This is a genomic window from Actinosynnema sp. NPDC004786 (assembly GCF_053601135.1).
Genome location: NZ_JBSGBG010000005.1, coordinates 57,672 through 241,664, shown reverse-complemented (window position 1 = coordinate 241,664; position 183,993 = coordinate 57,672). Strand labels below are relative to the sequence as shown.

The window sequence follows — 183,993 nt, the reverse complement described above, 5'->3', positions numbered from 1 at the left end:
GGCGGGTGTCGCCGGTGTGATCAAGACGGTGATGGCGCTGCGGCACGGCCGCCTGCCCCGCACCCTGCACATCACCGAACCCACCCCGCACGTGGCCTGGGACGACGGCGCGGTGCGGCTGCTGACCGAGGCCGTGCCGTGGCCGGACACCGGACGGCCCCGGCGGGCCGCGGTGTCGTCGTTCGGCATCAGCGGCACCAACGCGCACGTGGTGCTGGAACAGGCCCCGGACGCGCCGGATCCGGCCGGGGGAGCGGACCTGCCCTGGCTGGTGTCCGCCCGGAGCGAGCCGGCGTTGCGGGACCAGGTCCGGCGGCTGCGCGCGTTCGCGGCCGACCACCCGCGGCCCGCCGCCATCGGCCGGGCGCTGGCCGGGCGGACCAGGTTCGCCCACCGCGCGGCCGTCCTCGGCGACGACGTGGTCACCGGGGTGGCGGGCACGCCGGACCGGACCGTGTTCGTGTTCCCCGGCCAGGGCGCGCAGTGGGTCGGCATGGGCCGCGACCTGTACGCGCAGGAGCCGGTCTTCCGCGACGCGATCGACGAGTGCGCCCGCGCCCTCGCGCCGCACACCGACTGGTCGCTGGTCGACGTGCTGGCCGGCGGGTCGCTCGACCGGGTGGACGTGGTGCAGCCCGCGCTGTTCGCGGTGATGGTGGCGCTGGCGCGGCTGTGGCGCTCGGTCGGCGTCGAACCGGACGTCGTGGTCGGCCACTCGCAGGGCGAGATCGCCGCCGCCCACGTCGCCGGGGCGTTGTCGCTGGAGGACGCCGCGAAGGTCGTCGCGTTGCGGAGCAAGGCCCTCCTCGCGATCTCGGGCCTGGGCGGGATGGTGTCGCTCGGCCTGTCCGCCGCCGACGCCGCCGCCTACCTGGCCCGGTGGGGCGACCGGTTGACCGTGGCGGTGGTCAACGCGCCCGGCTCGGTCGTCGTCTCCGGTGACACCGGGGCGCTGGACGAGCTGCTGGCGTCGGCCGAGGCCGACGACCTGCGGGCCCGCCGGCTGCCGGTGGACTACGCGGCCCACTCCGCGCAGGTGGAGGCCGTCCGCGACCGGTTGACCACCGACCTCGCCGACCTCGCGCCCGCCACCGCCCGGATCCCGTTCCACTCCACGGTGACCGGCACGGTGATCGACACCGCCGGGCTGGACGCCGCCTACTGGTACCGGAACCTGCGTGCCCCGGTGCTGTTCGAACAGGTCGTCGGCGCGGTGGCGGCAGCGGGCTCGCCGGTGTTCGTGGAGGTCGGTCCGCACCCCGTGCTGCTGCCCGCGCTGGAGGAGCAGGACGCCGCCGCGACCGGCACCCTGCGCCGCGACCACGGCGGGCGGGCCGACTTCCACGCCGCCGCCGCACGCCTGTTCGTGCTCGGCGCGGACATCGACTGGGGCGTCCCGGCGACGCCGGCGGCCGGGCTGCCGACCTACCCGTTCCAGCGGCAGCGCTTCTGGCTCGCGCCCGGCGGCACGGGCGACGTGACCGGCGCGGGCCTGGACCCGGTCGACCACCCGCTGCTCGGCGCGTCCGTGGAGCTGCCCGGCGACCGGGCCGTGGTGCTGACCGGCACCGTGTCCACGGCGACGCACCCCTGGCTGGCCGACCACGCCGTGCTCGGCGTCGTGCTGCTGCCCGCGACGGCGTTCGTGGAGCTGGTCGCGCACGCGGCCGGCGTGGTCGGGTGCCCGGCGGTCGAGGAGGTCGTCCTCGAATCGCCCCTGGTGCTCGACGGCCCGGTGCGGGTGCAGGTCGTGGTGGGCGCGCCCGACGACACCGGCCGTCACCCGGTCGAGGTCCGGTCGCGGGCGCAGGACGAATGGGTCCGGCACGCCACCGGCACGCTCGCCGCCGACCCCGTCGTCCCGCCCGGGTTCCCCACCGCCTGGCCACCGGCCGGCGCGCTGCCGGTCGCCGTGCGCGACCTGTACGACGCGCTGGCCGGCGCGGGCTACGAGCACGGCCCCGCGTTCCAGGGCGTGCGCGCGGTGTGGCGGTCGGGCGGCGAGGTGTTCGCCGAGGTCGCGGTGGACGACACCGCCGACCACCGCTACGGCGCGCACCCCGCGCTGCTCGACGCGGCGCTGCAACCGCTGGCGCTGCTCGCGGGCGGTGGGGACGAGGTGCGGCTGCCGTTCACCCTGACCGGGATCGCGGTCCACCGCCCCCGCGCGACCACCGCCAGGGTCAGGCTGTCCGGCACGGCCGCCGACGGCTACGCCGTGGCCCTCGCCGACGAGTCCGGCACGCCCGTCGCCACCATCGGCTCGCTCACCACCCGCCCGATGACCCGGCCGGCCGACGACGCGTTGTTCAGGCTCGACTGGATCCGACGCGACGGCGAGGCGGTCACCCCCGACCGGGTCGTGACGCCGGCGTCGGCCGAGGAGGCCCTGGCGGTGCTCCAGCGGTTCCTCGCCGAGGACGGCGACACGCGCCTGGTCGTGCACACCCGCAACGCCGTGGCCGCGACGCCCGGCGACCGGGTGGACGACCTCGACGCCGCCGCCGTGTGGGGCCTGGTCCGCGCGGCGCAGGCCGAGCACCCCGACCGCCTGGTCCTGGTGGACACCGACGACTCGCCGCCCGTCGTGCCGGACGGCGAGGACCAGGTCGCGATCCGCGGCGGCGTGGTGCACGTGCCGCGGCTCGTCCGCACCGCCGCGCACCCGGCCGTCACCGGCACGGTGACCGACCCCGGCACCGGGAACCTGGACGACCTGACGTTCACCGAGGCCCCGGCGACGCCGTTGCGGCCGCACGAGGTGCGGGTCGCGGTGCGCGCGGCGGGCCTGAACTTCCGCGACGTCCTGATCGCCCTCGGCGTCTACCCGGCGCCGGCCGCGCTGGGCAGCGAGGGCGCGGGCGTGGTCACCGAGGTCGGCTCGGAGGTCACCGGGTTCCGGCCCGGGGACCGGGTCCTCGGCCTGCTGTCCGGCGCGTTCGGCCCCACGGCGGTGGCCGACCACCGGGTGCTCGTCCCGATGCCCGACGGGTGGGCGTTCAGCCGGGCCGCCGCCGTGCCGGTCGCGTTCCTCACCGCCTGGTACGGCCTGTTCGACCTGGGCCGGCTCCGGGCGGGCGACCGGGTGCTGGTCCACTCCGGCGCGGGCGGCGTCGGCACGGCCGCGATCCAGCTCGCCCGCCGGGCCGGCGCGGAGGTCTTCGCCACCGCGAGCCCCGGCAAGTGGCCCGTGCTGCGGGACCTGGGCCTGCCCGACGACCACATCGCCTCGTCCCGGACGCTGGAGTTCGAGCACCGCTTCCCCGAGGTCGACGTGGTGCTGCACTCGTTGACCGGCGAGTTCACCGACGCGTCGCTGCGGCTGCTGGCCGACGGCGGCCGGTTCGTCGACATGGGCAAGGCCGACGTGCGCGACGTGCCCGGCTACCGGGCGTTCGACCTCGCCGAGGCCGGACCCGCGCGGCTCGGCGAGGTGCTGGCGGAGGTCGTGCGGCTGCTCGCGGCGGGCGAACTGCGGGTGCCGCCGGTCACCGCGTGGGACGTCCGGCGCGCCCGTGCCGCGTTCCGGCACGTGAGCCAGGCCGGGCACGTCGGCAAGGTCGTGCTGACCGTGCCCGTCCCGCTCGACCCGGACGGCACGGTCCTCGTCACCGGCGGCACCGGCGCGCTCGGCACGCTGGTCGCCCGGCACCTCGCCACCGCGCACGGCGTGCGCAAGCTCGTGCTGGCGAGCCGGTCCGGCGACGCGCCCGACCTGCGCGCGGAACTCGCGGGCCGGGCGGACGTCACGGTGGTCGCGTGCGACGTCGGCGACCGCGAGGCGCTGGCCCGGCTCCTGGCCGGCATCCCCGACCTCACCGCCGTGGTCCACGCGGCCGGCGCGCTGGACGACGGCGTGATCGCGTCGCTGACCCCGGAACGGCTCGCCGCCGTGCGCGCGCCGAAGGCGGACGCGGCCCGGCACCTGCACGAGCTGACCCGGCACCTCGACCTGAGCGCGTTCGTGCTGTTCTCCTCGGCCGCCGGGGTCCTCGGCAGCGCCGGGCAGGGCAACTACGCGGCCGCCAACGCCACGCTCGACGCCCTGGCCGAACACCGCCACCGGCAGGGCCTGCCCGCCGTGTCCGTGGCGTGGGGTCAGTGGGCGCAGGCCAGTGGCCTGACCGGGCACCTCGACGCCACCGACCGGCGCCGGCTGGCGCGGTCGGGCGTCGTGCCGCTGGGCACGGAGCACGGCCTGGCCCTCTTCGACGCCGCCCTCACCTCGCCCGAGCCGACGCTCGTGGCCGCCGGCCTGCGCGTGTCGGCCCTGGGCGACCGGCCGGTGCTGCGTGCCCTGACCCGCCGTCGACCGGCCCGCACGCCGGGCGTGGTGGGAGGGTTGGCCTCCCTGCCCGAAGCCGAGCAGCGCGTGGCGTTGCTGGAGCTGGTCACCACGCACAGCGCGGCCGTGCTGGGCCGCACGGACACCGTCGACCCGGACCGGGCGTTCAAGGACCTCGGGTTCGACTCGCTGACGGCGGTGGAGCTGCGCAACCGGCTCGCCGCGGCGGTCGGCGCGCGGCTGTCGCCGACCATGACGTTCGACCACCCCACGCCCGCCAGGCTCGCCGACCACCTGCGGGAAGTCCTGCTCGGCGCGGTGCGCCGGGCCGAAGCGCCGGTCGCCGCGGCGGTCACCGACGACCCGGTCGTGATCGTCGGCACCGGCTGCCGGTTCCCGGGCGGGGTGGGTTCGGCCGCCGACCTGTGGCGGTTGGTCGCGGAGGGTGTGGACGCGATCGGCGACTTCCCGACCGACCGGGGCTGGGACGTGGCCGGGCTCTACGACCCGGACGGCGGCCCCGGCACCACCTACACCCGGTCCGGCGGGTTCCTGGCCGACGTGGGCGGGTTCGACGCGGCGTTCTTCGGCATCTCGCCCCGCGAGGCCGTGGCGATGGACCCGCAGCAACGCCTGGTGCTGGAGACCGCGTGGGAGGTGTTCGAGCACGCGGGTATCGACCCGACGTCGTTGCAGGGCAGTCGGACGGGGGTGTTCACCGGCATCTGGGCGTCCGGGTACGCGGGTGGCGTGGACCAGGTGTCCCGGGACGTCGAGGGGTACCTGGCGACGGGGACGGCGACGAGTGTGACGTCGGGTCGGGTGTCGTACCTGTTGGGGTTGGAGGGTCCGGCGGTGTCGGTGGACACGGCGTGTTCGTCGTCGTTGGTGGCGATTCACCTGGCGGCGCAGGCGTTGCGGTCGGGTGAGTGCGACCTGGCGTTGGCCGGCGGCGTCACGGTGATGGCCACCCCGGCGAGCTTCGTGGAGTTCTCCCGGCAGCACGGCCTGGCCGCCGACGGCCGCTCCAAGTCCTTCGCCGCGGCGGCCGACGGCACCAGCTGGGGCGAGGGCGCGGGGTTGGTCTTGTTGGAGCGGTTGTCGGATGCGCGGCGGCGGGGTCATCGGGTGTTGGCGGTGGTGGCCGGGTCGGCGGTGAACCAGGACGGCGCGTCGAACGGGTTGACCGCGCCTAATGGTCCGTCGCAGGAGCGGGTGATCCGGCAGGCGTTGGCGAACGCGGGTTTGTCACCGTCCGATGTGGACGCGGTCGAAGCCCACGGCACGGGTACGACGTTGGGCGATCCCATTGAGGCGCAGGCGTTGTTGGCGACGTACGGGCAGGATCGTTCGGAGCCGTTGTGGTTGGGGTCGGTGAAGTCGAACCTCGGCCACACCCAGGCCGCCGCCGGTGTCGCGGGCGTCATCAAGATGGTCGAGGCCCTGCGGCACGGCGTGCTGCCCAAGACCCTGCACGTGGACGAGCCGACCCCGCACGTCGAGTGGGAGCGGGGCCGGATCGACCTGCTCACCGAGGCCCGGCCGTGGCCGGGGCGGGACCGGCCGCGCCGGGCCGGCGTGTCCGCGTTCGGGATCAGCGGCACCAACGCGCACCTGATCCTCGAAGAGTCCCCCGACGCGGACCCGGTCGAGGTCGTGGACCACATGCCCTGGCTGCTGTCGGCGCGGTCGCCGGAGGCGTTGCGGGCGCAGGCGGTCCGGTTGCGCGAGTTCGCCGGCGACCCGGCGGTCGGCGCGGTGTTGGCGGGACGTGCCCGGTTCCCCTACCGCGTGGCCCTGACCGACCCGGCGACGCTGCTCGCCGACCTCGACGCGCTGGCGGCCGCTCCGATCGTGAAGGCGGAGCAGGGCAAGACCGCGTTCGTGTTCTCGGGGCAGGGTTCGCAGTGGCGTGGCATGGGGGAGCGGCTGGCTGAGGCGTTCCCGGTGTTCGCTCGTGTGTTGGACGAGGTGTGCGGGCTGCTCGGTGTGTCGTTGTGGGACGTGGATCTGGACGAGACCCGGTTCACGCAGCCTGCGTTGTTCGCGGTCGAGGTCGCCTTGTACCGGCTGGTGGAGTCGATGGGCTTGACCCCTGACTACGTGGTGGGGCATTCGGTGGGGGAGGTCGCTGCCGCGCACGTGGCGGGTGTGTTGTCGCTGGAGGACGCGTGTGCGTTGGTGGTGGCACGTGGTCGGTTGATGCAGGAGTTGCCGGCCGGTGGGGCGATGGTGTCGATCCGGGCGGCCGAGGCGGAGATCGTGCTCACCGACGGGGTGGAGATCGCGGCCGTCAACGGTCCGGAGTCGGTCGTGGTGTCCGGTGACGAGGACGCGGTGCTGCGGTTGGCCGAGCAGTGGCGGGAACGGGGTCGGGAGACGCGGCGGTTGGCGGTGAGCCACGCGTTCCACTCGGCTCACATGGAGCCGATGCTGGGCGAGTTCGCGCGGGTGGTGGAGGGCTTGTCGTTCAACCGTCCACAGATCCCGTTCGTGTCGTCGGTTTTGTCGGTGGGGTCGGGTAGTGTGAAGAACAGGGATCCCCTGGTGGGGGACCCTTCCGCGGGTGTGGTGTTGGACGCGGCGTACTGGGTGCGTCAGGCGCGGGACGCGGTGCGGTTCGGCGACGCGGTGGAGTGGTTGCGGGCCAACGGGGTGACGCGGTTCCTGGAGATCGGGCCGCACCCCACGCTCGTGCCGAACGGTGTGATGCGCCGCGACCACGACGAGCCCGAACGACTCCTCGCCGCACTCGGCAAGCTGTGGGTCGAGGGCGGGGAGTGGCGGCCGCCGGCGCCGCGGGCCCACCTCGACCTGCCCACCTACCCGTTCCAGCGGGAACGGTACTGGCTCGTGCCCGCCGCCCGGGCCGACGTGACGGGCGCGGGCCTGGACGTGGTGGACCACCCGCTGCTGCGGGCGTCCGTGACGCTGCCCGACGGGCAGGGCGCGGTGCTCACCGGTGTGCTGTCGCCGACCGCCCACCCGTGGCTGGCCGAGCACACCGTCCTGACCGCGCCGCTGCTGCCCGCCACCGGGTTCGTGGAACTCGCCCTGCGGGCAGGAGGTCACGTCGGCTGCGCCGTGCTGGCCGAACTCGTGCTGGAAGCACCGCTGCCGCTGCACGACACCGTGCACGTCCAGGTCGCGGTCGGCGCGCCCGACGACACCGGCCGACGCACCGTCACCCTCCACTCCCGCACCACCGCCGACCCGGACGACTGGACCCGCCACGCCACCGGGGCACTGCTCCCCGGACCGGCCACCCCGCCGACCCGCCCGGCCACGACCTGGCCGCCCGCCGGCGCGACGCCGATGGACACCACCACCCTGTACGAGACGCTCGCCGACGCGGGCTACGACTACGGCCCCACCTTCCAGGGCCTGCGCGCGATCTGGCGGCACGGCGACGAGCTGCACGCCGAGGTCGCGTTCCCCGCCGACGCCTCCGGCCTCACCGGCTACGGCGTCCACCCGGCCCTGCTGGACGCGGCGATCCAGCCGCTCACCCTGCTCACCGGCATCACCGCCGAGGTCGACGGGCCGGGCCAGGGCCTGGCCAGGCTGCCGTTCTCGTTCGCCGGCGTGTCGATCACCGGCGCCGCCGCCACCCTGCGGGTCGTGCTGACGCCCACCGCGCCGGACACGTACGCGGTCCGCGTCACCGACACCGCCGGCGGCCCGGTGGCCGACATCGACTCGCTCGTGCTGCGCCCCGTCGAACTCGGCGGCCTCACCGCCACCCGGCACCCCGACTCCCTGTTCACCCTCGACTGGACGCCGCTGCCGACCCCCGACGCCCCGGACGTGACCGCGGAGGTCCGCGAACTCGCCCCCGGCGGCGGGAACCCGGTCGAGCAGGCACACGCGCTCACCCGCCAGGTGCTCCACGACGTGCGGCGGGCGCTGGCCGACGACACCCGGCTGGTGTTCGTCACCCGGGGCGCGACGGGGACGGACCTCGCGTCGGCGGCGGCCTGGGGCCTGGTGCGCAGCGCGCAGGCCGAGCACCCCGACCGGTTCCTGCTGGTCGACCACGACGGCACGGACGCGTCCCGGCAGGCGCTCCCGACCGCCGTGCGCGCCGCGTTCGCCCAAGCGGAACCCCAAGTGCTGCTGCGCGACGGCGCGCTCCTGGCCGCCAGGCTCACCAAGGCCGCGCAGGACGCCACGCCGCAACCGCTGCGCGGCACCGCCCTGATCACCGGCGGGTTCGGCGTCCTGGGCGGCCTCACCGCACGCCACCTCGTCGCCGAACACGGCGTGCGGCACGTCGTGCTGGTCGGCCGGCGCGGACCCGCCACGCCCGGCGCGGACGAGCTGGTGGCCGAGCTGGCCGGGCTCGGCGCGACCGTCACCGCGGCCGCGTGCGACGTCGCCGACCGGGACGCCCTGGCCGGGCTTCTCGCCACGATCGACGACCTGCGGGTCGTCGTGCACACGGCGGGGACCGTGGCCGACGCCGTGGTCGAGTCCCTGACCCCGGAGCAGGTGGACGCCGTGCTGCGGCCCAAGGCGGACGCGGCGTGGCACCTGCACGAGCTGACCCGCGACCTGGACGCGTTCGTGCTGTTCTCCTCCGCCGCGGGCGTGCTGGGCAGCCCCGGCCAGGCCAACTACGCGGCGGCCAACGCATTCCTCGACGCCCTGGCCCGCCACCGGCACGCCCTCGGCCTGCCCGCCGTGTCGCTGGCCTGGGGCCAGTGGGCGCGGGAGAGCGGCATCACCGGTCACCTCACCGAGGCCGACCGGCTGCGGCTGGCCCGCGCCGGGCTGATCGCGCTGCCCACCGACCGGGCGCTGGCCCTGCTCGACGTCGGCCTGGCCACCGGCTCGCCCGTCCTGGTGCCCGCGCACCTCGACCCGGCCGCGGCACGGACGCCGCTGCTGCGCGGCCACGGCCAGCAGCGGCGCGCGCAGGCCCCGGCGGTCACGCCGGCCGACCTGCTCGGCCGGCTGGCAGGGCTGGCCGAACCGGAGCAGCGCGCCCTGCTGCTGGAGGTGGTCAACGCGCACAGCGCGGCCGTCCTCGGCCACACCACGCCGCTCACCGCCGACCCGCAGCAGGCGTTCCGCGACCACGGCGTCGACTCGCTGACCGGGATCGAGCTGCGCAACCGGCTCAACGCGGCCACCGGCCTGCGGCTGTCCGCGACCGCCGTGTTCGACTTCCCGACCCCCGCCCAGCTCGTCAACCACCTCTACGGCCGGTTGCGCGGCGCCGCCAACCGCGACGTCGGACCGGTGGAAACCCTGCTGCGCAAGGCGATCGACGCCGACCGCACCGCCGACGGGCTCGACCTGCTCGCCACCGCGGCCCGCCTGGGCGCGCTCACCGACCGGCCCGAGGCCGCGCCGGTCGCGCTCACCACCGGGTTCGTGCCGCCGTCGCTGGTCTGCCTGCCGTCGGCGCTCGCGTTCACCGGCGTGGACGAGTACGCGAGGTTCGCCGCCGCCCTGGAGGCGATGCGCGACGTGACCGCCGTGCCGCTGCCCGGGTTCGCGGGCGGCCCCCTGCCCGCCGGCGCCGAAGCGCTCGTCGACGCGCTGGCCGACGCGGTCGCCGGGGCGGGCGGCGGCGAGTTCGCGCTGGTCGGCCGGTCGGTCGGCGCGTGGCTGGCCCGCGCCGTCGCCGCCCGCCTCGAAGCGGGCGGCGTGACCCCGGCCGCGGTCGTGCTCATCACCCCGCTGGACGACCCGGGACCGGTGCTGCCGGGGGTGCTCGACGCCGGGCACCAGGTCCACCCCGTCGACGACGACCGGCTGCTCGCCATGGGCCGCTACCTCGACCTGGCCCGCGGGTGGACGCCCGCGCCGACCTCCGCGCCGGTGCTGCACGTCGGCACCGCGACCGAGCGCCCGCCGTCCGGGCGGGAGTCCGTCGTGGTCGCGGGCGACCACTTCACCGTGCTGGAACAGCACTCCGCCGCCACCGCGCTCGCGATCAGCAGCTGGCTCACGGACTTCCGCGGGTACGGGGCCGGGCTGTCCGAACTCAGGGAAAGGGACGTCCATGATCTGGGATGACGTGTTCATCGGCGGCACCGGCCGGTACCTGCCGCCGCGCACGCAGGCGACGGACGCCGTGCCCGACACCGACACCATGCGGCGGCTGCTCGCGCTGTCCGACTTCACCTCGTTCACCCGGTCCGACGACGTCACCGAGCACGCCATGGCGGTGCGGGCGGCGATCGGCGCGCTGCGGCAGGCCGGGCTGACCGGCGCCGACATCGCGATGGCCGCCTACGCCCAGATGGACCACCAGGACCACATGGCGTCCTCGTGCCACCTCCAGCGCGTCCTGGGCCTCGGCCACGCGCTGGTCTACGAGGTCGAGGCGACCAGCAACGGCGGCTCCGCCGCGCTCCAGGCCGCCGCCGCCCACCTGGTGGCCGACCGGAACGCCACCGCCACCCTCGTCACCGCGACCGCCCGGTTCCTGCCGCCGCGCTGGGAGCGGTGGCAGCCCACGGTCGGCATCTTCCTCGCCGACGGCGCGGCGTCGGCCGTGCTCACCCGCGACGGCGGCCGGGCCCGCCTGGTCGCCACCGCGAACAGCTCCGCCACCCAGATGGAGGTGCTCGCCACCCCCTCCATCCCGGACCCGCTCGGGCACCGCAACCGCACGCCGATCGAGGTCACCGGTCTCGCGCCCTACCTGACCCTGATGAGCGAGGCGCTGGTCGGCGCGGTCGAGCAGGCCGCCAAGGAGGCCAACGTCGCGGTCGCCGACGTGACCCGGTTCGTGGTCACCGGCCTGGGCCTGGCGCAGCTGCAGGTGGTCGTGCTGGAACCGCTCGGCATCGACCTGGACCGCACCACCTGGCCGTTCCTGCGCGAGCTGGGGCACGTCGGCCCGTGCGACCAGCTCCTCGGCGTGGACCACCTGCTCAACGACCCGGCGACGGCGCCGGGCGACACGATCATGGTGATCGGCCTGGGCATGGGCTCGCGGTTCACCGCCGCCCTGCTGGAGGTCACCGAACCGCCCACCCGCGGTACCACGTTCGTCACGGAGTCGGTCGCGGTCCCGGCCGTCGAGCGGTACGCCATCGACCCGTCCGGGAGCGACCTCTTCGGCGAGGCGGCCCGGCTGCGCGAACGCGGCCCGGCCACCCCCGTCCAGCTGCCCGGCGGCGTGGGCGCGTGGGCGGTCACCGGCCACGACGCGGTCAAGAAGCTGCTGCTCGACCCGGCCGTGTCCAAGGACGCCAACCGCCACTGGCCCGCGTGGCGCAACGGCGAGATCCCGCCGGACTGGCCGCTGATCATGTGGGTGGCGATGAAGAACATGTTCACCGCCTACGGCGAGGACCACGCCCGGCTGCGCAGGCTCGTGGCCAAGGCGTTCACCGCGCGCCGCATCGACGCCATGCGCCCGCGCGTCGAGGAGATCACCGCCGACCTGCTCTCCCGGCTGGCCGCCGTGCCGCGCGGCCGGGTGGTGGACCTGCGCGCCGAGTTCGCGTTCCCGCTCCCCATCCGGGTGATCAGCGGCCTGTTCGGGTTGTCCGAGCGCACCGGGGCCGACCTGCGCCGCCTGGTGGAGGCCGTGTTCAGCCTCGACGCCGACCCGGACGGCGTGCAGGGCGCGTCCGCGGAGCTGTACCTGATGCTGAAGAACCTGGTGGCCGCCAAGCGCGCCGAACCGGGCGACGACCTGACCACCGACCTCATCGCGGCCCGGCAGGAGGACGGCTCGCGGCTGGGCGAGCAGGAGCTGCTGGACACGCTGCTGCTCACCATCACCGCGGGCTTCGAGACCACGGTCAACCTGCTCGACAGCGCGGTCCACGCGCTGGCCACGCACCCGTCCCAGCTCGGCCTCGTCACGTCCGGGTCGAGCACGTGGGACGACGTGGTGGACGAGACGCTGCGCTGGCAGGCGCCGGTGCCGAACCTGCCCCTGCGGTACGCGGTCGAGGACGTCGAGGTGGACGGCGTCACGATCGCCAAGGGCGACGCGATCCTGGTGTCGTTCGGCGCGGCCGGCCGCGACCCCGCCCGGCACGGCGCGACCGCCGAGGAGTTCGACATCACCCGCCCGTCCCGCCGCGACCACCTCGCCTTCGGCCACGGCGTGCACCACTGCCTCGGCTCGCCGCTGGCCCGGCTGGAGGCGACGGTCGCGCTGCGTGCGCTGTTCGGGCGGTTCCCGAACCTTCGGCTCGCCGTGCCGTCGGCGGAGCTGGAACCGTTGGGGTCGTTCTTCACCAACGGTCACCGGACCCTGCCCGTCGTGCTGGAGGAAGACTGAGATGGCGCACTTCGCGTTCGTCAGCGCACCCGCCGCGGGGCACGTCAACCCCACCCTGCCGATGGTGGAGGAGCTGGTCCGGCGCGGGCACCGGGTCAGCTACGCCACCGGGCCCGCCACCGCGGACGGCGCGGCGCGGGCGGGCGCGACGCCGGTCGTGCTGCCGTCGGAGCTGCCGCCCGACCTGGACGCGCGGGGCGAGTTCACCGCCGACCAGCTCGCCGTGACCCTGGAGCACTTCCTGGACGACGCCGAGGTGTCGTTCCCCGTGCTGGCCGCGCACTTCGAGGCCGACGTGCCCGACGTGGTGTGCTACGACTCGGTGACGTTCACCGGCCGGATGCTGGCCAACCTGCTGGCCGTGCCCGAGGTGGCGCTGGTGCCGACGTTCGCCGAGAACGAGCGGTTCTCCGCCACGCAGGTCTACCTGCCGCCGACGTTCGACCACGGGCACCCGAAGCTCGTGTCCGCGATCGCGCGGATGGCGCGCTTCGCCTCCGGGTTCACCTTCCTGGAGGACCCGAACCTGATGTTCGGCCACGTCGCGCCGACGAGCGTCGTGTTCATCCCCCGGTCGTTCCAGCTGTCCGCCGAGACGTTCGACGACCGGTTCCACTTCGTGGGGCCGTCCCTGGGCAGCTGGCAGGAGGCCGAGCGGTGGTCGCCCCGGACCGGCGCGCCGGTGCTGCTCATCTCGCTGGGCACGGTCTTCAACACCCGGCCCGACTTCTACCGGGCGTGCGTCGAGGCGTTCGCCGACGGGCCGTGGGAGGTCGTCATGCCGATCGGCGACCTCGACCCGGCACTGCTCGGCCCGCTGCCGGGCAACTTCGCGGTCGCGCCCCGCGTGCCGCAGGTGGCCGTGCTGCGGCACGCGGCGGTGTTCCTGAGCCACGCGGGCATGAACTCGATCATGGAGTCGCTGTACCACGGCGTGCCGTTCGTGACCGTGCCGCAGATCCCGGAGCAGCGCGCGATCGCCGCGCGGGCGGCCGAGCTGGGCCTCGGCGTGACGCTGGAGGACCAGACCCCCGAGGGCCTGCGGTCGGCCGTCGCGGCGGCGGCCGGGCACCGGGCGGCGGTCGAGCGGATGCGGGAGGTGGTCCGGTCGAGCGGCGGCGCGCCGATGGCGGCGGACGCGGTGGAGAAACTGCTGAACCGGTGACGGTCCGGGTGGGGCGCACCGGAACGGGCAGCGCTCCGTGATCGGGCGGGCGTGGTGTCGCCACCTCCGCCGCGGTGCTCGGGTGCGCGATGTGGTGAGTCGGGTCTCCGACCTGGCGAGTTCTTCCCGATTCGCGTGTCCCGGACGGCGCGCAGCGCGCTCCTGGGATGGGTGGCCTCACGTCGGGGCCACCCACCCGGGGGACCGTCAGCGGACGGGGACGTGGCGTGTCGCGGGGAAGCGGTTGAGCGTGTCCAGGACGGCGGTGTAGGCCGGTTTCCTCGCGCCGGTCGAGTCGAACAGCAGCGGCGTGCCCGAGGAGCGCCACGAGTCGCTGTCGCGGACGCCCCACACCGTGATCCCGGTGCAGCGGCTCACCTCCAGGCACGCCCGCACGGCCCGCCGGTACGCGTCGGCCTGGGCCGCGCCGGAGCCCTCGACGTCCAGCTCGGTCAGCTCCACGTCCACGCCCAGGTCGGCGAACGCCCGCAGCGTGGCGGCGAAGTCGGCCGGCACGGGGTGGTAGGCGGTGAAGTGCGACTGGAGCCCGACGCAGTCGATCGGCACGCCGCGCGAGCGGAAGTCGCGCACCATCCGGTGCACCGCCTGCGTCTTGGCGTGCGACCAGTTCTCGACGTTGTAGTCGTTGTAGCAGAGCTTCGCGTCCGGGTCGGCCGCCCGCGCCGCGCGGAACGCCGCCTCGATCCAGTCGTCACCGGTGCGCTGGAAGTTCGAGTCGCGCCGCGCGCCGGACGTCCCGTCGGCGAACGCCTCGCCGACCACGTCCCACGCGGCCACCCGGCCCCGGTAGTGCGCCACCACCTGGGTGACGTGGTCGAGCATGGCCTGCCGCAACGCCGCGCCGCGCAGGTTCACCAGCCACGACGGCTGCGCCGCGTGCCAGAGCAGCGTCTGGCCCCGCACCCGCTGCCCGCGCGCCTCCGCGTGGTCCACGACCCGGTCGCCCGCGGCGAACGAGAAGCGGCCCTGGAGCGGTTCCGTGGCGTCCAGCTTCAGCTCGTTCTCCGGCGTCAGGCCGTCGAACTCGCGGTCGACGATCCCGACGTAGACCGGGTCGGCCAGCTTGTGCCCGCTGACGCCCACGCCGAAGTGCCGCCCGGTGCGGTGCGCGGCCTCGGCGAGCGTCGCGGCCGGCGGGTCGGCGGCGGCCGGGCGGGCCGGGACCAGCATCACCGCCGCGGTGAGGGACGCGGCGGTCACGGTCACCAACGCGGACCAGAGCTGTCGCACGGTCGAAACCCCCTTCCGGCACGTACCCCGGAACCATCGGGCCGCCCCGCCGTGCCCCGCAATGCTTATCGAGACTTTTCGAAACCCGCTGCCGCCGCCGGCAGGCCGGCCCGCCACCGTTCGGCCGGGCGCCGGTGTCCGCCCGGCCCAACGCCCGATGGGGCGGTGCTGGTCGATCGGCCCGACCGGGCACCGCGTAGGTTGCCGCCATGCGCGTGCTCTTCGCCGCCCTCGCCTCCGCGGGGCACACCTACCCGATGGTCCCCCTGGCGATCGCCGCCCGCGACGCCGGCCACGAGGTGCACTTCGCCGTCGGCGAGGAGGTCCACGCGCCGCTCGCCGCGCACGGGCTGCGACCGTTCCGGCCCGCGGACGCCTTCTACGAGCTGTACGCCGAAGACCTCGAACCGGAACTGGCCCGGCTGCGGCCCGACCTCGTGGTGCACGGCTGGGGCGTGCCCGGCGCCGCGACCGCCGCACGGCGCGCCGGCGTCCCCGGCCTCTGGCACGGGTTCGGCCGCCTCTTCCCGGCCGGCATCGGCCTCGAACGGCCCGCCGTCCCCGGCCCGCCGCACGTCGACATCTGCCCGCCCTCGTTGCAGGACCCGGACTTTCTGGCCGCGGCCGACCGCCTCGAACTGCGCCCCGTCCCGTTCACCGGCCCGCCCGCACCGCCCGGGTGGCACGTCCGCCGCACCTCCCGGCCGCTGGTCTACCTGACCCTCGGCACCGCGTTCGGCACCGCCGAACTGCTGACCACGGCCGTCAAGGGCCTCGCCGCGCTGGACGCGCACGTCGTCGTCGCCACCGGCCGGGTGCGGCCCGGGGACCTGGGCGACGTGCCCGACAACGTCACCGTGCACGCCTGGGTGCCGCAGGCGGACCTGCTGCCGCACGTCGACGTGGTGGTGCACCACGGCGGCAGCGGCACCACGCTCGGCGCGCTCGCCGTCGGCGCGCCGCAGCTGCTGCTGCCCCGGGGCGCGGACCAGTTCGCCAACGCCGACGCCGTCCGCGCCGCCGGGGCCGGGCTGCGGCTGCTCCCCGACGAGGTGACCCCGGAAGGCGTCGCCGAGCACGTGCGCACCCTCCTGCGCGACGGCGGGCACGCCGACGCCGCCCGCGCCGTCGCCGAGGAGATCGCCCGGATGCCGTCCCCGGACGAGGTGGCCCGCCGCCTCCCGGAGCACGCCGAACGCGGATGAGGCCGGTCCGCGTCGACGGCACCGCGCACTTTGCCGTCCTGTTCCGCGTTCGCAACGAACGGTCACCGCGCGGAAACCACCGCCGGCGCCACGCCGCCCTACAGTCGTCCCATCCTCGACGAGATTGATCCCTTCATCGGAACGGCCGCGACCTCCCTGCCCGCCGCGCAGGGTCTCGCGGCCACTTGGTGGTGGCCGAAAGCGCAGATCGGCAACACCCACCCGGGCGCGACCTCACCGCTCGGGATGGTGTCCGCCTGCGCCTACTCCGGCGCCTACCCGACCGGCTACGGCCTCTACACGAAGAACACCGAGGGCCTGCCGGACCGGATGTTCGACCGGCCCCTGGCGTCGGGCTTCACCCACTTCCAGCAGTCCGGCACCGGCGCGATCCGCAAGTACTACAACTACGTCCGGGTGACCCCGATGGTGCAGCAGCTCGACGCGCTCGGCGAGGCATGGCCGCTGCACGACGAGGAGGCCGAGGCCGGGTACTACGCGGCCACGCTCGACACCGGCGTCCGGTGCGAGATCACGGTCGGCCGGAAGGTCGCCGTCCACCGGTACACGTTCCCGGAGCACCGGGCCGCCCGCGTCGTGGTCGACCTCTCGTGCGGCGGGCTGGCCATCGACCACGGCCGCACGGTGCCGCTGCGCGCGCACGTGGAGAGCCTCGGCCACGGCCGCGCCCAGGGCACGGTCGTGGTGGAGGGCGTGCCGCTGTCGGTGCACATCGAGGTCGACACGCCGGGGTGGCGGCAGATGCTCTGGCACGACCGCCGGCTCATCGAGGGCGGCACCCGCCTCGACTTCGACCGCATCCGCCAGACCACGCTGCGCCCGTTCGGGCTGCTGTTCCTCGGCCCGACCGGCGCCGGGCAGACCGTCGAGGTCCGGATCGGGTTCTCCCTGCGCGGCGTCGAGCAGGCCCGCGAGAACCTGCGCCGCGAGTGCGGCGAGGGCGCGCCCGCGTTCGACCTCACCCGGACCGCGACCGCGGAGCGGTGGCGCGACCACGTCGACCGGATCCAGGTCGAGGGCGGGTCGCCCGCCCGGCGGCAGGTGTTCGCCACCGCCCTGTACCACTCGCTGATCAAACCCTGCTTCGCCGACGACGAGAGCCCGTTCTGGCCGACGTCCGGGCCGTTCGCGTTCGACATCTGCACGATGTGGGACATCTACAAGACCCAGGTGCCCCTGCTCGCCGCGATCTGCCCGGACCGGGCGGGCGACCTGCTGGAGTCGCTGGTGCGGGTGTGCGAGGAGGAGGGCAACTTCCCGATCGGCTACCGGATGGCGCGCGGCGCGGACCGGTTCTTCCGGCAGGCCAGTGCGCTGGTCCACACCGCCCTCGCGGACGCGCACGCCCTCGGCCTCGGCGACCTGGACTGGCCCTGGGCGCTCGCCCACATGGACGCCGACCTGCGCCGGCTGTACGGCGAGGACTTCTACGAGCACGGCGTCGTGCACCCGATCTCGCACACCCTCGACCTCGCCTACGCCTACCACTGCACGGCGGGCGTCGCCCGGTCCCTCAACGACCACGGGCTCGCCGACGACCTCGCCGCCCGCGCCCGGCTGTGGACCAACGCGTTCGACCCGGCCACCGGCCTGCTGCACGACTCGTCGTTCTACGAGGGCGGCAAGTGGAACTACTCGTTCCGGCTCATGCACGACATGGCCGGGAGGATCGCGCTGGCCGGCGGCGACGACGCGTTCGTCGCCATGCTCGACGCGTTCTTCGGCTACGGCGCGCCGCCGGTGACCCAGCCGGGCAGGCGGCCCGACCCGGCCGAGATGGCGGCGGGCTACGCGCTGAACCGGTTCGAGGGGCTCAACAACGAGCCCGACATGGAAGCGCCCTGGTCCTACCACTACGCGGGCCGGCCCGACCGCACCGCCGAGATCGTCCACGCCGCGCTGACCTGGCAGTTCGGCACCGGTCCCGGCGGGCTGCCGGGCAACGACGACTCCGGCGGCCTCAGCTCGTGGTACGTGTGGGCGTCCCTGGGGCTGTTCCCCGTCGCCGGGCAGAACCTCTTCCTGGTCAACGCGCCCGCGTTCGCCCACGCCACCCTCCGGGTCGGCGACCGCACGTTCGAGGTCGAGACCAGGGGTCACCGGGAGACCCCGGTCGGCTCCGACGGCCTGGAACGCGTGCCGCCGCCGCAGTACGTGCAGTCCGCCCGGCTCAACGGCCGACCGCTGGACGTCACCCACCTGCGTGCCGCCGACGTGCACGCGGGCGGCCGGCTCCAGCTCGAACTCGGCCCCGAGCCGTCGTCGTGGGGCAGCGACGCCCGCCCGCCGTCACCCTCCGCTCCGCCCGCGCCGGGAGTACGCCCATGAGCACGCCCAACCGCCGCCTCGTCATCGTGGTCCGCGCCGACCCGGTCATCTGCGGCCACTCCGGCGAGGCCCGCAACCTCGCCGAAGTCGCCCTGACCCGCGGCTTCGACGACGTGCGGCTGCTGACGTGGCCGCTGCCCGCCCTCGAAGCGGCGGGCCTGCCGCTCAAGCCGCTCGACCGCATCACGCCCTACAGCCCCGGCATCACCGTCGAACGGCCCGAGCCGGTCGGCGACTACCGCGTGCCCGACGGCCGCTACGTCGCCGGCCTCACCGGCCGCCTGGTCGAACTGCTCAGCGAGCCGGTGCCCACCACGTGCCTGTCGATGTACCTCGCGCCGCACACCGGGGTCGTGGGCGACGCCGTGGCGGCGGCGCGGGCGGCCGGGTTCGCGCCCGACGTGCGCACGATCGCCAAGGCCGTCGGCTCGGACGTCACCAACGTGATCCGGTCCTGCCTGCGCGAGGGCCGGTTCGGTGCGGCGGTGGCCCTGTTCACCACGTTCCTGGCCAACGACCGGGTGATCGCGGTGTCGGACTACACCCGGCAGGAGATCGTCACCGCCGCCGAGACCGTCGACGCGCACTGCGGCACCCGCCTCGCCGAGGAGTGCCGTCGCCGGGTCACGGTCAGCTACCCGCCCATCGACACGTCCGCCTACCTCGACCTCGACCCGGCGCTGGTGGACGCCGCCCTCGCCCGCCGCGGCCTCGAACGCGACGGTTACGTGCTGTTCCTGTCCCGCGTGGCGCGGGCCAAGGGCGTCCACGACCTGGTGACGGCGTTCACCCGGACGCGCGCCCGGTCGCGGGTCAAGCTCGTCGTCGCCGGGAACGGTCCGGCGCTGGAGGAGATCCGGGCGCTCACGCGGGACGACGACCGGGTGCTGCTGCTGTCCGACGTGGACGACGAGGAGAAGCCGTTGCTGATGCGCGGCTGCGCCGCCTACGCGTTGCCGACCAAGCCCGAGCCGGACTTCGTGGAGACGTTCGGGATCGCGTTGGCGGAGAAGATGCTCGCGGGCGGCGGTCCGGTGATCACCACGATCACCGGCGGCACCGGCGAGGCGGTCGGCGGCACGGCGATCATCGTGACCGCGGGCGACGTGCCCGGCCTCGCCGCCGCGATCGACCGCGCGGTGCTGGAGCTGTCGCCGGGGGAGCGGCGGTCCATGGCGGACCGGGCCCGGGCGCACGCGTTGTCGTTCGACCGGGCACGGGTGTTCGACGACCTGTTCGCGACCTCCCCGGCGGGCGCCGTGCCCGCGCCGCGGTGAGTTTGAACCGGACGGTCCCGGTTACACCTCAGCCATGCCGATCACCGACGTCTTCCGCCGGATCAGCGCCGCCTACTCCGCCGGCGAGGAACGCCCCCTGCGGGGCTACCTCACGACCCTCGGCTCGTACGGCGCGCTCGTCGCCGGCACCACCCTGATCGGCCGGCGCGCGGGCGTGCGGCTGCCCGAACGGGTGTCCGCCGCCGACACCGTGCTGCTGTCGCTGGCCACCCACAAGGCCAGCCGCCTGCTCACCAAGGGCGCGGTCACGAGCGTGCTGCGGGCCCCGGTCACCCGGTTCGACGGGCCGGCCGGCGCGGCGGAGGTCAACGAGACCGTGCGCGGCGACGGCGTCCGGCACGCCGCCGGCGAGCTGGTGACCTGCCCGTTCTGCTCGGGCGTGTGGATCGCGAGCGCCCTCACCGCGGGCCTGGTGTTCGCGCCGAGGGCCACCCGGCTGGTCGCCACCGCGCTGTCGGTCGTCGCCGCGTCGGACTGGCTGCACCTGCTGGACGGGCGGCTCAAGCAGGCCGGCGAGGGCTGAGCGCGCCGGTCGAGCGCCTTCCCCGGATCACGGGTGTTCGCGGCCGGGCGGGCGGCTCACGCGGGCCGACCAGGGCTGAGCGCGCCGGTCGAGCGCCCGCCCGGGTCGCGGCGGTGCGCGGCCGGGCGGCTCGGGCAAGCCGACGAGCGCCGAGCGCGCCGGTCAAGCGCGTGCCCTCGCCCGGACCGCGTCACGCTCGCCGCCGGACGGCCCGAACCCCGCCTCGGCCAGCACGTCCGCCACCACCGGACCGGTGAACGCCCCGGCCACCGAGACCAACCGGGCGCGCTCACCGGCGAACGCGTGCCTGGCCTGCGGCGGCCCGTCGTGGCCGGCCGGCCCGTCGTCGGCCACCGGCACGCCACGCGCCCGCGCCACCAGCGCGGCCCCGACCTGCGCGGCCTCGGCCACCGCCCGGACCTCCTCCTCGCCCAGCCCCAGCGCCGCCGCCCGCCGCTCGACCGCACCCGCCACCACCGGGTCGCGGCCCACCCGCAACCGGTGCAGCCAGTCGTTGATCTCGATCACCCGCCAGAACAGCCGGTGCTCCGGGTCGAACCGCTCCCGGGGCGTCGCGGGCACGTGCCGCATCGCGGGGTCGACCACGCGCAGCGCCCGCCACAGCGGCCGCAGCCGCCGGTAGTCGCGGAACGCCTCCCGGGCCCGCTCCAGCCGCTCCCGCGCGGCCGTCAGCCGCGGACCCCAGGCGGCGATGCTCGCGCCGACCACGACGACCGGCACGGCGAGCGTGAGGGACCAGGGCGCGGCGACACCCCACGCGTCCATCTCCGCGCCGAACCAGCTCCCCACGACGGCGACGAGCACGAGCACCGCGTACACCGAGCCGATCAGCACGCCGAGGGCGTTGAGGCGCAGCCCGCGCCGCAGCCACGGCCGGTCCGCGGGCGTCCCGTCGGCGGACCGCCGGCACAGCCGCACCACGTTCAGCAGCCCGACCAGGTACGCCACGTGGTAGAGCACCAGCAGCTCGGCCAGGTACGGGGCGTCGGCGAACGCGGTCGGGAAGTCGTCGTGGTGCTCCTCGCGGGGCGCGCCCAGCGCGAACAACGCCACCATCACGGCGAGCACCAGGGCGCAGGCCGCCGCCACCCGCCGGGTCGCCCGCCGCGCCCGCGCGACCGGGTGCCGCCAGTGCAGCAGCATCGCCTGGTTCGCGCCGACGAACGCGACCCCGCAGCCGTACACCAGCAGCACCGACAGGTTCGGCACGCCGGTCAGCCGGTCGACGCCCACCCCGACCGCCGGCGCCAGGAGCAGGAACGCGGGCGCGGCCGTGACGCAGGCCAGGCAGATCGGCAGCAGCGCGGGCCGGTGCTCCGGCGGGGCCTGCCGGTACGCCCGGTACTTGTGCGCCAGCAGGACCAGCACGCCGCAGGCGCTGAGCAGGTACTGGGCGTCAGCCACGGCCGCCCCGGTCGGGTGAGTACCCGAACGTGTACCAGGTGCGGGTCACCGGGTCGTCGCCCTGCGGCGCGGCGGGTTCGGACCGGGACCGGCCCGCCCGGTCGAGCAACGCCCGCGCCAGCACCCCGGCCACCCGGTCGGCCTCGCGCTCCTCCCGGCGCGACAGGTCGGTCCGGCCCGCCAGGATCCGCAGCATCGACGGCGACAGGTCCGGGTACAGCAGCCGGCGGCCCTCCTCCGCGTCCAGCCGGGGCGGCCGGTGCCCGCACAGCATGTGCGCGATCTCGTGCAGCAGGATGAGCAACCGGTGCACCCAGCTCCGGGCCGTGGTCACGACGATGACGTGCACCTCGTCCTCGGTGACCGCCCACAGCCCGCTCGTGCCGCCGTCGCCGAGGTCGTCGAACCGCAGCAGGACCTCCCGCCGCAGCCGCCGCGCCACCACCTCGCACAGCCGGACGCACACCGCCTCGGTCGTCGCCGACCCGTCCAGGTCCAGCTCGCGGAGCAGGTCGTCGCGCAGCGCGCGCAGCTCCTTCGCCCTCATCCGATCACCACCGCGCCGAGCCCTCACCGCGCGTCGTCATCGGCCACCGCGGCGGACCCGTCCGGTTCGAGGGCCCGCCTGATCGCGTCCTCCGCCGCGACGCCCGGTTTCAGCGCGCGCACCAGCGCGAGCAGGATCTTGTTCCGGACGCCCGGCGGGGGCGGCCGTTCCGCCGTGCGCAGGATGACGGTGTTGACGCCGAGCGCGTCCATCGCGAGCCGGGTCTCCAACTGCTCGTCCACCCGGGCCGCCAGCTCGTCGTCGAAGAAGTAGGCGGGCGCGGCCCCGAACGCCTCCGCGAGACCGAGGATGTGCTTGAGCCGCGGGTTGTCGCTGGTGCCGGCCACCAGCTCGCGGATGTAGTTGGCCGAGATGGAGCCGTGCGGCCCGCCGCTGATCCGGGCCGCGACCTCCTCCGGCGAGAACGGCCCGCGACCGGCCGGGTGCACCACGGCGAACAGGTGCTTGAGCGCGCCGCGCCGCCACGCCGGGCGTTCACCGTCGTGCAGCCGCGCGCGGCCGCCGACGAAACACGCCGGGTGCACGCCCAGCGCGGCGGCCAGGCCCTCGATCGTCCGGCACGTCGGGTTGTCCTTGTCGCCGCGGCGCAGCTGCGAGATGTAGGTGTGCGTGATCTCGCCGCCGTCGAGGCGGATGCGCTCGGCCAGCTCCACGTTCGTGTAGCGCGGTCGCCCGCCGGGACGCGTGCACAGCTCGTCGAGGACGTCGGCGAAGCGTCGCCCGCCCGCGGTCATGGTCACCCCTCGCACGCAGCGCTTCCGGTGTGGGTGGCAGGCCCAAGCTACTCCAGGCGGCGCGGTTGATTCCACGGTGGGCCACCGATAGCCTGGCCGCGGCGGTTCCACTGGTGTTGGGGGCGAGAAGCGCAGGCGTCTCAGGAGTGGAACGGAGGGCCGGCCGCGCAGCGCGATCCCGGGTGACCACGCCGGCCGTCACCAGGCCCTGCGGTTGTGCCACCGCCCCCGCCACGGCGGCACACGTTGAGGGGTGCGCAGGGCCGCGGGATCGTCCGGTCCGGTGCCGGGGAGGGTCCCCTCCGGGAAGGGCTCGGGTTCCGTCGGGTTGGCGGGGCCTCCGTTGCCGGGCGCAGTGCCCGGTCTGCGCGTCCGTCGGGTTGGCGGGTTCCCCGTTGCCCGGCGCAGCGTCCGGTCCGCGCACGTCCGTCGGGTCGGCGGATCCTCCGCTGTCGGACGGCAGCGCCCCGTTCCGCGTGCCCCGTTCCGTGTGCCCCGTTCGGGTGCGACCGCGTGTCGGGCCCGGTCTTGCGGAAACCCCGCCCGCAAGCCGGTCCGCGCGGTTCGGCGGGCGAGGTGGACGACCTCCGGCCCGACCCGCCCGCGACCGGCGCACGTGGTGCGGCGGGGAGGTGGGCGATGTCCGGTCCGGCCACCGGGGCGAACCCGGACCGGGCGGTGGGGCGCGGTGCGGTGGTCGTCGGGTTCGACGGGTCGTCGCGGTCGCGCCAGGCCGCCCGCTGGGCCGCGCGCGAGGCGGCCGGCCGGGGCGTGCGCCTGGTCGTGGTGAACGTGATCCGGGGGCCGTTCCCCGAGGTCCTCGTGACCCCCGTGTCGATGCCGCTGCCCCAGCTCGTCGGCGAGGACGCGGTGCGCGCGTACACCCGCGACCACCTCGCCGAGCTGGCCGCGGAGTGCGCGCAGGTCGTGCCGGGCGTCGAGGTGGACACCCGGGTGGCCGACGGGCACCCGGCCGCGGTGCTGGCCGAGGTCGGGCGGGACGCCGCGGCGCTCGTCGTGGGCGCCACCGGCGCCACCGGCCTGGCCAGGGTCTTCGCCGGCTCGGTGGCCGCGGACCTGGCGCACCACGTCACCGGGCCGCTCGTCGTCGTGCGCGGCGAGGCCGAGTCGGACGACGGCCGGGTGGTGGTCGGGGTGGACGGCTCCGAGCCGGGCGACCGCGCGGTCGAGTTCGCCGTGGACCACGCGGCCAGGCACGGGGGAGTCGTGGTCGGCGTGCACGCCACCACCGGCCTGCCGGTCGACGCGCTGGCCCCCGGTGGCTCGTGGGGGCAGGGCCTCGGGCTCGGCCTGGACGTCGAGCAGCTCCGGACCTCCGCGGACGCGCTGGTCGCCGCGTCGCTCGCGGGCCCGCTCGCCGGCCACCCCGACGTGCGGGCCGAACGCGTGGTGTCCCTGGACCGTCCCGCCCAGGCCCTCGCCGAACTGGCCGAAGGCGCCGCGCTGCTCGTCGTCGGCACCCACGGCCACGGTGCGCTGCGCCGCGCGCTGCTCGGCTCGGTGAGCCACGCCATGCTGCACCACGCGCCCTGCCCGTTGGCGCTGGTGCGCGGGCCCGGTGGCGTGACGCCGGGCTCGACCGCCACCACGCCGCCGCACTAATGATAGGAAGGCCGGGTGAGTAACTCAGGAGACGGGGCCGGGCTGCGGCTCGCGCAGGACGAGGTCGTGTCGCTGGCCAGCGAGTTGATCAGGATCGACACGACCAACACGGGCGACCCGGCCACGGTCGTCGGCGAGCGCGCGGCGGCCGAGTGGGTCGCGGAGAAGCTGTCCGAGGTCGGCTACGAGACCACCTACGTCGAGTCCGGGGCCAAGGGCCGCGGCAACGTGATCGCCCGCCTGGCCGGCGCCGACCCGTCGCGGGGCGCGCTGCTCGTGCACGGGCACCTGGACGTCGTGCCCGCCGACGCCTCCGAGTGGTCCGTGCACCCGTTCTCCGGCGCGGTGCAGGACGGGTACGTGTGGGGCCGCGGCGCGGTCGACATGAAGGACATGGTCGCGATGACCCTCGCCGTCGCGCGCCGGTTCAAGCGGGACGGCGTGGTGCCGCCGCGCGACATCGTGTTCGCGTTCCTCGCCGACGAGGAGGCGGGCGGCCTGTACGGGGCCAAGTGGCTGGTGGACAACCGGCCCGAGCTGTTCGAGGGCGTCACGGAGGCGATCAGCGAGGTCGGCGGCTTCTCCATCACGCTCAAGGACGACGTCCGCGCGTACCTGGTGGAGACGGCCGAGAAGGGCATCCGGTGGCTCAAGCTGCGGGTGCGCGGCACCGCGGGCCACGGCTCGATGATCCACCACGACAACGCGGTGGCCAAGCTCGCCGCCGCCGTCACCAAGCTGGGGCAGCACCGGTTCCCGGTCGTGCTCTCGCCGTCCGTGCGCGAGTTCCTGGCCGGGGTCTCCGAGATCACCGGGCTGGACTTCCCCGAGGACGACCTGGAGGGCTCGATCGGCAAGCTCGGCGCGCTGTCGCGGATGATCGGGGCGACGCTGCGCGACACCGCCAACCCGACCATGCTGTCCGCGGGGTACAAGGCCAACGTCATCCCGTCGGTCGCCGAGGCCACCGTGGACTGCCGGATCCTGCCCGGCCGCGAGGAGGCGTTCGACCGCGAGCTGGCCGAGCTGCTCGGACCGGACGTCGAGCGCGAGTGGCTGGGCCTGCCGCCGGTGGAGACCACGTTCGACGGCGCGCTGGTCGACGCGATGACGGCGTCCATCACCGCCGAGGACCCCGGCGCGAAGGTCCTGCCCTACATGCTGTCCGGCGGCACGGACGCCAAGTCGTTCCAGCAGCTGGGCATCCGCAACTTCGGCTTCGCCCCGCTGAAGCTGCCCGCCGACCTGGACTTCTCCGGCCTGTTCCACGGCGTGGACGAGCGCGTCCCGGTCGACGCGCTCCAGTTCGGCGTCCGCGTGCTGGACCGCTTCCTGCGCAACTCGTGACGCGGCGGGGGCGCCGCCCGGCGTGCGGGCGGCGCCCCCGTGGTCACGCGGAATTTCAGCAGAACCAGCCGTTTTGGACCCAGCCGTCCCGGTGGACGTTGCCGTAGGCGTGGCCGTAGACCCACTGGCGGCTGGGGGAGTAGCGCTGGACGTCGAAGTTCTCGCCGTAGTACAGGGTGCCGATGACGACGCCGGCGGCCGTCGCCCGGACGTACAGGTCCTGGGCGCAGACCTGGCGGACCTCCTGGGCGGAGACCGGGTCGGCGACGGCGGCCGGGGCCGCGATCGCGGTGAGCGCGAGCGCGAAGGCCGCGGCGGTGGTGGTTCGCTTGGTGGGCACGATCGGCTCCTCGGTCGCTCAGTCGAAGGCGAAGCAGCTGCGCAGCAGGAAGCCCCACTGGCTGTGGTTGTGCCACAGGGACATCGCGGACCGGCCGTCACCGGTGATGTACCGGACGCCGATCCACGTGCCGCGCGGCAGGACCACGATCGGGTCGCGGTGGACGCCGCCGCTGTAGTTGCCGAACAGGGTGGTGGACTCGCAGGTGGTGTGCGCTTCGCGCATCGGCACCCACGGGTCGTTGACGGTGCCGCTGCCCGCCAGGGCGGTCACCGGGTCGGGCGCGGCGACGGCGGGCGCGGTGGCGGCGGTCGTGGAGAGCACGAGGGCGACCAGGGCGACCAGGACGCCGGAGATCGTGCGCATCGGTCGGTTCACGGACAGGTCCTCTCGGGGCAGGGTGGAGAGCACGCTGACGGTCTGAAAAATCGTTACCGGATCTGACGTGTGCGCGGTGGCTTTTTCACTCGCCCGGTCCAGCGGTTGGGGGGACGTCCCTGCGGGACGCCGAACGCCGACCGGGGCTTGACGGCGGTCCACCGGAGGCGCAATGGTCTGTACCAGCAACTGTGAGAGCGCTCTCAAGACCTGTCTCGGGCGCGTGACCGGCCCTGCACCGGCCACGCGCCCGCCCTGCGGACGAGGAGGAAGGCGTGCGACTGACAACGTTGACGAAACTGGGGGTGGCGGCCGCGCTGGCCGGCGGTCTGGCCGTGGCGCCGACCGCCCAGGCCGCGCCGGCCGCGGAACCACTCTCGCCCGGGCTGGTGCCCGCCATGCAGGCCGCGTTCGGGCTCACCGAACAGCAGGTCCTCACCAGGCTCGCCCAGGAGGACCGGGCCACCCGCACCGCCCCCGCCGCCCGCACGGCGGCCGGGTCGTCCTTCGGCGGCACGTGGTTCGACCAGGACAAGGGCGTGCTCGTGGTCGGCGTGACCGACGCCGCCGCGGCCGACCGGGTCCGGGCGGCCGGCGCGGAGCCCCGGCTGGTCGGCCGGACGGCCGCCGAGCTGGACCGGGTCAAGGACCGCGTGGACGCGCTGTCCGCCGCCGGCCAGGTGCCCTCGGCGGTGACGAGTTGGCACCCCGACCCGCGCAGCGGCGCGGTCGTGGTCGACGTCCAGCCCGGCGTGCAGACCGCCGAGGTCGAGCGGTTCCTGGCGCAGGCCCGGCGGCTGGGGCCGATCCGGGTCAACACCGAGGGCGTCACCGCGCCCGTGCCGTTCGCGGCCGGCACCGTCGGCGGCGACCCGTACTACACCGGCAACGTCCGCTGCTCCATCGGCTTCTCGGTGCACGGCGGGTACGTCACCGCGGGCCACTGCGGCGGCGTCGGCGCGCAGGTCTACGGCTGGGACCGGACCTGGCAGGGCCAGTTCGCCGGCTCCTCGTTCCCCGGCAACGACTACGCCTGGGTCCGCACCGGCGGCGGCTGGTGGAACGTGCCCGTCGTGCTCGGCTGGGGCACCGTGCCCGACGCGCTGGTGCGCGGCTCGTGGGAGGCCCCGGTCGGCACGTCGGTCTGCCGCTCCGGCTCGACCACCCGCTGGCACTGCGGTGTGATCCAGTCCCGCAACGAGACCATCCACTACGCGCAGGGCGACGTGCACCAGATGGCCGGCACCAGCGTGTGCGCCGAGGGTGGCGACTCGGGCGGCTCGTTCATCACCGGCGACCAGGCCCAGGGCGTCACGTCGGGCGGGTACGGCAACTGCTCTTCGGGCGGCCGCACCTGGTTCCAGCCGATCAACGAGATCCTGTCGGTCTACGGCCTGCGCCTGCTCACCGCCTGACCCCGGTCCGGGGGCCCGCCCACCGAGCCGGGTGGGCGGGCCCCGCAGGCCACCAGCGGTTGTTAGCGCTAACGCCGCCCGGCCGGTCGGGGATCGGTCAAGAGCGGCTTGTCAAGGCGCGTCGGTCGAGTGAATGAACGTTGACAACCTCGACGTGACGAGGTTGTTGCGCACGTCACGGCCGGACCTCTACGGTGCAATCGAAGCGCTTCGATGACCGGGAGCCGCGGGCTCCCCGAACCGGAGGGGGACGTCCGTGTCGAGGGTTCGTCGTGCGGCGGCGGTGGCGGCGATCGCGTCCCTGCTGCTGTCGCCCCTGCCCGCGCACGCGCGGGAACTCCCGTTCCGCGACCCGGACCTGCCCCGCGCCGCCCGCCTCGACGACCTGCTCGGCCGGCTCACCCTCGACGAGAAGGTGTCCCTGCTGCACCAGTACCAGCCGGCGATCCCCCGGCTCGGGATCGGCGCGTTCAAGACCGGCACCGAGGCGCTGCACGGCGTCGCGTGGCTGGGCGAGGCGACGGTCTTCCCCCAGGCGCTCGGCCTTGCGACCACGTGGGACCCCGAGCTGGTCCGCCGGGTCGGCGCGGTGACCGGGCGCGAGGCGCGCGGCTTCCACGCGCGCGACCCCGCGTTCAACGGGCTGAACCTGTGGGCCCCGGTGGTGAACCCGCTGCGCGACCCGCGGTGGGGCCGCAACGAGGAGGGCTACTCCGAGGACCCGTACCTCACCGGCCGGATCTCGACCGCGTTCGGCCGCGGCGTCCAGGGCGACCACCCCGACTACCTCCAGGCCGCGCCGACGCTGAAGCACTACCTCGCCTACAACGTCGAGGAGTCCCGGACCACGGTCGACTCGATCGTCCCGCCGCGCGTGCTGAAGGACTACGACGAGGCCGCGTTCCGGCCCGCGATCTCGGCGGACGCCGCGACCGGCGTGATGGCCTCGTACAACCTGGTCAACGGCCGTCCCACGCACGTCGGCCCGGAGCTGGACGAGGTCGTGCGGTCCTGGACCGACGAGGACCTGATGATCGTCGGCGACGCGGGCGGCGCGTCGAACCTCACCGGCTCGCAGCGCTACTTCGCCACCGCGGCGGAGGCGAACGCGGCGGCCGTGCGGGCGGGGCTGGACAGCTTCACCGAGAACGACCGGAACTCCGCCCCCACCACGACGGCGCTGAAGACCGCGCTCGACCGGGGCCTGCTGACGGAGGCCGACGTCGAGGACGCCGCCCGGCACGTGCTGTCGATCCGGTTCCGGCTGGGCGAGTTCGACCCGGCCGGCCGCAACCCGTACGCGGGCACGACGCCCGACGTCATCGACGCGCCGGAGCACCGGCAACTCGCCCGCGAGGTCGCCGCCCGGCAGGTCGTGCTGCTGCGCAACGACAACCGCACCCTGCCGCTGTCCACCTCGGACACCAGGGACGTCGCGGTGGTGGGCCAGCTCGCCGACACCCTGTACGAGGACTGGTACTCCGGCACCATGCCCTACCGCGTCACGCCGGCGCAGGGCATCGGGGAACGCGCCGACGTCACGGTGAGCGAGGGCGTGGACCGGATCAGGTTGAAGGACCTGGCCACGGGCCGCTACGTGACCGCGTCCACCGCGCCCGCCGGCGCGCCGCTCACCGCGACCGAGCCGACCCCAGGCGACGCGAGCGCGCTGGACGTGTTCGACTGGGGCGAGGGCACGGTCACGCTGAGGACGGTCGCGAACGGCAAGACGGTGTCCCTGGGCGACGGGCGCGCCCTGGTGAACAACGCCGCGCAGCCCACCGGCTGGTTCGTCCAGCAGCAGCTCAGGCTCGTGGCCCGGCCGGACGGCGCGTACGTGCTGGAGTACGCGGGCAACGACGCGCGAGCACCCTACTTCCGGGACCGGTACGTGGTCGTGGGCGCGGACGGCAGGCTCGCGCTGGGGGCCGCGACGCCGGAGGCGGCGGCGAAGTTCGGCCGCGAGGTCGTGCGCAGCGGGGTGGACAGCGCGGTCGCCGCGGCGAAGGACGCCGATGCGGCGGTCGTGGTGGTCGGCAGCATGCCGTTCATCAACGGCCGCGAGGACGACGACCGCACGACCACCGAGCTGCCCGCCGCGCAGCGCGCCGTGATCGACGCGGTGCGCGCGGCGAACCCGCGCACGATCGTCGTGCTGGAGAGCGGCTACCCGTACGCCGGCGACTGGGACACCGCCGACCTGCCCGCGATCCTGTGGACCACGCACGCCGGCCAGGAGACCGGGCACGCGCTCGCCGACGTGCTGTTCGGCGACCGCGACCCGAGCGGCCGGCTGACCCAGACGTGGTACCGCTCCGACGCCGACCTGCCGGACAAGTTCCGGTACGACATCGCCAAGTCCGGGCACACCTACCAGTACTTCCGCAGCACGCCCCTGTACCCGTTCGGGCACGGGTTGAGCTACACCTCGTTCCGCTACTCGGGGCTGCGGGTGGACCGGCCGGTGGTGGACGCCACCGGCGAGGTGAAGGTCCGAGTGGACGTGACCAACACCGGCGACCGGGCGGGTGTCGAGGTGGTCCAGCTGTACTCGCGCCAGCAGGTGTCGCGGGTCCAGCAGCCGCTCCGGCAGTTGCGCGCGTTCGAGCGGGTGGAACTGCGGCCCGGCGAGACCAAGCGGGTGGAGTTGACGCTCCGCGCGGCCGACCTGGGGTTCTGGGACGTGACGCGGGAGCGGCGGGTGGTCGAGAACGCGCCGCACGAGCTGCTGGTCGGGCCGCTGAGCCGCACGCTCGTCGTGCGCGGGGAGAAGATCCCGCCGCGCGACCTGGGCCGGCCGACCGCGGCGAAGAACTTCGACGACTACTCGGGCGTGACGCTGGTGGACACCACCAGGGAGCGCGGCACCGCCGTCGCGGCGACGGCCCCCGGCCAGTGGGTCGCCTTCCGGGACGTGGACCTCGGCCGGACGTCCCGGTCGCTGACGGCGCGGGTGGCGAACCCGGACGCGCCGACGACGGTGGAGGTCCGCCTCGGCGGCCCCGCCGGCCGGCTCGTGGGCACGCTCGCCGTGCCCACCACGGCCGACAAGCACACCTGGACGCAGGTCTCGACGCCGTTGCGCGGCGCGGCCGGTCGGCAGGACGTGTACCTGGTCTTCACGGGGAAGGCCCGGCTCGACAACCTCACCGCGGAGGGATGATCCGATGTCCAAGCGACTCCTGGCGGCCGCGGTGGCGGCCGTGCTGGCCGTGGCCGGGTGCGGGGGTTCGGAGGGTTCCTCCGACCCGAACACCCTGAAGCTGTGGCACTACGAGGGTCCGGACAGCGCCATGGGCGTGGCGTGGGCCGCGGCGATCGAGAAGTTCGAGGAGACGCACCCCGGCGTGAAGGTGCAGTTCGAGGAGAAGGGCTTCGAGCAGATCCAGAAGACCGCCTCGATGGTGCTCAACTCCAAGGACGCGCCGGACATCCTGGAGTACAACAAGGGCAACGCGACCGCCGGCCTGCTGTCCAAGCAGGGTTTGCTGACCGACCTCAGCGACGAGGTCGCCAAGCGCGGGTGGGACAAGAAGCTCGGGCCCGGCATCGACACCACGGCCAAGTACGACGAGCGCGGCGTGATGGGGTCCGGCAAGTGGTACGGCATCCCCAACTACGCCGAGTACGTGATGGTCTACTACAACAAGACGATGTTCGACCAGCAGGGCCTCGCCGCGCCCAGGACGCTGGACGAGTTGACCGCCGCGATGGACAGGTTCGTCGACGCGGGCATCACGCCGCTCGCGCTGGGCGGCGCGGAGTACCCGGCCCACCAGTTGTTCTACCAGTTGGCGCTGACCAAGGCCGACCGCGACTGGGTGGACCGCTTCCAGCGCTACACCGGTGACGTCGACTTCCACGACAACACGTGGGTGTTCGGCGCGGAGACGTTCGCCAAGTGGCTGCGCGAGGGCTACATCGCCAAGGACTCGGCCGGCCTGAAGGCCGAGGACATGGGGCTCGCGTTCATGCAGGGCAAGAACCCGATCATGATCAGCGGGAGTTGGTGGTTCGGCCGGGTGCAGGCCCAGGTGAAGGACTTCGAGTGGGCCACGGTGCCGTGGCCGGGCATGACGTCCGGCTCCAGCGGCAACCTGTGGGTGGTGCCGAAGGGGTCGGGCAACAAGCAGCTCGCCTACGACTTCATCGAGATCACCATGTCCCCGGAGATCCAGGACAAGCTGCGCGACGCGGGCGGCATCGCGGTCGCGCCGGGCGGCGCCCCCGCGACCGACCCGAAGACCAAGCAGCTCAACGACGACTTCAAGGCGCTCGTCGACGACGACCGGCTCGCGTTCTACCCGGACTGGCCCGCGCCCGGCTTCTACGACGCGCAGGTGTCGTCGGTGCAGAAGGTGATCACCGGTCAGATCGGCGCGCACGAGGCGTTGACCGAGATGGCCGACTACTACAAGGAGAACACGGCGAGCGTAGGCAAATGAGCCTGGTCCCCACCTCGATCCGCGACCGCGGGTCGTACCTGCTCTTCCTGATCCCCGGCGGGATGCTGCTGCTCGCGGTGATCCTGGTGCCGTTCGGGATGAACGTCGGCATCAGCTTCACCGAGTGGTCCGGCGCGGGCGAGCCGGAGTGGATCGGGCTGGACAACTACACCCGGCTGATGTCGGACGGCACCTTCTGGGCGTCGTTCCGGCACAACGTCGGGCTGGTCGTGGCGATGGCGGTCCTGCCGACCCTGGCGGGGCTCGTCATCGCCGCGGCCCTGTTCGACTTCATCGGCAAGCACTTCGGCGCGCGGCACGCGGCCGTGCTGCGGGCGTGCGTCTACCTGCCGCAGGTGCTGCCCATCGCGGTGGCCGGGATCGTGTGGAGCTGGATCCTCGCGCCCCGGGACGGCGCGCTGAACGAGGTGCTGCGCGCGGTGGGGCTGGACGCGCTGGCGCAGAACTGGCTGGGCGACCCGGACCTGGCGCTGTGGACCGTCATGGGCGTGATGCTGTGGATCCAGGTCGGCTACCCGGTGGTGATCTTCATGGCCGGGATGCAGCGGGTCGACCCGTCGCTGCACGAGGCCGCCGAGCTGGACGGCGCGTCCTGGTGGGGCCGGTTCTTCCACGTGACCGTGCCGCAGATCCGGCCCGAGGTCTTCGTCGTGCTGCTGACCTGCACCATCGCCGCGCTCAAGGTGTTCGCGCCGATCTACGTGCTGACCCGGGGCGGGCCGGGCGGCGCGACGAACGTGCCGTCGTACTACTCGTTCCAGAACTTCTTCGAGAAGACCCAGGTCGGCTACGGCGCGGCCATCGCCACCGTCCTCACGGTGCTGATCCTGCTGCTCACCACCGTGTTCCTGCGCGTGCAGAACCGGGGTGAGCGATGAAGCGGCACGCGGTGCTGTGGTCGATGATCGTGCTGGCGGCGGTGATGCTGGCGCCGTTCGCCATCGTCGCGCTCAACGCGGTGAAGACGCCCGAGGAATACTCCACCGGCGGGCCGCTGAGCCTGCCCGACGGGGTGTCGCTGGACGGGATCGTGGCGTTCTGGGAGCGCGTCGACTTCGGCGAGAAGCTGCTCAACAGCGTGGTGATCAGCGGCTCGGTGGCCGTGCTGGCGGTGGTCGTGTCGGTGTTCAACGCCTACGCGCTGGGCATCGGCCGGGTGAAGGGCAGGCTGTGGATCCTGGTGGTGTTCCTCATCGCGAACACCCTGCCGCAGGAGGCGTTGGTCTACCCGCTGTACTTCCTGGCCAACGAGGTCGGGCTGTACGACACCAAGCTCGCCGTGATCGTCATCTTCACGGTGATCCAGGCCGCGTTCGGCACCTACCTGCTCACCTCGACGCTCGGCGGCTTCCCCCGCGAACTGCTGGAGGCCGCCCGCATCGACGGCGCGAGCAAGTGGCAGACCCTGGTGCGGATCGTGGTGCCGATCAGCAGGCCCACCCTGGGCGTGCTGTTCGTGTTCTTCTTCATCTGGACCTGGAACGAGTTCTTCCTCCCGCTGGTGCTGCTGATCTCCAACGAGAACCAGACGGTGCCGGTGGCGTTGGGCGTGCTCCAGGGCCAGCGGATGATGGACGCCACCCTGACCAGCGCGTCGGCGCTGCTCGGGGTCATCCCGGCCATCGTCTTCTTCCTGATCTTTCAGCGCGCGTTGACCCGCGGCATCACGGCAGGAGCGGTCAAGTGAAGTTCAGCGACGGGTACTGGCTGCTGCGGCCTGGGGTCGAGGCCGCCTATCCGGTTGAGGTGCGTGACGTCACCACCGGCAACGGGGAGGTCGTCGTGCACGCGTCGACCCACCCGATCCGGCACCGCGGCGACACGCTCAAGGGCCCCGTGGTCACGCTCGGGCTCACCTCGCCGATGGCCGACGTGATCGGCGTGAAGATCACGCACTTCGCCGGTGAGACGCCGAAGGAACCGGCGTTCGCGCTGGCCTCCGACGCCGCGCACGAGGCGAAGGTGGTGGAGGACGACGCCGGCGTGGTGATGACCTCGGGCGCGCTGTCGGTGCGGGTGCACCGCGGCGACCGGTGGCGGGTCGAGTTCACCGCCGACGGCCGCGCCCTCACCAGCAGCGGCACGAAGGGCATCGGGTTCATGACCGCGGACGGCGTGCACCACGTCCGCGAGCAGCTGACCATGGGCGTCGGCGACACCGTCTACGGGCTGGGCGAGCGGTTCGGGCCGCTGGTCAAGAACGGTCAGACGGTGGACATCTGGAACGCCGACGGCGGCACCAGCAGCGAGCAGGCGTACAAGAACGTCCCGTTCTACCTGACCAACGCCGGGTACGGGATCTTCGTCAACCACCCCGGGCACGTGTCGTTCGAGGTGGGCTCGGAGGCGGTGTCGAAGGTCCAGTTCAGCGTCGAGGGCCAGCGGCTGGAGTACTTCCTGATCTACGGGCCCACGCCGCGCGAGATCCTGCGCAAGTACACCGCGCTCACCGGCCGGCCCGCGCTGCCGCCGGCGTGGTCGTTCGGGCTGTGGCTGTCGACGTCGTTCACCACCTCCTACGACGAGCAGACCGTCTCGGGGTTCATCGACGGCATGCTGGAGCGCGACCTGCCGCTGAGCGTGTTCCACTTCGACTGCTTCTGGATGCGCGAGTTCCACTGGTGCGACTTCGAGTGGGACCCGCGCACGTTCCCCGACCCGGTCGGCATGCTGGAGCGGCTGCGCGCCCGCGGCCTGCGCATCTCGGTCTGGATCAACCCCTACATCGCGCAGCGCTCCCCGCTGTTCGCCGAGGGCCGGGCGAACGGCTACCTGCTGCGCAAGCCGAACGGCGACGTGTGGCAGTGGGACCTGTGGCAGCCCGGCATGGCGCTGGTCGACTTCACCAACCCCGCCGCCCGCGCCTGGTACGCGGCCAAGCTCGACGCCCTGCTGGCCCAGGGCGTGGACTGCTTCAAGACCGACTTCGGCGAGCGCGTCCCGACCGACGTCGTCTACCACGACGGCTCCGACCCCGAGCGGATGCACAACTACTACACCCACCTCTACAACCGGACCGTGTTCGACGTGCTGCGCAAGCGGCGCGGCGACGGCGACGCGGTGGTGTTCGCCCGCTCGGCCACGGCCGGCTCGCAGCAGTTCCCGGTGCACTGGGGCGGCGACTGCGAGGCCACCTACGAGTCGATGGCCGAGAGCCTGCGCGGCGGGCTGTCGCTCGGCCTGTCCGGCTTCGGCTTCTGGAGCCACGACATCGGCGGCTTCGAGGGCACGCCGTCCGCGGCCCTGTTCAAGCGGTGGATCGCCTTCGGCCTGCTGTCCTCGCACAGCCGGCTGCACGGCAGCTCGTCCTACCGGGTGCCGTGGCTGTTCGACGAGGAGTCCGTCGACGTGCTGCGCCGGTTCACCAAGCTCAAGCTCGGCCTCATGCCCTACCTCGACCGCGCCGCACGCCAAGCGGCCGGTGAAGGCGTGCCGATGATGCGGGCGATGGTGGTCGAGTTCCCGGACGACCCGGGCTGCGCGCACCTGGAACGCCAGTACATGCTCGGCGACGACCTGCTCGTCGCCCCGGTGTTCTCCGACGACGGCGACGTGTCGTACTACGTCCCGGAGGGCACCTGGACGCACCTGCTGACCGGCGAGACCGTCCAGGGACCGCGCTGGGTCCGCGACCGGTGCGACTTCCTCACCGCCCCGGTGCTGGTCCGCCCGAACACCGTCCTGCCCGTCGGCGCGGTGGACGACCGGCCGGACTACGACTACGCCGAGGACGTCACCCTGCGGGTGTACCAGCTCGCCGACGGCGACCACGTCACGGTCGTCGGCGACACCACGTTCCGCACCCACCGCGCCGGTGACCGCATCCGGGTGGAGGTCGAGGGCGCGCCGTCGCGGTGGCGGCTCCTGCTGGTCGGGGCCGAGGCGGTCGACGCCGCGGACGGCGGCGACGTCACCTCCCACCCCGACGGGGTGCTCGTCGGCGTCGAGGGCGACGCCCTGACCGTGCGGGGCATCAGGTGAGAGTCCTGGCGGTCGCGCTCCTGCTGCTGGGCTCGATGGCCGCGATCACCCCGGTGGTCGCGGCGCCCGACGCCGCAGGCCGGCGGCACGAGGTCACCTACGACCGGTACTCGCTCAAGGTGGACGGCGAGCGCGTGGTCCTGTGGTCGGGGGAGTTCCACTACTTCCGGCTGCCCAGCCCGGAGCTGTGGCGCGACGTGCTGGAGAAGATCCGGGCGGCGGGGTTCAGCGGCGTGTCGCTGTACTTCCACTGGGGCTACCACTCGCCGTCGCCGGGGGTGTACGACTTCACGGGCGTGCGCGACGTGGACCGGCTGCTGCGGATGGCCGACGAGCTGGGCCTGTACGTGGTGGCGCGGCCGGGGCCGTACATCAACGCGGAGACCAGCGGCGGCGGTTTCCCGGCGTGGCTGAAGGCGGTGCCGGGCCGGGCGCGGTCCAGCGATCCCGCCTACACCGCCGCGTACACCGAGTGGTTGGGGCGGCTCAACCCGATCATCGCGCGGCACCAGGTGTCGCGCGGCGGTTCGGTCATCGCCTACAACGTGGAGAACGAGTACGGCGTCAACGTCGACCCGGCCTACATGCAGGACCTGCAGGACCAGGCCAGGGCCGCGGGCATCGACGTGCCGATCGTGCACAACAACTGCTGCGGCGGCGACCTGGCCAACTGGTCCTCCGGCCCCGGCGCGGTGCAGATCCCCGGCGTGGACGACTACCCGCAGACGTTCAACTGCCAGGACCCCGAGACCTGGGGCGGCTGGGGCAACGGCGTGACGCGGCGGCTCAACGAGACCGCCCCGGTGTACGCGGCCGAGTACCAGGCGGGCGCGATCGACCTGAACAACGCCGGGTACGACAAGTGCCGGGAGCTGACCGGTCCGGACTACATGAAGGTGTTCTACAAGTCGAACGTGGTCGAGAGCGGGGCGACGATGTTCGGCTACTACATGACCTTCGGCGGCACGTCGTGGGGCTGGCTGCCGCAGCCGAACGACGTCTACACCTCCTACGACTACGGCGCGGCGATCACCGAGTCGCGCCGGCTCACGCCGAAGTACGACGAGTTCAAGCGCCAGGGCTACTTCATGACCACGGTGGCCCCGCTGGCCAAGACCGACCCGGCCGCCGTGGTCACCTCCGCCGACCCGGCGGTGCACGCGTCGGCGCGGTCCAACCCGGACACCGGCACGCAGTTCGTCCTGGTGCGGCACGCCGACCGGCGCACCGACGCCGACGTGGCCACCACCCTGGACTGGTCCACCCCGGACGGCCGGCGCCAGGTGCCGGTCCGGCTGCGGGGCCGGGACGCGAAGATCCTGGTCGCCGGGTACGACCTGGGCGGTCAACGCCTGGTGTGGTCCAACTCGGAGATCCTGACCCACGTCGGGGTGGCCGGCCGCGACGTGGCCGTGCTCTACGGCCGCGACGGCGAGCAGGGCTCCACCGTGCTGCGCTACGCGTCCGAGCCGACCGTCCGGGTGCTCGACGGCGACGTCCGCACCACCTACGACGACGGCGACCTGCGGCTGGACTACACGCACACCGGCCTGGCCCGCGTGCTGGTCTCCGGCGGCGGACGCCCGCCGGCGCTGCTCCTGCTCGCCACCGACGAGACCGCCGCGCGGTTCTGGCGGCACGACACCGCCACCGGGCCCGTCCTCGTCCGCGGTCCGGCGCTGGTCCGTTCCGCCGAGGTGGCGGGCGACCGGCTCGCGCTGCGCGCCGACACCGACCGCGCGACCGACGTCGAGGTGTTCGCCCCGGTGCGCCACCTGTCGGTCGGCGGTCGGCCGGTGCCCGTGCGGCGCACGGACAGCGGCTCCCTGCTCGGTTCGCTGCCCGGTCCCCACGACGTGCGCCTGCCCGACCTGGACCGGTGGGAGTACCGGGCCGAGGCGCCCGGCATGGGCGAGTCCGGCTGGACGACCGCGGACAAGACCACGACCGCGAGCCCGATCAAACCCAAGACCCTGCCGGTGCTCTACGCCGACGAGTACGGCCACCACAACGGCAACGTCTGGTACCGGGGCCGGTTCACCGCCACCGGGGCGGAGAAGACGGTCACGGTCAACGCGATCACCGGCAAGCGGGGCCTCTACCTGGTCTGGCTCAACGGCCGCTACCTCGGCTCGGCCGCCGGCGGCACCCAGGCCGACTCCGAACCCGTCAACCCCGACCCCGGCCGCGGCGACTTCACCGTCCCGGCCGGCCTGCTCGCCGCCGGGCGGCAGGCCACGCTCACGGTGCTGGTCGAGAACATGGGCCACAACGACGACTGGACCGCCGACGACGTCCGGCACAAGCAGCCACGCGGCCTGTACGGCGTGGTGGTCGACGGCTCCACCGCCCCGATCGCCTGGCAGATCCGGGGCTCCAAGCCCATGGACGGCGAACGCGGCCCGATGAACACCGGCGGCCTGTACGGCGAGCGCGCGGGCTGGCACCTGCCCGGGGCCGGCGGGTGGCAGCGCACGCCGGGCACGCTCACCCCGGGCGTGTCCTGGTACCGCACGAACTTCCGACTCGACCTGCCGCGCGGGCACGACGTCTCGCTGGGCCTGCGGTTCGAGGACACCACCGCGCGCGGCTACCGCGTGCTGATCTTCGTCAACGGCTGGAACCTCGGCCAGTACCTCAACGGCGTCGGCCCCCAGCGGGAGTTCGTGCTCCCCGCCGGCGTGCTGCGCGACCACAACACGCTCACCTTCGCCGTGATCGCGACCGAGGCGGCGCAGGGTGACCCCGGGAAGGTGAGCCTGGTGACCCTAGGCAACCACCGGACCGGTGCTGCCGCGGTCCGTTAGCCGGGGCGGCAGCAGCCGCACCTCGGGTTCGGCCGGGCCGTCGAGCCGGCGCATCGCCAGCTCGACGGCCAGCCGGCCCAGCTCGACGGCCGGGAGGTCGATCGAGGACAGCGGCACGGACTGCGCCTGCGCCACGTCCGGCGGGCACACCGCCAGGACGGAGACGTCCTGCGGCACCCGCAGCTCGCGGCGGGCCAGCTCCGACAGCAGCGGGCCGAGGATGGCCTCGTTGTGCACCACCAACCCGGTCACGGGACCGGGCCGGGCCTCGAGCCGGTCCAGGCACTCGCGCAGCCCGTCGTAGGTCGGCACGCACGCCAGCGTGGTCGCCTCGACGCCGCGGGTCGCGGCCGCGGCGCGGAACCCGCCCAGGAACCGGCCCGCGTAGCTGGTGCCGCGCTGGTAGACGGCGGGGGAGGGGCCGATGAGCGCGACGTCGCGGTGACCGAGGTCGGCGAGGTGGTGCACGCAGTCCGAGCCGGCCGCGGTGAAGTCCAGGTCGACGCAGGTCAGGTCCCGGGCGTCGTCCGGCACGCCGATGAGCACCGCGGGCCGGGCCAGCTCGCGCAGCACCGGCACCCGCGGCTCGGCCGCCTCCACGTCCATCACGATGATCGCGTCGGCGAGGGAGGAGGCCGCGACCCGGTGCAGCCCTTCCGGACCCTCGTCCGCCGTCAGCAACAGCACGTCGTGGTCGTGGGTGCGGGCCTCGGCGACCGTGGCCGTGACGAACTGCATGACCACGGGGACGTTCAGGTCGGTGCGCAGCGGCACGACGAGCGCGAGCACGTTGGTGCGGTTGCTCGCGAGCGCCCGCGCGCCCGCGTTGGGGCGGTAGCCCAGCACGCGGATGCTCTGGTGCACCCGGCGCCGGGTGGTCTCCGAGATCGAGCGCTTGCCGGACAGCACGTACGACACGGTGCTGGGCGAGACTCCCGCCGCGCGGGCGACGTCGGCGATGGTGACCATTCGACGATCATAATACGCCGCAGTCGGGTCGAACGGTCCTCTGTGGACGCGGCTCGCGGCGGCGCACGGCACGGCGGAACCCCACGGCGCTCGGCGCTTGGTTGATAACGTTAACACATCACTCGGCGGGCAGTACAGCGAGCGGTTTCATTCCTTCGCTGAACAAACCACTTCGGTGGAGCCCGGTCACCCCGACTGTTCAGCCGGCTGAACCGGTGAGCGCTAACAGAGTCCACAGGGGACGGGCTCCACCCGGTCACGCCCTCCCGGCCGTTGCCCGGGACGGGCGCTCAGGAGACGTCGCCGTAGGCGGTGCCGATCCGCATCCGGTGAGCGCGGTGCACGGCTTCGAGGTCGGGGTGGGCCCGGTCGTAGACGCCCCACTTGGGCTCGTTGAAGGTGTCCCAGGTGCGCCCCGGGAAGCGCTCGACGCCGTTCGGGCCGAGCGGCTGCTTCTCGCCGTTGAACCAGAGCTCCACCCAGCCGCCGGCGGCCGTGTCGGAGGTCCGGATCCCGACCACGAACCGGTACCAGTTCCAGGGGGCGACCTCCCCGGTCCAGATCAGGCGCCACTCCTCGCCGGGGGCGACGTGGAACAGCCGCGCCTCGTTGTTCCGGATCTTGAGGATCACCGGGTAGTTCTGGGTGCCGTTGCCCGAGCCGCCGTTCGGGCCGTAGGACTTCCACTGGAAGATCGAGTAGTCGCCGGCGGTCGTCGTGGAGAACTTGCTCGACCACCCGAGGTAGTACGTCCGGCCGTTGCGGAACCGGTGCCGCTTGCCGTCGGTCCTGACCCCGCGCGACTCGCAGCGGATCACCGGCCTGTCGTCCGACCTCGCCTTGGTGTAGCGCCACACCACCGTGCCGTCGGACTGGCGGGCGGGCACGATGCTGCCGGGCTTCACGCACTCCAGGTTGCCGAACACCCCGGTCCCCTTCGCCGGGTCGCCGTCCCAGACGACCGCCGCGTTCGCGGGCGGCGGGGCCGGGACCACCAGCACGACCGCCGCCGCAACGGCCGCGATCACGGCACGACACCTCATGGTCGGCACCTCCCGCGTCCAGGCTGGCAGCACCGGGGCACGGCCGACAGCGGTGGGACCGGGCTTCGCCGACACGGGTGGCGAAACGACCCGACCGGGTCTTCCCGCGCCCGGTCCCGTGACCGCCTTCGAGCGGGGCCCGGCGACGTAGGGTGGCGGCGTGGACCTGCCCGCCACCGCGTTGCTCCGGGTCGCCGACCGCCTCGGTCGGCCGGTCGGGGTCGCGTTCGCGGTGGCCACCGCCGACGGGCCTCGGATCGTCACCGCCGCCCACGTCCTGGCCGACGGCGCGACGGTCACCACCGTGGACGGGCGGCGGGAGGTGCCGGTCGAGGCCGCCGAGCGGTTCGAGGACGACGACCTCGCCGCCTTACGCCCGACGGGGCCGCTCCCGGACGGCGTGCGGGTGCTGCCGCTGTCCCCGGTGGCCGCGCCGTGGCACACCCGGTTGTGGTGCTTCGGGTTCCCCGACCGGTACGACGGCGGCATGTGGGCCGCGGGCGACCTGCTGGGGGCCGACGGCCGGGGGCTGCTGGTGGTGCAGGACCGGCGGTCGGCCGGGTTCGCCATCGCGCGCGGGTTCAGCGGCGGTCCGGCGTGGGACCCGGTGTCGGGGTCGGTGGTGGGCCTGGTGGTCCAGGTCGCGGCCAAGGCCGAGCAGCGCACGGCGTTCCTGGTGCCCGGCCACGTGATCGTGGCCCGGCTGCCGCCGCGGGAGCCGGGTCCGAGCCCGTACCTCGGGCTGCGGTCGTTCGGCACGGGGGACGCCGACCGGTTCTTCGGGCGGGAGGACCTGGCCGCGCAGGTGGCCGCCGAGGTGCGGGGCAACCGGTTGGTCGCGCTCGTCGGGCCGTCCGGGCGGGGCAAGTCGTCGCTGATCCTCGCGGGCGTGCTGCCGCGCCTGCCGGAGCTGGACGTGGTCGTGGTGCGGCCGGGCCAGGCGCCGCCGCCGCAGCGGGACGGCCTGTTGGTCGTGGTGGACCAGCTGGAGGAGGCGCTGCCGGGACCGGACGCGGACCTGGTGGCGCTGCTGGCGGACGGCCCGGCGAAGGTGCTGCTGGCGATCCGGTCGGACTTCCTCGACCGCGCCCTGGAACACCCGGCACTGGCGCGGGCGCTGCGGTCCTGCCAGACGGTCGGCGCGATGGAACGCACGCAGCTCCTCGCCGCGATCACCGGACCGCTGCCCCCGGACGTGCGGCTGGAGGACCGGCTGGCCGACCGGATCGCCGCCGAGGTCGAGCACGCGCCGGGCCAGTTGCCGCTGTTGCAGTTCACCCTGGACCGGCTGTGGCACGTGCAGCGTGCCGGCCTGCTCACCCATGCCGCCTACGAGGAGCTGGGCGGGGTCGGCGGCGCGCTGGTCCGGTACGCCGAGCAGGAGGTGTGGTCGCGGCTGGCGGAGTCGGAGCGGGCCGCCGCGCCGCGGCTGTTCGCCAAGCTGGTCAACCACACCACGGACCTGCCGCCGACCCGGGCGGTCGCCCGCGACCTCACCGGCGCCGAGCGCAGCCTCGCCGACCGGCTCGTGACGGCGGGGCTGCTCGTGGGCGGCGCACGGGGTTCGGTCGAGCTGGCGCACGAAGCGCTGATCACGCTGTGGGACCGGCTGCGGGAGATGGTCGAGCGGGAGCGCGAGTTCGAGACGTGGCGGGCGGACCTCCGCGCCGACCGCGAGCGCTGGAGCCGGCAGGGCGACCCGTTCGCCCTGACCGCGCGCTCCTCCCCGGACACCGCCCGCTGGCTGGCCGAACGCGGGGCCGACCTGCCCGCCGACGAACGGCTCCACGCCCAGCGCGTGGTGGCCGTCCTGCGCCGGCACCGCCGCCGCTGGTACCGGCGCGCGGTGTGGCTGGTCGTGGTCCTGCTGCTGCTCGCCCTGCCGGCCTGGTACGCGTGGGACCTGGCCCACGAGCAACCGCCGCCGGACGACGTCGCCTCGCCCGGCGACGCGGGCCGGACCGAGCGCTCCATCCTCGACCTGCTCGCCGCCCACCACGCCGACCCCGGAGCGGTGGACGACCAGCTGCTGGCCGCCTACCACCGCACCCGCCAGGTGGAGGCGGTGCTGCCCGACGCGGTCGCGGGGAACCACGCCTACCGGGAGGTCCTGTCCTCCGCGGCCGGGCCGGTGGTCGTGCTGTCCGGGCCGGACGGGCCGGTGGTGTGGCGGGTCGGCGAGCCCGATCCGGTCCGGCTGCCCGACGCCGACCCCGGCGAGGTCGCGGTCAGCCCCGACGGCGGCACGGTCGCCGTGACGGACCAGACCGGCGCGCTCCTGTACGGGCCGCGCGGCGAACCCCGCGGGCGCGTCGACGCGCCCGCGGGGGAGTGGTGGGAGCACGTGCACGTGGCACTGGGCGTCGACCGGCTGGTCATCTGGCGCGACAACCAGGACCGGCTGCTGGTGTCGCGGCTCGACGGCACGCGGGTGGCGGACATCGCCATGAGACCTCCCACGACCCCGGTCGGCGACGTCCCGCCGTCGTGGACCTTCCACCTGACCGCCGACCCGGGCACGCTGGTCGCCCGCAACACCGACACCGACGAGGTGCACCTGCTCGACCTCGCCACCGGCCGCACCACCCCGCTCGCCACCGGGGCGTCCGCGGTGCTCGTCAGCGCGGACGGGCGGGTACTGGTGACGTGCCACCGCGTCGAGCACGGCGTGGACGGCCTCGTGGTGTTCGACCTGCCGTCCGGGCGGCGGCGCGCGGAGCACCTCGACACCTCCGGCTGCTCGATGGTGCTCGACCCGACCGGTCGCTACCTCGCCCGCGGGGTCGAGCCGTCGATGGGCGTGCTCGACCTGGAGACGGGCGAGGTGGTGGCGTGGATGCGCGGCCGCGGCCGGCCGGTCGGCGTGCGGCTCGGCGCGGACGGCCTGCTGCGGGTCGTCACGGGGGACGAGGACGGCGTGCTGGTGCACCGGCTCGACCCCGCAGTGCTGGAGAGCGCCCCCGGCGACCCGGAGAGCGGCGACATCGCGCCGGACGGCCGGCTGGCGCTGACCGTGGACGACGTGTCCTCCCTGCTGTCCCGGAGTTCGCAGCTGTCGTTGTGGCGCACCGACGACCACCGGCGCGTCGCGGAGGTCCGGCTCGGGGAAGAGGCGGGCACGGCGCGCTTCGACCCGACGGGCCGGTACGTGGCCGTGGCCCTGCCGACCGCGGTCGCGGTCCTGCGCGTGCCCGACCTGACCGAGGTCACCCGGCTGCCGCTGGTCGAGTCGCCCGACCTGGCCGAGCCGGTGGTGCGGTTCGACCGGTCGGGCGGGCTGCACGTGGGCCACGCGGCCACCATCAGGACCTGGGACCTCGCCACCGGCACGCTCCGGCACGCGGTCGCCGTGCCGTCACCGCCCTCCGGGGAGGTCCACTTCGACCTCCTCGCCCCGGACCGGGCGCTCGTGGTCTCCGCGGACCGCCTGGCGGTGGACGAGTGGGACCTGATCACCGGCCGTCCCACGAACCACCGCGCGCTGACCGGGCCGGACGAGCCGGTGGCCGAGGTCGCGGTGCTCGGCGACGGCCTGCTGGTCGCCTACGAGCACCGCATCGACGTCCTGGTGGGAGAGGAGTCCGTCACGGTCGAAACCCGATCGTTCGCCGGCCTGGGCCACGTGCCGACCGACGTCGTGGACGGCCACCCCCGCCTGGTCCGCGACCTGAGGATCACCGACTACCCGGACCAGACCGCGAAGTCCCCCACCCTGCCCCGCTACCCACTGGCGATGCGCGGCGACCTGGTCCTGACGGACGAGGGCCTGATCGAACTGGACCGCGACACGTGGCTGCGGCACTTGTGCGCCCTGGTCGCACCGCGCGCACCGGGCACCACCCCACCGGGCTGCCCGTGACCGTCGTCGCGCGGTCCGCTGGAACCCGCCAATCGGGCGTGCGCACCCTGACCCCGCCAAGGCCGCACCTGACGAGCGGGTCTCGGCACCGGGGTGCGTCGGGCTGGAACTGGCTGCCGGTCACGTGCCCGGTGACCCCGTGTCGGTCGTCGAGCCGTCGGTGAGACTACGGGAAGCTGAACCCGCGCGAGGCGTCCGGCGGGGGAAGTGCGGGTGGGCACTGTCGGCGCGGTCCGGGGTCGCCTAGCGTCGCATCGCTCCGGCGGGACCCCTCCGGCCGGGCTCCAGGAGGACACCAGTGAAGACCCTGCTCCGCGTCTTGTTACCCGTGGTCGCCGTCGTCGCGGCGGCGACCGTCGCCTTTGCCGCCCCCGTCCCGCCGACCACGCCCTACCCGGCGGTGCCGGCCGATGCCCGAGCCTGCCTGGTGGAGAAGCTCGAAATCGACAAGCAGCAGCTCCTGCACGACCAGGCCCTGCGCCACTACGAGCGCATCAAGGCCCTCCACGAGAACAACGCCGCGTCCGCGGGCGAGCTGCGTGCCGCCGAACAGGCGTTGCACCAGGCCGCGATCGCGCTCAACAACGCCAGGTACGCCGAGGCGGCGTGCCGCAACAACCTGGGCAACGACCCGAAGAAGGAGTGCGTGGCGCTGTCGCTGGAGCTGAACCGGCTCCTGGACGAGCTGGCGTTGCGCCAGGAGCTGGAGCGGTTGGCGAAGGCGCACTACGACGCCGTGCTCGCCCTCGCCAACAGCGGTGCGGCGTCGCGCGAGGAGCTGGACCGCGCCAAGACGGCGTGGGAGGTGGCGAAGGTCGAGCGGCAGCAGGTCGAGCAGCGCATCACCGACGCGAAGAAGAAGCTCGCGGACAACCCGGCGTGCAAGGACTACCCCTCGGTCCGCCCGACCCCCACGTCGACCTCGACGCCGACGAGCGCTCCGACCACGACCAGTGGCGCGCCCACCCCGACCACGACCAGCGGCGCTCCCACGTCGTCGAGCACGGTCGCGCCGACGCCCACCACGGCGACCCCGGCGCCGGTGCACTGACCCCGCGCCGAACGCCGCGGTGCCCCGGACGGCTTCCGGGGCACCACGGCGCGGAGTGGCTAGAGGGTCAGGGTCCACGAGTCGATGTAGCCGACGTCGTTGGCGACGACGTCGCGCACCCGCAGCTTCCAGGTGCCGCCGCGGGACTCGGCGGACAGGTTGACCGTCGCCGTGCCGGTGACGTTGTCGGCGCTGTCCGTGCTGCTGGAGTTCTTCAGCCGGTACGCGCTGCCGTCCGGCGCGATCAGGTCGATCACCAGGTCGCCGCGGAACGTGTGCTTGATGTCGAGCGCGACGGTGCTGGAGGCCGACGCCGTGCCGGTGCAGGACAGGCTGATCGGGCTCTCGACCGTGGTGAGGTCGTTGATGGTGACGTTGTCGGGGTTCGTCCCGGTGCAGTCCGTCGGGTCCGGGCCGGGACCGGGGTCGCCGGTCATGAACCCGGTGTAGAGCAGGCGGTTGGGCGAGCCCGAGCCGATGCCGGTCAGCTTGTTGGCGGTGGCGTTGGCGACCAGCGCGTCACGGGCCTGCGCCGGGGTGGCGTTCGGGTTCTGCGACAGGTAGACCGCCACCGCGCCGGCCACGTGCGGCGACGCCATCGAGGTGCCGGTCATCGTCGCGCTGCCGGTGGTGCTGGTGTGCGAGGCCGAGACGATGTTCGTGCCGGGTGCCCAGATGTCCAGGCAGGAGCCGTAGTTGCTGGTGCTGGAGCGGGCGTCGGAGCTGGTGCTGTTGCCGACCGTCACGCCCGCGGTCACGTACTGCGGGCTGTAGCCGCACGCGTCGTCGGTCGAGTTGCCCGCGGCCATGACGAACTGCACGCCGGCGGCGATCAGCGCCTTCACCGCGTTGTCCAGCGACGGGTCCGAGCAGCGCTGCCGGCAGCCGATGCTGTAGTTGGCCACGGCGGGCTTGACCGCGTTGTTGCGCACCCAGTTGATGCCGGCGATGATGTCGTCGTTGGCGCCCGAGCCCTGGCAGTCGAGCACGCGCACCGCGTGCACCGTCGCCTTCTTGGCCACGCCGAACCGGGTGCCCGCGGCGGTGCCGGCGACGTGGGTGCCGTGGCCGTGGCAGTCGGCGGGGTTCGAGTCGCCGTCGACGAAGTCGTAACCGGTCGAGACGCGGCCCGTGAAGTCGGTGTGCCCCGCGTTGATGCCGGTGTCGAGCACGTACACGTGCGCGCCCTGGCCCGCGTTGGCCGGGTAGGTGTAGGCGCCGTTCAACGGCAGGTCGCGCTGGTCGATGCGGTCGTCGCCCCAGTTGGGCGGGTTGGTCTGGGTGTCGGCGACCGTCATCCGCTGCGCCTGCTGGACGTACACGACCTCGGGGTCGGCCGCCAGCCTGCGCGCCTGCTGCTCGGTCATGGTGACCGAGAACCCGTTGATGAGGTCGAGGCGGTGGCGCAGCGTGCCGCCGTAGCGCTGCGCCTTGTCGGACGAGGTCGCCTGCAGGGCGACGGGGCTGTCCTTGAGCTTGACGATGTAGCGGTCCTTGACCGCGCCCGGCTCGTTCGCGCCGAGGATCGCGCTCTGGGCGACCGCCGGGGCGGACATCGTGGCGATGCCGGTGGCGGCGGCCGCGAGCAGCACAGCCGCTCGGGTCGCCGCCACGTGCAGGGGGACGGACTTCCTTCGCATACGGGGTTCTCCATCGTGCGTCTCCGGTGGGAGCACCAGCCGGAGGAGCGCCCGTCGGGCAGGGGGTGGAGAGGTGACGGCCGCTCGACGCACACGATCAAATGTCGCCACCCGGTAAACAATCCGGGTGCCGCAAACTAGGTATACGCAAGATCAACTCGCCGCGTGCGGTCCCGGCGGCGCGGGTTCGTCGGGCACCTCGCCGACGAACCCGGCCGTCGCGGTGCGCGGTCAGGCCGCGTCGTCCAGCCGTCGGCGCTGGTCGGGGGTCAGCTCCAGGGACACCCCGGCGAGCGCGTCGTCCAGCTGCTCGACGGTGCTGACGCCGACGATCGGCGTCACGGGCACCGGGCCGCCCGTCAGCCAGGCGAGCACGACCTGGTTGCGGTTCGCGCCGGTCTCGGCCACGACCTCGTCCAGCGCGGCCAGGCGGCGGACCGTGCCGGGGTGGTCGTACTCGGCGGGCATCGGCTTGTCCGTCCGGGTGTAGCGGCCGCCCAGCAGCGGCGTGTAGGCCCACAGCGCCATGTCCTCGTGGTGCTCCAGGTAGTGGATCACCTCGTCGCCGACCGCGCCGAACCGGTGCACCACGGAGGGCCGCGTGCCGGGTCGCGGTTGCAGGTACGTGTGGTGCTGCTGCACGGCGGTGAAGCCGACGCGGCCGTTCGCCCGCGCGATCGCCCGGGCCCGCTCCACCTGCCACACCGGGTAGTTCGAGCAGCCCAGGCGACCCACCGCGCCCGCCGACACCAGCTCGTCGAACGCGGCGACCGTCTCCTCCAGCGGCGTCACCGGGTCGGGCTTGTGCGCCCAGTACAGCTCGACGTGGTCGGTGCCCAACCGCCGGAGGCTGCCCTCGATCCCGTTCTTGACCACGCCGGCCGACAGCCCCTCGGCCGTCTCCGGGAACCGACCGGCCTCGATCGGCTCGCAGCCCACCTTGGTGCTGATCCGCACCCGGTCGCGCACGCCGGGCCGGGCGGCCAGCCAGCGCCCCAGCAACGCCTCGCTCTGCCCGCCGAACCCGCTCGGGTGCTCCCAGAACGAGTAGCAGTTCGCGGTGTCGATCCAGACACCGCCCGCGTCCACGAAGCGGTCCAGCAGTTCGAACGAACGGCGCTCGTCGGTGACCGTGCCGAACAACATCGCGCCCAGGGCCAGGTTCTTCGTCATGCGGCCCACGGTAGGGAGATTCGGCTCGGCAGTACGCTCCAATCCCGTGGTGGTTTCCCAGACCAATTTCGCGTGGGCGACGCTGCTGGACGTCGGCGGTCGCGGTCGGCTGCACGACCGCGTGGCGCACGCGCTGCGTGCCGCGATCCGGGACGGCCGGCTGCCGGAGGGCGCCGCGGTGCCGCCGAGCCGGGCGCTCGCCGAGGAGCTCGGCTGCTCCCGCTGGGTCGTGACCGAGGCGTACGGGCAGCTCGTCGCCGAGGGCTACCTCGCCGCCCGGGTGGGCTCGGCGACCCGCGTCTCCTGGTCGCCGGGGTCCGCGCCGACGACGGCCCGCGAGCCGCGACCGCCGGCCCGGCCCAAGGTCCGGTACGACCTCGCGCCGGGCCTGCCCGACCTGCGGGCGTTCCCGCGCCGCCGGTGGGCCGACGCGGTCCGCGCGGTGATCGGCTCCGCCGTCCACTACGACCTCGACATCCCCGACCCGGCCGGGCACGCGGTGCTGCGCACGACGATCGCGCAGTACCTGCGGCGCTCGCGCGGCGCGGACGCGGGAGCGGCGTCGGTGTCCGTGTGCGCCGGCGTCTCCGACGGCCTGGTGCGCACGTGCCGCGCGTTGCGCGCGGAGGGGATCGCCGACGTGGCCGTGGAGAACCCGGGGTGGGGACGGCTGCGGGACGCGGCGACGAGCGCCGGCCTGCGGGTGCACCCGGTGCCGGTTGACGACGACGGCCTCCGCGTGGACGACCTGGCGCGCACGCCCGCGCGGGCCGTCGTGGTCGGCGCGGCGCACCAGTTCCCGACCGGCGCGGTGCTGTCGCCGGACCGCCGGGCGGGGCTGCTGCGCTGGGCCCGCGAGGTGGACGGCTACGTGGTCGAGGACGACTACGACGCCGAGTTCCGCTACGACCGCCACCCGGTCGCCGTGGTGCAGGGGCTCGACCCCGGCCGGGTGTTCCTCCTCGGCTCGGTCAGCAAGACGCTCTCGCCCGCCCTCGGCCTGGGCTGGCTGGTCGCGCCCGCCGCGCTCACCCCGGCGCTGCGGTCGGCGAACCTCGTCACGGTCGCGCCGCCGGTGCTCGACCAGCTCGCGCTGGCGACCTTCATCGACCGCGGCTGGTACGACGCGCACCTGCGGGCCGCGCGCCGCCGCTTCCGCGCCCGCCGCGACCTGCTGCTCCGCACGCTCGGCGACCTCGTGCCGGAGGGCCGGGTCGCGGGCACGGCCGCCGGGCTGCACGTCCTGCTGCACCTGCCCGACCACGTCGACACCCCACGCGCGGTCCGCGCCGCTGCCGCCGCCGGGCTGCGACTGTCCGATCTGGACGACTACCGCGCGGAGGAGTCGGGCGGACCGAGTCGGACGTCGAGCGGCGACGGCGGCGTGGCGCGGTCGGCGGGCCGGGCGCTCGTCCTCGGCTACGGCAACATCGGCGACACCGAGATCCGCCCCGCCGTCGCCCTCCTGCGCGACGCGCTGGGCCTGCCCGGTCGGCGGTGAGCCGCCGATCGTCACCCGGTGTGCCCGAATCGGTGACGTTACGCTGATCCCCGGAGGTGGTGCCGGGTGCGGTTGCCGTTCGACGCGCACGCCTCGGTGCGGGCCGAGTTCGAGCGGCGCTGGGCGCGGGTGCGGCCGTCGGTGTGGTTCGGGTTCCTCGCGCCGCCGGTGGTCGGCCTGGTCGTCGCGCTCGCGGCCCCGTGGCGCGGCGCGGCCGTGCCGGGGTGGCTCCTGCTGGCGGTCGGGATCGCGGTCCCCGTGTGGTTCCTCTTGGGGCGGGTCTACCCGAAGCGGCCCGGCTGGTGGGCCGGGCTCGTCGCGTACGCGGGCGTGGCGCAGGCGCTCGGCGTCGGGCTCCTCACCGCCGACCTGCCGGCCGTGCTGCCGACCGTGGTCGTCACGGCGGTCGCGGCCGTGCTGCTCGGCCGGGCCAGGGCCGTGCTGCTGGACGAGGTCGGCGGCGCGATCGCGGGCACGACGCTGGGCGTGCGCAGCGCGTCGCGGCAGGTGCGCAACGCGACCGGGCACCCGGTGCTCGCGCACGCCGCCTTCGACGGCGAGCTGCTGCGCTGGCACGTGACCACCGGTCCGTCCACCCCGGACGTCTCCGGCGGCGAGGTGCCGTTGCGCGAGGTCACCGACGTGTGGGTGGCGGACGCGCGGGGCGAGCCCGGCGGCGAGGTGGTCGTGGTGCGCGCGTTCGGCCGGGACGTCGAGCTGGTCGTCGGCCGCCCGCACGACTTCGCCGCCCTGCTGGACCGCCGGCTGCGCCTGCTCCGCCAACCCGACTGGGATTGATCTCCCCGGAGCGTGACGTCGGCGCTTGCTACTCGTTGGTCAAGCACACGTCCGACGACGGAAGGGGCAGCGGCATGGCGACCGAACGGGTGCGGCTGGAGGACGGCGCGGAGCTGAACGTGACCCGCAGCGGCCCACCCGACGCCGAGCTGACCGTGGTGCTCGCCCACGGCTACGCGCTGGACCACCGGAGCTGGCACCGGGTGGTGGCCGCGTTGCCGGAGTCCGTGCGGGTGATCGCCTACGACCACCGCGGCCACGGCGGCTCCTCGCCCGCGGACAAGGAGACCGCGACCGTCGAGCAGCTCGGCGACGACCTGGGCGAGCTGGTCGAGCGGCTCGTGCCCGAGGGCCGGGTGGTGATCGCGGGGCACTCGATGGGCGGCATGGCCGCGATGGCGATGGCCGAGCGACGCCCTCGCCTCTACCGGCAGCGGGTGGCCGGCGTGGTGTTCGTCTCGACCGCCGCCACGGGGCTCGCGGAGACGTCGTTGGCGTGGCCCAAGGCGTTGGGCAAGCTGGTGCGCGAGCTGGAACGCGCGTTCGGGCCGCTGGTGCGGGCGGTGCGGGAGAAGATCGAGCCCGCGAAGACCGCCGGGTTGCGCTGGTGGCTGTTCGGCGACGAGCCGCGCGACGAGGACGTGGACCTCACCGCGGACATGGTGTGGGGGCACTGGCCGGAGACCGTCGCGCTGTTCCGGCCCGCGGTGGACCGCTACGACCGCGAGGCCGCGCTGACCGTCGCGGGGGAGCGCCCGGTGATCGCGCTCGTCGGCGACGAGGACCGCCTGGTGCCCGAGTCGAACGCCAAGGCGCTGGCCGCGGCGGTGGGCGGCGAGTCGGTGGTGGTGGAGGACGCGGGCCACATGCTGCCGCTGGAAGCGCCCGCCGAGGTGGCCGCGCGGATCATGGAGTTGGCCGGCTGACCCGGTGCTCCTCGGTCGGGCGGTCGACCGAGGAGCACCCGGTGGTGTCCTTCGCCCCGCTGGTCCAATAGCCTCGATAACTTCAGTGTTGACCAAAATCAATCATGGGACCGGGTCCGGGAGAACTAGCCCTGAGCCGGAGCGGTGCTGCGGTAGCTCTCGGTGTAGTAGTCCGCGAGGCGCTGCCGGTAGTCGTCGGCGTCGAACGTGTCCGGGTCGTACGGCGGCGCGTCCTTGATCTGGTTCCGGGTCCGGTCGACGTGGATGCGGTGCGCGTCGTGGTCCACCCGCTCCACGGCCCCGATCGGCACGACGACGCGGTGGCTGGTGAGCCACGTGCCGGTGTCGATCAGCAGGCAGTCGGCGGGCAGTTCGGCGTTGGCCTGGTCGATCTCGCCGATGCGCCCGTCCACGGCCTCCACCTCGTACCCGAGCAGGCCGGTGTCGGGCCGGTCGCGCCGCGCGTCGAGGTCGGCGTCGGGCGTGCCGGTCGGGTTGCCCATGCCCGCGGTCTCGCGCCAGAGCCACGGGATGAACGGGTAGGGGTAGGGCTGCATGGCGACCTCCTCGATCGGTGGGAACGATCGAGCAATACCCGTTCGAGTGAATCTTGAGACCTGGCTACGACGTCCAGCGCCAGACCGACGGCGGCCGGCCGCCCTTCGGCTGCGCGGCGGCGTGCTGCGCGGTGCGTTCGAGGCCGGGCACCCGTTCCATGGTGCGGCCGAGGTTGGCGGGGTAGGGGCGGTCGCCGGTCAGGGACTCGGTGACGTCGAGGGCCTGGGCGGTGGTGAACTCGCGGCCGAGCAGGCCGGCGGTGAAGGCGGGGTCGCGCCACAGGTGCGCGGCGAGCAGGGGGCGGCAGTCGCGGACGATGCGGTTGTGGTCGAAGGCCAGCGGCGGCACGTCGGTCAACGGGGTCCAGACGGGGCCGTCGCCGGACAGCCCGGCCGGGTCGACGGTGGCCCACAGGGCGATCGACAGCGTCGGTCCGCGCGGGTCGCGGGACGGTTCGTCGAAGGTGGTGAGCTGGCCGGAGGCGGAGATCGCCCGTTCGGGCACGCCGAGCTTGCCGGTGACCGCGCGCCGGGCCGCGTCGCGCAGGCGTTCGCCCTTGCCCAGCAGCACGCCGGGCAGGGCGAGGACGCCCGCGAACGGGTCGAGCGCGCGGGGCGCGATGCCGAGCAGGACGGCGCGTGCGGTCGGGTCGAAGCGCAGCGCCAGCACGTCCACCGACACCAGGGTCGACTCGATCATGGTCGGGATTGTCCCGCACTCATCGCGGGGCCGGTGCGCGCACCGCGTAGTCGGCCCGGTCGGGTCCGGCGCCGGTGACGAGGACGGGCACGCCGAGGTGGTTCTCGAGCCAGGTCAGGGGGTCGGGCAGGGCGGTGAGGAGGGGTGTGCGGTGGGTCAGGAACGCGGTGAGGTCGGCGGCGGGGTCGGTGGGCAGGGGCGTGTCGTAGGCGGTGGCGACCTTGAGGTCGGGCGCGTCGAGGTGGGTGACGGCGAGGGCGTCGATGCCGCCGCAGGCGTCCACGGCGTAGCGCAGGAGCACGGCGTCGAGGTGCCCGGCGCGCCAGGAGCCCTGGTAGTGGCCGGTGTCGTTGTGGCGTTCGGGGAACCGGGCGAGGACGTCGTGGTCCTCGGTGGGGAAGGGACCGGCGCCGTGGCGGGTCTGGTAGGTGCGGGTCACGCCGATCACGGTGGCGTGGCGGCGCCCGAGGAGGGCGCGGGCGTTGTCGGGGGTGACGGTGGACCAGGTGGTGTGGGGGTGGAACCCGCGCCACTGGTCGAGCAGGACGCCCTGGGCCCCTTCGAAGACGAGGGGGCCGCGGTCAGCGAGCCGGCCGACCTCGTCGCCGGTGGTGACGCGGACCGCGCCGGCGAAGTCGCGGTAGAGGGCCACGAGGTCGTCCACGGCGAAGCCGTCGCCGGTCAGGGGCGCGTAGAAGCGGGCGAGGGCGTCGAGCTTGGCGCGCAGCGCGGTGGGGTGGGCGCAGTCGCCGACGGTGGGCGGCGGGCCGGGCACGCCGAGGACCTCCTGGCCCTCGACCACCTGGCCGGGCGCCGCGCCGCGGTCGGCGAGGAGCCCGTACCAGGTGGTCTCGCCGATGCCCTTGCCGCAGGAGCCGTGGCGGGCGTGGCCGCGGGCGTCTTCGCGGGCGCGGTTGGCGGCGACGTGGATGGGGGTGGTGAGCAGGGCGTCGGCGTCGATGGACAGCAGTCGCAGGGGGTCGGCGACGCCGAGGTCGGCCAGTGCGCGGGACTCGGCGGCGAGGGCGATCGGTTCGACCAGGACGTGCCGGGAGAGGTGGGTCGGCACGCCCGAGAGCGTGCCGGACCCGAACTGGCTGAAGGTGTGGTGCCGGTGGCCGACGACCACGTTGTGGGCGGCTTGCGCGCCGCCGTTGAACCGGATCACCGAGGTGACGGGGCGGTCGTGGCAGAGCGCGTCGACCACGGCCCCTTTCCCTTCGTCGCCGAAGCCGAGGCCGACGACGATGACGTGCCCGTCCATCACGTGAGGACCACGTCGTCGGGGCCGTCGAGCAGCGGGGGAGTGGCGGTGGTGGCGACGGTCTTGCCGCCGACGTGGACGAGCGCCTTGCCGACCGCCTCGCTTTCGGCGGCCGAGCCGATCTCGGCGAGGTCGACCATGGCCTGGTCGAGGTCGACGACGCGTTCCTCCAGGCCGATGGTGGCGGCGATGAGTTCGCAGACGGCGGCCGGGTCGTCGAGCTTGAGGAAGTTCTGGCCGAGCAGGTCGCGCCAGTGGTCGGCGATGGCGGGGTCGCGGTAGTAGGACGACTGGTTGGGCAGGATGAAGTAGACGTGCCACTTGCGGGCGAGTTCGCGGTACACCGAGGCGGGGTCGATGTCCTGGTTGACGTCGTCGCCGATGACGCGGCGGATGTGCCGGGCTTCGAGGCGGGGCTTGTTCAGCTCGTCGCCGATGAGGAAGAGGTAGCCCTTGCGGCCGCGCTTCTGCCAGGCGTCGGTGACGACGTGGCGGGCCATGAAGTAGGCGGCCAGCTCGTAGGACTCGCTCTTCTGGCCGCCGCCGTTGCCCTCGAGGAAGATGGTGCGCAGTTGCTCGTCCATGCGGTTGTCGGATTCGAACTGGCCGACCTGGAGGGGCACGCGGTCGCTGTCGGCGTCGCCGATGCCGCCGAACAGGACCTGGGGGTCGGCGAGGTAGCCCTTGCGCTGGAGCAGGCCGTGCAGCTTGCCGAGCTTGCGCTGCATGATCTGGGGCACGCGGCCCATCGAGCCGGTGACGTCGAAGAGGACGGCGATGGGGGTCGAGTCGGCGTGGTCGGGTGAGTCGCGGCACTCGCGTGCCACGACGCCCTTGGGGTCGAGGGTGGGGTCGGCCTTCCACTCCTTGGCGGGGCGCGATCGCAGGGCGGCGGTGTAGCCGAAGTCGTCGATGCCCTTGGCGGCGCGGAAGGTGCGGGCGGCCGCGTAGGCGTTGTCGTCCCACTTGCCGTGTCCCATGTCAGGCTCCTGTTCCGGGGAGGGCGAACGGGCGGAAGGTCCGTGCGCCGTAGAGGTTTTCCAGCAGGTCGTCGTATTCGGTGAGCAGGTCGACGGCGTCGGGCCGGCGGTCCGGGTCGTCCTGCGTGCAGCCGCGGGCGAACGTGCGTTGCGCGGTTTCGCGGTCCGCCAGGAGGTCCAGCATCAGCGTGTGTGCCATGTGGACGTCGGTGGCGGGGGTGACGGGTCGTCCGTCGTGGACTTCCGGTGGGTAGGGGATGGTCTTGTCGGTGGCGAGGAGGCGTTCGCCGGCGTTGACCGCGAACGTCCAGCCGATCAGGACGATGCCGTGTTGTTCGGGGTGCACCAGGACGTTGTCGGCGACGATCGCGCCGTGCACCAGGCCGGTGCGGTGTGCGCCGGCGATGGCGCGCAGGAGCCTGCGGTGCATCCAGGCGTAGTCGCGGCCGTCGAGGCCGTCCGGGTAGGCGCGGCGCACGTCGGCGAGGGTGACGAACCCGTCGATCAGGGGTTCCAGGACGGTGAAGGCGCGGGAGCCGCGGGCCACGTCGCCGGAGGTGTCGACGGGGTGCGGGTAGTAGGGGCGCAGCCAGCGGTGCTCGTCGGTGAAGCGGGCGAGTCGGCGCAGGGCGTCCCACTCGGCGTGCAGGAGGGGGTTGAGGGCGGGGTTGCGGACGACCTTGACCACGTGGGGGCCGTCGGTGCGGTAGAGGGTGGCGACGCTGCCGACGGCGTGGCGGTCGGTGAGCCGGTAGGCGGCGCGGTCGGTGCGGAGCACGACCGGCGGTGTGCCGCGCCGCCACTCGTGGTGGAGCCGGGTCAGCTCGGCCGACGCGGCGTGCGCCCTGGTGTCGGCGGGGCCGACCCGGTCGGGGTGCAGGACGGCGGCGAGGGCGCGGTAGAGGCGGTGCGCCTCCTGGCTGCGGGCCGGGTCGAACGGGCCGAACAGGTCGGCGGCCGAGTCGGCCCGTTCGACGCGGTCGAGCGCTTCGTCCCTGGTGAACATAGTTTGAGTCTATACGACTCAAACCGATGGCGCAGTGTGGTGCCGATCACCTGGACGGAGCAGTCCCGGCCGGGTTAACCTTGCCGGCGATGTTGTACTTCCTGTGATCATCGGTAGCGCGACCGCGTCGAGCACGGCTCCGCGGCGCGACCTCTCCCCACCCTCCGCACCGATGACTCGGCGTCGCCCGCCGGGAACAGGAGTCTGCCTTGCGCACCGCGCAACTGGCCTTGCACGAAGTCACCAAGAGCTACCACGGCCGGGTCGTGCTCGACTCGGTCTCCCTGACCGTCAAACCCGGCGAGAAGGTCGGCGTGATCGGCGACAACGGGTCCGGCAAGTCCACCCTGCTCGCGATCGTCGCGGGCCGGGTGGCCGCGGACAACGGCGACGTCACCGTGGTCGCGCCCGGCGGGATCGGGTACCTGGCCCAGACGCTCGACCTGCCGCCGCACGCCACCGTGGCCGACGCCGTGGACCTGGCGCTGGCCGACCTGCGCGACCTGGAGGCCCGGATGCGCCGGGCGGAGGCCGCGCTGGCCGGTCCCGACGCCGACCCTGGGCACTACGCGGCGCTGGTCGAGCGGTTCGAGGCGCGGGGCGGCTACGACGCCGACACCCGGGTCGACGTGGCCCTGCACGCGCTGGGCCTGCCCGGCCTGGACCGGGGCCGGCCGCTGGGCGCGCTGTCCGGCGGCGAGCGGTCCCGCCTCGCCCTCGCGGCGACGCTGGCCTCCGCGCCGGAACTGCTGCTGCTGGACGAGCCGACCAACGACCTGGACGACCAGGCCGTGGCGTGGCTGGAACAGCACCTGGTCCGCCACACCGGGACCGTCGTCGCGATCACCCACGACCGGGCGTTCCTGGACCGGGTGACCTCGACCATCGTCGAGGTCGAGGAGGGCCGCGCGAGCCGGTTCGGCGACGGCTACGACGGCTACCTGGCCGCCAAGGCCGCGCAACGGGCGCGGCGGCAGCGCGAGCACGAGGAGTGGCGGGCCGAGCTGGCCCGCCAGGAGCGGCTGCTGTCCTCGGCCGCCCGGCGGTTGGGCGAGATCCCCCGGAAGATGGAGAAGGCCGTGTTCGGCGCCGGTCAGTTCCGCGCCAGGGGGCGCGTCCACGGCGCGATGAGCCGCATCCGCAACGCCAAGGAACGCCGCGCGCGGCTGGTCGGGAACCCGGTGGGCCCGCCGCCGGAGCCGCTGCGGTTCTCCGCGCGGCTCGACGGCGGGGCGACGGACGGGGAGTGGGCGGCCGAGCTGTCGGACGTGCGGGTCGGCGACCGGCTCCGGGTGCCGCGCCTGACCGTGCGGCCGGGAGAGCGGCTGCTCGTCACCGGCCCCAACGGGGCGGGCAAGACCACGCTGCTGCGCGTGCTCGGCGGTGAGCTGCGCCCGGACGCCGGCACGGTCGACGTGCCCGGTCGGGTCGGCCACCTGCGGCAGGAGGAGCCGCCGTGGCGGCCGGGGCTGACGGTCCTGGAGGCGTTCGCCGAGGGCCTGCCCGGTCACCCCGACGAGCACGCCGACGCGCTGCTGGCCCTGGGACTCTTCGACCGCCGCGACCTGCGCACCCGGGTCGGCGAGCTGTCCTACGGCCAGCGGCGGCGCGCCGAGCTGGCCCGGCTGGTCACCCGGCCGGTGGACCTGCTGCTGCTGGACGAGCCGACCAACCACCTGTCGCCGGGACTGGTGGAGGACCTGGACCGGGCGCTGGCCGACTACCGGGGCGCGCTCGTCGTGGTGACGCACGACCGACGCGCCCGCGCCGGGTTCACCGGCACGCGCCTGCGCCTGGAGCGCGGCCGGGTGGCGTGATCGACCCGCGGTGGCGCGGCCGGTCGACGCAGGGGTCGGCGGACGGCGATCCGCTTGGCGCGGTCGGCGCAGGGTTGTCGGGCAGGGGTGTTGAGCGGGTTGTCCGGCGGGGGTGTCGGCGCGGGGCGATCGGTCCGACCCGTGGGAGGCGCGACGGCCGGGTGGACACGCGGTCGTCCCGGCCCCCATGATTCGCTGCGGAACGAACCACCTGGGGGTACACGCGCATGGCTTCGCCGTTGGACAACCCGGTCTGGGCGTCGCTGACCGGACCGCACGCCCACTTCGCCCAGCGGCACGGGCAGGTGCTGCGCTACCCGCCGGACGTGAGCGCGTTCACGGCCCTGCCCGACCGGCCGGACGAGCGGGTCTGGTCCGACCTCGCCGCGCTGGCCGGCCCCGGCTCGACGGTGCCGATCACCTCGCCGCACACCCCGCCCGCCGGGTGGGAGGTGGAGCGCTTCCACGCCGTGCAGCTGGTGGACGAGGGGCTGCGCGTGGCCGAGGACGCCGAGGCGGTCCGGCTCGGCCCGGCGGACGTGCCGGAGATGCTGGCGCTGGTCGAACGCACCCGGCCGGGTCCGTTCCTGCCGCGCACCGTGGAGATGGGCGTCTACCTCGGCATCCGCCGCGACGGCGCGCTGGTCGCCATGGCGGGCGAACGCCTGCACCCGCCCGGGTGGACCGAGATCAGCGCCGTGTGCACCGACGAGGCGCACCGGGGCCAGGGCCTGGCCACCCGCCTGGTCCGGGCCGTCGCCGCCGGGATCAGGGCACGCGGCGAGCAACCGATGATGCACGCCACCGCGTCGAACACCACCGCGATCCGGCTCTACGAGTCTCTCGGCTTCCGGATCCGCAAGCACGTCGACATCGTCGTGCTGCGCATCCCCGCCGACGTGGCCGCGGCCGACCCGACCGACACCGACCCCGCCGCAGCCGTCGTGCGCTCCTGACCCCGCCGCCGCGCGCCTCCCCCGACGCGACCGTCCACATCGGACTCCACCGCCGGTCGCCCGTCGTCCGTGTGCGACGCGGCACGTCGGATGGTGAACTAGGCGTGACGTCCGACGACCCGGGTGAGGATGGCTGATGACTCTCGACCAGACCCGCACGACCCCGACGACGACCCCGACGACGGCCCCGTGGTGGACCTCCGCCGTGGTGTACCAGGTCTACCCGCGCAGCTTCGCCGACTCCAACGGCGACGGCGTGGGCGACCTGGCGGGGCTCGCGTCGCGGCTGGACCACCTGGAGCGGCTGGGGGTGGACGTGATCTGGTTGTCGCCGGTGTACGCCTCGCCGCACGCGGACAACGGCTACGACATCTCCGACTACCAGGCGATCGACCCGGTGTTCGGCACGTTGGAGGACTTCGACGCGCTCTTGGCGCAGGTGCACGCCCGCGGCATGAAGCTGGTGATGGACCTGGTGGTCAACCACACCTCCGACGAGCACCCGTGGTTCGTCGAGTCGCGCTCGTCCAAGGACAACCCGAAGCGGGACTGGTACTGGTGGCGTCCGCCGCGCGAGGGGTTCGAGGCCGGGCAGCCGGGCGCGGAACCCACCAACTGGGAGTCCTTCTTCTCCGGCCCGGCATGGGAGCTGGACGAGGCGACGGGGGAGTACTACCTGCACCTGTTCGACCGCAAGCAGCCGGACCTGAACTGGGAGAACCCCGAGGTCCGCCAGGCGGTGTACGCGATGATGCGGTGGTGGCTGGACCGGGGCGTGGACGGGTTCCGGATGGACGTCATCAACCTGATCTCCAAGGACCCCGACCTGCCCGACGGCGCGACCACCGGCGTCGGCGGGCTCGGCGACGGCTTCCCCCACGTGGCCACCCGGCCCGGTGTGCACGACTTCCTGCGCGAGATGAACCGCGAGGTGTTCGAGGGCCGGTCGGGCGAGTACCTGACCGTGGGCGAGATGCCGGGCGTGACCTGGGAGCAGGCCCGGCTGTTCACCGACCCGGCCCGCCGCGAGCTGGACATGGTGTTCCAGTTCGAGCACGTCTGGCTCGACCACGGCCCCGGCGGCAAGTTCGACCCGAAGCCGCTGGACCTGCGCGACCTCAAGGCGTCGCTGGGCCGGTGGCAGACGGCGCTCGGTGACGTCGGCTGGAACAGCCTGTACTGGAACAACCACGACCAGCCCCGCGTCGTCTCCCGCTACGGCGACGACGGCAAGTACTGGCGCGAGTCGGCCACCGCGCTGGCCACCGTGCTGCACCTGCACCGCGGCACCCCGTACGTCTACCAGGGCGAAGAGCTGGGCATGACCAACGCCCCGTTCGCCGGCGTGCACGAGATGCGCGACGTCGAGTCGCTCAACCACTACCGCCAGGCCGTGGCCGCCGGCGCGGACCCGGAGACCGTGCTGCGCGGCCTGCGCGCGATGGGCCGCGACAACGCCCGCACCCCCGTGCAGTGGGACGCGAGCCCCAACGCCGGGTTCACCGCGGGCGAGCCGTGGCTGGCGGTCAACCCCAACCACGCCTGGCTCAACGCCGAAGCGCAGTACGACGACCCGAAGTCCGTCTTCAACCACTACCGGCGGCTGATCGAGCTGCGCCACGCGCTGCCGGTGGTGGCCCTGGGCGACTTCCGGATGCTCCTGGCCGACCACCCCCACGTCTACGCCTACGAACGCACCCTGGACGACGACCGCCTGCTCGTCGTGGCCAACCTGAGCGGAACGCCGCAGAGCGTCGGGCTGGAACCCGGCTGGACCGCCGCCGACGTCGTGCTGGCCAACACCGAGGACGTCCTGGTCTCACCCGGCCGGGTGGACCTGCGGCCCTGGGAGGCGCTGGTGTTCAAAGGGGCGGTCAAGGACTCGCCGAAGCACTCCTGACCGCCGTCGGCGACGCGCGGGGCCGTACCCCTCGCCGAACGGGCTGTCGGCCCGGCCATCGGCCGGCAGCCCGTCGTCGGCACGAGCGAAGCGGCACACCCGGCCGGCCACGGGGCGACCCCCGACGCGGGGGCACACCAATCCGGGCGCGGTGTCCGCATTGTCGCCGGCGGCGCGTCGCTGAACGGCACGACAACGCGTTCCCGTGGTCGCCGCGAATAATCCTCGCGCGATCCCCCGGAAGTACATCCGCGGTGGAATAGTACCCCTCAAATGGGGTGCTCACCGGACGGCGGCATCGCCGCCCCCGGGTTCACCGAAGTGGGTGGCGACGCCGGGGGAACGGCAACTTCGTTGCTTTAACGTGCGACTTGTTCCACGTAGGGAACCGCGCCGCCGGCGAGTCCCCCGGCGGCTGCCGCTTTCACGAGCGACGCGCGGTGGCGGGCCGGGTCGGGGTCGTCCAGTTCCAGTCCGGCCCCGACGAACAGCAGCACCGCATGGCGCGAGCGGGCCGCCCAACCCCACACGCCGGGACGTTCCACGGCGGCGTGGTCGAGCAGCGGGGCGCGGTGCGGCCAGCGCAGGGTGAGCCCGTCGCCGCCCGCCTCGACCGTCCAACCTCGGGTAACGGGCAGCACGACGTCGTCGATGTCGTTGACGAGGCTCAGTCCCCTGGCGGCCAAGGCGGCGGGCAGGGGGACCGGGAGGCTGGTCCGGCAGTCCAGCAGCAGCACGGCGATGCGATTGTCGCCGTGGCCGCGCACGGCGGCGCGGACGTGGAGGCGTGCTTCGGCGCTCATGGTCGACCTTTCTGTCGGATTCGCGCCGCGTCTTCCAGCGTAGTGACCCCGGAGGTCTCGTTTCCTCCCCGGTTCGAGTGAATTCATGGTAAACGCGCAAAGGCTTCGTCCGGTTCCGGCAAATGCCCGTAAATGAGACGGTAAAGCGACCGTTACGTGTGTGACGCGCATCACATTAAGTTGTAATGGGTTCGACACGCGCAGTTACATGAATTTATTCGCGCCGATCCGAACGGCACCTCCCGAGAAAGGAACGACCGTATGCGCGCGGTATTCCACCGCGCCGGGGACGAGAGCCCCGCGCGTGGTCCCGCCGGCGGCGTGCTGCTGGCCACCAGCCGGTTCCTGACGCGGGCCCCCGTCTCCGACGACCTCCGGGCCGCCTTCCACCGCGGCGGCCGCGAGGGGGACGCGTTCTACCGGGACCGGTGGAGCCACGACAAGGTCGTGCCGTCCACGCACGGCGTCAACTGCACCGGGTCGTGCCGGTGGCAGGTCTTCGTCAAGGACGGCATCATCACCTGGGAGACCCAGGACACCGACTACCCGTCCACCGGTCCCGACCGCCCCGAGTACGAGCCCCGCGGCTGCCCGCGCGGGGCCTCCTTCTCCTGGTACACCTACTCGCCGCTGCGGGTGCGCTACCCGTACGCGCGCGGCGTGCTCGTGGAGATGTACCGCGAGGCCCGCAGGCGGCACGACGACCCGGTGGCCGCCTGGGCGTCCGTCGTGGACGACCCGGTCAAGCGCCGCGCCTACCAGCGCGCCCGCGGCAAGGGCGGCCTGGTCCGCGTCTCGTGGGACGAGGCGGTGGAGATGGTCGCGGCCGCGCACGTGCACACGATCAAGGCCCACGGCCCCGACCGGATCGCGGGGTTCTCGCCCATCCCCGCCATGTCGATGGTCTCCCACGCGGTCGGTTCGCGGTTCATGGCGCTCATCGGCGCGCCGATGCTGTCGTTCTACGACTGGTACGCCGACCTGCCGCCCGCCTCGCCGCAGGTGTTCGGCGACCAGACCGACGTGCCGGAGTCCGCCGACTGGTGGGACGCGGCCTACCTGGTGCTGTGGGGCTCCAACGTGCCGGTGACCCGCACCCCGGACGCGCACTTCATGACCGAGGCCCGCTACCGCGGGCAGAAGGTCGTGGTGTGCTCCCCGGACTACTCCGACGCCACCAAGTTCGCCGACGAGTGGCTCGCCCCGCACCCCGGCACGGACGCGGCGCTGGCCGTCGCCATGGGGCACGTGGTGCTGCGCGACTGCTTCGTCGAACGGGAGGTGCCGTTCTTCGCCGACTACGTCCGGCGCTTCACCGACCTGCCGTTCCTGGTCACCGTGGAGGAGCGCGACGGAGGCCTGGTGCCGGGCAAGTTCCTCACCGCCGCCGACCTGGGCGACACCTCGCCGGGCGCGCGGTGGAAGACCGTGGTGCTGGACGCCGACCGCGACGAGCCGGTCGTGCCCAACGGGTCGCTGGGCTTCCGGTGGGCCGACGAACCCGGCCGGTGGAACCTCGACCTGCACGGCGTCACGCCCGCGCTGACCGTGCGAGGCGGACCGGACGGCGCGGTCGAGGTGCTGCTGCCCCGCTTCGACGCGCCCGACGGGCAGGCCGGCGCGATCACCCGGGGCGTCCCCGTGCGGCGGGTCGCGGGCCGCCTCGTCACCACCGTGTTCGACCTGCTGCTCGCGCAGTACGGCGTGGGCCGCCCCGGCCTGCCCGGCGACTGGCCCACCGGGTACGACGACGCCGACGCCCCCGGCACCCCCGCGTGGGCGGAGCGGCTGACCGGCGTGCCCGCGGCCCGGACCACGCGCATCGCCCGCGAGTTCGCCGACACCGCGGTGCGCTCGAAGGGCCGCTGCATGATCGTCATGGGGGCGGGCACGAACCACTGGTTCCACTCCGACCTCGTCTACCGGTCGTTCCTCACCCTGCTGCTGCTCACCGGCTGCCAGGGCCGCAACGGCGGCGGCTGGGCGCACTACGTCGGCCAGGAGAAGGTGCGCCCGCTCACCGGCTGGGCCACCCTCGCGGGCGCGCTGGACTGGCACCGGCCGCCGCGCCAGATGATCGGCACCGGCTACTGGTACACCCACACCGACCAGTGGCGCTACGACCGGCTCACCGCCGACGGCCTGACCTGGCCGGGCGCGAAGGGCTCCCTCGCGGGCCGCACGGTCGCCGACTGCCTCTCGACCTCCGCCCGGCTGGGCTGGATGCCGTCCTACCCGACCTTCGACCGCAACCCGCTCGACCTGTGCGACGAGGCCGAGGCCGCCGGCCAGGACCCGGTCGCGCACGTGGTGGCACGCGTGCGCGCTGGCGAGGTCGGGTTCGCCTGCGAGGACCCCGACGCGCCGGCCAACTGGCCGCGCGTGCTGACCGTGTGGCGGGCGAACCTGCTCGGCTCGTCGGCCAAGGGCAACGAGTACTTCCTCAAGCACCTGCTCGGCGCGGACGGCAACCCCCGCGCCGAGCAGACCCCGCCCGACCAGCGGCCGCGCTCGGTGCGGTGGCGCGACGAGTCCCCCGAGGGCAAGCTCGACCTGCTGCTGGCGCTGGACTTCCGGATGACCAGCACCACCCTGTTCGCGGACGTGACGCTGCCCGCGGCCACCTGGTACGAGAAGCACGACCTGTCCAGCACGGACATGCACCCGTTCGTGCACTCGTTCAACGCCGCCGTGGACCCGCCCTGGCAGGCGCGCACGGACTTCGACGCGTTCCACGCCATCGCCCGCCGGTTCAGCGAACTCGCCGCCACGCACCTGGGCACCCGCCGCGACCTGGTCGCCACCGCGATGCAGCACGACACGCCGGGCGAGACCGCGCAGCCCGGGGGAGTGGTGCACGACTGGCGCGACGGCGACGGCGACCCCGTGCCCGGCCGCACGTTCCCCGTGCTCACCGTGGTGGAACGCGACTACACCGCGGTCGCGGCCAAGCTCGCCGCCCTGGGGCCGCTGGTGGACAAGCTCGGCGTCACCACCAAGGGGTGGACGGCCGAGGTCGGCCCGGAGGTGGCGTGGCTCGCCGAGTCCAACGGCGTCGTGGCCGGCGGACCGGCGGCGGGCAGGCCCGCGTTGGACACCGACCGCAAGGCCGCCGACGCCGTGCTCGCCCTGTCCGGCACCACCAACGGCCGCGTCGCCGACGAGGGCTTCTCGGCCCTGGAGGATCGCGTCGGCGTGCCGCTGCGCCCCCTGGTGGAGCACCACCGGGCGCACCGCGTCACCTTCGCCGACACCCGCTCCCGCCCCGCGTCGGTGGTCACCAGCCCCGAGTGGTCCGGCGACGAGTCCGGCGGCCGCCGCTACGCGCCGTTCACCATCAACGTCGAGCGGCTCAAGCCCTGGCACACGCTCACCGGCCGCCAGCACTTCTTCCTCGACCACGACTGGGTCGCCGAGCTGGGCGAGCAACTGCCGGTGTACCGGCCGCCGCTGGACATGCACCGCCTGTTCGGCGAACCACGCATCGGCCCCCACGGCCCCGAGGTCACCGTCCGGTACCTCACCCCGCACTCGAAGTGGTCCATCCACTCCGAGTACCAGGACAACCCGATCATGCAGACGCTCTCCCGCGGCGGCCCGGCGTTCTGGGTCAGCCCCGCCGACGCCGCGGCCATCGGCGTGCGGGACAACGACTGGGTCGAGGCCGTCAACCGCAACGGCGTCGTCGTCGGTCGGGCGATCGTGTCGCACCGGATGCCCACCGGCACCGTGTTCCTCTACCACGCGCAGGAGCGCACGGTGAACGTGCCCAAGAGCGAGACGACCGGCAGGCGCGGCGGCATCCACAACTCCCTGACCCGGCTCCAGATCAAGCCGACCCACCTGGTCGGCGGGTACGGGCAGCTCTCCTTCGCGCTCAACTACTACGGGCCGACCGGCAACCAGCGCGACGAGGTCACCGTGCTGCGCCGGCGCGCCCAGGAGGTGACGTACTGATGCGCGTCATGGCGCAGCTGGCCATGGTCATGAACCTGGACAAGTGCATCGGGTGCCACACCTGCTCGGTCACCTGCAAGCAGACGTGGACCAACCGCGAGGGCGTGGAGTACGCCTGGTTCAACAACGTCGAGACCAAGCCCGGCCAGGGCTACCCGCGCCGCCACGAGGACCAGGGCCGCTGGCGCGGCGGGTGGAAGCTGCGGCGCGGCAAGCTGGTGCCCGCCGCGGGCGGCCGGGTGCGCCGGCTGCTGTCGCTGTTCGCCAACCCCGACCTGCCGCACCTGGACGACTACTACCAGCCCTGGACCTACGACTACCGCACCCTCACCGACGCGCCGCTGGGCGACGACACCCCGGTCGCCCGGCCGGTGTCCGCGATCACCGGCGCGCCGGCCGCCGTCACCTGGGGCCCCAACTGGGACGACAGCCTGGGCGGCGCGCCCGAGCTGGCCCCCGCCGACCCGGTGGTGCAGCGGCTGGGCCGCGAGATCCGCTTCGACTACGAGCAGTCGTTCATGTTCTACCTGCCGCGGATCTGCGAGCACTGCCTCAACCCCACCTGCGTGGCGTCCTGCCCGTCCGGCGCGATGTACAAGCGCTCCGAGGACGGCATCGTGCTCGTGGACCAGGACCGGTGCCGGGGCTGGCGGATGTGCGTGTCCGGCTGCCCGTACAAGAAGGTGTACTTCAACCACAAGACCGGCAAGGCCGAGAAGTGCACGTTCTGCTACCCGCGGCTGGAGGTCGGCCTGCCGACCGTGTGCGCGGAGACCTGCGTCGGCCGGCTGCGCTACATCGGCGTGCTGCTCTACGACGCCGACCGGGTCGGCGCCGCCGCGAGCACCCCCGACGAGAAACGGCTCTACCAGGCGCAGCTCGACGTGTTCCTCGACCCGCACGACCCCGCCGTCGTGCGCGCCGCCGAGCAGTCGGGCATCGCCCACGAGTGGATCGCCGCGGCGCAGCGCTCCCCGGTGCACGAGCTGATCTGCCGCTACCGCGTCGCGTTGCCGCTGCACCCGGAGTACCGGACCATGCCGATGGTCTGGTACGTGCCGCCGCTGTCGCCGGTGGTCGACGCGCTCGCCGGCACCGGCTTCGACGGCGAGTCCGCGGACAACCTGTTCGGCGCGATCGACACCCTGCGCATCCCGCTCGACTACCTCGCCGAGCTGTTCACCGCGGGCGACCCCGAACCGGTGCGGATGGCGTTGCGCAGGCTCGCCGCCATGCGGGCGCACATGCGCTCGGTCAACCTCGGCGAGCCGACCGACCCGGCCGGGCCGCGCCGCGTCGGCATGGACGGCGACTCCGTCGAGTCGATGTACCGGCTGCTGGCCGTGGCCAAGTACGAGGACCGGTACGTGATCCCGACCGCCGCGGTCGGCCAGGCGCACGACCTGGAGGGCATCGCCACCACGTGCAGCCTGGACACCGACGGCGGCCCGGGCATGAGCGACCGGCGGACCGACCTGTTCGTCTGGCGCGACGGCGAACGCCCCGCCGGCCTGTTCCCGACCCTGGACCGGGAGCGGCCGTGAACGACGCGACCAGGGTGCGGCACCAGGTGGCGTCGTACTGCCTGCACTACCCGGACGACGTGCTGCGCGAGCGGATGCCGCTGCTGCGGGCGTGCCTGGCCGAGACGCCCGACCCCGGCCTGGCCGTGCTGCTCGACCACCTCGACCGCACCCCGCCCGTCGAGGCCGCCCGCCACTACGTCGAGGTGTTCGACACCAACGCCGACCGCAGCCTGCACCTGACCTGGTACACCGACGGCGACACCCGCCGGCGCGGCGGCTCGCTGGCCGCGCTCAAGCAGGAGTACCGCCGCCACGGCTACCTGCCCGCCGACGGCGAGCTGCCCGACTACCTGCCCGTGCTGCTGGAGTTCGCCGCCCTCACCGGCGAGCTGCGGCCGCTGGCCGGGTACCGGCCGGCGCTGGAACTGCTGCACCGCAACCTGCGCGACCTCGGCACGCCCTACGCCGCCGCCGTGGCGGCCGTGCTGGCCACCGTGCCGGTCCGCGAGGACGCCCGTCCCGTCGCCGCCGATCCGCCGGTCGAACGGGTCGGGCTCGAACCCGTCCTGCTCGGCTACCCGACCCGACCACCGGAGTCGACCCGATGACCCTCGACCTGCTGCTGTGGGCGGTGCTGCCCTACGTCACGATCACCGTGTTCGCGGGCGGCCTCGCGTGGCGCTACCGGCACGACCGGTTCGGCTGGACCACCCGCAGCTCCCAGCTCCACGAGTCCCGGCTGCTGCGGATCGCGAGCCCGCTGTTCCACTTCGGACTCCTGTTCGTGCTCGCGGGCCACGTCGGCGGCCTGCTCGTGCCCGCGTCGGTGACCCGGTGGCTCGGCGTGCACGACGAGCAGTACCACCTGGTGTCGCTCGTCGCGGGCGGCCTGGCCGGCGCGGCCGCCGTGCTCGGGCTCGGCGCCCTGCTGTACCGCCGGTGGCGCACACCGGCCGTGCGCGCGGCGACCGGCCGCGACGACCGGATCACCTTCCCGGTGCTGGCGGCGGTGCTGCTGCTGGGCATGGCCGCCACCGTGGTCACCAACGGCATGGGCGGCGGCTACGACTACCGCGAGACCGTCTCGCCGTGGGTCCGCGGGGTCCTGCTGCTGCACCCCGACCCCGGCCTGATGCACGACGTGCCGCTGCCGTACCGACTGCACGCGCTCGCCGCGATGGCGTTGTTCGCGCTGTGGCCGTTCAGCCGGCTCGTGCACGCGCTCAGCGTGCCGCTGCACTACCTGGTCCGCCCCTACATCGTCTACCGCAGCCGCGACGACCGCCTGGCCTCCCGCCCCGCGCCGCGCGGCTGGGGCGACCGGTGAACCGGGTCCTGCGGCCCGCCGCCGGGGCCCTGGTGTCCACCCTGGTGATGGCGGCCCTGGCCGTGCTCACCGGCCAACCCCTGCTGTTCCCGTCGCTCGGGCCCACCGCGTACCTGCTGTTCGCCACCCCGACCGCCCCGGCGGCCAGCCCGCGCAACACCGTGGTCGGCCACCTGATCGGCGTGCTGTCGGGCGCGGCGGGGCTGGCCGCGTTCGACCTGTGGCACGCGCCGCCGATCCTCGACCACCTGACCTGGCCGCGCGCCGGAGCCGCCGCGCTCGCCCTGACCTGCACGTGCGGCGGCATGGCCTGGACCCGCCTGCCGCACCCGCCGGCCGGGGCGACCACCCTGATCGTCGCCCTGGGCATGCTGCGCACACCGCTGCACCTGGCGGAGATCCTGCTCGGCGTCGTGCTCCTGCTCGCGGTGGCGGCCCTGGTCAACCGGCTGACCGGCGTGCCCTACCCGCTGTGGCGGCCACGCCCGCCGACCCCGGTCGGCCTCGACGCACCGGTCTCCCGCTGACCCCGGCGCCCGCCTCGCGCGGGCGCCGGTCGCCCTACATCCGCTCCGGCGCCGCGATCCCCAGCAGGCCCAGGCCGTGGCCGAGGGTGCGCGCGGTCAGCCGGCACAGCGCCACCCGGTTGCCGCGCACGGGCTCGTCGGCCTTGAGCACCGGGCACGACTCGTAGAACGCGGTGAACGCCCGCGCCAGGTCGTACAGGTAGCCGCAGAGCCGGTGCGGCTCCAGGGTGGCCGCGACCTCCGCGACGACCGCGCCGTACCCGTCCAGCGCCAGCGCCAGCTCCCGTTCGGCCGGCTCCGGCGGCACGGTGCGGTCGACCGCCGCCCCGCCGTCGCCCGCGTTGCGCAGGATCGAGCTGATCCGGGCGTGCGCGTACTGCAGGTACACGCCGGTGTTGCCGGTGAACGACACCATCCGGTCGACGTCGAAGGAGTAGTCCTTCACCCGCGACGTCGACAGGTCGGCGTACTTGACCGCGGCGATGCCCGCCGACTCGGCGATCCGGTCCAGCTCGGCCGGGTCGAGGTCGGGGTTCTTCTCGGCCACGACCGCCCGCGCCCGCGCCACCGCGTCGTCGAGCAGGTCCATCAGCCGCACCGTGCCGCCCGACCGCGTCTTGAACGGCGTCCCGTCCGGACCCAGGATCGTGCCGTAGGCGGCGTGCTCGGCCGTCACGCCGTCGGTCAGCCACCCGGCCCGCCGCGCCGCCTCGAAGACCAGCCGGAAGTGCAGCGCCTGGCGCGAGTCCGTGACGTAGATCAGCCGGTTCGCCTTCAGCTCCCGCAGCCGGTAGCGGATCGTGGCCAGGTCCGTGGTGTCGTAGCCGTAGCCGCCGTCCCTCTTGCGCACCATCAGGGTGACCGGCCGGCCCTCCGGACCGGTCACCTCCGCCGAGTAGAAGACGAGCGCCCCGTCGCTCTCCACCGCGAGCCCGGCCTCGACCAGCTCCTCGACCGTGTCGGCCAGCATCGGGTTGTAGAAGGACTCGCCCACCGAGTCCTCCGGCGTGAGCAGCACGCCCAACCGGTCGTAGATCGCGCCGAACGCCCGCTCCGACTCCGCCACGATGTCCCGCCACACCGCGACCGTGGCCGGGTCGCCCGCCTGGAGCGCCACGACGCGCGCCCGGGACCGGTCGGCGAAGTCCGGGTCGGCGTCGAACTCGGCGCGCGCCGCCCGGTACAGGCCGTCCAACGCCGACACCGCCGAGTCGCCCGCGCCCAGCTCGTCGTGGTGCCACGCCGCGTCCGGGTGCTCGTCCAGGTACTGGATCAGCATCCCGAACTGCGTGCCGAAGTCGCCCAGGTGGTTCTGTCGCAGCACGTCCCCGCCGAGGAACCCGGCCACCCGGGCGAGGCTGTCGCCGATGATCGTCGTGCGCAGGTGCCCGACGTGCATCTCCTTGGCGATGTTGGGCGCGGAGTAGTCCACCACCACCCGCCGCCCCAGCTCGGGCGCGCCCACCCCGAGCCGCTCGTCCGCCAGCCGGGCGGCGACCTGGCCCCAGACCGCGTCACCGGTCACCGTGACGTTGAGGAACCCCGGCCCGGACGGCTCCACCGCCGCGAGCACCCCGTCACCCTCGACGTCGAGGGCCGCCACCACCCGGGCGGCCAGGTCGCCCGGCCGGGCGCCGACGCGCTTGGCCAGCGCCAGCGGCGCGTTGCACTGGAAGTCGGCGCGCTCGGATCGTCGCACCACCGGGTCCGCGCCCGCCAGGTCCTCGCGGACCCGGCCGATCGCCTCCGACATCGTCGCGGCGATCCTCTCCAGCAGCGACGGCACCTCCCGGTGGTGGGCACTCACCTGAACACATCCTCCTTCGTCGGAGGGCGATTGTCCCAGGCGCCGGCGGCCCCGGTCGTGCCGGGGCGACCGTCAAGATCGTCCCGGTGGCCCCACCCGTCGGCGGACCGGCCGACCCGGTCAGCCCAGCTCGGCCAGTCGCCGCGCGGTCGGGCCGAGCGCGCCCAGCCACCCGGCCAGGTCGCCGTCCGGCGCGCCGAGGATGACCGTGTCGATGCCCAGGTCCGCGTAGGGGGACAGGGCTTCGACGAGCGCGTCGCCGCCGTCGGGGATGTCGCCCAGGTGCACGACGGTCTTGCGGATGTCGGCGAAGTCGCGGCCCTCGTCCTCGCAGTGGCGGCGCAGCACGTCCAGCTTGTGCGGCACCTCGTCCGGGCCCCGCAGGAGCAGGTTGCAGGCATCGGCGTAGCGGGCGACCAGCCGCAGCGTCTTCCGCTCGCCGTTGCCGCCGATCATGATCTCCGGGTGCGGCGTGCTCACCGGCGCGGGCACGCACAGGGTCTCGGCCAGGCGGTAGTGCCTGCCCTCGAACGGCCCGTCGTCCCGCGGGTCCCACATCTGTCGGCAGATCCGCAGCGCCTCCTCCAACCGCTCGAAGCGCTCGCCCAACGGCGGGAACGGCACGCCCAGCCCGACGTGCTCCCGCTCGTACCAGGCCGCGCCGATGCCCAGGGTCGCCCGGCCGCCCGACAGCACGTCGAGCGTGGTCACGACCTTGGCCAGCAGGCCGGGGTGGCGGTAGGTGACACCCGTGACGAGCGCGCCGAGCCGGACGGTCGAGGTGTGCGCGGCGAGGAACCCCAGCGTGGCGTAGCACTCCAGCATGGCGTCCGCGGCGCCGCCGTTGTGCTCCATCTGGAAGTAGTGGTCCATCACCGAGATCCAGCCGAGCCCGGACTCCTCGGCCGCCGCGCAGGCGTCGGCCAGGTCGGGTCCGAGCCGGGCCGGGGCCTGGTTGAACCGGGTGATGTGCACACCGAGTCGCACGTGGCGCTCCGTTCTGCCGCTCCGCCGTTGCCGGTCGGGACGCTAGCGGCTGGAGTGCGCTCCAGGTCAACGGAGCGGCGGGCCGGCGGAACGGCGGTCAGCGGGAACCGGAGGTCGGGGGGAGCGGCGGGTCAGGGGAGGAGCACGACCTTGCCCGTGACCGTGCCCGACTCGGCCAGCCGCACCGCGTCCGCGACCCGTTCCAGCGGCACGCGCGCGGCCACCTGCGGGCGCAGGGAACCGTCGGCCAGCAGCGCGAGGACCGCGCCGAGGTCGTGGGCGAGGCGGGCGCGGAACCGCGCGGCGTTGCGCCGGCCCGCCCAGATGTTGAAGAACGTCGCGCCGCGCCCGTTGGGCAGGGCGTTCCACCACGCCAGGCGGACGAACAGCTTCAGCACCGGCCACCGCGCCGAGCCCCGGTGGTCGCGGGTGGACGCGGTGCCGTAGGCGACGAGCGTGCCGCGTGGGGCGAGCACCCGGTAGGAGTCGACGATGCCCGGCCCGCCGACGTGGTCGAACACCGCGTCCACCCCGCCCGCCGCGAGGGCGCGGACCGTCGCGGGCAGGTCGGCGTCGCGGTAGTCGACCGGGATCGCGCCGAGCGCGCGCACCGCGTCGTGGTGGCGGGGCGACGCGGTGCCGATGACCCGGACGCCGGCCAGCCGGGCGAGCTGCACCAGGGTCGAGCCGACACCGCCGTTCGCGCCGTGCACCAGCACGGTCGCGCCCGCGGCGACCTTCGCCACGTCGTGCAGCATCCGCCACGCGGTCAGCCCGTTGACCACGACCGCCTCCGCCTCCGCCGGGTCCACGCCGGCCGGCACCGGCACGAGGTCCGCCGCGTCCACCAGCGCGTGGCTCGTCCACCCGCCGACCTTGGTCAGCGCGGCGAACCGCCCGCCGACCAGCGCCGCGTCCACCCCGGGACCCACTTCGGCGACCGTGCCGACGAGGTCGTAGCCGGGCACGAACGGGAACGGCGGCTGGTCGTAGTACTTCGCGCGGCGCATCTGCTGCTCCGCGAACGACACCCCGGTCGCCTCGACCCGGACCAGGGCCTTCCCCGGTCCCGGCACGGGCCGCGGCCGGCGGCGCAGCTCGAAGCCGTCCGGCTCGACCGCGCCCGGCAGCACGACGTCGAGGACCTGGTCGGTGGACTGCTGGCTCATCACGTCTCCTCGTTCTATGAGTGGTTGTTCACTCACATGTGAGTCAAGCGCGTGAAACGGCGAGAAGTCAAGGCCGATCGGCGAAAGAGTGGTTGGTCACTCACATCCGGGCGGGGCGTGCGCGGGGCTCGGTCGCGCGACCGCCGCCCGGACTTGTGATCTTGGTTTCACCGGGCCCGCTCCGGGTACGCCAGCGGCACCAGCCGATCGGAGGACTGCCATGACGACCTCGACCGAACGCGTCGGCGCCCGCCGTCGCCCCGTCCAGGGCCTCTCGCTGTTCGTGGGCGTGGTGTTCCTGCTGGTGGGCATCCTGGGTTTCGTGCCGGGCGTGACGGGCGACCTCGGCGGGATCGGCTTCGCCGGCCCGCACTCCGAGGCGATGCTGTTCGGCGTCTTCCAGGTCTCCGTGCTGCACAACATCGTGCACCTGCTGTTCGGCGTGGCGGGGATCGCGGCCGCCGCGACCAGGGGAGCCGCCCGGGCGTTCCTGGTCGTCGGCGGGTTCGCCTACCTGCTGCTGTGGATCTACGGGTCGGTCGTGCACTCGATGGACCACGACGGCGGCGCGGCGAACTTCGTCCCGGTCAACCCGGCCGACAACCTGCTGCACCTGGGCCTCGGCGCCGGCATGGTCGTCCTGGCCGTGGTCGCCACCGTCGCGGAACGCGCGCAGGGCCGCTACCCGGGCCGCGAACAACGCGGTGCGTGACCGCCCGGCTGTCACCCGCCCGGACCGGGTCGCGTAAGTTCACCCGGCGAGGCGCTTGACTGGGAGGGCGTAGATGGCGAGTTCCGGAGGACGGCGGCAGTTCGGGCGGGTGGACCCGTTCTGCCTGTTCATGGTCCTGCCGCTGACGCTGATCGGGGGGATCCTGATCTGGGGTGGCCTGGCGTGGGTCGGCGTCGTCGTCATCATCGGCGCGGGGATCGTCGTGGTCGTCGACTCGTGGACCAACCGCCCGTTGCCGTTCGACGTGCCGGACGACGACTACGACTACGAGCCGCCTGCCTCCGGCCGGCGCGCGTACTGAAGGTCCCGCGAGGGACCGGTCCGCTGTGGGCTGATCCGCCCACAGCAGCACGGGCGGCCGACGATGTCGGCCGGTCGGCATCGTCGGGGGCATGACGAACAACGAGAGGCAGCCGCTGTTCGACCACCGGCTGCGAGAGCGGTTCCTCGGTCAACGGGTGCTGGTGCTCGACGGTGGCCTCGACGACGACAACGGCACGGTGCTCGCCACCCAGATGCTGTCCCTCGCCGCCGAGGACCCCGGCAAGGACATCGCGCTGTGGATCCACTCGCCGGGCGGCTCGGTGCCCGCGATGCTGGCGATCCGGGACGTGATGCGGCTCGTGCCGTGCGACGTGAGCACGCTGGCGCTGGGGCTGGCGTGCAGCGCGGGCCAGTTCCTGCTGTCGGCGGGCACGCCGGGCAAGCGCTTCGCCCTGCCGCACGCCCGGGTCCTGATGCACCAGGGCTCGGCGGGCATCGCCGGGTCGGCGGTCGAGGTGCAGGTGCAGGCGGACGACCTGCGGCACACCCGGGACACCGTGCTGCGGCTCATCGCGGAGGACACCGGGCAGCCGCTCGAGCGGATCTTCGCCGACTCCCTGCACGACCGCTGGTTCACCGCCCGACAGGCGCTCGACTACGGCTTCATCGACCACATCGTCGGCGAGCTGGGCCAGGTGCTGCCGTTGCGCACGCGCGAACTGGGCCTCGGCCCGAGGACGGGGGCGCGCGCGTGAGCACCTACACCATCCCCAACGTCATCACCCGCAGCACGAACGGCGAGCGGGTCATGGACGTCTACTCGCACCTGCTGTCGGAGCGGATCGTCTACCTCGGCACCGCGATCGACTCCGGCGTGGCCAACGCGCTCATCGCCCAGCTGCTGCACCTGGAGGCGGACAACCCGGACCGGGAGATCAGCCTCTACATCAACAGCGAGGGCGGCGACCCGTCCGCGATGCTCGCGCTGTACGACACCATGCGCTACATCAAGGCGCCGGTGACGACGACGTGCGTCGGCCAGGCGGTCGCGGCCGGCGCGGTGCTGCTGGCCGCGGGGGAGGCCGGGCACCGCTTCGTGCTGCCCCACACCAGGGTGGTGCTGCACCAGCCGGCGGCCCAGGGCCGCGGCGCCATCCCGGACCTGATCCTCCAGGCCGACGAGGTGGTGCGGGTGCGCAGCCAGCTGGAGGAGATCCTCTCCGCGCACACCGGCCGCGACATCGCGCAGCTGCGGCACGACACCGACCGGGACCGCGTGTTCGACGCGGCGGGCGCGGTCGCGTACGGCCTGGCGGACCACGTCCTCGACCACCGGGCCTGAGGAGGGGGACCTCAGGCGGCCAGGAGCACGGGTCCCGCGGGGCGGCGGCCGACCGCGGAACCCGTGCCGCGGCCGCGGCGGACGTGGCCGGCGATGCCGACGAGCAGGTCGGCCAGGTCGACGCCGAGCGCGCCGGTGACGGCGGCGATCATCTCGCTGGAGGGCTCCTTGCGCCCGCGTTCGATCTCGGAGAGGTACTGGGGCGAGATCCCGGCCCGCTCCGCGACGTCCACGAGGCGGCTCCCGCGCTCCTCCCTGGCCGCCCGCAGGCTCCGGCCCAGCGCCTCGCGCCACAGCGGGTCCGGCTCGCGCTCCGGCGCGGGGGCGTGCTTGTGGTGGAAGGGGAGGATGTCGGCCATACCGGTCATCCTGACGCCTGCCCGTCGCTGCGGGTCGGTGTTTCCGCTGCGGGCGAAAGACGGCGTTCCGCCGGTGGTTCCCGCCGCGGCGTGGGCGTTTTGGCGAGTCGTGGGGGACGCCGGCGCCCCCGGCCGCTGCCCACGACGCGGCCGCTCCGCTAGTCCCGGGGGAACGTCTCGGCGATCGCGTCGTCCAGCGACCCCGGCCCCGACGGCGGCACGAACAGCTCCCGCAGCAGCAGGACGTCGGCGTGCGCCGGGTCGATCCCGGCCTGCCTGCCCCGTGCCGCGTGCGCCAGGCCGGTGAGCCGCAACGCCGCCCGCGCCACCGCGCCCGGCACCCCGCGCACCGCGCGCGGGTGACCCGCGGCGGACGCGATCCGGCCGATCATGTCCCGCCACGTCAGGTTCTCGGTGGCCACCGCGAGGTCTTCCCCGGACGCCCGCTCCAGCACGTCGACCACGTGCCCGGCCACCTGCGCGGCCGACGTGGCGGCGCTGCCGCCGGGCGGCGCGAGCAGGGGCGACCGGGACCTGACCCACCGGTCCAGCGGTCCGGCCCAGTTCGGCAGCCGGTCGCCCGCCCGGCCGAACACGAACGGCAGCTCCAGCACCGCCACCGGCAGGTCCGGCCCGGCGGCCTCCCGGCCCGCCCGTGCCTGCTCGACCCGGCTGCGGATGTAGGGGTGGCGTTCGGCGAGCCGCCACTCGGGGTGCAGGCGGTGGAAGTGGGTGTAGTACGACCCCAGCACCGCGGCCCGGGTCAGCCCTTCCTCGCGCGCGGCGGTGAGCAGCCGCACGACCGGCGCGACGTTGCCGCGGTGGAACACCGGGTACGCCGGCTTGCCCGGCACCTCCCGGTCGTCCGCGCCCGCCGCGAACACCACGCCGTTGTGGCCCGCGAGCACCGCCCGGAAGTCCGCCTCCGCAGCCGTCGTCGCGTCGAGGACGTGGTCGACGCCGTCCCGCGCGGTCCGGGCGACGGAGGTCGCCCCGTGCCCTCCCGCCCGCAGCCGTGCGACGACGTGCCGCCCGATCAACCCGCTCGCACCCACCACCAGAACGTCCACGGGCCGATCATGCCCGGTCGGCCGCCCGCAGCGTGAGCAGGGAAATTTCACTCGGCGCGAAGACCCGCAGCGGCGGACCCCAGAACCCGGCCCCGCGGCTGGTGTAGAGCCGGGTGCGCTCGCCGTGCCGGCTCAACCCCGCCAGCACCGGCTGCTGCAACCGCACCAGCAGGTGGAACGGCCAGATCTGGCCGCCGTGCGTGTGCCCGGACAGCTGGAGGTCGACCCCGGCCGCCACCGCCTTGCCGATCTCGCTCGGCTGGTGCGCCAGCAGCACCACCGGGTCGTCGGGGCGCGTGCCGGCCAACGCCGCGTCGAGGTCCGCGCCGTGCCCGGCCTCGCCCGAGTGCGCGCCGGTGACGTCGTCCACGCCCGCGAACACCAGCCGCGCGCCACCGCGCTCCAGCACCCGGTGCTGGTTGTGCAGGCTCGTCCAGCCCAGCTCGGCCATGTGGTCCAGCCACGCCTGCGCGTTGGAGATGTACTCATGGTTGCCCGACACGTAGAACCGGTGCCGCGCCCGCACGTCGCCCAGCGCGGCGGCCTGGCCGCGGCGTTGCGCCACCGTGCCGTCCGCGATGTCGCCGACGTGCACGACGACGTCCGGGTCGAGCGCGTTGACCGCCGCGACCGTGCCCTCGGACCACTTCGTGCGGTCGATCGCGCCGTAGTGGGTGTCCGCGAGCACCGCGACGGCGAGGCCGTCGAACGCCGGGTCCAGGCGGGGGAGCACCACGTCGGTCCGCTTCACCCGCGGCACCCGGCGGGCCTCCCGGGTGCCGTGCGCGACCAGCCCGACGCCGACCACGAGCAGCGCCACCGCGAGCAGCCGGGCGCGGAACGGGTTCTCCACGCCCGCGACCGCCAGCACCAGCCGCAGCACGTGGCCGATCAGGGTCCAGGCGAAGAACACCCAGGCGACGCCCAGCACGAGGTGCGCGACGCGGGACGCCCGGTCGGAGCGGCGGCGACCGTGGGCGCGGACCAGCAGCAACGGGAACGCCACCGACGTGGCGACGAAGAACGCCGTGCCGACGAGCTGCACCGGCCACGGCCACCGCGCGCCCGGCGTGAGCAGGCCCGTCCACGGCACCCAGAAGAGCAGCGCGGTCACGGTCAGCAACACCGTCGTGAAGATCACACGTCGCCGCGCGGACGGACGTGGCGGCGCGGTCGTGGTCGACATCGGATCTCCTCGGCGGCTTTACGAACCAGCGGGCTCTTATCGACGGTACCCGCGGCGCGGCCGGGCTCCAAGTTTGCCGCCGCGGCGAGCGGAAACCCCGGTCGCATGGCTGACGAGCACGAACGCGAGATCCACTCGCCCGAGGACTTCCCGGTCGAGACGCCCGAGGAGGACGAGCGCCTGGCGCGGACGCAGCGCACGATCGACGAGGCCAAGGCCGAGGCGGCCGACCTCGCCGAGGCCACCCCGGACCCGCTGCCCGACAGCGACCCGCCGGAGGGGTCCACCCCCGGGTCCTGACCGCCGCCGCGCGGTCCATAGTGGACTCACCCGAATGGCGGTTGAGAAGCCGAACGGCGGTATGGATAGTTCGATCTCCTGTTCAGCCGAACGCCGTTCGACTTGGGGGTAACGGGGCGTGGCACGTCCGACCCGCACCGTGGTGGACGACCCGCTCTCGTCACCGGGCCAGCCCGCGCTGCGCTGGATCACGTGGTTGACGGAGGGCTACTCCTGGATCACGTGCGTCGCCTTCGGGCTCCAGCTGTACTTCGTCGGCGTCGGACCCGGCCGCCTGGTGCTCGCCGCCCTGGTGCCCCTGATCGTGGCGTCGTGGTGGCTGCGGCCGAAGCGGGACAGCTGGCTCGTCGCGCTGGCGGAGTGCGCGATCGCCCACGGCGCGGTGTTCGTGCTGCCCAACCCGCAGCCCGTCATCGGCTTCCTGTTCGCGGTGACGGTGCGGCGGGCGCTGCGCGGCGACAGCGAGGCGTTCCCGCTGCGCGCGGTGCCGGCGCTGCTGGGGTACCTCACCGGCTTCGCGGTGTGGATCACGGTCACGCCGGTGGCCGTGACGGGTCCGCTCATCACGTCCGTCGTGATGCCGTTGGTGGGCCTGGCGGTCGCCGCGATGGCGTTGCACGAGACGACCCGCTCGGCGCGGTTGGTGGAGGACGCCCACCGCACCGTCGAGGCCGTGGTGCGGGCCAGCCCGGTGGGCCTGGTGCTGGTCGACGCCGAGGGCGCGCCCCGGCTGCACAACGACCGGGCGCGCGAGCTGCTGGCGTGGCCCGCGGCGGAGCCGGGACGCGTGCCGTGCCCGCACGGGCCGGACATCACCGACTGCGCGCGCGGCTGCCGCTCGGCCGACGAGGCGGTGGAGGTGCCCGTGACGCGCGCGGACGGGTCGACCGGGGTGCTGGCGGTGCACGCCGTGCCGGTCGAGCACGTCTCCGAGCGGCACACCCTGGTCACCGCGCTGGACGTGAGCAAGCGCCGTGAGCTGGAGGACGCGCTGCGCACCCGGGCCGAGCGGGACGAGCTGACCGGGCTCGCCGGGCGCGCCCACTTCCTGCACCTGGTGGACGAGGCGTTGCGGGCCGGCGAGGCGGTCGGCCTGCTGGTGATCGACCTCGACGGGTTCAAGGAGGTCAACGACGCCGAGGGCCACGAGGCGGGCGACTGGTACCTGGTGTCGGCGGCGGAGCGGATCAGCCGGGCCGTGGGACCGGTCGCCACCGGCGCGCGGCTGGGCGGCGACGAGTTCGCCGTGCTCGCCCCCGGCCACGACGTGCGCGAGTCGGCGCGGCTGGCCACCCGCATCCTGTCGGAGCTGGCCCGGCCGCTGGCCGGGCTGGGCCACGAGACCGTGATCCGGGCCAGCGTCGGCATCGCCGTGTCGTCACCCGGGGTCGGCACGGCGGAGCTGCTGCGCGACGCGGACACCGCGATGTACGTGGCCAAGCGGGAGGGCGGCGGCCGGATCCGGCTGTTCCGGCCGGAGATGGGCGAGCGGGTGCTGGCCCGGCAGCGCGACAAGGCCGACCTGCGCACGGCCGTGACCGACGGGCAGCTGGTCCTGCACTACCAGCCCATCGTGGACCTGGCGACGTCCACGACGGCGGGCGCGGAGGCGCTGGTGCGGTGGCAGCGGCCGGGGCACGGGCTGCTCGGGCCCGGCGAGTTCATCGAGCTGGCCGAGGAGACCGGGCTGATCGTGCCGCTGGGCAACAAGGTGCTGGCCGGCGCGTGCGAGCAGGCGATGCGGTGGCACCAGCAGGGCCGGGCGATCGGCGTGACGGTGAACGTGTCCACCCGGCAGCTGTCCGCGCCCGCGTTCCTGCCGTCGCTGGACCGGGTGCTGAAGACGACCGGCCTGCCGCCGCAGCGGCTGACCATCGAGGTGACCGAGTCGGTGTGGGCCGACGGCGCGGCGATGCGCGGGCTGATGGACGTGCGGGAGACCGGGGTGCGGGTCGCGCTGGACGACTTCGGCACGGGCTACTCGTCCCTGAGCTACCTCCAGCGCTACCCGTTCGACGTGGTCAAGATCGACCGCTCGTTCACCGCCGCCCTCTCCGACACCGGCCGCACCGCGGGCGTCGTGCGGTGCATCATCGACTTGGCCGACGTCCTGGGCGCGCACACCGTCGCCGAGGGCATCGAGACCCAGGCCCAGGCCGACTGGCTGCGCAACGCCGGCTGCGCCTACGCCCAGGGCTACCTCTTCGGCCGCCCCGCCCTGCCCGAGCACTGGCCCCCGACCTCGTGAGTCCTACGTTCACAACGCGAGAGTCCACCGTTCACGCACCCCGAGTTCAACGCTCGCGGACGCCTGTCGTGCCTACCGCTCGGGTACCGCGTTGGCGGATCCACGACGGTCGGTGCCCCGGTCAGGCGGCCTGGCGCTCGTGGACGGTCGCCCAGCGGGCCAACACCGCGCGCGACTCCTCGACGCCGAGCGCGAGCCTGTCGAGCCGGCGCAGCTTCTCCCGGTACGCCTCCACGATCGGGCGGTCGTCGTGGAACACGGTCGCGGCGTCGGTCTCCACGTACACCACCGGCGTGACCGGGTCCTCGAACGTCAACAGGGTCGCGGGCAGGCGCAGCGCCGGGTGCAGGGTACGGGTTCGGGGGACGACGCGGACGCGGGTGTCGTGCCAACCGGACACCAGGATCAGGTGCAACATCTGCTCGTGCATGACCTGCGGCGTGCCGACGGACAGTTGCAGCGCGACCTCGTGCAGGAAGAACACCGACTCCCGCACGGGCCGCCGCACCGGCTGCCGGCGGCGCATCCGGGCCTGGGCGGTCTCCGGGCTACCGGTCAGGGCCAAGGCGTAGCCCTCGGTCTGCAACAGGGCAGGGACGACCACCGGCTCGTACGCGGTGACGGTGCGGGCGATCGACTCGTGCACCGACAACGCCACCAACTCGTCCGGCGCTCCGTCGTGCCGACGCAGGAAACTGCCGGTGTCCGACTCGGCCGCGACCGCGACGATCCGCTCACGGGTCGCCCTGTCCGTCCCGTACCGCCCCAACAACGTGGCGATGTCCACCACGCTCGTCCCACGACTGCCCGTCTCCAGCTTGGAGAGCTTGCCCAACGACCACTCCATCGCCTCCGCCGTCTGGCCCGACGACATCCCCGTCCGCCGACGGGCAAGGCGCAACTCCGCCCCCAACTCCCGGCTGTGCGCACTGCTCGACCGGACGGGCGGCCGCTTCTCCTCGACGTTCACGATCTCCTCAATCACAGTGGTACGGCGCGATCGACAGGAGACACCAGCCTTCCCATGGGCAGGGAATCGGCAGGTGCAACACGACAGATTCTCCCGTCGTCAGACGGGTAGATCTTCGTGAAAGGGCAGCTCTAGGTAGTACCACAAGGCGTGGTACTACCCGATCGAACGAACACCACTACGTAGCGGTGACGCCGAGCCGCCGTGCGAGGCTCCTCAAGGTCGAGTCGTGATCGCGCCGTACCAACTCGGCGGCCACCTGCCGCGGCAGCGTCTGGTACTTGATCCACGCCGGAGCCATCTGCTCGACGGTGAGCAAGGCGTCGCGCGCCCGCTGAACCTGCCCCGTGTGCGCCAGTGCGAACGCCACGTCCGTCAGGTGCCGTGCTCGTGCCGCCAGCGGCAACGCGGCGTCCCGCGGCATTTCCTCCGCCAACTCGACGGCCTGCCCGTATTCCTCGGTCACCACTGCCACGTCGACCCGCTGCATGGTCACCTGCGCAGGCCCGAAAGGGCTCTCGTAATCGGTCCGGTCCACGCCGTTTCGGTCGGCCATCACCGCTGCCTCGTCCAGCAGTTCGCGCGCCCGAATGCCGTTGCCGTCCCGACCCGCCGAGGTCGCCCCCGAGAGCAGTAGCGACCCGTACACCGACAGATGCCCGGGTGACACGCCCTGTCCGGGCTCGATCGCTTCCGCAGCCTTCACCGCCACCCGCTCAGCTTCGCCATAGCGCCCCTGCACCAACAGCTGCCAAGCCACAGAACCACGCAGCACCGCGTCCAGCAACGCGTCGGCCCCACCCCTCGCCGCGTCCAGGGCGTGTCGGATCGCCAACCATGCTGCCTCTTGCTGCCCAAGGTGAACCAACGAGCACGCCGCCAGCCAGTAGCCGCGGGCCAGTGATTCCGACGCACCGGCCTGGTCCAGCCTCGGTGCCGCGTGGGCGGTCGCCCGGAGCTGCAGCAGTGCGGACGGCAGAAGCGCGGTCAACATGTCGTAGCGGCCCGACCAGTACAGGCCCCACCCGTACTCCACCAGTCGGCGCGCCTCCCGGGTCTCGAGCGCATCGCCGTCGAGCACGGGTTCGCCGAGCAGGTCATCGACCGGGGTCAACGCCCGCCGGATGGCCATGACGCCGGTCTCCGGCGTGCCGGGGATGTTCGTGGTCTTGCCCAGCAACGTCCCCGGGTCGGTGTCGAGGGCGCGGGCAAGCCTGTGCAGGGTCGAGATCGACGCGGTGAGCCGTTGTTCCTGTTCGAGCGCCCGAACCAGGGAGAGGGACACACCGGACCGCTCCGCCAACTCCCGCTGGGTCATCGTGTCGCCGCGCAACCGCCTGATGCGGGCACCGATGGACGACTGGTCCACGAGGGCACCACCCATCTTCACTATGGATCCTTGCCGTCATCCAGCGATCCATCGTCGTCGATGAAGCTTTGACCAGCGTACTCCGAGCCCCCGGTGCCGATTCGATCATGGGCGTGCCGGAAGCGGCCCCGCCGACGGCACGGGACCCGGGCTCCACCTCCGGCTGCCGGGTGTCGAACGCTCGGGGTCCCGCGTTGAACGGATCGGGGTGCCTGAACGTAGAACTCGGTGGTCCTGGAGGTTCGACGCGCGGGACGCGGAGGTTCGACACGCGGGTCAGGGGGTGGTGGGCAGGGTGTTCCAGAACATCAGCTCGTACGCGTGCAGCAGGTGGGCGGAGGGCAGGGCGGCGGTCGGGGTCCAGCCCGTGGCCAGGACTTCGTCCAGCGCGCGCAGGCCCAGGGCGTCCAACTCGGGCGCGGGTTCGGCGAAGAAGTCGAAGAACGTGCACCCGGCGTCGTCGAAACCGTAGTGCTCGCGCAGCGCGGTGGCGATCGTCGCGCAATAGCCGCCCCATTCCGCGAAGTTCGCCAGAATCACGAGGAGCGCGTCGTGCGGATTGCCGTCCAACGCCAGCCTGGCCACGTACGACGGATATGCCTGGCACCCCGGCAACGGCCGGTAGGCGGCCACGTCCTGCGGGGTCAGGCCGCACGCCGCGGCGAAATCGGACAGTTTGGCCAACGCCAGGCCCTCGCCGCCGGCGACCGCCGCGAAGAACTCCCGCTGCGCCGGCCCGGTCGACTGCGCGGCGAAGGTGAGGAACGCTCGCCAGTCGCTCCGCACGATCCGGTCCTCCTCGGCCGCCAGCGCCCGCAACGCGCCCATCGGAGCCCCGCCGGACGCGATCAGCGGCACCAGCCGGTTCGTCCCGCCCCCGGCCTGCACCTCCGCCCGCACGCGCGCCAGCAGGGCCTTCGCGTCCTCCGCCATCGTTCCCCCGTTCCACCGGCCCGGTCCGCCCGCCACGGGCGAATAGCCACTGTAGAGAACTTGCCGACTCCGCACACTTGCGGTTGGGTGATGAAGACTCGGCAACGGGGGATTGACGTGGCCCCTGTTTGCGGGTCTCATGACCCCGCCTTGTCGCACGTCAGCATCGCCTCAGTAGGGAGAGCCCGGTTTGCGTGTCGCCGGAGTCACCTCGGTCGAAAACCGCGGAATCCCGATCGGAAAACAACATCAGCCGTGGATGGGTTACCTGGCTATCGGCCTGGTGCTGGTCGTCGCCTACTACACCGTGCCGATCTTCGTGGGCACGATCCCGCTGCGGGTGGTCATTTACTGCGCGGTGAGCACGTCCGCCGCCCTCGCCCTGTGGTGGGGCGTGCGGCGCAACCGGCCCGACCCGGCCCGGCCGTGGATCGTGCTCGCGGTGTCGCAGCTCGTCGCCGCCCTGGCCGACACCACGTTCTACGCCTCCCACTACGTGCTGCGCGAGACGTCCTACCCGTCCGTCGCCGACATCTTCTACCTCGGCCACTACCCGCTCGTGGTCGTCGGCCTGCTCATGCTGATCCGGCAGCGCCGCGCCGAGCGCGACCTGCCCAGCCTGCTCGACGCGGCGTCGCTCACCGTGGTCGCGGGCCTGCTGTCGTGGGTGTTCGTGATCGGCCCGCAGACCCGCCTCGGCACGCCGCTGCTGGTCGAGGCGGTGTCGCTGGCTTACCCGGTGATGGACCTGGTGCTGCTGCTGGTGGCGCTGCGGCTGATGTTCGGTGACGGGCGGCGCGACCTGTCGTTCCACCTGCTCGTCTTCTGGCTGGCCGCGACCCTCACCGCGGACACGCTCTACGTGCTGCAACGCCTCGACGTGACCTACCAGGCGGGCAACTTCCTGGACGCGATCTGGCTGGTCGGCAACGTGGCGCTGGGCGCGTGCGCGCTGCACCCGTCGATGGCCCGGCTGGCGCAGGCGGTCGAGCCGCCCGCGCTGCGGCTGAGCTGGCCCCGGCTCGCGCTGCTCGCCGCGGGCGCGTTGATCGGACCGCTGGTGCTGCTCGTGCAGCACGCCCAGGGCGAGCGCCGGGACGTGCCGGTGATCGCGGCGGGCTGCGCGGTGCTGTTCGCGCTGACCGCGCTGCGCCTCGCGGGCCTGGTGGTGGACCAGCGCCGGATCGCCATCACCGACGGCCTCACCCGGCTGCGCAGCCGCCGCTACTTCGAGGCGTGCCTGGCCGACGAGGTGGCGCGGGCCAAGCGCGCCGGCAGCCCGCTGGGCGTGGTGCTGCTGGACGTGGACCGGTTCAAGCCGATCAACGACCGGTACGGGCACCCGGCGGGCGACCGGGTGCTGGTCGAGGTCGCCAACCGGCTGCGCGCGGTCGCGGGGGAGGGCCGGGTGCTCGCCCGGTACGGCGGCGAGGAGTTCGCGCTGATCGCGACCGGGGCGGACGCGGAGAACCTGACCCGCCTCGCGGAACGGCTGCGGCACGGCGTGTCCCACCACCCGATCGCCGTGAGTGGCCGCCGTTCGGTGACGGTTACGCTCTCCGCCGGCACCGCCGCGCTCACGCCCGACCACGGCAGCGCGACCGCGTTGGTGTCCGCCGCCGACCGCGCGCTGTACCTGGCCAAGGACCTGGGCCGGGACCGGGCGGTCGCCGGTGGCACATCGCTCACCGAACACCGGGAGGACGTCGCGGTGGACTACCTGAACCAGGTCGCGGACCTGGTGGACCTGCGCGTGGCGAGCCCCGGTCGCAGCCTGGCGATCGCCGAGTGGGCGCGGACCGTCGCCGAGCACCTCAAGCGCGGTCCGGCCGAGGTCCGCAACGCCCACCGCGCCGGCCGGCTGCTCGACGTGGGCATGATCGTGCTGCCCGACGACCTGCTCACCGAGTCCGGCCCGCTCACCGACCAGCAGTGGCACCTGCTGCACGAGCACCCCGACAGCGGGGCCCGGATGGTGAGCGTGCTGCCCGACCACGGCGAGGTCGCCGAGGTGATCCGCCAGCACCACGAGCGGTGGGACGGCGCGGGCTACCCGAACGGCCTGACCCGCGACTCCATCCGGATCGAGGCGCGGATCCTGTCCGTGTGCGACGCGTGGGCCGCGATGCGCGCCGACCGGCCGCACCGGCGGGCGCTCACGCACGAGCAGGCCGTGCGCGAGCTGCGGGCGGGCCGCGGCGCGCGGTTCGACCCGGCGCTCGTGGACGTGTTCCTGGAGCTGCTGGAGGCCGGGGTCGTCGGCGACCTGACCGCCGGACCCGCCGCCGCGGTGTCGCGTGAGGACAGCCGCCTATCCTGAGGCCATGTCGCGCCGCGCCCTGATCACGATGACGACCGACGAGGTGCGCGCGTTCCTGGAGGAGCGGCGCGTCGTCACGGTGGCCACGATCGGGCCGAACGGCAGGCCGCACCTCGTGCCGCTGTGGTACGTGGTGGAGGACGGCGAACCGGTCGGCTGGACGTACCGGGCATCGCAGAAGGTGGCGAACCTGCGCCGCAGGCCCGAGGCGACGTTGCAGTTCGAGGCGGGGGAGACCTACGACCGGCTGCGCGGCGTGGTCATGGAGTGCGACGTGCGGCTGGTCGAGGAGCCGGCCGAGGTCGCCCGCATCGGCGCGGCGGTGGCGGCCCGGTACTCCGGCCACAGCGGTCCGGAGCTGGACGCGTTCGTGGCCGCGCAGGCGGCGAAGCGGGTGGGGCTGCGGTTCGCGCCGACCTCGGTCGTGTCCTGGGACCACCGCAAGCTGAGCGGCGCCTACTGACCGCAACCGAACGCAAGCCGCAGCAAGCGGATTGCGACGCCACGTCGTCCCGCGCGGCGACGATCCCCTGAACGTGCTGGCCATGTCCGTTGTCGGCGTGGTGAAACCGCTGCATGCAAGCCAGCGCCAACTCAGTCGTGTTTTTGCGTGAACTCGTAGACATCTTGCGGTGACTCGTCCGGGCTGCTTATGGTGTGCGCCACGCCACACCCCCGAGACTTCCCTGCCGCAGTTCGAGGTCCCGTCCAACGAAGGGCTGAACCCATGCGAGTCGACCCCACCCACCGGCGTCCCCTGGCGCTCGGCGCGGCGGCGGTGGCCACGTCCCTGCTCACCGCGATCACCGTCGCCGCCGCACCCGGCGAGGTCGCCGCCCAGGTCGCGGCCGCGGCCGCCACGTCGCCGTTCGACGTCCCCGGCCGGGGCGCGGACGTGCCGTTCGTCGAGCACGAGGCCGAGACCGCCGCCACGAACGGCACCCGGATCGGCCCCGGCCGCCGCCAGGGCACGCTGGAGGGCGAGGCGTCCGGCCGCCGCGCCGTGACGCTGTCCGGACAGGGCAAGTACGTCGAGTTCACCCTGACCGAGCCCGCCAACTCCATCGACGTCCGGTACAGCATCCCGGACGGCAACGGCGGCGCGGGCATCACCGCGCCGCTCTCGCTCTACCTCGACGGCGCCAAGACCGGCAGCCTCACGATGACCTCGAAGTACGCCTGGCGCTACGGCGGCTACCCCTACGCCAACGACCCGAACCAGGGCAGGCCGCACCACCTCTACGACTCCACCCGCGCCCTGTTCCCCCGCACGCTCGCCGCCGGCGCGAAGGTCAGGCTCCAGATCGACGCCGGCGACACCGCGCCGTCCTACACCATCGACCTGGCCGACTTCGAGCTGGTCGCGCCGCCGGCCGGGCGGCCCGCGAACTCCGTCTCCGTCACCGAGCACGGCGCCACCCCGAACGACGGCACGAACGACAGCGCCGCCTTCGACGCCGCCGTCGCCGCCGCGAGGGCGTCCGGCCGCGAGGTGTGGATCCCGGCCGGGCGGTTCATCGTCACCAAGCACATCACCGTCGACCAGGTCACCGTCCGCGGCGCGGGCCACTGGCACAGCGTGGTCACCGGCGACCGGGTCGGCTTCTACGGCCTCGGCGAGCCGTCGAGCTGCGGCCAGGGCGGCAACAGCGGCGTGAGCACGCGCGTCGGCCTGCACGACTTCGCGATCATCGGCGAGGTCACCAACCGCGTGGACTGCGACCAGACCAACGCCATCGGCGGCGCGCTGGGCGGCGGGTCGGTGATCTCCGGCATGTTCCTCCAGCACACCAAGGTCGGCCTGTGGCTGGACGGCCCGTTCAGCGGGCTGACCATCCGGAACAACAAGGTCGTCGACCAGCTCGCCGACGGCATGAACCTGCACCGCGGCATCAGCGACGTGCTCATCGAGCACAACCTGTTCCGCAACATCAGCGACGACGGCATCGCGTTCTGGTCCGAGCAGCAGGCGGACCACGGCAACACGATCCGCCGCAACACGGTGGTCGTGCCGATGAAGGCCAACGGCATCGCGATCTACGGCGGCCGGGACAACGTGGTCACCGAGAACGTCGTGGCCGACACCCAGGACCAGGGCGGCGGCATCCACGTCGGCAACCGCTTCTCCTCGGTGCCCCTGTCCGGCACGACCACCCTGTCGAAGAACACCACGCTGCGCGCGGGCGTGCTCGACTCGAACTGGCAGTTCGGCGTGGGCGCGCTGTGGTTCGACGCCCGCGACGGCGCGATGAACGGCCGGATCGACGTCACCGACACCGACCTGATCGACAGCAACTACGAGGCCATCCAGTTCATCAGCGGCACGATCACCAACGTCCACTTCAACGGCGTGCGCATCAACGGCGCGGGCACGTTCGGCATCCAGCTCCAGTCGCCGGGCTCGGCGTCGTTCACCAACGTCACCGCCACCGGCCTCGGCCGGGCGGGCGTCTACAGCTGCCTGGGCGAGAACGCGTTCCAGATCACCAGGGGCGCGGGCAACTCCGGCTGGGACGGCCCGGCCTACTGCGGCCCGTGGCCGGACCCGATCTACACCGACCCCACCACGCCGCCGACCAGCACCACGACCACGACGACCACCACCACGACGACCACGACCGTCCCGCCGGGCGGCAACCTGGCCAGGGGCAAGGCGGTCAGCGCGTCCACCGCCAACGGCGGGTTCCCCGCGGGCAACGCCGTGGACGGCGACGCGAACACCTACTGGGAGAGCGCGAACAACCAGTTCCCGCAGGCGTTGACCGTCGACCTGGGACGGGCCGAGGCGGTCAGCCGCCTGGTGCTCAAGCTGCCGCCGCCCTCCGCGTGGGAGGCCCGCACCCAGACGGTGAGCGTGTCGGGCAGCACGGACGGCGGCAGCTTCACGCAGGTCGTCGCGCCCACCGCGGTCCGGTTCGACCCCGCGACCGGCAACCAGGCCGGCATCCCGGTGTCGGGCGCCCACCGCCACCTGCGGCTGACGTTCACCGGCAACACCGCCTGGCCCGCCGCCCAGCTCGCCGAACTGGAGGTCTACGCCGGCACCCCGACCACCACGACCACGACCACGACCGCGCCGCCGACCGGCAACGTGGCGCGCGGCAAGCCCGTCCAGGCCGCCGCGAACGGCGGGTTCCCCGGCGGCAACGCGGTGGACGGTGACGCGAACACCTACTGGGAGAGCCCGAACAACGCGTTCCCGCAGGTGTTCACGGTGGACCTGGGCAGCCGGGTCGCGGTGAACCGGATCGTGCTCAAGCTCCCGCCCGCCGCCGCGTGGGCCGCCCGCACGCAGACGCTGAGCGTGTCCGGCAGCACCGACGGCTCCGGCTACACCGCGCTGGTCGGCTCGGTCGGGTACCGGTTCGACCCGGCGTCGGGCAACCAGGTGAGCATCCCGGTCGCGGCGGACCACCGCTACCTGCGGTTGACGTTCACCGGCAACACCGGCTGGCCCGCCGCCCAGCTCGGCGAGTTCGAGGCGTACGCGGGCTGACGCCTCGACCGGGGGTGGTCCTCGGGCAACGGCGCCGGAAGACCACCCCCGCGCCAGGTCGCGCACGCCTGCCGTTCACCCGGCCCACCTACCGTTCCGCGCACCGCGCGTCCCCACCGGGCGCGCCACGGCAGAACGGAACACCCATGAGGAGACCGCTGGTCCTCGGTCTGTCCGCGCTCGTCCTGGCGGCGGTCGCGGCGCCCGGCTCGGCCGCGCCCGCCGACCGCCACGACTTCGGCCGCGCCACCCTGACCGGGTTCGCCCGGCTGCCGGCCGTGACGTTCGTGCCGGGCACCGAGCCGTCCGGCGCGGCGCTGGGCACGACACCCGTCAACGGCGTCGTGCCGCCGTTCGCCGACCAGCCGGTGCAGGGCTTCAGCGGTGTGCTGCGCAACGCGGACGGCACGTTCGACGTGCTGTCGGACAACGGCTACGGCGCCAAGGCCAACAGCGCCGACTTCACCCTGCGCGTGCACCGGATCGGCCCCGACTTCGCCACCGGCGCGGTGGACGTGCTCGGCGGCCTCGCGCTGACCGACCCGAACGGGCACGTGCCGTTCCCGCTCACCCGGCCCGACCGGGTGCTGACCGGCGCGGACTTCGACGTGGAGTCGATCGTCCGCACGGCCGACGGCGGCTACTGGATCGGCGACGAGTTCGGCCCCTACCTGCTGCGCTTCGACCGCGCGGGCCGGCTGCAGGCCCCGCCCGTGCCGCTGCCGGGCGTCTTCGCGCCGGAGAACCCGGCGGGCACGCCGAACCTCGGCGGCAGCAAGGGCTACGAGGGCCTGGCGCTGTCCGCCGACGGCCGCACGCTGGACGCGCTGCTGGAGGGCACGGTCGCCGGCGACGAGCCGGGCACGCTGCGGCTCAACGAGTTCGACCCGGCGCGCGGCCGGTACACCGGCACGCGGTGGACCTACCGGCTCGACCGGCCGGAGCACGCGATCGGCGACGCCGTCACGGTGGACCGCAACCGGCTGCTGGTGATCGAGCGCGACGGCGCGCAGGGCGTGGACGCCCGCGTCAAGAAGGTCTACCTGGCCGACAAGCGGGACCGCGACCACGACGGCGAGCTGGACAAGACGCTGGTGGCCGACCTGCTCGACATCGCCGACCCGCGCCGCCTGGGCGGCGGCGGCACGACCTTCACCTTCCCGTTCACCACGATCGAGGACCTGGTGATCCTGGACGACCGCACGATCGGCGTGCTCAACGACAACAACTTCCCGTCCTCCTCGGGCCGCACTCCGGGCAAGCCGGACGACAACGAGTTCATCACCCTGCGCCTGGGCGGCGACCTCGACGCCGACCCGCGCGTCCTGCGCCGCCGCTGACGCGCCCCGGTCCGCCCGGACCGACCGGGTTCGGGCGGACCGGCGCGGCACCGAACTCGACCGGTCGACAACGCCCACGCCTTCAGTACAGTCGGTGCCGGAGAGATCACCACCGGAGGACCGCCATGAAGAAGAACATCACCTGCCCCTGCGGCGAGCACATCACCGGCCAGGACGAGGACGACCTGGTCGCCAAGACGCAGCAGCACCTGAAGGAGAACCACCCGGGCCACGACTACTCGCGCGACGAGATCCTGTTCATGGCGTACTGAGCGGCGGGTGGGGCTCACCCGTCCCGTTCGGGTGCAGCCCGACCAGCAGCAGGGCGTCGAGGAGGCGGAGCCAGTCGGCCTCGGCGAGGTCGCGGCCGGTCAGGTCCGCCACGCGGGCCAGCACGTCCAGCAGGCGACCGGCGACCGCCGCCTCGTCCCGACCCGTCGCCGCGCCCAGCGCGCGGACGTCGCGGCGGAACCTCTCGGTGCGGCTGAGGCGGACCAGGGCGGCGGGCGGATCGGCCCGCGCCGGGGGTTCGTCCTCGCCCAACCCGATGGCCAGGTGGCCGCCCAACGCCCCCGCCAGCCGGGCCAGCGCATCGACGGTCGGGTTGCCGCGGCCGTTCTCCAGGTTCGCCACGTACGGCACCGAGAGGCCCGCGTCGGCCGCGACGGCGGCCACCGTCCGCCCGCTCGCGGCGCGCAGCGCCCGGAGCCGGGGTCCCAGGTCGTGTCCCACGACCACAATCTTGTCAGAACACCATCCCCCGTGACTATCTTGTAGGGATAGTCACGGGGGTGTCGTGTGCTGAGCGCGCTGCGGGTGGGGGACTTCCGGCTGCTGTGGGCGGCCCGGTCGATCAGCGTGTTCGGCCCCTGGCTGCTCGTGGTGGCCGTGCCCGCGCACGTCTTCGGGCTGACCGGCTCGGTGATGGCGGCGGGCGCGGCGCTGGCCGCGGAGTTCCTGCCCGCGGTGCTGTTCGGGCCGGTGGCCGGGGTGCTGGCCGACCGGTGGGACCGGCGGCGGCTGATGGTCGCGGCGGACGTCCTGCGGGCCGTCGCCGTCGCGTCGCTGCTGCTCGCCCGCGACCCTGGCGACCTCTGGCTGGTCTACGTCGCGCTGCTGGTCGAGAGCGCCGGGACGGTGGTGTTCCGGCCGGCCGCCCAGGCGCACACGCCCGTCGTCGTCGGCACCGGCACGGCGTTGAGCGGCGCCAACGCGCTGAACTCGCTCACCGACGGCGTCGCCAGGCTCGTCGGCGCACCGCTGGGCGGCGCGTTGCTCGGCCTGGTCGGGTTCCAGGTCCTGGTGCTGGCCGACGTCGTCAGCTACCTGCTCTCGGCCGTGCTCGTGGCGCTGACGTCCCAACGCCCCCGCGAGGCCGGGGCACACGGTGAGGGGCGGGCGTGGGCCGAAGGGGTCGCCTTCCTGCGATCGGATCGGACGGCCTCGGCGCTGCTCGTGATCAGCTCCGTCTTCCTGGCCGCGAACGCCTCGCTGAGCGCGCTGCTGGTCCCGTTCGGCATGACCGTGCTCGGCGGCACGGGACCGGTCGGCCTGGTGATGTCCGGGCTGGGCGTCGGGTTCCTGCTGGGCGCGCCCGTGACCCGCGTCCTGGTCGACCGGGTACGGGTGGGTCCGCTGCTGGCCGGCGCGCTCGTCGTGACCGCGGCGGGGTTCGCGCTGCTGTTCGGCTCGCGGTCGTTGACCTCGGCGCTGCCGGCCGCCGGGCTCATCGGGCTCGCGGGTTCGGCCGTGCTCGTCGTCACGCAGACCGCGCTGCAACGCGTCACGCCCACCGCGGTGCTGGGGCGGGTGGGCGCGGTGCTGTTCACCGGCGAGGCGGTGGCGACGTTCGCCGGCGCGTTGGCGGGTCCGGCGCTGGCCGAGCTGACCTCGACGCGCACCGCCGCGTACGTCGCGTGCGCCGTCACGGTCGCCGCCGCGGCTCACGCACGGGGCCACACCTGACCGTCCCCCGGGACGGGCGGCAGCGGTCACTCACCCGCGCGACCGATCATCATCCTTCGTTCACCAACCGTTCGCCCGGTGATCGCCGCTCCGCGCGTCAAACGAGTCGTGCGGCGACGAGGATCGCCGACGAGCACGGGGGTGAGCGGGTCCAGTGAAGCGCCGGTTGTCCATCGGCCTGGCCGCGGTGTTGGCGGTCGCGGTCGTCGCGGTGGTCGTGTGGGGGCGTCCGGATGACGCGGGAGGCGGGGCGCGGGGTGGGCTGACCACCGTGCGCGGCGTCATCGGGTCGGAGAAGCTGGCCTTCTTCAGCGACCCGCGGGTGGTGGACGCGTTCGCGCGGCACGGCCTGGAGGTCCAGGTCGACACGGCCGGCTCGCGCCAGATCGCCACCTCCGTCGACCTGGGCAGGTACGAGTTCGCGTTCCCGTCGTCCTCGCCCGCCGCGCGGCGGATCCAGCGCGACCGCCGGACGACCGCCGCGCACACGCCGTTCCAGTCGCCGATGGCCGTGGCGACGTTCGAGCCGATCGTGCGGCTGCTGGAAGCGGCCGGTGTCGTAACCAAGGGCGCGGGCGACTACCAGGTGCTCGACGTGGCGAAGTACCTGGAGCTGACCGGGGCCGGCACCCGCTGGGACCAGCTCCCCGGCAACACCGCCTACCCGGCGCGCAAGAACGTCCTCGTCACCACCACCAACCCCGGCGAGTCGAACTCCGCCGCCATGTACCTGTCGGTCGTGTCGTTCGTCGCCAACGGCAACACCGTGGTCGCCACGCCCGAGCAGGAGGCGGCCGTGCTGCCCCGGGTCGCCCGGCTGTTCCGCGACCAGGGCTACACCCAGAACAGCACCGAGGGCCCGTTCGAGGACTACCTCGCGGCCGGCATGGGCAAGACGCCGCTGGCGCTGATCTACGAATCCCAGTACCTCGACCGGGTGATGCGCGGCGACGGGTCGATCCGCCCGGACATGCGCCTGCTCTACCTCGCGCCGACCGTCTACTCCAAGCACACGCTCGTGCCGCTGTCCGACCGCGGCGACCGGGTCGGCCGGCTGTTGAGCACCGACCCCGAGCTGGCGAAGCTCGCCGCCACGTTCGGCTTCCGCACCTCCGACCCGCGGGTGTTCGCCGAGGTGGTGGGGGACAAGGCCCCCGCCGAGCTGGTCGACGCCGTCGAGCCGCCGTCGTTCGAGACGCTGGAACGCCTGCTCGACGCGGTCGTCGCCTGATGGACGAGTTCACCCTCGCCCCGCCCGAGCCCGTGACCCCGGTCCCGGTCGAACGCGCGGCCGGCCTCATCGCGCTGGGCGACGACGCGCGGGCGGACGTCGACCGCCGCGCCGAGCTGTTCACCGAACGCCTCCGGGCGCTGGACGTGCGGTCGCCCGAGTTCACCGACGCGCTGGACGACGTGCTCGCGGTCGGCGAAGCGGACATGCGCGCCGCCGCCGGCGTGGCGGGCGCGATGCTGGACCGCTCCGCGCGGGCGGCGCGCGACGACTCACCACAGGTCCGCGTCACCGCGTCGCTGTCGGACCTGCGCCGCACCGTGGCCGCGCTGGACCCCGCCAAGCTGCCGATCACCGGCCGCAAGCTGCTCCGGGTGTTCCCCGCCGCGCACGCCGCCAAGAAGGCGCTCGACCGCTACCGCGCCGCCGGCGAACCGGTGAACGCGCTGGTGCTGGAGCTGCGCGAGCGGCAGGACGTGCTGCGCCGCGACAACGCCGCCATCAAGGGCGAGCGCGAGCGGCTGTGGCGGGCGATGGGCCGGCTGGCCGAGGCCGCCGCGTTCGCCGAGGCCGTGGACGCGGCGATCGACCGGCAGGCCGACGTGCTGGACCTGACCGACCCGGCCCGCGCGCGGGCGCTGCGCGCGGACGTGCTGCACCCCATCCGCCAACGCCACCAGGACCTGCTGACGCAGCTCGCCGTGAGCGCGCAGGGCTACCTGGCGCTCGACCTGGTGCGGCGCACCAACGACGAGCTGATCCGGGGCGTGGAACGCGCGGTGACCACGACCGTGGCCGCGCTGCGGATCGCGCTGCTGGTGAGCGGCGCGCTGGCGAGCCAACGGGACGTGCTGGACGAGGTCGCCGCGCTGCGCGCCACCACGGACGGCCTGATCCGCGCCAACACCGAGCTGCTCGACCTGCACAGCGCCGAGATCCGGCGGGTGGACGGCGACCCGGCCGTCGCCGTGGCGACGATCCGCGCGTCGTTCGACCGGATCTACGCGGCGATCGACGCCGTGGACGGCTACCGGGCGGAGGCGGTGCGCGCGATGGCCGTCACGGTCGAGTCGCTGTCGGGGGAGATCCGCCGCGCCGAGGAGCACCTGCGCCGATCGCACGACGCAGCGGCGGCCGAGGGGGACCGATGAGAACAGCGTTCGTGCTCGCCGCGGTGCTGCTGGCCGCCGCCTGCACCGGCGGCGCCGAACCGGAGCCGGACCCGGCGCGTCCCGGCGTGCTGCGGGTGCTCGCGGGCAGCGAGCTGACCGACCTGCGACCCGTGCTCGACGCGGCGGCCCGGGCCACCGGCGTGACGGTCGAGTTCACCTTCACCGGCACGCTCGAAGGCGCCGAGGCGCTGGCCAACGGTGACGTGGACGGCAAGTACGACGCCGTCTGGTTCTCCTCCAACCGCTACCCGGCGGGCATCCCGGAGGCCGCGCGCCGGCTCGGCAACCAGGTCAAGGTCATGAGTTCGCCCGTCGTGCTCGGCCTCTCGACGTCCGCGGCGCGGCGGTTGGGGTGGGCGGACCGGCGGGTCGGCTGGGGCGAGATCGCCGAGCAGGCGGGGCGCAAGGCGTTCGGCTACGGCATGACCGACCCGTCGGCGTCCAACTCCGGTTTCTCCGCCCTGGTCGCGGTGGCGTCGGCGCTGGCGGGCGCGGGCAACGCCGTGGACGCGGGCCAGATCGCCGCCGTGACGCCGCGGCTCAAGGACTTCTTCGGCGCGCAGGCGTTGTCCGCCGGGTCGTCCGGCTGGCTGTCCGAGGCATACCAGCGCCGCGCCACCGGCCAGGACCCCGGCGCGCGGGTGGACGGGCTGATCAACTACGAGTCCGTGCTGCTGTCCCTGAACGCCGCCGGCACCCTGCCCGAACCGCTCACGCTGGTCTACCCGGACGACGGCGTGGTCACCGCGGACTACCCGCTGACGCTGCTCGCCGACGCCGGCGACGACGCCCGTGACGCGCACCGACGCCTCACCGACCACCTGCGCACGCCGGACGTGCAGCGCGAGATCATGCGGACCACGCACCGGCGGCCGGTCGTGCCCGGCGTCGAACTCGACGCCGCGTTCGCCGTGCGCGACCTGGTGGAGCTGCCGTTCCCGGCGGCGCGCGAGTCGGTCGACGCGCTGCTCTCGGCCTACTTCGACCGGCTGCGGCGGCCGTCGCGGACGCTGTACGTGCTGGACACGTCCGGCTCGATGGCGGGGGAGCGGATCGCGGCGCTGCGGTCCGCGCTGATCGGCCTGACCGGCGCGGACGACTCGCTCACCGGCCGCTTCCGCCGGTTCCGCAGCCGGGAGGAGGTCACGCTGCTCCCGTTCGACACCACGCCGGGCACGCCCACCACGTTCTCGCTGCCCGAGGGCGACCCGCGCGCGGAACTGGCGCGGATCAAGGCGTTCGCCGAAGGGCTGCGGGAGGGCGGCGGCACCGCCATCTACGACAGCCTGTCCCGCGCCTACGAGGTGATGGAGCCGCTGGTCGCGGCCGACCCGGACCGGTTCACGTCGATCGTGCTGATGACCGACGGCGAGAACGCCAACGGGTCGGACCTGGCCGGGTTCCGGGCCGCGTTCGCCTCGGCGCCCGCGTCGGTGCGGCAGGTGCCGGTGTTCACCGTGCTGTTCGGCGAGGGCAGCAGCGCGGAGCTGGGCCAGGTGGCGACGATGACCGGCGGGCGGGTGTTCGACGCGCGCGACACCGGGTTGGGCGAGGTGTTTAAGGAGATCCGCGGCTACCAATGATCCGGTACCTGGGCTCGACCAAGAACCTCGTCGGCTGCGTCGGCGGGCTCGTCGGCGTGCTGCTGCACCTGACCGGGGTCGTCGGCGCGCTGTGGCCGCTGGTGGTCGCCGGGCTGTACGGGGTGGGCGCGCTGCTCGCGCCGCCGGAGAAGGTGCGGTTGGTGCCGGGGGACGTGGTCACCGAGACCGGTCGGCTGCGCGCGGACCTCGACGGGCTGGTGCGCGAGGTGACCGCGCAGGCGTCCCGGGTGCCGGAGCCCGCCGTGGCCGCCGTGCGCCGGATCGGCGCGGTGCTCGACGACCTCCTCGCGCGGCACGACGCGCTGGCCGCCAACCCCGACCTGCGGCACACCGTGGTGCGGCTGGCGCGCACCGACCTGCCGCTGTCCGTGCAGACGTACCTGAACCTGCCGTGGTGGTTCGCGGTGCGGCAGCGGGCGGGCGGGGAGCCGAGCCCGGGGGAGGAGCTGGCGACCCAGCTGGGGCTGCTGGAGGCGGAGGCGCACCGGCTGGCCGAGCGCGTCTACGCGGCCGACGTGGACCGGCAGGCCGACCACACCCGCTACCTGCGCGACCGGGACGCCGGCGACCAACCCTGACCCGCGCGTCGAACGCCCGGGTCCCGTGTGTCGAACGCCCGGGTACCGCGAATTCCTCGTCCACGACGCACGTCGGGGGAGAGGGATTGGGGGTCGGCGCGGCGGTCGCCTCTCGGCGAGTGGCTCGACGCGGCTCCAGCCGAACGGTATTCCGCGAAGGCGCTAGGTGAGGCCCAGGGACACGGACCGCACCGACCGAGTGTTCCAACGGCGCGTCGGTGGCCGGTGTTCCCACTTTCGAGTGGCGTGCGTCTCACTCGAAAGTGTTCTTGGCACTATCGCTTCAGTGTTGACCGAAGAAAATTCACGAACAGCCACGACGGTGCGGAACGTGGTAATCGGTCCCCGCCCGGGCTCCGAGACCCTGGCGGGGACCGATCGCTCGCGGCGACGCGGTCAGGCGTGCGTCGTGATCACTTCGCGCAGGCCGGCAGGTGCGGGTGGCGCTCGCCGCGCTTCACCGACTCCTTGGCCAGCGTGCACTGCAGGGCGTCGTAGGCGGGCTTGCGGGTGAAGTCGTCCCACATGACCGTCGCGGCGCCCTCGCCCTGGAAGAACACCGGCACCCAGGAGTACTTGTCGGTGAAGCCCCAGATCGTGAAGGAGTCACAGCCCTTGACGTTGAGGCAGGCGACGAGGGTGCGGTTGTAGTAGTCCGCCTGCTTGGCGAGCATCTCCGCGGTCGGCACGCCGTTGGCCGGCAGGTCCATCCGCACGTCCAGCTCGGTGATGGCGGTGCCGAGACCGAGGGCGGCGAACCGCTTGAGGTTCGTCTCCAGGTCGCCGGGGAAGCCGTACCGGGTGCTGAGGTGGGACTGGGCCGAGAAGCCGTCGACCGGCACGCCCTGGGCGAGCAGGTCCTTGATCAACGCGTAGTAGGCGTCGCTCTTGGCGTTGACGCTCTCCACGTTGTAGTCGTTGAAGTACAGCTCGGCCTTGGGGTCGGCCTGGTGCGCCCAGCGGAACGCGTCCGCGATGATGCCGGGGCCCAGCTCGCGGATCCAGATGTTGTCGGTGGTGCGCAGCTTGCCCGAGTCGTCGAAGATCTCGTTGGCCACGTCCCACTGCTGGATCTTGCCCTTGTACCGGCCGACGACGGTGAAGATGTGCTCGCGCAGGATGGCGCGCAGCTCGTCGGCGGAGAAGTTCCCCTGCTCGAGCCACGCCGGGTTCTGGCTGTGCCACAGGAGCGTGTGCCCGCGGACGACCTGGTTGTTGCGCTGCGCGAATTTCACGATGGCGTCGGCCATGCCGAAGTTGTAGCGGTCGCGCTCCGGGTGGATGTACTCCCACTTCATCTGGTTCTCGGCGGACACCGAGCTGAACTCCTTGGCCAGCACGGCCCGGTACTCGTCGTCCTTGGTGAAGGGGTCGGGGTAGGGCTGCTGCTCGTGGTGGCCGCCACCGGCTGCGGCGGTGCCGATGTAGAAGCCCTTGGGCGCGGCCCAGCGGAGCGTGTCCTTCTTGGCGTGGCCCGGGGGAACCCGGTCAGCCTCGGGCGCGGCCGCGGCGGTGAGGGCCAGCGGCGAGGTCAACGCCATCGCGGTGAGCGCGGCGGTGACGAGTCGGATCGTTCTCATGGCGGTCTTCGCTTTCTCGGACGACTACGACGGCGGCGTTCGAAAGTTTCGTCATTGATCCGGCAATTTTCGAGATGCGCGGACCCTAAGACGCCCGCCGGGCGATCGTCAAGACCCAGTCAAGACGGCTCCGCGCTGGTGGAAGCCGTCGGTGCGTGGCGGTCGCGCGTCGCGCGGACGGGTCCGCACGACGCCCGACCGCACCTGCGGCGAGGTCGTCCCCGGCCGCCGGTCGCCTCGTGAAACGTCGTCCGGAGAGGGCGTTTGTCGAATTGCGGTCGAATGCGCGTCGAATGCGAAGTGGTTGGGGGACAACACTTCCCCTTTCCGCGCACGGTTGGTTACAGTGCGATTTGGGAGCGCTCCCAGCCCACCCATGGACATTGCCGAACATGGTCATCCTCAACGAGGAGGAGAGAGTGGCGCTCAGATCCATCCCTGCGAACAAGAGCCTGCTCGGCCGGGCCGCCGCGACGCTCGCGGTGGTCGCCGGACTCATGGCGAGCCTGCTCACCGGAATCGCCGACGCGCACGGGTCGACCACCGACCCGCCGTCGCGCAACTACGGCTGCTGGCAGCGTTGGGGCAGCGATTTCCAGAACCCGACGATGGCCCAGCAGGACCCGATGTGCTGGCAGGCGTGGCAGGCCGACACCAACGCGATGTGGAACTGGAACGGTTTGTACCGCGAGAACGTGGCGGGCAACCACCAGGGCGTGATCCCGAACGGCCAGTTGTGCAGCGGCGGGCGGACCGGCGGCACGCGCTACGCGGCGCTGGACAACCCCGGCCCGTGGAAGACCGTGACGAAGCCGCGGCAGTTCACGCTCACCGTCACCGACCAGGCCCGGCACGGCGCGGACTACCTGCGGGTGTACGTGACGAAGCAGGGCTACGACGCGACGACGACGCCGTTGGGCTGGAACCACCTGGACCTGGTCGCGACCACCGGCCGCTACGCGCCGGCCGGTCAGTACCAGGTCGCGGTGAACGCGGGCAGCCGCACCGGCCGCCACGTGGTCTTCGTGATCTGGCAGGCCAGCCACATGGACCAGTCGTACTACTTCTGCAGCGACGTCGTCTTCCAGTAGGTCGCGATGACGAGGTCCCCGGGCCCCCGCCGCTCCAGGCGGGGGCCCGGTTCGCGTCCGGTCAGGCGGTCGGCAGGCCGACGCGGCCGACGCCCGCGCCCGCCGTGACCAGGCGCGGCACGGAGGCGGGGTCGTCCAGCGCGTAGCCGTAGTAGGTGCGCGGCTCCACGACGGCGCCGAGGGTTTCCGGCGCGCCGGAGCCGGCGTAGACGTTGTTGCGCTCGACCACCCGGCCCGGTCCGCTCTTGTCGTAGCCGGACAGGATCGGGTGGGCGACGTTCTCGAAGTAGTTGCCCTCCACCACGACGCCGGCGTCCATGGTCGAGGCGACGCCGTAGAGCGAGTTCCCGCGGTAGTAGTTGTTGTAGACGTGGACGGGTTCGCCGAAGCGGACGCGCGGGTGGCGCTGGTCGGTGCCGTCGAAGAAGTTGTGGTGGTAGGTGACGCGCAGCCTGCCGCGGTCGCTGGTGTAGGTGTCGGAGTGGCCGAGCAGCGCGGCCTTGCTGTGGTCGTGGAAGTGGTTCCACGAGACGGTGACGTAGTCGGAGTTGCGCTTGATGTCGAGCAGGCCGTCGTAGCCGTCGGACAGGTCGCAGTGGTCGATCCACACGTGGTGCGCGGAGTTGGTGACGCTGATCGAGTCGTCCGAGGCGTTGGTGAACCGCAGGTTGCGGATGATGACGTTGTTGCCGGGCCGGGTGGTGGAGCCGAGCTGGAGGCCGCCGCCGGTGATCTCGGCGGTCGGGCCGACGCCCACGATGGTCTTGTTGGCCACGACGGTGAGCATGTCGTCGCCGACGGCGATCCGGCCGGAGACCGAGATGACGTAGGGCTCCTTGCGGCCGACGTAGTCGGCGAGGGCGTCGGCGGTGGTGACGGTGACGGCCTGGCCGCCCGCGCCGCCGGTGGTGCCGTTCTGGCCCAGGGCGTTCACGCCGGCGAAGCCGTCGGCGACGTCGAGGGCGGACGCGGCCCACGCGGCGCGGGGGACGGTGGCGGCGACGGCGGCGAGCGCGGTGCCGGCGAGCAGGCGGCGTCGGTTGACGGGGCTCATGGGGGTGCCTCCTGGCTCAGATCCGGCCGACGCCGACCCCGGCGGGGACGGTGGTGGGCAGGGTGGACGGGTTGTCGGGGGTGTAGGCGTAGTAGGTGCGCGGCTCGACGACGGAGCCCAGGGTCTGGGGCGTGCCGGAGTTGACGTAGACGTTGTCGCGCTGCACGACGCGGCCGGGTCCGCTCTCGTCGTAGCCGGAGTAGATCGGGTGCGGCACGTTCTCGAAGTAGTTGGCCTCGACCAGCACGCCCGCGTTCTCGGTGGAGGCGACGCCGTAGAGGCGGTTGTCGCGGAAGTAGTTGTTGTAGACGTGGACGGGTTCGCCGAAGCGGACGCGCGGGTGCCGCTGGTCGGTGCCGTCGAAGAAGTTGTGGTGGAAGGTGACGCGGAGCTTGCCGGTGTCCTGGCCCGCGTTGGAGTCGGAGTGGCCGAGCAGCGCGGTCTTGCTGTGGTCGTGGAAGTGGTTCCAGGACACGGTGATGAAGTCCGCGCCGCGGACGATGTCGATCAGGCCGTCCGCGCCGCCGCCGAGGTCGCAGTGGTCGATCCAGATGTGGTGGGAGGACTGCTGGATGCTGATGGCGTCGTCGTCCGCGCCGGTGAACTTGAGGTTGCGGATGATGACGTTCTGCCTGCGGTACATGTCCAGGCCGCCGCCGCGGATCTCGGCCCCGGGCAGGCCGATGACGGTCTTGTTGGAGCGCAGGCCCTGCTTGCTGCTGAACGTCATGATGCCGTCGACCTGGATGACGTAGGGCTCGTTGCGGTCGCAGTAGTCCAGGAACGTGTCGGGGTCGCGCACGGTGACCACGGGTCCGCCGAGGCCGCCGGTGGTGCCGTTCTGGCCGAGGGTGTTGGTGCCGGCGAACCCGTCGGCGGTGGCGAACGGGGCCGCCCACACGGGGTTGGTCGTGGTGGGGCGCGCGGCGGCGGCCCGTGCGGTGACGGCGGTGAGGGCGGTCGCGGCGGCGCCCGCGAGGAGGCCGCGCCTGCTGATGTCGCTCATGGTGGGTGCTCCTGTCAGAGGCGACCGGCGCCCGCGCCGGCGGGCACGATCGTGGGGACGTCGGCGGCGCGGTGCGGGGTGTAGGCGTAGTAGGTGCGCGGTTCGACCACGGAGCCGCGGACCTCGATCTCGTGGTTGCAGTCCACGAGGATGTTGTCGCGGGCGACCATCCGGCCGAGGTCGCCGCTGAAGTCGACGCGGCCGGGGTTGTTGACGCTGGAGAAGTAGTTGCCCTCCAGCACGACGCCCGCGTTCATCGCGGAGACGACGCCGTAGCTGTTGTCGCGGTAGTAGTTGTTGTAGACGTGCACGGACTCGCCGAAGCGGACGCGCGGGTTGCGCTGGTCGGAGCCGTCGAAGTGGTTGTGGTGGTAGGTGACGCGGAGCCGGCCGATGTCCTGCGCGCCGTTGTCGTCGTCGTGGCCGAGCAGCAGCGTCTTGTCGTGGTCGTGGAACCTGTTCCAGGAGACGGTGACGTAGTCGCTGCCGCGTTTGATGTCGACCGCGCCGTCGTCGCCGTTGGAGAAGTCGTTGTGGTCGATCCAGATGTGGTGGCTGAACATCTGGACGTTGACGAGGTCGTCGGTGGCCCCGGTGATCGCCAGGTTGCGGATGATGACGTTGTGCACGGCGTTGGCCGGGGGAGAGGTGACCTCGTCGTTGACCGGCAGGCCGATGTTGAGGCCGCCGCCGACGAGTCGGGCGTTCGCGCCCAGGCCGACGATCGTCTTGTCGGAGGCGACGTCGTGCATGCCGTCACCGGTGCCGGTCGGCAGCGTGATGGTGCCGCTGACCTGCACGACCAGGGGTTCGGGCCGGGCGATGTAGTCGAGGAACCCGGCGGTGGTGGTGGCGGTGACCACGGCGCCGCCCGCGCCCCCGGTGGTGCCGTTCTGCCCCAGCGCGTGCACCGAGGCGAACCCGTCCGCGGTGGTCGCGGCCAGTGCCGGCGTGGTGGCGGGCACCGTGACGGCGGTCGTGGCGAGGGTGGCGGCCACGACGGCCTTCAGCAGGGCGCGCCTGGTCCCGACGAGTGTGGGCATGGCTATTTCCTCTCCCGTATGAGGGTGAGTGCAGGGGGTTTTCGGGAAAGCGCTTCCTGATCGCACCGTAGCGCATGTTTCCGTCGTGTCAACGGCCGGCGACGATCGGGGTCCGGGGTTCACATATGTGGTCGTCCAATTCGGCGGACCGGTTCACATATGTGGTGTCGGACGCCCATTCCGGGTAACCGGGAATGCTTTCGCGCGGTTATTCCGAGGCGCTTTACCGGGGTGCGGGTAATGGGGAAAGGGGTTGTCGGGGGAGGGCTCGACGCGTCCGCGCGGACCCACCGGGTCGTGCGCGTCACGGGCGACTCCGCACGGTCATTAGGCTGGGTCGGTGCGTAACAATGACGTGATCGCGGGTCGGTACCGGCTCGACGCGGTCGTCGGCGCGGGCGGCATGGGGGAGGTCTGGCGGGCCACCGACCTCGAGTTGCGCCGGGTCGTGGCGCTCAAGCTGGCCACGACGGGGGACGGCGAGGCGACCCGTCGTGAGGCGCGGATCGGGGCCGGGCTGCACCACGCCAACGTGATCTCGGTCTTCGACACCGTCGTCGACGGCGGCACGCGCTGGCTCGTCATGGAGTACCTGCCCGCCCGCAGCCTCGCCGAGATCTGCCGGACCGACGGCCCGATCGCCCCCGACCTCGCGGCCCGGATCGGCGCGCAGGTCGCCACCGCGTTGGCCGCCATGCACGCCAAAGGCATGGTGCACCGCGACATCACGCTCGCCAACGTCCTCGTCACCGCGGACGGCACGGCCAAGCTCGCCGACCTGGGCGTAGCGATGTGGGACGAGGTGACCCTGACCGGCAGCGCGAAGACCGCGGGCACGGCCGGCTACCTGGCCCCCGAGGTGCTGCGGGGACAGCGCGCCACCCCGGCGGCGGACATGTACTCGCTCGGCGTGACGTTGTCGGCCGCGGCCGAGGGGCGGATCGACAAGCGCATGGCGCGCGTCGTGGCCGCGCTGACCGACCCGGACCCGGCCCGCCGGCCCGGCGCGGAGAGGGTGGCGCGCCTGCTCGGGGCGTCGCGCGGGCTGTCGAAGCACGCGCTGACGACCGCGGGTGCGGCCGCGGCGCTGGTGGCGGTGCTCGGGGCCACGCTGTCGGGGTCCGGGAGTCCGGCGGGCAGCGCCGCCGCCGCGCCGCCCGGCACGCTCGTGTACGGCATCGGCGACCAGATCGGCACGGCGTTGGAGTCCGAGTTCGTGCGGGAGACGCCGGTCACCATGCTCACCACCAACTACCACAAGCCCAGCGATCTGCGGACCATGGCGGCGTGGCGGGACAAGGAGGTGCCCGACGCCTACGCCCGGGGGTACGCCCTGCACGTGATCGTGGCGGACTGGGAGATCGACGACCCCGAAGTGCCCGTCGACGGCAAGTACGGCCCCGGCTGCGGACGTGCCTACCCGCTGTCCCCCGCGTTCGGCGAGGACATGCGCGCGCTCGCGGGCATCTTCGCCGGCAAGGCCGACGACCCGCCGCTGTACGTCACGGTGTTCAACGAGGTCAACAAGATGGCGTGCGAGGACGGCGCGTACGGCGCCAGCCCCGCCTACTACGAGGCGTTGCAGGACAGCTACCTCGACGTGCGGCGGATCATCAAGGAGACGGCCCCGAACGCCCGGGTGGCGCTCGGCTGGGACGGCTACCAGGTCGAGGACGACGACCCGGAGAACGGCGGCGGCCGGTCCATGTTCTCCCACTTCGCCCGCTCGCTGCGGGCGTCGGACTACCAGGCGGTGGTGGCCAAGCAGCCCTACGGCAACGTCTACCAGGTGCGGCAGAGCATCCGCGTGCTCGGCGAGTACGGCAAGGTCATGGTGGCCGCGTACAAGGAGACCGCCGGCGAGGTCCTCGACATGGACGTCCGGCTGCTGCTGAACGACGAGTCGATCGCCGAGCTCAACCGCCTCGGCCTGTTCGCGTGGAACTTCAACAACCAGCGCGAGCTGGTGAACGACCGGGGACCGACCCTGGACCACATCAAGAACATGATCCGCCGCACCGGCCGCGAGCCGCGCTGATCGGAGCCGGCCGACGTCCGTGACGGGCGACCGGACCCCCTGAGCCATCCGGGAAGGCCGGGGCTCGGCGTGCGGGTCCGAGCCGGCGGCGGCTCCCGGCGGCGCGAGTCGATCTCATCCTTCCGATATCTCGACCCGTCGGGCACGCGCACCTAGGTTCGTCGCATGGCTCACGGCGAGGCGCTGCGCGAGGCGATCGCGGCACCCGGCACGACCCCCTTGATCGGCGTGTTCGACATGCTGTCGGCGTCGATCGCGGCCCGGCACTACGACGGGCTGTTCGTCTCCGGGTTCGGCTTCTCCGCCTCGCACTACGGCCTGCCCGACGTCGGCTTCATCGCCTGGCCCGACGTGGTCGGGTTCGTGCAGCGGCTGCGGTTGGCGCTGCCCCGGCGGCACCTGCTGGTCGACATCGACGACGGGTACACCGACCCCGAGGTGGCGGGCCAGGTGGTGCGCGCGCTGGAGCAGGTCGGCGCGTCCGGCGTGGTGCTGGAGGACCAGCAGCGGCCGCGCCGGTGCGGGCACGTCGAGGGCAAGCGGGTGCTGCCGCTGGAGCAGTACCTCGAGAAGCTCGACCTGGTGCTCGCGACCCGGCGGGACCTGGTCGTGGTGGCGCGGACCGACGCCACCGGGGAGGACGAGGTGCTGCGCCGCGCGGCCGCGTTCGCCGCGACGGACGCCGACGTGGTGCTGGTCGAGGGCATGCCGTCGGTCGACGTGATCCGCCGGGTGCGGCGGGCGGTGGGCGACAAGCCGCTGCTGTTCAACCAGATCGCCGGTGGCAAGTCGCCCCGGCTGTCGCTGCGCGAGCTGACCGACCTGGGCGTGGACGTCGCGATCTACAGCACGCCGTGCCTGTTCGCCGCGCACGCGGCCATCGAGGACGCCCTGGTCCGGCTCAAGGACACCGACGGCGTGCTGCCGGACGACTCGATCGACGTGGCCGAGTCCCAGGACCTGCTGTGGCCCAACCTGGGCGACCGCGGCGACGTGCCGACGCCGCGCGCGTCCCGGCCGGCGATGACCCGCTGACCCGTCCGGCTCACCCGGGGTCGCCGCGCCGCTTGCGGTGCACGACCCAGGCGAAGTCCACGACCAGGACGACCGCGAGCACGCCCAGCAGCACCGCGAGCCACGTCAGGTCCGCCCGGACGCACAGCCACGCCGCGACCCCGTTGAAGACCACGCCGAACCCGGCCAGCCACAGCCGCAGCGTCAACGCGCTGCGCGGCGGTGCGGGAGGCGGCAGGTCGTCGTCGGGGTGACCGGCGCCGGTCACGTCCGCCACTCCTCCTGCCAGCCGTGGTGGGTGTCGTAGGCGGTGGCCAGCAGTTGGAGCAGGGACCGGTCGGACGTGCCCGCCACCTCGCGGCGCAACCACCGCGCCTTTTCGTCGAACCGCACGGGCTCGCGGTCGCCGAGGGACTGCGTGTCGCCGGGCACGAGCAGCAGCTCCCGCCCGTCGTCCGAGCGCAGGATCCGCAGCCGCCCGCGCCGTTCGGCCTCGTCCAGCAGCGGCAGCTCCTCGCGCGCCAGCCGTTCCTCGTCCTCGGCGAGCCGGTCCAGCACGAACCGGCGCAGGTCCTCATCCGTCAGGCGATCGGGCTCCACGTCCATGGCCCTGGGGTATCCACTGCCGCCCCCGCCACACGCGCTGCCGTGCGGTTGATCGCGGCGGCGGGTAGGAATGGGTGGTGACCGGCACGTACCAACCCGACCCGCGGCGGTGGAAGGCCCTCACCGTCACGCTCGTCGCCGGGTTCATGAGCCTGCTCGACGTCAGCATCGTGTCGGTCGCCCTGCCGTCCATCCAGCACGGCCTCGGCACCACGCCGGCGGGCGTGCAGTGGGTCGTCTCGGGGTACGCGCTCGCGTTCGGCCTGGCCCTGGTGCCCGCCGGACGCCTCGGTGACGCGATCGGGCGACGGACCATGTTCCTGGTCGCGCTGGGCGGGTTCGTGCTGTGCAGCGCGTTGGCCGGGCTCGCGCCGACGACCGAGGTGCTGATCGTGGCGCGGCTCGCCCAGGGCGTCACGGCCGGCGCCCTGGCCCCGCAGAACTCGGCGCTCATCCAGCAGCTGTTCCGGGGCGCGGAACGCGGTCGCGCGTTCGGGTTCTTCGGCTCGACCGTCGGCATCTCCACGGCCGTGGGCCCGGTGGTCGGCGGCGCGATCCTGGCCCTGGCGGGCGAGGACGACGGCTGGCGGTGGATCTTCTACGTCAACGTGCCCATCGGCCTGGCCGCGCTGGTGCTCGCCGCCCGGCTGCTGCCGCGCGCCCGCGGCCGGCGGCGCGGGCACCTCGACCTCGTCGGCGCGGCCCTGCTCGGCGCGGGCGTGCTGGCGGTGATGCTGCCGCTCGTGCTCGCCGAGGCGGGCGGGCTGCGCGAGCTGTGGTGGCTGTTCGGGCTCGGCGCGGCGCTGCTGGTGCTGTTCGTGCGGTGGGAGCGGCAGGTCGCCGCGCGCGGCCGCAGCCCCCTGCTGGACGTCTCCCTGTTCACCGGCACCCCCGGTTACGGCACGGGCGCGCTGCTCGGGACGGTGTACTTCATCGGCTTCGCCGGCATCTGGCTGGTGTTCGCGCTGTACTTCCAGACCGGGCTCGGCTACACGCCGCTGCAGTCGGGGCTGGCCGTGACGCCGTTCGCGGTGGGCTCCGCGGCGTCCGCGGTGATCGGCGGGCGGCTGGTGGAGCGCTGGGGCCGCAAGCTGACCGTCACCGGGTTGAGCATGGTGGTGGTCGGGCTCGGCGTGACGGCCCTGGTGCTGCGGCTCGCGCCCGCGCACGCGGCCGGGTGGGCGGTCGCCCCCGCCTTGCTGGTCGCGGGCATCGGCGGCGGGTGGGTGATCTCGCCGAACACCACGCTGACGTTGCGGCACGTGCCCGTGGCGATGGCCGGCGCGGCGGGCGGCGCGTTGCAGACCGGTCAGCGCATCGGCTCCGCGATCGGCACGGCGGCGCTGACCGGCGTGTTCTACACCGTGCTCAGCGCCTCGGACCGGGACTTCCCGGTGGCGGTGTCGGTCGCGGTGGGCAGCGCGACGATCGCGGTGGCGGCGGCCCTGGTGGTCGCGATCCTCGAACTGCGCGTCCGCCCGCGGTGCCCCGCCGCGGTGGAGGGCGCGGAACAGGCGATCCACGACGCGCCCTGATCCGCTCCGCCCGCCGGGCGCGCGGTCCGGGCACGATGACGGGATGGACCTGCTGCCGTCGACCGAGCGGCTGCTCGGCATCCGCTCGACCGCCGACCGGCCCGACGACCTGCGCCGCGCGCTGGAGTTCGTGCTCGACCTCGTCGGCCCCGGCTTCACCGTGGAGCGGTTCGAGGCGGGCGGCAAGCCCAGCGCGCTCGTCTACCCCGGCGAGCACCGCCCGCACTTCCGGGTGCTCCTCAACGCCCACCTGGACGTGGTCCCCGGCACGGACGAGCAGTTCCGGCCCCGCCGCGACGGCGACCGGCTCATCGGCCGCGGCGCGCAGGACATGAAGCTGTCCGCGCTGGTCATGGCCTCGGTGTTCCGCGACACGGCCACCCGGCTGCCGTACCCGATCGGGCTCCAGCTCGTGACCGACGAGGAGGTCGGCGGCCGGCACGGCACCCGGCACCAGCTCGACCAGGGCGTGACGGCGTCGTTCGTGGTGATCGGCGAGCACAGCGCCCTGCGCGTGGTGGCCGAGTCGAAAGGGCTGGCCGCCGTGCGGCTGCACGCGACCGGGCGGGCCGCGCACAGCGCGTACCAGTGGCTCGGCGACAACGCGGTGGTGAAGCTGGTGCGGGCCGTGGACGCCGTGCTGGCCGCGTACCCGGTGGCGACCGGGGAGGAGTGGCGGACCACGGTCAACGTCGCCCGCGTCGAGACCGGCAACCAGGCCCTCAACCAGGTGCCCGCCGACGCGACCGCGTGGCTGGACGTCCGGTTCCCGCCCGAGGACACCGACTTCACCGGCCGCACGCCCGACGAGGTCGCCGCCCACTTCGCCGCCCTGTGCCCGCCCGGCGTCACGGTCGAGGTGGACCACGTCGAGCCGCCGCACCGGGCCGACCCCGACGGGCCCGACCTGCGGGCACTGCAACGCGCCGCGCGGGAGCAGGGCTACTCGGGGGAGCTGCTGCGCAAGCACGGCGCGGCCGACTCGCGGTTCTACTTCCAGCGGGGGATCGACGCGGTGATCTTCGGTGTCGGCGGCGACGGGCAGCACGGGCCGGACGAGTACGCCGACCTGACCACGGTCGAGCCCTACCGGCGGGCGCTCGTCGCGTTCCTGGAGGGCATTGCCTAACCTGTAACCAGGTGGTTACGCTTCCGCCCGTGGACGAGGTGGCGGGCGCGATCGCCGACCCCGTGCGGCGCGAGATCATGGAGATGCTGCGCGCCGACGGGCGGCTGTCGGCCGGGCGGATCGCCGACCGGTTCGCGATCAGCCGTCCCGCCGTGAGCCGACACCTGCGGGTGCTGCGGGAGAGCGGCCTGGTGCGTGACGAGCTGGTGGGCAGGCAGCGCTTCTACCTGCTCGACACCTCGCGCCTGACCCCGCTGGCCCGCTGGCTCGCCACCTTCGTCGACCCCGGCACCGTCACGACCGCCGCCGGGCCGACCGCCGCCGGGCCGAATGACGCCGGGCCGACCGCCGCCGGGCCGAATGACGCCGGGCCGACCGCCGCCGGGCCGAATGACGCCGGGCCGAATGACGCCGGACTGATCGCCGCCGGGACTGCTGACCGCGAGCCCGTGCGGGCCGGGACCGGCACGGCGTCGATCACCGCCGGAACGCTCGACGCCGAACCCACGCTGGACACCACGACCGCGCACGCCGACCCCGCTCGGCCGGGTACCGGCACCGGGCCGAGCGTGACCCGGCCGCTTGGCACCGGGCCGAGCGTGACCCGGCCGGTCGGCACCGGGACGGCCGAGGGGGAACCGGGTCGAGCCGGGGCCGGCGGCGGCGCGGAGCGGCCCCGCGGGTGGGCGCACCACCTCGACGCGCTGGAGACCGAGGTCTACCGCACCCGGCGGGAACGCCGAGCCGACGAACCGAAGGAGAACACGGCATGACCCCGATCCCCACCGGCCGCCTGATCCGCACGGAAGCGGGCAGCGACCTGGTGCTCACCCGGACGTTCCGCGCCCTCGCCGACGACGTGTGGGCGAGCCTGACCGAGCCGGAGCGCACCGCGAGGTGGTTCGGCCCGTGGGAAGGCGACGCCGCGCCCGGCCGCACGGTGAAGGTGCAGATGCTGTTCGAGGAGCAGGAGCCGTGGATGGAACTGCGCATCGACGCCTGCGACCCGCCCCGGCGGCTGGCGTTGTCCATGGTGGACGAGGCGGGCACCTGGCGGCTCGAACTGCTCCTGTCCGAAGTGGACGGCGACACCGAGTTGCGGCTGGTGCACCACCTGTCGACCGAGGAGGGCATCGGCGAGGTCGGGCCGGGCTGGGAGTACTACCTGGACATGCTGGTCGCGTCACGCTCCGGCACGCCGCTGCCGTCGTTCGACGACTACTACCCCTCGCAGAAGGTCTACTTCGAGGGCCTGGCCACCGGCGACTGACGCGGTCCGCCGCCCTCGCCGGCGCTGCCGAGGGCGTTCAGCCGGTCCGGTCGGCGTGGGCCGGCGGCCGACGTCGGCACCGGTTCCTGCACGAGGCCGCGGTGCGTCGGACGGACATCGTGCAGGGTCGGGTGGGATGTGTCGGCGGGTGGTCGAGCGGCGGCCCGGGGCGCGCCGGTGGGCCATCGCTCCGCCGCGCCGGGTGGAACGCGAGTGGTTCTCGGAAGGCGGCACGTGCCCGTGGCCGGTGGCGGTGTCCACCGGCTCGCCATCTCGACGCGTCGTGTGATGGCCTCGCCGGCTGCTTCTTAACCGGCGAGACCACCGGGGAGGGGCTGCGCCGTCCCCCAATCCATGGAAATGCCGTCGTGGCGCGGCGGCAACCGGGGCGGGGTGTGAGCTGCTGCGGATTCCGGCAGGTGCGGGTACGGTCGTGGGACGCAGCCGGTTGAGCCAGCAGCCACTGCCTTCTTCGACCTCGAGGAGGCTGCGGGCCTTGAGAACAGAACCGTTCGGCCGCCCGTTCCGGGTGGAACGTCACGTGCACGGCTATGCCGTCGTGGTGCGCGTCGCCGGTGAGGTGGACGCGTTGACGGTCCGCGAGCTGGCACAGGAGATCGCGGTCAGCCTGGCCCTGGCCACCCCGCCCGCACCGGTCGTGGTGGACCTGACCGAGGTCGACTTCTTCGCCGCCGCCGGCCTGAACGAACTCCACCGGGGCCACCGCGCGGCCCTCGCGGCCGGCGTGCAACTGCGCGTCGTCGCCGCCCACCGGCACGTCCTGCGACCGTTGGAGATCAGCGGCCTGGCCCGCGAGATCGCCCCGTGCGCCACCCTCGCCGAGGCGCTGATCGTGAACTTCCGGCCCCGTGCCGGCTCCTTCACCACGTCGGTCCGCTCCCTGACCACCGTTCATGCCGAAGGCCGAGCCCGGTAAGCGGCCCGATCCGGCCGAGGACGAGACCGATGTGAGCCAACGAAGTCCGCGCCGGGGCGACGGATCGTTTGGGAGCGGTTCCAGTCGCCGGTGCGTTCGTCGGTGACGAGGACGGAGCGGTGGGGCACCACTCGTGTCGGGCTCGGCGGTGACGGCGCTTGCGCTGGCATCGGGCTGACGGTCGACCCGTGCCGGTCTGGTCGCCGGAACCCGATGCCGGCCGTGACCCCTGGGGAACTGGGCGCGGTCGTTGACGTTGCCGCCGGTCGGCACGCCCGACAGCGGACGGATTGTCGCGCCCGAGGGGGCAGCGGCTCGATCGCCCGCCACTGCTCGTCGGTCAACTCGTGCCTGCGCACCACAACCCAAGATCACAAGCAGACCGCGCACTCACTCTGAGCAGAGGCCCTATGGCTCGGCGGCCGGGACGCGTTGCCGGGCGGATCGTCGGTTGGTCGGGTCGTGCGGGTTGGGGTTCGGTCAGCCCAGGGTGCTCACGTAGGCCAGCGCGGCGAGGGCGGGGACGGTGGTGGCGGTCAGCAGGATCGCGTTGCGGGTTGGTGGTGGGCCGGTTCGGAGCAGTTGCACGCCGCTCGGGATCAGGGCGACGCAGAGGCCGGTCACGGCGATCACGGACGTGATCTCGGTGCCCTTCAGCACGCCCAGTGGCAGCGCGCAGGTCGCGGCGAGCGCCACGGCGCGGACCCGGCCCAGGGCGCCGGTCCGGTACGCGGCGAAGGCCAGCACCGGCCAGCCGGCCACGATGGTGAACGACAGGAAGCTGAACAGGTGTAACTCCTGGTACGACGCGCTCACCAGCTCGGTCGCCCTGGCCACGCCCTCCCGGCGCACCAGACCGTGCGCGGCCTGGTCGATGCCCGCGTGGAACGTGCGCTCGAACAGGCCCACCACCACGAGCGTGGCGGCCCAGGAGGCGAGCACCGGTCTGGATCTCCCGATCCGGTGGGCGAGCGTGATCACGGCGAACGCCAGCAGCACGTTCCCGGCCGTCACCGCCGTGTGCGCGGCCGTCATCAGGGCCGGGTCGGACGCCACGGCCGCCAACTGCCGGGGGAAGGAGAAGTCGAACGGCCGGCGCAAGAGCGTGCCCGCCAGCAGGAGCAGCGGACCGAGGATCAGCGTGCCCGCGCCGATCCAGCGGCCCGGGAAGGTGTGGTCGTGGGTCATGGGGGAGACGGTCGCATTCGTCAGGCCCCAGGGGGATCGGCCTGGGGTCCGGCGTTGGAGGTCGGACCGGGGTCCGATGCCGGACGGGTGAACCGGCGCACCCCACGAAATGCCCGGGACCGCGGTGGGGAGCCTCCGTAGGCTTTCCCGATGATCAGCTACGAGTGGCGCGGCCGGTTCGACAACGCCGAGGTCAACGCCCTGCACGCGGAGGGCTTCGACCACCGGCCCCTGGACGACGACTGGTGGGGTCAGGTCACCCGGCACAGCGTGGGCTGGGTCACGGCCCGTCGCGGCGACGACCTGATCGGGTTCGTCAACGTCGCCTGGGACGGCGCGATCCACGCCTTCATCCTCGACACCCTCGTCACCGCGGCCGAACGCGGGCAGGGCGTCGGGCAACGCCTGGTCGCCGCGGCGGCGGAAGGCGCACGGGCCGCCGGGTGCGAGTGGCTGCACGTCGACTACGACGACCACCTCGAACCGTTCTACTCCGACGCCTGCGGCTTCCGGCCGACCAAGGCGGGCCTGCTCGCCCTCTGACACCCGACGGAGGTTCCGGCGTGTAGGTCGTCCCGACGTGGGTAGTCGGCGTGGGACTGCCTACGAGGAGGAGAAGTGGACGCGTTCAAGCCGGCCAAGGCTGTGAAGGAAGCGCTCGACAAAGCCGTGGAGAAGGTGGCCGACCTGGTCACCCCGCCGGTGCCGGGCACGCCGGGCAGCGCCCCGCCCCCGCTGGACCCACCGGACGAGCCGCAGGGACCGCTGCCGCGCAAACCCGACCAGGCCTCCCCGCAGACCCGGACCGCGACCGGCGCGGAGACCGGCGCCGCGGCCGACGTCCGGGAACAACAGGGCGAATACCTCACCACGTCGACCGGCACGCGCCTGTACGACACCGACCACTCGCTCAAGGCCGGGTCGCGCGGCCCCACGCTCCTCCAGGACCACCACCTGCGCGAGAAGATCACCCACTTCGACCACGAACGCATCCCCGAACGAGTGGTGCACGCGCGCGGCGCGGCCGTGCACGGCGTCTTCGTCGGCTACGGCACCGCCGCGCAGGTGTGCAAGGCCGCCTTCCTCCAGGAGGGCGTGACCACGCCGGTCTTCACCCGGTTCTCCACCGTGGTGGGCTCCCGCGGCTCGGCCGACACGGTGCGTGACACCCGCGGGTTCGCCACGAAGTTCTACACCTCCGAGGGCAACTTCGACCTGGTGGCCAACAACATCCCGGTGTTCTTCATCCAGGACGGCATCAAGTTCCCCGACATCATCCACGCCGCCAAGCCGCACCCCGACCGGGAGATCCCGCAGGCCCAGAGCGCGCACGACACGTTCTGGGACTTCGTCTCCACCCACACCGAGGCCACGCACCACGTGATGTGGCACATGTCCGACCGGGGCGTGCCCCGCTCCTACCGGACGATGGAGGGCTTCGGCGTCCACACGTTCCGGCTGGTCAACGCGGAAGGCCGGTCGACGCTGGCCAAGTTCCACTGGAAGCCGAAGCTCGGCGTGCACTCCCTGCTGTGGGAGGAGGCGCAGATGATCGCGGGCGTCGACCCGGACTTCCACCGGCGCGACCTGTTCGACGCGATCGAGTCCGGCGCGTTCCCGCAGTGGGAGCTGGGCATCCAGGTCTTCCCGGACACCCCGGAGCAGACGTTCGAGGGCATCGACCTGCTCGACTCGACCAAGATCGTGCCCGAGGAGCTGGCACCGGTGCAGCCGATCGGCATGCTCACGCTCAACCGCAACACGACCAACTTCTTCGCCGAGACCGAGCAGGTCGCCTTCCACGTCGGCCACCTGCCGCCGGGCATCGACGTCACCGACGACCCGCTGCTGCACGCGCGCCTGTTCTCCTACATCGACACGCAGCTCAGCAGGCTGGGCGGCCCCAACTTCAACCAGATCCCGATCAACCGGCCGCACGCCCCGGTCAACGACATGCTGCGCGACGGCTTCCACCAGCACGCCGTGCACAGCGGCGTGGCCCCGTACAAGCCGAACACCCTCGACGGCGGCTGCCCGTTCATGGCGAGCCCGGAGACCGGCGCGTTCGTGGAGTTCCCGCAGCCGGTGGCCGAGGGGGTCAAGGAGCGGCGCGCGCCCGCGTCGTTCGCCGACCACTACAGCCAGCCGCGCATGTTCTACCGGAGCCTGAGCCCGGTGGAGAAGGAGCACCTGATCCGGGCGTTCACCTTCGAGCTGGGCAAGTGCTACGAGCAGGCGATCAAGGAACGCGAGCTGCGCGTGCTCGCCAACGTGGACGCCGAGCTGTGCGCCCGGGTCGCCGCCGGCCTCGGCCTGCCCGCCCCCGAGCCGACCGAGCAGGTCGCCGACCTGCCGCCCAGCCCGGCGGTGTCGCAGCTCGGGCAGGTGTGGCCGCCGGACGGGCGGCTGATCGGCATCGTCGTGGACGCGGACGACCCGGCGAGCCTGGACGGCCTGCACACCCTGCGCCAGACGATCAGCGCGGGCGGCATGGTGCCGCTGGTCATCGCCGCTCGCGGCGGCGTGCTGGAGGACGGGCTCGTGGCGCAGCGGACGTTCCTGACCGCCCGCTCGGTCGAGTTCGACGCCCTGCTGCTGGCCGCCGCGCCGCCGCCCGGCCCGGACGCGCTGCCGCACCGCGACGCCAAGGCGGGCGCGCCGTCGGCCACCGTCGACCCGCGGGTCGTGCTGATGGTCCAGGAGTGCTACCGGCACGCCAAGGCGATCGGCGTGTGGGGCAACGGCGAGGCCGCCCTGGTGGAGGCCGGCGTCGCGCCCGGCGAGCCCGGCGTCGTCGTGGGCCAGACCCCGGCGGACGTGTTCGGCGAGGTCGCGACCCTGCTGGGCACACACCGGGTCTGGGACCGGTTCCCGGTCTCCGTGGTCTGAACGGCCGACGACGGCTGACCCCGGCGCGGTCCGGGGTCAGCCGTCGCGCGTGAGCAGGGCGACCAGCCGCGGGTCGTCGCGGACCGGGTCGAAGGCGTGCTCGGCGGCCACCTGCCACCGCCGCACGTCGGGCGTCTTCCGGGTGGTGCGCCACCACCGGGCCAGGCGGCCGATCGCCCGGGCGGCGTCGCCCGCCTCCGCGTGCAGGACGGCCAGTTCGAAGTGCGGTTGCGGGTCGTCCGGCGACGTCCGCAGGTACGACCGGTAGCGCTGCTCGGCTTCCGCCCGGAGCCGGTCGTCGCCGCGGACGGTCGCGCAGGCCAGGAGCACCCGGGCGATGTCCAGGGCGTGCCGGGGGTCGGCGGGGAGGTCCCGCTTGACCGCCATCGCGTCGTCGCCCACGGCGGTCGCCGCGCCGCGCTCGCCCTTCGCCCACAACAGGCGTGCGCGTCCGGCCAACGTCATGGCGAGCGCGCCGAGCAGCTCCGGGTGGTCCGGCAGCAGTTCCAAGGCGTGCCGGATCGCCTCGACGGCCTCCCCGGCGGTCCCCGCGTCGTTGTCGAGCACGGCGTGGTCGCGCAGGGTGACGGCGAGGCGGAAGCGGTCGCCGGGGTCGTCCGGGCGGAGGTCGAGCGCGGTGCGGAACCACGTCACCGCGCGGCCGTAGTGCCCCACCGCGGCGTCGCGGTCGGTGTTCCACCGCCGCCACCCCCGCAGCGCGGACAGCCTGCCGATCTCGCGGATCGCCGCGACGTCGCCGGGCCGGTGGTCGAGGTACCGGTGGAACAGGGCCAGCGCCGCGCCGGTCGCCGTCTCGTCCTCCGGGGTGTCGTCCTCGGCCAGCAGCGCGAGCCCGCGCGCCGCGTCGCCCAACGTCCGGACGTCGTCCGCATCCCGCTCCGCCAACGTCGTGAGCAACGACGTCGCCTCCGCGCGCAGCCGGGCCGCGCGGCCCGGCTCCACCTCGCGCAGCGCGTGCGCGTGACGGGCCAGGACCACGCCGAGGTCGTGCGCGTTGCGCGGGTCGTCCGGCCGCAACGCGCTCAGCCTGCGCGTGTCCGCCTCCAACGCCTCCCAGCGGGCAAGCGCCCCCGGTGACCGGTCCTCGCGGTTCGCCAGGGCCAGCCGGTAGGTCTCGGTGACCAGGCTGCCCAGCAGGTCCGCGTCGTCGGGCGCGTCGGCGGCCAGCGCCCGGTAGTGCCCGGCGGCCTCCGCCACCGACTCCGAGTCCGGTCGGCGGAGCCGGCGCAGGACCCCGGCGCGGACGGACGCGGTGTCGGCGAGGAAGCGCCGTGACGACGTGCGGTCCTCGCGGGCCAGCGCGTCCCGGTGCAGGGAAACGGATTCGTCGAGCAGGGGCAGCGCGGCGGCGGGGTCGTCCGCGGCGATCAGGTTCGCCTGGTTCGCCAGCACCACGCCCAGCAGGTCGCGCGCCCAGACGTCGTCGGGGCGGAGGTCGAGCTGCTTCCGGTGCACCTCGACCAGACGCGCGTACACCGCCCGCAGCGCCGCCGGGTCCGATCGCGGCAGCAGCGAGGTCTGCGGTGCGAGGGCGTTGCCCAACTCGTCCAACGCGCTGAACAGGTCGTCACCGGTGAGGCGGCTGAGGCACTGCCCGTACCGGTCCGCGGCGCGCGAGTACAGCGTGAGAGCGCGCTCCGGGTCGTGCGGTCGCACGAGTCGCGCCAACGCCATGTCCGCCTTGGCCAGCTTCCGCGCCACGGACACGGTGGGCAGCGGTCGGGTCCGCTCGACGAACCGGTCCACCTCCCCGGCCCGCTCGGACGCCGCCGGCACGTCGCCCGCCGCGACCGCCGCGTCGAAGTCGGCCAGCAGCCGCCGCAGCGTGGTGGTCACGCCCAGGCCCGCCCAGATCCGCACCAACTCGCGCCACGACATCGCGGCGCAGTCCGGGCACTCGGGCAGCCCCTCGGCCTCGGCCCGCGACCGCCGGACGCGCCACCGCCTGCCGCACCGCGCCTCGGTGAAACCCCGGTCCACCACCGGGTCCGCCGGGATGAACGGCACCCGGTGGACGTGGCCGTCACCGTGCTCGGTCGGCTCCTCGTCGCGTGCGGCGCGGAAACCGTAGAGCCACGCCGACCGCTCGTAGTAGTCGCTGGTCCAGTCGGCCACCTCCTCGAGCGCCGCGCCCGCCAACTGCCGGGTCTCGCCGCCGTCCGCCAGGGCGCTGATGCCGGTGGAGTGCACGCGGTACAGCGTCGCCGAGCGCGACCCGTCGGTGCGCCGGCGCACCGCGAGCCAGGAAGCCGACCCGAGGCACAGCAGGTCTCCGCCGTCCACCAGGCCCGCGGTGACGGTCAGCTCGGCGTGCATCAGCCCGCGCTGGTCGGTCCGCGGCTCGTCGGGCGGGGGCAGGCGCAGGAAGTCCACGAAGTCGGCCAGCACGGCGGTCATCGACTCCCGCCGCAGCCGGCACAGCACCTCCGCGGTGAGGGTGTGGACGACGTACGCGTCGTCCTGCACCGCCACCAGGCCGTGCCGGGCCAGCACCACCTCCGCCGTGGACACCAGCACCGCGCCGATCGGACCGGGGAACCGGTGGGCCAGGAACGCGCGCCCGACCGACCGGGGCACCAGGCCCTCGACCGCGATCCACAGCAGGCTGTCCAGCACGGCCGTCACGTCGCCCTGCGCGGCGAACTCCGCCAGCACGCCCCGGTAGACCGCGGTCAGGCTGCGGTCGGTGGTCGAGTCGATGGCGTCCAGCGCCCGCCCGGTGTCCTGCTCCAGGCCGTCCAACACGGTCGCGGCGTCGAGCCCGGCGTCGCGCAGGTACCGGCAGACGTGGCCGATGACCAGCGGACGGCCGCCGGAGAGCCGGGCCAGCCGCGCGGTGTGCTCGTCGCCCAGGTCGGGCAGCAGCCGCCGCACGGCCTCCTCGGCGTCGTCGGGACCGAGGTTGCCCACGACCAGTTCGGCCACCCCCTCCGGTCCCGCCGTGCGGCTGGTCACCACGACCGGGGTCCGCGAGTCGGCCAACGCCAGGGCGTCCACCGCGGCGGGGGAGTCGGCGTCGTCGAGGATCACCAGCCCGATCGAGCCGCCCTCGGCCAGCCTGCGCCGGAACAGCTCCAAACGGGCCGCGCGGTCCACGTGCGGCTCGTCCACGGCCCGCAGCACGTCCTCGTCCATGACCCGCGAGTTGCCCATGCGGATGCGGACCACGGGGTGCCGCGGCGCGAGGCGTTCGGCGAGCCGGTCGGCCAGCACGGTCTTGCCCGTGCCCGGCTCGCCGCGCAGCCACAGGAACCGGGCGCCGCCCTCGATCAGCGCGACGCCCTCGGCCACGAGGTCCGCGCGGTCGACCAGGTCCTCGCCCGCGTGCCGGCGCAACTCGGTCAGCGTGCTGCCCGACACCAGGTCGACCACGGCCGCCGCGAGCGATTCCACCAGGCGGCGGGTGTACTGCGGGGCTTGCCGGAACGTGCTGGGCGCGGGCACCGGGGCGAACCGGGCCGCGGCCGCGTGCTGCCGGTAGGCCAGGGTCTTGCCGAACGTGTCGGCCAGGCCGAACAGGTCCGCCACCGCGGGCCGCAGCTCCGCGGGCGTGACCTGCCTGCCCGCCGCGACGATCAACCGGCGCAGCGGCGCGGGCCGGTCCGGCGCCACGTCGTAGACCCGCCGTGCGGCGGCGGCCAGCCCTGGCAACCGGTCCGCCAAGGTGCGTTCGTCCAGCTCGCCGAAACCACGACGGCGCAACACCCGCAGCTCGGCGGCGACGTCGTCCAGCGAGACCAACTCCACCTCCTCCGCGCCCCGGTCAGGATGTCACGGACCGGTCAGCGAGCCGGCGCCACGCGCCCCGGTCGCGCCGCAGAGTCAGAGGTGATCACAGGACGAGGCCGGGAAGGAACGCCGATGACCCCCAACCCACTGCTGGTGACGCTGTTGACCCTGGCCGCGATCGCGGGCGCGGCCACCGCCGTAGCCCTGGCCGCCGGCGTGCTCAGCCGCCTGGCCGGCTCCCCGCTGCCGGCCGCGGCCCTGACCGCCGGCGCCGCGTTCGCGGGCGCGACCGCCCTGCTGCTGAGCGTGGCGGTGGCCGTCGGCCTGCTGTGACGCGAAGGGGAACCGGCCGCGGACGAGGGTCCGCGGCCGGTTCGCGTCACCTCAGCACAGGCAGAGCGAGTAGTTCGCCCGGTACGTCGTCGGGCTCGCCGGCGCGGTGATGTTGTGCGTCTGCGCGCCGCCGTCGGACCAGCTGCCGTACCGGAAGCGCAACCCCAGCGGACCGCTCTGCGGGCTGGGCGCGCTGATCGAGTTGTTCGACCCGACGATCACCGTGCGGGTGAAGGGCGTGGTCGACGCGGTGCCGCCGACGCTGAGCTGCAACCCGCTCGGGCTCGACGTGAACGTCAGCGCGACCGTCTGCGGGTCGAGCTTGGTCGTCGTGCTCGTGGTGCGGCCCGACGAGTCCGTGGCGGTCAACGTCAGGTCCAGGTAGGACGGGTACTCGTGGTCCGGCGCGATGAACGACCCCGACGCCACGCCCGTCCAGTTCTGCACCACGTGCTCGTGGCACGACCCGTTCGTCGCGCAGTGCTGGATGCTCAGCTTCCAGCTCAACGCGGACGCGGGCAGCGCGCCGTCCTGCGCGTCGGTGGCGTGCCCCGAGAAGGCCACGTTCTGGCCCACCACCCAGTTCAGCGGCGCGGTCGGGGCGTCGATCACCGGGACCGGGTCCTCCGCGACCGGCGTGCCGACCGTGACGGCGATCGTCGTGTCGCCCCACGCGCCCGACTGGTCGGTCACCCGGAGCCCGACCGCCACCGTCCCCTCGACGGTGTAGGTGTGCGTCGGCGTGGCGGAGGTCGAGTCGTCGTGCTGGCCGTCCCCGTCGAGGTCCCACGCGTAGGTCAGGGTGTCACCGGGGTCGGGGTCGGTCGAGCCCGTGCCGTCGAACTGCACGGTCAACGGCGCGGGGCCGGTCTGCGGGGTGGCCGCGGCGACGGCGGTCGGCGCCCGGTTGCCGGTCGGGTAGCTGACGCGGCGCAGCTGGCCCGCGCCGAGCGCGATGTAGAACAGGTCGCCGCCGGGACCGGTGGTGATCTGCACCGGGACGTTCACCCCGGTCACGAACGGCACCAGCTTGGCCGGGTCGGGCTGGCCCGCGGTGGTCTGCATCGCCCAGATGCACCCGCGCGAGCTGTCGGCGAAGAACAACGCGCCGTCGTAGGCCGGCGGGTAGTTGCTGTCGGACTCGAACGCGATGCCCGAGATCGACGAGCCGCCGGTCGGGCACGGGTCGGTCGCCACCACCTTCGCCGAGTGGCTGTAGGCGTAGTAGGGCGCGGTCTGGCCGGCGCCGCTGTACAGCGACTCGCACAGCGTCAGGTTCGCGCCGTCGTAACCGCCCTGGCGGGCCGCGCCCTCGTAGCAGGGCCAGCCGAAGTTCTCCGCCGTCGCGTCGTTCACGTCGGCGATCCGGTTGACCTCCTCCCAGGTGTTCCAGCCGACGTCGCCCGCCCACAGCTCCTCGGTGCCGGGGCGGAAGGCGAAGCGGAACTGGTTGCGCAGGCCGTGCGCGATGACGCGCCGGGCGTTGGCGTCGGCGCTGTCCGCGAACGGGTTGCCGGGCAGGCCCGCGCCCGTGTCGGGGTCGATGCGCACGATCGAGCCGTCGAGGCTCACCGGCTCGCCCGCCGGGCGGCGGATCGACTGCGAGCGCAGCGCGCCGCCCCGCGCGGTCGGCGCGGTGAGGTTCGTGCCCGCCGGGGACGGCGGGTCGGCGCACGGGTTGCCGACCTGGCCGTAGTCGGCGAAGTTGAAGCTCGCGCCGTCACCGCCGCCGACGTACAACCCGCCGTCGGGGCCGAAGACGACCGTGCCGATCGAGTGGCTCGGGTACTGCTGGCACCAGTCGGTGACCAGCGGCTGCTCGGCGGTCATGGTGCCGCCGGAGCCCATGGTCAGCTTGGAGACCCGACCGGTGACGACGCAGCCCTGGTCGGTCGCGCCGGGCGGGGTCGGGCACTGGTCGCCCCACCGCGGGTGCGTGCCGCCGGGCGCCGCGTCGTAGGTGTAGGCGACGTAGACGTAGGGGCGGGCGGGGAACTGCGGGTCGACGGCCAGGCCGAGCAGGCCGCGGTCCCAGAAGTCCTGGGTCTGCGGGCGCAGGTCGGCGAACACGGTGGCCGTGGTGTCGGCGAGCGAGTCGAAGACCTTGACCAGGCCGCTCTTCTCGGCGATGAACACGCGCCCGTCGGGCGCGAAGGAGACGGCGGTGGGGTTGGTGAGGCCGCCGATGGCGAGGGTGTCGGTGAAGCCGGTCGGCACGGCGGCGGTGGCGGCCGGCGGGAGCGCCACCGCGGTGGCGGCGACCACGAGGGTCGCGGCGGCCACGGCGGTCACCCGTCTCCCACGACGGGCGAGTGGTGCGCGGCGGAGTAAGCGCATGTCCCGATTTGTTCCCTTCGTGACACTTTCGAGTGAGCACGGAAGGGTTACATGCGGGTTGCCGAAACCGCACCGCTTTAGCGGACGGTGGAGGGGATGCCGCAGGTTGTCATACGACCGGAGTATCGACGACCCCGATTATTCGGCGGACGGGTGCGCCGTCCGGTCGAGCGCGGCGCGGCGTTCAGTCGAGCACGGTCTCGCGGTTCGCCCGACCCCTGGTCAGGACGAACCCCGCCACCGCGGCGAGCGGGAACATCACCACGGCGTAGACGGCGGCGGGCACGGCGAGCCGTTCGTCGCCCAGGACGCTGACGCCCACCGTGATCGCCAGGGTGCTGTTGTGCACGCCGACCTCGAACGCCGACGCGATCGCCTGGCGTTCGCCCACCTTCGCCAGCCGGGGGAGCAGGTAGCCGGCGGCGAGGCTGATCGCGCAGAACAGCACGCTCACCAGGCCGACCGCGGCCAGGTACTCGGCGGTGTTCTCGATCTCGGCGACGATCGTGCCGACGATCACCGCGACCAGCACCAGCACCGAGACGATCCGCACCGGCCGGTCCGCGCGGTCGGCCGACGCCGGCGACCAGCGGCGCACCAGCATGCCCAGCGCCACGGGCACCAGCACGAGCGCGAACACCTGCGCCACCTTGCCGAACTCCAGGCCCAGCGCGCCGTCCGCCGCCGGGTGGAAGTGGCCCAGGGCGAAGTTCACCACCACCGGCAGGGTGACCGCCGCGACCACCGAGTTCACCGCGGTCAGGGTGATGTTCAGCGCGACGTCGCCGCGGAACAGGTGGCTGAACAGGTTCGCCGTGGTGCCGCCGGGCGACGCGGCGAGCAGCATCATGCCGACCGCCAGCACCGGCTCCAGGTCGAACGCCACCACCAGCCCGAAGCACGCCAGCGGCAACAGGACCAACTGGGTGGCCAGCGCGACCGCGACCGCGCGCGGCTCCCGCGCGGTCCGGGCGAAGTCGGGGGTCGTGAGCGACATCCCCAGCCCGAACATGACCACGGCCAGCGCGATCGGGAGGCCGATCGACGTCAGTGCGGAATCCACGGCGACCACCTGAGCCTCTGCGTCGGACCGGAACGAGGAGCGCATCTTCCCCCAGAACGGGACGAATCGGGAGGTCTTGACACCGGGTTCGCCGGTAAACGGCAAGAACGGAGAGGCGCCGGGTGCGCGCGACGCGGCGTTCCGAGCGTTCAACTCGGCTGTTCCGGACGTGGGACACGCGCGTTCCGGACGTAGGACACGCGGGTTGGTTGTTATCGCTAACAGGTTCGGGGGGTCGAACGCGTTCGACGGCAGGGAGCCGGAATTTGGGCACCGCCGACCGGGAGAGGGCGGGCGATGTTCCGCTCCACGATGTCCACCATCCCGGAGCCGCAGCGGACCGGCCACCAGGGACGGGCAGGTGGCCAGGCGGTAGAGCGCGAGCCGGGTCCGGGTCCGGGTCGGCGGTGTGGGCGTGCATGGCCCGCACCGCCCGACCGAGCCGGGCGAGGACCCGGTCGGCGCGGCGCGGGTCCCGCGCGATCCACTGCTCCGGCGATCGCGCCCGCGGGGTCAGGACGGGTTCAGCTTGATGGCGAACGCGTTGAAGATCGACCACACGTCGACCCACCCCAGCGCGGTGGTGCACCCGGACGTGCCGCACCCCCAGCCGACGCTGACGATGCCGTTGAGCTGCCGCGAGTTCGGGTCGTTGAGGTAGATGACGGGGCCGCCGCTGTCACCGCCGCGACCGACGACGCCGCCGTAGTGGGGGACGCCGTAGCTGCCCCACACGGTCGTGCCGTTGACGGTCCAGCTCATGGTGCCCGCGTACACGGTCCTGATGTTGCAGACGACCTTGGAGTTGTACCCGAGCTGGCAGGTGAAGTCGCCGACCGCGACGTTGCGCACGCCGTTGAGGTAGCGGGTGTAGCCCGTCGCGTCGACGCCGTCCCACGTGTAGCGCAGCGTCGGCGTCTCGATGAACGCCGAGTCGACCGCGGGCAGCTCGTACTTGACCTGGCCGATGTAGTTGCCGCCCGCCGCCCAGACGTGGTCGCCGACGTTGTAGCAGTGACCGGCCGTGACCAGCCACTGGCGGCCGTCCCAGGTGCTGACGGCGGGGATGCCGCTGGTGCAGTAGGACTCCGCGCCGTACGCGGGTCCGAGCGCGGCCCCGGCGTAGAACGGGGAGCTGTCGTTCCAACGGCTCAGGGGCGTCGCGGGCGGGGCCTGCTCGACGCGGACCTCGGTGGCGCCGGTGGCGGCGCGCCGCTGGGCGACGGCCGGGGAGGCGAGGTAGGACCGCGCGGCGCCGGGGTCGTCCACGGCGAGTTCGATGACGCCGCCGTCGACCGAGCTGCCCGCCCGGCTCACCGTGAACGGCAGGTCGGCGCGGCTGGTGAGGGCGGAGATCTCGGCCTTGAGCTGCTGTCGGGACTTCTTGGCCGGCACGACGTTGATCAGCCGCGCGTCCACGGCGGGGTTGGCCTTGCGGACCTCGGCCACGAACGCCCGGCCCTGCCGCACGTCGGTCAGGTAGACGTTGACCGACCGGTAGTCCGGGGCCATCTCGACCTGGGTGTAGATGTCCGCCCGGGACTCCTGGCCGACCCGCGCCGCGGCGTCCGCCGCCAGTCGCAGCGGTTCCAGCACCCGGGCCTGCCGCTCCGGCGTCATGGCCGCCACGGCGTCGGCGGACAGCGGCTCGGCCGCCGCGGCGGGGAGCGTCAGGAGCGGTAAGAAAGCGAGCGCGCTTACCAGGGCAAAAGATCTTCGGAACGCGTTCTTCATCGGTCAACCCTCGTTTCGGATCGAATGTGAATCGAGTGCGATATCGCGTTCTGGGGCGTCGCCGCCGACGAACGCGCGCAGGCGGGCAGCCCGAATCCGACATTTCGTGCCGTGGCACGGAAAATCGGTCGGCGCGAGGTCGACGGACCGGGGATCACCGCACCACGAGTCCGCTGAGCACCGGGAACGCCTCCGTGCAGCGGATCCGGTCGGGTTCTCGGGCCGCGGTGTCGGCGGCAGCGATCAGTGTCGGCGGCGTGATCGAATTCGGGGAAAGGTCGGCGGCGGGGAGATTCCGGCGGAATGCCGGGACAAGGCTAGCGCCCGCGCCGGGTTTGGTGAATCGACCAAAAGAGGTGACGTCGTGGACGTGCGGAGGTCAGGGCAGGATCGAGTCGACGTACCCGCCGTCCACGCGCACCGCCGCGCCCGTGGTGGCCGACGCCTGCGGCGAGGCCAGGTACACGACCAGGTTGCCGATCTCCTCGGGCTCGATCAGCCGGCCCAGCAGCGATTGCGGCCGGTGCAGGCGCATGAACTCGCGCTGCGCCTCGTCCCAGGGCAGCGAGCGGTCCACGAGCTGGTAGACGAAGTCCTCCACCCCGCCGGTGTGCGTCGGCCCGGCGATCACGCAGTTCACCGTCACGCCGCTGCCCGCCGCCTCCTTGGCGAAGCCGCGCGACACGCCCAGCAGCGCCGTCTTGGACACCCCGTAGTGGATCATCTCCGCCGGGATCACCACGGCCGAGTCGCTGGCGATGTACTGCACGCGGCCCCACCCGCGCTCCCGCATCCCCGGCAGGTACGCACGGGTCAGCCGCACCGCTGCCAGCACGTTGACCTCGAAGTACCGCCGCCACTCGTCGTCGCTGATCTCCAGCGCGGGCCGCGCGCCGAAGATGCCGACGTTGTTGACCAGCACGTCGACCTCCGGCACCGCGGCGACGAGCGACGCCGTGCCCTCCGCGGTCGACACGTCGGCCGCCACGCCCACCACGTCCGCACCCGGCGCGGCCTCGCGCAGCCGCGCCACCGCCTCGTCCACCGCGTCGGGCTTGCGGCCGTTGACCGCCGTCCGCGCGCCGGCCCGCGCCAGCGCCACCGCGATCGCCTCGCCGATGCCCTGCGTGGAACCGGTGACCAGCGCCGTCTTCCCGCTCAGATCCAGGTGCATGCCGGCAATGATCGCGCACCCGGCGCGCCGCCGCCGGTCACGAGTACAGCGCGCCCAGGAACTCCACCAGCAGGCGCTCCCGCAGCGCCGGACTCGCCGCCGCGAGCAGCGTGTTCACCGTCGCCATCCGCTCGGGCAGCACGCCGCCGTCGCCGCCCATCCCGGCCGCGGCGAGCAGCCCGGCGAACTCGTCGGGCGTGAGCGAGTCCGGTTCCAGCGCGCCCACGTACGCCAGGACCTCCGGCGCGACCCGCACCGGCCCGGCCTCGACGGCGGCCTTCACCGACGCCCGCAGGTCCTCCAGCAGCTCCGACTCGTGCCCGGCGTTCGCCGCCGTCACGGTCAGGTGCAGGTTGGCGGGGGAGGAGCGGTGGGCGAACTGCGGCTGCACGTACCAGTTCCGCGCCTTCATCTCGTCGGCCACGGTGAACACGTCGAAGTCGTCCCGCGCGTTCGTCACCGCGAGCAGCGTCGCGGACGGCTCGCCCAGCACCCGCAACCCGTCGATCCCGGCGATGCCCTCGCGCAGCACGCGCGTGCTCTCCAGCGCCCGACGGGCCAGTGAGCGGTACCCGTCGTCGCCGATGTGCCGCAGCACCGCCCAGGCGGCGGCCAGCGGGCCACCGGACCGGGTGGACTGCGTGGTGGAGTTCAGCATCGTGTAACCGGGCCAGGCCGCCGACGCGAAGAACTGCGGCCGGCGCAGGTCGGCCGACGCGTGCAGCAGCACGGACGTCCCCTTCGGGCAGTACGCGTACTTGTGCAGGTCCACCGAGATGCTCGTGACGCCCGGCACGGAGAAGTCGAACGGCGGCACGTCCGGCGCGTGCGGCAGCACCCAGCCGCCGATGCACGCGTCCACGTGGCAGCGGACGCCGCGGTCGAGCGCGGCGGCGGCGATCTCCGCGACCGGGTCGACCACCCCGTGCGCGTACGACGGCGCGCTGGCCACCACGAGCACCGTGGACGGGTCGATCGCCGCCGCCATCGCCACCGGATCCGCCCGGAACGTCACCGGGTCGACCGGCACCGCGACCACCCGCACCCCGAAGTAGTGCGCGGCCTTGTGGAACGCCGCGTGCGCGGTCTCCGGCAGCACCATCGACGGCCGCTCGACGTCGGGCCGGGCGTCCCGCGCCGCGACGACCGCCAGCAGGCACGACTCGGTGCCGCCGGACGTGACCGTGCCGACCGTGCCGTCACCGCCGCCGAGCAACCGTGCCGCGGTGCGCACCACGTCGTTCTCCAGCCGCAGCAGGCTCGGGAACGCGGTCGGGTCGAGCCCGTTGACCGACGACGCCAACGCGTGCGCGGACGCCGCCAGCTCGTCCAGCCCCGGCAGCGCGCTGTCGTACACGTAGGCCAGCGTCCGGCCGCCGTGCGTGGGCAGGTCACCGGCTCGCAGCGCCCGCAACTCCGCCAGCACGTCCTGGGCCGGCACGTCCTGGGCCGGCACGTCCTCGGTCACGCGGTCTCCTCACGCAGCAGGGGCAGGGCCGCCAGCGCCAGCACGGCCGGGATGGCGGTGAATCCGAGCAGCGCGGCCGTCACCGCGCCGGAGGGCTGCACGGCGGTGCCGTCGGTGCTCGCGACGTACCCGCCCGCGGCCAGGACCAGGCCGTACACGCCGGGGCCGAGGGCGAGCCCCAACGTCTCACCGGCCGTCCACACGCCGGAGAACAGGCCCGCCCGCGTCGCGCCGGTCCGCCGTTCCTCGGCGCTGATCACGTCCGGCAGCATGGCCAGCGGGAACACCTGCATCCCCGCGTACCCGACGCCGACCACGGCCATCAGCGCCAACACCACCGGCACCGGCAGCACCCGCGACGCGGTCAGCCCGCCCACCGCGACCGCGAACAGCGCCGACGCGGCGACGAGCCCGGCCCGCTTGCCGTGCCGGCGCCCGACCCGCTGCCACAGCGGCATCACCAGCAGCGCGGGCCCGACGAACCCGGCGAACAACGCGGTCTGCAACCCCTGTTCGCCCAGCACCAGGCGGGCGAAGTAGTCGACGCCCGCGAGCATCGTGCCCAGCCCCACGGCCTGCACCACGAACACCGCCAGCAGCGACCGGAACGGCCGCGACCCGCGCACCGCCGAGGCCAGTTCACTGGCTCCGGCCGACGTGGACACCCGCCGTGACGCGGGGACGCCGCGGGTGCCGGCGACCGTGGCGAGCGTGCCCAGGACCATCAGCGCCGCGACCGCCACGCCCATGCCGGGGTAGCCGACCGCGTCGCGCACCGCGGGCGCGCCCGCGCCGCTGACCAGGATCGCGAGCGCCAGGAACGCCATCCGCCACGCCATGAGCCGGGTGCGCTCGTCGTAGTCCTCGGTGATCTCCGCGGCCATCGCCACGTAAGGCACCTGGAAGAACGCGTACGCCGTCGCGCAGGCCAGGAACACCAGCGCCACGTACACCGCCGCGCCCGCCCCGGTGAACGGCCCGGCGAACAGCAGCGCGAACAACACCGCCGTCGCGAGCCCGCCGCGCAGCAGGAACGGCCGCCGCACCCCGGCCCGGTCGCTGATCCGGCCGGCCACCGGGTTGAACAGCACGTCCCACGCCTTCGGCACGAGCACCAGCAGGCCCGCGACGGCGGCGGGCACGGCCAGGCCGTCGGTCAGGTACGGCAACAGCAGCAGGCCCGGCACGGTGCCGAACGCGCCGGTGACGAACGACCCGGTCGCGTACCCCGCCCGGACCCCGCGAGTGATCTGCCGCATAGGCGGAAGAGTTTCGCATTCCGCCCGCCACCTGCGCGAGGGCGACTTCGGATGACCGGATGTCGAGATCACACCGCGACCGGTCGACCACCCGCCGCAGCCGGCCGGGACCGGATCGCGGCGGTCGGCGCGGGTCCGACCGCCGCGATCCGGGTTCGGGGATCAGGCCGCGGGCACCGTGTCGACGTGGTCGACGCCGGACGAGCGGTAGCCCGTCACGCGGGACTGCACCTGGGCCGGGCTGAGCACCTGGTCCTTGGCGAAGTACACCCAGTCGACGTGCTGCTGGTAGGCGCGGTCACCGGGCGTGCCCACCAGGCCGCCCGAGATGAACCACAGGTTGAAGTTGATCGACATCGGCGTCTCCGGGTAGTACTTGTCGCCGTGGTCGGCCACCTGCGCGCCGTCCACGAAGTACTTCACCCGGCCGCCGGCCACCTGGATCACCAGGTCGTGCCAGCCGGCGTAGCTCTGCCGCTGGGCGGTGTGGATGTTGTCGGCGATCCAGGGCTCGTTCTGGTAGGTCTCCCACGTCGTCTCGTACAGGATGTTGGCCGGCTCGCCCCACCCGCCGTTGGGCAGGTACTCGAAGTCCAGCTCGCCGTAGTCCGGGTCCATGTTGCTGTTGAGCGGCGTGATGGTGAAGAACGTCTGCACCACGTGGTCGCCGTCGGGGCCGGAGACCGGGGCGTCGGAGAACTTCACCCGGGCCGCGTACGTGCCCTCGAAGAACTTCCGCTGGTGGTACAGCTCGGTCTGCCGCGCGGACGACCCGTTGTTCGACGACTCCAGCCGCAGCGACTTCTGGCCGTCCACGGTCGGGAACGTCACCTGCGCCGGGTCCCACACCGCGCCCGGCACGCCCGGCCCGCCGCCGCCCGAGCGCACGGTCCAGCCGCGCTGGGCGATCCGCGGATCGCCCGAACCCGTGTAGTTGAAGTCGTCGAACAACGCCGGGCCGTTCGGGTTCGGCGGCGTGGACGACGTCGTGGTCGTCGTGGGCGTGGTGCCGCCCGGCGGCGTGCCCCACAGCAGGGTGGCGCCCCGGTGCACGGTCACCCGCGACCACGCCGAGTAGGTGCTCGCCGCCCGGAACGAGTAGTCGTCGGACTGGGTGATCGGGCCCCAGTTCGACCGGTAGAACCGCAGTTGCAGGTCGCCGGTGTCGGCGCCGGGCGCGAGCGAGCCCGCGCCCGAGGTGAACCCGACCTCCAGGTAGCGGTCGGCGGGACCGCCGGTGAGCGTGCCGAACGTGCCGGTGACGTTGCCGCAGCCGCGCACCGCCCACGAGCACGCGAAGCGGTAGCCGACGTCCGGCGTCTCGCTCTTGAAGTAGTAGCGGACCTTCACCTCGGCCAGCGGCACGGTCGTGCCACCGGTGTTGACGAGCTTCAACCACGGCTCGACCTGGTCGGCCGTGGCGCCGGACGCACTGGTCCGGTACTGGGCGGTGACCGAGTCGGCGGCCAGCGCCATCGGTGCGGCCACCAGCGCGGCGACGGACACCGCGGCGGCTCCGATCGCGGCGATCATGCGTGCGTGCACTGTGTTCTCCTCAAGTCAGCAGGGTGGGACAGGGGAGCGGGCGTCGTCCTCCTCTCGCGGCAAGGGCACGGACAGCGCGCTCAGGCGGCCGGTGTGCGCGCGCATCCGCTGCGTGAAATCGGTCCAGGACGGGCGCTGGGCCCAGAGCGTGTCCGCCAGCGCGGCCAGGCGCGGGTACGCGAGCCGCTCCAGGTGCCGCGCGGTCGGCACGTACTCCGTCCACAACGCGCACTGGGCGCCGAGCACCCCGTCCGGCAGCGGCAGGTGGTAGACGTCGTGCGAGGTCACCACCAGGCCGGGCTGGCCCGGCGGCTCGTCGGGGTCGGCGGACTGCGGGTAGTCCAGGTAGGTCGAGCGGTGCGGCGCCATCACCACGTCGTGGCCGAGGTCCAGCGCCGTGCGGGCGTCCGCCGCGTCGCGCCACGGCATCACCACCGCGCGCGGGTCGCCGATCGGCTCCCACGTCACCGGCACGCGCCCGCGCCCCACCACGTGCTCCGCCATCGCGCGCAGGAACCAGCCGTGCAGCTCGTGCGGCCCGGCCAGGCCCGCCTCGCGGACCCGCCGCAGCGCGCCGGGGCTCGACTCCCACTCGGTGGTCGGGCACTCGTCGCCGCCCAGGTGCACGTGCGGCCCGGGGAAGGTGTCCACCACCTCGTCCAGCACGTCCCGGCAGAAGTCCAGCACGGCGTCGTCCACGCCGAACACCTCTTCGCTCACGCCCCACCGCGTCCACACCGGCAGGCGCCGGCGGGGGAAGTTGCCCAGCTCCGGGTAGGCGGCCAGGGCGGCGCGGGCGTGGCCCGGCATCTCGATCTCCGGCATCACCCGGATGCCGCGTTCGTCCGCGTAGGACACGAGCGCGGTCAGCTCCGCTCGGGTGTAGGAGCCGCCGTGCGGCACGCCGTCGCCCATGCTCTCCGCGCGCCACCCGCCGACCGACGTCAGCCGGGGGTGCCGCGGCACCGGCATCCGCCAGCCCTGGTCGTCGGTCAGGTGCAGGTGCAGCACGTTGAGCTTGTGCACGGCCATCAGGTCGACGAACCGGCGCAGCACGGCGACCGGCTGGAAGCGGCGTGCCACGTCGAGCAGCACCCCGCGCCACGGCAGGCGCGGCGCGTCCCGGACGTCCACCCCCGGCAGCGCCCAGTCCGCCCCGGACACCGGCCGCGAGCCCAGCGCGGTCGGCGTGACGAGCTGCCGGATCGTCTGCACGCCGTGCGCCAGCCCGTGCCGGGTCGCCGCGCGCAGCACCACCGCGTGCTCGTTCACGGTCAGCGCGTAGCCCTCGTCGCCGAGCCCCACCAGCCGCTCGTCCAGCGCGAACACCACCCGCCCGTCCTCGTGCAGCGGCAGCGGCAGGCCGGTCGCCGGGCGCAGCGACGCGCGCAGCAGCCGGGCCGCGCCCTGCGCGCCGGGCGTGGCGCGGATCGCGGTGTCCCGGTCGAGCGTGAAGCGGCCGTGCCGGCGGACCAGCCGGGTCGGTCGAGGAACGATCACCAGAGCACCCCCGGGTCAGCCCTTGACCGCGCCACCGACGATGCCGGTGGTCACGCGGCCCTGGAGGACGAGGAACACCAGCAGCACCGGCAGCATGAACAGGGTCGAGGCGGCCATCGTGGCGCCCCAGTCCGTGCCGAACGTGTTGCTGAACGACGACAGCCAGACCGGCAGCGTCCGGTCGTCCTGGTCCTTGATGATCAGCACGTTGGCGAAGGCGAACTCGTTCCACGCGGTGATGAACCCGAACAGCGAGGTCGCCAGCAGACCGGGCGCGAGCAGCGGGAACACCACGCGCCGGAACGCCTGCGCGCGCGAGCACCCGTCGACCAGCGCCGCCTCCTCCAGGTCGACCGGGATGGCGGCGAGGAACCCGCGCAGCGTCACCACGGTGAACGGCAGCGTGATCATGAAGTAGACCAGGGTGAGCATCCAGAGCGTGTCGAGCATCCCGGTGTCCCGGGCGATCACGTAGATCGGGACGAGCAGCGCCTCCCACGGCGTCATCTGCGCCACGAACACCATCAGGACGAACCCGCGCCGCCCCTTCCACCGCAGCCGCGCCACCGCGAACGCCGCGAGCAGCGCCACGACCAGCGACAACAGCACCGCGCCGCCCGCGACCACGAGGCTGTTGCGCCAGAACGACCAGAACCCCGCCACCGACACCGCGGTGCCGAAGTGCTCGAACGTCACCGACAGCGGCAGGAACGTCGGCGTCCCGGCCTGGATGTCGCGGGTCGGCTTGACCGCGGTCAGCACCATCCAGTACACCGGGAACACCGACACGGCGAACACGACCACCGCCGCGACACCGCGCAACACCCGGCCCGTCACGACACCTCCTCCTGCCGGTAGAGCTGCCGGAAGTACGCCAGCAGCGCCAGCACGAGCAGCAGCACCATGAGCATCGACACCGCCGCGCCCAGGTCGTAGCGCTGCAACGACTGCGCGACCTGGAACGCGTACACCGGCAACGTCGTGGTGGCCTGCCCCGGACCGCCCTGCGAGATCACCCAGATCTGCACGAACGCCTTGACGACCCAGATCACCTCCAGGCAGGTGATCAACCCGAACATGGCCCGCAGCACCGGGAAGGTGATGGTCGCGAACACCCGCCACGCGCCCGCGCCGTCCATCCGCGCCGCCTCGTACAGCTCGGCCGGGATCGTCACCATGGCCGCGTACAGCGACAACGCCGCGAACGGCACCGACTGCCACACGATCAGCGCCACCAGGATGGCGAACGTGGCCGTGCCGTCGGCGAACCAGGTGTAGTCGCGGAAGCCCTCGAACCCCAGCGCCACCAGCGCCCAGTTGACCACCCCGAGCCGGGACTGGAACAGCCACTGGAACACCGTCGTCGCCGCGATCACCGGCGTGGCCCACACCAGCACCAGCCCGGACATCACCAGCAGCCGCGCCCACCGCCCGAGCCGCACCAGCAGGAGCGCGACCAGCGTGGACAACACCATGATCAGCACGACGTTGACCGCGGTGAACACCAGGGTCCGCCGCACCACCGCCCAGAACTCCGGGTCGGCCAGCACCCGCGCGTAGTTCGCCAGGCCGACGAACCGGGCCTCGCCCCGCACGAGCTGGGGCAGGCCGAAGTCCTGCACCGAGATGACCACGTTGCGCGCCAACGGGTACAGCAGCAGGAACGCGGTGGCCAGCACGGTCGGCGCGATCAGCAGGTACGGCCACCAGGACGTGCCGCGGCGGCGCGGCGAGGGAGGGGTGGCCGGCGGGCGGCGCCGCACCGCCCGCGTCAGCGTCGTCGCCACGGCTACGCGCCCGACGCGAGCGCCTGGGTGATCACCCGGTCGGCCTCGGCCGCGGCCGTCGCCGGGTCCGCGCCGGTCAGCACCGCGGTGAGGAACTCCTTGATCGGGTTGCGCGCCTCGACCGCCGCCCAGTTCGGCGAGTTCGGCGTGGCGTGCCCGTTGACCGCGCCCGCCGCCATCGCCACCGCGCCGGGGTCGTCGCCGACCGCGTCCGCCAGCGAGGTGCGGTTGGGCACGTAGTTCATCGCCTTGGCCAGCTCGACCTGCCACTTCTCCCCGGCCAGGGCCTTGACCACGGCGTACGCGCCGTCCTGGCGGGTGGAGGCGAGCGGGATGATCAGGTCGGAGCCGCCGGTGAACACCGCGCCCGGCGTGGCCGCGGTCTTGCCGGGGATCGGGAAGAACCCGAGCTGGTCGGCGAGGTCGGGGTTGGCCTTGGCGACCAGCTCGGCCGCGCCCGGCACGGCGATGAACTGCGCGACCTTCCCCGCCGCCACCACGTCGGTCTGCTGCGGCTTGGCCTCGTCGGAGTCCTTCGGCCCGTCGCCCAGCGCCTGCAACCGGCGGTAGAAGTCCGCGCCCGCCAACGCCTCCGGCGTGTTCAGCGAGCCGACCCACTCGTCGCCGTCCCGCCGGGCGAGGTCGCCACCCTCGTCCCAGACGAACCCGGACAGCACGTACCAGTTCTGGCCGGGCAGGTAGATGCCCTGGGTGTCGCCCTCGTCCAGCTCCTCGGTGACCGCCAGCCACTCGTCGCGGGTCTTCGGCGGCGTGACGCCGGCCGCCGCGAACAGGTCCTTGCGGTAGATGACCACCCGGTTGGCCGCGTAGAACGGGATGCCGAACTGCCTGCCGTCCACCGCGCCCGGCTCGGCCAGCCCGGGGATCCAGTCCCCGCCGCCCAGCTCGGCGACCTTGTCGGACAGGTCGGTGACGCCGTCGCTGGCCGCGTACTGCGCGACCTGGGTGTTGCCGACCTCGATCACGTCCGGCGGGTCGGTGCTGGCCAGCGCGCTGGTCACCTTCTGGGTGATGCCGTTCCACTCCTGGACCTGGATGTCCAGGTCCAGCTCGGGGTGCTCGCGCTCGAACTCGGCTTCGAAGCGGGCGACGAAGTCGTCGGTGGCCGAGTCCTTCATCAGCCACACGGTGACGTCCTGCTTCCCGCCGGCCGCGCCGGGCTCGGAACCGCAGGCGGACAGGGCGAGCAACGACGCGAGGACCAGGGCGACAGGGCGGTTCGGCACGTCTCACCTCTCAGCTGACCAATTGGTAAACCCAGGTGGAGCGTGTCGAAGATGGCATAGACCAATAAGGCAGTCAACACCCAGTTCACGGCCGTGAGAGCGTTCTCTTCTGTCACCGGACCACACCTGACCACTGGTCTGACATACTGGTCCGCGACCGGCGGAACGAAGCGAGGCGGCATGGCCGAACCGATCCTCAAACGCGAACGGGTGCGCGACTACCTGCTCGAACTCATCGAGACCCACCCGCCGGGCGCGCCCATCCCGGCCGAGCGCGTGCTGTGCCGCCAGCTCTCGGTGTCCCGGCCCACGCTGCGCTCGGCCGTGGACGAACTGGTCAATACCGGCCTGCTGGTCCGCCAGCACGGCCGCGGCACGTTCGTGGCGCCCGCCAAGATCACCCAGGAGCTGGTGTCCGGCGACCGCGCCATGACCGTGCCGCAGGCGGGCGGCGCGTGGTCGAGCCGGGTGCTGGAGCACGCCCGCATCCCGGCGGGCGCGCGGGTGGGCCGCAGGCTGCGCGTGTCGCCGGCGGCCGAGATCCACTACATCGCCCGGCTGCGGCTGGTCGACGGCGCGCCGATGGCGATCGAGTACCTGCACGTCCCGGTCGTCGTCGCGCCCGGCCTCACGGTCGAGGACATGGAGTCGGGCAACTTCTACGACCGGCTCGCCGACCACGGCGTGCACGTCAGCGACGCGGTGCAGTCCATCGAGCCCACGGTCACCAACGACGCCGAGTCGGAGCTGCTGGGCGTGCCGGTGTTCGCCCCCGCGCTGCTGTTCGAGCGGCTGACCAACGACACCACCGGCCGCCCGGTCGAGTACGTGCACTCGCTGTACCGGGGCGACCGCTACCGGATCGTCTCCCGGCTGTCGCTCGCGCCGACCGCGCCGCCGCCCGGCGCGCGGACCGGACACCACCCGGGCATCCCGCCCGGCGACCTGTCCTCCGGCCCCGTCCGCTCGGCCACCACCGGGGACGTCCAATAGCTCACTCCCGCACGACCTCCAGCCGCGCCTCGAACCGCACTTCGTGGCGCCGCACCGCCGGTCCCGGCAGGGCGTTCAACCGCGCGAGCAGGGGGTCGGCCACCTCGCGCGGCAGCACACCGGGCCGGTCCGGGCTGACCGCCAGCCCGATCCACGGCGGCATGCCCGGTGTCAGCCGGAAGTGCACGAGGAGCGCCTCGACCCCGTGGTGGACGCCCTCCAGCGCGTCGTCCACGACCTGGCAGGCGTCCTGGATGAACCCGACCGCCTCCTCGGCCGACAGCTCCTGCTCCACCAACCGCTGGTCGGTGAGCAGGTGGATGGCGTCCAGCCGGACGTTGTAGAGCGGCGACGCCGCGTCGCCGACGCCTCGCGCGGTGGGCTTGGGGCGGTACGGCGGGAAGCCGTCCCGGCTCTGCGCGACCACCCCGAACGGCGAGGCGTACCGCTGGGCGTACGGCTCCAGCGTGATCTCGCTGCCCGCCGCGCGCCAGGTCAGCCCCCGGCGGTCCGCCAGCGCCCGGAGGAACCGCCGCCACAGCTCGTCGGGCATCATCAGCAGGAAGCCGTCCTCTTGCTGCACCGCGTCCACCTCGACGTCGCCGTGCAGCAGGAGCAGGAAGTTCACGCCGACGTCCAGCGCGCCGTGCACGACCGAGCCGCCGCCGGCGAACATGATCGCCTCCGGACCGGTCTGGCCCGGCCGCCACACGTACCGGGCGTCCTCGGACTCGCCCGCGCCCGGCAGCAGCAACACCGTCTCGGGCGCGCCGGACAGCAGGTCCAGCAGGCGGTCGCAGGCCGCCTCGGACAGCGAGAGCCGCACCTGCGGTCCACTGTGGACCACGCTGAGGTAGGGCGCCCGCGCGGTGGGCAGGTCGTGGCGCGACAGCACGGAGGCCGCGCCGGGGTGCGTCGGCTCCGGCTCGACGACGACCGGGCGGCGGTCGTCGAACCACCACGGGTGCGGGAACACCCGGGTCAGCTTGCCCAGCAGCGCCAGCACCCGCAGGTGGCCGTACCGCTGGGCGGCCCGGTACTCCCCCGCCAGCAACGCGACCAGCAGCAGCGGCGTGCGCCCGAAGCCGTCGAGCGCGGGCAGCCGCGGGTCGTGCAGGCGGTAGGGCAGGCACAGGAACCCGCTGATGGCCGGGCCGAACCCGAACGTGCCCCGGTCGACCTCCAGCGCGTCGCCGGGCGACAGGGCCGCGCCGCTCGCCGCCTGGTCGTGCAGCGACCGGAACAGGTCGAGCACCCGTGCGGGCGGTGGGCCGTCCCGGCGCACCGCGAACACCACCTCGGGCGCGCCGACGGCCTCCATGCCGCAGGTGGCGAACAGCCAGACCTCGTGCTCGACGCCCGCGTTCACCCGGTCCAGGTACAGCGTCGCCGACAGCGCGCCGGGGACGACCTCGACCTGTTCCACGGGCACGAGCGGCTGCCTCACCTCGCTCCACCCGCCCACAGCGCCGGCCCGACGCACGGCCGGAAACCGCGGTCGTCCCGCACGACGTCGCCGCGCATGACCCGGTCCACGTCGACGCGGCACCGGTCGGGGTGCTCCCGCGCCGAACCGCCCTTCAGCACGTGCACCCCTTCCGGGGCGGTCCCCGGGTCGTCCTCGCACCACTCCCACACCGTCCCGACCAGGTCCAGTGCGCCGCCCGCGGGCGACCGCCCCAGCGGGTACATCCCCACGGCGATCGGGCCGCCGAGCCCCGACGCGGCGGTGTTGGCGTGGTCGTCGCGCCAGTCGTCGCCCCACGGGTACCGGGTGGACCCGCCGCCCGCCGCGCGCACCCACTCCCGCGCGGTCGGCAGCCGCACCACCCCGTGCCGCGGCCACGCCCGGTCGCGCAGGCCGTCCAGCCACCGGCAGAACACCACCGCCTCGTGCCAGGTGACGGCGGCGGGCGCGTTCGGCTGCCGCCCCTCCAGCCCGGTCGGCCGGGCGTCCGTCGTCCGGAACCGGCCGCGGCGGAAGGCGGCGAGCTGCTCGACCGTGACGGGGTACTTCGCGATCCAGAGCGGCTCGTCGCCGGGCACCTCGCACCACACGATGTCCGGCCGCCCGTCCACGGCGCCCACGCCGGGGCGCTGATCGCCCAGCCGGGCGAGACGGGTGGAGATCTCGCGCCGCCGCGAGTGCGGCAGACCGGGCGTGACCAGCTCGTCGAGCAGGCGTTCGGGCTCGGGCCTCAGGAAGTCGCGCTCCTGCGGCGTCAACGCGACGTCCATCCGGGTCACCGCCCCCACCACCGGTTCGATCCGCTCCTGCGGCCACAGGAACAGCGGGTCGCGCCCGCTGCGCGCCCAGTCCGCCGCCGCACGCCGCATCCGGTTGACCGCCAGCAGGTCCTCGTGGCCCGCGTCCAGCCACCGCGCGAACCGCGGCCAGCCGCGGAAGATCGCCTCGTGCGCCACCTCCACGAACGGGTCGGGTCCGGTGCCGGTGACCAGCAGCCGGGCGTCGACCAGCGCGTCCACCAGCGCCCTGCGGCGCGGCGCGGACAGCTCGGCCTGCGCGGCCCGGCCGCGCACCGGGCCACCGACCTCGTCCACCTCGACCAGCTTGCGCACCACCGCCCCGAACTCGGCCCGCACCTCGTCGGGCAGCGCCCGGAACGCCCGCTCGGCGAGGTGCCCGATCGCGCCCTCGACCCCGCCGATCTCCTCGTAGGCCGCCGTGGTCAACCGGTCGCCGTCGCGGCGCAGGTGCAGTTCGTGGAGCGCGAACGCCAGCAGCGGCAGCCGCCCCGGCTCCTGCCGCGCGTGCACCAGCAGCAGCTCGGGCAGGTCGCGGTCGAACCGCAGGCCGGCCAGCGCGGCCGGCCTGCGGATGATCTCCGAGACCGACGACAGGTCCGGCGGGCCCAGCGGCAGCATCGCCGACCGCAGGTGCCGCGCCAGGCCCGGGTGCTCCAGCGCCGGGCCGAGGAAGTCCGCGCGCAGGCTCGCCACCACGGTCGCGCCGCCCGAGTCGGCCAGGTCGACCAACCGGTCCAGCAGCGCCTGCCGGTGCGCTCCGGCGGCCGGGGCGAAGACCTCCTCGAACTGGTCCACGAACACCACCGTGCGGGCGTCCTCCGGCTCCGGCAGCTCCTGACCCGCGGCGATGCCGCGGGGCGTGACGCGGTGGCCCGACCACGCGCCGTCGGCGTACCTCGGCGTGCGCCACCCCGCCGCCGCGAGCCTGGGCAGCAGCCCGGCGCCGACCAGCGACGACTTGCCCGACCCGCTGGGGCCGACGACCGTGACCAGGCGGTGCGCGCGCACGAGCCCGACCAGCGCGTCGACCTCGTGGTCGCGGCCGAAGAAGCAGTCGGCGTCGGCGGTGGTGAACGCCTGCAACCCGGGGTAGGGGGAGCGGGAGGCGTCCCAGCGCGTCCGCCGCGGCGCGGCCGGCCTGGTCCGCCGCGCGATCAGCCGGCGCAGGTGGGCGTCCACCAGCGACCGGAACTCGCCCAGGTCGGCGAACTCCTGCACCACCCCGCGCTCGCGCAGCGTGGCCAGGTAGTCGGTGAGGGCCCGGTACTGCTCGGCCTTGGCGTGCCAGTCCGGGTCGCCCAGCGCCACCGTCGCGGGCGGGGTCTTGTGGTAGACCAGCACGTCCGGCCCGCCGGCGCGCAGCGCGTCCTCGATCTCCCACACCGTGCCCGACGCCGCGCCACGCACGGGCGTGCCCAGCCGCGACCACAGCACCGCGATCACGATGTCGCTCTCCGACGGCAGGCCCTGCACCGAGTCCACCGTGTCCTGGGGCTGCTCCGAGAGCGGCAGCGGCACCGGCGCGTCGGGGTTGTCCCAGCTCACCACCCTCAGGTCCGTGCCGGGGTCGAGGAACGGGTCGAACCGCAGCCGCCGCACCACCTCCAGCACCGCGGCCCGCTCGTCGCGCACGTCGCCCGGCGACGACAGGTAGACCGTGATCGCGTTGCCCACCCTCGTACCCCACCCGCCCTGCGATTGTCGGTCCCCGGTGCCAGGATGAGCCCGCCCGCACGACCCGTCCCCGAGAGGAGGGCGCCATGAGTTCGCGACTCAACCCGTACATCAGCTTCGCAGGAAACGCCCGCGAGGCCATGGAGTTCTACGAATCCGTCTTCGGCGGCACGCTGGTGGTCAACACGTTCGGCGAGTTCGGCCAGGCCGACGCGCCCGAGGCGGAGAAGATCATGCACGCGCAGTTGGAGACGCCCAGCGGCTACACGCTGATGGCCTCCGACACCCCGCCCGGCATGCCGCACAACCCCGGCGACAACGTCACCATCAGCCTCAGCGGCGACGACGGCGAGGAGCTGCGCCGGTACTTCGAGCAGCTCTCCGAGGGCGGCAACGTCACCGTGCCGCTGGAGAAGCAGGTGTGGGGCGACGAGTTCGGCGCCTGCCAGGACCGGTTCGGCATCTCCTGGATGGTCAACATCAGCGGCTCCTGACCGCGGCGCGCCGGCCGGCCTCGTACGATCGCGGCGTGACGGGTGGAGCGTGGCGGTGAACCGGCTGGGCGAGTTGGAGCGGGCCGCGATGGACGTCCTGTGGGATCGCGGCGAGCCGGTGGCGGTGCGGGAGGTGGTCCGCGCGCTGTCCGACCGCGACCTGGCGTACACGACCGTGATGACGGTGCTGAACCGGTTGGCGAAGAAGGGTTTCGTCCGGCGCGAGGCCGGCGAGGGCCGCGCCTGGCACTACGCGCCGGTGGCGAGCCGGGAGCAGTACGTGGCCGGGCTGATGCTCGACGCGCTGTCCCTGACCGGTGACCGGGAGACCGCGTTGGCGCACTTCGCGCGGTCGGTGAGCGAGCCCGAGGCGGAGGCCCTGAGCCAGGCGCTGGACGAGCGGTGAACGCCGCGTGGCACCTCGCCGCGACGCTCGCGCTGTGCGTGGCGGTGGCGGGTCCGCTCGCCCGCGCCCGGTGGGTGTGGCGCGCCCCGCGCACCGGCATCCTGCTGTGGCAGATGCTCGGCCTGGCGGCGGTGCTGTCGGCGGTCGGCCTGCTGCTCGCCCTGGGTCTCGCGCCGTACGACGCGCCCATCCCGGTCGCCCTCGGCCGCTGGGCGGGGGACGCCGTGCGCGGCGACGTGACGCCCGCGGCCGTGTTGGTCGTGCTGGGCCTGCTGTCCGCGGCCGACCTGCTCATCGGTCTGCTGTGGACCTGGTGGTCGGTGCTGCGGGTGCGCCGCAGGCACCGCGACGTGCTCGCGCTGGTCGCCCGCCGGGACGACGCCGCGCCCGGCGCGCTGGTGCTGGACCACCCGCACGTGGTCGCCTACTGCGTGCCCGGCACGCGGTCGGCCGTCGTGCTCAGCTCGGGCGCGTTGACCGCGTTGACCCGCGAGCAGGTGGACGCCGTGCTGGGGCACGAGCACGCGCACGGGCGCGAGCGGCACGACCTGGTGCTGCTGCCGTTCAGCGCGTTGTGCGCGGTGCTGCCGAAGGTGCGGCTGGTGCGGTCGGTCGCGCGGGCGGTGGCGTTGCTGGTGGAGATGCGGGCCGACGAGAGCGCGAGCCTGCGCCACGGCGCCCGGCCGCTGGCCGCCGCGCTGCGGAGGTTCGACACGGTCCGCCCGCCCGAGGGCGCGTTGGGCGCGGCCGACGTCGCCGTGGAGGCGCGGCTGGACCGCCTGGCCGGCCTGCCGCCGCTGCCCGCCGCCGTCCGCTGGTCCGCGCTGGTCGGGGGCCTGGTGCTGGTGTCCACCCCGGTGAGCTTCGTGATCTTCTGACCCCTCCACGGGGACTACTACACGACGTAGTGCTACGTTCTGTAGTAGTCATTCCGGAGGGGTGCGATGATCCAAGTCCTGGCGACCGCGGTGACGGTCGTCGCGTTCGGGGCCGCCGCCTGGGCGCTCGTCCTGGCGGTGCTCGACCACCCGATCACCCTGCGCACCAGGCCGACGCTCGGGTTGGCGGCGGTCGTGGTGCTGCTGGAGGCGGCGCTGCTGGTGCAGGCGGTGGTCGGCGTGGTGGCGCTGCTCGGCTCGGACCGCGAGCTGGACCGCGCGACGTTCGTCGGCTACCTGGTCGGCGTCGCGGTCGTGCTGCCGCTGGGCGCGGTGTGGTCGGTGGCCGAGCGGTCCCGGTGGGGCGCGGGCGTGCTGACCGTGACCTGCCTGAGCGTGCCCGTGATGGTGCTGCGGCTCAACCAGCTGTGGGCCGGCCATGGGTGACCGCCTGGCGGGGCCCGCGCTGCTCAGCGACTGGCTGTTCACCAGCGCGTTCGGCGTCTACATGCTCGCCGCCCTGCTGTGCTCGGCCGAGTACGCGCTGACCCGGCACGCGGCGAACCCGCCCGCGTTCGCGGTCCGGTTCGGCCGGTGCGGGGTCGCGCTGACCGTCCTGGGCGGGCTGCTGCACCTCGCGTCGCTGGCGCTGCGCGGTGTCGCGACCGGCCGGGTGCCGTGGGGCAACATGTACGAGTACCTGTCGGCGGTCGGGCTCATCGCCGTCGTCGCGTGGCTCTACCTGGTGCTGCGGCACGACCTGCGCCGGATGTCGGTGTTCGTGCTGCTGCCGATCGCGTCGCTACTGTTCCTGGCGGGCAACCGGCTCTACACCGAGGCCGCGCCGCTCGTGCCGGCGCTGCGCTCGTACTGGATCATCATCCACGTCGCGGCGGCGATCATGGCCAGCGGCGTGTTCCTGCTGTCCGGTGTGGTCAGCGCGCTGCACCTGGCGAGCACGGGCAAGGGGACCGGCAAGTCCGGGCCGGTCCGGCGGCTGCCGCCCGCCGACCACCTGGACAAGATCGCCTACCGCACCGGCGCGGTCGGGTTCCTGACGCTGACGTTCGCGATCGTCACCGGCGCGGTGTGGGCCGAGCAGGCGTGGGGCCGGTTCTGGGGCTGGGACCCCAAGGAGACGGTCGCGTTCGCCTCCTGGGTCTGCTACGCCGCCTACCTGCACGCCCGCGCGACGGCGGGCTGGCGGGGGCGGCGCTCGGCGTGGCTCAACGTCGTCGGCCTGGTCGTGGTGCTGTTCAACCTGTTCTTCGTCAACCTGGTGGTGGTGGGCCTGCACTCCTACGCGGGGGTGGACTGAGCGGCCGCGTCACGTCGGCGGAACGCGGCGCGGTAGGCGTGGGGGTTGGTGCCGACGACCCGCTTGAACCGGTCCCGGAACGCCGTGGGCGAGCCGAACCCGACCCGGGCGGCGATCCGGTCCACCGGGTGGTCGGTCGCCTCCAGCAGGTGCTGCGCCCGGCGGATGCGGGTGCGGTGCAGCCACTGCACGGGCGTGGTGCCGGTCTGCTCGCGGAACCGGCGGTTGAGCGTGCGGGTGCTCATGCCCGCGTGGGCGGCGATGTCCTCCAGGCCGATGTCGCGCTCGCAGTTGTCCTCCATCCACCGCAGCACGGGTTCGAGCACCGAGCCGCGCGGCGCGGGCGGCCGCTCGTGCACGATGAACTGCGCCTGGCCGCCCTCGCGCTCCAGCGGCATCACCGACAGGCGGGCGGCGTCGGCGGCGACTGCGGAGCCGTGGTCGCGGCGGATGAGGTGCAGGCACAGGTCCAGCCCGGCGGCGGCGCCGGCCGATGTCAGCAGCCGGCCGTTGTCCACGTAGAGCACGTCCGGGTCCACCTCCACCTCAGGGTGCCGCGCGGCGAGCGCGGCGGCCGCGGCCCAGTGCGTGGTGGCGCGCAGGCCGTCGAGCAGGCCGGTGGCCGCGAGGACGAACGCGCCGGAGCAGATGGACGCGATCCGCGCGCCGCGTGCGGCGGCGCGCCGCAGCGCGTCGATCACCTCCTCCGGGACCGGGGCGGTGGCGTCGGCGCAGCCCGGCAGGATCACGGTGTCCGCGGCGACCACGGCGTCCAGCCCCCACGGCGGCTGGAGCGTGAACGCGCCCGCGTCCACCGTCGGCGTCGCGCCGCAGACCAGGACGCGGTACGCGGGACGGCCGTCGGCCAGCCGGGTGCGGGTGAACACCTCCAGGGGCGTGGACAGGTCGAACGGCACGACCCGGTCGAGGGCGAGGACGGCCACCGTGTGCATGTCGACCACCGTAGGGCGGCGTCCGGTCGGGGGTTGCCCGCGTGGCCCGGATCACCTACCGTCGAGTAAAGGTGAAGACATTTCGCGTATGTCGGCTCGGGGAGTGCTGATGCGGTTCTCTCGACGGTCGTGGGCGGCAACCGCGCTGGTGGGCGCGCTGGTCGTGGTCGGGCTGCCGGCGGCGGAGGCCGTGCCGCAGCCGTACCTGGTCGGCCGGGGCATCTCGGACGTCACCGGACCGGCCGCCGAGAACGGCATGATGGGGTACTCCTCGTTCGACCAGAAGACCACCGGCATCCACCAGCGCCAGCGCTCCCGCGCCTTCGTCGTGGTCGACCAGGCCACCGGCAAGCGGGTCGCGTACGTCAACGCGGACCTGGCAATGATCTTCCGGGCGGTGCAGGAGGAGGTGCTGGCCCGGCTCCAGGCCCGGTACGGCTCGCTCTACACCCGCGAGAACGTGCTGCTGTCCGCGACCCACACGCACGCCGGGCCCGGCGGCTACTCGCACAACCTCGCCTACAACCTCTCGATCCTCGGCCTGCAGCCGCAGACCCTGGCGGCCATCGCCGACGGCATCACCGAGTCGATCGTCAAGGCGCACGAGGACCTCAAGCCGGGGGAGCTGACCCTGGGCCGGGGGGAGCTGACCAACGCCAGCGTGAACCGCTCGCGGGTCGCGTTCGACCGCAACCCCGCCGCGGACAGGGCCCACTTCCCGGGCGCGATCGACCCGGCGATGACCGTGCTGCGGTTCCGGCAGAACGGCGCGGACGTCGGCGCGATCAGCTGGTTCGCCACCCACAACACGTCGATGACCAACAAGAACACCCTGATCAGCCCGGACAACAAGGGCTACGCGTCCTACCAGTGGGAGCACGACGACCGGGGCGTGCGGTACCTGGAGGACCGGCCCGGGTTCGTCGCCGCGTTCCCCAACACCAACGCGGGCGACATGTCGCCCAACCTCAACCTCCGCCCCGGCTCGGGGCCGACCGAGGACGAGGTGGAGAACACCCGGATCATCGGCGAGCGGCAGAACCGCAAGGCCCAGGAGGTGTTCGCCGGGCCGCAGACACCGGTCACCGGCGCGGTGGACTACCGGATGCGGTTCGTGGACATGGCCGCGGTGACGGTTGACGGCCGGTACACCACCGACGGCCGCCCCGGCACGACGTGCCCCGGTGTGGTCGGCGCCTCCACGATGGCGGGCAGCGTGGAGGACGGCCCGGCGATCCCCGGCTTCAGCGAGGGCATGACCAGCCCGCTGAAGGCGTTGTTCGAACCCTTGAACGTCGAGGTGCCGCAGTGGCTGCGCGACTGCCAGTACCCGAAGGCATCGCTGGTGCCGACCGGCCTGGTGCAGGCCACGCCGAACGTCCTGCCGCTGCAGATCGTCCGGATCGGACCGCTGCACCTGGTCGCCGTGCCGGCGGAGGTGACGATCGTGGCGGGGCTGCGGATCCGCCGCGCGGTGGCCGCCGAGGCGGGCGTGCCGCTGGAGAACGTGCTGGTGCAGGGCTACGCCAACGACTACAGCCAGTACGTGACCACCCCGGAGGAGTACGACCTCCAGCAGTACGAGGGTGGCTCGACCCTGTTCGGCCGCAACACCCTGCCCGCCTACCAGCAGGAGTTCGCCGAGCTCGCCGCGTCGCTGCGCGCGGGCACGCCCCTCGCGCCGGGCGCGACGCCGACCAAGCCCCCGTTCACCGGCATCAACCTCCAGACCGGGGTCGTGTTCGACGACAAGGCGCCGTGGCACTCGTTCGGCCAGGTGCTGACCGAGCCGGCCGCGACCTACGCGCGCGGCCGGACCGCCACGGCGGTGTTCGTCACCGGCCACCCGAAGAACAACCTGCGCCGCAACGGCACGTTCCTGGAGGTCCAACGGCTGGTCGGCGGCACGTGGACCCGGCACGCCGACGACGGCGACTGGTCCACCCGCTACCGGTGGCAACGCGAGGGCGTGGCCAACTCGACCGCCACGATCACCTGGACGATCCCGGCCGACACCCCGGCGGGCACGTACCGGATCGTGCACCACGGCGACTGGAAGAGCGGCTGGACCGGCGCGATCACCCCGTTCACGGGCGCGACCAGGCCGTTCACCGTGGGCTGAGCACTCGTGCGCGGGATTCGCGCCCGCAGTCGGTGACGCGCGGGCGGCAGGGCGCGTGCTCGGGACGCGGGTCGGCGCGGTGGCCGGACCGGGGTGCGGACCGCTCTCCCCGGTCCGCCGCGTGCACGATCACGACACCTACTGCGGACGCAACCGTGAACGGGTCGGCGACGTGTCAGCCCTCCCGGTCCAGGGAGCCCCAGTTCGTGGCGGCGTGCTCCTCGACCAGGCGTTCGCACTCGGTGAGCACGTCGTCCGCGATCCACCCGATCGGGCGGTGGCACTTCACCAACGGCTCGTTGTCCGGACCGCGGCCGACCTCCTGGCCCTCCAGCACCCACGGCCGGGTGCCCGGACCGCGCCGTTCCCGCAGGTGGCGGTAGTCGTGCAGGCGGCGGGCCACCCAGAGCCGCAGCGGCCGGTCGCCCCACCACGGTTCGATGGCCAGCGAGTTGGCGGACAGCCCGGGCAGGTGCACGCCGCTCAGCCCGTCGCGGCTGCGCCGGTCGCTGTCCGCGTCCGGCCCCTGCGACCAGCGCACGTACAGCTCGCGCGCGGGCGCGCGGTCCTCGACCAGGGAGACCAAATCGGAGAGATCGTCGAAGCTGCGCATGCGCCGGGGTTACCGCGTCGGCGGAGGTTCGAACACCGAGGTGCCGGGTATGAGCTAAAGCATGACGGAAGCGACCACGACCGCCCTCCACTCGTTGTGGTCGGAGGCGATCCCGCACGGCCGGTTCCCCGTGCTCGTCGGCGAGGCCGCGGTGGACGTGGCGGTGGTCGGCGGCGGCATCACCGGCGTCACCACGGCGCTGCTGCTCAAGCGCGCGGGCCTGCGGGTCGCCGTGGTGGAGGCGGAGCGCGTGGGCGGCGGCGTGAGCGGCAACAACACCGCCAAGGTCACCGCCCTGCAGTCCACTGTGTACTCCACGATCGAGCGCAGGCACGGCCCCGAGGCGGCGGCCGACTACGCCGCGGGCAACCTGGCGGCCGTCGAGCGGGTGGCCGCGCTGGTGTCCGAGCTGGGCATCGACTGCGACCTGCGCCGCATGCCGGCCTACACCTACGCGTTCGACGAGTCGGAGCTGCCCTCGGTCGAGCAGGAGGCCGCCGCGGCGGCCAAGGCCGGGTTGCCGGTGACGCGCGACCGCGGCGAGCACATGGGCGTGCCGTTCGAGGTGGCCGGGGCGGTGCGGCTGGACGACCAGCTGCTGATCCACCCGGCCAAGTACGTGCGCGGCCTCGCGGAGGCCGTGGACGGCGACGGGTCGCGGGTCTACGAGGGCAGCCGCGTGCTGCGCATCGAGGACGGCAAGCCGAGCCGCGTGCACACCGAGGACGGCACGGTCACCGCCGAACGCGTGGTCATCGCCACGCACTACCCGATCCTGGACCGCGGCCTGTACTTCGCCCGGCTGGAGCCCATGCGCTCCTACTGCGTCGCCGCGACCCTGCGCTCCGGCACGCCCCCGACGGGCCTGGCGATCAGCGCGGGCAGCCCCTCGTGGTCGCTGTCGCGGTCCGGCGACCTGCTGATCGTCTGCGGGCGCGGTCACCCGACCGGGTCGTCGCCGGGTGAGCCGTACGAGGAGCTGGCCGCGTTCGCCCGCGAGCACTGGGACGTCGCCGAGGTGACCCACCGCTGGTCCGCGCAGGACCCGACGGCCTACGACAACCTGCCGATGATCGGCCCCTACACGCCCGGCTCGACCACGCTGTACGGCGCGACCGGCTACATGAAGTGGGGCCTGAGCAACGGCACCCTGGCCGCCGAGCTGCTCACCGACCTGGTCGTGGGCCGGGAGAACCCGCTGGCCGCGCGGTTCAGCCCGCACCGGCTGACCCTGGGCGCCACGCCGAAGCTCGCGAAGCTGAACGCGAAGGTGGCCGCGGACCTCGTCGGCGACCGGCTGAAGTCCGCCGAGGTGGACTCGGTGGCGGACGTGCCGGTCGGCGAGGCGCGGGTGGTGCGCGACGGCACGGGCAAGGCGGGCGTGTACCGGGACGAGGCCGGGGTTGCGCACGGCGTGTCGTTGCGCTGCACGCACCTGGGCTGCCTGGTCCGGTTCAACGCCGCGGAGCGCAGCTGGGACTGCCCGTGCCACGGCTCGCGGTTCGACGTGGACGGCAGCGTGCTGGAAGGGCCCGCCACCCGGCCGCTGCCCCGTCGCGACCCCGCCTGATGACGGTCGGCGTCGAGGAGGAGTTCCTCCTGGTGGACCCGTCGACGCGCCGCCCCGTGGCGCGTGCGGCCGACGTGCTGGCGGGCGTGCGCGACCTGCCGCCCGGCGCGCGGGTCCACCGCGAGCTCAGCGCCGCGCAGGTCGAGTTCGCCAGCGGCGTGTGCGAGGGCCTGGACGAGCTGCGCGACCAGTTGACGGCGGGCCGGCGCGCGTTGGCCGCCGCCGCCCGCGCCGAGGGCCTGTGGCTGGTCGCGTCCGGTTCGCCGCCGCTGGCCGACCTGCGGCCGGCGCTGAGCGCGGGGGAGCGCTACGAGCGGATCGACTCGGTCTACCGCGGCCAGGTGCACGGCTACCAGTGCTGCGGCTGCCACGTGCACGTCGGCGTGCCGGACCGGGAGACCGCGGTGCACGTGGTCAACCACCTGCGGCCGTGGCTGCCGACGCTGCTCGCGCTGGGCGCGAACTCGCCGTTCGACCGGGACCGCGACACCGGGTACGCGAGCTGGCGCATGGTGCACCAGGCGCCGTTCCCCGGCTCGGGCGTGCCGCCGTTCTCCCGCACGGCCGCCGAGCACGACGCCAGGGTGGCCCGGCTGGTGGACTGCGGCGTGCTGGTGGACCCCAGCCAGACGTTCTGGCTGGCCCGGCCGTCGACCCGGTACCCGACGGTGGAGGTGCGCGCCGCCGACGCCGCCGCCACGGTGGACGACGCGCTGCTCCAGGCCGGGCTCACCCGGGCGCTCGTGGACACCGCCCGCACCGCCGGTCCCGCCCCGGAGTTGGACGACCAGGTGCTGGCGGCGGCGGTGTGGACGGCGGCCCGCTACGGGCTCTCCGGCCCCGGCGTGGACCCGTTCACCGCGCGGCCGGTGCCCGCCGCGGACCTGGTGGACGCGTTGCTCGACCACGTGTCCGATGCGCTGGGTGACGACCGTGACCTGATCCGGTCACTCGTGCGGGGCGTGGTGGAGCAGGGGACCGGTGCGGCCCGTCAACTGAGGGCCGGATCACCCGAGGCGGCCGTGGACGTGCTCGCGTGCGCGCTTACCGGAGCGGGTAGTCCACGGGCATGACCACTGTGGACCCTGCTCTCGACCGCGCCGTGCTCCCCGCGCCGCGCGGCCCGCTCTCGGCCGCCGTCCTCGACGTCCTGCGCGCCGACCCGCCGGCCGCGGACCTGCCGTCGCCCGGGTCGGCGGACCCGTACGGCGAAGACCTCCAACTGGCTTTGCACGTGTGCTACGAGCTGCACTACCAGGGCTTCGCCGGCGTGTCGGACGACTGGGAGTGGGACCCGGGGCTGCTGCGGTTCCGCGGCGCCCTGGAGCGGGTGTTCCTCGACGCCCTGCGGGCCGACGTGCCCGGCGGCGCGGACATCGGCGGTGTGCTGGACGAACTGCTGGTCGAGCCGGTGGACGGCGTGGGGGTGAGCCACTTCCTCAAGGACGAGGGGGAGTGGTGGCACATGCGCGAGTACCTCGCCCTGCGCTCGATCTACCACCTGAAGGAGGCAGACCCGCACGCCTGGGTGATCCCGCGCCTGCGCGGCGCGGCGAAGGCCGCGCTGGTGGCGGTGGAGTTCGACGAGTTCGGCGGCGGGCGCGGCGACCGGATGCACTCGCGGCTGTTCGCCGACCTGCTCGTCGGCGCCGACCTGGACCCCGGCTACCTGCGGTACCTGGAGCACGCCCCCGCGGTGATGCTGGCGACGGTGAACCTGATGTCGTTGTGCGGCCTGCACCGGTCGTTGCGCGGCGCGCTGGTCGGGCACTTCGCCGCGGCCGAGATCACCACCGCGCCCAGCGCCACCCGGATGGCCAAGGCGTTGGAGCGGCTGGACGCGCACCCGGCGTGCGTCGAGTTCTTCACCGAGCACATCGAGGCGGACGCCGTGCACGAACAGGTGATGCGGCGGGACGTGATCGGCGACCTGCTGGCCCGCGAGCCGGAGCTGGCCGAATCCGTGGTGTTCGGCGTGCAGGCCACCGAACTGCTGGAACAACGGCTCGGCGACCACCTGCTGGGCGCGTGGCAGGAGGGGCTGACGGCGTTGCGCCGGCCCCTCCAGGACGGTTAGGACAACAGGTCAGCGTCGTTTGCGGTGGCTCGTGTCGCACAGCGGGTAGCGCTTGCTGCGGCGGCACGCGCACACCGCGACGACGAACCGGTCCGAGCACACCACGGTCCCGTCGTCCAGCCGCAGCTCGACCGGCCCCTCCACCAGCACCGGCCCACCGGGCACGACGGTCACCACCCGGGCTTCACGCTGCGTCGGCACGGACCACCACCAACTCCTCGTGCTCCTGACCGGATTCGATGAGCCCGCGTTCGGCCAACCACGCGGCCCGGCCGCGCATCACGGGTCCGAACGGGACGGTGCGGCGCGCGACCACCGACGCCTTCAGACCACCGCCGCGCAACTGACGCAGCGTCACGTCCGGGTCGCACAGCGTCGAGTGCACGATCAACCCCATGCCCTTGTCCGCCAACAACAACGGCATGACCGCGCACAGCCGGTCGAGCACGCAACGCCCGTCCAGCCCCGCGTCCCACGCCCGCGCGGGCCCCCGGTCCGGCACGTCCGCGCTCGGCACGTACGGCGGGTTGGCCGTGACCACGTCGAACCGCTCCCGGCCGACCAGGTCGCCGAAGTCGCCGCGCCGCACGCGCACGGACAGCCCGCGCAACCGGGCGTTGACCCGGGTCGCGGCGAGGGCGCGCCGGCTGAGGTCCACCGCCGTGACCTCACCCGCCCCCGCCACGCCCGAGGCGATCGCCAGCGCGCCGGTGCCGGTGCAGACGTCGAGCACGCGCGCCCCGCGCGGCATCCCGGCCTGCTCCAGCGCCCTGGCCATCAACCAGGTGTCCTCTTGGGGCCGGTACACGCCCGGCGGCCTCCACAACCACATAGGACAGTGGTTCCCTCGGCTCTGGCACGCAAACGGACCGGCGGACAGGAATGGATCGCGCCCCGAGGGGGAACCCCGGTGTCCCCGAAACAGGGAGGTCGGATGGGCGTGGCGGAGGCGACCCGTGCGGTGGCCCGGGAACAGGTGCTGGTCGCGATGCTGGGCATCCCGCGCCTGCTGGCCCACCCGGTCTGGCGCGCCCCCGACCCCGAGGAGGGCCGCGGCCTGGGCGTGCTGCTCGTGCCGGGGTTCGGTTTCGGCGACCGCAGCCTGCACCTGACCAGGACGTGGCTGCGCAAACGCGGTTACGTGCCCACCGGCGCGCGGATCGGGCTGAACGTGGGGTGCACGTCCGACCTGGTCGACCGGCTGGAACGCGGGCTGGAGGCGCACGCCGAGGCGACCGGCGGCCCGGTGGTGCTGTTCGGGCAGAGCCGGGGCGGCGGCCTGGCCCGGCTGGTGTCCGTGCGGCGGCCGGAACTCGTGCGCGGCCTGGTGATGCTCGCCAGCCCGGTGCTGGACCAGCTCGGCGCGCACCCGAGCGTGATGCGGGTGGCGCGGACCCTGGCCCGGCTGTCGCGGGTCGGGATCCCGGGGCTGCTCAACGAGGACTGCTTCGCGGGCGCGTGCTACGACACCCACTCCACCGGCCTCAAGCAGCCCCTGCGGGTGCCCGCCATCGCGGTGTACTCCCGCAACGACCTCATCGCGCCCTGGGAGCTGTGCGCCGACCCGTGCGCGGAGTGCGTCGAGGTGGACAGCACGCACACCGGCATGGGCCTGGACCCCGAGGTGTACCGGCTGCTCGCGCCACGACTGGCCGCCTGGGCCCGCGACCGCGACCGGACCGCGGCGCCCGAGCCCGAGCCGGTGCACGCGCCGGGCTGACCCGGGTGGCGCCGCCTACCGCGTCGGCGGCACGTGCAGCCGTGAGCCCGTGGCCTCCGTGCTGGGCCACCACGCGCCGTCCTCGGCCACGTAGAACATCCGCGGCCCGATCTCGCTGATCGTGCGGACCGCGTCCACCAGGCGGTCGACGTGGTCCACCCCGATGCCCAGGCCCAGGCTGGCCCGCACGGCGGTGCGCTCGCCGGACAGGTGCCGGGCCAAGGGCCGGGCGCAGAAGTCGCCGTGGCGGACGCCGATGCCGTACTCCACCGACAGGGCGGTCGCCAGCAGCGCGGAGTCCACGCCGTCCACCGTGAACGCGACCATCGCGACGCGTTCGCTGGCCGGGCCGAACAACGACACCTCGACGACCTCGGGGATCTCGGCCAACCCCGAGCGCAACCGGGTCAGCAGCACCGACTCGTACGGCATCACCGAGTTCCACGCGGTCTGCAACGTCTGGCACGCCGCCGCCAGCGCGACCGCGCCCACGACGTTCGCGCCGCCCGCCTCGTGCCGCCGGGCGCCCGCCGCCCACGTCACGGTGCCGTCGCCGACGTGCACCGTGGCGCCGCACCCGGCGAGGTGCGGTCGCGCCCGCTCCAGCCAGTCCGGCCGGCCGGCGAGCACGCCGATGCCGAACGGCGCGTACATCTTGTGCCCGCTGAACGCCACGTAGTCCACGTCCAGGGCGGCGATGTCGATGGGCTGGTGCGCGGCGTACTGCGCCGCGTCCACCGCGACCCGCGCGCCGTGGCGGCGGCACAGCGCGACCACGTCCTCCAGCGGCATCAGCTCGCCGGTCACGTTGAGCACCGCGCTCACCGCCACCAGCGCCGAGTCGCCGAGCGAGGACAGCGCCTCGTCCAACGACGCCAGCATCTCCTCGACCGACGACGGGATCGGCAACCGGCGCACGTCCCGCCACGGCAGCAGCAACGCGTGGTGCTCGCTGGAGAACACCACCACCGTCGTGCCCTCCGGCACGGCCATCGCCAGCAGCTTCAACGCGTCGGTGGTGTTGCGGGTGAAGACCAGGTAGTCGTCGTCCCGGCAGCCGATGAACGCCCGGACCACCCGCCGCGCCTCGTCGAAGCGGGCCGTGGACATCGCGGACAACGTGCCGGAGCCCTCGTGCGTGCTGGCGTACCAGGGCAGGAACGCCTGCGCGGCCTCGGCCACGGCGACCATGCACGGCGCGGTGGCGGCGTGGTCGAAGTTCGCGAACGACGCCGTCGCGCCGGAACCCAGCGGCACCTGGAGGTCCGCGCCGAGCACGGCGGGCAGCACGGACCGCGCCCCGTCGGTCGGCCGGTGGTGCGCGAACGGCCGGACGGTCCGGTCCGGGTCCAGGAACAGGGTCACCGCGCTTCCCCCGCGGCCGAGCCCTCGGCGAACGCGACGTCCTCGGGCAGCGCGTCGAGGTAGTCGTGCACGCCGTCGTAGGCGAACGTGAGCACCCGCGACCCGGCGGGCAGCGACCGCGCCACCCGGCACGCCGCCACCAGGTTCGCCGCGGACGAGATGCCGACCGCCAACCCCTCGGTCCGCATGACCTGCCGCATCATCCGCCGCGCGTCGTCGAACGACACCTGCTCCTCGGCCGTGACGAGGTCCAGGTCCAGCACCGCGGGCACCAGCCCGACGGCGAGGCCCTGGATGGAGTGCGTGACGAACTGGTTGTCCCGCAACGAACAGCCCTCCGGCTGCACGGCGACGATCCGCATCGCCGGGTTGTGCTCGGCCAGCACCCTGCCCACGCCGGTGAGGTGGCCGCCCGTGCCGACGCCCGCGACCATCGCGTCCGGCAGGCGCGGCCCGAGCGCGTCCAGGATCTCCACCGCGGTGGTGCGCACGTGGATCGCGGGGTTCGCCGGGTTGGCCTGCTGGTTGAGCATCACCCAGTCCGGGTTGTCGAACAGCAGCCCCAGCGCCATCTCGGCGTGCGAGTTGTTGCCCAGCGTGTGGTCGGACAGCAGCACCTCGGCGCCGTAGCCGCGCAGCAGCCGTTGCTTGGCCGGGCTGTAGTTGTCCGGGATCACCAGCACCAGCCGGTAGCCCAGGATGGCCGCCGCCATCGCCAGCCCGATCCCGGTGTTGCCGCCGGTGGACTCGATGATCGTCTGGCCGCTGCCGCGGACCAGCTCGCCGTCCTTCTCCGCCTCCAGGATCATGTTCAACGCGATGCGCACCTTGTGGCTGCCGCCGGGGTTGAGCAGCTCCAGCTTCACCAGCAGCTCGCGGTCCAAATCCGGTTCCAGCCGCGACAGCCGCACGACCGGCGTGTCGCCGATCGCGTCCAGCACCGAGTCGGCGATGCCCTTGGCCATGTCTCACTCCTGCTCGGCGTGCGGGGGCACGGTCTTCGCGTGCGGGGGGACGGTCTTCTCGCGCGGCGCGCCGAAGGTGGCGATCGCGGTGTAGCGGCCCCGCGGGGGGTCGAAGTCGAACAACCGCGCGCCGAGCACCTCGTCCCGCGACGTGTCCACGACGAGGTGGCGCACCGGGTACACCGGCGTGCCCTCGAACACGGCGAACCGGTGGTCCTCGTCGCTGAAGTACGCGCCCGCGTCGGGGTGCGAGTGGTAGATCACCCGGACCGGGTCGTCGCCGTCGAACGAGTCCTCCAGCTCGCGCAGGTCCTCCACGCCGAACGCGTAGCCGGTCCGGCTCTCCCGGTCGTAGACCCCGGGCCGGTCCTCGATCACGTTCACGCAGTCCTTCACGCCGCTCGCGCGGATGAACCCGCACGCCTCGGACGGGTAGCGGGCCAGCACGTGCCGGTAGACCTCGGCGAGCGCGGCGTCGGTCGGCCGCCCGTCGTCGTCCAGCGCGGCGGTCGCCGCGGCGGGCGGCGGCAGCACCTTGCGCTGGTTGTACTGCGTGACGCCGAACGCGCCGAGGATCACCAGCGTCAGCACCAAATCGACCCAGCCGAACGACGCGCCCTCGATCACCACGGCCAGGAACTGCGCGATGATCGGGAACAGCACGAACGCGAACGACACGATCACCGTGTCCATCCGCTGGAGGAGCCAGAAGTACACCGCGAACCCGATCGCGGACGCGACCACGCCGAGGTAGATCGTCGCGCCGACGCTGCGCGCGGTGAACGCCTCCGCGCCGGGGCGTTCGACCAGCAGGCCCAACCCCGTGAGCAGCACGCCGCCGACGGCCATCGGCAGGGTGTTCAGGGTGAGCGCCGGCATCCGGCCGCCGTGCTTCTTGATCATGATGTAGGCCAGCGCGTGGATCACCGCCGCGCCCAGCAGTGCCGCCACGCCGATCACGTGCGTCACCGCGACGCCCTGCGAGTGCACGATCAGCGTGCCCAGCGCGGCGAACGCGACCAGCACGGCCGCGGCCTGCGTGGTGGTGATGCGCGTGCGCAGGATCGGCACGCTGAACACGATCATGAGGATCGACACCGACGACACGCAGATCGACGCCAGGCCCGACGACACGTACAGCTCGCCGTAGTTGAACAGGAAGAACGGCACGGTGAAGTAGCAGCCCACCATGAAGGCGAAGAACCAGCCCATGCCGCTCGGGTAGCGCAGCGGCTTGCGCAGCACGAGGCAGGCCGCGATGAACGCCGGACCGGCGACGATGAAGCGCAGGCCGGACGCGGTGAGCGGCGGCATGTCGGTGATCGCGAGCTTGATCGCGATCCAGGTCGAGCCCCAGATCAGCACGACGGCGGTGAAGCTCACCCCGAGCAGCGCCGTCTGCCGTCGGGGTCGAGCGGGCGTCGCGGCGGCGGCAGCGGGCGCCTCGATCTCGGGTGCGGACATGGAGCGGGATCTCCAGACTGGAATGGTGGTGTGCTGGACGGGCGGCGGCTCAGCCGATCGCGGTGCGCGGTCGCGCGGCCACCCGCGACTTGCGGGCCAGCGGGATGCCGACGGTCACCTCGGACCCGCCGTGGCTGACCCTGATGTGCGCCACCGAGCGCAGCCCGCGCGCCCGGGGCGAGATCTGGACCGTGAGGCACTTCGCGCTGTTCTGCAGCACCGACCAGTCGCCGGCGGCCAGCGGCAGCTGCGTCGGGCCGAGCAGCTGCACCTCCAGGCCCGGTCGGTCCAGGTCGTTGCCGTGCAGCCGGAAGCGGTACTCGCCGAGCCCTTCCACGCCGTAGACGGTGATCGGCCGCGGCCCGGCGACCATCTGGTACTGGTGCAGCACCGCCACCTGCGCGCCGGCGGGCACGTCCGCCCGGACCAGGGCGTGGCTGCCGATCGTCACGTCGTCGCCGACCGTGATCGGGCCGAGCACGCGGGCGAACCCGCCGACCTGCACCCGGTCCCCGAGCGTGGGGTGCCGCCGGCCCGCGGCGTTGTCGGCGATGCCGAGCGCCCCGAGCACCACGCCCTGGAGGATGTAGCAGTCCGCGCCGATGGTGACGTCCTCGCCGATGACCGTGCCCATGCCGTGGTCGATGATGAACCGGGGGCCGATCGTGGCGCCGGGGTGGATCTCCACGCCCGTGCGGACCTTCGCCGCCTCGGAGATCTTGCGCGCCAGCACGCGTCGCCGCCACGGGTCGTCGCTCGGCGCGGTCAGCACCTCGTGCGCGACGCGGTAGGAGAGCACCGCCTGGAAGCACGCGTAGGTCTCCAGCACGTAGCGCCACGAGCCCAGGGCGGCCGGGTCGCGGCGGGCGAGCGCGAGGAGGTCGCCGACCGCGAGGTCGGCGGCGCGGCGGACCGCGGCGACGTGGTCGAGGCCGATCGCGGCGGAATCGGCCGCGTGCGGCGCCAGCGCATTCTCCGTCGCCCGGACTATTTCGGAGTGGGCCGCGTCCGCTTCCCGATCCGCGGGAACGGCGGACTCCTCGTGGACGACAGACACCGGTTCCCCCTAGTCAACTGATGATGTCGCGGTCGGGGACATTACCTCGGTGTCCGCACTTCTGCGACCGCAGTTTTGCGGCGGAGTGCGCCGATCGGCCGGTGCGCTGGGCCGATCGGTCGCACCCGGTGGCGTCCGGACCGGACAGGTTCACCGAATTGGACCAGCCGGTGGATCATGATTAACGAGAATTAATAACCTCGAAACACATCGGGGTCCGATACTTCACCCGGATGTCCCAACGGCCCGCAGGGCTTTGTCATCTGCGCTGGTCAGCGGTGGTCCACCGGTGTGCGGGCCGTCTTGCGCGGTCCGCTAGCATCCCGTCGTCGCACCCATCGCCGCCCGATCGGCCGGTGGGCGCAATGGCGTGCGCGGACCGGGGAGGAACGTTGTCTGGGGGTTTGTCGCAGGATGCCCGGGATTTCCGGTCCTTCGAGTTGTCCCGGTGGCAACTCGTGGTCGACAGATATCACCGCTCTTGGGGCGGGTTGACCGGTTCGGCCGGTTCGGCGCTGCTCGACGTGATCGGCGTGGATACCGGGACGCGATTGCTCGACATCGCCACCGGACCGGGATATGTGGCCGCCGAGGCGTCCCGCCGAGGCGCCCGCGCGGTGGGTCTCGACTTCTCCGAGCAGATGATCGGGAAAGCGCGCGCGTTGTCCGGCGCGGTGGAGTTCCGGGTGGGCGACGCGCTCGACCTGCCGTTCGCCGCCGGCTCGTTCGACCGGGCCGTGATGAACTTCGGCCTGCTGCACCTGAGCGATCCGGAGCGCGCGATCCGGGAGGCGCACCGCGTGCTCGCGCCCGGCGGGGTGTTCGGCTTCACGGTGTGGGCGTCGCCGGAGGAGGCGGTCGGGTTCTCCCTGCTGTCCGACGCGATCATGGAGTTCGGCGAGCCCGTGGCGCTGCCCGAGGGGCCCGACTTCTACCACTACAGCGAGCCGGACAACTGCCGCGCGTCGCTGGCCGACGCCGGGTTCGCCGAGACCGGCGCGGAGGTGCTGCGCCTGGACTGGCGGCTGGAGGGCGTGGACGACCTGTTCCCGGCCTACCGGCAGGCGACCGTGCGCACCGGCGCGCTGCTCGACGGCCAGAGCGACGCCGACCGGGCGCGCATCGAGCAGCGCGTGCGGGAGACGGCCGAGCGGTTCGCCGACGGCGACGGCGGGCTGCTGATCCCGATGCCGGCGATCGCGGTGTGGGGTCGGAGGTAGCGGATCCCCGAACCGTGACGAAAGTTCGGTGATCATTCACTCGGAAGTGTGATCTTTCGTGCGATCCTGCCTGCGTGCGGCCACCCTGCGCGCCGCACTCGGGGAGGAGACACCCAATCGTGCGAGTACGACCCCTGCTGCACCCCATCGCTCTCGTCGTGGCCGTCGCCGCCGTCGCGGCCACCCTGCTCGTGCCGACCGCCGCCGTCGGCGCCACGCCGATCACCGTCGCCCAGGCCCTCGGCCGGCAGGACGGCGCGCCCGCGACCGTCCGCGGTTACGTCGTCGGCCAGCCGACCGCCACCAACACCGTGGTGCGGTCCGACTTCCCGTCCGACTACGCGCTCGCGCTCGCCGACTCGCCCGGCCAGACGAGCACCGGCCAGATGCTGTACGTGCAGATCACCTCCGCCTTCCGGGCGCAGTGGGGCCTGCGCACCAACCCCGGCCTGCTCGGCGCGCGGATCGACGTCACCGGTCCGCTGACCGCGTACTTCTCCCACGCGGGCCTGACGTCGCCGACCGCGTTCGCCCACGCCGGCACCTCGCCGACGACGACCACCACGACCACCGGCCCCACCGTCACGTCGACCACGGCTCCGAGCGGCGACACCGACGCCTACTACCGCAACGCGCTCGGCAAGACCGGCGCGTCGCTGAAGTCGGCGTTGAACGGGATCATCCGGACCAACACCAAGCTGTCCTACGACCAGGTGTGGGAGGCGTTGAAGGTCACCGACCAGGACCCGGCCAACAGCGCCAACGTGATCCTGCTCTACACCGGGCGCTCGCAGAGCAAGTCCACCAACGGCGGCGACCCCGACGACTGGAACCGCGAGCACGTCTGGGCCAAGTCGCACGGCGACTTCGGCACCGCGACCGGCCCCGGCACCGACATCCACCACCTGCGGCCCACCGACGTGTCGGTCAACGCCGAGCGCGGCAACAAGGACTTCGACCTGGGCGGCTCGCCCGTGGCCGAGGCGCCCGGCAACTACACCGACGCCGACTCGTGGGAGCCGCGCAACGCGGTGAAGGGCGACGTCGCGCGGATGCTCTTCTACATGGCGGTGCGGTACGAGGGCAACGACGGCTACCCGAACCTGGAGCTGAACAACAGCGTCGCCAACGGCACCGCGCCGTACCACGGCAAGCTGTCGGTGTTGCTGCAGTGGCACGCGCAGGACCCGCCGGACGCGTTCGAGAAGCGCCGCAACCAGGTGATCTACGACAGCTTCCAGCGCAACCGCAACCCGTTCATCGACCACCCCGAGTGGGCCGCGTCGATCTGGGGTTAGGCGCGTTCGGCCGGCGCCCGCACCCGACGACCGGGTGCGGGCGCCGCCGCGTCCCGGGCGGAGTGGATCACCCGCCCAGGTGTTGACCACCCGCGGGTGCTCTGTTCGGATGGGGGCCGGGCTCGTCCACCAGGGGGAGGTGTCGTGAGGGCCGGGATCACCATCCTGCCGGAGTACCGCTGGGCCGAGGCCGAACCGCGGTGGCGGGCGGCCGAGGCGTACGGGTTCGCCCACGCCTGGACGTTCGACCACCTGGGGTGGGGTCCGCTGGTCGACGCGCCGTGGTTCGGCTCGGTGCCCACGCTGAGCGCCGCCGCGGTGGTCACCTCCCGCATCGGGTTGGGGTTCATGGTGGCGTCGCCGAACTTCCGCCACCCGCTGCCGTTCGCGCGGGACGTGCTGGCGCTGGACGACCTGTCCGACGGCCGGCTCGAAGTCGGCATCGGCGCGGGCGGGATGGGCGGCTACGACGTGCGGGTGTTCGGCTCCGGTGCGGGCGCGGCCAGCCCGTCGCGCCGCTACCGGGAGTTCGTGGAGCTGCTGGACGCCCTGCTGACCCGCGACCGGGTCGACTACGCCGGCGAGTACTACACCGCCGTGGACGCCCGCACCGCGCCGGGGTGCGGGCGGCGTCCGCGGGTGCCGTTCCTGCTGGCCGCGAACGGGCCGAAGGGGTTGGCGCTGGCCGCCGAGCACGGTCAGGGCTGGGTCACGCTGGGCACCGACCGCGACTCGCTCGACGGCTGGTGGCGCTCGCTCGCCGAGCTGTCGGCGCGGTTCGACGACGCGCTCGCGGCCCGGTCGCGCGCCGCGGGCGAGGTCCGCCGCGTGCTGCAGACCGACGCCGCGCCGGTGTTCTCGCTGTCCAGCGTCGAGTGCTACCGGGACTTCCTCGGCCGGGCGGACGAGCTGGGGTTCACCGACGTGCTCGCGCCGTGGCCGCGGGCCGAGGGGCCGTTCGCCGGTGACGAGGCGGTCCTCGACACCGTGGCCGCCGACGTGCTGCCGACGCTGGCCGGGCCGGGCTGATCCGGTCGGGGCGCGGGCTCAGCGGACCTGCGCGGCGACCGGGCCGGGCGCCTCACGACGCGCCGCCGGCACCACCGGTTCGGCGCAGATGTTCTTGGCCACCGCCAGCAGCTGCACCACGTCGGTGGCGAACGAGAACCCGCGGGCGTGCTGGTCGCCCGCCGCGTGGAACAGCCGGTACGCGCGGATCACCCACTCCGTGAGCGAGTCGTCCCGCAGCACCTCGTGCTCGCGCCGCCCGTTGACCGTGACGGTGAGCTGCGAGTGGTCGTCGTCCTCGCTCACCGCGTAGTGCCCGATCGCGGTGCCCCGCTCGAACTCCACCGTGATCCGGCGCTCCCGCACCGGCGAGGTGAGGTCGGAGCTGATCTCCGTGCGCATCCCGCTGTTGTGCCGCAGGCCGATCCGCGCGCCGCCCATCCGGGGCACCACCACGTCGCCCACCGTCAGGTCGTGCCCGGCCGCGTGCGTGACCCGGGCGCTGCCCGCGAGCCGCAACGCCAGGCCGACGCCGTGCGGCAGCTCCACGTCGAACGCGGTCCGCCGCGCCGGCGTGGCCAGCGACCGCCGGAAGTGCGGCTGGTCCTGCACGATCGAGATCGACTTGGGCTCGCCGAGCGTGCCGCCGCGCACCAGGTCGCTGAGCCGCGCGGTGAGCGCGCTGGTCAACCAGGGCTCGACCACCGCGATCCGCAGGCCGTGCTTGCGGCGCAGGCGGGTCACCCGGGCCAGGTCGTCGGTGTCGGCGGCGAGCGGCGCGTCCACGACCACGTTGCGGAACCCGCGCTCGGCCAGCTCGACCAGCACCCCGGTGCGCGCGGCGGGCGGCGTGCAGACGTGCGCCACCGCCTCGCCCGGGTCGAGCAGGGTGGCGGCCTCGCCGAGGCTGCCCACCACCGCCAGGCCCGGTCGGTCGGCCGGTGGCCGTCGCGGGTCGCACGCCACGATCGGTCGGTCGTCGAACAGCTGGCGGACCGAGGTCCGCGCTCTGGCCAGCACCGGCAGGTGCACGTCCGCACCGGCTCGGCCCAGTCCCACGACGAGTGTGCGCACTAGTGGGCCCCGCCTTGTCTCGTCCGGTTCCGAAGGCAACGAAAATGAGCGGTGGAGCGCTCAAATGTGGCCCCGACGTTGGCTCAGCCACGAAGTCCTGTCAACCACGCGTGGGGGAGTTGACCAGGAAGAGTGAACTGGCCGGCGTGCCCTCGCCGGGCCGCTGACCTGCCATACGCTCGCACGGCAGGCGGTGATCGCGGAGGTGGGAACGCTGACCGGACCATTCTTCGGACAACCCGAGACATTTTCCGAGTCGGCGCCGATAACCGGTCGGCGCATTGTCGCGGCGGCCGGGAACGGGCCTCCCGCGCACGTCCGGGAAGCCGCGGAATGGGAATGCGGGAGGCGGGCGTGACGACCTACGTGTTCGACCGGGCGCACGTGGCCGAGCAGCACCGCTGCGTCGCCGCGGCATACGACCCGATCACCTTCGCCCGGCTGGCGCAGACCGGGATCCGACCGGGCTGGCGGTGCCTCGAGGTCGGCGCGGGCGGCGGCAGCGTGGCGCACTGGCTGGCCGGGCGCGGCGCGGTCGTGCTGGCGACCGAGGTGCAGCCGGAGCACGTGCCGCCCGCGCCCGGCCTGACCGTGCTGCGGCACGACGTCGTGTGCGACCCGCTGCCCGACGCCGCGTTCGACCTGGTGCACGTGCGGCTGGTGCTGCGGCACCTGCCGGAGCGCGACGAGGTGCTGCGCAAGCTCGTGGCCGCGCTCCGACCGGGCGGGTGGCTGCAGGTGGACGAGTTCGACAACTCCTACCGCCCGGTGCTGCTCGCGCCGGACCGCGCGAGCGCCGAGCTGTACGAGACGTTCCTCGCGGTGAAGGACAGCGTGTTCGAGTCCTACGGCGTGGACTGCGCGTGGGGGCGCAAGGCGGCGGGCGCGATGGCGGACGCCGGGCTGGTCGACGTGGACCCGCGCGTGGTCGTGCACCCGTGGCGGACCGGGTCGCCGGGCGTGCGGCTGCTCGCCCACAACACCCACATGCTGCGGGACAGGCTGGTGGCGGCGGGCATGACCGACGCGCAGCTCGCCGCCGTGCGGGACCTGCTGGCCGACCGGCGGTTCCTGGCCGCCTCGCCGGTCGTCTACTCGGTGCACGGGCGTCGGCCGGCGTGACCTCGGGTCAGGCCGTCAGGCCGACCACGGGCGCCGGCGTGCCGCCGAAGGCGGTGCGGGCGACGACGATCGCGCCGGGCACGGCCAGGAGGAGGACGTCCGAGCGGGCCGGTGAGCCCGAACCGTCGAGGCGGACCGGGGTGGACGTGGGTGGTGAGCCGTCCAACGACTGGGTGACCAGGGTCAGCTCACGGCCGTTGTCGGCGCACGCGCGCACGTACGCGGTGCGCGTGGTGAGGTCGGCGGTGCGCGTCGGGCAGGCGTCGACCGAGAGCGGGGTGGTCGCGCCGGTGGCCGGGTCCACCGCGCGCAGGTCCGTGCTCGGACCGCCCGCCTGCTCCAGCTCCAGCAGCGGGGTGACGCCGAGGTCGGTGCGCACGGTCCACGGCCGCGCCGGGCGCGCCAGCACCCGACCGGTGTCGGTGTCCAGCAGGCCGTCCGGCGCCGCGTCCGGGTCCGGTCGCGCGCCGAACACCTGGAGGAAGGCGGCGGAGCCGTCCCGGGTGCCGCGCAGCAGGACGTCCTGCCGCTCGCCGTCGGACTCGGCGCGGGGCAGCCCGTGCCGCCACCGCTCCCGACCGGTCGCCTCGTCCAGCGCGGTGACGCCGAGCGTGTCGGCGCACTCCACCGGCACGAGCACCGTCGTGCGGCCCCACACCACCTGGCCGAACCACGACGCGCAGCCGGCCGGCGGCGACCACCGCCACCGGGCTTCGCCGGTCAGGACGTCGTAGCCGGTGACGACCTCGCCGTCGCGCAGGGCCAGCACCCGCTCGCCCGGCATGAGCTGCCCGGTCTCGACCAGCACGGACCGGACCACGACGTCGAAGCGCGGCGTCCCGGTGTCGGCGTCGAGCACCACGACCTGCTGCGCCCTCGTGTCGTGCGGGGACCGGTAGGACACGACCACCGTGCGCCGGTCCGCCGACGCCAGCAGGACGCCGACCGGCGCACCGGGCCGCGCGTACCGCCACTCGACCCGGCCGTCGTCGCCGTGCAGCGCGGTCACGGCCCCGTCCCGGGTCACGACGGCCACCCCGTGCCGGACGGGCACGACGTCCACCACGTCGGCGGGGGGCTGCCAGGCCCACTGCCGGTCGCCGGGTCGTTCGGCCACGGGCTCGGGCTCGAAGTCGCGGGCGTCGCGGGTCTCGGACCGGGTGATCACCGCGTCGGCCGCCGCGGGCGCGAGGACGGCCGCCGCCACGACCAGGACCGCGGCCACCGCGCCGGCCGGCCGGAACCGCCACCGCGCCGCGCGGCGCCATCGGGAGCGCCCGGTGCCGGGAGGGCCGGGCGGCCGTGCGCCGCCCGCGGCGGCTCGGCGGTCCTCGGAGCCGCCGCCGGCTTCGGCCGGGCCGCGGGCCGGTGAGCGGGTGGGGACGGCGGCCGGGGAGTCGGCGGGCCGGTCGCCGGATGAGCGGGCCGGGAAGTCGGCTGCCGGGCCGTCCGGTGAGTCGGTCGGTGAGTCGGCTGCCCGGCGGTCCGGTGCGCGGGTCGGGGAGCCGGTCGGTGGGTCGGCGGGGGAGCCGGCTGCCGAGTGGGTCGGCGAGTCGGTTGAGGAGCCGTCCGGTGCGCGGGTCGGGGAGTCGGCAGGCGCGGCGGTTCCGGCCGGGACGGCGTCCGCCGCCGGACGCCGGTGTGCGGCCCGGCCGAGCGCGGCGAGCGCGACCGCGAGCGAGCCGACCGCCAGCGCCGGCAGGTCGTCACCGGTCAGGCCGCCCCGCAGGTCCGCCACCAGCAGCCACCACACCGCGACCGCCGCCGCACCGCCGACCAGGGCCGCGAACACCCGCGCCCGGCGACCGCCCCAGAGCGCCAACGCCGCCGCCAGCACGACCGCGACCGCCAACCCGACCACCGCCGCGTCCACCCCCGGCCGCGGCGCCCCGCCCGACCGGAACGGCGCCCACCCGGCGCACAGCGCACCCGCCACCGCCACCCAACGCAGCATCCCGCCACCTCCCCGCGTGGGACGACGGCGGCCGGGCGTTCGTTCCACCCCCGCAGGTCGGGCCGGCGGGACGCCGCCCGCGATGGGGCAGAATCGGCCCGGTGAGCACCAACTGGGCAGGCAACTTCACCTTCTCCGCCACGCGGACCGCGCACCCGACGTCCGTCGCCGAGGTGCGGGACGCGGTCCGGGCCGCCGGGTCGGCCCGGGTGGTCGGCGCGGGCCACTCGTTCAGCACCATCGCCGACACCGCCGGCACGCTGATCAGCCTCGACCGGATGCCCGAGGTGTTCGAGGTCCGCGACGGCTCGGTGCGGGTCGCCGCCGGGACGCGCCTCGCCCGGCTCGCCGAGCGGCTGCACGCGGCCGGTCTGGCCCTGCCCGCCATGCCGTCGCTGCCGCACATCACGATCATCGGCGCGTGCGCCACCGCCACCCACGGCTCGGGTGACGACATCCCGTCGCTGGCGAGCCTGGTCCGCTCGCTCGACCTGGTCACCGCGGACGGCGAGCTGGTCACCCTGAGCCGGGGCGACGCGGGTTTCGACGGCGCGGTGGTGGCGTTCGGCTCGCTCGGCGTGGTGGTCGCGGTGGAGCTGGACGTCGTGCCGGCCTTCGACGTCGAGCAGCGCGTCTACCGGGACATGCCGTTCGACACCCTGGTGGAGAACGTGGACGCGGTGTTCGGGAGCGCCTACAGCGTGAGCGCCTTCACCACCTGGCAGGGCGTCGCGCACGTCTTCGCCAAGCACCGCACCACCGACACCCGCCACGACCTGGCCTGGACGGGCGCGTCGCCCGCCACCGAGCCGGTGCACCCGGTGCCGGGCCAGCCCACCCTGCACTGCACCGCGCAGCTCGGCGTGCCCGGTCCGTGGCACGAGCGGCTGCCGCACTTCCGCGCCGACTTCACCCCGAGCGTCGGGCGCGAGCTGCAGTCGGAGTACTTCGTGGGCCGCGAGCACGCCGCCGACGCGCTGCGGGCGCTCCACGACCTGGCCGCCGAGGTCGCGCCCGTGCTGCTGACGTCCGAGGTCCGCACGATCGCGGCCGACCGGCAGTGGCTCAGCCCGGTGCACGGCCGGCCGAGCATCGCCTTCCACTTCACCTGGCGGCCGGACGACGCGGCCGTGCGCGCCGTGCTGCGCAAGGTCGAGGCGGTGCTCGACCCGTGGCGGCCCCGCCCGCACTGGGGCAAGCTGTTCGAGCTGCCCGACCCCGGCGCCCGGTACGACGACTGGGCGCGGTTCGCCGCGCTGCGCGGCGAACTCGACCCCGCCGGGAAGTTCCGCAACACCCTGGTCGACGGCTGGTTCACCGGATGAGCGCCGGCGTCACATCCGCGCGAACCGCCGCAACCCCTCCAGGTCGGGCACGACCACGTCCCGGCGCAGGTGGCTGACCACCACACCGGCCTTGCGCAGGTCGGCGAACGCCTTCTCGGCGGTGCGCGGTTTCATCCCGGCGATGGAGGCCAGCTCCACCTTCGTCAACGGGATGCCGAGCACCCACCCGCCGACCTCCTGCCTGCCGTGCGCGCCGACCAGCTCGGCCAGCACCCGGGCGACCCGCTCGGCGGCGGTGTGCGACAGGAAGTCGCGCCGCCGCCGGTTGGCCCACCGCAACTGGTCGTCGATCACGCCGATCAGCTCGACGAACCCGTCGTTGCGGCGGTGCAGGAAGCCGTGCAGCTCGGCGCTGGTGATCAGCTTCGCGGTGACGTCGCCGCAGGTCACGACCGTCGCCGAGCGCGGCTTGTGGTCCAGCGCGGCCAGCTCGCCGACCAGGTCGCCCCCGACCCGGACGGTGAGCACCGCGGTGTCCCCGCTCTCGTCGTTGACCATCACCTTCACCACGCCTTCCAGCAGCAGGAAGACGTGGGTGTCGGTGGCGTCCTGGACGATGATCTCGCGGTCGGCGGCGTAGCGGACCGTGGTGCCCAGCGACAGCAGCTCCTGGCGGCTGTTCTCCCGCAGCCGCGACAGCAGCGTCCCGGCCGGCCACTCCTGCGGCGCCACGCTCTGCCGCACGGACGGCGTGCCGGGCTTCGCGGTGGCCAGGGAGCGCCCCGCGTCCGCGAACGACGCGTACCCGCGCTCGAACGACAGGTCGGGCCCGACCCCGGACAGCAGCGCCTCGCACGCCCGCCGCTGCTCGTCCAGCGCCTGCACGGCCGGGTGGCCCGCGCCCAGCGCGGCCACCGCCCGCATCGACGCGTCCCGCACCACGTCCAGCAGGCGTTGCGCCTGGGACCGGGTGCCGTCCAGGTGCGCCAGCTCCAGCTCGGCCGACGCCAGGTTCGACGTCGCGATCACCGCGTGCGGGTGGTCGACGCCCAGCCGGGTGGCGGTGCGGTCGGCGGCGGAACGCAGGCTGGGCAGCGCGAGCCGGGCCCGTTCGGCGGACCGGCGCACCCTGGCCAGCTCGAACTCGGCGGACGCCAGGTTCGCCTGGGCGACCAGCGCCCGCGGGTGGTGCGTGCCCAGCGCGTTGAGCGCCCGGTCGGTCGCGTCGCGCAGGTCGGTCAGCGCCTCGGCGACCTCCTCGGCGTCACCGTGGTCGCGCGCGATCCGGAACCGCGCGCACATCAGGTTCAGCCGCAGCACGCACGTCTGCGGGTGGTTCGAGCCCAGCACCGTCGTGTTGCGCTGTAACGCCAGCTCCAGCGCGCCCGTCTCGGTCGGTTTCGCGTGATCGAGGGCCACCGCCACGGAGCCGACCGCGACCGGGTCGGCCAGCGGCACCGGGTCGAGGAAGTCGCCGACGACCTGGCGCAGCGTCGCGCCCCGGCCGAACGCCGTGCTCGGCACCCGGCGCCGCACCTGGCGCGGCGTGATCATGCCGGGCTCCCGCCGCCCGCGCGCCACCGACGCCAGCGCCTGCTGGTCGCGCACCCGCGCCGCCTCCGGGCCGGTCGGGTCGACCAGGGCCAGCATGGCGATCAGCAGCGCGTCCGCGGCGTCCGCCGAGCCGATCCGGGTCAGCGCGGCGGCGCACCGCAGGAGCCGGTCCGCGTCGCGGCGCGCGCTGAGCGCGTCCAGCGAGCGGGCCAGGTCCACCGCGAGACGACGGGCGGCCTGGCGGTCCGGCGCGGACCTGGCCAGGACTGCTTCGAGTTCGACCATTCGGCTGTTCATCCGGCACCCCAGGTGGTTGCTCGGTCTGCGACGGCGCGGCTCCTGCGTTCGGACGCCGTGTTCCGGCGTTCGGGCGCGAGGGCTCGCGCCGCCGGAGTGGAATCCTCGTCCATAGCGGCGATATCGGTTGCTCCGGGCATTCGTTAGCGCGTACCTGACATTGTTACGTCATGAATGGTCGGATGTTCGAACCTTGTCCGCACCAGTGCGGTAAACCGTGCGAGTTTTTGGTCGTAGTGAACTCCGCCGCGGCCGCGTCCGGCCACCCGGCGGCGTGATCGTGGAGCACCGCTCGGATTTCGGCGCCGCGCGGACGTGAGGGATCCGCGCGAATGAGGGGGTGGCACGTCCCGACGCGCGCCCGCCGCCGTGGCACAGTGATCGCATGCGGGTGGGGGTCTTGGGGCCGCTGGAGGTGGTCGCGGACGGCGCGGCGGTCGAGGTCGGCGGCGCGCGGGTGCGCGCGCTGCTGGTCCGGTTGGCGGTCGCCGCGGGCCGCGTGGTCACCACCGAGGAGCTGGCCGACGCGCTGTGGCCCGACGACAAGCCCGCGGACGAGGTCGCCGCGGTGCGGTCCCTGGTGTCGCGGCTGCGCCGCGCCCTGCCCGCCGACGTGCTGCGGTCCGCGCACGGCGGCTACCGGCTGGACGTGCCCGCCGACGCCGTCGATGCGCTCCGGTTCGACCGGCTGGCGCGGGAGGCCAAGGCGGCGCTCGCCGCCGGCGACCCGACCACCGCGGGCGACCGGGCGGAGGAGGCGTTGGCGCTGTGGCGCGGACCGGCGCTGGCCGACGCGGCGGGCGCGCCGTTCGCGGTCGGCTACGTCGCCGGCCTGGACGAGACCCGGCTGGCCCTGCTGGAGGACGCCGCCGCGGCCGACCTGGCCCGCGGCCGCGCCGGGCACCTGGTCGCCGAGCTGACCGACCTCGCCGCGCGCCACCCGCTGCGCGAACGGCTGCAGGCCCTCCTGCTGCGCGCCCTGGTCGCGACCGGGCGTGCCGCGGAGGCGTTGGCCGCCTACGAGGACATCCGCCGCCGGTTCGCCGACGAGCTGGGCGCGGACCCCGGACCCGAGCTGCGCGAGACGCACCGGGAGATCCTGCGCGCCGAACCCGCCGACCAGCCGCGCGCGGGCGCCCTGCGGACGCCGCTGACCCGGCTGATCGGCCGGTCCGCCGACGTGGACCGGGTCGTCGGGCAGCTCGCCGCGCACCGCCTGGTGACCCTGGTCGGTCCCGGCGGCGCGGGCAAGACCCGGCTGGCCACCACGGTCGCGGCCCGCGTGCCCGGCGGCGCGTGGCTGGTGGAGCTGGCCGCCGTGACCGACCCGGACGACGTCGCGCCCGCCGTGCTCGGCGCGCTCGGCCTGCGCGACCAGCGCGCCGTCGACCGGTCGGTGGCCCACGTCGACCCGATGACCCGCCTGGTGGACGCGCTGTCGCGCACCGAGGCCGTGATCGTGCTGGACAACTGCGAGCACCTGGTCGAGGCCGCGGCCCGGTTCGCCGACGAGCTGCTCGGCCGGTGCCGGCGGCTGCGCGTGCTGGCGACCAGCCGCGAACCGCTCGGCGTGTACGGCGAGGTGGTCAGCCCGGTGCCGCCGCTGGACGGCGACGCGGCCGTGCGGCTGCTCGCCGAACGGGCGGCGGCCGTGCGACCGGGGTTCGCCGTGACGCCGGAGAACGCCGACGCGATCGCCGAGGTGTGCCGCCGGCTGGACGGGCTGCCGCTGGCGATCGAGCTGGCCGCGGCCCGGCTGCGGTCGCTGACCGTGGCGCAGCTCGCGGCCCGGCTCGACGACCGGTTCCGGCTGCTCACCGGCGGCAGCCGCACCGCGATGCCGCGGCACCAGACGTTGCGCGCGGTGGTGGCGTGGAGCTGGGACCTGCTGTCGGAGCCGGAACGCGACTTCGCCGAGCGGCTCGCCGTGTTCCCCGGCGGGTTCGACCTGGAGGCCGCCGAACGGCTCGCCGGCGACGACGCGTTCGACCTGCTCGCCGCGCTCGTCGACAAGTCGCTGGCGCAGGTCGTGGACGGCGGACGGTACCGGATGCTGGAGACGATCCGCGAGTTCTGCCTGGAACGGCTCGCCGAGGGCGGTCGGGTCGCCGCGGCCAGGGCCGAGCACGCCGCGCACTTCCTCCACCTGGCCGAGACCGCCGAACCGCACCTGCGCGGCAAGGACCAGCTGACCTGGATCGCCCGGCTGGAGGCCGAGCGGGACAACCTGGTCGCCGCCCTGCACTTCGCCGCCGACCGCGGCGACGCGGACACCGCCGTGCGGCTGGCCGCCGCGATGAGCATGTTCTGGACCATGCGCGGCAACCGCGCCGAGTCCGTGCCCTGGCTGCGCCTCGCGCTGGCCGTGCCGGGCGACGCGCCCGCCACCGCCCGCCAGGTCGTGTCCGCGTTCCTGCTGGTGAACAACGCGGTCACGGGCGGCTCCGAGAGCCTGGACGAGCACATCGCCCGGCTCGCCGCGCTGGCCGCCGAGTCCACCGGCGAACACCCGGTGCTGGTGCTGCTGGAACCGATGCTGGGCCTCTTCTTGGACGACGCCGAGCGGGCGTTGGCGGCGGTGGACCGGCGGCTGGACGCGCCGGACCCGTGGACGCGGGCCGTGCTGTGGATGGTGCGCGGCGCGGTGCGCGAGAACCAGGGCGACCTGCTCGGCGCGCGGGACGACATGACGACCGCGATCGCGGGGCTGCGCGAGGTGGGCGACCGGTTCGCGCTGGCGCAGGCGTTGACCGGGGTGGCGGACGCGCACCTCGCGTTCGGCGAGCCGGAACAGGCGCTCGCGGCGTTGGAGGAGTCGGTCCGGCTGATCGGCCGACTGGACCCCGACGACGACACCGCGCACGAGCGCATCCTGATGGCCCTCGCGCGCATGCAGTTGGGCGACTTCGACCGGGCGCGGGCGGGGTGCCTGGCGCTGACCCGGTCGTCGCCGCACCCGTGGTCGGCCCGCGGCGTCGCGTTCGCCCGGCTCGTGCTGGGCGACCTCGCCCGGTACGAGGGCGACCTGGTGGACGCCGAACGGCAGTACGAGGCGGCGGTCGAGTCCGTCGTGGACGACCCGGTGTCGGCCCCGCGGTTCCGGGCGCGGGTCCTGGCGTCCCGCGCGCACCTCGCGGTGGAACGGGGTGAGCCGGAGGCGGCGGCCGATGCCCTCCGCGAAGCCGTGGACCTCGCGCTGACGGCCAAGGACATGCCGGTGCTCGCCCGGATCGCGGTGGCCGAGGCGGCCTGGCACGCCCACCGCGGCGACCCGGCCCGCGGCGCGAAGGCGCTCGGGGCCGGCGAGCAGCTGCGCGGCGCGCCGGAAGCCCGCGACCCGGAGGTGGCGCGGCTGACCGCCCGGCTGCGCGCCGACGTGGGCGACGCCGCCTTCGACCTCGCCTACGCCTCGGGCGTCGCCCTCGACCGCGCCGACGCCCTCGCCCTGGTCCGCGCGATCCCCTGACGCGCCTTCCGCGCACCACGACGGCCGCGACACGGGGTGGGCTCGTCCGGCCGGATCCCGGTACCGGCTGCGGTCGGCCCCCATGCGGGTGGCGCAGCAGTTCCTGGCCGCCCTGGCCCGTGACCGGGACGGCCCGGTCACCGCGCTGAAGGACCACCTCGACGGCGGCGCGCCCGCCGAACCGAACCGGAGGACGCCATGACCGACGACAGCTACCTCACCACCCTGACCGTCGACCGGACGCCCGCGGAGGTCTACGCCGCCGTCCTCGACGTGCGCGGCTGGCGGTCGGAGGAGGTCGAGGGCGAGGCGGACCGGCTCGGGGCCGAGTTCGCCTACCGCAACACGAGCCTGCGCGACCTGATCACCAAGGGCGCGGGGTGGCCGAACTGCGGCGACCGCGCGCACGTGCCCGCCCGCACCTCGGGCTGAGCCGCCCTCGGTCGGCTCCTACCGTTCCCGGTCGGCTCGTGCCGCTCCTGGCCGGGTTGAGCCGCGCCCTCGCCGGGAGCGGCACGAGCCGGGCGGGTCGAGCCGCTCCCGGCCGGCCACTGCCCGACCGGGACCGGGCCGGCCCTCCGGGGTGGGTCACCGTGCGGAGCGCTGGCGCGTCCGAGCACCAAGCCGGCGGTCCGCGTCCGCCGCGTTCGACCACCAGCCCGGCGGTCCGCGTCCGCCGAGGTCTCAGGCGGCCCGGCGGTTGATGGCGTACGCGGCGACCGCGGCGCGCGAGGTGACGCCGAGCTTGGTGAAGATGTTGCGCACGTGGGCGTCCACGGTGCGCACGCTGAGCACCAGCCGCTGGGCGATCTTGGCGTTGGTCAGCCCGTCGGCGATCAGGTCGGCGATCTCGGCCTCCCGGCGGGTCAGCTCGTCGTCCGGCCGCTGCGCGGACGGGCGGCCCGCGACCCGGTGACCGAGCCGGCGCAGCCCGCGCACGGCCTCGTCGTGCAGGCGGTGCGCCCCGGCGGCCGCGAACGTGGCCCGGGCCCGGTCCAGCTCGGCGACGGCCTCGGCCCGCCGCCCGGCCGCGGTCAGGGCGAGCCCGGCCAGCAGGTGCGCCCGGCCGAGGTCGAGGCGGTCGTCGGCGTCGGCGAACACCGCCGCCGCGGCGCGGGCGTGGTCGAGCGCGGGGCCGGGGCGGTCGCGCGCCAGCAGCAGGTGGCCGCGGGCCAGCCGGACCAGCCCCGCGCGGCAGGGCAGGACGGCGTCGAGACCGGCCGAGGCGGCCGCCATGCGGTCGAGCCAGGACCGGGCGGCGTCCAGGTCGCCGACGCCGAGCGCGGAGTAGAAGAACACCTGGTACCAGTTGGGCCGGTGGCCGGGGTCGACCGCGGCCAGGTCGGGCCCGCCCGCCGCGTCCGCCACGGCGCGCAGGCACTCCGCCGGTTCGTCGCCCGCGTTCAGGCGCGCCTCGCCGTGGACGATCGCCGCGGTGGCGGCCCACCAGTCGCGGTCCCGACCGGCCGCGGTCACCGCCCGCTCGCCCGCCCGCCGGGCCAGGTCGACGTCGCCCTGCCGGTTGGCCACGAGCGCCTGCAGCGTGTAGGTCATGGTGCGCAGCTCGTCGCTGCCGGACAGCTCGGCGGTCGCGACGGCGTCCTCGGCGAAGCGCGCCGCGAGGTCCAGCTCGCCGAGCCACTGGTGGTCGCACGCGATGCCGGCCAGCAGGAACGGCAGCAGGTACTCCTGGCCGGACGTGCGGGCCAGCCGCAGCCCGCGGTCGAAGTGGCCGAGCGCGTCGTGGAACCGCTCCAGGAACATCTCGGTCCACCCCTGGTGGACGCACGCCTCCAGTTGCGTGGTCAGCGTCCGGTCCGGCAGGGAGTCCACGAGCGCCGCCGCGGCGGTCACCCCGGACCGGGCGGCGTCGATCGCGCCCGTGACGTAGTCGGCGAGGGCGATCAGCGCGGCGCTGTGCGCCCGCAGCGGCAGGTCGCCCGCCGCGCACGCGGTCCGGTGGGCGTGTTCGACCAGGTCGCGGTCGGCGGTGAAGTCACCGGCGAGGATCGCGATCATGCCCAGCTCCAGTTGCAGGTCGGCCGCGACGACCGGGTCCGCGACCGCGTCCAGCTCGCGGCGCAGCAGGGCGCGCGCCCGGGTGTGGTGGCCCAGCAGCCGCTCGATCGTGCCGGCCAGCGCGACCGCGGGCGGGCGTCGGCGGTCGCCCGCCGGCAGGCCGTGCAGCACCCGGTCGACGACCTCGCGCGCGTCGTGCGGGCGGCCGTCCGCGGCGACGCACCCGGCCAGCCGGATCCGCAGCCCGTGCTCGGCGGGATCGGCCGCGGGCAGCAGCGCCAGGGCCTCCCGCAGGTAGGTGGCGGCGACCCCGGGCGCGTGCCAGCGCAGGTCGTCGGCGGCCCGGCGCAGCAGCTCGACGGCGTCCCGGTCGCCGACGGCGGCGGAGCGGGCGACGTGCCCGGCGCGGGCCGCGGGGGACGCGCCCCTCCGCCGCAACGCCTCCGCGGCCCGCGCGTGGGCGTCGCGCCGCCGGCTCGCGGCCGTGCTGTCGTAGATCACCTGCCGCAGCACGTCGTGCCGGAAGACGAAGCGGGACAGGCCGTGCGGGCGGACGACGTCCCGCCGGTGCGCCTCGTCCAGCGCCCCGGTGATCGCGTCGTGGTCGAGTCCGGCGACCGCCGCGACCAGGTCGGCGTCGAACGGGTCGCCCACCACGGCCGCGGCCCGCGCGACCCGCCGGGCGAGCGGCGACAAGCCCGCGAACTCGGCCAGGAGCACGGCGTGCAGCGGGGTGCCCGTCGGCAGGCCGCTGCCGGCGAGCGCCCGCAGGTACAGCGGGTTGCCGCCGCTCGCCTCGTGGAGCGCGGCGGCGCGGGCCGGGGCGACCCCCGGACCGAGCAGTTCCGCGACCTGGGCCCGGGTCAGCGGCGCGAGGTCCAGCCGCCGCACGCCCACCCGTCCCTCGGCCAGCGCGGCGGTCAGCCGGGGATCGACCTGCCGCGGCCGGTAGGCCACCAGGACGACCAGGCGCGCCTGCGGCGGCTGCCGGACCAGGTACGCCAGGAACTCGACCAGGGCGGAGTCCGCCCAGTGCATGTCGTCCAGCGCGAGCACCAGCCCCCGGGAACCGGACAGCCGTTCGAGCAGGGCGCGCAACGCGCGGTGGACGCGGTGCCGCTCCGCCCTGGCCGGGCCGGTCCCGCGCAGCGCGGGAAAGATCTCCGCCAGCACGGCGCGGTCGTCGCCGGACAACGCCCGGAGCCGGCCGTCGCGTTCGGCCACGAGGTCGTCCAACGCCTCGACCAGGGCGCCGAACGGGCCCGCGCCGTGGTCGCCCGCCCTGGCGTGCACGGCCACCACGCCGTTGCCGGCGGCCTCGGCGAGCACCGAGGCCACCAGCGACGACTTCCCCACCCCCGGCTCGCCGACCACCTCGACGACCGCGCACCGCCGTGACCGCGCGGATTCCGCCAGCGCGGCGCGCGCCGCCGTCATTTCCCCCTGTCGCCCGACCAGCACCCCAGCCCCCCGGTTCCCCGTCGTCGGGGGAAAGGATCGGATGGCGCGGGCACAGATACACCGCGGAAAAGAATAGGCGTCGCGCATCGGGGCGAGGAAATTCAATTGACAATCGGCGGTATTTCCGACTTTTCTTGTCGACCGGGAAAGCCGCAGGTCAGGTGCGACGGCGGTAGGCCTGGACGGCCAACGGCGCGAACACGGCCACGAACACCGCCGACCACATCAGCGTCCACGCCACCGGCCCGGCCACCGGACCGCCGACCATCAACCCGCGCGAGGCGTCCATCACGTGCGTCACGGGGTTCACCTCGACCCACGACCGCAACCACCCCGGCAGCGTGGCCGCGGGCGCGATCATGCTGGTGCCGAACGTCAGGGGGAACAGGGCGACGAACCCGATGCCCTGCACCGCGCCCGGCTGCCGCACCAGCATCCCCACCAGCACGAACGCCCAGCTCAGGCAGAACGCGAAGAGGATCACCAGCAGGCACGCCGCCAGTGCGGGCAGCACACCGGTCTCCACCCGGAACCCCATCAGCGTGCCGAACAGCAGCAGCGACACCACCGCCACCACGTACCGGATCAGGTCGCCGAGCACGGAGCCGATCAGCGGCGCGGACCGGCCGATCGGCAGGCTGCGGAACCGGTCGAACACGCCCTTGCCGATGTCGGTGTTGAGGTTCACCCCGGTCGCCATGCCGCCGAACACGGTCGTCTGCACCATGATCGCGGGCAGCAGCAGTTGCAGGTACTCGTGCGTGGAGCCGGACACCGCGCCGCCCAGCAGGTACACGAACAACACCACGAAGATCACCGGTTGGAGCGTCACGTCCAACAACTGCTCCGGTGACCGCATGGTCTTGATGAGGCTGCGCCGGGCCAGTGCGAGGCTGTGCCGCGCCAGGCCGAACGGACGCCGTCCCGTCCCGACCGCCACCGCGGGCGGAGCCGCCACCGTCGTCATGCCGCCACCTCCGTGTGCTTGCCGGTCAGCGTGAAGAAGACCTCGTCCAGGCTCGGCAGCCGCAGCGACAGCTCGGTCACCGGGATCCGCCGCTGGTCCAGCCGCCGCACCACCTCGGTGAACGCGGCGTCGCCGTCCACCGGCACGGTCACCACGCCGCGGCCGGTGGACTCCGGCTGGTGCCCGGACACCTCGGCCAGCACCGCGGCGGCGTCCGCGAGCCGGGCCGGGTCCGCGGGCCGCACCAGCACGGTCTGCCCGCCGACGACGCGCTTGAGCGCCGCGGGCGTGCCGTGCGCGATCACCTTCCCGTGGTCGATCACCGAGATCTCGTCGGCCAACGCGTCGGCCTCCTCCAGGTACTGCGTGGTCAGGAGCACGGTCGCGCCGTCGGCCACGAGCGCCCGCACCACCTGCCAGATGTCGTCCCGCTTGGCCGGGTCCAGCCCGGTGGTCGGCTCGTCCAGGTAGATCACGTCCGGCCGGCCGACCAGGCTCGCGGCCAGGTCCAGCCGGCGGCGCATGCCGCCCGAGTACGTCTTGACCTGCCGGCCGCCCGCCTCGGTCAGCTCGAAGTCGCGCAGCAGCTCGGCGGCCCGCGCCTTGGCCTGCGCGGTGCGCAGGTTCAGCAGCTGCCCGATCAGCACGAGGTTCTGCACGCCGGTCAGGTCCTCGTCCACCGAGGCGTACTGCCCGGTCAGCCCGATCATCCGGCGCACCCGCGGCGCGTCCGCGACCACGTCCACCCCGCCGACCGCGGCGCGGCCGCCGTCCGGGCGCAGCAGCGTGGCGAGGATGCGCACCGCCGTCGTCTTGCCCGCGCCGTTCGGTCCGAGCACCCCCAGCACGGTGCCCGGTCGCGCGGCCAGGTCGACCCCGTCCAGCGCGGTGGTCCTGCCGTACCGCTTGACCAGGCCCTCCGCCTCGAAGGCGTAGTCCATGTCGGTTCCCTTCCTCCGGTGTTCGGGCACGACGGTCCGGGGAGGGCATGCCATCGGGCGTGCAGGCACGTGTCATCGGGCGTGTCAACCCCGGCGCGGCCGGCATGCCCCCGGCATACCGGGTCGTTCACGGACGTCCGCGGGCGTCCCGGGTCGTTCCGCCGCCGGTCACGAGCACCGGCGGGACCGCCGGGCGTTCCGCTTGCCGAAGCGGAACGCGGCCATTCGGTTCTGCGCGGGCCGCCGTTGGTCCATCCTGTGCGCCCGAGAACCGCCCGGTCAGCGGTGCCCCGTTCCGCGCCGTGGCGGCGGCCGCCGAGCTGGGCGTGGCCGACCTGCTCGCCGCCGGTCCGCTCGACACCGCCGAGCTGGCCGAGCGCACCGGCACGCGGGCCGACAAGCTGCGCCGCGTGCTGGACTACCTGGCCGCGCTCGGCGTGCTGCGCCGTGACGGCGAGCGGTGGTCGCCGACCGAGGTCGGCGCGTTGCTGCGCGCCGACGTGCCGGGGTCGCAGCGCGACCTGGCACGCATCTACGGCGGCCTGTTCTACCGGTCGTTCAGCGGGCTGGAGCACACCCTGCGCACCGGCGAGAGCGGGTTCCGCCACGTGCACGGCGCGCAGCTGTTCGAGCACCTCGCCGCGCACCCGGCCGACGCCCGGCTGTTCGAGGGCGCGATGGCGGCGGGCACGAGCTTCCTCGGGCTGGTGCCCGGCCTGCCGGACCTGCCCGCGACCGGCACGGTGGTCGACGTGGGCGGCAGCGACGGGCGGCTGCTCGACCTCGTGCTGACCGCCGCGCCCGGCCTGCGCGGCGTGCTGTTCGACCGGCCGCACGTGACCGCCGCGGCGGCCGAGGTGCCGGCCGCGCACGGGGAGCGGGCCGAGGTGGTCGCGGGCGACTTCTTCCACGACCCGGTGCCGGCCGGCGGCGACCTGTACCTGCTGTCGCGGATCATGCACGACTGGGACGACGAGCGGTGCTCGGCGATCCTGCGCAACGTGCGCGCGGCGATGGCCGAGGGCGCGACGCCGGCCGTGGTGGAGCGCCCGATCCGGGACGACCCGGGCACGCTGCTGCCGCTGGCGTTCGACGTGCACATGATGGTCAACACCGTGCAGGGCGGCGAGCGGACGACCGACGAGCACCGGCGGCTGCCGGCGGCCGACGGCTTCGCGCTGGAGGACGTCCGCGAGCTGCCGCTCGACATGGCTGTGCTGATCGCCCGCGCGGTCGTGTGAGGGCGCTCTCACCAGTCCGAATGCTGGAAATCGGCTTCCTTGTCGCCCATTCGGGTGACAAGGATCGCCGGTGTGCCCCTGCTGAGTGAGACAGCGCCCGCCCCGACCGGGTCCAGACCTTTCGTGCCGCTGGTGTCGGTGAGCCTCCTGACGGGGGTCGGGTACGCGCTCGCGGGCCCGTTCCTGTCGCTGTTCCTGGTCAAGGAGGTCCAGGCCGGTCCCGTCGCGGTCGGGGCGTTCCTGCTGCTCAGCGGGCTGTCGTCGATGCTGGTGAGCACGGTGGTCGGGCGGTTGTCCGACTCGCGGGCGATCCGGCGCGCGCTGCTCGCGGTCGCCGGGGTGGCGGGCGCGCTGTCGTGGGTGCTGTTCGCCGCGGTGCGCGAGTACTGGGTGCTGCTGGTGGTCTCGATGACGCTCTTCGCGCTCGCGTCCTCGCAGATCCCGCAGATGTACGCCTACGCGCGGCAGGTGCTGGAGCGCAGCGGCTCGGCCCGGGCGCCGCTGGTCATGAGCGGGCTGCGGACGACGATGTCGGTCGCCTGGGTCGGCGGACCGCCGCTGGGCGCGCTGCTGATCGCGGGCGGCGGGTTCACCGGCCTGTTCGGCGCCAGCGCCGCGGTGTACGTGCTGGCCACCGCGGTGATCCTGGTGTGGCTGCCGAAGCTCGGCCCGGCGACCCCGCCGGCCGCCGACGTCCCGGCCGGGGTCGGCATGCGCCGGGAGGTGGTGCTCGCGGCGTCGGCGTTCGTGCTGCTGCAGGGCGCGACCTCGGTCGGCGTGGTCGCGATGCCGCTGTTCGTGACCGAGGGCCTGGGCGGCACGACCGGTGACGCCGGCCTGGTGCTGGGGCTGTGCGCGGCGCTGGAGATCCCGCTGATGCTGGGCTTCGGCGCGTTGGCGATGCGGGTCAACCACCGGGTGCTCGTGCTGGCGGGCGGCGCGGTGGCACTGGCGTACTACTCGGTCATGCTGGTCACGCAGGCGACGTGGCAGGTGATGGCCGCCCAGGTGCTGCACGCGGTGGTGATCTCGGCGGTGATGGGCGTCGGCATCTCGTACTTCCAGGACCTGGCCCCGGACCGGCCGGGGTACGCCAGCACGTTGTTCACCAACACCTACAAGACCGCCACGATGCTGTCCGGGCCGTTGCTGGGCCTGGCGCAGCACCTCGGCTACCGCACCGCGTACGGCATGGGCCTGATCATGTCGGTGCTCGGGGTGGCGTTGCTGCTGGCCGCCCGCAGGCCCGCCAGGTGACCGGGTTGCCCGCTCCGGTGTGCCACGCGCGCGTGGCGGATCACGCACGGTCAGTGAACCGACCGTCTGGTTTGCGCTCTTCGAGCGGTTCTCCGCGAAATTCGGGTCTGCGGTGCGGCGGCGTTGCTAAACCTTCCCCAGGGGGAGGAGGCCGACGGTGCCGAGAGGGTTCTACACCGACGACCGGGGACGGGTGCGGCCGGTCGGCGGCGGGGGAGGGCGCAGCGGGTCGGTGCTGCTGGCCGGGCTGCTCGCGCTCAGCGCGGTCGGGTACGGGGGAGCGGTCGGGCTGAGCACCGGCGGCTCCGGCGGTGGCGGTCCGGGGCCGGGCGTGGCGGAGCGCCGGGCCGAGGGCGTCGACCTCGCCCGGCGCGGTGACGTCGAGGGCGCGTGGCGCAGCATCGGGTTGCGCGAGCTGAAGCGGACCGACCGGCGGCGGAGCGGGTGCGAGGCGGCGTCGTTCGGGGAGGTGCGGGAGTTCCTGCTGCGCAGCGGGTGTGCGTCGGTGGACCGGGTGCTGATCACCGTGGGCGACGAAGCGGGCAACTCGGCGGTGGTGGCGGTCGCCTGGGTGGTCTTCGGCTCGGGCGGCGAGGCGCGGGCGTTCCGGGACGTCGTGGACGCGCCCGGCGCCGGTGACGTGCGGGCGTTGGGCGCGGCCGAGGTCGGTCTGGCCGACATCGCGTTCACCGGCGCGAACTACGGCTCGGACCTCGACCGCACGACGGTGGCGGTGGCCGAGGCCGAGGTCGCCACGGGGCACCTCACGCCGGCGGCGCTGGACGCGGTGGCGGAGGTGGCGGCGCGGCTCCCGGCGTGAGCGCGGGGTCGCCGAACGAGGCGCGGCGCGCGGCCCGGCGCAGCGTCCGCAGCAGCACCGGGCCGGTCACCAGGACCAGGATCGTGGTGGTGATCGCGCGGCCGACGTCCCAGCCGAGCGAGGTGGCGAGGCTGAACGCCACCACGCGCACCAGGTTGTCCAGGATCGGCGCGCCCGGCTGGAACGACAGCGACGTGCTGCCCGCGCCCAGCGCGAACGGCCAGAACGACAGGTTCAGCAGCAGCCCGTACACCAGCGAGGCAGCGGCGCTGTACCCGCCCAGCAGCGCCAACTCGGCCTTGCCGCGGGCGGGCGGCAGCAGCCCCGCGCCGAGCGCCACCCACGCCGCGGCGAGCATCTGGTAGGGCAGCCACGGCCCGACGCCGCCGGTGAGCAGGGCCGACGCGAACAGCATCGTGTTGCCCAGCACGAACCCGAAACCGGGCCCGAAGACCCGGCCGCCCAGCACGAGCAGGAAGAACACCGTCTCGACACCCGCCGTGCCCGCCCCGAGGGGCCGGATCGCCGCGCCCAGCGCGGACAGCACGCCCAGCATCGCCACGGCCTTCGCGTCCAGGCCGCCCTCGCTGATCTCGGCCAGCACGACCGCCAGCACGAGCGGCAGCAGCAGGGCGAACACCCACGGCGCGGTCGCGCCTTGGGCGATCACGGCGTCCGCGGACACCAGCAGCGGCCACCCGAACGCGACGATGCTGATCGCGGCGGCCACGCCCAGGGCGACGGCGGCGCGGGACCGGATCCGGACGGGCGCGCCGTTCACCGGGCCGCCAGGGCCGCGCGCACGTCCGCCACGGTCAGCCACTGCTGCGGTGCCAGCACCTTCGCCACCTGCGGCGAGAACACCGGCGACGCGGTGACCACCTCGGCGGTCGGCCCGTCGGCCACCACCTCGCCCTCGGCGAGCACCACCACGCGGGTCGCGTACTCGGCCACGAACTCCACGTCGTGGGTCGCCAGCACGACCGCGTGCCCGTCGTCGGCGAGGTCCCGCAACGCCTCGGCCAGTCGCGTCTTCGCCGGGTAGTCCAGGCCCCGGGTCGGCTCGTCCAGCAGCACGGCGCGCGGCGACGGGGTGAGCGCCACCGCCAGCACCAGCGCGAGCCGCTGCCCCTCGGACAGGTCGCGCGGGTGGCGGTCGTCCGGGATGCCCGGCGCGAGCCGGTCCAGGAACTCGCGGCACGTGCCCGGGGACCGGCCGGACTCGCGGTCGGCCTGCGCGCACTCGCCGCCGACCGTGTGCAGGTACAGCAGGTCGCCGGGCTGCTGCGGCACCAGGCCGACGGCGCGCCGCCGCGGTCCGGGCTTCAGCGTCGCCGGGTCCACGTCCTCCACCGCCACCTCGCCGCCGGACCGCTTGCCGGTGCCCTGCACGGCCCACAGCAGGCTGGACTTGCCGGACCCGTTGCGGCCCATCACCGCGACCCGCTCACCCGCGCCGACGTCCAGCGACACGCCGCGCAGCGCGTCCACGGCGGAGTAGCGGACCCGCAGGTCCCGAACCCGCACCAGGCCCGCTGCCGGTGACGACGTGGACGACGCCGGCGCGAGCCGTGCAGGCGCGGACGACGCGGATGTGGGCGTGGGTGGCGACGACGTGGACGACGCGGATGTGGGCGTGGGTGGCGCGGATGTAGGTGGCGCGGGCGTGGACGACGTGCGCGCGGGTGGCGTGGATGCGGGTGGCGCGGCGAGGCGGTCGCGCAAGGGGCCGGCCCTGCGCCGCGCGTCCCGGATGGACACCGGCACCGGGTTCCACCCGGCGAGCCGGCCCAGCCGCACCACGGGCGGCGCGACCGGGGCGTCCGCCAGGACCGGACCGGGGTCGCCCGCGACCGGCGGCAGCCCGCCGCCCGGCAGCCACACCACGCGGTCGGCGTACTGCGCGACCCGTTCCAGCCGGTGCTCGGCGATCAGCACGGTCATGCCGAGGTCGTGCACCAGCCGGTGCACCGCGGCCAGCACGTCCTCCGCCGCGCCGGGGTCCAGCGCCGAGGTCGGCTCGTCCAGGACCAGCACCCGCGGGTGCGCGGTGAGGGCCGCGCCGACGGCCACGCGCTGCTGCTGCCCGCCGGACAGGGCGGCCAGCGGGCGTCGGCGCAGGTCGGCCAGCCCGAGCAGGTCCAGCGTCTCCTCGACCCGCTTGCGCATCACCGGGTTGGGCAGCCCCAGCGACTCCATCGAGTACGCCAGCTCCTCCTCGACCGAGTCGGTGACGAACCCGGCCTGCGGGTCCTGCGCCACCACGCCGACCACGTCCGCCAGCTCGCGCGGCGGGTGCGTGCGGGTGTCGCGGCCGTCCACCAGCACGCGGCCGGTGAGCGTGCCGCCGGTGAAGTGCGGCACCAGCCCGTTGACCGCGCGCAACAGCGTCGACTTGCCCGACCCGGTCCGCCCGACCACCAGGCACAGCTCGCCCTCCGGCACGTGCAGGTCCACCCCGGCCAACGCGGGCGCGGCGGCGTCGCGGTAGGTGACGGAGACGTTCTCGAACCGGATCACTGGCCCATCCTGTTCCTGGCGACGACAACGGGCGCGAGCGCGCACAGCAGGCCGACCGCGGGCAGCAGCGGCAGTTCGGGCGGGACCAGCGGCACGGTGTCCGGGGTCAGCGCCGCCCGGCCGAGGCCGTCCGGGGCGAGGTACGTCGCCAGCGCGGCGAGCAGGCCGGACGCGGCGACCAGCAGCTCCCGCGGCCCCCACCGGTCCGGCCGGTACCGGCTGCGCCGCACCCGCCGCGACCCGGTCCACAGGCCCGCGACGGCCAGCGCCGCCCCGGCCGCCAGCATCGGCGTGCCGACCGTGTTCGGGGTGCCGCCGCCGAGCAGCCCGTACGCGCCGACGCACAACCCGACCAGGCCGCCCAGCACCAGCACGCCCGTCAGCACCCTGGTCCGCCGCGGCAGCCCCGCCGCCCGGCCGTAGCCGCGCGAGTCCATCGCCGCGGCCAGCACCAGGGACCGCTCGAACGCGTCCTCCAGCACCGGCACCATCAGCACCCGCATCGCCCTCACGCCGCGCACCGCGTCACCCCGCAACGCCCGCGCCCGGCGCACCGACCGCGCGCTGGCCACGAGCTGCGGCGCGACCGTCAACGCCACCACCACCGCCACGCTCACCTCGTACAACGCGGCCGGCAGCGACCGCAGCAGCCGCTTGGCGTTGGCCAACGCGTTCGCCGCGCCCACGCAGCACAGCAACGTGGCGAGCTGGAGCCCCTGGTACAGCGCGAAAGCGAGACCCTCGGCGCTCACCGGACCACCCAGCCGGATGCCCTTCGCCCAGTCGGGCAGCGGGATCTCGGGCAGCGTCACGAGCACGGTCGGCCCGCCCACA

The 183,993-nt window shown here is 73.9% G+C and carries 141 protein-coding genes (1 of these 141 cut by a window edge); 77 read left to right on the top strand and 64 right to left on the bottom strand.

All coding sequences use genetic code 11. The features are described 5' to 3' along the window. From ACWEFJ_RS06775 to ACWEFJ_RS06765, 3 genes are all read left to right on the top strand, one after another. Window positions 1-10,312 (top strand): SDR family NAD(P)-dependent oxidoreductase (locus tag ACWEFJ_RS06775; RefSeq protein ID WP_449713171.1); only part of this gene is annotated, 10,312 nt, incomplete at its 5' end. Further along, entirely contained in the window at window positions 10,299-12,542 is a 2,244-nt protein-coding gene (locus ACWEFJ_RS06770) for a cytochrome P450 (RefSeq protein WP_378095464.1), read from the top strand. The genes ACWEFJ_RS06775 and ACWEFJ_RS06770, both read left to right, overlap by 14 nt. Window position 12,543: 1 nt before the next feature. After that, a complete protein-coding gene (locus tag ACWEFJ_RS06765; RefSeq protein WP_378095467.1) occupies window positions 12,544-13,707 on the top strand; it encodes a macrolide family glycosyltransferase in 1,164 nt (387 codons plus the stop codon). A 207-nt stretch (window positions 13,708-13,914) separates the two neighbouring features. Here ACWEFJ_RS06765 and ACWEFJ_RS06760 read toward each other — a convergent pair whose 3' ends face one another. After that, complete coding sequence (locus ACWEFJ_RS06760; protein WP_449713170.1) at window positions 13,915-14,958, bottom strand: endo-1,4-beta-xylanase; 1,044 nt, start codon at window positions 14,956-14,958, stop codon at window positions 13,915-13,917. A 209-nt stretch (window positions 14,959-15,167) separates the two neighbouring features. On the opposite strand from ACWEFJ_RS06760, the gene ACWEFJ_RS06755 reads away from it, so the two are divergent. The 4 genes from ACWEFJ_RS06755 to ACWEFJ_RS06740 are packed head-to-tail and all read left to right on the top strand — an operon-like array spanning window position 15,168 to window position 20,333. After that, window positions 15,168-16,163, top strand: coding sequence for a glycosyltransferase (locus ACWEFJ_RS06755; protein ID WP_449713169.1), 996 nt, complete (start codon window positions 15,168-15,170; stop codon window positions 16,161-16,163). A 30-nt stretch (window positions 16,164-16,193) separates the two neighbouring features. Next, window positions 16,194-18,512 carry a glycoside hydrolase domain-containing protein gene (locus ACWEFJ_RS06750; RefSeq protein ID WP_449713168.1) on the top strand — a complete coding sequence of 773 codons (2,319 nt, stop codon included), beginning with the start codon at window positions 16,194-16,196 and terminating at the stop codon, window positions 18,510-18,512. After that, on the top strand, window positions 18,509-19,789 hold the full coding sequence (locus ACWEFJ_RS06745) for a glycosyltransferase (protein WP_449713167.1): 1,281 nt from the start codon (window positions 18,509-18,511) through the stop codon (window positions 19,787-19,789). The genes ACWEFJ_RS06750 and ACWEFJ_RS06745 overlap by 4 nt, the downstream gene beginning before the upstream one ends. A gap of 34 nt (window positions 19,790-19,823) precedes the next feature. Continuing rightward, window positions 19,824-20,333, top strand: a complete 510-nt coding sequence (locus tag ACWEFJ_RS06740; RefSeq protein WP_378095482.1) for a DUF1360 domain-containing protein — start codon at window positions 19,824-19,826, stop codon at window positions 20,331-20,333. A 162-nt stretch (window positions 20,334-20,495) separates the two neighbouring features. Here the strand turns inward: ACWEFJ_RS06740 and ACWEFJ_RS06735 are convergent, their stop codons facing one another. From ACWEFJ_RS06735 to ACWEFJ_RS06725, 3 genes are read right to left on the bottom strand one after another with little or no spacing between them, the layout of a single operon-like run. Then, window positions 20,496-21,758 carry an MAB_1171c family putative transporter gene (locus tag ACWEFJ_RS06735; RefSeq protein ID WP_449713166.1) on the bottom strand — a complete coding sequence of 421 codons (1,263 nt, stop codon included), beginning with the start codon at window positions 21,756-21,758 and terminating at the stop codon, window positions 20,496-20,498. After that, window positions 21,751-22,305, bottom strand: coding sequence for a M48 family metalloprotease (locus tag ACWEFJ_RS06730; RefSeq protein WP_378095488.1), 555 nt, complete (start codon window positions 22,303-22,305; stop codon window positions 21,751-21,753). Before ACWEFJ_RS06730 ends, ACWEFJ_RS06735 begins: the two co-directional genes overlap by 8 nt. Window positions 22,306-22,328: 23 nt before the next feature. Beyond that, the gene (locus ACWEFJ_RS06725) at window positions 22,329-23,060 is read right to left on the bottom strand and encodes a hypothetical protein (protein ID WP_378095491.1); all 732 of its coding nucleotides are present in this window, start codon (window positions 23,058-23,060) and stop codon (window positions 22,329-22,331) included. Between the two features lie 639 nt (window positions 23,061-23,699). On the opposite strand from ACWEFJ_RS06725, the gene ACWEFJ_RS06720 reads away from it, so the two are divergent. Both ACWEFJ_RS06720 and ACWEFJ_RS06715 read left to right on the top strand, forming a co-directional pair. Next, complete coding sequence (locus tag ACWEFJ_RS06720; protein WP_449713165.1) at window positions 23,700-24,683, top strand: universal stress protein; 984 nt, start codon at window positions 23,700-23,702, stop codon at window positions 24,681-24,683. A gap of 15 nt (window positions 24,684-24,698) precedes the next feature. Continuing rightward, window positions 24,699-26,030 (top strand): M20/M25/M40 family metallo-hydrolase, encoded by a 1,332-nt coding sequence (locus ACWEFJ_RS06715; RefSeq protein ID WP_449713164.1) that lies wholly within the window; start codon window positions 24,699-24,701, stop codon window positions 26,028-26,030. A gap of 55 nt (window positions 26,031-26,085) precedes the next feature. Here the strand turns inward: ACWEFJ_RS06715 and ACWEFJ_RS06710 are convergent, their stop codons facing one another. Both ACWEFJ_RS06710 and ACWEFJ_RS06705 read right to left on the bottom strand, forming a co-directional pair. Continuing rightward, window positions 26,086-26,370: a hypothetical protein gene (locus ACWEFJ_RS06710; RefSeq protein ID WP_378098508.1), complete on the bottom strand. Its 285-nt coding sequence runs from the start codon at window positions 26,368-26,370 to the stop codon at window positions 26,086-26,088. Window positions 26,371-26,388: 18 nt separating this feature from the next. Next, entirely contained in the window at window positions 26,389-26,748 is a 360-nt protein-coding gene (locus ACWEFJ_RS06705; protein WP_378098511.1) for a hypothetical protein, read from the bottom strand. A 275-nt stretch (window positions 26,749-27,023) separates the two neighbouring features. Here ACWEFJ_RS06705 and ACWEFJ_RS06700 point away from each other — a divergent pair, with 275 nt between their 5' ends. The 7 genes from ACWEFJ_RS06700 to ACWEFJ_RS06670 all read left to right on the top strand — a co-directional run bounded on the left by ACWEFJ_RS06700 (window position 27,024) and on the right by ACWEFJ_RS06670 (window position 39,417). Then, window positions 27,024-28,163 (top strand): S1 family peptidase, encoded by a 1,140-nt coding sequence (locus ACWEFJ_RS06700; RefSeq protein WP_378098482.1) that lies wholly within the window; start codon window positions 27,024-27,026, stop codon window positions 28,161-28,163. A gap of 256 nt (window positions 28,164-28,419) precedes the next feature. Continuing rightward, window positions 28,420-31,326, top strand: coding sequence for a glycoside hydrolase family 3 C-terminal domain-containing protein (locus ACWEFJ_RS06695; protein ID WP_449713163.1), 2,907 nt, complete (start codon window positions 28,420-28,422; stop codon window positions 31,324-31,326). A 4-nt stretch (window positions 31,327-31,330) separates the two neighbouring features. Next, complete coding sequence (locus ACWEFJ_RS06690; protein ID WP_378086933.1) at window positions 31,331-32,608, top strand: ABC transporter substrate-binding protein; 1,278 nt, start codon at window positions 31,331-31,333, stop codon at window positions 32,606-32,608. After that, window positions 32,605-33,507, top strand: a complete 903-nt coding sequence (locus ACWEFJ_RS06685; RefSeq protein ID WP_449713162.1) for a carbohydrate ABC transporter permease — start codon at window positions 32,605-32,607, stop codon at window positions 33,505-33,507. Before ACWEFJ_RS06690 ends, ACWEFJ_RS06685 begins: the two co-directional genes overlap by 4 nt. Then, window positions 33,504-34,316, top strand: coding sequence for a carbohydrate ABC transporter permease (locus ACWEFJ_RS06680; protein ID WP_449713161.1), 813 nt, complete (start codon window positions 33,504-33,506; stop codon window positions 34,314-34,316). Before ACWEFJ_RS06685 ends, ACWEFJ_RS06680 begins: the two co-directional genes overlap by 4 nt. Then, a complete protein-coding gene (yicI, locus tag ACWEFJ_RS06675) occupies window positions 34,313-36,610 on the top strand; it encodes an alpha-xylosidase (protein WP_449713160.1) in 2,298 nt (765 codons plus the stop codon). Before ACWEFJ_RS06680 ends, yicI begins: the two co-directional genes overlap by 4 nt. Next, on the top strand, window positions 36,607-39,417 hold the full coding sequence (locus tag ACWEFJ_RS06670) for a beta-galactosidase (RefSeq protein WP_449713159.1): 2,811 nt from the start codon (window positions 36,607-36,609) through the stop codon (window positions 39,415-39,417). The genes yicI and ACWEFJ_RS06670 overlap by 4 nt, the downstream gene beginning before the upstream one ends. Here the strand turns inward: ACWEFJ_RS06670 and ACWEFJ_RS06665 are convergent. Continuing rightward, complete coding sequence (locus ACWEFJ_RS06665; protein WP_449713158.1) at window positions 39,379-40,386, bottom strand: LacI family DNA-binding transcriptional regulator; 1,008 nt, start codon at window positions 40,384-40,386, stop codon at window positions 39,379-39,381. The genes ACWEFJ_RS06670 and ACWEFJ_RS06665 overlap by 39 nt on opposite strands. 290 nt (window positions 40,387-40,676) lie before the next feature. Next, entirely contained in the window at window positions 40,677-41,414 is a 738-nt protein-coding gene (locus ACWEFJ_RS06660; protein ID WP_449713157.1) for a heparin lyase I family protein, read from the bottom strand. Between the two features lie 175 nt (window positions 41,415-41,589). Between ACWEFJ_RS06660 and ACWEFJ_RS06655 the strand changes: the two genes are divergently transcribed. Both ACWEFJ_RS06655 and ACWEFJ_RS06650 read left to right on the top strand, forming a co-directional pair. Continuing rightward, window positions 41,590-45,288, top strand: coding sequence for an nSTAND1 domain-containing NTPase (locus ACWEFJ_RS06655; protein WP_449713156.1), 3,699 nt, complete (start codon window positions 41,590-41,592; stop codon window positions 45,286-45,288). Window positions 45,289-45,586: 298 nt separating this feature from the next. Then, window positions 45,587-46,339: a hypothetical protein gene (locus ACWEFJ_RS06650; protein ID WP_449713155.1), complete on the top strand. Its 753-nt coding sequence runs from the start codon at window positions 45,587-45,589 to the stop codon at window positions 46,337-46,339. A 59-nt stretch (window positions 46,340-46,398) separates the two neighbouring features. On the opposite strand, the gene ACWEFJ_RS06645 is transcribed toward ACWEFJ_RS06650, so the two are convergent. Then, the gene (locus tag ACWEFJ_RS06645; RefSeq protein ID WP_378086951.1) at window positions 46,399-47,979 is read right to left on the bottom strand and encodes a S8 family peptidase; all 1,581 of its coding nucleotides are present in this window, start codon (window positions 47,977-47,979) and stop codon (window positions 46,399-46,401) included. Window positions 47,980-48,210: 231 nt separating this feature from the next. Then, window positions 48,211-49,152: an aldo/keto reductase gene (locus ACWEFJ_RS06640; RefSeq protein ID WP_378086953.1), complete on the bottom strand. Its 942-nt coding sequence runs from the start codon at window positions 49,150-49,152 to the stop codon at window positions 48,211-48,213. Window positions 49,153-49,198: 46 nt separating this feature from the next. Here ACWEFJ_RS06640 and pdxR point away from each other — a divergent pair, with 46 nt between their 5' ends. From pdxR to ACWEFJ_RS06625, 3 genes are all read left to right on the top strand, one after another. Continuing rightward, the gene (gene pdxR / locus ACWEFJ_RS06635; RefSeq protein WP_449713154.1) at window positions 49,199-50,653 is read left to right on the top strand and encodes a MocR-like pyridoxine biosynthesis transcription factor PdxR; all 1,455 of its coding nucleotides are present in this window, start codon (window positions 49,199-49,201) and stop codon (window positions 50,651-50,653) included. A 66-nt stretch (window positions 50,654-50,719) separates the two neighbouring features. Further along, the gene (locus tag ACWEFJ_RS06630) at window positions 50,720-51,451 is read left to right on the top strand and encodes a hypothetical protein (protein WP_449713153.1); all 732 of its coding nucleotides are present in this window, start codon (window positions 50,720-50,722) and stop codon (window positions 51,449-51,451) included. A gap of 74 nt (window positions 51,452-51,525) precedes the next feature. Further along, window positions 51,526-52,377: an alpha/beta fold hydrolase gene (locus ACWEFJ_RS06625; RefSeq protein WP_378086959.1), complete on the top strand. Its 852-nt coding sequence runs from the start codon at window positions 51,526-51,528 to the stop codon at window positions 52,375-52,377. 125 nt (window positions 52,378-52,502) lie between these two features. Here the strand turns inward: ACWEFJ_RS06625 and ACWEFJ_RS06620 are convergent, their stop codons facing one another. From ACWEFJ_RS06620 to ACWEFJ_RS06600, 5 genes are all read right to left on the bottom strand, one after another. Further along, the gene (locus ACWEFJ_RS06620) at window positions 52,503-52,934 is read right to left on the bottom strand and encodes a PRC-barrel domain containing protein (RefSeq protein WP_378086961.1); all 432 of its coding nucleotides are present in this window, start codon (window positions 52,932-52,934) and stop codon (window positions 52,503-52,505) included. A gap of 64 nt (window positions 52,935-52,998) precedes the next feature. Beyond that, the gene (locus tag ACWEFJ_RS06615; RefSeq protein ID WP_378086963.1) at window positions 52,999-53,634 is read right to left on the bottom strand and encodes an NUDIX hydrolase; all 636 of its coding nucleotides are present in this window, start codon (window positions 53,632-53,634) and stop codon (window positions 52,999-53,001) included. Between the two features lie 19 nt (window positions 53,635-53,653). Next, window positions 53,654-54,898, bottom strand: a complete 1,245-nt coding sequence (locus ACWEFJ_RS06610; RefSeq protein WP_449713152.1) for an adenylosuccinate synthetase — start codon at window positions 54,896-54,898, stop codon at window positions 53,654-53,656. After that, window positions 54,898-55,878 carry a hypothetical protein gene (locus ACWEFJ_RS06605; RefSeq protein ID WP_378086967.1) on the bottom strand — a complete coding sequence of 327 codons (981 nt, stop codon included), beginning with the start codon at window positions 55,876-55,878 and terminating at the stop codon, window positions 54,898-54,900. The genes ACWEFJ_RS06610 and ACWEFJ_RS06605 overlap by 1 nt, the downstream gene beginning before the upstream one ends. A 1-nt stretch (window position 55,879) precedes the next feature. Beyond that, the gene (locus ACWEFJ_RS06600) at window positions 55,880-56,884 is read right to left on the bottom strand and encodes a protein kinase family protein (protein WP_378086969.1); all 1,005 of its coding nucleotides are present in this window, start codon (window positions 56,882-56,884) and stop codon (window positions 55,880-55,882) included. A gap of 209 nt (window positions 56,885-57,093) precedes the next feature. Between ACWEFJ_RS06600 and ACWEFJ_RS06595 the strand changes: the two genes are divergently transcribed. The 3 genes from ACWEFJ_RS06595 (at window position 57,094) to ACWEFJ_RS06585 (ending at window position 61,557) form a co-directional block, all read left to right on the top strand. Continuing rightward, window positions 57,094-58,701, top strand: coding sequence for a TlrC/CarA/OleB/SrmB family ABC-F type ribosomal protection protein (locus ACWEFJ_RS06595; protein ID WP_449713151.1), 1,608 nt, complete (start codon window positions 57,094-57,096; stop codon window positions 58,699-58,701). Window positions 58,702-58,928: 227 nt separating this feature from the next. Then, on the top strand, window positions 58,929-59,657 hold the full coding sequence (locus ACWEFJ_RS06590; protein ID WP_449713150.1) for a GNAT family N-acetyltransferase: 729 nt from the start codon (window positions 58,929-58,931) through the stop codon (window positions 59,655-59,657). Window positions 59,658-59,793: 136 nt separating this feature from the next. Then, on the top strand, window positions 59,794-61,557 hold the full coding sequence (locus ACWEFJ_RS06585) for a glycoside hydrolase family 13 protein (RefSeq protein WP_449713149.1): 1,764 nt from the start codon (window positions 59,794-59,796) through the stop codon (window positions 61,555-61,557). A gap of 359 nt (window positions 61,558-61,916) precedes the next feature. Here the strand turns inward: ACWEFJ_RS06585 and ACWEFJ_RS06580 are convergent, their stop codons facing one another. After that, window positions 61,917-62,360 (bottom strand): hypothetical protein, encoded by a 444-nt coding sequence (locus tag ACWEFJ_RS06580; RefSeq protein ID WP_449713148.1) that lies wholly within the window; start codon window positions 62,358-62,360, stop codon window positions 61,917-61,919. Window positions 62,361-62,621: 261 nt separating this feature from the next. Here ACWEFJ_RS06580 and ACWEFJ_RS06575 point away from each other — a divergent pair, with 261 nt between their 5' ends. From ACWEFJ_RS06575 to ACWEFJ_RS06555, 5 genes are read left to right on the top strand one after another with little or no spacing between them, the layout of a single operon-like run. Further along, window positions 62,622-66,317 (top strand): nitrate reductase subunit alpha, encoded by a 3,696-nt coding sequence (locus tag ACWEFJ_RS06575; protein WP_449713147.1) that lies wholly within the window; start codon window positions 62,622-62,624, stop codon window positions 66,315-66,317. After that, window positions 66,317-67,861 carry a nitrate reductase subunit beta gene (gene narH, locus ACWEFJ_RS06570; RefSeq protein ID WP_378086981.1) on the top strand — a complete coding sequence of 515 codons (1,545 nt, stop codon included), beginning with the start codon at window positions 66,317-66,319 and terminating at the stop codon, window positions 67,859-67,861. Before ACWEFJ_RS06575 ends, narH begins: the two co-directional genes overlap by 1 nt. Then, window positions 67,858-68,451, top strand: coding sequence for a nitrate reductase molybdenum cofactor assembly chaperone (gene narJ / locus ACWEFJ_RS06565; protein WP_378086983.1), 594 nt, complete (start codon window positions 67,858-67,860; stop codon window positions 68,449-68,451). Before narH ends, narJ begins: the two co-directional genes overlap by 4 nt. After that, the gene (gene narI / locus ACWEFJ_RS06560) at window positions 68,448-69,170 is read left to right on the top strand and encodes a respiratory nitrate reductase subunit gamma (protein WP_378086985.1); all 723 of its coding nucleotides are present in this window, start codon (window positions 68,448-68,450) and stop codon (window positions 69,168-69,170) included. Before narJ ends, narI begins: the two co-directional genes overlap by 4 nt. Then, entirely contained in the window at window positions 69,167-69,697 is a 531-nt protein-coding gene (locus tag ACWEFJ_RS06555; protein WP_378086987.1) for an HPP family protein, read from the top strand. The genes narI and ACWEFJ_RS06555 overlap by 4 nt, the downstream gene beginning before the upstream one ends. 34 nt (window positions 69,698-69,731) lie before the next feature. Here the strand turns inward: ACWEFJ_RS06555 and argS are convergent, their stop codons facing one another. From argS to ACWEFJ_RS06540, 3 genes are all read right to left on the bottom strand, one after another. Then, entirely contained in the window at window positions 69,732-71,504 is a 1,773-nt protein-coding gene (gene argS / locus ACWEFJ_RS06550; protein WP_449713146.1) for an arginine--tRNA ligase, read from the bottom strand. Window positions 71,505-71,624: 120 nt separating this feature from the next. Then, window positions 71,625-72,491, bottom strand: coding sequence for an LLM class F420-dependent oxidoreductase (locus ACWEFJ_RS06545; RefSeq protein ID WP_449713145.1), 867 nt, complete (start codon window positions 72,489-72,491; stop codon window positions 71,625-71,627). Window positions 72,492-72,622: 131 nt separating this feature from the next. Then, complete coding sequence (locus tag ACWEFJ_RS06540) at window positions 72,623-73,660, bottom strand: medium chain dehydrogenase/reductase family protein (protein ID WP_449713144.1); 1,038 nt, start codon at window positions 73,658-73,660, stop codon at window positions 72,623-72,625. A 220-nt stretch (window positions 73,661-73,880) separates the two neighbouring features. On the opposite strand from ACWEFJ_RS06540, the gene ACWEFJ_RS06535 reads away from it, so the two are divergent. The 4 genes from ACWEFJ_RS06535 to ACWEFJ_RS06520 all read left to right on the top strand — a co-directional run bounded on the left by ACWEFJ_RS06535 (window position 73,881) and on the right by ACWEFJ_RS06520 (window position 75,999). After that, window positions 73,881-74,372, top strand: coding sequence for a DUF4383 domain-containing protein (locus ACWEFJ_RS06535; RefSeq protein WP_378086993.1), 492 nt, complete (start codon window positions 73,881-73,883; stop codon window positions 74,370-74,372). Window positions 74,373-74,445: 73 nt separating this feature from the next. Continuing rightward, window positions 74,446-74,694, top strand: coding sequence for a hypothetical protein (locus ACWEFJ_RS06530; RefSeq protein WP_378086995.1), 249 nt, complete (start codon window positions 74,446-74,448; stop codon window positions 74,692-74,694). 91 nt (window positions 74,695-74,785) lie between these two features. Further along, window positions 74,786-75,412, top strand: coding sequence for a ClpP family protease (locus tag ACWEFJ_RS06525; protein WP_378086997.1), 627 nt, complete (start codon window positions 74,786-74,788; stop codon window positions 75,410-75,412). After that, entirely contained in the window at window positions 75,409-75,999 is a 591-nt protein-coding gene (locus tag ACWEFJ_RS06520; RefSeq protein WP_449713143.1) for a ClpP family protease, read from the top strand. The genes ACWEFJ_RS06525 and ACWEFJ_RS06520 overlap by 4 nt, the downstream gene beginning before the upstream one ends. A gap of 11 nt (window positions 76,000-76,010) precedes the next feature. Here ACWEFJ_RS06520 and ACWEFJ_RS06515 read toward each other — a convergent pair whose 3' ends face one another. The 3 genes from ACWEFJ_RS06515 to ACWEFJ_RS06505 all read right to left on the bottom strand — a co-directional run bounded on the left by ACWEFJ_RS06515 (window position 76,011) and on the right by ACWEFJ_RS06505 (window position 78,614). Continuing rightward, complete coding sequence (locus ACWEFJ_RS06515) at window positions 76,011-76,358, bottom strand: helix-turn-helix domain-containing protein (RefSeq protein WP_449713142.1); 348 nt, start codon at window positions 76,356-76,358, stop codon at window positions 76,011-76,013. Between the two features lie 158 nt (window positions 76,359-76,516). Continuing rightward, the gene (locus ACWEFJ_RS06510) at window positions 76,517-77,428 is read right to left on the bottom strand and encodes an NAD-dependent epimerase/dehydratase family protein (protein ID WP_449713141.1); all 912 of its coding nucleotides are present in this window, start codon (window positions 77,426-77,428) and stop codon (window positions 76,517-76,519) included. Between the two features lie 7 nt (window positions 77,429-77,435). Then, window positions 77,436-78,614, bottom strand: a complete 1,179-nt coding sequence (locus tag ACWEFJ_RS06505; protein ID WP_449713140.1) for a metallophosphoesterase — start codon at window positions 78,612-78,614, stop codon at window positions 77,436-77,438. A gap of 105 nt (window positions 78,615-78,719) precedes the next feature. Between ACWEFJ_RS06505 and ACWEFJ_RS06500 the strand changes: the two genes are divergently transcribed. Continuing rightward, window positions 78,720-78,914 (top strand): hypothetical protein, encoded by a 195-nt coding sequence (locus ACWEFJ_RS06500; protein WP_378087007.1) that lies wholly within the window; start codon window positions 78,720-78,722, stop codon window positions 78,912-78,914. 118 nt (window positions 78,915-79,032) lie between these two features. After that, a complete protein-coding gene (locus tag ACWEFJ_RS06495) occupies window positions 79,033-81,162 on the top strand; it encodes a putative bifunctional diguanylate cyclase/phosphodiesterase (protein WP_378087008.1) in 2,130 nt (709 codons plus the stop codon). Window positions 81,163-81,283: 121 nt separating this feature from the next. Here the strand turns inward: ACWEFJ_RS06495 and ACWEFJ_RS06490 are convergent, their stop codons facing one another. The 3 genes from ACWEFJ_RS06490 to ACWEFJ_RS06480 all read right to left on the bottom strand — a co-directional run bounded on the left by ACWEFJ_RS06490 (window position 81,284) and on the right by ACWEFJ_RS06480 (window position 84,434). Beyond that, the gene (locus ACWEFJ_RS06490) at window positions 81,284-82,147 is read right to left on the bottom strand and encodes a helix-turn-helix domain-containing protein (RefSeq protein ID WP_449713139.1); all 864 of its coding nucleotides are present in this window, start codon (window positions 82,145-82,147) and stop codon (window positions 81,284-81,286) included. 163 nt (window positions 82,148-82,310) lie between these two features. Continuing rightward, the gene (locus ACWEFJ_RS06485; protein WP_449713138.1) at window positions 82,311-83,501 is read right to left on the bottom strand and encodes a helix-turn-helix domain-containing protein; all 1,191 of its coding nucleotides are present in this window, start codon (window positions 83,499-83,501) and stop codon (window positions 82,311-82,313) included. Window positions 83,502-83,777: 276 nt separating this feature from the next. Beyond that, entirely contained in the window at window positions 83,778-84,434 is a 657-nt protein-coding gene (locus ACWEFJ_RS06480) for a thiaminase II/PqqC family protein (RefSeq protein ID WP_449713137.1), read from the bottom strand. A gap of 259 nt (window positions 84,435-84,693) precedes the next feature. On the opposite strand from ACWEFJ_RS06480, the gene ACWEFJ_RS06475 reads away from it, so the two are divergent. From ACWEFJ_RS06475 to ACWEFJ_RS06455, 5 genes are all read left to right on the top strand, one after another. Then, window positions 84,694-86,754, top strand: a complete 2,061-nt coding sequence (locus tag ACWEFJ_RS06475; protein ID WP_449713136.1) for a diguanylate cyclase — start codon at window positions 84,694-84,696, stop codon at window positions 86,752-86,754. A gap of 4 nt (window positions 86,755-86,758) precedes the next feature. Then, the gene (locus ACWEFJ_RS06470; protein ID WP_378087018.1) at window positions 86,759-87,217 is read left to right on the top strand and encodes a pyridoxamine 5'-phosphate oxidase family protein; all 459 of its coding nucleotides are present in this window, start codon (window positions 86,759-86,761) and stop codon (window positions 87,215-87,217) included. Window positions 87,218-87,481: 264 nt separating this feature from the next. Beyond that, window positions 87,482-90,250 (top strand): discoidin domain-containing protein, encoded by a 2,769-nt coding sequence (locus tag ACWEFJ_RS06465; RefSeq protein WP_449713135.1) that lies wholly within the window; start codon window positions 87,482-87,484, stop codon window positions 90,248-90,250. 146 nt (window positions 90,251-90,396) lie between these two features. Continuing rightward, window positions 90,397-91,590, top strand: a complete 1,194-nt coding sequence (locus tag ACWEFJ_RS06460) for an esterase-like activity of phytase family protein (protein WP_449713134.1) — start codon at window positions 90,397-90,399, stop codon at window positions 91,588-91,590. Window positions 91,591-91,715: 125 nt separating this feature from the next. Continuing rightward, window positions 91,716-91,862, top strand: a complete 147-nt coding sequence (locus ACWEFJ_RS06455) for a DUF1059 domain-containing protein (RefSeq protein WP_378087023.1) — start codon at window positions 91,716-91,718, stop codon at window positions 91,860-91,862. Here the strand turns inward: ACWEFJ_RS06455 and ACWEFJ_RS06450 are convergent. Continuing rightward, window positions 91,849-92,322, bottom strand: coding sequence for a helix-turn-helix domain-containing protein (locus ACWEFJ_RS06450; protein ID WP_378087025.1), 474 nt, complete (start codon window positions 92,320-92,322; stop codon window positions 91,849-91,851). The genes ACWEFJ_RS06455 and ACWEFJ_RS06450 overlap by 14 nt on opposite strands. A 66-nt stretch (window positions 92,323-92,388) precedes the next feature. Here ACWEFJ_RS06450 and ACWEFJ_RS06445 point away from each other — a divergent pair, with 66 nt between their 5' ends. The 5 genes from ACWEFJ_RS06445 (at window position 92,389) to ACWEFJ_RS06425 (ending at window position 98,140) form a co-directional block, all read left to right on the top strand. Beyond that, a complete protein-coding gene (locus tag ACWEFJ_RS06445) occupies window positions 92,389-93,555 on the top strand; it encodes an MFS transporter (RefSeq protein ID WP_449713133.1) in 1,167 nt (388 codons plus the stop codon). A gap of 154 nt (window positions 93,556-93,709) precedes the next feature. After that, window positions 93,710-94,786 carry a hypothetical protein gene (locus ACWEFJ_RS06440; protein ID WP_449713132.1) on the top strand — a complete coding sequence of 359 codons (1,077 nt, stop codon included), beginning with the start codon at window positions 93,710-93,712 and terminating at the stop codon, window positions 94,784-94,786. Continuing rightward, complete coding sequence (locus tag ACWEFJ_RS06435) at window positions 94,786-95,937, top strand: toxic anion resistance protein (protein ID WP_449713131.1); 1,152 nt, start codon at window positions 94,786-94,788, stop codon at window positions 95,935-95,937. The genes ACWEFJ_RS06440 and ACWEFJ_RS06435 overlap by 1 nt, the downstream gene beginning before the upstream one ends. Continuing rightward, complete coding sequence (locus tag ACWEFJ_RS06430; RefSeq protein ID WP_449713130.1) at window positions 95,934-97,541, top strand: substrate-binding domain-containing protein; 1,608 nt, start codon at window positions 95,934-95,936, stop codon at window positions 97,539-97,541. Before ACWEFJ_RS06435 ends, ACWEFJ_RS06430 begins: the two co-directional genes overlap by 4 nt. Then, window positions 97,538-98,140: a hypothetical protein gene (locus tag ACWEFJ_RS06425; RefSeq protein WP_449713129.1), complete on the top strand. Its 603-nt coding sequence runs from the start codon at window positions 97,538-97,540 to the stop codon at window positions 98,138-98,140. Before ACWEFJ_RS06430 ends, ACWEFJ_RS06425 begins: the two co-directional genes overlap by 4 nt. Window positions 98,141-98,553: 413 nt before the next feature. On the opposite strand, the gene ACWEFJ_RS06420 is transcribed toward ACWEFJ_RS06425, so the two are convergent. Beyond that, window positions 98,554-99,720 (bottom strand): endo-1,4-beta-xylanase, encoded by a 1,167-nt coding sequence (locus ACWEFJ_RS06420; RefSeq protein ID WP_378087037.1) that lies wholly within the window; start codon window positions 99,718-99,720, stop codon window positions 98,554-98,556. Window positions 99,721-100,139: 419 nt separating this feature from the next. Here ACWEFJ_RS06420 and ACWEFJ_RS06415 point away from each other — a divergent pair, with 419 nt between their 5' ends. Further along, on the top strand, window positions 100,140-100,811 hold the full coding sequence (locus tag ACWEFJ_RS06415) for a lytic polysaccharide monooxygenase auxiliary activity family 9 protein (RefSeq protein ID WP_449713128.1): 672 nt from the start codon (window positions 100,140-100,142) through the stop codon (window positions 100,809-100,811). 61 nt (window positions 100,812-100,872) lie between these two features. On the opposite strand, the gene ACWEFJ_RS06410 is transcribed toward ACWEFJ_RS06415, so the two are convergent. Genes ACWEFJ_RS06410 through ACWEFJ_RS06400 form a run of 3 tightly spaced genes read right to left on the bottom strand, consistent with a single transcriptional unit; the run spans window position 100,873 to window position 103,914 of the window. Next, the gene (locus ACWEFJ_RS06410) at window positions 100,873-101,865 is read right to left on the bottom strand and encodes a pectate lyase family protein (RefSeq protein WP_449713127.1); all 993 of its coding nucleotides are present in this window, start codon (window positions 101,863-101,865) and stop codon (window positions 100,873-100,875) included. A 16-nt stretch (window positions 101,866-101,881) separates the two neighbouring features. Next, window positions 101,882-102,871 carry a pectate lyase family protein gene (locus tag ACWEFJ_RS06405; protein ID WP_449713126.1) on the bottom strand — a complete coding sequence of 330 codons (990 nt, stop codon included), beginning with the start codon at window positions 102,869-102,871 and terminating at the stop codon, window positions 101,882-101,884. A 14-nt stretch (window positions 102,872-102,885) separates the two neighbouring features. Beyond that, window positions 102,886-103,914, bottom strand: a complete 1,029-nt coding sequence (locus ACWEFJ_RS06400; RefSeq protein ID WP_449713125.1) for a pectate lyase family protein — start codon at window positions 103,912-103,914, stop codon at window positions 102,886-102,888. 340 nt (window positions 103,915-104,254) lie between these two features. Between ACWEFJ_RS06400 and ACWEFJ_RS06395 the strand changes: the two genes are divergently transcribed. After that, entirely contained in the window at window positions 104,255-105,952 is a 1,698-nt protein-coding gene (locus tag ACWEFJ_RS06395; protein WP_449713124.1) for a serine/threonine-protein kinase, read from the top strand. Window positions 105,953-106,117: 165 nt separating this feature from the next. After that, a complete protein-coding gene (locus ACWEFJ_RS06390) occupies window positions 106,118-106,987 on the top strand; it encodes an isocitrate lyase/PEP mutase family protein (RefSeq protein WP_449713123.1) in 870 nt (289 codons plus the stop codon). A 10-nt stretch (window positions 106,988-106,997) separates the two neighbouring features. Here ACWEFJ_RS06390 and ACWEFJ_RS06385 read toward each other — a convergent pair whose 3' ends face one another. Together ACWEFJ_RS06385 and ACWEFJ_RS06380 are read right to left on the bottom strand one after the other, a co-directional pair. Further along, window positions 106,998-107,234, bottom strand: coding sequence for a DUF6343 family protein (locus tag ACWEFJ_RS06385; RefSeq protein ID WP_449713122.1), 237 nt, complete (start codon window positions 107,232-107,234; stop codon window positions 106,998-107,000). Further along, window positions 107,231-107,572 carry a hypothetical protein gene (locus ACWEFJ_RS06380; RefSeq protein WP_449713121.1) on the bottom strand — a complete coding sequence of 114 codons (342 nt, stop codon included), beginning with the start codon at window positions 107,570-107,572 and terminating at the stop codon, window positions 107,231-107,233. The genes ACWEFJ_RS06385 and ACWEFJ_RS06380 overlap by 4 nt, the downstream gene beginning before the upstream one ends. Before the next feature lie 146 nt (window positions 107,573-107,718). Between ACWEFJ_RS06380 and ACWEFJ_RS06375 the strand changes: the two genes are divergently transcribed. From ACWEFJ_RS06375 to ACWEFJ_RS06355, 5 genes are all read left to right on the top strand, one after another. After that, the gene (locus ACWEFJ_RS06375) at window positions 107,719-109,107 is read left to right on the top strand and encodes an MFS transporter (protein ID WP_378095349.1); all 1,389 of its coding nucleotides are present in this window, start codon (window positions 107,719-107,721) and stop codon (window positions 109,105-109,107) included. A gap of 43 nt (window positions 109,108-109,150) precedes the next feature. Beyond that, on the top strand, window positions 109,151-110,236 hold the full coding sequence (locus tag ACWEFJ_RS06370) for a M20 family metallopeptidase (RefSeq protein WP_449713120.1): 1,086 nt from the start codon (window positions 109,151-109,153) through the stop codon (window positions 110,234-110,236). 29 nt (window positions 110,237-110,265) lie between these two features. Then, window positions 110,266-111,009, top strand: a complete 744-nt coding sequence (locus ACWEFJ_RS06365) for a metalloregulator ArsR/SmtB family transcription factor (protein ID WP_449713119.1) — start codon at window positions 110,266-110,268, stop codon at window positions 111,007-111,009. Further along, window positions 111,006-111,506: an SRPBCC family protein gene (locus ACWEFJ_RS06360; RefSeq protein WP_378095324.1), complete on the top strand. Its 501-nt coding sequence runs from the start codon at window positions 111,006-111,008 to the stop codon at window positions 111,504-111,506. The genes ACWEFJ_RS06365 and ACWEFJ_RS06360 overlap by 4 nt, the downstream gene beginning before the upstream one ends. Before the next feature lie 496 nt (window positions 111,507-112,002). Next, the gene (locus tag ACWEFJ_RS06355; protein ID WP_449713118.1) at window positions 112,003-112,443 is read left to right on the top strand and encodes an STAS domain-containing protein; all 441 of its coding nucleotides are present in this window, start codon (window positions 112,003-112,005) and stop codon (window positions 112,441-112,443) included. A gap of 480 nt (window positions 112,444-112,923) precedes the next feature. Here ACWEFJ_RS06355 and ACWEFJ_RS06350 read toward each other — a convergent pair whose 3' ends face one another. Then, window positions 112,924-113,631 carry a hypothetical protein gene (locus ACWEFJ_RS06350; RefSeq protein WP_449713117.1) on the bottom strand — a complete coding sequence of 236 codons (708 nt, stop codon included), beginning with the start codon at window positions 113,629-113,631 and terminating at the stop codon, window positions 112,924-112,926. A 150-nt stretch (window positions 113,632-113,781) separates the two neighbouring features. On the opposite strand from ACWEFJ_RS06350, the gene ACWEFJ_RS06345 reads away from it, so the two are divergent. Continuing rightward, window positions 113,782-114,174, top strand: coding sequence for a GNAT family N-acetyltransferase (locus tag ACWEFJ_RS06345; RefSeq protein WP_378095318.1), 393 nt, complete (start codon window positions 113,782-113,784; stop codon window positions 114,172-114,174). A gap of 75 nt (window positions 114,175-114,249) precedes the next feature. Then, the gene (locus tag ACWEFJ_RS06340) at window positions 114,250-116,520 is read left to right on the top strand and encodes a catalase (protein WP_449713116.1); all 2,271 of its coding nucleotides are present in this window, start codon (window positions 114,250-114,252) and stop codon (window positions 116,518-116,520) included. 36 nt (window positions 116,521-116,556) lie between these two features. On the opposite strand, the gene ACWEFJ_RS06335 is transcribed toward ACWEFJ_RS06340, so the two are convergent. Continuing rightward, on the bottom strand, window positions 116,557-120,288 hold the full coding sequence (locus ACWEFJ_RS06335; RefSeq protein ID WP_449713115.1) for an AAA family ATPase: 3,732 nt from the start codon (window positions 120,286-120,288) through the stop codon (window positions 116,557-116,559). A 114-nt stretch (window positions 120,289-120,402) separates the two neighbouring features. Between ACWEFJ_RS06335 and ACWEFJ_RS06330 the strand changes: the two genes are divergently transcribed. Next, on the top strand, window positions 120,403-120,603 hold the full coding sequence (locus ACWEFJ_RS06330; RefSeq protein WP_378098229.1) for a hypothetical protein: 201 nt from the start codon (window positions 120,403-120,405) through the stop codon (window positions 120,601-120,603). A 51-nt stretch (window positions 120,604-120,654) separates the two neighbouring features. Here ACWEFJ_RS06330 and ACWEFJ_RS06325 read toward each other — a convergent pair whose 3' ends face one another. From ACWEFJ_RS06325 to ACWEFJ_RS06275, 11 genes are all read right to left on the bottom strand, one after another. After that, window positions 120,655-122,940 (bottom strand): PQQ-dependent sugar dehydrogenase, encoded by a 2,286-nt coding sequence (locus ACWEFJ_RS06325; protein ID WP_378097469.1) that lies wholly within the window; start codon window positions 122,938-122,940, stop codon window positions 120,655-120,657. A gap of 184 nt (window positions 122,941-123,124) precedes the next feature. After that, entirely contained in the window at window positions 123,125-124,003 is an 879-nt protein-coding gene (locus tag ACWEFJ_RS06320) for a bile acid:sodium symporter family protein (protein WP_449713114.1), read from the bottom strand. Window positions 124,004-124,516: 513 nt separating this feature from the next. Next, window positions 124,517-125,737 (bottom strand): hypothetical protein, encoded by a 1,221-nt coding sequence (locus tag ACWEFJ_RS06315; RefSeq protein ID WP_449713113.1) that lies wholly within the window; start codon window positions 125,735-125,737, stop codon window positions 124,517-124,519. A 379-nt stretch (window positions 125,738-126,116) separates the two neighbouring features. Next, window positions 126,117-126,911, bottom strand: coding sequence for an SDR family NAD(P)-dependent oxidoreductase (locus ACWEFJ_RS06310; protein ID WP_378097478.1), 795 nt, complete (start codon window positions 126,909-126,911; stop codon window positions 126,117-126,119). Between the two features lie 37 nt (window positions 126,912-126,948). Then, window positions 126,949-128,352, bottom strand: coding sequence for a pyridoxal phosphate-dependent decarboxylase family protein (locus ACWEFJ_RS06305; RefSeq protein WP_449713174.1), 1,404 nt, complete (start codon window positions 128,350-128,352; stop codon window positions 126,949-126,951). Window positions 128,353-128,375: 23 nt separating this feature from the next. Further along, complete coding sequence (locus ACWEFJ_RS06300; RefSeq protein WP_449713112.1) at window positions 128,376-129,638, bottom strand: MFS transporter; 1,263 nt, start codon at window positions 129,636-129,638, stop codon at window positions 128,376-128,378. 162 nt (window positions 129,639-129,800) lie between these two features. After that, window positions 129,801-131,183: a cellulose binding domain-containing protein gene (locus ACWEFJ_RS06295; protein WP_449713111.1), complete on the bottom strand. Its 1,383-nt coding sequence runs from the start codon at window positions 131,181-131,183 to the stop codon at window positions 129,801-129,803. Between the two features lie 15 nt (window positions 131,184-131,198). Further along, the gene (locus ACWEFJ_RS06290) at window positions 131,199-132,683 is read right to left on the bottom strand and encodes a beta-N-acetylhexosaminidase (protein WP_449713110.1); all 1,485 of its coding nucleotides are present in this window, start codon (window positions 132,681-132,683) and stop codon (window positions 131,199-131,201) included. Window positions 132,684-132,698: 15 nt separating this feature from the next. Beyond that, window positions 132,699-133,520 carry a carbohydrate ABC transporter permease gene (locus tag ACWEFJ_RS06285; RefSeq protein ID WP_449713109.1) on the bottom strand — a complete coding sequence of 274 codons (822 nt, stop codon included), beginning with the start codon at window positions 133,518-133,520 and terminating at the stop codon, window positions 132,699-132,701. Continuing rightward, window positions 133,517-134,470 carry a carbohydrate ABC transporter permease gene (locus ACWEFJ_RS06280; RefSeq protein WP_378092503.1) on the bottom strand — a complete coding sequence of 318 codons (954 nt, stop codon included), beginning with the start codon at window positions 134,468-134,470 and terminating at the stop codon, window positions 133,517-133,519. The genes ACWEFJ_RS06285 and ACWEFJ_RS06280 overlap by 4 nt, the downstream gene beginning before the upstream one ends. Before the next feature lie 2 nt (window positions 134,471-134,472). Further along, window positions 134,473-135,717, bottom strand: a complete 1,245-nt coding sequence (locus ACWEFJ_RS06275) for an extracellular solute-binding protein (RefSeq protein ID WP_449713108.1) — start codon at window positions 135,715-135,717, stop codon at window positions 134,473-134,475. A 180-nt stretch (window positions 135,718-135,897) separates the two neighbouring features. On the opposite strand from ACWEFJ_RS06275, the gene ACWEFJ_RS06270 reads away from it, so the two are divergent. After that, window positions 135,898-136,710, top strand: a complete 813-nt coding sequence (locus ACWEFJ_RS06270; protein WP_449713107.1) for a GntR family transcriptional regulator — start codon at window positions 135,898-135,900, stop codon at window positions 136,708-136,710. Window position 136,711: 1 nt separating this feature from the next. Here ACWEFJ_RS06270 and ACWEFJ_RS06265 read toward each other — a convergent pair whose 3' ends face one another. After that, the gene (locus ACWEFJ_RS06265) at window positions 136,712-138,157 is read right to left on the bottom strand and encodes a hypothetical protein (RefSeq protein WP_449713106.1); all 1,446 of its coding nucleotides are present in this window, start codon (window positions 138,155-138,157) and stop codon (window positions 136,712-136,714) included. Continuing rightward, a complete protein-coding gene (locus tag ACWEFJ_RS06260) occupies window positions 138,154-140,652 on the bottom strand; it encodes an nSTAND1 domain-containing NTPase (RefSeq protein WP_449713105.1) in 2,499 nt (832 codons plus the stop codon). The genes ACWEFJ_RS06265 and ACWEFJ_RS06260 overlap by 4 nt, the downstream gene beginning before the upstream one ends. Before the next feature lie 86 nt (window positions 140,653-140,738). Between ACWEFJ_RS06260 and ACWEFJ_RS06255 the strand changes: the two genes are divergently transcribed. From ACWEFJ_RS06255 to ccsB, 5 genes are all read left to right on the top strand, one after another. Then, the gene (locus ACWEFJ_RS06255) at window positions 140,739-141,146 is read left to right on the top strand and encodes a VOC family protein (protein WP_449713104.1); all 408 of its coding nucleotides are present in this window, start codon (window positions 140,739-140,741) and stop codon (window positions 141,144-141,146) included. A gap of 88 nt (window positions 141,147-141,234) precedes the next feature. Then, the gene (locus tag ACWEFJ_RS06250) at window positions 141,235-141,552 is read left to right on the top strand and encodes a BlaI/MecI/CopY family transcriptional regulator (RefSeq protein WP_378092556.1); all 318 of its coding nucleotides are present in this window, start codon (window positions 141,235-141,237) and stop codon (window positions 141,550-141,552) included. Then, the gene (locus tag ACWEFJ_RS06245; RefSeq protein WP_449713103.1) at window positions 141,549-142,430 is read left to right on the top strand and encodes a M56 family metallopeptidase; all 882 of its coding nucleotides are present in this window, start codon (window positions 141,549-141,551) and stop codon (window positions 142,428-142,430) included. Before ACWEFJ_RS06250 ends, ACWEFJ_RS06245 begins: the two co-directional genes overlap by 4 nt. Window positions 142,431-142,496: 66 nt before the next feature. Beyond that, complete coding sequence (locus ACWEFJ_RS06240) at window positions 142,497-142,877, top strand: hypothetical protein (RefSeq protein ID WP_378092518.1); 381 nt, start codon at window positions 142,497-142,499, stop codon at window positions 142,875-142,877. Continuing rightward, the gene (gene ccsB, locus ACWEFJ_RS06235) at window positions 142,870-143,748 is read left to right on the top strand and encodes a c-type cytochrome biogenesis protein CcsB (RefSeq protein WP_449713102.1); all 879 of its coding nucleotides are present in this window, start codon (window positions 142,870-142,872) and stop codon (window positions 143,746-143,748) included. The genes ACWEFJ_RS06240 and ccsB overlap by 8 nt, the downstream gene beginning before the upstream one ends. Here ccsB and ACWEFJ_RS06230 read toward each other — a convergent pair. Further along, window positions 143,730-144,701: a GlxA family transcriptional regulator gene (locus tag ACWEFJ_RS06230; RefSeq protein ID WP_378092522.1), complete on the bottom strand. Its 972-nt coding sequence runs from the start codon at window positions 144,699-144,701 to the stop codon at window positions 143,730-143,732. The two genes, ccsB and ACWEFJ_RS06230, sit on opposite strands and share 19 nt — an antisense overlap. A gap of 109 nt (window positions 144,702-144,810) precedes the next feature. Between ACWEFJ_RS06230 and ACWEFJ_RS06225 the strand changes: the two genes are divergently transcribed. Next, window positions 144,811-146,823: a neutral/alkaline ceramidase gene (locus tag ACWEFJ_RS06225; RefSeq protein WP_449713101.1), complete on the top strand. Its 2,013-nt coding sequence runs from the start codon at window positions 144,811-144,813 to the stop codon at window positions 146,821-146,823. 175 nt (window positions 146,824-146,998) lie between these two features. On the opposite strand, the gene ACWEFJ_RS06220 is transcribed toward ACWEFJ_RS06225, so the two are convergent. Next, a complete protein-coding gene (locus tag ACWEFJ_RS06220; protein WP_378092528.1) occupies window positions 146,999-147,436 on the bottom strand; it encodes a DUF6098 family protein in 438 nt (145 codons plus the stop codon). 61 nt (window positions 147,437-147,497) lie between these two features. Between ACWEFJ_RS06220 and ACWEFJ_RS06215 the strand changes: the two genes are divergently transcribed. Genes ACWEFJ_RS06215 through ACWEFJ_RS06205 form a run of 3 tightly spaced genes read left to right on the top strand, consistent with a single transcriptional unit; the run spans window position 147,498 to window position 151,083 of the window. Next, window positions 147,498-149,006 (top strand): FAD-dependent oxidoreductase, encoded by a 1,509-nt coding sequence (locus ACWEFJ_RS06215; protein ID WP_449713100.1) that lies wholly within the window; start codon window positions 147,498-147,500, stop codon window positions 149,004-149,006. After that, window positions 149,006-150,079: a carboxylate-amine ligase gene (locus ACWEFJ_RS06210; RefSeq protein ID WP_449713099.1), complete on the top strand. Its 1,074-nt coding sequence runs from the start codon at window positions 149,006-149,008 to the stop codon at window positions 150,077-150,079. Before ACWEFJ_RS06215 ends, ACWEFJ_RS06210 begins: the two co-directional genes overlap by 1 nt. Continuing rightward, window positions 150,076-151,083, top strand: coding sequence for an iron-containing redox enzyme family protein (locus ACWEFJ_RS06205; RefSeq protein ID WP_449713098.1), 1,008 nt, complete (start codon window positions 150,076-150,078; stop codon window positions 151,081-151,083). Before ACWEFJ_RS06210 ends, ACWEFJ_RS06205 begins: the two co-directional genes overlap by 4 nt. A 9-nt stretch (window positions 151,084-151,092) precedes the next feature. Here ACWEFJ_RS06205 and ACWEFJ_RS06200 read toward each other — a convergent pair whose 3' ends face one another. Next, window positions 151,093-151,284: a CDGSH iron-sulfur domain-containing protein gene (locus tag ACWEFJ_RS06200; RefSeq protein WP_378092537.1), complete on the bottom strand. Its 192-nt coding sequence runs from the start codon at window positions 151,282-151,284 to the stop codon at window positions 151,093-151,095. Then, on the bottom strand, window positions 151,268-151,915 hold the full coding sequence (locus ACWEFJ_RS06195) for a HemK2/MTQ2 family protein methyltransferase (protein WP_449713097.1): 648 nt from the start codon (window positions 151,913-151,915) through the stop codon (window positions 151,268-151,270). The genes ACWEFJ_RS06200 and ACWEFJ_RS06195 overlap by 17 nt, the downstream gene beginning before the upstream one ends. A gap of 102 nt (window positions 151,916-152,017) precedes the next feature. On the opposite strand from ACWEFJ_RS06195, the gene ACWEFJ_RS06190 reads away from it, so the two are divergent. Continuing rightward, window positions 152,018-152,803: an alpha/beta hydrolase gene (locus ACWEFJ_RS06190; protein WP_378092541.1), complete on the top strand. Its 786-nt coding sequence runs from the start codon at window positions 152,018-152,020 to the stop codon at window positions 152,801-152,803. 15 nt (window positions 152,804-152,818) lie between these two features. Here the strand turns inward: ACWEFJ_RS06190 and ACWEFJ_RS06185 are convergent, their stop codons facing one another. Genes ACWEFJ_RS06185 through ACWEFJ_RS06170 form a run of 4 tightly spaced genes read right to left on the bottom strand, consistent with a single transcriptional unit; the run spans window position 152,819 to window position 157,654 of the window. After that, window positions 152,819-154,168, bottom strand: a complete 1,350-nt coding sequence (locus tag ACWEFJ_RS06185; RefSeq protein ID WP_378092543.1) for an aminotransferase class V-fold PLP-dependent enzyme — start codon at window positions 154,166-154,168, stop codon at window positions 152,819-152,821. Next, on the bottom strand, window positions 154,165-155,133 hold the full coding sequence (locus ACWEFJ_RS06180) for a PLP-dependent cysteine synthase family protein (RefSeq protein WP_378092545.1): 969 nt from the start codon (window positions 155,131-155,133) through the stop codon (window positions 154,165-154,167). The genes ACWEFJ_RS06185 and ACWEFJ_RS06180 overlap by 4 nt, the downstream gene beginning before the upstream one ends. A gap of 3 nt (window positions 155,134-155,136) precedes the next feature. Beyond that, window positions 155,137-156,597: an EamA family transporter gene (locus ACWEFJ_RS06175; RefSeq protein WP_449713096.1), complete on the bottom strand. Its 1,461-nt coding sequence runs from the start codon at window positions 156,595-156,597 to the stop codon at window positions 155,137-155,139. Window positions 156,598-156,646: 49 nt separating this feature from the next. After that, on the bottom strand, window positions 156,647-157,654 hold the full coding sequence (locus ACWEFJ_RS06170) for a serine O-acetyltransferase (protein WP_378092550.1): 1,008 nt from the start codon (window positions 157,652-157,654) through the stop codon (window positions 156,647-156,649). A gap of 458 nt (window positions 157,655-158,112) precedes the next feature. Here ACWEFJ_RS06170 and ACWEFJ_RS06165 point away from each other — a divergent pair, with 458 nt between their 5' ends. The 3 genes from ACWEFJ_RS06165 (at window position 158,113) to ACWEFJ_RS06155 (ending at window position 161,201) form a co-directional block, all read left to right on the top strand. Further along, a complete protein-coding gene (locus ACWEFJ_RS06165; protein ID WP_378092552.1) occupies window positions 158,113-158,874 on the top strand; it encodes a class I SAM-dependent methyltransferase in 762 nt (253 codons plus the stop codon). Window positions 158,875-158,993: 119 nt separating this feature from the next. Further along, window positions 158,994-160,172, top strand: coding sequence for an endonuclease (locus ACWEFJ_RS06160; protein WP_378092554.1), 1,179 nt, complete (start codon window positions 158,994-158,996; stop codon window positions 160,170-160,172). Between the two features lie 144 nt (window positions 160,173-160,316). Further along, window positions 160,317-161,201, top strand: coding sequence for an LLM class flavin-dependent oxidoreductase (locus ACWEFJ_RS06155; protein ID WP_449713095.1), 885 nt, complete (start codon window positions 160,317-160,319; stop codon window positions 161,199-161,201). A gap of 18 nt (window positions 161,202-161,219) precedes the next feature. Here the strand turns inward: ACWEFJ_RS06155 and ACWEFJ_RS06150 are convergent, their stop codons facing one another. Then, window positions 161,220-162,239 carry a Gfo/Idh/MocA family oxidoreductase gene (locus ACWEFJ_RS06150; protein WP_378098199.1) on the bottom strand — a complete coding sequence of 340 codons (1,020 nt, stop codon included), beginning with the start codon at window positions 162,237-162,239 and terminating at the stop codon, window positions 161,220-161,222. A gap of 369 nt (window positions 162,240-162,608) precedes the next feature. Here ACWEFJ_RS06150 and ACWEFJ_RS06145 point away from each other — a divergent pair, with 369 nt between their 5' ends. Then, the gene (locus ACWEFJ_RS06145) at window positions 162,609-163,376 is read left to right on the top strand and encodes a class I SAM-dependent methyltransferase (protein WP_378098202.1); all 768 of its coding nucleotides are present in this window, start codon (window positions 162,609-162,611) and stop codon (window positions 163,374-163,376) included. Between the two features lie 7 nt (window positions 163,377-163,383). Here ACWEFJ_RS06145 and ACWEFJ_RS06140 read toward each other — a convergent pair whose 3' ends face one another. After that, on the bottom strand, window positions 163,384-165,330 hold the full coding sequence (locus ACWEFJ_RS06140; protein WP_449713094.1) for an outer membrane protein assembly factor BamB family protein: 1,947 nt from the start codon (window positions 165,328-165,330) through the stop codon (window positions 163,384-163,386). Between the two features lie 101 nt (window positions 165,331-165,431). Between ACWEFJ_RS06140 and ACWEFJ_RS06135 the strand changes: the two genes are divergently transcribed. Then, window positions 165,432-166,655 carry an FAD-binding protein gene (locus ACWEFJ_RS06135; protein ID WP_449713093.1) on the top strand — a complete coding sequence of 408 codons (1,224 nt, stop codon included), beginning with the start codon at window positions 165,432-165,434 and terminating at the stop codon, window positions 166,653-166,655. Between the two features lie 9 nt (window positions 166,656-166,664). On the opposite strand, the gene ACWEFJ_RS06130 is transcribed toward ACWEFJ_RS06135, so the two are convergent. Then, window positions 166,665-168,467 (bottom strand): cyclic nucleotide-binding domain-containing protein, encoded by a 1,803-nt coding sequence (locus ACWEFJ_RS06130; RefSeq protein WP_378098027.1) that lies wholly within the window; start codon window positions 168,465-168,467, stop codon window positions 166,665-166,667. A gap of 385 nt (window positions 168,468-168,852) precedes the next feature. Here ACWEFJ_RS06130 and ACWEFJ_RS06125 point away from each other — a divergent pair, with 385 nt between their 5' ends. Further along, window positions 168,853-171,933 (top strand): BTAD domain-containing putative transcriptional regulator, encoded by a 3,081-nt coding sequence (locus ACWEFJ_RS06125; RefSeq protein ID WP_449713092.1) that lies wholly within the window; start codon window positions 168,853-168,855, stop codon window positions 171,931-171,933. A 198-nt stretch (window positions 171,934-172,131) separates the two neighbouring features. Next, entirely contained in the window at window positions 172,132-172,365 is a 234-nt protein-coding gene (locus tag ACWEFJ_RS06120; protein ID WP_449713091.1) for a hypothetical protein, read from the top strand. Window positions 172,366-172,617: 252 nt separating this feature from the next. On the opposite strand, the gene ACWEFJ_RS06115 is transcribed toward ACWEFJ_RS06120, so the two are convergent. The 3 genes from ACWEFJ_RS06115 to ACWEFJ_RS06105 all read right to left on the bottom strand — a co-directional run bounded on the left by ACWEFJ_RS06115 (window position 172,618) and on the right by ACWEFJ_RS06105 (window position 177,321). Further along, complete coding sequence (locus ACWEFJ_RS06115; RefSeq protein ID WP_449713090.1) at window positions 172,618-175,500, bottom strand: helix-turn-helix transcriptional regulator; 2,883 nt, start codon at window positions 175,498-175,500, stop codon at window positions 172,618-172,620. Window positions 175,501-175,570: 70 nt separating this feature from the next. Beyond that, entirely contained in the window at window positions 175,571-176,380 is an 810-nt protein-coding gene (locus tag ACWEFJ_RS06110; protein WP_449713089.1) for an ABC transporter permease, read from the bottom strand. Next, window positions 176,377-177,321, bottom strand: a complete 945-nt coding sequence (locus ACWEFJ_RS06105; RefSeq protein WP_378095601.1) for an ATP-binding cassette domain-containing protein — start codon at window positions 177,319-177,321, stop codon at window positions 176,377-176,379. The genes ACWEFJ_RS06110 and ACWEFJ_RS06105 overlap by 4 nt, the downstream gene beginning before the upstream one ends. 302 nt (window positions 177,322-177,623) lie before the next feature. Here ACWEFJ_RS06105 and ACWEFJ_RS06100 point away from each other — a divergent pair, with 302 nt between their 5' ends. The 3 genes from ACWEFJ_RS06100 to ACWEFJ_RS06090 all read left to right on the top strand — a co-directional run bounded on the left by ACWEFJ_RS06100 (window position 177,624) and on the right by ACWEFJ_RS06090 (window position 180,639). Further along, window positions 177,624-178,562 carry a methyltransferase gene (locus ACWEFJ_RS06100; protein ID WP_449713088.1) on the top strand — a complete coding sequence of 313 codons (939 nt, stop codon included), beginning with the start codon at window positions 177,624-177,626 and terminating at the stop codon, window positions 178,560-178,562. A 138-nt stretch (window positions 178,563-178,700) separates the two neighbouring features. Beyond that, window positions 178,701-179,819 (top strand): sugar efflux transporter, encoded by a 1,119-nt coding sequence (locus tag ACWEFJ_RS06095; RefSeq protein ID WP_449713087.1) that lies wholly within the window; start codon window positions 178,701-178,703, stop codon window positions 179,817-179,819. A 157-nt stretch (window positions 179,820-179,976) separates the two neighbouring features. Next, the gene (locus tag ACWEFJ_RS06090) at window positions 179,977-180,639 is read left to right on the top strand and encodes a hypothetical protein (protein WP_449713086.1); all 663 of its coding nucleotides are present in this window, start codon (window positions 179,977-179,979) and stop codon (window positions 180,637-180,639) included. On the opposite strand, the gene ACWEFJ_RS06085 is transcribed toward ACWEFJ_RS06090, so the two are convergent. The 3 genes in view from ACWEFJ_RS06085 to ACWEFJ_RS06075 are tightly spaced (each overlapping or abutting the next) and all read right to left on the bottom strand, a layout consistent with a single transcriptional unit that may run on beyond the window. Next, a complete protein-coding gene (locus ACWEFJ_RS06085) occupies window positions 180,584-181,420 on the bottom strand; it encodes an ECF transporter S component (RefSeq protein WP_449713085.1) in 837 nt (278 codons plus the stop codon). The two genes, ACWEFJ_RS06090 and ACWEFJ_RS06085, sit on opposite strands and share 56 nt — an antisense overlap. Beyond that, complete coding sequence (locus tag ACWEFJ_RS06080) at window positions 181,417-183,159, bottom strand: ABC transporter ATP-binding protein (RefSeq protein ID WP_449713084.1); 1,743 nt, start codon at window positions 183,157-183,159, stop codon at window positions 181,417-181,419. Before ACWEFJ_RS06080 ends, ACWEFJ_RS06085 begins: the two co-directional genes overlap by 4 nt. After that, a protein-coding gene (locus ACWEFJ_RS06075) for an energy-coupling factor transporter transmembrane component T (protein WP_449713083.1) crosses the window boundary here: on the bottom strand, window positions 183,156-183,993 show its 3' portion. 224 nt of this gene lie beyond the right edge of the window; 838 of the gene's 1,062 nt are visible here — the last part of the coding sequence; the start codon falls outside the window, past its right edge — the gene reads right to left on this strand; the stop codon is at window positions 183,156-183,158. Before ACWEFJ_RS06075 ends, ACWEFJ_RS06080 begins: the two co-directional genes overlap by 4 nt.

Bases quoted from the DNA above. Each gene is read 5' to 3' on its own strand.
- ACWEFJ_RS06770 (WP_378095464.1), top strand. From the start codon at position 10,299: ATGATCTGGGATGACGTGTTCATCGGCGGCACCGGCCGGTACCTGCCG.
- ACWEFJ_RS06765 (WP_378095467.1), top strand. From the start codon at position 12,544: ATGGCGCACTTCGCGTTCGTCAGCGCACCCGCCGCGGGGCACGTCAAC.
- ACWEFJ_RS06755 (WP_449713169.1), top strand. From the start codon at position 15,168: ATGCGCGTGCTCTTCGCCGCCCTCGCCTCCGCGGGGCACACCTACCCG.
- ACWEFJ_RS06745 (WP_449713167.1), top strand. From the start codon at position 18,509: ATGAGCACGCCCAACCGCCGCCTCGTCATCGTGGTCCGCGCCGACCCG.
- ACWEFJ_RS06740 (WP_378095482.1), top strand. From the start codon at position 19,824: ATGCCGATCACCGACGTCTTCCGCCGGATCAGCGCCGCCTACTCCGCC.
- ACWEFJ_RS06730 (WP_378095488.1), bottom strand. From the start codon at position 22,305: ATGAGGGCGAAGGAGCTGCGCGCGCTGCGCGACGACCTGCTCCGCGAG.
- ACWEFJ_RS06725 (WP_378095491.1), bottom strand. From the start codon at position 23,060: ATGACCGCGGGCGGGCGACGCTTCGCCGACGTCCTCGACGAGCTGTGC.
- ACWEFJ_RS06720 (WP_449713165.1), top strand. From the start codon at position 23,700: ATGTCCGGTCCGGCCACCGGGGCGAACCCGGACCGGGCGGTGGGGCGC.
- ACWEFJ_RS06690 (WP_378086933.1), top strand. From the start codon at position 31,331: ATGTCCAAGCGACTCCTGGCGGCCGCGGTGGCGGCCGTGCTGGCCGTG.
- ACWEFJ_RS06685 (WP_449713162.1), top strand. From the start codon at position 32,605: ATGAGCCTGGTCCCCACCTCGATCCGCGACCGCGGGTCGTACCTGCTC.
- ACWEFJ_RS06680 (WP_449713161.1), top strand. From the start codon at position 33,504: ATGAAGCGGCACGCGGTGCTGTGGTCGATGATCGTGCTGGCGGCGGTG.
- ACWEFJ_RS06665 (WP_449713158.1), bottom strand. From the start codon at position 40,386: ATGGTCACCATCGCCGACGTCGCCCGCGCGGCGGGAGTCTCGCCCAGC.
- ACWEFJ_RS06645 (WP_378086951.1), bottom strand. From the start codon at position 47,979: ATGCGAAGGAAGTCCGTCCCCCTGCACGTGGCGGCGACCCGAGCGGCT.
- ACWEFJ_RS06640 (WP_378086953.1), bottom strand. From the start codon at position 49,152: ATGACGAAGAACCTGGCCCTGGGCGCGATGTTGTTCGGCACGGTCACC.
- ACWEFJ_RS06625 (WP_378086959.1), top strand. From the start codon at position 51,526: ATGGCGACCGAACGGGTGCGGCTGGAGGACGGCGCGGAGCTGAACGTG.
- ACWEFJ_RS06620 (WP_378086961.1), bottom strand. From the start codon at position 52,934: ATGCAGCCCTACCCCTACCCGTTCATCCCGTGGCTCTGGCGCGAGACC.
- ACWEFJ_RS06615 (WP_378086963.1), bottom strand. From the start codon at position 53,634: ATGATCGAGTCGACCCTGGTGTCGGTGGACGTGCTGGCGCTGCGCTTC.
- ACWEFJ_RS06610 (WP_449713152.1), bottom strand. From the start codon at position 54,898: ATGGACGGGCACGTCATCGTCGTCGGCCTCGGCTTCGGCGACGAAGGG.
- ACWEFJ_RS06605 (WP_378086967.1), bottom strand. From the start codon at position 55,878: ATGGGACACGGCAAGTGGGACGACAACGCCTACGCGGCCGCCCGCACC.
- ACWEFJ_RS06600 (WP_378086969.1), bottom strand. From the start codon at position 56,884: ATGTTCACCAGGGACGAAGCGCTCGACCGCGTCGAACGGGCCGACTCG.
- ACWEFJ_RS06590 (WP_449713150.1), top strand. From the start codon at position 58,929: ATGGCTTCGCCGTTGGACAACCCGGTCTGGGCGTCGCTGACCGGACCG.
- ACWEFJ_RS06585 (WP_449713149.1), top strand. From the start codon at position 59,794: ATGACTCTCGACCAGACCCGCACGACCCCGACGACGACCCCGACGACG.
- ACWEFJ_RS06580 (WP_449713148.1), bottom strand. From the start codon at position 62,360: ATGAGCGCCGAAGCACGCCTCCACGTCCGCGCCGCCGTGCGCGGCCAC.
- ACWEFJ_RS06575 (WP_449713147.1), top strand. From the start codon at position 62,622: ATGCGCGCGGTATTCCACCGCGCCGGGGACGAGAGCCCCGCGCGTGGT.
- narH (WP_378086981.1), top strand. From the start codon at position 66,317: ATGCGCGTCATGGCGCAGCTGGCCATGGTCATGAACCTGGACAAGTGC.
- narI (WP_378086985.1), top strand. From the start codon at position 68,448: ATGACCCTCGACCTGCTGCTGTGGGCGGTGCTGCCCTACGTCACGATC.
- ACWEFJ_RS06540 (WP_449713144.1), bottom strand. From the start codon at position 73,660: ATGAGCCAGCAGTCCACCGACCAGGTCCTCGACGTCGTGCTGCCGGGC.
- ACWEFJ_RS06535 (WP_378086993.1), top strand. From the start codon at position 73,881: ATGACGACCTCGACCGAACGCGTCGGCGCCCGCCGTCGCCCCGTCCAG.
- ACWEFJ_RS06530 (WP_378086995.1), top strand. From the start codon at position 74,446: ATGGCGAGTTCCGGAGGACGGCGGCAGTTCGGGCGGGTGGACCCGTTC.
- ACWEFJ_RS06525 (WP_378086997.1), top strand. From the start codon at position 74,786: ATGACGAACAACGAGAGGCAGCCGCTGTTCGACCACCGGCTGCGAGAG.
- ACWEFJ_RS06515 (WP_449713142.1), bottom strand. From the start codon at position 76,358: ATGGCCGACATCCTCCCCTTCCACCACAAGCACGCCCCCGCGCCGGAG.
- ACWEFJ_RS06505 (WP_449713140.1), bottom strand. From the start codon at position 78,614: ATGTCGACCACGACCGCGCCGCCACGTCCGTCCGCGCGGCGACGTGTG.
- ACWEFJ_RS06500 (WP_378087007.1), top strand. From the start codon at position 78,720: ATGGCTGACGAGCACGAACGCGAGATCCACTCGCCCGAGGACTTCCCG.
- ACWEFJ_RS06480 (WP_449713137.1), bottom strand. From the start codon at position 84,434: ATGGCGGAGGACGCGAAGGCCCTGCTGGCGCGCGTGCGGGCGGAGGTG.
- ACWEFJ_RS06475 (WP_449713136.1), top strand. From the start codon at position 84,694: ATGGGTTACCTGGCTATCGGCCTGGTGCTGGTCGTCGCCTACTACACC.
- ACWEFJ_RS06470 (WP_378087018.1), top strand. From the start codon at position 86,759: ATGTCGCGCCGCGCCCTGATCACGATGACGACCGACGAGGTGCGCGCG.
- ACWEFJ_RS06465 (WP_449713135.1), top strand. From the start codon at position 87,482: ATGCGAGTCGACCCCACCCACCGGCGTCCCCTGGCGCTCGGCGCGGCG.
- ACWEFJ_RS06460 (WP_449713134.1), top strand. From the start codon at position 90,397: ATGAGGAGACCGCTGGTCCTCGGTCTGTCCGCGCTCGTCCTGGCGGCG.
- ACWEFJ_RS06455 (WP_378087023.1), top strand. From the start codon at position 91,716: ATGAAGAAGAACATCACCTGCCCCTGCGGCGAGCACATCACCGGCCAG.
- ACWEFJ_RS06435 (WP_449713131.1), top strand. From the start codon at position 94,786: ATGGACGAGTTCACCCTCGCCCCGCCCGAGCCCGTGACCCCGGTCCCG.
- ACWEFJ_RS06430 (WP_449713130.1), top strand. From the start codon at position 95,934: ATGAGAACAGCGTTCGTGCTCGCCGCGGTGCTGCTGGCCGCCGCCTGC.
- ACWEFJ_RS06425 (WP_449713129.1), top strand. From the start codon at position 97,538: ATGATCCGGTACCTGGGCTCGACCAAGAACCTCGTCGGCTGCGTCGGC.
- ACWEFJ_RS06420 (WP_378087037.1), bottom strand. From the start codon at position 99,720: ATGAGAACGATCCGACTCGTCACCGCCGCGCTCACCGCGATGGCGTTG.
- ACWEFJ_RS06410 (WP_449713127.1), bottom strand. From the start codon at position 101,865: ATGAGCCCCGTCAACCGACGCCGCCTGCTCGCCGGCACCGCGCTCGCC.
- ACWEFJ_RS06405 (WP_449713126.1), bottom strand. From the start codon at position 102,871: ATGAGCGACATCAGCAGGCGCGGCCTCCTCGCGGGCGCCGCCGCGACC.
- ACWEFJ_RS06400 (WP_449713125.1), bottom strand. From the start codon at position 103,914: ATGCCCACACTCGTCGGGACCAGGCGCGCCCTGCTGAAGGCCGTCGTG.
- ACWEFJ_RS06390 (WP_449713123.1), top strand. From the start codon at position 106,118: ATGGCTCACGGCGAGGCGCTGCGCGAGGCGATCGCGGCACCCGGCACG.
- ACWEFJ_RS06380 (WP_449713121.1), bottom strand. From the start codon at position 107,572: ATGGACGTGGAGCCCGATCGCCTGACGGATGAGGACCTGCGCCGGTTC.
- ACWEFJ_RS06375 (WP_378095349.1), top strand. From the start codon at position 107,719: ATGAGCCTGCTCGACGTCAGCATCGTGTCGGTCGCCCTGCCGTCCATC.
- ACWEFJ_RS06370 (WP_449713120.1), top strand. From the start codon at position 109,151: ATGGACCTGCTGCCGTCGACCGAGCGGCTGCTCGGCATCCGCTCGACC.
- ACWEFJ_RS06360 (WP_378095324.1), top strand. From the start codon at position 111,006: ATGACCCCGATCCCCACCGGCCGCCTGATCCGCACGGAAGCGGGCAGC.
- ACWEFJ_RS06350 (WP_449713117.1), bottom strand. From the start codon at position 113,631: ATGACCCACGACCACACCTTCCCGGGCCGCTGGATCGGCGCGGGCACG.
- ACWEFJ_RS06345 (WP_378095318.1), top strand. From the start codon at position 113,782: ATGATCAGCTACGAGTGGCGCGGCCGGTTCGACAACGCCGAGGTCAAC.
- ACWEFJ_RS06330 (WP_378098229.1), top strand. From the start codon at position 120,403: ATGACCCCCAACCCACTGCTGGTGACGCTGTTGACCCTGGCCGCGATC.
- ACWEFJ_RS06325 (WP_378097469.1), bottom strand. From the start codon at position 122,940: ATGCGCTTACTCCGCCGCGCACCACTCGCCCGTCGTGGGAGACGGGTG.
- ACWEFJ_RS06315 (WP_449713113.1), bottom strand. From the start codon at position 125,737: ATGAAGAACGCGTTCCGAAGATCTTTTGCCCTGGTAAGCGCGCTCGCT.
- ACWEFJ_RS06310 (WP_378097478.1), bottom strand. From the start codon at position 126,911: ATGCACCTGGATCTGAGCGGGAAGACGGCGCTGGTCACCGGTTCCACG.
- ACWEFJ_RS06300 (WP_449713112.1), bottom strand. From the start codon at position 129,638: ATGCGGCAGATCACTCGCGGGGTCCGGGCGGGGTACGCGACCGGGTCG.
- ACWEFJ_RS06270 (WP_449713107.1), top strand. From the start codon at position 135,898: ATGGCCGAACCGATCCTCAAACGCGAACGGGTGCGCGACTACCTGCTC.
- ACWEFJ_RS06255 (WP_449713104.1), top strand. From the start codon at position 140,739: ATGAGTTCGCGACTCAACCCGTACATCAGCTTCGCAGGAAACGCCCGC.
- ACWEFJ_RS06250 (WP_378092556.1), top strand. From the start codon at position 141,235: ATGGACGTCCTGTGGGATCGCGGCGAGCCGGTGGCGGTGCGGGAGGTG.
- ACWEFJ_RS06240 (WP_378092518.1), top strand. From the start codon at position 142,497: ATGATCCAAGTCCTGGCGACCGCGGTGACGGTCGTCGCGTTCGGGGCC.
- ccsB (WP_449713102.1), top strand. From the start codon at position 142,870: ATGGGTGACCGCCTGGCGGGGCCCGCGCTGCTCAGCGACTGGCTGTTC.
- ACWEFJ_RS06230 (WP_378092522.1), bottom strand. From the start codon at position 144,701: ATGCACACGGTGGCCGTCCTCGCCCTCGACCGGGTCGTGCCGTTCGAC.
- ACWEFJ_RS06225 (WP_449713101.1), top strand. From the start codon at position 144,811: ATGCGGTTCTCTCGACGGTCGTGGGCGGCAACCGCGCTGGTGGGCGCG.
- ACWEFJ_RS06220 (WP_378092528.1), bottom strand. From the start codon at position 147,436: ATGCGCAGCTTCGACGATCTCTCCGATTTGGTCTCCCTGGTCGAGGAC.
- ACWEFJ_RS06215 (WP_449713100.1), top strand. From the start codon at position 147,498: ATGACGGAAGCGACCACGACCGCCCTCCACTCGTTGTGGTCGGAGGCG.
- ACWEFJ_RS06210 (WP_449713099.1), top strand. From the start codon at position 149,006: ATGACGGTCGGCGTCGAGGAGGAGTTCCTCCTGGTGGACCCGTCGACG.
- ACWEFJ_RS06205 (WP_449713098.1), top strand. From the start codon at position 150,076: ATGACCACTGTGGACCCTGCTCTCGACCGCGCCGTGCTCCCCGCGCCG.
- ACWEFJ_RS06195 (WP_449713097.1), bottom strand. From the start codon at position 151,915: ATGTGGTTGTGGAGGCCGCCGGGCGTGTACCGGCCCCAAGAGGACACC.
- ACWEFJ_RS06190 (WP_378092541.1), top strand. From the start codon at position 152,018: ATGGGCGTGGCGGAGGCGACCCGTGCGGTGGCCCGGGAACAGGTGCTG.
- ACWEFJ_RS06180 (WP_378092545.1), bottom strand. From the start codon at position 155,133: ATGGCCAAGGGCATCGCCGACTCGGTGCTGGACGCGATCGGCGACACG.
- ACWEFJ_RS06175 (WP_449713096.1), bottom strand. From the start codon at position 156,597: ATGTCCGCACCCGAGATCGAGGCGCCCGCTGCCGCCGCCGCGACGCCC.
- ACWEFJ_RS06140 (WP_449713094.1), bottom strand. From the start codon at position 165,330: ATGCTGCGTTGGGTGGCGGTGGCGGGTGCGCTGTGCGCCGGGTGGGCG.
- ACWEFJ_RS06130 (WP_378098027.1), bottom strand. From the start codon at position 168,467: ATGAACAGCCGAATGGTCGAACTCGAAGCAGTCCTGGCCAGGTCCGCG.
- ACWEFJ_RS06125 (WP_449713092.1), top strand. From the start codon at position 168,853: ATGCGGGTGGGGGTCTTGGGGCCGCTGGAGGTGGTCGCGGACGGCGCG.
- ACWEFJ_RS06120 (WP_449713091.1), top strand. From the start codon at position 172,132: ATGACCGACGACAGCTACCTCACCACCCTGACCGTCGACCGGACGCCC.
- ACWEFJ_RS06115 (WP_449713090.1), bottom strand. From the start codon at position 175,500: ATGCGCGACGCCTATTCTTTTCCGCGGTGTATCTGTGCCCGCGCCATC.
- ACWEFJ_RS06110 (WP_449713089.1), bottom strand. From the start codon at position 176,380: ATGACGACGGTGGCGGCTCCGCCCGCGGTGGCGGTCGGGACGGGACGG.
- ACWEFJ_RS06105 (WP_378095601.1), bottom strand. From the start codon at position 177,321: ATGGACTACGCCTTCGAGGCGGAGGGCCTGGTCAAGCGGTACGGCAGG.